Source organism: Methylocapsa aurea, assembly GCF_000746085.1.
Lineage (GTDB): Bacteria > Pseudomonadota > Alphaproteobacteria > Rhizobiales > Beijerinckiaceae > Methylocapsa > Methylocapsa aurea.
Genome location: NZ_JQKO01000001.1, coordinates 1 through 227,129 on the forward strand (window position 1 = coordinate 1; position 227,129 = coordinate 227,129).

Sequence of the window (227,129 nt, forward strand, 5' to 3'; positions counted from 1 at the left end):
GAGCGTCGACCGAGCGTTTGCTGATCCGTCCCTTTGGCATGGCCCGACCCTCTGACTTTCTGCCGTGGTAAGCGTCCGGTAAGCACGGTAAGCGCTCGGTAAGCAGAAACAGGATAACGCCAGAATTGACGGGAAAACAAGGGGAATGATAATAGCCTTATAATAAACGGCTTTTTAGATTGTGGAAAAAGCAAGAAATCGCCGTAAAAATGAGGCCGTCAAACTTTTAATCAGAGGGTCATGGGTTCGAATCCCATCGCGCTCACCATAAAAATCAAATAATTAGAGAGAACCCTTGAGATCCTGGCCAAGATTGTAGACGAGCTAGTTAAGGAAGATTGTCGATTATTTCGCGGCGCCTGGGGTGAATTGACGATGCCTCGTGCTTTCGATCACCCGCGCCAGGTTTAGTCACCACACTCAACCCATCGCGTCGACAAATCGATTCGGCCATGATTTGGCGCCGCCTTGGTCCGAAAAAGGTTCACGCCAAGAAGGCGGTCCACGCCATGAATGGCGCGCCCGATAGCAGTGCGCGAACCGCGGTCTCGGTTTGATAGTTGCCGTTGATCGAGACGCGCGGCAAGGCCGTGAGCCGATCCGCGTGTCTTGGCCAGATGTGGCTTGGACGAGTGGTGACAGCGGTGAGATATTCGGCGCCGCGGGCCAGAGCAAATTCACGCGGACCGACGGAGCGGCTGTCGCCGGACGGATAGGCCAGATGCCGGACAGGCCGGCCGAGCCGCTCCTCGATTATGGACCTACTATCTTTGATTTCGTTCGCCACAGCGAACGTGTTCTGGCGGCGTAGAATTGGGTGACTCTGAGTATGGGACCCGATCGTCACATTTGGGTCTCGAGCCAGCACAGCGATCTCATCCCAGCTCGCGCATTGCTCCGCTCCCAATTGACTAAGATCCAAATTAGCTTGCGCGGCAAGTTCGGAAGGCACGGCCCGCATTTGACATTCTGGTCCCGCTTTGAGGCGTTGGCAGAGACTATGATACGCCGCATATTTCTCATCGGCTCCATGCGTCTTAAAGATGTGCTTCTCGCCATCGAGGATGACCTCAAAGGACTCCAGTGAGGCAATCGCCTCCTCAAGCTCGAGCCACCAAGGGGGACTGCGCCGGCTGGCAAAATCGGACACAATGAAAAGGGCCCATGGCGCCCCATGCCGTTTCAAGATTGGCCATGCATATGTGAGATTATCTCGATAACCATCGTCGAAGGTGAGCGCCGCGAAAGGCCGAGGCGTGCGCCTGCCTTCAAGTCGCGCCGGAACTTCGTCCAAGGCCACGACGTCAAATCCATCTTCATCGAGCAATGTGAGGACTCGATCCAGAAAATCTGGAGTGATTTCGAGGGATCGGTTCGGCGCGAAGCTCTGTTCGCGCCAGGGCCGGACACGATGAAACATCAGGATGACGCCAGAGCCACGCGCGGCCCAGCGAAGCCAACGATCCGCTCGGGTCGCCGCGATGGCGCTAAATCCGATTGTGAACAGCGCGTGTTTCCAGTCGATCATTATCGTTTTGCCGAACTTCGGAAGAGCGCCAGGCTGCGCAATTCCAGATTGACCCTATGACGATGCATCGCGGACGGATTGTCCAAGCCTCGTCGCGCCAGACGTCCGAGCAGCTAGAGCCGGATGATTTTGGACGGAATCGCAAAGCGATCTCGTCCAAAGTCTGAATCCGCCTCTCATCAAAGAGTTAGAGCATGATGTCGTCCGAAAACCGGTTTCCACTTTTCGGCATCATGCTCTAATGGCCCCTCGACATCCTGGCGCGCGCTAAAAGGCCGCAAAAAAGGCAGAGCGCTTGCCAAAAAGATGTCTCACTGAGTTGCGACGCCGCGTTGCGGGGCCATAAAAACCCTGATCCGGCTGATGTGAAAATCCGCCGGAAACGTTGTCAAAGCATCGGGTGGCTCCGCCCATCCCCCCACCGCAAGATTGACCAGGAGATACATCGGCTTGTGCATATCCGCCGGGGTCGGGGCCGAAGCGACGCGCCGCCCGTCGAAGTACCAAACGACCTCGTCCGCCGTCCATCGCATAGCATAGACGTGGAAATCATCGGAAAGGTCCGGCGTTGCGATCTTATTGGAGAATTCAACATCTTTGCCGCCGGCGCGCGAATGCGCCGTGGCGTGATATTCCGAAACATTCTGGCCCAGAACCTCCATAACATCGATTTCTGGCGGCCAGGTCTGATCGACGGGAAGCAGCCAGAAGGCGGGCCAGAGCCCTTTTCCCTTAGGAACGCGGGCGCATATGTCTACATAACCGTAAGTAAACGAAAAGCGTTGATAGGTGGTCAGCAGTCCAGAGGCAAAGGGCAGATTTTCAGCGAATTTCAGGTCAGGAATAGGGATAGGATGAGCGCGAATGACCAGTCCGTCCTCATCGAGCAGAAAGGGCGTGAGGCTGGCGAGCGCGGGGTGATCGCGACGCTGCCGCGGATCGACATAATATTGAAGCTCTTTGTTGACCTTGATCGTGCGCGCGCCCCAAGCGTAATGCGGCTCCCAAACGCCGCCCGGGGCCTCGTCCCAAAACCTTAGGCTTTTGAAGTCTTCCGTGAAGGCGAGCTCCCAATCCTCAGGCGGAACAGTCTCGGCGGCAGCCGGCGTAACGGCGATGGCGAGCCAGGCAAGTCCGGCAACCGCAGCAGCTTGCAAAAGGATGATGCGAATAGCCGCCCAACCCTTAAGTATGCCAAGGCTGCGCATCAAAGCGACAAGGCCTATAATCAAGGCAAGGCCGGAAGCCGTGCACGCCCATGCCTGACCCGTGATTCCTGCGGATCGATCAGCGGCAACCATCGCGCCAAGCAAAATCATGAATGCTGGTATGAAAATGCTGGCCGCGTGGGCCCAGGGCCTGAGCGATAAGGATATCGCGATCGGAAGGCTCGAAGCGACAACCGCAAGCGGAACGCACGAAATGGCCAGCGCCCTCGTGACCGGAGCGGCCCTTTCGAAGCGTGGGAACACAAGTTCAATCATTGGCCCCGCAGCGATGATCGCCAACGCCACCCCGCCAGAGAGGACGAGACACAGGAGGAGCGTCTCGCGTTCGACCAAACTCGAACCGGCGCCGGGCGAATGTTTCGCCATGTGGGCGAGGATCTTTGGGTAGCGGACCTGCGCGATCGTGGCGAACATCCCAATTCCGGTCAAGGCGAGGTTTGCGCCAAACGCGAACAGCCCAAAATCGTCCGCGGAGGATAATCCCGCCGAGATCCAGCGGTTCGCGGATAGATAGACTTCCCATACGCCGTTGAATGCAAAGAGGGGCAGGGCTAAGCGCAGAATAGGGACCAGCGGCGTGGGGCTTGTGGCAGTTGGGGAAACAGAACGCGACAGGAGAGCCGCGAGGGCACCATACCACAGCGCGAGGGCCATAAAGCATCCCGTCACGCCGCCAAAGACGAGACCGGCCAGACGCGGCGCGGTCAAGCCGGCGTTCAGAAGCAGGGCGGCGGCTGTGAATTCCCAAACCTTGGACGTGGCGCGAAACACTGTGACCGGTCCGTTTGCGATCATGAAGGCGCCTCCGGCGGCAATAGCCATAGCCGTGCCGATCACCGGAAGCGTCCCCGTGACCCAGGCGATCCACATCGCTAGCGGAACAACCAATCCGAGCACTATGGAACCGATAATCAAGCGGGAGCGCAGAATATTGGCGACCCAATCCGCATCGGCGCTGTCGCCGAGGGCAAGTTTTCGATCGGCCAGCTGCGATAGGCCAAGATCGGTCTTGGTGGCGTATTGGAACAGGCTAGTCAGAAGCGTGAAGGTCCCGAAGGCCGCGGGACCGAGAAACCACGGTGCAATGACCGAGGTTCCGACGCTAAGTCCGGTGACAATAAGGACGCCGGCCGCATAGCCGCTACGATGGCCGAGCCAGCGTAAGGCGGGCAGATGCCGCAGCCCGCCAATAGAGCGGGTTCCGATAAGAAGACGCAGCGCGCCGGTCTGCGAAATCGGGTTGTGCGTCAACATTGGCCTCGCCGCTTCGGCCGAGAGGCCACTTCATTGACAATATCGCCAATTGCGGCCGCAATCGGCGTCCAACCCAATTCTTCCCGAGCGTGCTTAAGAGCTCCGGCCGAACAGATTTCGTAGAGTGACGGGTCGTCGACTAAGGATTGGATCGCGGCGGCGAGGTCCTCGGATCCCATGCCCTTCGCGATTATACCGGTTTGCCCGTCGCGCACTTGCTCAATGAGGCCGCCAACCGGCGTGGCTACGATTGGAAGCGCAGCGGTCAGAGCGGCGGCCGCGACTCCGGATTGGCTCGCTTCGATATAGGGCAGCATCACAACGTCGGCACGCGCGAGAGCCTGTGCGATCTGCTCTTCATCGACCCAGGTGTTGATGATTGATGCGTTCGGCAAACCGGCAAGCTGCGATTCATAGGGTGAAATATCGCCAGAACCGACGATCTCGAGTTCAACCGCCACCCCACGCTCGCGCAGCAGGCGGTAGGCGTCGAGCAGGTGGCCCAACCCCTTGTAGGTGACGATCCGTCCGAAAAACAAAAGCCGCATCGGACGATGATGCGGGAACTTGCGCGGCGTGACGCTTCCCGATCCGAAAGAAAACGCGCCATGGGGCACGGTCCAAATGCGGTCCGACGGAAACCCGTAGAACTTCTCCGCGGAGCGACCAACATGATCGGATAGCACGATGAGGGCGTCGGCGCTGGCAATCTCCCAGCCAAGCACGCTCGCGCGAAAGGGGTAGTAGTCTCCCGGATGAAACTTGGCGTCGTGCAGAATGAGAATGAACCGACTGGCGCGGCGGCGTAGGACGGGAATGGCCGCGACATCCCATATTGCTTGGAACGCGCAGATTGCAACATCCGTCCGACGTTCGTTGAGTATCCCTCGAAAATCACGCGCCAATTGCCATAGGCCAAGAAGCGCCAGAGCGGCGTTTAGCTTGCCTCTCCAAGATGTCTTGTCGCCATGAAAGGTGCGCACCTTGCGCAGCGCGACATCCTTCATCGAAGTGGTCAGGATCGCCAATTGCGAGCCTTCGGAGGCGGACACGGTCAGCTGGAAACCTTGCACGTTCCGGAGTTCGCGCGCGAGCTCATATGTGAACTTGGAGCCAGCCCCGGCGCGCCCCCAGTGCCACAGCAAAATCTCGCGTGGCCGTTTGGGACTGGCCGTCAATGCGGGTCTAGCCTTAATTTCCGTATTGGTCGAGGCTTGACCGTTGGCCGAAGTCCTTTTCAGAATTTGGGAATAGGATAGGCCCTTGGCCGCCCACGGCCTCGCTTGAGCGTGGAGCCACCCTGTCGGTACGAAAGAGGGCATCGATGGAATGAATTTCATGTAAGTTCAGCTCCTAGTCCACCGGCGCAACTGTTGATGGGATTCGCGCCATCGACCGCAGACTCCGCATTGTCCGACCCCGAAGCGCTCCCCTAGTCGATGCTTGGAAGACCCACCTCATCTGATCGGCTTCATAGAATCCGTGAACGCCTTCGCCGGTCTGACAGGTGGTTGCGCAGCGAAATCGATCGCTTGTTCAAAATGACAACCTTGAGGAGGCAAACGCTTCGCGGTCTCCCGCACCAGAATCCAATAAAAAAAGAACGTTTCCATAACTGGCATTCCGAAGATGCCGGGCTCGCCAAATCCGGAAACAAGCACGAGCAAGATGATCCGATCGCGCGTTGGATCTGGGTCGCTCACGAAACGGCTGATAAGCAAGGAAACGTAGGCGAAGCCTGGCAAAGAGCCAAGGAAGCCGACCGAAATCAGTGATTGCAGAAACATATTGTGCGCATGCTTTGCCTGGTCCGCGAACATCGGATCTACGCTATTCGTGAATAGCTGTTCGGTGCCAAAATAGCCCCAGCCGAAAAATGGCCTTTGCAGAATATGTGTCCAGGCGATATCCCACAAGTCGGTGCGGCCCGTGAGCGTTAGGATTTCGCTTTCACGCCCTGTCCGGCTCAGCTTGCCGAATAATCCAACAATGTCAGGTAGCGCGCCGCATGCGGCCAACACTAGGGCGAATGCGAGCGCGCCCAATATGACAATGGCGACGCCGCCCCCGAAGCGGCTGGTTCGGCAGGCAACTAGTCCCCAGGCAATCAACAATGCGACAATTGCCGTCCTGCTTCCTGTTGCTAGGATCGTTGCGACGCTCAATGCCAAAATGACATAGCAAATAGGGCGACTGATGAACCCCTCTCGCCGCGCCGTCATCACCATCAATATTAATATCGCGGCGAATTGGCCGAAGACGTTCGGATGACCGGCAAAGCCTTGTAAGCGAGTGCCGGCTTCGGATTCATCAAGCGATCCTGTTAGCCACGTAATGTTCGGAGCCGCGACCGCGCCAATAATGCCGGCGCAGATAAAGGCGACGAGCGTCCAGACAAAGAGGCGGATGACGGTTTCCTCGCGGAGGTCTACCACGACAATGCAGGCCAAAGCGCCATAAGCAAAGAGGCCAAACGCCGCGCCGCCGGAAAAGGCCGGAACCTCGGACCACAGGGCGGAAAGGCCCGCTATTGCCGCATAGGCGAATAGCAAAACAATCTCCGGTTTGAAGAAAATGCGGCTGATGCTGCGCCAGCGCAGAAACGCGAGCCCAATTATCGCAGTCCAGGCGGCGATCTTTAACGCGACCTGGGAATCGGGCACGAAGGGCTCGCGCTCGCTGAACTTAGCATCGATCAGAAGCGTAACGAAGACGAGGATGGCGCCGATGGCGAAAGGGTGGCCCCGCGCGGCATTCAGATAAATAAACGCCAGGACAACTGCGCCAGCGGCCACAAGCGGGATCGCATAGACCGCCGCGCCAAGATCGACTGGCGCCGCGAGTGCGCCGATCCAAGCCAGCGCGAACGCCGGCGGAGCCCAGCCCATCGAGGAACGAAAGTTGGGCGCAGCAATCGCCACTCGACTGAACTCCTTAGCGCCCGGAATGCGCGGAGAGGCGGTGCGCCCAGTTGGAAAGAGGCCGCCATACCATCGCCGCCCCAGCGAGACAGCCTGCGATCAGGCTTCCCAAAATCCCGAGAAGAAGATTGGGGAACGCCGGACGCGTTGGCTCCTCGGGGGGAGTGAGGATGTCGACATGCGGTATGACTGAACTCGCCCGCGCGGTTTGACCGGCAAGGCGCACCAAAGCAGTATCGAGCGCTTTCCTTCCGGACTCCGCGTCGCGTCGCAATTCGGTGAGGTGGAGTTCGGAATGTTGCCTCCGAATCATCTCCTCGCGAATTGTCTTTATCGCGCGTTGCAGGGCGAGCTCGCGCTCCATCGAAGTGCTGGCTTCCGTCTTCATCGCTCGAACGAGGCGGTCGCTTTCAGCTGCAATCAGCTGTTCGATCGCCCTTTGGGGAATATCCACTGGCGAAACTGCGGATTTCGCGCCGGCCATCTTTTCTTTCAGTTTTTGAATGAAGGGCGAGGCGAGGACCTCTGGCGCGCTATCAAGTTTACCGGCTTTTTGTAGCTCGGAGAGCGCATCCGCGCGGGACTGCGCCTCAGTCGTCCGCGACCGCGCCAGAGCCGCCTCATTGCTCAATGTAGACAGCTCGCGCTCAAGGGAGATGGTCGCCCCCGTGTCGATCAGGCCGCTTTGGACAAGAAAATCCTTTAACGCAGCCTGCGAGGCGTCGGATTTGGCCCGCAATAGGTCAACCCGTTCGCTAAGCCATGCGGTGTGGTGGTCAATCGTCCGGCGCTTACGCGCCAATTGATCAGCGAGGTATGCCTTAAGCAGTGCGTCTGTCAGCGCCGCCGCCTTGGCGGGACTGGACGAGGTGAAGCCAAATTTCACCGTGTAGGAGCGACGGCCTTTTGAAACGGACAGACGGTTCAGGAGATTTTGACGGAGGTCGGACTCTGATGTGGTTCGTAGCCCGAACCAATTTCTCCAGCCTCCATTGAACTCGGGATCAGCCGCGAGAGAGTGCTGGGCAAGAACCGCAGCGGCCAGCGTCGGCGAAGAGATTTGGTCGATCTCCGACTGGATCGCGCTTTCGTCAAGCGGCTGGCGCATATATTGCGCCGAATCTGATGACGACTCTGGATCCGTGGGATGGAGAATAATCGTGGTCGTCGCCTCATAGCGACGCGGCAAAAACGGCCACGCCACCGCAAAAGCGATCATAACGACGGAAAATCCCATAAAAAAACGCGATATATAGGAACGCCAGAGATGTCGGTCCAATTTCGATCGCGATCCGCCGAAGGCGCCCCGAACCTGATCCCAGGGTTCAGCGGCGTCGTCGACAGACAACGGACTGCGGTTGACTTTCGCGTCCATGATTTCCAATCCAGGTGCTAGTTGCCGCTCATCGCGCTGGGCGGAGGGGTCTGAAGTTCCGGCCTGCTCGATGTCGGAGTTCGCGCAATAGGATAGAGGCGGTCGCGGAGAGACCCGCCAATCAAACGGAATACGATATACATAAGGGTGACCAAAAAGAACTCGATCACATTCAGAAAGCCGGCGCGAAAGCAAGAAAAGCGAAATCGGATTTCGTTCATGCAATAGCGCAGTCCGCCCCGCCGCCGGCGCTGCGCGATGCTGGTGCGCATACGCAGAAGGACTCTGGGGATCACATGAAAGCGCGCGCCGCTTAAGACAAGCCGAACATAGAGATCGTAATCCTCGAGCATGCCGAAATCAGGGCGATACCCCCCAACCTTGCGAAGCGCTTCCGTTCGAATCAACACCGTCGCATGGGTAAGCACGTTGCGCCAGCGCAAAGCTCGGGCGACCGCGTCATGATGGACGGACGAAGACTTCACCATCTCCGGCCCGCCCTCATCGTAAAATTCAACGCACCAGCCAGTGACTATATCGGTGTCGGGATGGGTCCTAAAATAGTCAAGCTGCAACTCTAGTCGACGCGGATCGCATATGTCGTCGCTGTCTGCGCGCATTATATATTTTCCGGAACAACGTTCGATCCCGGCATTCAGCGCCCTTGCGAGTCCGCGATTCTTCGGCAATCTCACAAGAGTCACATCGTCGATGCGGGAATCGATCGCATATCGAGAGATAACATCCTCTTGGGCGACGTCGACGGGGCCGTCCAACACAAGCACCAATTGGTCGGGTGGGACGGTTTGAGCGAATATGCTCTCGAGGGATTCCTCAAGATTTGCCGCGGTCTCGCCAGCATATGTTGATATTAGCGCGCTGACGGCTGCTTCTTCGTCTGCCTGCCGTGGCTGGGGGGAATGATCCCTGGTAGGCGTAGGAGGACTGCTCATCGTGCGCCCCTCCTCGAAAGGACGACGCGTGGCGTCTGACACAAGATCAAAATGTCAAGAACTATATTCCAATCGCGCACATAACGCTCGTCAAGCGCGACGCGAGTTGCATAGCTGACATCATTGCGGCCGCTCACCTGCCACAGCCCTGTCATTCCGGGCCGCACGCTCATGTAGAGCGCGGCGCTTGAACGGTAATAATCTTCGAGTTCTGCCCGGGTTACGGGGCGCGGCCCGACGAGGCTCATCTCGCCTCTGATGACGTTTAGCAATTGCGGGATTTCATCGAGGCTCGACTGCCGCAGAAGTCTTCCAATGAAGGTCACGCGCGGATCAAAGTTTAATTTGCGACTTTGCAGCCATTCGTCTCGCGCGGACGGATGATGGTCGAGATATTCTTCCAGGCAGCCATCGGAGTCAGGTATCATCGTCCGGAACTTTATGCATTTGAAAGAAATTCCGTTCGCGCCGACGCGATTGCCAAAGTAAAGGACAGGACCGCCATCCAAAGCAATCGCCGCCGCTGTCATGACCATCAAGGGTAGGGCGAACAACAGAAGGGCCGAAGCCGCTATAATGTCGAAGCAGCGCTTGGCTAGATAAGCCGTTTGCTTGACCAAATGGAAAGAGGTCCGGGGCGGCGTTTGAGGTATTTGAGGAGTAATCATTTTCAAGCTCATCCTTTGCGGGCGCAGAAAAGACTGCGTAAGCTGAGAGGCGTCGCGAAGACGTTCTCAACGATTGATAGATCCGCTCTTGGCCGCAGCTTGAATCGTCTCCCCCAAAGCCGATATCAAATAATATTGTATTAATCGGCAGCGCATTAATAATAGTTATTATTATTTATAAAAGCGCATTGCATTGGTACAGCGAACCAAGCCAAATTTAAATAATCTATATATGACACTTTTATGTCAATGTGGTGCTCTATATAGCGATATGCATAGATGTAGCTGTTCTAAACGTCAACAAAAATCGGAGTGTTTGCTAGATATTATTATGTTAATACTAGTTAGTAGTGATGATATATTATAATTCGAAATAGATAGTTGATTTAATATTGTTGCGTATGCGGATCCGGTGCGTTGTCCGATGATGTTGGCGTCTTGTCGGGGGGGGGCGAAAAAGTTCTCGGAATTGCTCGGCGTGAAGGCGTTGATTGCAATGCGAATAGCTTCTCACCAAACAGGGATAGGTCGCGTGGCTACCGCGCGCAGGAGCGCCTCGAGTGTGGAGAACGCGTCTCATCCTGAGCCTCTTGAAGGATGGATTAGCTTGGAGTCCGGCGCGTAGGTGGGGCGGATAACCTCGGAGTCGCGCGGGCCGCTTCCTTGGCTTGCCGCGCGCCAGGCGCCTTGTGAGTTGGCGGGTTGTCAGCCGCGCGACGGCAATGCCGAGCGGGAGCCGGCAACGAGAATCTGATCGACATATAAGAGGGAAGGCGTCGCGCTCCTTCGGGCCGTCAAGCACCCAAGGCGCCACGAGGTCTCCATTGGTGGCCTAGCCGTGACGATCGCATTTTTGAGCGCTTCCCGATCAGATAGGATCATCTGATTGAAAAAAATCGCGTTAGACCAAGGAGTTGGAGCATAATATGCTCTGGCTATAAGCGTGAGGAGCCAAGGCAAGACAGCGCATCTACCTGTGGGCGTGGATGAGAGACAATGTCGAAGTCGGCGGCGGCGCTGATCAAGAGGAAAATCAACATTGCGTTGGCCGCCAATCCCGTTGGCCAATTATTTGCCCGGATCGGCATCGCTTGTCGGAAGACATTGTGTCGAGCGGTCGAACGCATGGGGCCGGCGTCAAATACCGTCGAGAACCACACGGAAGGGGGCCATCGGCTCGGCGGACCAAAGTAGACATGGCGCCACCTTTGGCATGCATTTCGAGTTGGCAAAGGCATCCATTTTTGCCGCTGCTTTCGGGGATCATGCGCGAGCGGACGGGGCCGCAGAGTCTATCCCTGGCGTCAGGATCAACCAGCGCCCGCACGATTCGCCAACGCGCGCCGCGTCACTTTTGAGAACGATATGCAGCGCTACTTGCGTGAAGGAGCGGTGACAGTTTCTTGTCAATGTAAATTGCCGCGCATGAACTAATAAAGGCCATTAGCATATTAATCATAGTTAAATATACGTATATATAAGTATATACTAAATGTGTTACTTGCAATATGATATTATCAGGTGTATTAATTAACTATATAGAGCCAAGAGAAGAGCCTTTTTTAAGTTCGTATTTGAAATCAACATTGTATGGCGTCTCAAGGCTTTATTATGTCACTACCGAGTTTCCGGGGAGTTTGGCCATGTGGCGCATTAATTATCGTTTTGGGGCTGCGTTTCAGCGATTGTCGGCGCTAAGCCGTCTAACAAAAGTAAGTCTTGGCGTACTTCTAGTAATTCCATCTGCATTTGTCGCCTCAGAAGTGTTTTCAGGGAGCCCTGATCTCAGACTATTTAAGCTCGAAAAGGATAAGAAAGCTCCAATCGACTATGGGTACGGTCCGGGTAAAGGAAAAAAGCCCCCTATTGGGGACGTTAAGCTCACTAAGAACTTCAAGCTCAGTCAGGGCCTTCGCCTTTTGCAAACCCCGACAGGCGGGGGCGGCGGCGGCTTTTTTGGTCCGGCTTTTCCGTGGCCGATCATCCCGCTTCACATGGGGCTCTTGCCGGATGGACGCGTCTTGACCTACGGCACCGATGAGCAGGGTCAGCAGGGAGCGCAACTCGTCTATGACGTTTGGGATCCTGCGATTGGGACTGGAGCGGACTCGCATCTGATCCTTGCCAATACGACACAGACGGACATCTTCTGCAGCGCGGCGAGTCTGATCGGGGAAGGTCTTTCCGGCAGCACAAGTCTGTCCGGCAAGATGCTGATCCTCGGTGGCGATGTCACGATCAATGGAACGCGAAACTATTCGGATAATAATATCGATATCTTTGACCCGAGCAATAATGCGCTGATCGACGCGGGGAGGATGCAATTCAAGCGTTGGTATCCTTCAATCACCACTTTGCGCAACGGCGACAAGCTGCTCCTCGGCGGGCAACTCACCCCGGGGGTGGGCGCGGTGACGCCGGAAGTCTTCAATCCGACGTCTGGCTGGAGAACCTTGTCGTCGATTTCAATAAGCGACGTAGACGAATGGTTTTATCCGAGGGGCATCGTTGGTCCGGATGGCGCGGTCAATCTTCTCCAGCATAATGGTAAGATTTTCAGGCTCACCACCAGCGGCTCGGGAAGCATGAATGATACGGGCGCGCTGATGGCCCCGGGGAGAACATATTATCCTTCAGTGATGATGCCCGGCTTCACCCCTAATAAGGTGTTGATGGTGCGCGCCAACCAGAGGGCTCAAATCGTTGATCTTTCCAGCTACCCGCCAGCGGTGAGCGATGTCGACAACATCCATCATGATCGCATCTGGGGGAATTTGACGCTGCTTCCAGACGGAGGAATCCTCGCCACTGGGGGATCCTCAGTCTACAACGAGACGACCGGCAATGTCGCCTATCAGTCGGAGGTCATGAATCCGCGCACTGGAACTTGGACAGTTGGCGCCTGGGCTTCAATACCGCGTCTTTATCATTCGGCGACGCTCGTCCTTCCGGACGGGTCGGTGCTGACCGCGGGCGGCGGCGCTCCAGGGCCGGTGAACAACCTCAATGCGGAGATTTATTATCCAGCGTATCTGTACAACTACGATGGCTCTGGAACAGCTGCGCCGCGACCGACAATCGTTTCCGCCCCGACGACGCTCCAATTAGGACAGAGCTTCACGATGACTGTCGGAGCTAACGACCAGGTCGGCTATATCAACCTCGTTCGCCTCGGCTACAACACCCATGCCTATGATTCGGAGCAGCGGCTGATCCCCGTGCCGTATTCTCAGAGCGGAGCGACGGTTACGGGGTATGTGGACTCCTCGCCAGAGAAACTTCTGCCCGGCTATTACATGATCTTCTTATTCAACACCCAAGGTCACCCAGCGCTGGCGAAAATAGTCTCCATACCCCAATCCATTCAGTAACCGGCCAACGGGGCAGGCGGCGGCGAAATCGAGTCGCCGCCGGCAAAGACGCGCCGAAGCTACGGACAGAGCGACGGATCGACGCCAGCACGCTGGGCGCTCCGTCGCGATCTTGGATCCCAGCGTCATGCACGATGAGGCCGACAAGGTTCCCTTGCGTATCAGTGACGATGTGGCGCTTGCGTCCCTTGATCTTCTTCCCGGCGTCGTAGCCACAAGGCCGCCGCTCTCGGTCGTCTTCACCGGCTGGCTGTCGATGACCCCCCGGCGCGCCAATCCGACGGAATCACAATCCTTTGAAGTCACCCACCTCTTCATTCAGTCAGACGCTGAGACCTTAAGGGCGGTCTACGGCCGCGCACATCGACCTGTTTCGCCCGGAGGGTGTTGAGCATGGATGACCTTGGAGGACCGTCCAGGGTGGGAGCCGAAGCGGCCCTGGAAATGAATTTTATGCTTGAGTGTTGCTCAACTTCCACAGCGCTTAGCCGATTTGGGCGTTAAGATGCCGGTCGGGATCAGATCATCTGAGCCTTTTTGACCAAGCGTTCGCCATGTCCGCCGCATCTCGACACACTGACACGCCCACGGCGGATGCAGCCAAGGTGCTGATCCGGCTGGGATTAGCGCTTTTGATGATTGGCCTGCCTTGCGCCGGCGTCCTCTCGCGCGGCGCGATTTACGTTCTCTTGCCAACCGGCGCGATCGTGATCCTCATGGGCGCATTGCTTGACGCGCCGAATCATGGGGCGCGGCAATTGCGCGTCGCGCTGCTTTCTTCGGCGGGCGCGGCCGCGCTGTTCTTGACGTTCTGGGCAGGCTTGTCGCTGCTCTGGACGCCGTTTCCGGCGATCGCCGGCCAACGCTTTCTACAGACAGCTGGAACCACCTTTCTCGTCGCCATCGTCGCCGCCTATCTTCCGGAAAAGACGAAGGCTTTCGACCTTTATCTATTGCCCTTCGGCCTCGTCCTGACAGCCTTGGCGACGCTCACGCTCGCGCTTTTGGGGCTTGAGTGGTTCTGGCACGGCTCCGAATTCGACGAGACGCTGTTCAATCGCTCGGTGATCACGTTGATCGTCCTGGTCTGGCCCGCGCTCGGGGCGCTGTCCCTGCGGGAACATTGGATATCGGCGGCCGGACTCGCCCTCCTCGCCGCCGCTGTGGCCCTGGCGGGATCGGCTCAGATCGTTCTGGCGGCGATGGGGGCGGGAGCTTTCGCCTTCGCCATCGCCATGTCGGAGCCGGGCCGGACGTCTCGATTCCTCGCCTACAGCTTGGCGCCCCTGATCCTGTTCGCTCCCGTGATTGTGCTGCTTTACGTCGTCGTTTTCCGATTGACGGGTTTGGAAGCGGGACCGGGATCGATATCGATGGAAATTTGGAGCGATCTGATCACCGCGCAATGGCCACGTTTGATAACCGGGCATGGCTTCGACATGGCGAACCGCGCTCTGAACCTTGGCTATTTGCCGGCGCAGGCGCCAAGGAGCCTGCTATTCGTCCTTTGGTATGACCTTGGCCTTGTCGGCGCCTTCGCCTTTGCGGTGTTGACCGCGCGCGTTTTCTTGCTCGCAGGGCGGATTCCCGCCCTTGTCGCGCCCGCCGTCCTGGCCGGACTTGTGGCGATCTTGACTCTTGCGTTTCTGGGCGTTGCGACCGCCCAGATCTGGTGGGTGACCCTCGTAGACTGCGCCGTTGTCGCCTTCGCGATTCTCATCAAAGGGGTCTACCGCACGCGGCGGCCGAGCGCGCCGCCGAGCGAGCCGGTCCCATTTGAGGAGGAGCTGGACCTGGATCGGGCGCGCCCGTCGTGGGAGATCTGACGCCGTTCGGGTTTATGCGATGAGGATGGCTTGGATGATGGCTGGGCCATCGGGGCCAATGATGCCTTCCCTTAGCGGCATCGCGAAAATTTGAAAATGCGGTTGCTGGTTCTTCGCCGCCAGTCTTTCGCCGCGTGTCTTCGGATCTTGACTTCCGGGCTTAGGACAGGAGGCAAGCGCGCGTCAGAGCGCCGCAATTGAGCGGTTTCTCGCAATCAATGTCGCGATTCCTTTGCTAGGGCGCTTCCCGATCAGATCGAATCATCCGATCGAACAGGAATCGCTCAAATTCAACGAGTTGGAGCATGTTCTAATCGAAAAAGTCGATCAACTTTTTCGGAACATGCTCTAGGCGCTCGGGACAATAACGAATGAGACCCAAGAAGGTCTTGCGGGAGCAGGCCAAGCGGTCTTAACATTGTCAGATGATCGAGGCAGTCATCACCATCAGAAACGCGCGCGAAGGCGATGCTCAAGGCATAGCCGACGTGCATGACGCCGCTTGGCGCGACGCCTATCGCGGCATTATTCCAGGTCGCGAACTGGAAAAAATGATCGCCCGGCGCGGGCCGCTCTGGTGGCACTCGGCGATCGTTCGCGGCTCCCGCCTTCTCGTCCTGGATTTCGATGAAACGATCGGCGGCTACGCAAGCTACGGGCGCAACCGCGTGCCGTCCCTACGTTATGGCGGGGAAGTATTCGAACTCTATATCGCGCCGGAGTTTCAGGGGCTGGGGTTCGGCAAGCGTCTATTCGAACTCGCCCGCAAGGATCTCGCCGGGCATGGCTATTCGTCCTTTCTCGTTTGGGCCTTGGCGGACAATGAGCGGGCGGTGCAATTCTATACAAGGCTTGGCGGCCAGAATGTGCGTCAGGCCGAAGAGCGCTTCGGCTCCGAAACGCGCGCGCGGCTTGCCTTTGCTTTCGAGTAGGGTATTTTGCGGCGCAGCTAGCGCATGAACCGGGAAGCGGTCCCAGCTTTCCGACGGACCATGCATCATCAAAAGCTAAAGAGCGCGATCCGGTCGAGAGGATTGCGCTTTGGGGCCCCTACAATTCCGCGAAGAGGCCGTGGCCAAACGATCTGGACGACGAATAGATCTAGAGCATGTTCTGATCGACTTTTTCGATCAGAACATGCTCCAACTCGTTGAATTTGAGCGATTTCTTTTCGATCAGATGATTCCATCTGATCAGGAAGCGCTCTAGGCGTCCTGCGGAGCTGACGGTCCTGAAAACCCGCCCATAAGGGCGGCGCAAACCCATCAATGCTTTTTTGGAGATAAGTATGCGCCTTGACGCGATTTCGATCGGCACCAATCCGCCGTTTGAGGTGAATGTCCTCATTGAAGTTCCGATCGGGGGCGAGCCGATCAAATATGAGCTGGACAAGGAAGCCGGCGTCTTGATCGTGGACCGCTTTCTCTACACTTCGATGCGTTATCCGGGCAATTATGGCTTTATCCCGCATACTCTGTCGGAGGATGGCGATCCCTGCGACGTCATCATCGCCAATACCCGTGCGATCGTGCCGGGCGCGATCATGAGCTGCAAGGTCGTCGGCGTTCTACTGATGGGAGACGAGGCCGGCCGGGATGAAAAGATCCTGGCGGTTCCTTCCGCGAAGCTGACGAAACGCTATGCGAACATCGAGAATTTCACCGATCTTCCCGAGATCACGCTGCGTCAGATCGAGCACTTTTTCGCCCATTACAAGGATCTTGAACCGGGTAAATGGGTAAAGATCGAGCGTTGGGGCGATGCCGAAGAGGCCAGGCAGATCATTCTGACCTCGATTGAGCGGGCGAAGGCGGCAAAGCAGGCCTGACCGGCCTGATTGCGCGAGAGCGAATGGATCCATTCAGCTTGGATCCTGACCCAGTCGGTGAATTTGTAGCGGCCGAAGACCACCGTGGATGCGTTCGAGGCGACGAGGGCGCCATTGCCGAACAAGGGTGCGTTGTCGATCCAATTCCCCTTGAGGTAGCTGACGCCATAGCTGCCGCCAATTGTCAAACATTCGAAGAACGTATGGCTGCCCTGGGCGTAGAAGCCTGATGATTTGCGCTTGGCGCCATCGATGCTGACGCCGTCGAAATAGAGGGCGGTCGTGCCGAGGCCGACTCCGTAATAGCCATAGCCGAGAAGGCTCACCGGACCCCAATCCAATCTCGCGCCGCCATCGACCGCGAGGGCGCGCGTATTGGCGCCCGGGGCAAGAAAAACGGCATCGCCCACTTCAGCGCGATGCTGCTGGGTAAGGCCGTCGGTCCAGGCGGTCAGCTTCACATCCGGCGCGAGATTGCCGACAAATTTCAGGCGCCCCTGGAATCCGGGCTGATCATGCGCGGTCAAAGTGCCGGAGAGGCCGGTGGAGTCGAACTCCTGATAAGGCGAGAACGCGCCGATCGAAGCCGTAAAGCCGTAGAAATCCGGCGTGGTATAAGTGACCTGCGGAATCCAATCGGCATAGACATAGCCGAAAGCAATCCGGCCGAGGCTGGTATTGGAGGGGCTCGCGTTTCCCGCAATCGTTCCCGCGCCGAACAGCGTGAAATCGTTGATAATGGCATCCGAACCGAACAAGCCAATGTCGCGGCCGATCTTGATCGTGCCGAAGGCAGGCGCGCCGATCGTGCCGAAGACTTGGCGAAGATCGATGCCGGGCGTGCTGAGGGCAACCGCAGCGCCGCCGCTATTAGCGTTCAAAAGGCCCACTTGGATGTTATTGCCGCCCATATAGAGCCCCAAGGTGAAGCCGAGATCATAGCCCATTTGATTGGTGGCGAGGTTTAGCACCAGGGCGCTCGGAAGCAGGCCGGAGCGGATGGCGTTCGAGTTATTGACGGTGCTTCCGCCGCCGAGGCCACCTGCAACGATGCCTGTCCCTTGTTGCTTGAATTGTTCCGCTCCAAAGAAAACCAACTCGCCAGAAAGTCCGACGTCGACCTGTCCGATATGGGCGCCGATGCCCTTGTCGAGGCGGGGGAGGGGGCGATCGTCCGGTACGATGACGACTTTTTCTTCTTTGACCAGACGTTGGGCTGGCGGCGCGGCGCGCTGCTGGAGTTCAGCGGCATGGCGCGCTTTCAATGTCTGATATTCGCCTTTCGTCAGAATCCCCTTCGCCTTGAGCTGATCGAGCAATTGATCCGTTGTATCCGCGCGTGATGGGCCAATACCTGAAAGGCTCATTACGATTACCCAAGCCAGCATCAAGCTTTTGTTGCGCTGCGCGCGATGCAATGAAGTCAAGGCATGGCTTGTTGTTGTCCAATCGGCCTTGACCGCGAGAACGGCGTCGGACGCGCGCTCGATGTCATACGTGCGGGAGCAGAGCTTGGTCTCTTTCGCCAGCGACAAATTGTCTAAGGAGTCCCATAGGGCGCGAAGCGAGTCGCCACAATACGATTGGAATAATTCTTGATTGGCCATGCGTTCGGACTTGCTCACGGGGCGCCTCCCACAGCCGGCCTGACGCCGGCTTAGCGTCGATCCTCTGTCTTTCGACTTCGGGAAGTATTAGTCCGCATGACGTCTTGCTGGTCAACGCTCAGAATAGGTAAAGCTAGGCAAAGAGCAAAAAATATTCCGTGAAAAATCCATATTTCAGCTAATAGTGCCGCAACTCGCGACAGCGTTGTGCAAATTGGCGTAAAATACGACACTGCGACAATACGCGCGGGCTGAATATGCAATTAACTTTGTATTATGACTACTAGTGATGAAAATACGACACTGCGACAATCGGCGTATGCCGACAAAGATACTTTTTAGCTAGTATTATTGTAACCAGGGACAGTTGGAGATTATATATCGCAAATTGTGAACTGTGAAGGCGCCGCGATGGGCATGGTTTCTCTTCCCTCCATTCAATCAGCGCGGGCCAAATTCTTTGGCCGGGGCGAATTGCCGATTGATGAGGTGGAACAGCCGATCTTGAGATCGTGGCTGCGGTGCGCCGAACTTGGGCTCGATCAAAGCCGACTGCCTCACATCGAGCCGCCAGACAAACAAGAACTTCAGACCCTATGCGAGCGTCATGAACGATTGAGGCGACTGTGTCGTCCGGAGCTCGATGCGCTTAACGCCGAGGCGCGAGACACAGGCGGCATAGTCATCCTGACCGATGCGCAAGGCGCGGTTCTCGATGTGGTTGGCGATGTCGCTTTCGCTGGCCAGGCAGCCGAGGTTACGCTGCGGCCAGGCGTCGGCTGGAGCGAGGGTTCCGCTGGCACAAACGCCATCGGGACGGCCCTGGCTGAGCGACGCGCTGTCTCCGTGCATGGCGCCGAACATTTCTTTGAAGCCCACAAGTTCCTCAGTTGTTCGGCCATCCCAATCACAGATCCGCGTGGCGTGGTCGTTGGCGTGCTTGATCTATCGGCTCATGCCCGCGTTCAGCACATCCATGCGCTCGGCCTCGTCCGTCTCGCGGTGGATCAAATCGAGCACCGCTTTTTCAATGGCGGCGCTTTCGATGGATACACGGTCTTGCGTTTCCACACCGATCCCGCCGTGGTCGGCGCAGTCCGAGAGGGTCTATTGGTGTTCGATGACGGCCAGCGTCTGATCGCCGCCAACCGCCGCGGTCTCTCGTTCGTCCAGCGGGATTGGAGCGTCCTGGATGGCGCCCGGTTTGAAGAATTGTTCGAGGCGCCAAAGAGAACTTCTCGACCCAGCGAACTGATCGGTACGGACGGCAGGCGTTTTTTTGGAATCCTGAACTTGCCGGCCGATTGTCACGCTCTCCCCAGCGATTGCCCCTGGGATTTGCGGGATAGGTGCTTCACCGGGCCTTCCGCCGGTCTAGCTGAGCAGAAATTGCGGGACGCCGAGCTCTCGGCCATGAGAGCCGCGCTCGACGCATGTGACGGCAATGTCAGCAAAGCTGCTCGGCGGCTTGGAGTCCACCGCAGCACGCTCTATCGACGCCTCTTCAATGCGGACAAATAGAACGGAAATCTGAGCGCTTCCCTCCAATCAGATGATTCCATCCGATCGGGAAGCTCTCTAAAGAATTTTTTATCGCTTGCGGGTCAGCCGGAACACGCCTTGTTCGCCGAATAGATTCCAGATCCATGGCGCGCTATAGGCCAATGGCGCGCCGAAACGGTCGAGCGCGACGCCGCGCTCGATGCGGGCGTCAATCTCTTGCACCAGCGCCACGAAGTCCAAAATCGTGCAGAAATGGATGTTCGGCGTATCGTACCAGGGACATGACAGATTGCGCGTGAGCGGCATATGGCCGCCGAGCGCGACCTGCGCCCGAATCCGCCAATGTCCGAAGTTCGGGAACGACACGATCGCGTGTCGCCCGATCCGCAGCATATGTTCGAGCACCTTGCGCGGATGGCGGGTCGCTTGCAGGGTCTGCGACAAGATCACGTAATCGAATGCGTCGTCGGGATAGGCTTCGAGATCTGTGTCGGCGTCGCCCTGAATGACCGAAAGGCCTTTGGCGACGCAATCATTGACGCCGCGCTGGGAGAGTTCGATGCCGCGGGCGTCAACGCCCTTTTCCTCGGCCAGAAGCCGCAAGAGCGCGCCATCGCCGCAGCCGACGTCGAGGACGCGGCTGTTTGGGTCCACCATATCCGCGACAAGCAGCAGATCGACGCGCGCGGCGTCGGCGATCGTCGGCGGGGCGCCTGCCGGATTTTCCTCATTGCGCAAAGGTCAGCTTGCCCTGGTCTTGGCGGGCGGCAAGCCGCGCGCGCGCGCCGCCGCGTCGAGAAACCCGCGCGAGGTTGCGATGAATTCGGGAATGTTCAGCAAGAATGCGTCATGGCCTCGATCCGTCTCGATGTCGACAAAGGACACCGAAGCCCCGCCCGCGTTCAGCGCATGCACGATCGCGCGGGAGGCCGCCGTCGGGTAAAGCCAATCCGAATTGAAGGAAACGACGCAAAAGCGCGTCTTGGCGCCCTTGAAGGCCAGCGCCAGCGAGCCGTCGTAATCGGCGGCGAGATCGAAATAGTCGCAGGCCCGAGTCACATAGAGATAGGAATTGGCGTCGAAACGGTCGACGAAGCTCATGCCTTGATAGCGGAGATAATTCTCGATCTGAAACTCGGCGTCGAAAGAAAAGGTCGGCGCGACGCGGCCCTGCAATTTGCGTCCAAACTTGCTTTGCAAGGCCTCGTCCGACAAATAAGTGATATGCGCCGCCATCCGGGCGACTGCGAGCCCCTTGGTCGGAATGACGCCTTCTTCGAGGTAGCGGCCGCGCCGCCAATCGGGATCGGCCATCACCGCCTGGCGCCCGACCTCGTGGAAGGCGATATTCTGCGACGAATGCTTGGCGGCGGTCGCGATCGGCATTGCGGCGAAGACGCGCTCCTGGAAACTCGCCACCCATTGCAGGACTTGCATGCCGCCCATCGAACCGCCGACGACGCAAAATATCGTGTCGATGCCCAGATGGTCGATGAGCATGGCTTGCGCCCGCACCATGTCCCTGATCGTGACGATCGGAAGGTCGAGGCCATAGGGGCGCCCGGTCGTCGGATTGAGCGAGGCCGGCCCCGTCGTTCCCATGCAGCCGCCGACGACATTGGAGGAGATGACGAAATAGCGGTCCGTGTCGATCGGGCGGCCGGGTCCGACCATGGTCTGCCACCAGCCGGGCTTGCCGGTGATCGGATGATCATTGGCGACATGCTGGTCGCCGGTCAGCGCATGACAGACCAGGACCGCGTTCGACTTGTCGGCGTTGAGCGCGCCATAGGTCTGGTAGGCGATCGTCAAGGGACTGAAGGAAATCCCGGCATCCATTTGGAGCGGATGTTCGGCGCCGAAATGCGCAACAAGGCTATGCGGCGCGTCGACTTCGCGCAGGCCCGCCGCCTTACTTGCCGAGACGAGTGTCACAGGGCTGCCGATCGTTCGATATGGCGAACATTATGTCCGTTACTTAGGAGAAGGCCTCCCGGAGTGTCAAGATTATGTCGGCTTATTCTTCGTCGCGATGACAAATAGGCGCGATGAATTTTCTCTTCGCTGGGAATAATGGAGGACGGCGTTTTGGTCAGCAGCCCGCGGCGCGGGCGTCAGCCCAGGCGCTTGCGGCCGGCGCCGGAGACGAGCGGAACCGGCAGCTGCGCCCCAGCTTCGTCGAGAATGGCGAATTGGTAACGTCCGGCGTCGTCGCGGCTGACGGAATAGCGCAATCGTTCGACGACATGGTTGCCGGCGTCGAAGGTCAGAACGGCGGGGTTGAGATCGATGATGTCCGCACCATCCACATAGATCGAGCTGCAGATGATGAGTTCGTCCCCCGGCTGGCAGGTCCGGGCCGCCGCGCCATTGAGGATGCAGCACCGCGAACCGCGATGACCCAAAATGACATAAGTCGAAATCCGCGCTCCGGAATTCTTGTTCCAGATATCGACGAATTCGAGCGGAAGAATGCCGGCGGCTTCGCAATGCTCCGGGTCAAGCGTGATCGAGCCGTGATATTCGAGGTTCGACTCGGTGACGCGGATGCCGTGGAGCTTGCCGCCGATGACCTTGCGCATGTTCCAAAATTCCATTCATAGATCGCAAGCGTAAGCTGAGCAATCGTCGCCCTCTCTCCAGCAGAGAAGGGCGGCGGCGGAGCCCGGGCTTTTGTTCGTTGAAAAATTTGCTATGATCCATGCAGCAAATAGCGCGAAAATCCAGAGTTTTTCTGCGGCGCCAAATAAAGCCCCCCTGCGCGAGGCGATGCTTGCGCCAAGCTTTACGGATAAATGCGACAATGGCTTGGCCCCTATATAGGCATCGCGGACGCCGCCGCAAAACCTGAAGCATCTCTTGCAATGTTCAAAAAGCGGGCCTCCTTCAAGAATTGGCCGCGGCTCCTCGCCTTTGTTCTTGTCGCGGTCTCCTCATCGGCCCCGGCGCAAGGAGAAAGCGGTTTGGCGCGGGCCTATAAAATCATCGCGTCCAAGCCATTTGTCGATCTCACCCATTCATTCGGCCCACAGACGCCAGTCTGGTCCGGTTTCGGCCAAGCGCGGTTCAGCCCCGCCATCGATCCCAAAACGAAGGCGCCCTACACAATCGAAAAAGACGGCTTTCGCGCCACATTTTATGAAATGGTCGGCCAATACGGGACCCATGTCGATCCGCCCGCCCATTTTGACGCCGCTGGGGCCACCATGGACCAGATCCCGCTGAAGGAAATGATCCTGCCGCTCATCGTTCTGGATGCGACCCCCTTTCTGAAAGGCGGCCCGAACCACGCCTATTCTCTCAAAAATCTGCGGGCCTGGGAAAAACGGCATGGCCGCGTTCCGAGCGGCTCCTTCGTCGCTTTGCGGACCGATATGTCCAAGGATTTCGAGGCTAATCCTGAGCGCTTCAAGCGGACGCCTTTCCCGGCCTGGTCGCTGGAAGCAGTCAAGTTCCTGGTCGAGCGGCGGGGAATCGCCGCCATAGGCCATGAATCGCTCGACGCCGACGTCACGGAAAAAATGGAGACCGAAACCTATATCTTGACCAGCGGCCGTTATCAGGTCGAGGTCATGGCCAATCTCGACAAGGTTCCGGCGACGGGCGCCTTGATTGTCGTCTCCTGGCCGAAGGTCAAGGCGGGCCTCGGCTTTCCCGCGCGAGCCTTTGCGATCCTGCCGTGAGGTCAGCTGAAATAATCCTCCAATATCGCCTCGTAAATTTTGGTCAAAGCTTCGATGTCCCGCACCGCCACATGTTCGTCCACCATATGCATGGTGGCGCCGACGAGGCCGAACTCCACCACCGGGCAATAGGCGCGGATGAACCGCGCGTCCGACGTGCCCCCGCTTGTTGAGAGCACCGGCGTCCGGCCGGTGCGTTTTTCGATCGCGGCGGAAACCAGCGCGGCGAAGCCGTCCGGCGGCGTCAGAAAGGCCAGCGCGTTGCAAGGCTCGAACGCCAGCGCGTAATGCGCGCCCTCCGCCGCCTCTTCGAGCCGGCGCCGCAGCTCCGAGGCGAGGGTCTCCGGCGTCCAGGAATCGTTGAAGCGGATATTGAATCGCGCCTTGGCTTCCGCCGGAATAATGTTGAAGGCCGGGTTGCCGACATCCACCGAGGTGATTTCAAGGTTCGAGGCGTCGAAATGCTCCGTCCCGTGGTCCAACGGCGCGTGAAAAGTCTCGAGCAGGCGCAGGAGATGCGGGATCGGGTTTTGGGCGCGATCCGGATAGGCGACATGGCCTTGCCGGCCATGGACCGCAAGCGTCCCATTGAGCGAGCCGCGCCGGCCGATCTTGATCATGTCGCCGAGCGCGTGAGGATTGGTCGGCTCGCCGACGAGGCAATGATCGAAGCGCTCGCCGCGTTCATGGGCCCAGCGGAGCAGCTTGTCCGTGCCATTGATCGCCGGCCCTTCCTCATCGCCGGTGATCAGAAAGCCGATCGAGCCTTTTTGCGTCCCATGCCGGGCGACAAAGTCGAGCGCCGCGGCGGCGAAGGCGGCGACCGCCCCTTTCATATCGGCGACGCCGCGGCCCCACACCGCGTCATCGGCGACCTCCGCCGCGAAGGGATCGAACCGCCATTTCGAAGCGTCGCCGACTGGGACGACATCGGTGTGGCCGGCGAAGACGAGGAAGGGGGCGGCTGTCCCGATGCGGGCGTAAAGATTGTCGATGTCCGCAGCGCCCGGCTCTGAAAACACCAGCCGATTCGTTGTGAAGCCAGCCTGTTTCAGCGCCGCTTCCAGCACGCCAAGGGCGCCGCCGTCCTGCGGCGTCACCGAAGGACATTTTACAAGCGCGCGGCAAAGGTCGATGGCTGTCGTGGACATGGATGCGGACCGGTGAATGTTCGTTCTCGCTATCGCATGGCGAGGGCGAATAGGGCAAATTCGCGGAACCGGGCTCGAATCCTGAAACCGTCATCGCCAGATAGGGTTCAAGGGCGTAGCCTGCGGCTCGGATTCGCCCGCAGCGCGGCGTTAAGGGAAGATCATGGCGCAAAATCCCACTCTCGACTTCGCGCTCGGCTCCGACCTCGACATAATGCGCGACATGGTCCGCGCATTCGCCTCGGACAACATTGCTCCCCGCGCGGCGGAGATCGACCGGACCGACGCGTTTCCGCAAGACTTGTGGCCGCAAATGGGCGCCCTCGGGCTGCTCGGAATCACCGTCGAGGAAGACTATGGCGGCGCGGGCCTTGGCTATCTCGCCCATTGCGTCGCCATGGAGGAGATCAGCCGCGCCTCGGCTTCCGTCGGCCTCTCCTATGGCGCGCATTCCAATCTCTGCGTCAATCAGATCCGCCGCAATGGGACGGATGCGCAAAAGCGCCGCTATCTGCCGAAGCTGCTTTCCGGCGAACATGTTGGCGCGCTCGCCATGTCGGAGGCGAATTCCGGCTCCGACGTTCTCTCAATGCGCCTTCGCGCCGACAGGAAAGGCGACCGCTATGTGCTGAACGGCGCCAAATTATGGATCACCAACGGACACTACGCCTCGACGCTGGTCGTTTACGCCAAGACCGATCCGGCCGCCGGCGGACATGGCGTCACCGCCTTCCTGATCGAGAAGGGGTTCAAGGGGTTCCGCCCGGCGCAAAAACTCGACAAGCTTGGCATGCGCGGGTCTCCAACATCCGAACTCGTGTTCGAGGATTGCGAGGTGCCGGAGGAAAATGTGCTCGGCAAGGTCAATCAGGGGGTCGGCGTGCTGATGTCCGGCCTCGATTACGAACGGGCGGTGCTCGCCGCTGGACCGATCGGCATCATGCAGGCCTGTCTCGATATTTGTCTGCCCTATACGCGCGAGCGCAAGCAATTCGGCCGGCCGATCGGCGAATTCGAACTTGTCCAGGGCAAGCTCGCCGATATGTATGCGCGGCTTTCCGCCTGCCGGGCCTATGTCTATGCCGTGGCGGGCGCTTGCGATCGCGGTCAGCCCGCGCGCAAGGACGCCGCCGGCGCCTTGCTCTTTGCGGCGGAAAGCGCGACGCAGGCGGCGCTCGACGCGATCCAGCTTCTCGGCGGCAATGGCTATATCAACGATTATCCGGCCGGGCGCCTGTTGCGCGACGCCAAGCTCTATGAGATCGGCGCCGGCACGAGCGAAATTCGGCGGATGCTGATCGGGCGCGAATTGTTCGAGGGGAATTGAGCGCGCCGATGACTATTCTCAAATCGCTGGCCGAGCCGCATAGTCCGCATTTCGCCGCCAATGCGGCGGCGATGCAGGGCCTTGTCGAGGACCTGCATCGCAAGGTCGAGGCGATCAAGCAAGGCGGTGGCCCAAAGGCCCGCGAAAGACACGTTGCGCGTGGAAAAATGCTTCCGCGCGATCGCATCAATGCCTTGCTCGATCCGGCGACGCCTTTTCTGGAACTGTCGCAATTCGCCGCGCATGAGGTCTATGGCGAGCCGATCGCGGCGGCGGGCCTCATTGCCGGCATTGGACGCATTCGCGGCCAAGAATGCGTCGTCATCGCCAATGACGCCACGGTCAAGGGCGGCACCTATTATCCGTTGAGCGTGAAGAAGCATTTGCGCGCGCAGGAGATCGCGCAGGAGAACAACCTGCCGTGTCTTTATCTGGTCGACAGCGGCGGCGCCAATTTGCCCAATCAGGACGAGGTCTTTCCAGATCGCGATCATTTCGGCCGCATCTTCTACAATCAGGCCAAGATGTCGGCCGCCGGCATTCCGCAGATCGCGGTGGTGATGGGAAGCTGCACCGCCGGCGGCGCCTATGTCCCGGCGATGAGCGATGAAGCGATCATCGTGCGCGGACAAGGCACGATTTTTCTGGCCGGTCCGCCCCTCGTCAAAGCCGCCACCGGCGAAGTCGTTTCCGCCGAGGATCTCGGCGGCGCCGAGGTTCACGCAAGAGTCTCCGGCGTCGTCGATCATTACGCTTCGAGCGACGCGGACGCGCTGTCGCGCGCAAGGGCCATCGTCGGCAATCTAAATCGAACAAAGCGGCCTGACATCGCGCTCCGGGCGCCGCTAGAACCGCTGTACGACGCGCGAGAAATCTATGGCCTCGTCCCCGCCGATTCGCGTAAGCCATTCGACGTCCGCGAAATTATCGCGCGCGTCGTGGACGGCAGCGCCTTCGATGAGTTCAAGGCGCTTTATGGGACGACCTTGGTCTGCGGCTTCGCGCATATTTTCGGCTATCCCGTCGGCATCCTCGCCAATAATGGGATTTTGTTTTCAGAGTCGGCGCTGAAAGGCGCGCATTTCGTTGAGCTCTGCGCGCGGCGGAAAATTCCGCTGGTCTTTCTGCAAAACATCACCGGCTTCATGGTCGGCCAGAAATACGAAGCTCAGGGCATCGCCAAGGATGGCGCCAAGCTGGTTATGGCGGTCGCCTGCGCCAATGTTCCCAAATTCACCGTAGTGATCGGCGGCAGTTTCGGCGCGGGCAATTATGGCATGTGCGGCCGCGCCTTCGGCCCGCGCTTCCTTTGGATGTGGCCCAACGCCCGCATCGGCGTGATGGGTGGCGAGCAAGCCGCCAATGTCCTGGCGCAAGTGCGCCGCGATAATCTGGAGGCGGCCGGAACCGTCTGGAGCGCTGCGGACGAGGAGGCTTTCAAGGCGCCGATCCGCGAAAAATTCGAGCGGGAGGCGCATCCCTATTACGCCAGCGCCCGGCTTTGGGACGATGGCATTATTGATCCGGCGCAAACAAGGATGGTGCTGGGCCTCTCCATCTCCGCCTCGCTCAATGCGCCGATTGAGCCAACGCCGTTCGGCGTCTTCCGCATGTAAGGCGTTAGCCAGATGCAGGTCATGTTTTCCAAAATCCTGATCGCCAATCGCGGCGAGATCGCCTGCCGGATCATTCGAACCGCCCGGCGGCTCGGCATCGCGACGGTCGCGGTCTATTCGGAGGCTGATCGGGGAGCGATGCACGTCGCGCTCGCCGACGAGGCTCTATGCATCGGCCCGGCGCCGGCGCGCGAGAGCTATCTCGACGGCGCCAAGATTATCGCGGCGGCGCAGAGCGTGGGCGCGCAGGCGATTCATCCCGGCTATGGATTCTTATCGGAGAACGCGGATTTCGCTCAAAGCTGCGTCGACGCGGGACAGGCCTTCATCGGGCCGCCAGCGGCGGCGATCCGCGCCATGGGCGATAAATCGCAGGCCAAGAGCCTGATGGAAAGAGCCGGCGTGCCGCTTCTGCCCGGCTATCACGGAGCCGACCAGCACGCCCGCCTGCTCGAACATGAAGCCGCGCGCATCGGCTATCCGGTCCTGATCAAGCCTTCGGCTGGCGGCGGCGGCAAGGGCATGAAAATCGCCGCGAGCGGAAGCGCATTCGCGGCGGCGCTCGCCGGCGCCCGGCGCGAAGCGGCGGCGGCTTTCGGCGATCAACGCGTCCTCATCGAAAAATATTTGCCGCGCTCCCGCCATGTTGAGGTTCAGGTCTTCGCCGACGCGCATCGAAGCTGCGTCCATCTCTTCGATCGCGATTGCTCGATCCAACGCCGCCATCAAAAAATCATCGAGGAGGCGCCCGCTCCCGGCCTCGAAGATGACCTCCGAAAGGCCATGAGCCGAGCCGCCGTGACCGCGGCGCAGGCGATCGGTTATGTCGGCGCCGGCACGGTCGAGTTTCTCGTTTCACCCGATGAGGCCGCCTTTTATTTCATGGAAATGAATACGCGCCTGCAAGTCGAACATCCGGTCACCGAAATGATCGCGGGGATCGATCTCGTCGAATGGCAAATCCGGATCGCGGCGGGCGCCCCACTGCCGTTGAAGCAGGCGCAAATCGCGCGCGCCGGATGCGCCATCGAGGCGCGGCTCTATGCCGAGGACCCGGCGCGGGATTTTCTGCCGCAGGCGGGGCGCATCGAGCGTCTCGACTTTCCCGAGCCGAGCCCGAATCTGCGCATCGACGCCGGCGTCCGCGCGGGCGACGAAGTCTCGATCCATTACGATCCGATGATCGCTAAAGTGATCGTTTGGGATCAGGATCGGCCCTCCGCCATCGCGCGTCTGCGGACCGCGCTCGGGGCGGTGCGCAGCATCGGCCCGGCGACCAATATAACGCTGTTGCGCGCCATCGCCGCCAGCGAGGCCTTTTTGCGCGATGCGCCCGACACTGGATTTATCGAGCAGCATCGCAGCGATCTTTTCGTCCCCGAGCAACCCGCCTCGAACGCGACCCTGGCGCTGGCCGCGATCGGACATCTCTGCGCGCGCGCCGCCGTCGCGCGGAGGGAGGCGGAGCTGTCGCAGGACCCCTGGAGTCCCTGGTCCAGGCAGGACGGCTGGCGGCTGAACGAGGCGGGGGAGGAGACTTTTCGTTTGCGTGAGATCGCCCCGCAAGGCCGCGACGATGTGACGATCGGCATTGTCTATTTGCGCGAGGGATGGCGGCTCGCCTTGCCTGACGGCGCGGTCTTTCACGCGCGCGGCGCGCTCGGCGCGGATGGCGTTCTCTCCGCCGATCTCGATGGATGGCGCCTGTCGGCGGTCTGGGTCCGCTCGCGCGACGAGATCGCGGTCTTTCGCAATGGCGAAGCGGCGCATCGCTTCGCGCTGGTCGATCCAGCCGCGGCCGCGCCTCACCCGAGCTTTTCGCCCGGACAACTCGCCGCCCGGCTCGCCTCGCCCATGCCGGGCCGGATCATCACTTTCCTGGTCGAATTGGGGGCCGCGGTGGAGGCCAATCAGCCGGTCCTCGTCATCGAGGCGATGAAGATGGAGCATACGCTTCGGGCTCCGAGCGCCGGCGTCGTCAAGGCGTTCAAGTTCAAGCTTGGCGATCAAGTCGCCGAAGGCGTCGAACTCGTCGCCTTCGAAGCCGAAGCGACGTGAGTGTTTCGACGTCCAGTTAAATCGGTTCGAGCGCCAGGCCCTCGTTGGCGCGCAGGCTCAGAGCCGGTCCGACGGGCTCGCCGTCCCGGTCGCAATGCGTCGAGATCGCGATTTTGAGCTTCGGCAGTTCGGGAGGGAGCGACCAGACCTGCGCGGCCGCGCCAAGATTGAGCGCGACGATCGTCCGCTCATGTTCATTGCGGCGCTCGAAAGCCAGCAGGTCGCCCTCGCAAGCGAGAAGCCGCCAAAGCCCGATTGAAAGCGAGGCGCGCGTCCGCCGATAGTGGAGCAGGGCGCGCGTGAGGGACAGGATCGATGCCGGATCGGCGCGCATCGCCGCGACATTGCGGGTTCGCCAATCGGGCGTCAGCGGGAGCCACGGCTCATGCGTCGAAAAGCCCGCGAAGGCGGTCGCGTCCCATTGCATTGGCGTGCGCTCGGGATCGCGGCCGACGCCGCGTCCGGGCTCCCGCTTCGCCCAGGGATCGCAAATCCGATCCGGGGGTATTTCGACATCGCCGATGCCGAGTTCGTCGCCATAGTAAAGGGTCGGCGTCCCGCGCAAGGTCAAGAGCAGCATGGCCGCGACGCGCGCTTGATCCGGCCCGACGCGGGCTTTGATGCGCGGCCGATCATGATTGCTGAGAACCCAGTTTGGCCAGCCCCCTTCCGGCAGGGCGACTTCATAGGTTTCGATTAAGCGGGCGATGGGTCCGGCGGCCCAGGGCGTCTGCAAAAGCTGGAAATTGAACGGCAGATGCGCGCCGGAGAGCCCCTCGCCATAATAGGCGACCAGCCGCTCGATCGGCAGATAGATCTCGCCGATCAGGACGCAATTGTCGAATTCGTCGATGAGCCCTCGCAGTTCGGCGATGACCCCATGCACCTCGGGCTGATCGGCGGAATGCGCCTCGATCAGCCGTTCGATTTCGGGGCGTTGCGGCGTCCAGGCCGGATTGGGCGGATTGTCCCGCAGCGCCGCGTCCTTGATGAGATGCCAGATCACGTCGACCCTAAAGCCGTCGACGCCGCGCCGCAGCCAGAAGCGCATCGCCGCGTGCATCGCCGCGCGAACCTCGCGGTTGCGCCAATTGAGGTCCGGCTGCTGGGCCAGATAGGCATGGTAGTAATATTGGCCGGTCTGTTCGTCGAAGGTCCAGGCGCTGCCGCCGAAATTGCTGATCCAGTTGTTGGGCGGTCCGCCTCCCGGCGCCGGGTCGCGCCAGATGTACCAATCCCGCTTTGGGTCGAAGCGGGAGCGGCGGCTCGCCGCGAACCAGGGATGCAGGATTGACGTATGGTTCGGAACGAAGTCGAGGATGATTTTCAGCCCGAGCGCATGCGCCTCCGCGACAAGCCGGTCGAACCCTTCGAGCGAACCGAAGATCGGATCGATCCCGCAATAATCGGCGACGTCATAGCCGAAATCATGCATTGGCGAGGGATAGATGGGCGAGATCCAGATCGCCTCGACGCCGAGCCAGGCAAGATAATCGAGCCGCCGCCGGATGCCTTCGAGATCGCCGATCCCATCGCCGTTCGAATCCTGAAAGGAGCGCGGATAGACCTGATAGATCGCGCCGCTCCGCCACCAGGCCTCTGACACGGCGGCGCTTATGCGTAGATCGCGCGCCAAGCGGCGATCTCGCTCCACCATTGATCAAGCGCGGCGCGCGAACAGGCGAGCTCCACGTCGAGGCCCATCGTGAATTGTCGCCATGGATCGAGATAGCGCGTCGAAACGCTGACGAGGGTCGGGATTTCCGAGGCGGCGGCCTCGCCGATCTCGGCGAAGAGTCCCTTGCCCTCGGCCTCGAGCTTGCCAAATCTGTTGATGAACAGGAGCTCGGGCTTTCGCGCGATCGCGCCGGAAATCAGATGGCCGGCATTGGCGAGAGCCGCCGGGTCGATCCGGCAGGATTGCGAATGGCGGCCGAGATCCTGCAAAATTGGCAAGCGGGCGCCGGTTTCGACGTCAAGCACATGGGTTTCGCGACACTCGCAATCTTGCGCGGTGGCGGCGATCTGAATCAGCCCGCCGATGCGATGGCCGCGCCGGGCAAGTTCGTCCGCGAAATCCGCTACGATGTTATTAGGATCCTCGCCCTCGCCAAAGACGATCGCCGCCAGGGTCTTGGCCTCCGCAGGATCGGTTCCGCTCACGATTGCTTGCTCATGGTTGCTTGCGCCTGATCTGGGAGGCTGCGCCGGATGTGGAAGGTGAGGAGTCCGTTCGCGGCTTCCTGCCGCTCCAGCGCATCGTTCATCTGATTGACGAGATGTGGAATATCGATGGCGGCGAGGGGATCGGTGCATTCGACGACGAGAAGATCGCCGGGCGCGAGTTTGCGCAACGCCTTACGGGTGCGCAGCGCCGGCAAGGGGCACTGCAATCCGCGCAGATCGAGAAGCATCGAAGTCGTTTCAGCCGTCATGCCTGCAATTTCATCGTTTCGGCTATAAGCCCTGAAAGCCTGAAGCGTAATATATGCGGGCTCAAGGTTCCAGGGGGTCGCGTGAATTGAATGATTTTCAGCAGCCGCAACTTGTTCGGGAGTTGACGCCGCTCGCCCAAGCCTTGGCCGCGCTCTCCCCCTATTGCCAGGCGATCGCCCCGGCGCTCATGCGGCTCGAAGATGCGGCGGACGGCGTCGCGGCGGCGCCCATTCGCGCGCCCGCCGCCATTCCGCTGGCGCCGGTCGCGTTGCGCGAAGGCTGGGCGGCAGCGGCGCAAGATACGCTCGGGGCGTCAAGCTACGCGCCGGTTATCGCGAGCGCGGCGCTGGTTCGGGTCGGCGTCGGCGATATTTTGCCCGATTTCGCCGATGCCGTCTTGCCTTTGGCGAGTGTCTCTGGACAGGGTTCTTCGCTCCCGCTCGAAATCCTTAAATCCGTCGCGCCGGGCGAAGGCGCGCGGGTGAGGGCGGGCGATTTCGCCGAAGGCGCGGTCATCGTCGCCGAAGGGCAGAGGCTGCGGCCCGCGCATCTTGCGCTTTTGCGGCTGGCCGGGATCGAGGAGGTCAGCCTGCGGATTCCTCGGCTGCGGGTCTTGTCGCGGGGGGCCGCCGGCAAATGGATCTGCGCCATGGCCGCTCGGGAAGGCGCAACCAGTCGCCTCGATGCGGTTGATGTCGTGGGTAGGATAGACTTGGCCAAGGCTTTGGCGCAGTCAGACGCCGATCTCATTCTGGTGATTGGCGCCGCTGGGGCGGACCATTCCGCGGCGCCAATGCTGTCCCGCGACGGAGGCCTTCTCGTCCATGGGATCGCTGTTCGGCCGGGGGAGACGATGGGTTGCGGCTTCTTGCCGGCGCTATCCACGGAAAATCCCACTCCGGTCATTTTCGCGCCGGACCGGATCGAATGCGCGCTGGCGGCCTGGCTTTTGCTGGTCAGGCCCTGCCTTCGCCTGCTTGCGGGGGCGGTTGACGCTGACCGCGGCGAAACCCTGACCTTGACTCGGAAAATCACATCCGATCCGGGGATCTGCGACCTCGTGCTCCTGCGCCGGGCTATCGGGGCTTCCGGGGCCAGATTGTGGGAGCCGCTGGCGACAGGGGATATCCCTTGGGCTGCGATTGGCCATGCCGACGCCTGGCTGCTGGTGGAGCCGGAATGCGAGGGATATGCTGCCGGGCAACCTATCTTCGCCCAATTTCTGTGATGGACCGATTCGAGACGCGATGAGCAAGATCGTTAGCCAAAGCGGCGCTCCTTCATCCGCGCAGGAGCAGTTTCTGACGGTGCTCTCGCGCGAGGAGGCCGCGCGGCGCTTCCAGGGCGCCCTTGCGATGCGGCCGCTCGACGCGGAAATCGTCGGGCTGGGCGGCAGCCTTGGCCGGGTTCTGGCGCGAACTATTCGCGCGCCGATCGACGTTCCTCCTTTCGACCGTTCGCTCGTCGATGGCTTCGCGCTGCGCGCGTCCGATGTCGCGCCAGCCAGCGGGGCTGCTCCCGTCCGCCTGACCCTGAACGACGAGACCATCGCCTGCGGAATCGCGCCGCGCCTCGAAGTCGGAAGCATGACGGCGACGCCCATCGCCACGGGCGGTCCCTTGCCGCGCGGCGCCGATGCCGTTTGCATGGTGGAGCAGACCGATCCGGACGGACCGCGCCATGTGCTCGCGCGCCGGAGTCTCGCGCCCGGTCAGAACATCGGCTTTGCCGGTGGCGACATCGCGCTCGGCGAGACGCTCTTGCGGCGCGGCGCCCGCATCGGTTCGCGCGAGATCGGCATGCTGGCGGCCTGCGGCCTCGCCAGCGCGCCGGTCCATCGCCGACCCAAGGTCGCGGTCGTCTCGACCGGCGACGAACTGGTTCAACCGGGGGAGCCTTTGCGCCCGGCGGCGATCTATGATTCCAACGCGCCGATTATCGCGGCGGCGGTCAGCGAAAATGGCGGCGAGGCGATCATGCTCGGCGCGATCCGCGACGATGAGTCCTTGCTAGAGGCGGCGTTGCGGGACGCGCTGTCACGCTGCGACATGGTCATTCTCTCTGGCGGCACCTCGAAAAGCGCGGGCGATCTGACCTATCGCGTGGTGGCGCGGCTCGGCGAGCCCGGCATTATCGCCCATGGCGTCGCGTTGAAGCCGGGCAAGCCGCTGTGTCTCGCGGTTGTCGATGGCAAGCCGGTCGTGATCCTGCCCGGCTTTCCGACTTCGGCCATGTTCACCTTCCACGACTTCGTCGTCCCGGTGCTGCGCGCGATGAGCGGCCTTCCCGCCCGCGCCGAAGCGACCGTCGAGGCGACGGCTCCGGTCCGCATCCTGTCCGACTTGGGACGGACCGAATTCGTCATGGTGGCCTTGACGCGGGGCGCCGAAGGGCTCAACGCCTTTCCCTTGTCGAAGGGCTCGGGGTCGATCTCGGCCTTCGCCCAAGCCGATGGATTCTTGACCATTGAGGCTCTCGCCGATCATCTCGCCGAGGGCTCGCGAACGGAGGTTACTTTATTCAATCCAGAGGTTCGGGCGCCGGATCTCGTGATCATGGGGTCGCATTGCATCGGGCTCGAAATCGTCATCGACGCACTCGCCGATGCGGGCGTCGGCGTGCGCAATGTTTCGATCGGCAGCATGGGGGGCCTCGCGGCGGTCAAGCGCGGCGAATGCGACATCGCTCCGATCCATTTGCTGGACCCGCAAACGGAGGTCTATAACGCGCCCTTTCTTTCGGACGAACTGATCCTTGTCGAAGGCTGGCGGCGCATGCAAGGCATTGTCTATCGCCTGGGCGACGAGCGCTTCGAGGGCCGCGACGCGAAGGCCGCGATCGCCTCGGCGCTCGCCGATCCCGACTGTCACATGGTCAATCGCAATCAGGGCGCCGGCACCCGCATCATGATCGATCGGCTGATTGGCGCCGCGCGTCCGAGCGGCTATTGGAACCAGCCGAAATCGCATAATGCGGTTGCCGCCGCCGTGGCCCAGCGCCGCGCCGATTGGGGCGTCGCAATTCTGCCGGTCGCGCGCGCCTATGGCCTCGGGTTCCTGCCGATCGGCGAAGAGCATTATGATTTTGCGATTGCGCGCCGCCGGCGTGGAGAGAGGGCGGTGCAGGCTTTCATCGACGCGCTGGGCCTAGCGGACGTCGCGCGCGGCTTGCGTGATCTCGGCTTCGTCTCGGCTAGCGAGGCGTCCCAACGCGGCGTCCCGCCATGCGGGTGATTGGTCTTGCTGGCTGGAGCGGCGCGGGCAAGACGACCCTGATCGTCAAGCTGATCCCTCTGTTGCGCGCGCGCGGCCTCAGCGTCTCGACGCTCAAACATGCGCATCATGCGTTTGACGTTGATCGGCCCGGCAAGGATTCCTTCCTTCATCGGGAGGCGGGCGCGGCCGAAGTGCTCGTCGCCTCGGTCAAACGCTGGGCCTTGATGCATGAATTGCGCGCGGAGCAGGAGCCAAGCCTTGCTGGTCTCTTGCGCCATCTGAGCCCGGTCGATCTCGTTCTGGTCGAAGGCTATAAGCAGGACGCCCACGCCAAGATCGAAATCCATCGCGCGGCCAACGCCAAGCCGTTGCTTTACCCAAATGATCCGAGCATTAAGGCCTTCGTCAGCGATGGCGCCTTGAGCCTTCCCTCGCATCTGCCACAGGCGCATCTCGACGACGCCGAGGCCATCGCCGATTTTTGTCTCGAATTCTCGCGGCCTTTGGAGGAAACGATTTGTCTCCTTGCGCAAGAGGCGCGGGCTTGAACCTTTGAGGACGTTTTCATCCGATGGCCCAACTCGGCAAGGATAGTTTTTCGGCTGGCGGCGCCTTGATGCCGGTCTTCGAGGCGGTGGAATTGCTGTTCGCCCGCGTGCCTTGCGTCGAGGGCGTCGAGACGGTCGGTGTCGCCGATGCGGAGGGCCGCATCCTCGCCCAAGCGCTCGAAGCGCCGATCGATCTGCCGGGTTTCGACAATTCCGCCGTCGATGGCTATGCGGTCCGTTTTCATGATCTTTCGCCCGACGCCGAAACGATTCTTTCCGTCGAGGGGAGGGTGGCGGCTGGCCACGCGCCCGGCCCGGCGCCCGCCGCCGGCAAGGCGGTGCGGATCTTCACCGGCGCCGCCATGCCCGAGGGGATGGACACGGTGTTCATGCAGGAAGATTGCCGCGTCTTGGACGATGGTTCGGTGGGCCTGCCGCCGGGGCTGGAGCAAGGGGCGAACCGGCGTCTGCGCGGCGAAGACATCGCCAAAGGCGAGGCCGCCCTCGCGCGCGGTCGGTTGCTGCGTCCCGAGGATCTGGGCCTCGCCGCCGCGCTTGGCGTCGATCGCCTTCAGGTTCGGCGCCGCCTGAAGGCGGCCATCTTCTCGACCGGCGACGAGATTGTTTCGCCGGGGGAGCCTCTGCGCCAAGCGGCCGTCTATGACGCCAATCGCTTCGTGTTGCATGGCCTGTTGCGGCGCCAGGGCGTCGACGTCACCGATCTCGGCATCCTCATCGACGATCCGGACAAAATCGGCCAGGCTCTTCGGGACGCCGCGCGAACCCACGATCTTGTCCTGACCTCCGGCGGCGTGTCGACCGGCGAGGAGGATCACGTCAAGGCGGCGATTGCGCAAAATGGCTCGATGGTGTTCTGGCGCCTCGCCATCAAGCCGGGGCGCCCGGTCGCAATGGGGGTGATCGAAGGCGCGCCTTTCGTCGGCCTGCCGGGCAATCCGGTCGCGGTCTTCGTCACCTTCATCTATGTGGTTCGGCCTTTGATCGCTGCGCTGTCCGGCGCCGTGCATGAGCCCGCGCCGCTGCTTCCGGTTCGCTCCGGTTTCGCCTATAAAAAGAAGAAGGGTCGGCGCGAATATGTCCGGGTTTCCTTGTGGCGAGACGCTTCAGGCGAGATGGTCGCGGAAAAATACCCGGTCGAGGGCGCGGCGGTCCTGACCTCGCTCACCCGCACGCATGGTTTCGTCGAACTGCCCGAGGATGCGACCTCGGTGGCGCCGGGGGACAAGGTCGCTTACATCGATTATGGGTTGATCCGCTAGCCGTTAGCCGTCTCCGTCAAAGAACAAAGGATCACCCCCAAAGATGACCTATGTTTGGATCATGTTGGGAAGCGCCCTTGGCGGCGCGGCGCGCTACTGGGTCTCCGGCTTTGTCGCCAACCATTTTGGCGAAACCTTCCCCTGGGGCACCATTCTTGTGAACATAAGCGGGTCCTTCGTCATTGGCTTTTTCGCGACGCTCACCGGTCCCGATGGCCGCCTCTTGGTTTCCAGCACCGCCCGCATTTTTGTGATGGTTGGCCTGTGCGGCGGCTACACGACTTTCTCCTCCTTCAGCCTGCAGACGCTCATTCTCGCGCGCGAGGGCGAATGGCTGCGGGCCGGCGCCAATGCCGGTCTCTCCCTTGTGCTTTGCTTTTTGGCGGTGTGGCTGGGACATGCCGCCGCCGCCGGGCTCAATCAGTTGAAGGGAGCATGAGCCATGCAAATTCCTCGTGACGCTATGCTTCTGAGAATCTTCATCGGCGAGAACGACAAATACCAGAGCCGGCCTCTCTATGAGGCGATCGTGCTCAAGGCGCGCGAGGCGCACATCGCGGGCGCCACCGTGCTGCGCGGGCCAATGGGCTTTGGCCATTCGAGCCGGCTGCACAGCGCCAAGATCCTACGGCTCTCCGAGGATCTGCCGCTATTGATCGAAATTGTCGACAGCAAGGAGAAGATCGACGCCTTCCTGCCGGTGTTGGACGCCATGATGGGGAGCGGGCTGGTGACTTTGGAAAAAGTTCAGGTGTTGCAATATGGGACCAATGGCAAGACCTGAGGCGTCATCATCCGCGTTTCGCTTATTGGGCGCAGATTTTGGCGTGGGTGGAATCATTGACCCAGCAGGCGGGGTCGGTTTTGCTGCGCAGGAAGCGTCCTGGCAGGGATATGTTTCGCGTCCCCAAGTTCACAAAGCCAAATGCGACCCCAGGCTCGTCGATGGTCAGAATATAGGTCGGCTGGCCGGGCGCGGAAATCTTGAAGCTGCCGTCTTGGCCCGTCGCGACAAACGCGCACGGGTAGCTGCCTTCGTCGCTTGTAAAACAGCGCGCCGGCTTTGCCTCTGAGCCACTGTTCGAGATCATAAGAGCAGTGAGGAAAAGGAAGCTCGATGCGGCGGCGGGGCGAGGTCTCATCGTCCAGATTTCCGATCGCGTCAGGCTGCTTATGGCTTAGGTTTTCATGGCAATATTCGGCGCGCGCTCACGCGGCGTCAACGCCCAAGGTCGCGAGATTATAGCCTTCCTCCCGCAACACCCGCTGCACCGCGGGGCGCGTCAGCATCCGCCGGTAATGCGCCTGAAGATTTGCGGGCAATGGAATTTTTGTCTTGTCGGCCCAGAACTCGACATAAAACAAGATTGGATCGGCTATCGAGAAAGCGCCGGCCACATAATCCTTGCCGGCCAGCTGCGCGTTCAGGATGCCGAAGCATTTTTCGACGAGTTCGCGGCCGAATGCGCGAACCTGCTCGAAATCGGCCTCGTTGCGGGTAAAGGTCGGGGTCGCGAAAATGCGCGCGAAACCCTGGCCGTGCACCGTGCCGACGACGAAGGCGAGCGTCTCGATAATCCTTGTTTCGCTCTCGATGTCTTCGGGCAGGAGCTTTGCGCGCGGATGCGTGCGCCCCAGCCAATAAGCGATGGCCTGAACCTCGGTAAGCGAGGAGCCGTCGTCGCGCACCAGCGTTGGGATCGTCGACTTCGGGTTGATCGCGAGGTAGTCCGGCTTGAACTGATCCCCGGCCGGCAGGTTGACGATATAGGCCTCGAACGCCTTGTCGAGCTCTTCGAGAATGATGTGGATGCCGGTCGAACAGGAGCCGGGGGTCATGTAGAATTTCATGGGTTCTGTTTGCTCTTTCGCCAACCGTCCACAGACTGCGGCGCGCGGTGCTGGTGGACCGTGAATTATCCGAATTGCCGAGACTTTGCCAGATCGCGTTTTGGTCCCGCATCTGGGCGCAGCAAGACGCGTTCCAGCGGGGAGGACCCCCGGCAAGTCCTGCGCCTGAAGGGTTTTGGGAGGGCGGCCCCGCAAATGCGTTGGCCTGCATCGCGGCGAGGGGCGCAACCATGACGGCCGTTGTAGCCATCTTGAACATTCGCTAAGCTATGGCTAAGGCCGACTTAGCTGCAGGGCCGCGGCGCCGGCGACGCTTGGGGCAGGATTGACGCGCGCGAGCCCCCGCCGGGCCCGGCAGCGCGCAAGGGACGAAAAATTCATGAGCACCGCTGCAAAATTGGCTCCGCTGAGCGCATCCAGCCCCGGATTTCTGTCGCGTGAGCGAATCATCGCCAAACCCGGCTTCAACCGCTGGCTGGTTCCGCCCGCAGCGCTCGCCATCCATTTATGCATCGGCATGTCCTATGGACTGAGCGTTTTCTGGCTGCCGCTGTCTCGCGCGCTCGGCATTGAGAAATCGGTCGCTTGCCCGGATATCTCGACCTTCGCCGCGCTTTTCACGCGCTCCTGCGACTGGCGGGTGAGCGATCTTCTGGTCGTGTTCACGCTTGGCATCGTCTTTCTCGGCTTGTCCGCGGCCGTGTTCGGCGGCTGGCTTGAACGCGCGGGCCCCCGCAAGGCCGGGGCTGTCGCCGCGTTGTGCTGGGGCGGCGGGTTTCTGATCGGCGCCCTTGGCGTCTATGCGCATCAATTATGGCTGCTCTGGATCGGCATGGGGGTCATCGGCGGCATTGGACTTGGTCTTGGCTATATTTCACCGGTCTCGACGCTAATAAAATGGTTTCCCGACCGGCGCGGCATGGCGACCGGAATGGCCATCATGGGATTTGGGGGCGGCGCGTTGATCGGCTCGCCGCTCGCCAATCTGCTCATGAATCACTTCAAGACAGCGAGCGATGTTGGCGTCTGGAAAACCTTGGTCGTCTTGGGCATTCTTTATCTTATCTCGATGCTCATCGGCGCCTTTGGCTATCGGGTTCCAGCCGTCGACTGGCGGCCGAAGGGGTGGGTTCCCTCCCAGTCCAAGAGCGGCCTCGTCACCTCCGGCAATGTGGATCTCGCCGATGTGCATAAGACGCCGCAGTTCTGGCTCCTTTGGGCGATCCTTTGCCTCAATGTTTCGGCCGGAATCGGCGTTCTCGCCATGGCCTCGCCGATGCTGCAGGAAATTTTTGCGGGCGCGCTGGCCGGCGCCCCCGGCGTCGGCTTTTCCGCTCTCGATGCGGCCCAGAAGACGGCGGTCGCCACGGTCGCGGCGGGCTTTGTCGGGCTTCTCTCCCTGTTCAATATCGGCGGCCGATTTTTCTGGGCCTCGCTGTCAGATAAAATCGGCCGAAAGGCGACTTATTTCATCTTCTTCGGCTTGGGGCTCATTCTTTACGCATTGACGCCGACCTTCGCTCATATGGGCTCGAAGGGCCTCTTCGTCGCCGCTTTTTGCATCATTTTGTCGATGTATGGGGGCGGCTTCGCCACCGTGCCGGCCTATCTCGCCGATATTTTCGGCGCGCGCTTCGTCGGCGCCATCCACGGGCGCCTGTTGACCGCCTGGTCGACAGCCGGCGTCGTCGGCCCGCTCGTCGTTGGCTATATTCGCGACGCGCAGATCGCCGCCGGCGTCGAACGCGCCCTCGTCTACGATCGGACCCTGTATATCCTGGCGAGCTTTCTCGCCGTCGGTTTGATTTGTAACGCCTTGGTGCGCCCGGTCGCAGACAAATGGCTCATGAAGGAAACGCCCGGCGCTTTGAAGGCCGCGCAGGGAGCGCGTCGTGGTTCGAACGTCGCGGCGGCCAGCGGCATGAAAATTACCGCGACGATCGCCTGGACCTGCGTCGCGATCCCGATCGTCTGGGGCGTCTGGCAAGCCTTCGAAAGCGCCGTGAAGATGTTCCAATAGAACGGGAGCCGCGCCCCCAACCGCTTGCGTCCTGATATTGAAGGGCAGGGCGCTTTGGCTTTGCCTTGCTTCTTTAAGAATGGAATGAGAAGAGCCGGGCGGCGGCGAAGGCGCGCCGCGCCGCATCGACGGTGACTTTGCCTTCCGCGGCTTGAACGGCGTCGAGCGCCTTTACAAGCCGCGCGCCGCCTTTTTGGAAGTCAACATGGATGTCTCCCGCAAGCTCGCCTCGGGGTCCCTTGATGGCGTCGTTGACGGCGGCGATTTCGGCTTCTGTTCCGCCGGCGTCCAAAGCAAGCATCAAGGCAAGCGCGCCTTTGTGATTTGGCCCTTGGGCGCGGATCAGCCTGTAGAGATTGACGAAGCGCTTCACCGCGCGCGCCGAACCGCCGGCGAGCGGGGCCAAATCGGCGAGAAGCTTGGCTTCGGCCTCCGACAGGGGCTCGTCGAGCGCCGATTGCCGCGCGTCGGGGCTCGGGATCGGCGGCGGCGCCTTGGCGGCGCCAAGGATGGCGCCAACCAGCGCGGCGTAATCGGCGTTCGCGGCGATCGCGCCGATTTGAAACGGGGCCTGAATCCATTTATCGAGGCGCGCGTCATCGTCCCCGCCGCCAAGAGCGATGCGGCGGGGATCGAGCGCGATCAGCGCGACGAACCCCGGCCCGAGCAAGGCTCTGACCTGCGCCAGAATCTCGCGGGCGCGGGAGGCCGGCGCGGCGTCGAGATTGTCGAGCGCTATGACGATGCGTTGGGGCGCCTCGATCGCGCCGCCCGATTTCTGAACCAGCGCGCCGACGGCGGCGATGAAACGCTGCGCCTGCTCCTTGACGACATCGGCTGAAAAGGGGGAGGGTTCGGCAAGCGCCGGGTTCGCCGCTTGCAGGCCGCCCGCGCGCTGCTCGGCCTCCGAGGCGCGCCGGCTCAGGCGATCGACTTCGGCGGCCAGCGTCTCGACGCGCCGCGTCTGGTGCCCGAAATGTCCATCGAAGTCGCGCCGCCGTGCGGAAAGATCGGCTTGCAACAGGGCTTCGCCGCGAAAGACCATCTGGATCAGCCGCAGCGCCCGCCAGATATTGGCCGCGAGCGCGAGCGCGGCGCCCGCAAAGGCCAGTTGGCGCAGGGTCAAGAGCCAATCCATATGCGCCTCGAACCAGGGCGCGGCGCCGGCCAAGGCTTCGTTCCCGCGCATCCAGCCAAGCCAGGTCGTTTGCTCGGCGAAGGCCATGCCCAGGCCAAGGCCCGAGAGGGCCAAGAGAAGGGCGGCGACGATTAGCTTGGTCTGCCCCTTAAGCCCCCAAAAGGCGCGCAGCGCGAAGCTTGTGCGGGCCCCGGCGGCGCTCCTGTCGGCGATGGCGCGCACCATATCCTTGAAGCCGAGGATCGGATCGCCAGTGACGCCGAACCCCGCGAGGCTGTTCTTGATCTGGGCTCGATGGGCGCTTGCATAGGCGTCGACCTGCGATCCGGCAGCCTCGTAAAGCACGGATTCGGTCAGGCGGGCCCGCCGCGCGTCCGTCTCGCCGAGCGAGACCCGCTCGGCCTCGAGCTTGTTGCGCGCGGCGTCGAGCCGCTCAAAGGCCTCCCGGGCGGCGATGTGGGGATCGCGCGCGGTATAGGTCGCCTCAATGGTCAGGGCTGGAAAATCGGCGGCGAGGCGGGAATGGAGCGCGCGCGCGAGCGCCGCCGCCGGAAACCCGTCAATATCGGCCGCATCAATCCGCAGGGTAAGAATTTTGGAAAGGAAAGGCGTCGAGCCGGCGTCGCGCGCGGCTGCGCTCAAGGCTTCAATAGCACGCTGGAGCCTGAGCAAAGCCAGGCTCTTGCCGGACCCGGAGCGGCCGAGGAGACCGATCGCGAGCGGGGTTTCGGTCCGCGCATGGGCGGCGAGCTCCGCGAGGAGATTTAAGGGGGCGTCATAGCCGAGCGCTTCGGCGGCCTCGGGCAGATCGGCGGCGAAGATTGTTCCCAAAGGAGAAGCCGAGGCCGGATCAGGGGTTTCGCGCCTAGGCGCTGTGGCGGGACGAGCGGCTGCGTCGGTCTCCGTCCGCCGTGCGCCAGGAACGATCGCGCCAAGCTCGCGCAATCCGATATTGGTCAAGAGGCGAATCCTTTCGACAAAAGGCCGAGTTGGCGTTTCCTGAGCGAGTCGGCTTTCCTAAGGAAGTGTTTCCCGTCAAGCGCCCGGTTGCAAGTGCCAGCCGATGATGACTTTCGCAAGACAGTCTCTCTTTCGCGGCCTGGGCGGTTCCTGCGGGCTTGTCGGCGGGAAATTCCGGTTGGCCTGGACCCTGGCGCCGCGCGCGGCTACATAGCTCTCAGCTTCAACATTCTCTAAGCAGGAAGACACGAGCCCCATGGCGCGGCAATTCATCTACCACATGCAGGGCCTGACCAAGACCTATCCCGGCGGGAAGAAGGTTCTCGACAACGTCAATCTCTCCTTCTACCCGGACGCCAAAATCGGCGTGCTCGGCGTCAACGGCGCCGGCAAATCGACGCTCTTGCGGATCATGGCCGGCATCGACAAGGAGTTCACCGGGGAGGGGTTCGTCGCCGAAGGCGCGAAGGTCGGCTATCTGCCGCAGGAGCCCCAGCTCGACGAAACGCTCGACGTGCGCGGCAATGTGATGCTTGGCGTCGCGTCGAAAAAGGCGATCCTCGACAAATATAACGAACTCGCGATGAATTATTCCGACGAGACTGCCGACGAGATGACCCGCCTGCAGGACGAGATCGAGGCGAAGAACCTCTGGGATCTCGACGCGCAGGTGGATTTGGCCATGGACGCCCTTGGCTGTCCGCCCGACGACTGGCCAGTGACCAAGCTGTCCGGCGGCGAGCGCCGCCGCGTCGCGCTCTGCAAATTGCTGCTCGAACAGCCCGATCTCCTGCTTCTCGACGAGCCGACCAACCATCTCGACGCTGAGACCGTGAACTGGCTGGAAGGCCATTTGCGCAACTATCCCGGCGCGATCCTGATCGTCACCCATGATCGCTACTTCCTGGACAATGTCACCGGATGGATTCTCGAACTCGACCGAGGCCGTGGCATCCCTTATGAGGGCAATTACTCCTCCTGGCTGAAGCAGAAGCAGAAGCGCCTGCAGCAGGAAGGCCGCGAGGAGGAGGCGCGTCAGCGCCAGTTGGAGGCAGAGGCCGAATGGATCGCTTCGAGCCCCAAGGCGCGGCAGGCCAAATCCAAGGCGCGCATCCAGCGCTATGACGATCTTGTCCAGAAACAGAACGACAAGGCGCCGACCGCCGGGCAGATCCTCATTCCGGTCGCCGAGCGCCTCGGCAATAATGTCATCGATTTCTCGCATCTCTCGAAAGGCTTCGGCGACAAGCTGTTGATCGACGACCTCTCGTTCAAATTGCCGCCCGGCGGCATAGTCGGGGTCATCGGCCCCAACGGCGCCGGCAAGACCACTTTGTTTCGCATGATCACCGGCCAGGACAAGCCGGACAAGGGAACGATCGAAATCGGCGAATCGGTGCATCTTGGCTATGTCGATCAGTCGCGCGACGCGCTCGACGGCAAGAAGAATGTCTGGGAGGAAATCTCCGGCGGCAATGAAATCATCTATCTGGGCAAGCGGGAAATGAACTCGCGCGCTTATACGGGCGCCTTTAATTTTAAGGGCTCGGACCAGCAGAAAAAGGTCGGCCAGCTCTCGGGCGGCGAACGCAACCGGGTGCATCTCGCCAAAATGCTGAAATCTGGCGCGAACGTTCTTTTGCTCGACGAGCCGACCAATGATCTCGACGTCGACACGCTGCGCGCATTGGAGGAAGCTTTGGCGGATTTCGCCGGATGCGCGGTCATCATCTCGCATGACCGCTTCTTCCTGGACCGCATCGCGACCCATATGCTCGCCTTCGAGGGCGACAGCCATGTCGAATGGTTCGAAGGCAATTTTGCCGACTACGAGGAAGACAAGAAGAGGCGTCTCGGCGTCGACAGCCTCACGCCGCACCGGATGAAGTATAAGAAATTTTCGCGGTAGAAAAATGCCCGGCGCAAAGCCGGGCATGTCCTATGGCGCATCGCGGAATTTAGCGCAGCAGGCCAAGGAGCCAGAGGATCAGCAAAATGATGAGAACGGTGCCGAGGACGCCGCCGAGACCCCTTCCGCCATAGTTGCCATAGGCGTAATATCCGCCGCCGCCAAATAACAATATAATGATAATGATGATGAGGAGCGTGCTCATTGCGTTTCTCCGGCCAGATCGATTTCCGGCAGATCGCCCGACAAATCGATCGTCGAAGGCGCAACTGGCAACGCTAGCATTCAGTGTTTAGTTCAATGTCGCGCAAGGCATTTACGGAGACGCTACTTGCGAAGCGCGGGGCATTAGCCTTGCCTCAAGCGGCGCGGAAAACTTCGCTCAGTTTTTCCACGGCATCCCATAATTCGTTGAAATGGCCGATGACCTTGTCCGGCTTGAAGGCCTCGACGGGCTGATCGGTATAGCCGAAATTGACCGCCACCACTGGGATGTTGGCGTTGCGGGCCGTGTCTATGTCGGTTTTTGAATCGCCGACCATGATGGCGCGGCGGGGATCGCCGCCAGCTTTTGCGATCGTTTGCAGCAGCGCCGCGCCATTCGGTTTGCTGACCGCAAAAGTGTCCTTGCCGCAGATCGCCCCGAACCGGTCGGCGACGCCGAGCGCGGTCAAAAGCAGGACCGAGGGATATTCAATCTTGTTGGTGCAGACGGCGAAGCTCCAGCCCGCCGTCTCGAAGCGGTCGAGCGCGGCGCAAACGCCTGGGAACAACACCGTTTCGTCGGCGATATGGGCTTCGTAATAGGCCAGAAAATCAGTGAATAATTCGTCGAGGCGGGCTTCCGACGCCTCGACGCCATGCGCCTTGAGGCCGCGTTGGACGAGCGCCCTGGCGCCGGCGCCGACCATGGCTCGAGCCGAGGCCGTCTCGATCGGGGCGAGGCCCTCGCGCGCCAAAATGGCATTTAAGGTCGCGACGAGATCGCCAGCCGTGTCGGCGAGCGTGCCATCGAGGTCGAAGACGAGAAGCGGACGGGGCGGGAGATCTTGCAGCATTATCTAAAGCTTAAGTCGCCGCCGCTGGGCGGTCAACAGACGCCGCCAAATAGCGCGCCGCGGCTGGTGCGGCGGATGGCGCGCTTTTGGTGTAAAAACGCGGGAATCGCTCAGGCGATGACTTTAGCGGGAGGTGAGCTGATGTGGTTCTCGGGTTTTCTTTCTTCGCGCAAGGCCCGATGCCGGTTCGCCGCCGGACTGGCGGCTTTTGGCGCAGCGCAAGGCGCATTTGCCGCCAATTATGAATTTCTCGCCTGCCCGGCGGTCGACCTCAACCGCGTCTATCGTCTCGATCGCGCCACGGGCGAGGTAGGCGCCTGCCAATATGGCCTGGGGAGGGAGGGCTCCGTCGGCGTCACGCTCTGCTACCCGCCGGGCGAAGGCGCCGGGCCTCAGGCGTCGAGCGAATATTCCTTGATCGCCTCGCGCCATACCGGTGAAAGCGGCGTCTTTCGGGTCGATCTGCGCACCGGGACCATGGCCATTTGCTATGTTCTGAACGATTCCGTCGTCTGCACGGCGCCGGCGCGATGAGCCGGCGCCGCGATCGACCTGCTTCAAGGGCATGGCCGGCGCGGGGGCGACGCCAGGTTGACGCAAGCAAGGGTTGACGAAAGCGCCCGCTAGGGACTACCCCGGCGGTGCGGCGACAATCCTTGCCGGAAATTTCGCGAGCGCCGATGATTGCTCTTAGCCTAGACGATGCAAAGCGGCTTGCTGCGGCAAAGGCGCTCGATCTGGTTCGCCCGGGCATGAGGCTTGGCCTTGGCACCGGCACGACTGCGGCGCATTTCGTCGAATTGCTGGGCGCGCGCGTCGCTGAAGGGCTTCGGGTGATCTGCGTGCCGACCTCCGAGCGCACCCGGACCCAAGCGCAGCTTTATTCGATTCCCTTGTCGACCATCGACGCAACGCCCGAACTCGACCTGACGGTCGATGGCGCCGATGAGTTCGATCCGCAATTGCGGCTCATAAAAGGGGGCGGCGGCGCTCATCTGCGCGAGAAAATCGTCGCCATGGCGTCGCAACGCATGGTCGTGATCACCGATTCGTCGAAATTCGTAAGGACGCTCGGCAAATTTCCGCTGCCTGTCGAAGTCAATGCTTTCGGCCTCGATGCGACCAAGCGCATGATCCTGGCGGCGGCGAGCGCCGCCGGCTGCTATGGCGAAATCCGCCTGCGCACCAATCCAAGCGGCCATGCCTATGTTAGCGACAACGGGCATTTTATTTTGGATTGCTTTTTTGGCTCCATTCCCGATCCGGATGAGCTGGCGGCGCGCCTTGTCGCGGTTCCAGGCGTCGTCGAACACGGGCTTTTCATCGGGATCGCCACGGGCGTGATCTGCGCCGGTCCCGCCGGCGTCGAGATTTTCGGCCAAATCGATTGAGCGGCGCGGGCGACCCCTTGCCTGCGGCATAGCCGTAGGCGCTGCGCCAAACACTTCAGGTTTTCAGCCTCGATGGAGGAATAGGTTGCGCATGAATCTCAAAACACACGGTCCGCGCCTGGCTTTTCGCTCAGCCTCTCGATTGGCCTTCTTGGCGGCCCTCTGGGTTGCAGCTGGGCCGTTCGCGGCGGCGCAACAAGCGCCAGGAACTCCGGCAAATCCTAGCGCCGCGAGTCCTGTCGCTGCAACTCCTGGCCCGGCGACCGCATCGCATCTTGCCGCTGCGCGCGCATTGGTGGTCGCGTCCGGAATGTCGCGCTCTTTCGGCATCGTCATCCCGCAATTCATGGATCAGATCGCCACCACGCTGACTCAGACCCGGCCGGAACTGATCCGCGATCTCAATACGGTGCTGACCGATCTCCAGCCGGAATTCAACAAGCAAGCCGATGAAATGGTTGACATTGCGGCGCAGATCTATGTCAAGCAGATCAGCGAGGCGGATTTGAAAGTGGCGGTGGCCTTTTTCGAAAGCCAGGCGGGAAAAAAATACGTCGAGACGCAGCCGGCCGTCCTGACCGACGTCGTGACCGCGATGCAGGGCTGGCAAGGCAAGATATCGACGGACATGATGACCCGCGTGCGAACGGAAATGAAGAAGAAGGGCCATGAGATCTGAGCAAGATCTCAATGAGCATGAGCCCAAAGTGGCGCAGACTTTTTGGGTAGGATCACCCGTCGCGGCAGGGCGATGATTCTGAAGGCGCGTGGCGTTGCATCGGCAACGCGGCGGAGGCGTTGTGATGGGCGATTTCGATGTAGACCTTTTTGTCATCGGCGCGGGGTCGGGCGGCGTTCGCGCCGCGCGGATCGTCGCTGGCCATGGCGCCAAAGTTCTCGTCGCCGAGGAATTCCGGGTCGGGGGAACCTGCGTGATCCGCGGCTGCGTGCCAAAAAAGCTGATGGTCTACGCCAGCCGTTTTCACGACGACTTTGCCGACGCGGCGGGGTTTGGCTGGAGCCTTGCCGCGCCCTCGTTCGATTGGCGAAAACTCGTCGCCGCGAAAGAGGAGGAAATCTCGCGCCTCTCCGCCATTTATCGCGCCAATCTCGCCAAGGCCGACGCGCCGATCCTCGATTGTCGCGCCGAAGTCGAGGATGCTCACACGGTGCGCGTCGCCGACGGCCGCCGGATTTCCGCCCGCACGATCCTTGTCGCGACCGGCGGCGCGCCGGTTCTTGAACCGGATGTTCCTGGTCGCGAACACGCCATAACATCGAACGAAATCTTCGATCTGCCGGAATTGCCGGAGCGCATGTTGATCGTCGGAGGCGGCTACATCGCGGTGGAGTTCGCCTCGATTTTCGTCCGGCTCGGGACCAGGGTGACGCTGGTCATGCGGGGTGAAAATGTCCTGCGCGGCTTCGACGAGGAGATGCGCATTGGCGTGCGCGACGCGCTGATTGACGCTGGCGTCGAGATCGAATTCGGCATCCTTCCGACGCGAATTGACAAGCGCGCCAATGGCTTCAGCGTGACCTTGACGAAAGGCGAGCGGATCGACGTCGATCAGGTCATGATCGCGACGGGGCGGCGGCCGAATACTTTCGGGCTCGGACTTGAAAAGGCCGGGGTCGAACTCGATCGCCTGGGCGCCGTCAAGGTCGACGCTTTCTCCAAGACCAACATCGACTCCATTTATGCCGTGGGCGACGTCACCAATCGGGTTGCTTTGACGCCGGTCGCCATCCGCGAAGGCCATGCTTTCGCCGATACGGTTTTCGGCGGCAAGCCGACCAAGGTCGATCACGCCAATATTCCGACGGCCGTCTTCACGACGCCGGAACTTGGGACCGTCGGGCTGACCGAGACCGAAGCGCGCGCGGCCTATGAATGCGTCGACATCTATTGCGCGAGTTTCCGGCCGTTGAAGGCGACCTTGTCCGGACGCAAGGAAAAGACTTTGATGAAGATCGTGGTCGATGGCGTCAGCGACCGCGTCCTCGGCGTCCACATTCTTGGCCACGACGCGGGGGAATTGGCGCAGACCTTGGGAATCGCCGTGAGACTCGGCGCGAAAAAGGCCGATTTCGACGAGACGATGGCCGTGCATCCGACCTCGGCCGAGGAGCTTGTCACCATGCGCACGCGCACGGCGCGTTATTTTCGAGAGAGCATTGGCGAGGAAGGTCCCGGCGCCGCAATCATGGACGCCTGAGCAGGATCGGCATGGGCGAGAGCCGGGAGCCAAATGGCGATTCTTTCCACATATCGCCATTTGCGAAAACCTCTGTATAAACCCTGTTCGAGCCAAAGGATTTGAGGGCCAGTCCCTGAGGAGTTTTGTTACGATGCCTGTCGATATCTGGTCGCCTGCGAGTTGGAGAGGCAAGCCGATCGAGCAAGTGCCCGACTATGCCGACGCCGCGGCGCTGGCCGAGGTCGAAGGCCAGCTCGCGGGATTTCCGCCGCTCGTTTTCGCCGGTGAGGCGCGTAAGCTCAAACGCATGCTGGGCAAGGTCGCCGCGGGCGAAGCCTTCCTGCTGCAAGGCGGCGATTGCGCCGAAAGCTTCGCCGAGCATTCCGCCGACAATATTCGCGATTTCTTTCGAGTGTTCCTGCAGATGTCGGTGGTCGCGACTTTCGCTGCGGCTTTGCCGGTGGTGAAGGTCGGCCGGATCGCCGGTCAATTCGCCAAGCCGCGCTCGGCGCCCAATGAAAAGCTGGGCGATGTCGAACTGCCGAGCTATCGCGGCGATATTATCAACGATATTGCTTTCGCGGCGCAGGGACGGATTCCCGATCCGGCGCGCCAGCTGATGGCCTATCGCCAGTCTGCGGCGACCTTGAATCTCCTCCGCGCTTTCGCGACCGGCGGCTACGCCAATCTCGAAAATGCGCATCGCTGGATGCTTGGCTTCATCAAGGATAGCCCGCAATCGGCGCGCTACCAGGAACTCGCCGATCGGATCACCGAAACGCTTGGCTTCATGCGCGCGATCGGGCTCGATCCGGAATCGCATCAGGAATTGCGCCAGACCGATTTCTATACCTCGCACGAGGCCCTGCTGCTGGGCTTCGAAGAGGCGCTGACCCGGATCGATTCGACGACGGGCGATTATTACGCGACCTCGGGTCATATGATCTGGATCGGCGATCGCACCCGCCAGCCCGGCCATGCCCATATCGAATATGCGCGGGGCGTCAAGAATCCCCTTGGCTTGAAATGCGGTCCCTCGCTCGGCCCGGATGAATTGCTTTCGCTGATCGACATTCTCAACCCGGCCAATGAACCTGGCCGTTTGACCTTGATCTGCCGCTTCGGCGCCGACAAGGCGGGCGACCACTTGCCGGGCCTGATCCGCGCCGTCAAACGCGAAGGCCGCAGCGTCGTGTGGTCATGCGATCCGATGCATGGCAATACGGTCAAGGCGGCGTCCGGCTTCAAGACCCGGCCTTTCGACAAGATCATGAGCGAGATCCGGACATTTTTCTCGGCGCATCAGGCGGAAGGCACCTATGCCGGCGGCGTGCATCTCGAAATGACTGGCAAGAATGTCACCGAATGCATCGGCGGCGCGCGCGCGATCTCCGAGGCCGATTTGCATGATCGCTACCATACCTATTGCGATCCGAGGCTGAATGCGGAACAGGCGATCGAGGTCGCTTTCCTGGTCGCGGAATTGCTTAAGACCGAGCGCATCGGACGCGGCCGAAGCGAGGTCGACGCCGCCGAATAGGCGTAAATCAGGGCGCATCATGACCGCTTTCCCGACTCTCTTCATCTCGCATGGAGCGCCCAATCTCCTGCTGCACCAAAGTCCAGCGCGCGATTTTTTCGCGCGGTTCGGTCAAGAGTTGGGGCAGGCGCGCGGCCGGCCGCAGGCGATCCTTATCGCCTCGGCCCATTTCGATATGAAAATCCCATCTTTCAGCGCCGATGCGAACCCCGGAATGCTTTATGATTTCAAGGGATTCGAGGATGAGCTTTATGAACTGACTTATCCTGCCCCCGGCTTGCCTCAACTCGCGACGATCGCCGCGACGCTGTTGGAGCAATCGGGCTTTCCAACGCAGGAAATCGTCGGCCGCGGCTTCGATCATGGGGTCTGGGTTCCGCTTAAGCTACTGTACCCCGAAGCCGACATTCCGGTCGTGCAGATGGCGATCCAGGCTGATCAAGGCGCGGGTCATCACATCGCGCTTGGCCGCGCTCTCGCGCCCCTGCGCCAACACGGGGTGCTGATCATCGGCTCCGGCGGCCTGACCCATAATCTCGAGGAGGTTTTCAACGGCGGCCGCGCCTTCGACGCGCCCGCGCTGGACTGGGTGCAGGATTTCGACGACTGGATCCTCGCCAAGGCCGAGGCGGGCGCTATCGACGATATCGCCGATTATCGCGTCCTCGCGCCCCATGCCAGGGAAAACCACCCGACTGAGGAGCATTTCCTGCCGCTGCCCTTTGCATTCGGCGCGGCTGGGGAAGGGGCTAAGGGAAGGCGCGTCCATGCCTCGACCGAGCGCGGAGTGATGGCGATGGACGCCTATGTCTTCGAATGATTGGGGCCATCGGTTCGCCTGAACTGGGCGTCGAGGCGCCCGCCAACCGTCTGGTCATCGGGATCGCTCAGATCAATTGCACGGTCGGCGACATCGAGGGCAATCTTGCCCGGATTCGGGCGGCCCGCGAAGAAGCCGCCGCCTTCGGCGCGGACCTTGTGATGTTTTCCGAATTGTTCATCGCCGGCTATCCGCCCGAGGACCTCGTTCTGAAACCGGCTTTCGTGGAGGCGTGCCGCGCGGCCTGCGCGGAAATCGCCTTGGAGACGAGCGATGGCGGGCCGGCGCTCCTTGTCGGGCTTCCCTTCGTCGAAGGAGGCGACTGCTACAATGCCTACGCCCTTCTCGACAAAGGGCGAATCGAGGCGGTGCGGTTCAAGGTCGATTTGCCGAATTACGGCGTTTTCGATGAAAAGCGCGTCTTCAAGCCGGGTCCCATGCCGGGGCCGATCGTCTTCAAAGGCGTGCGGATCGGCATCCCCATATGCGAAGATATTTGGGGCCCCGACCCGGTCGAATGCATCGCCGAGACCGGCGGCGAAATCCTCCTTGTTCCAAATGGATCGCCCTATTGGCGCGGCAAGGGGGACGAACGCCTGTCGGTCGCGGTCGCCCGCGTCGTCGAAAGCAAATTGCCGCTCGTCTATCTCAATCAAGTCGGCGGCCAGGACGAACTCGTCTTTGACGGCGCCTCTTTCGCGCTCAACTCCGACGCCTCGCTGGCGTTCCAGCTTCCGGCTTTCGCCTCCATGGTCGCACGGACGGTGTGGGAGCGCGGCGCCAATGGGTTTGCCTGCGTCGAGGGACCGAAGGTCAAAATCGAGGAAGGCGACCGCGCCGACTACGCCGCTTGCGTCCTTGGGCTGCGCGATTACGTCGACAAGAACGGCTTTCCCGGCGTCGTGATGGGCCTTTCGGGAGGAATCGATTCAGCCCTTTGCGCCGCGATCGCGGTCGATGCGCTGGGCGCTCGGCGCGTCCATTGCCTCATGCTGCCCTATCGCTTTACCTCGAAGGAATCGCTGGCCGACGCCGAAAGCTGCGCCCGCGCGCTGGGGCTTCGGTACGATATGCTGCCGATTTCTCCGGTTGTCGAAGGCTTCCAAACAGTGCTGGCGCCGATCTTCAAGGGAACGGCGCCGGGTCTGACAGAGGAAAACATCCAAAGCCGCGCCCGCGGCGCCTTGCTGATGGCGGTGTCGAACAAGTTTGGCCCGATGCTGGTCACGACCGGGAACAAGTCGGAAATGTCGGTCGGCTATGCGACGATCTACGGCGATATGAATGGCGGATTCAATCCGATCAAGGACCTCTACAAGATGCAGGTCTTCCGCCTCGCTGAATTGCGCAATCGCTGGAAGCCGGATGGCGCGCTCGGACCCGATGGCGAGGTGATCGCGCCAAATATTCTCGTCAAGCCGCCTTCCGCCGAATTGCGCGAAAATCAGAAGGACCAAGATTCGCTGCCCCCCTATGAGGTGCTGGACGCGATCCTCGATGGGCTTGTCGAGAAGGAAATGCGGGTCAGCGATCTCGTCGCCTTGGGCCACGACCTCGAGACCGTGAAGCGAATCGAAAAGCTGCTTTATCTCGCCGAATATAAGCGCCGCCAGTCGGCCCCCGGCGTCAAGGTGACCAAGAAGAATTTCGGACGCGACCGGCGCTATCCGATCGTCAATTGGTTTCGCGATCCGGGTTCCCCAAAGAGTCCCGCCTCGCCCGCGCCAAGCGGGAGCGCCGCTCCTGGCGGCGTCGAGTAATCAACGGGGGGGTGAAGCGATGGGCCGGCGGCGCGCGGCGATCATCCGCTCAAAGGCCTCGGGCTACCCCTGTTCGACGCTTGGCTCATCCTCGCGCATGCTCATTTCATTGCCGCGCCAGGTGAAATGATCGACGAACCAGGCGTCGATATAGATGATCGGGAGCATCAGGTCGCGAAGGAGAAAGACAAAGGGCATCCGCCAGGAAAAATGCCACTTGTTCGCCACGGCCAGGAGGCATTCGGGAGCAACCCAAGCGATGGCGACGGCAAAGACGGCGCCGGTCACGCTCCAACCCAGGAAATAGGCCGCATAGGCCGCGGCCAGGCACGGAAAGGCCGCGCCGGCGAGGATTTCCGGCGCGAAAGCAAGCGGAAAAGTCTTGCGCCGGGTTCTCGCCCAGCGCAATTGCCGCAGCCAGACCTCGCGCGCGGAGCGCGATCCGAGCGGCTGTTCGAAGGGGCTGTCGACGAGGTTGACGGCGCGGCCTTGGCTGCGCACCAGTTTTGTCGAGGCGGCGTCCTCGATGATCTCGGAAGCCAGCGCGCGAATGCCGCCGCCGGCTTCGATGATATCGCGGCGCGTCAACATGCTCTTGCCTTGAGCGAAGCCGAGCCCCACGGCTTCGGCGCAATATTGCCAGCGCGCCTCGTATGTATTGAGAAAGGCGCATTCCAGTTCCGCCCAGAGCGTTTGCGGCCGCGAGCCGAGCGGCATCGAACAGACAAGCCCGGTATCGTCCTTCCAGCTTGCCAGAAGGCGCTGAATATAATCCTTTGGCATCAACACATTGGCGTCGGCGAGGATGATCCAGTCATAGCTGGCCGCGTCCCAGCCCTTGACGCAATTGTTCAGCTTGGGATTAAGGCTCACTTTCTCGTCGCCGATGATGAGGCGCGATGGCGCGTGAGGATTGCGGGCGATCAGGCGCTCGACAAGCGGGATGACAGGGTCATAGGCGCGGGCGACGCAGAAAATCACTTCATAGGCGGGATAGTCGAGTGAAAAACTCGATCCCAAGGTTTCTTCGCAGAAATTGTCGAGCCCGCAGAGAGGCCGAACCAGACTAACTCCGGGCGCTTGGTCGGGCGCCGGCAAGGGGCGGGACCTTGGCCTTGCTCGGACCATGGCAATCCCGATGCTGACGCAATTGAGGGCGGTCAGGACGACGCAGAATAGGATCGCTCCATATATAGTCGTCATTCTTATAACTCCGCGCTGGCCTTTCCTGGAGCGGTGGTGAAAAAGCTCTATTTCAAACTTCGTCGCGCTTGGGTCAGAGAGCCCAAAGCGCGGCGCCATCGTCAGGGAAAGTGATGCCGCATCCCATCGTTCGCTTCGCGCCTTCGCCGACGGGCGCCATTCACATCGGCAACGCGCGGACGGCGCTGTTGAATTTCCTTTATGCAAAGAAGCATCATGGAACATTCATTCTTCGGTTCGATGACACTGATGTGGAAAGATCGCGGGAGGAGTTCGCCCAGGCGATCGAGGTCGATCTCGCCTGGCTCGGCATCGCGCCCGCCGTCACCTTGCGGCAATCGCAGCGATTGCCGCTCTACCATGCCGCCGCTGAAAGGCTGCGCGCGGGGGGGCGCCTCTATCCCTGTTATGAAAGCGCCGAGGAGCTTGACCGCAAGCGCAAGCGCCAGCAGGCGCGCGGCTTGCCTCCGGTCTATGACCGGGCCGCCCTTGAGCTTACGGCGCAAGAGCGCGCGCGGCTCGAGGCCGAGGGCCGGCGGCCACATTGGCGGTTCAAACTCGACCAGAAAATCGTCCGCTGGAATGATCTCGTGCGCGGCGAGAGCCACATCGATTGCGCCTCGCTCTCCGACCCCGTGCTGCTGCGCGAGGACGGCTCATATCTCTATACTTTGCCCTCGGTCGCGGACGACCTCGACCTGAAGATCAACCTGATCATCCGCGGCGAGGACCACGTCACCAATACGGCGGTCCAGCATCAGCTTTTCGAGGCTCTGGCGCCATCCGGCGCCGCGGCGGTCCCAGCCTTCGCCCATCATAACCTTCTATCTTCGGCGACCGGCGAAGGCCTTTCCAAGCGCTCTGGCTCTTTGTCGATCGGCGGATTGCGCGATCAAGGAATCGAACCTTTGGCGGTTGCAGCGGCGGCCGTGCTGATCGGCTCCTCCATAGCTCTGCATCCAATCGGCAGCCTTGACGAACTTGTCGCTTCGCTCGACCTCGAGCAGATTTCACGCACGCAGACGCGTTTTGATCCCGCCGAGCTTGCTGCGCTCTCGGCCCGCACCCTGCATGGCTTGAGTTTTGAATCGGTGCGGGAGCGGCTCGCCGCTCATGACATCGCAGGCTACAAGGCCAAGCCTTTTTGGCTTGCCGTCCGCGGCAACCTTGAAGCCTTCCTTGACGTCGTGGATTGGTGGCGCATCGTCGAAGGCGAGATTGCAATTGCCGAAGACGCCGACTCGGGCTTGGACGCGGATTTCCTGGCGACAGCCCGCGCGGCCCTGCCGGAGGAGCCTTGGGACGAGACGGTCTGGACCGCCTGGACCAAGGTCTTGAAGGAGCGGACCGGGCGCAAGGGCAGGGCGCTGTTCCATCCCTTGCGGCTTGCCCTGACTGGTCGCGACACCGGGCCTGAACTGGCGGCGCTCCTGCCGCTGATTGGCCGGATCAAAGCGTTGGCGCGACTATCCGCACGCGCCGCTTGAGCCCATCAGGACCGATGACTTCCTGGGTTTCACCGGGGAGATGATTCGGACCGGCCGCATTCTTGGCGGTTGCGCCGAGCACCGGCGGGTTCGAGGCCGCGCCGCCGGCCAAGTCTTTGCCGGCTTTTTCCTTGCCGGCCGGATTGGTGGAAATAGGATTGGGCTCGGCGCCCGCCTTTGAGCGCCTTTTGGAATCGGCTTTGGGGGCCGACAGCTCCGCCGCTTTCTCGTCCGTCACCAGAATATCGCCCTTGCGTTCCTGGCCGAGCAGGCGCTCCGCCCCGGCGAGGGCTTCGACCCAGGATTGTCCGGGCGGTTTGCAGGTGCAGGCGGGATCGAAGCTTTTTTGAAATTTCGACGCGTTCGGCATATCAACGTAAGCTTCGCCGGTATCGAGCGAGACGGCGGTGCTTATTTCCCGGTTGGGCGATCGCGTATAGACGCTGACTGTGACATTAGGGCAGAGCGCCTGGCACAGATTGCTTAGATGGTCCGAATCGGCGCGCCGCGCCGAAATGCTGAGCGGAAAAAAGCCGCCATCGCAGGAGCGCACGCAGACCGCCTGCGAGCCGCCGCGCGCGCCGGCCTCCTCTTCATCGATTCGAGGCTGCTCTTCGAAGGGTTGGTTAGGCGCTGAATGCGGAAAGAGATCGCCGCCGCCAAAAAGCTGGTCGAAAAAGCCGCGCTGACGCGGTTGGACCGCCGCCTGAACGACGCCCCGGCAATAGGCGTTATAACGCGCCATCAGATCCGCCTTGGCGGCGGCGCGATCGGACTGGCTTCCGCCTGACTGCAATTGGCCGAGATTATTTTGCATCTGTTGAATTTGCGCATTGAGGCCTGGGCATTGCGCGGCGGCGGGGCTGCCGAAGAAAGGGATTTGCGGCCGGTCACAGCCAAGCGAGCGGGCGTAGCTGACCGCGCGATCGAGCTCCGTGCGCTGGCGGCGCAGGGCGGCGGCGTCATGGTTTGGGCGGGCGGGCGCGGCGCTGTCGAGCGCCGCGATCTGGGCGGGAATGCGGGCGCAGTCGATCCCTTGCGCGAGGGCCGGCAGAGGGCAAAGCGCGAGCGCGTAAAGCATGATCCAGAGGCTCGCGGCCAGGCATCTGCGGGGTAGGCGGATGAACGGCGGCGCGCCCATCCGGGTCATTTCGTTCCCGGGCGCCCGATGCGATGCTGCTCTCTGGTAAGTCGCCTCTGCTTGCGTCATTTCGCCGATTTTCCATCCTAAGGTGGTATTATCATGACCATATTTGGATGTATGTACGCGCCATGGAATGCGAGCGGGGAGCCATCGAAATTGGTCCGCCAAAGCATGTTCTCAAAAACATGACCGCCTCGTTCGATCAGAACATGCTCAGATTCATTGAAACCGAGCGATTCCTTTCGGATCGGATGATTTCATCCGATCGGGGGCGGTCTAGAGCGCTTTCAGTTTCGGCGGAATCAGAAAACAGCTCTAGGTCTTTGTTTTGTCGCATTTTCTTAACGCGAACCGGTATCCACTTCGCTCGAAAATGCTCTGGCGCCTTGAACTTGCGGAGAGCCTACGCTTATGTCGTCACTTATGCATCGGCTTTTAATTTCGAGCCTCGCCGCCTTTGCGGCCATGATCCTGGCCTGCGAGCGCGGCGTCGCCGGGTCGGAGGATCCGGACTTGATTTTCCGGAAGTCGACCGTTTTCAATTTTTTGACGCCAAACGACAAACTCGCAACCTATGGAATCGATGATCCGGTGGTTGAAGGCGTCGCCTGCCATTTCACGGTTCCTGAAAAGGGCGGCCTTGCCGGAGCTTTTGGCGTTGCCGAACAGGTATCCGATATTTCGCTCGCCTGCCGTCAATATGGGCCGATCAAATTTAGGGAAAAATTCGAGCAGGGCGACGTTGTCTTTCGCGAGCGGCGGGCGGTTCTCTTCAAGAAAATGCAGATCGTGCGTGGCTGCGACGTCAAGCGCAATATTCTGATCTATATGGTCTATAGTGACAAGCTGATCGAAGGCTCGCCGAAAAATTCGACCTCGGCGGTGCCTTTGCAGCCCTGGGGCGGCGGAAGCGATGCGCCAAAATGCGCTGATTGGGTGAAATAAGCGCGGCTTTTTGGAAAGCTGCTCAGTTCACGGCGTCGCCGCAGGCGACGAGGAAGGAGCCCGGCTTGATATTGGCGGGCCTTTCCTCATCCATCGCGGTCCCGGAGGCGTCCGCCGGCCCGAAGGACTTGGAGGCTTTGAGCCCATGCGCCTCGCACCAAGCGTCCGCCACGACGAGCCCGCAAGCTGATTTCGACGCCAGGCATTCCTGAAAGCCATAGCCATCGTCCGGAGGAATGATCAAGATCCGGGTCCCGGCCGCCCTGGCCGAGATCCCCAGGGCGAAAACCGCCAGGACGCCGCTGATCAGGAAAAGCACTGCGCGAAACATTTTGCGGCGGTCGGGAGTGGCGATGGACATGGCAATCTCGAAAATCTGGCGGAATCGGCGAGGTTTATTGTGTCGAAAGCGCTTGAAAATTCCGTTAACTCGCGCGAATGAATCGGCGATCAAGCCGCTCCGCTTGACGCGTGAAGGCTTCCTCGCGCATAGTTTAAAGATGACAAGCTTGATCGGCGCAGGCCGGACCATCACCATATGTATCGGCTAGCCTTGCCTCTGGCTGGAGCCGTCTTGTCCTCATAAAAGAGTTCAACCGCGACACCGAAGGCCAGCGCAGGCTCGAGGGGAAAATATGTCGCTGCGGCTCTACAATACTTTGACGCGCCAGAAGCAGGATTTCGAGCCGATCGACCGCGCGAATGTGCGGCTCTATGCCTGCGGCCCGACGGTCTACGATCATCTTCATATCGGCAATGGACGGATGCTGATCGTCTTCGACGTTCTGTTCCGTCTGCTCCGGCATGTTTATGGCGCGGAACATGTCAAATATGTCCGCAACATCACCGACGTGGACGATAAGATCAACGCTCGCGCGGCCGAGCGCGGCGTCGACATCGGCGTCCTGACCGATGAGATGACGGCGATTTTTCACGAGGACGCCGCCGCGCTCGGATGCTTGCCGCCGACGGTGGAGCCGCGCGCGACAAAGCATATGGCCGAAATGATCGCGATCATCGAAAAGCTGATCGCCAAGGGCCATGCCTATGTCGCGGAAGGTCACGTCCTGTTCGACGTGCCGTCGATGCCGGACTATGGCAAGCTTTCGAAGCGCCCGCTCGACGATATGATCGCCGGCGCGCGGGTCGAGGTCGCGCCCTACAAACGCGGTCCGATGGATTTCGTGCTGTGGAAGCCCTCAAGCGAGAGCGAGCCGGGCTGGGAGAGCCCGTGGGGGCGGGGGCGGCCGGGCTGGCATATCGAATGCTCGGCGATGAGCTGGAAACATCTCGGCGAGACTTTCGACATACACGGCGGCGGCATCGACCTCGTGTTTCCGCATCACGAGAACGAAGTCGCGCAGACCTGCTGCGCCTTTGGCCATGACGTGATGGCCAATATCTGGATGCACAATGGCCATCTTCAGGTCGAAGGCGAGAAGATGTCCAAGAGCCTTGGGAATTTCGTGACGATCCACGAGCTGCTGCACACGAATAAATTTGGCGGGCGGAGCTGGCCGGGCGAAGTGCTGCGTCTTGCGATGCTGAAGACGCATTACCGCCAGCCGATCGACTTTACGGTGAAGGCGTTGGATGAGGCGTATTCGACCTGCGTCGAATGGTTTCTCGCCACGGACGGTGTGGATGGCGATGCGAAGGTTCCAGAGCCTGTTCTTGAGGCATTGCAGGATGACCTGAATACTCCGGCGGCTTTCGCTGCAATCCACATGCTGCATAAAGGAACGCGTGCCAAAAACTTGGAATCTGCCAAGCAATTGAAGGCATCGCTTGAATTGCTTGGGGTGCTTCCTCAAGAGGAGCATTTCAAGATGTGGCGGATTTTGAACCGTTCAGCTGACGAGATCCGCGTACCCGATACGGTAAAGCTTCAACGTGAATATTTGCAAACGATTGGGCGAAGCGAGCGGGAGGTTGACGGTCTAATCGCAGCGCGAAATGCGGCGCGCGGCGCAAGAAATTGGGCCGAGTCGGACCGCATCCGCGACGAACTCGAAGCCATGGGGGTCGCGCTCAAGGACAATAAGGATGGCACGACCTCTTGGGAGCCCAAGCGATGAACGCCAGCGCCTTCCCAAAGCCGACGCTGCGGCCGTTCCTGCCCGCCGACATCCCGCTTCTCGCCGAGATCCGCTTCGCCGCCATCGAGGAGTTGAGCGCTGAGGACTATGATGAGGGGCAGCGCCGCGCCTGGGCGTCTCGCGCGGATGACGAGGAGGCGTTCGGCCAGACTCTCGCCAAAGGCCTGACCCTCATCGCGCTGATCGGCGGCGGTCCGGTCGGCTTTATCGTGTTGCTGGACGGAGGCCTGATCGACCAGCTCTATGTCCATCCCGCCGTCGCCCGCACTGGCGTCGCGAGCGCTCTCCTCGACGCGATCGAAAAGCTCGCCGCCGCGCGCGGCGTTGCGGCGCTCGCAGTCGACGCCAGCGACACCGGAAAGCCCTTGTTCGAAAAGTTTGGGTTTGTCGCGGAGCGCCGCAACGCCATCGAGATCGACGGCGAATATCTCGGCAATACGCGCATGAAAAAAGTTCTATCGCCCAAACCCACAAAGGACGGGCGCACATGACGCGCGAAAAAATCGCCCTTTTCGACACCACCTTGCGCGATGGCGCGCAGACCACCGGCGTCGATTTCTCGCTCGCCGACAAGCGCTGCATCGCGGCGCTGCTCGATGGCCTTGGGCTCGATTATATCGAGGGCGGCTATCCGGGCGCCAATCCGCTCGACACGGCGTTTTTCGCAAGCAAGCCAAGACTCCAGCATGCCCGTTTTTCCGCCTTCGGCATGACCAAAAGGCCGGGCCGGTCCGCCGCCAATGATCCAGGCCTTGCGGCGCTTCTTGCGGCCGATTCCGACGCCATCACCTTTGTCGCCAAGACTTGGGACTATCAGGTCAGGGTCGCGCTGGGCTGCACCTTGGAAGAAAACCTCGATGGCGTCAGCCAGTCGATCGAGGCGGCGCGCGGCAAAGGGCGCGAGGCGATCCTCGACTGCGAACATTTCTTCGACGGTTTCAAAGCCAATCCGGATTATGCGCTCCAATGCGCCAAGGCCGCCCATGCCGCCGGGGCGCGTTGGATCGTGCTCTGCGACACCAATGGCGGAACCCTGCCGCATGAGGTCGAGCGCATCGTCGCGGCGACAGCGAAACATGTGCCGGGATCGCATCTTGGCATTCACGCCCACAACGACACCGAGAACGCGGTCGCCAATTCGCTGGCGGCGGTGCGCGCCGGCGCAAGGCATATTCAAGGCACGCTGAACGGCCTTGGCGAGCGCTGCGGCAACGCCAATCTCACATCGCTCATCCCGACGCTTCTGTTGAAGCGCGATTATGCGGAAAATTTCGAGATCGGCGTGACGATCGAAAGGCTCGCCACGCTCACCAAGGTCAGCCATACGCTCGATGAATTGCTCAATCGCGCGCCCAACCGGCACGCACCTTATGTCGGCGCCTCGGCCTTCGCCACCAAGGCCGGCATTCATGCTTCGGCGGTGATGAAGGCGCCGCAAACCTATGAGCATGTTGCGCCGGAATCCGTTGGCAACAAGCGCCGGCTTCTCGTCTCCGACCAGGCCGGAAAGTCCAATATCCTCGCCGAACTCGAACGGATCGGCGTGCCGCTCGACAAGAACGATCATCGGGTCCTGCGCCTTCTCGAGGAAGTCAAGCAGAAGGAATCGCTCGGCTATGCCTATGAGGGCGCCGACGCCTCGTTCGAACTGCTGGCGCGGCGGATTCTTGGCCAGGCGCCGGATTATTTCGAGGTCGAGCGTTTTCGCGTCGATGTCGAGCGCCGCCACAACGCCCAAGGCGATCTCGTTTCGGTTTCGGAGGCCATCGTCAAGGTGCGCGTCGATGGCGAGGTTCTGATCTCGGCCGCCGAAGGCGACGGCCCGGTCAATGCGCTCGATCTTGCGCTGCGCAAGGATCTTGGCAAATATCAGCGCTTCATCGAGGATCTCGAACTCGTCGACTATCGCGTCCGCATTTTTCAGGGCGGCACCGATGCGGTGACCCGGGTCCTGATCGAGTTTCGCGACGCGAGCGGGGAAAGCTGGTCGACGGTCGGCGTCTCGGCCAATATCATCGATGCTTCGTTCCAGGCGCTGACCGACGCCATCAACTACAAGCTGTTCAAGTCCGGCGCACGGTAAGAGAACCCAAATAGTCTGCGCCCTTTTTGGCGTCGCGCTCTATTCCACCGCGATGGGATATCCCAGCAGAAAAGCATGCGGCAGGCCTCGTGGCGGCGGCGGGAAGGGCGCCGCGCGGCGAACCGCTTCAAGCCATGCGGCGTCGAGGTCCGGCGCTCCGCTGGCGCGATAGACCGCCTGATGGGTCAAGTGCCCCATTTCATCGACGTAAAGGCTGACCATTCCGCCCCCTGTCAGATGCCGGCCGCGAAGCCCCGGCGGAAATCGCATTTGCCGTTTGATCAAGCCAAACAGCAATGATTCATAGCTGGCTTTGTCGGTCCCGCCGGCGATCGGCGCGGACTTGGCCGTCGATCCAAGCGAAAAATTCGGGGCCGGAGATAGAGCGGCAAGTTGCTGCGCCACCGTGGCCTTCTTGCCCTGGGTCGCGGGCTTCTTAGTATCCTGCGGCGCTGGCTTGTCTTTCGGTTTCGTTGGCGGCGCCGGTTTGGCCTTGTCGAGCGGTTCGGCGTCGGGATTGTCGTCGGCGGGCTTTGGCGGCTCCGAGGGCGCGGCCGGCGTTTGCGGCGTCTCTTGCGCCGAAGCCTCGGCCTTTTCCTCCTCCGGCTTGTTGGGAGTCGGCTTTGGCGCGACAAGCTTTGGCGGCGGCGCGGCGCGGGGAGCCTTCGTCTCGGCGTCGGGGGTTCCCTTCGCGGTCGTCGCGCTATTGGCGGCCATCGGCGCGTCATGCGCGACTTCGACGTCCTCAAGCTCGACTTTTTCCGGCGGCGGCTTCGGCTTGACGATCGGCGGCGTAACGAGGTCGGGCGGCGGCGGAAGCTGCTTTTGCTTGGGCGCGGGTTTCTCTTCCGGCGGCGGCGGCAGCATGACCACTTCCACCGGAATTTCCTGTTCCTGCGTCGGCTTGTCGGCCTCTAGGCGATTCTCATACAGGAGAACCGCCACCAAGCCGGCGTGGAGCAGAAAACAGGCGGCGAGCAGAATCGCGAATCGGCGCCACGCCGCAGCCCCCGGCGGGTTCGCCGGTTCGAGCAGCCGTTCCGCCGAATCTGCCTTTAAAATCATATCGAGTGGCTGGGCATCAGCATCCATGGCGATCAAATTGCGCTGACGTTGTGACACAGTCATCAGGAAAATACGCTTTACAGGCGCGGATCAACGGTCTCCTTGCGGGCGCCGAGCAATTCGGCCCTCGCCGCGGCTGTTTCGATCATCGGGAGTATGTCTTCGATCTTTTCGGCGACAAGATAGCGCACCTCAAACGAAGATTGGATGAAAAGATGTTCGCGCATATGCGCGAACAAATGCAGCAAAGGCTGCCAGAAACCGCCGATATCGGCGATCACGACCGGTTTCGAGTGACGCTCGAGCTGCACCCAGGTCAATTGCTCGACCAATTCCTCCAGGGTGCCGATGCCGCCAGGCAGGGCGACGAAAGCGTCGGCGCGCTCGAACATCAGGCGCTTGCGCGTGTGCATGTCGGGCACGACGACGCATTCGTGGATTTCCGACAGGAGACTGTCCTTGCGCAGCAAGAAATCGGGAATGATGCCGGTGACTTCGCCGCCGCCCGCGAGCACGGAGCGGGCGATCGCGCCCATGAGGCCATTGCCGCCGCCGCCATAAACAAGACCGACGTTGGCTTTCGCCATGGCGCGGCCAAGGCTCGCCGCCGCCGCCTCATAGACGGGGTCCACGCCTTGGGCGGAGCCGCAAAAGACGCAAACAGTGCGGACGAGGCGAGGCTTGGCCTCGACGCCAATTTGTTTCGACGACATATTCTGCTTGTCGCCCGCCGCACCTATAGGGTCAAGGGGCGTTTCTCCAGGGGCCCGGAATCGTTTTCCTTGCTATTAGGGATGGGCAACCTGGGGCTGGCCGTGAGGCCTGTTGCGCCAGCGCGACGAGGTCCGCGCGGCGGCTGGTCCGGAATGGAGGCTCGATGCATTCCAAAGCCATTGCCCTTCCGTTCGGTTTTTGTTTCGCGCTTGCGGCGCTTGTCGGGAGCGGAGTCTGGCCGCTCTTTCCGCTCAAGCCCAAACCGGAGCGGCAGGTCGGCGCGCAAGATTTGGTCGCCCCCCTTGATGCAGCAGGCGAATCTGTCTCTTTGCGCGCGGCGCGGCCGCTATTCGATTTTGTTCGGGTCGAGCCTTCCGGCGCGGCGCTTGTCGCCGGTCGCGCTTCTCCCGGCGCGCGGGTCGCCTTGATGGCGGGCGGCGCGGCGTTGGCGGAAGCTTCAGCCGATTCTGCCGGGCTTTTCGCGCTTCAGCCAAAGCCCTTGGCTCCCGGCGACCATGTCCTGACCTTGCGCGCCGGAGACAAGCGCACCTCTGTTCAGAGCGTGACGGTCTCCGTGCCGGAAAAAGGCAAGGGTCAGGTTATGGCCGCCCTCGCCGAGCCGGGAAAGGCGACGATCCTTTTCGCCGATCCAACTGCGGCAGCTGGGGAGGTCCGCGCGGCGCCGCGCGTTGCGTTCAAGACCGTCGAGGTCGAGCCGGATGGAGGCTTTTTCGCCTCCGGGATCGCAAACCCAGGCGCCTTGATCCGGCTCTATCTGGATGAAAATTCCCTTGCGGCCGTCACTGCCGGGCCCGATGGCCGATGGTCCGTGAAGCTCGCCAAGAGCCTCGGCGTCGGACATTACGCACTGCGCGCCGATGAAATCGATTCCTTTGTCGGGGCGGTCGCCTCCCGCGCGGAAATTCCGTTCGATGTTCCAGCCAGCATGGCGCCGGCCCGGACCCAGCCGCCGGCGGCCCGCGCCGACGTCTCTGGCTCTCGCATTGGAACGGAGCCGGTCGAGACAGCCACCGTGCAGCGCGGCGACAGCCTGTGGCGGATCAGCCAGAAAATGTTCGGCAAAGGCGTTCGCTACACGCAGATCTATTCGGCCAATTCCGCGCAGATCCGCGATCCTCGCAAGATCTATCCAGGTCAGGTCTTGGTCCTGCCGAAGGACCGCTGACGCCGGCGCCCCTCGGTTCGAGCTTGCCTCCCAAAAGGCCGCGAACCTGCCGGCCGGCTTTGGTCGGCTTGCATTGCGCCCTATATGAACCTCAACCAAGCCTGCGCGGGCTCGTCTCTTGCTGGGGGCGAGGCGGCTAGCGCCTTGAGCCCGCGTCAGCGCCAACAAATGAGTCAGATGTTACAGTCCGTCGTTCCCGACATTGCGTCGAAAGCCGCCAAGTTGCCCGTCAAAGCGCGGTTCGGCGGCGTGACGCGCAGGCTCTGGCCCTATCTTTGGCCAGCCGACCGCCGCGACCTGAAGCTGCGGATCTTCATTTCCCTGGCTCTCCTGCTGGCGGCCAAATTGGTCACGATATCGGTGCCCTATTCGTTCAAATGGGCGACCGACGCCCTGACCGATCCCTCGAGCCATCCAGCTTTTGGCGTGATCGCCGCGCCTTTGGCCTTCACCCTGCTTTATGGCGCCTTGCGGATTGCGATGGCGCTCTTCACCCAGGTCCGCGACGCCATCTTCGCTGATGTCGCGATGCACGCCGTGCGCCGTCTTGCGCGCGACGTCTTCGCGCACTTGCATCTGCTTTCGCTTCGCTTTCATCTGGAGCGCAAGACCGGCGGCCTCACCCGCATCCTCGAACGCGGCCGCAATTCGATCGAGACGATCGTCCGGACCACGATGCTGACCGCGGTTCCGACGATCGTCGAATTCACCTTGATCCTGACGGTCTTCCTGTTCCAATTCGATTGGCGCTACGCCGCCCTGGTGGCGACGATGATCTTCGCCTATATGGCCTTCACCACGGCCGCGACGAATTGGCGGATCGCCATTCGCCGCAAGATGAACGACAGCGATTCCGAGGCCAACGCCAAGGCGATCGACAGTCTGCTCAATTTCGAAACTGTGAAATATTTCACCGCCGAGGCGCGCGAAACGCAGCGCTACGACAAGTCCGTCGCGCGCTATGAGCGCATGAGCGTCAAGACCTATACGTCGCTGGCTTTTCTGAACGGCGGACAGGCGATCATTTTCACATTGGGCTTGACGGGCGTGATGGCGCTGACCATCGCCGGCATCAGAAGCGGCGCCAATACGGTCGGCGATTTCGTTCTCGTCAATGCCATGATGATCCAGCTCTATCAGCCGCTGGGCTTCATGGGTCTCGTCTATCGCGAGCTCAAGCAGTCAATGATCGATCTCGAAATGATGTTCGATATTCTGGAGCAGAGCCCCGAGGTCGGGGACCGGCCCGGCGCGAGACCTCTCGCCGTGACGCAAGGCGCGCTCCGCTTCGACAATGTCTCGTTTCACTATGACGCGCGCCGCCAGATCCTGAAGGATGTGACGTTCGACGTTCCGCCGGGCAAGACCGTGGCGATCGTCGGTCCCTCGGGCGCGGGCAAGTCGACGATTTCGCGCCTGATCTTTCGATTCTACGAGCCGTCTTCAGGGCGCGTCAGCATTGACGGGCAGGACATCGCCATGGTGACGCAAGCATCGCTGCGCGCAGCCATTGGCATCGTCCCGCAGGACACTGTGCTTTTCAACGATTCGATCGATTATAATATTCGCTATGGCCGGTTCGATGCGAGCGAAGCGGAGGTAAGGGAAGCGGCGCGTCTGGCGCAGATCGATCGATTCATCGAGCTGACGCCGGGCGGCTATGGGGCGCAAGTTGGCGAACGCGGGCTGAAGCTTTCGGGCGGCGAAAAGCAGCGGATTGCGATCGCCAGGACGATTTTGAAAGGGCCGCCCATTCTGATCCTCGATGAGGCGACCTCGGCGCTGGATTCCTTCACGGAAGGCGAGATTCAGGATGCGCTTGATCGGGTCTCCAAAGGCCGCACGACTCTGGTCATCGCGCATAGGCTCTCCACCGTCGTCAACGCCGACGAGATCCTCGTGCTCGACAAAGGCGCGATCGTCGAGCGCGGCTCGCATGACGGGCTGCTGGCGCGTGGCGGCGCCTATGCCGCGATGTGGAGCCGCCAGCACGAGATCAGGCGCGCCGAGGAAACCTTGCGCCGCGCCGCGCTCGAGGAGGGCGGACGGATCAGCATCATGATCGAGTCGCCAGATCAAGACGGCGCGAGGCAAGAGGCGCGCGGCGAGCTTGAGCAGGAAATCCTTCCGGACAAGGACGCGGACGTCGTTTCAGGCGTATGAGGCGGGGGCGCCCCACAAAACCACGGAGCAAGTCTTTTAAGGACGCGCTCCAGGCGATAAGAATGTCGCGAGAACAGGATGGCTCCATGTCGATTATCGATTCGATCCGCAGGCAGGTCACGCCGGTCCACCCGGAAGGCTATATTTTTATCGCCGCATTTGGCTTTGGGGCGCTTATTCTCGGATCGTTTTTCAGCCCGCTCGGCTGGATCGGCGCCATCGCCACCGCCTGGTGCGTCTATTTTTTCCGCGATCCGGTCCGATTTACGCCGGTCGACGACAGTCTGGTGATCTCGCCCGCCGACGGGGTCATATGCTCGATCGGTTTTTTCATTCCGCCGCCGGAACTCGGCCTTGGCGCGGAGCCGATGCTGCGCATCGCGGTTTTCATGTCGGTGTTCGACTGTCACGTGAACCGCGCGCCGGTGAGCGGCCGCGTCGCGAAGATCGCCTATAAGCCGGGCGTTTTCGTCAATGCCGATCTTGACAAGGCCAGCGAGGACAATGAACGCAATGGACTCGTGATCGAGTCTGCCGCCGGCCGGATCGGCGTGGTGCAGATCGCCGGGTTGATCGCGCGGCGCATCGTCTGCTTCGTGCGCCAGGGTGAAACGCTGGGCGCTGGAGAGCGCTTTGGCCTGATCCGGTTTGGTTCGCGCGTCGATGTCTATCTGCCTGGAGCGGCGCGACCCTTGGTGACAACAGGCTCGAAGGCGGTAGCGGGCGAAACCGTGCTCGCCGACCTTCGGGCGGAGGCCGCGCGCCGCAATTTCAAGGCCGGATGAGCCCCGCGGCGCGCGGTAGGCCTATTGCTTCCGCGAAGACGAACCGGTAGCCTTGAAACAATCGCTTAATCCGAAACGGGCCGGAGACCGAACTCCCGAGCAATTCCAGGACGGGGCGGGTTGGCCTTGGCCGGAATTTCCAGCGGACGCAACGTCATTCGGGTGCGGTAAGGAATTCGAACGTCTGGATTGCTGATGGCCGCGCCCTTCTTCGCCGATTACCTCGTCGAACGTCGTCTCTTGCGGCGCCAATTGTCATTCTGGCGCATAGCCGCCGCAGCGGCGGCGATCATCGGCGTTCTCGTCGTAGGCCTTCGAATCTCGGGCGCGGATGCGCCTTTGAACGTGACGCCCCATATCGCCCGCCTAGCCATTGAAGGCGTCATCACCGGCGATCGCGACACGTTGAAATTGATCCGCGAACTCGAAGGGTCGGCGGCGGCGGGCGTGCTGATCTCGATTGAGAGCCCGGGCGGCACCACATCCGGGGCGGAGCGGCTTTACGAGGCGCTGCGCCGTCTCGCCGCGAAGAAGCCGACGGTCGCCGTTGTTGGGGGCATGGCCGCCTCGGGCGGCTACATCGCCGCGCTCGGGGCCGAACAGATCGTCGCGCAAGGCAATGCGCTGGTCGGCTCGATCGGCGTCCTGGTCCAATATCCAAATTTTGCAAAGTTGCTCGATACGATCGGCGTGAAGGTCGAGGACGTCAAATCATCGCCCCTCAAGGCGGCGCCGAATTTCTACGAGCCGGCGAGCCCCGAAGCGCGGGCCGCGCTAGCGTCCATCGTCGGCGACAGCTTCACCTGGTTCAAGGCGCTGGTGAAGGATCGCCGAGCGATGAATGACGAACAACTGAGCGCGGTCGCCGATGGTCGGATCTTCACCGGCCGGCAAGGCCTGGATCTGCGCCTCGTCGATCGGCTCGGCGGCGAACGCGAGGCGATCGAGTGGTTGGAACGGGAAAAATCCGTGTCCAAGGATCTTCCGGTGCGCGACTGGAAACAGCGCAGGTCCCTGGAGCGGCTGGGGATCTTGAGCCTGTCCGCGCAACTCGCCGCGTTCCTTCAGCTCGATGGATTAAGCCGCATGCTGGATCGCGGCGCCGGAATCGCGGAGGGGCGCATGCTTGACGGTCTTGTCTCCATTTGGCAAGTTGACGGCGCAAACTGAAGCTCGAGGGGCGCGAGTTTTTCTTTTCGAGACAGAGACTTCCTTTCGTGGGCGGGGCGAATGATCAAATCGGAGCTCGTGCAACGGATTGCTGACCGCAATCCGCATCTTTACCTGCGTGACGTCGAAAAAATCGTCAACGCGATTCTCGACCAGATCACGGCCGCGCTGGCGCGGGGCGACCGGGTTGAGCTGCGCGGCTTCGGCGCTTTTTCCGTGAAGCACCGGGAGGCGAGGGTCGGGCGCAATCCGCGCACTGGCGCGCATGTCGCGGTGGATGAAAAAGTGGTGCCTTTTTTCAAAACCGGCAAGGAAATGCGCGAGCGGCTGAACGAAGGCTACCACAACTGATTTCCTGCGCGCGATCGCCTCGGTTCAGCCCCATCGGCGGGCTTGAGCCTGAATTGACCTGGCTCTACAAGCTTTGAAGCGCGCGGCGGCGGGCGCATATTTCTTCGGCGGGCGCGAATGAAAAGATTCTTGAAACTGCTTTTTCTGGTTCCGCTTGTGCTCGCCGGTCTTGCGGTCGCGCTCGCCAATCGCCAATTGGTCACCGTCTCCTTTGATCCTTTCGCACATGGCGAAAAAACTGGCCTCGAAATCACCGCGCCGTTCTTTCTCGTCTTTTTCCTGAGCGTGATGCTTGGCGTCGTCATCGGGGGATTTGCGACCTGGCTCGAGCAGGGCAAATACCGCCAGGCCGCGCGGCGCGCGCGAGCGGAGGTCAGACGTCTGACCGCGGAGGTCGCGCGGCGCTCGCCGCCGAGCGCCGAGAAGCGGAAATTTTGACGGCGCGATGGCTGGCGCCGTGGCCGATTGCGTTTAAGGGTCAAGACAATCGCGGGTGCGCGGCGGCAGAAGCGGCGCAGCCGCGGCCTCTACTATTTTATCGCCCCATACAAAGCCGGTAAGGCAGCTTACGAACATGATCGTAAAAATTTGCGGCCTTTCGACGAAGGACGGCCTGGACGCGGCGCTCGCCTGCGGCGCGGACATGGTGGGCTTCGTCTTTTTTGACAAAAGCCCAAGGCATGTCTCGCTGGATCAGGCGGGCGCCCTTGGCGCGCGGGTTGGCCAGCGGGCGACCAAGGTGTTGTTGACCGTCAACGCCGACGACGCCTCGCTCGCGGCCGCCATAGCCGCGCTCGACCCCGAACTGCTTCAATTGCATGGCGGCGAGAGCCCGGAGCGCATCGCCTCGATCCGGGCGCGCTTTGGCCTGCCGGTCATGAAGGCGATCGGCGTTGGCGCTATGGCCGATCCTGAGCAGGTTCGGCTTTTCGACGCGGTCGCCGATATGCTGTTGTTCGACGCTGCGCCGAAACCAGACGCGGCTCGTCCCGGCGGCAATGGAGCGGGTTTCGACTGGACCTTGCTCGATGCGATCGAGACCAAAAAGCCCTGGCTGCTCGCCGGCGGGCTTGACGCTGGAAACGTGGCGAGTGCGCTTGCGCTGACCCACGCGCATGGGGTCGATGTCTCGTCCGGCGTCGAAAGCGGTTTGGGCGTGAAGGATCCGGACAAGATCGCGGCTTTCATCGCGCAGGTTCGGGCGATGTCGCATTCGGCCGCCGCCAGCTTGGGTCGACAGGGCCGCGCGGGCGATGAAACGCTTGGTTCGAGGCGCCGGAGCGTCTAAAACAACGGTGCTTCCTGAAGCATGCGGCTTCGGGCAAGCGCGGAAGCGCTCTAGGTCCCGTTTTGAAAAAGTTGATCGACTTTTTCGATCAAAATTAGATGATTCCATCTGATCGGGAAGCGCCTTAGAGCGGGATTATCTGCAACTTTTAAGATCATGCTCTCGCGGAAAGGCAGACGCGGTGTTCGCCCAAAGACCCAATTCATTTCGCAGCGGACCCGACGAGCGCGGCCATTTCGGCCTCTTCGGTGGGAGGTTCGTCGCCGAAACCTTGATGCCCCTGATCCTCGATCTCGAAAAACACTATGACGCCGCCAAGCAGGATCCCGCCTTCAAGGCTGAACTCGATGGCCTCTTGACCCATTATGTCGGGCGGCCGAGCCCGCTCTATTACGCGGAGCGGTTGACCGAACATTGCCGCAAGGCGGCGGCCGCGTCGGGATCGGAGGGCGGAGCGAAAATCTATTTCAAGCGCGAGGAATTGAATCACACCGGCGCACATAAGATCAACAATGTGCTTGGCCAGATTCTCCTCGCCCGCCGCATGGGCAAGACAAGGATCATCGCCGAGACCGGGGCTGGCCAGCATGGCGTCGCCACAGCGACCGCCTGCGCGCGATTCGGGCTCGAATGCATCGTCTATATGGGCTCGGTGGATGTCGAGCGGCAAAAGCCCAATGTGTTTCGGATGAATATGCTCGGCGCCAAGGTCGTGCCGGTGGAGTCCGGCGCCAAGACGCTGAAGGACGCGATGAACGAAGCATTGCGTGATTGGGTCACCAATGTCGCCGACACGTTCTATTGCATCGGGACGGCGGCGGGCCCGCATCCCTATCCGGCGATGGTCCGAGACTTCCAATGCATCATTGGCGAGGAAACCCGGCAGCAGATGCTCGCCGCCGAGGGACGGGCGCCGGATTCGCTGTTCGCTTGCATCGGCGGCGGCTCCAATGCGATCGGCCTGTTTCATCCTTTCCTCGATGATCCTGAAGTTGAAATTTATGGCGTCGAGGCCGCCGGCTTCGGCCTCGATAAAAAACACGCCGCCTCGCTCGCCGGCGGGCGGCCCGGCGTCTTGCATGGCAACCGCACCTATCTGCTGATGGACGCCGACGGGCAGATCGAAGAGGGCCACTCGATCTCGGCCGGGCTCGACTATCCGGGCATCGGCCCGGAACATGCGTGGCTAAAGGAAACCGGCCGGGTGACCTATCTCTCCGCGACCGATGCGGAGGCGCTCGCCGCGTTTCAGCTCTGCGCCAAACTGGAAGGGATCATTCCGGCGCTAGAGCCCGCGCATGCGCTGGCCAAGGTCGCCGACATCGCGCCGCAAAAACCGCGCGATCATTTGCTGGTGGTGAATATTTCCGGCCGGGGCGACAAGGATATTTTCACCGTCGCGGATCATTTGGGCGGGATGTAGCGCGCAAACGCGTTTTCAAAACGCCCCCCGTCCCGAGGAGGCCGGAGGCCGTCTCGAAGGAGGGGGTCTAAAACGCGCAGGCCTTCATCCTTCGAGACGCCGCTTTGTGGCGCATCAGGATAAGGGGCGCCTTCTGAAACATGCTCCAAAGCTTTAGAGACCTGCCCTCAATCATCTCGATGGCGTGTAGGCGATCCTATACAGCGCTCCATTGTAATCGTCGGAAACGAGCAGCGAGCCGTCGGGCAATGGCGCCACATCGACGGGGCGGCCCCAATAGGAACCATCCGATTGGAGCCAGCCTTCGGCGAAGGGTTCGGTCCTGTCGGCGGTTCCGTCGGCCTTCAGCGATGTGAACATTACCCGGGCGCCAACCGGAGCGGTTCGGTTCCACGAGCCGTGCTGGGCGGAAAAGATCCCGCCTTTGAATTTCTGCGGAAATTGGGCGCCTGTGTAAAAGATCATGCCGAGATCGGCGGCATGGGCGGCCATCTCGATCTGCGGAAACACGACGCCTTGTGGCGGCGTCTGATCCTTATACTCATTGGTTCGGATGTGGCCGCCGCCATACCAAGGAAAGCCGAAATTGAGCCCGGCCTTGACCGCGCGGTTCAATTCACCGGGAGGAATCTCGTCGCCCAGCCGATCAACCTGATTGTCGGTGAACCACAAGGTCTGATCTTTCGGATTGAAATCCATGCCGACAGAATTGCGGATGCCGCGCGCAAAGATTTCGCGCACCGAGCCGTCCTGATTCATTCGGATGATGCCGCCGATCCCCCATGCGTCGAACCGCTCCATCCGCTCCGTTGGCGGCACGTTGAAGGGTTGGCCAAGGGAAATATAAAGTTTGTTATCGGGGCCGATGCGGCAGACCCGCCGGCTGTGGTTTTCGCTTTCGTCCTCCGGCGGGATCAGCTGCCCTTGCGCGACGACGGTCGTGGCTTTGAGGGAGGGATTTCGATAGGTGGTTTCAGCGTTGTCGAAAGACAGGACCCGATTCTGTTCGGCGACGAATAGCGCGCCATCCTTCGAAAAGCACAGGCCATGCGGCATCTTCATGCCGATTGCGGCGGCAAATTCCGTCACCTCCGGGGCGCCGCTTGCGCCAAGGCCCTCCGTCACTACATAGGCTTTCGTTCCCCTCGTTCCGACAAAAACCGAACGGCCGCTCGGTCCGACCGCCATGGCGCGGGCGCCCGGAACCAGCGCGTAAAGCCGGATTGAGAAGCCGGGCGGCAGCTTGATCTTGGCGAGGTGTCGCTCGATCTCTTGCGCCTTGCCCTCTTGAACCTTGGGGCTTTCCTGAGCGTCTTGCGCCAATGTCGCTGCAGCGGCGCTCCAAGCAAAAGCCATGCCGAGAACACATATTCTCGTGAATTTCTTGCGTTGCGGGGGCAGGGTCGGGCCAAGTCTATTCGCGCTCATTCGACGCGGACCGGCTTTGCCGCGCGCGCTGGCGCTTTCAGCGCGGCGAACAAGGCGTCATCCTCATTCTCGGCAACATTTTGGGTGGTCAGCAAGGCCTCGCCATAAAAGATCGAATTGGCGCCAGCGACCATGCATAGAATTTGCGCCTCGCGATTCAAGTCCGATCTCCCTGCTGAGAGCCGCACCCGCGCCTTGGGCAAAACGATGCGCGTCGTCGCGATCATCCGCACGAAATCGAGCGGATCAATCCGCTCGCTTTGTCCGAGCGGCGTGCCCGCGACCGGAACCAGCGCATTGACCGGCACGCTTTCGGGATGCGGATCGAAGCCGGCCAGCACCTGCAACATCGCGGCGCGGTCGGCGACGCTTTCGCCCATGCCAATGATGCCGCCGCAGCACATTTCGAGTCCCGCGCCGCGCACCGCCTGCAAGGTCGCGAGCCTGTCCTCATAGGTCCGCGTCGTGACGATATTCTTGTAGAATTCCGGGCCTGTGTCGAGGTTGTGATTATAGGCGGTGAGCCCCGCCTGCTTCAGCCGCGCGGCCTGGCTCTCGTTCAACATGCCAAGCGTGACGCAGGCCTCCATCCCGAGCGCTCGGACGCCGCGGACCATCTCGAGCACTGCATCGAATTGCGCGCCGTCGCGCACATTCCGCCAAGCCGCGCCCATGCAAAAGCGGTCGGCTCCAGCGGCCTTCGCGCGGGCGGCGATATCGAGCACGGCTTGGCTCGGCATCATCTCGATCTTGTCGAGATGGACTTCGCCATGATGCGCCGATTGTGGGCAATAGCCGCAATCCTCCGGGCAGCCGCCGGTCTTGATGCTAAGAAGGCTCGCCTTTTGGACGTCGTTCACATCTTGAAATTCGCGATGGACGCGGTTCGCCCGCGCGATCAGATCGAGCAGCGGAGAATCGTGGATCGCGATGATCTCGCTGAGCGTCCAATCATGCCGGACAGGACGGTCGGCTTCGTGTTTTGTCATGCTTTTATTAGCTTTCGCGGGTTCGGGAGACCAGACGCGGGTCATAGATCCGCGTCCGAATTCTCGCTTCGGCCGACCGGAGCGACGGAATAAGGCGTAAATGAACCTTGGCTCATATTTTTGCAAACCTCTGGGGCCTGTGGCCGGCCTTTGCATTGGCGCTCGCGCCTTAGCCGCGCGGAGAATAAGCGCCGCGCCGATTTTGCGAAAGGAGCCTCGACTCGGAAGCTCGATCAGAAAAGCCTTGCGCAAGGCCTTGGCATGACCATCTTGCCGGAAGCCGGTCGCGCCGACTGGGAATAGGGGATCCTCATGCGCCTGCTGCTTGCGATTTTTCTGCCCTGGCTGCAATTCTTCACGATCGGCAGACCCTTCGCAGGAATCATACGCCTCATCCTTCAACTTACGCTGATCGGCTGGATTCCGGCGGCGCTATGGTCGGTCTACGCCCTGAGCCAATATAAGACGGACGAGAAGATCAGGAAGGCGATGCAGCGCTGATAGGAAGTCCCAGCGCCGCGGCCTTGCGCGTCGCTGGGACTTCTGCCGCGGGGTAAGGACGTTTAGCCGGAAGAGGCCGGCGCCGCGCGCGCGAAGCGCGACCTGGTCTCGGGTTTCAGGAGTTTCTTGACGGCGGGGGAAGCGACGACCTCGCCATGATTGGCGAAGGCTTCGTGGTTCTTTTCGATCTCATCAAGGTAATAGAGGTAATTGACCATGAGGCCGGCGCTTTCACGCAGTCCCTTGATCGAGCGGTCGCCAAGCCAGTTGATCCGCTCGAGCCGGGCGCCATTGCGCAAGTGAAACCGGGCGACCGAATCGATCGGCTTTCCATCGGCGCGCTTGGCCTTCAGAAAATATTGCGCGGCCAAGGGCTCGATGACGCGGCGCAAACGCTCCGCCGCAGGGGCGTCCTGCGGCCAGAATTCGTCATCGAGACTGTCGAGAAGGGCGCGGCTTTCCTCGGGGACGGAGACGTCCTCGCCGCGCCTTAGCCATCGCGCCAAGCCCGGCGCCGGCGAGAGCGTGACGAAAGTCTCGAGCTTGGGCAATTCGCGGCGCAGATCCTCGGCGACCTGCTTGATCAGAAAATTGCCGAAGCTGATCCCGGCGAGGCCACGCTGACAATTGGAGATCGAATAGAAAACCGCCGTGCGCGCCTGCTCGAGGGCGACGGGCGCCCGGTCTTCCGCGAGCAGGGGGCCAATCGCGTCCGGCATCGCCTGGGTCAGGGCGACTTCGACGAAAACCAGCGGTTCGTCGCTGAGGGCGGGATGAAAAAAGCCGTAGCAACGCCGGTCCATCGGATCGATGCGGCGGCGCAGATCGTCCCAATCGCGAATTTCGTGAACGGCTTCGTAATGGATGATTTTTTCAAGGACGATGGCGGGCGAGGACCAGTCGATGCGCCGCAGGACCAGAAAGCCTCGATTAAACCAGGAGGTGAGGAGATGAACGAGATCGCGATCGAGCGGCGCAAGATCCCGGCGGTTGGGCGCGAGCTCTAGGAGATCGGCGCGCATCCGCACAAGGGCATGCGTGCCGCCCGGCGCGCGGTTGAGCCGACGGAACAATTCCTGTCGCCGCGCCTCGGAGAAATAATGGAGATCGCTGGCGTCGGCATCGGAGGGCGCGTCCAGCCATGCCTTGGCGGCGTCGCTGAGCTTTTCGCGATCGGGTCCGAATTTTTCGGCGAAGGCCTCGAAAAGCATCAGACGCCCGGTCTCGTCGAGGCGGAGGTAGCGGTTCAACACTTCGCTCGCTATGGCCATGCCGGAGGCCTCGCCGCGTCCCGAGAGGAGCGCCTCGCAAAGTTGAACCACTCCAGCGGCGGCTTCCGCCTGATCCAGGGCAAGGTCGCGGCGGCCGAGTAGTTGGCGGCTCCGGTCGGTAAACGAAGTAAGAACGTCAAAAAATCCGGCGCTGTTCATCGTCGATCCTTTTGGTCTGTCCGCTCCCTGGGCTTTACCTTATCTCCCCTCTATAATTCTTAAATCGCCGGTTGGTTTCTCTTGCGGCCATTATCGCACTTAGAGCCGGATGATTTTGGACGGAATCGCAACGCGATCTCGTCCAAAGTCTGAATCCGCCTCTCATCAAAGAGTTAGAGCATGATGTCGTCCGAAAACCGGTTTCCACTTTTCGGCATCATGCTCTAGGCGGTTAGTCGCCGCCGACCAACGCTGATTTATGAAACCGCGTTTTTGCGATGAGTTGATGACGACGACGCGTCGAACCGGCGCCATCGCAATCGAGTTTATTGATTCATTTGTGCGTGAAGCAGAAGGTTTTGAAGTATATCACGAAAAAGTTGCTCGACTTTTTCGATCCCTACATGCTCCGATTTGTTTGCGTAGGCCGGTTCGCGAAAGATGCGGTAAGAGAGCGCCTTCTGATTCCGAAAGCGCTTCAGTTGAGGCCGGGCCAGAGCCGCTCCGCGCCGGAGTCTGCCTCATATGGCCAATTCAAGTGGCGAAAAGGACGATGATGTTCGACGATGCGCTCGCCGCCGCAAATCAGATGCTTACGCCGCCCTTTCGGAAAGTCCTTATCAAGACGATGCTGTTGACGCTGGCGCTTCTCGGCCTGATCTGGCTCGGGCTGGAAAAACTGCTGGTCGCCGCTCTTTCGCTTCCCGCCGCCTGGCTCTCAAATCCTTGGATCACGACGATTTTATCGCTGATTGGAGGGGTTGGCCTATTTGTCGGCCTCGCCTTTCTCATCACGCCGACTTCTTTTCTCGTCGCTGGGTTCTTCTTCGATGAACTGGCCGAGGAAGTCGAGCTGGAGATCGAGCCCGGGCGAGAGCCAGGGCGGGCGCTGGCGCTTGGCGATGCGACATGGCTGGCGCTAAAGTTTTCGGCTGTGGCGCTCGTCGTCAATCTCGCCGCGCTGCTGCTTTTGCTTGTGCCCGGCGTCAATATGATCGCTTTTTTTGGCGCCAACGCCTATTTGTTCGGACGCGGCTATTTTGAATTGGCGGCCACGCGCCACGTTTCCCCGGCCGAAGTCCGCCGTCTGCGGAAAATGCATGAGGGCCGGCTGTTCATCGCGGGCCTGGTCATGGCGGCGATGCTTGCGGTTCCGGTCCTCAATCTTCTGACGCCGCTTTTCGGGACGGCTTTCATGGTGCGGATCAGCCGGCGCGTCATGCGCCCGCCGTCCCAGCGCCGCCCCGTGGCGGCGGATCGGCGCATCTGACGGGGGCGCTCCTTTGCGGGGAGCGCCGGTCTTCTTTTGGAAGTCCTACTCGCCAGCTTCCTGCTGGTCGGCCTTTTCCTTGCCTTCGAGGTCTTCCCCGGTTTCCTGATCGACGATCCGCATGGACAGGCGCACCTTGCCGCGATCGTCGAAGCCTAGAAGCTTTACCTTCACCTTGTCGCCTTCTTTGACGACGTCGGAGGACTTTGCGACCCTTCCCTTGGCGAGCTGGGAAATATGGACAAGGCCATCCTTGGAGCCAAAGAAATTCACGAAGGCGCCGAAATCCACAACCTTGACGACAGTGCCCTCATAGATTTGGCCAACCTCCGGATCGGTCGCGATGGATTTGATCCAATTGATCGCGGCGCGGATCGAATTGGCGTCCGAGGACGCGACCTTCACCGTTCCATCATCCTCGATATTGATCTTCGCGCCGGTCTTTTCGACGATTTCGCGGATCACCTTGCCGCCGGTGCCAATGACTTCGCGAATCTTGTCGGTCGCGATTTTGAAGGTTTCGATGCGCGGCGCGAATTCGCCGAGCTCCGCCCGCGCGCCGGTGAGCGCCTTGGACATTTCGCCAAGAATATGCAGCCGGCCCGCCTTGGCCTGGTCCAGGGCTGCCGCCATGATCTCTTCGTTGATGCCGGTGATCTTGATGTCCATCTGCAGCGACGTAATGCCCTCGTCGGTGCCGGCGACCTTAAAATCCATGTCGCCGAGATGGTCTTCGTCGCCGAGAATATCGGAGAGGACGGCGTAGCGTTCGCCCTCGAGGATGAGGCCCATGGCGATGCCGGCGGTCGGCCGCTTCAAGGGAACGCCGGCGTCCATCAGAGCGAGCGAGGAGCCGCAGACCGTCGCCATCGAGGAGGAGCCGTTCGACTCGGTGATCTCCGAGACGATCCGCACCGTATAGGGGAATTCGGCGGCGGTCGGCAGCATTGGCCGAATGGCGCGCCAGGCCAGCTTGCCATGGCCGATTTCACGCCGGCCGGGCGATCCCATGCGGCCGGTCTCGCCGACCGAATAGGGAGGGAAATTGTAATGCAGCAGGAAGCGCTCCTTGTAGGTGCCTTCCAGACTGTCGACGAACTGCTCGTCCTCGCCAGTGCCGAGGGTCGCCACGACGAGAGCCTGCGTTTCGCCGCGCGTGAACAGAGCCGAGCCATGGGTGCGGGGCAGAATGCCGACCTCGGCTTGAATCGGCCGAACGGTCGTCAAATTGCGGCCGTCGATCCTGATTCCAGTGTCGAGAATGTTCCAGCGCACCACCTTGGCTTGCAGGTCGTGAAAGACCTCGGCGACGTGCTCCTTGGAGAATCTGGCTTCGTCCTCGGTTGAAAACAGCGCGGCGGCGACTTTCGCCTTCACCGCATCGACCGCCTTGTAGCGATCCTGCTTCGAGGTGATCTTATAGGCTTCGCGAAGTTCGTCCTCGGCGATCTGGCGCACGGCCGTCTCGATCTCGGCCTTGTCGGCGACAATGAGTTCGCGCGGCTCCTTGGCGGCTTTCTCGGCGAGGCGAATGATCGCGTCGATCACCGGCTGGAAGCCGGCGTGGCCGGCCATGACGGCGGCGAGCAGGGTTGCTTCCGAAAGCTCCTTGGCTTCCGACTCGACCATCAGCACGGCGTCGCCGGTGCCGGCGACGACGAGGTCGAGGGTGGAGTCCTTCAATTCCTCGAGCGTCGGATTGAGCTTGACCGCGCCATTGATGAAGCCGACCCGCGCCGCGCCGACCGGCCCCATGAAGGGGACGCCGGACAAGGTCAGGGCCGCGGAAGCGGCGACCATGGCCAGAATATCGGGATCGTTCTCGAGGTCATGCGACAGCACGGTCGCGACGATCTGCGTTTCGTTGCGATAGCCTTCCGGAAACAAGGGGCGAATCGGCCGGTCGATCAGGCGGGAGACCAGGGTCTCCTTCTCAGAAGGGCGGCCTTCGCGCTTGAAATAGCCGCCGGGGATGCGCCCCGCCGCGAAAGCCTTCTCCTGATAATTGACGGTCAAGGGGAAGAAGTCGACGCCGGGCTTGGCGGATTTGGCCGAGACGACGGTGGCGAGAACGGTGGTCTCTCCATAGGTGGCGAGGACCGCCCCGTCGGCCTGGCGGGCGATTTTGCCGGTTTCAAGGACCAGCTTGCGTCCGGCCCAATCGAGTTCTTCACGATGGATTTCAAACATTCTTTCGTCTTTCTTCAAGTGAAAGGCGAAGACGAAGGTCAAAGCAAGACGGCAAGAAGCTGTCGCGTGGGGACTGAAAAGCCGCCCGGGACAGCGCCTGGCGATCCTGCCATGGCGCGTTCGTCATCACCTGGTTTGGGACCGGCGGCCCCATGCCGTCGCGTCCCGCATCAATGAGGAGCCGCCCCGGCTCCTCATTCAAAAGCATCGTCCGCGCATCCGCGCGCAGGCCCTTATCGCGTATATTCTTACAAGAGTGGCCTGGGTTTCCGAGGCGCGCCTTGCAAGGAAGGGGGCTGCTCGCGCGGACCCGCTTTAGAGCGGCCTCGGGTTGAGGACCCGCTCCAAAGCGCGACCGATTCAGGTTGAACTGGTCGCGCTATCTCAATTGCCTTAACGCAGTAACTTACCCAAGAATCGGCACACTTTGCGAGGCCAGCCCTTTAATAAATGTGGGGCGCCCGCCGCCGCTTGGCGCGATGGCCCGCCTTCAGGAGACCGGAGAGCGCTTCAGCTTCAGCGGACTTGAGAAGGCCGCTCCAACTCTTGGTTCAGCGCATTTGCATGGAAGCGAACCGACCTCCAAATAGGCTCTAGCGCCGGATGCCGAGACGTTCGATCAGGGCTTTGTACCTCGGCTCGTCTCTTGTCTTGACGTAATCCAAGAGCTGACGACGTTGCGAGACAAGTTTGAGCAGACCCCGGCGCGAATGATTGTCTTTCACGTGGGTCTTGAAATGCTCGGTTAGATTGGCGATCCGTTCGGTCAGAATCGCAACCTGAACTTCGGGCGAGCCGGTATCGCCGGGCTTCAAAGCATAGTCTTTTACGAGCGCCTGTTTGCGCTCCGCGGTAATCGACATCGGGTGAACCTCTCAAATGTAAAAGCCCGGATCGTCGCCGCATTCGCGCCCAAGGGGCTGCGGCGCCAGACCGGGAGGGGGATTTTCCATAGGCGCGGCCCGGCCGGGATGTCGTCCAGCAGGGTTCGGGCGGATGGGATGCGCGAGGGTCGCGCCGGCCACCTTATACACGAATGGCGGGGGGAGGAAAGGGGCGCGTCGCAAGTCCGCTCGAGCCCCCGCGGCTGGGCGGGCGGCTCAACATTGCTGCGAGAAGCGGACGCGCGCCAAGGTTTGCTCAAAACTTCGGGATTTATCCGAAACCAACAGAGAGAGAGAGAGAGAGAGAGAGAGAGAGAGAGCCGGCGACAGCTTCGGCATTCCCCAATTTCCGCTAAATCCAGTCTTGCCACGGAAGAGCCTATTCATCGTGATCTGTTGTGCGTTATTCGAGCCTGCGTCATGACATGCTAGTATATATTCAAATGTGGCGTGGCGTTGGGGACAGGTATGTTTACTGGTGGCTTGGATAGGTTAGAAGAAATTGTTCATGTAGTTAACGAAAGTCGCAGCAACCAAATTATTGTCTGGGCTTTCTGCGGCTTTATTGCAATTTGGGGAGGCGCTTGGGCGGCGCGGATCTCGCTTAACCGGGCCGGTCAAGGCAACGGCCGCGGCGGCTCCTTGGGCAAGGCCAATGCCGCGGCAGACGACGCTCCGTCGCCTGTCGAGGCCGAGGCCGCCCGGCTCGCGCAAGAGGCCGGCGTCGCGATCGCATCGCTTGTCGCGGGCATTTCCGAATTCCGCGCCGCCGCCATTCCCGAAACGGACATCGTGAACAGAGTGCGCGGCGCGGCGGACGAATTGGCGAAATTGCGCGCGAGCCTTGCCCCTGACGCCGGCGGCTGGCCAGGTCTTGCGTCGATCCGGGCGCAAACATTGGCCTTTATCGATGGCGGCGATTTTGGCGCCGCAAGCGCGGCCCTGGAGCGCGGTTTCGAGGCGATCGCGACCGATGCCGGGGATCGCCGGCGGGACAAAGCGGAAATCTACGCCGCCGCGGCGACGATCGATCATCTGCGGCTCGACTATTGTGCGGCGGCGGAAAAATACGCCGCGGCCCTCGCCCTTGTCGAGGCCTCGGGCGGCGAGGGATTCGATGGCAAGGCCGCATGGCGTTTCTGCATGGACGAAGCCCGCGAATATTTCGCTGACGGCTGTGAGTTCGGCCATTGGGCGAGTTTTCCAAAAGCCATCGAATGCTGCCAGCGCGCTCTTGGCCTCATTTGCCGGACGGAGACGCCGCGCGATTGGGCCGTCACCCAATTTCACCTCGGCAATGCGCTCTTGGCCTCCTGCACCTGCGACAATGACGCTGACCGGCTTGAGCAGGCCGTCGACGCCTATCTCGCCGCGCTCGAAGAATGGACAAGCGAGGGCGCCCCAATGGAATGGGCGAGTGCGCAAAACAATCTCGGCGACGCTTTGCGCAGCCTCGGCGAGGGAGAGGGCGGCTTGGAGCGGCTCAGCCCAGCGGTTGACGCCTATCGCGCCGCTCTCCAACAATGGACCCCGGACGGCGATCCGGCCCTTTGGGCGATGGCGCAAGCCAATCTTGGCGATGCCTTGTCCGTGATTGGCTTGCGCTCGGGCGACAAGGCGCCTCTGCGGGACGCCATCGCCGCCTATCAGGCCGCGCTCGAGGCGACGAGCCGGGAGGCCGCCCCGCTCGATTGGGCGATGATGCAGAATAACCTTGGCAATGCGCTCGAAGCTCTCGGCGAGCAGGAAGGCGGCGCGGACCGGATCGGGGAGGCGATCGCGGCCTATAAGGCGGCGCTCGAGGAAAGAACGCGCGATCGGGCGCCCTCGGCCTTTGCCACGACCGCCAATAATCTCGGCAATGCGCTTCTCGCCCTCGGTGAGCGCGGCGGCGGAGAAAAGATCCTGGAGGAGGCCGCCGGGGCCTATCGCGCCGCCTTGGAGGAGAGGTCGAAAGAAGGCGCTCCGCTGGAGGCGGCGAAGATCCAGATCAATCTTGCCTATGCGCTCGGCGCGATCTGGAACCGGACGCAGCGGCCGCGAATGCTCGAAGAAGCCATCGCCATGCTCGACGCCGCGATTGCAGCCTTCAAGGAAGCCGGAGAGCGGCAGCCGCTTCCTGACGCCGGGTTGGCGCGGCAGGCCTTTGTGTCCGCCTTGAACCGGGCCGCCTAAATATGCGGTCCCAACTTGTGCTAGGATGCGGCGTTAAGTCGCGTAGCGTGGTTTTGACACGCCTCGCCCGGCGCCCTTTAGACTGCCTGGATAAGGTCGCGGCCCGTCGAGCCCTGACCAGGGGATGGGGTTCCCCCTGTAACCGCCCATGAGCTTCGCCCATGCGGCTGATGACTCCTGCAAAGTATGTGTTGACCGAATCAGCAGGAGAAATCGTTAATGGATCAAAGCATTGGCATATTTGTCGCGCCCTGGGCCCTGATCCTTGGCGGCGGCTTGATCGCCACCAGCGGACTAACGTTTTTCAATCATCATTTCTACAAGACCAAGCTTCAGGCGGCGGCGGCTTTCGTTGCCGGCGTCTTCGTCCTCTTCGTCATGGAAATCCTGTTTGTCTCCAGCAGCGGATATTTTTTCCAGCATCAGAAAGTGGTCATGTCCGAGTGCGAACTCGAGGGAGAAACGGCTTTTCCCGACGAGAGAAAGATCAAGGATAGCAGCGATATCCGCAAGGCGATTGCCGGTTGCATGAGCAAGGCTGGTTACGAATGGACTTCGGCCCACTACAATTGCCAAAAAGCGCCGGTTGCGATGAACGCTTATTGTTATATTCCCACGGACCTATTTGACCGGACGATCACTAACATACAGTTGGTGTTCGAGTGATCGGACGCCGAAGCGGGCAAACGATGTCGACGTGAATAATGAGCGCGGTGAAGCTTTGCTTCACCGCGCTTTATATTTCTTCCAGCCCTCGGCGCGAAGCAGGCAGGCCGGGCAAGAGCCGCAGCCATAGCCCCAATCATGCCGGACGCCGCGTTCGCCGAGATAGCAGGTGTGGCTCAACTCGATGATGAGTTCGACCAGCTTCTCGCCGCCCAAACTTTCCGCCAGGCGCCACGTCTGCGCCTTATCGAGCCACATCAGCGGCGTCTCCAGGACAAAGCGCGCATCCATGCCGAGATTGAGGGCGAGTTGCATGGCTTTGATCGCATCGTCGCGGCAATCCGGATAGCCGGAAAAATCGGTCTCGCACATGCCGGCGATGATGGGCCTGACGCCGCGCCGATAGGCGAGCGCCGCCGCGAGCGTCAAAAACATGAGATTTCGGCCAGGGACGAACGTATTGGGCAGTCCGCGCTCGTTCAGTGTGATCGCGATATCATGTGTCATAGCCGTGGTGGAGATTTCCGCCAAGGCCTCGATGCTGATCAGGTGATCGGCGCCGAGGCGCTCGCGCCATGCCGGAAATTCGCGGGAAAAGGCGGCGCGGATCGCGGTGCGCTGATCGAGTTCGATGCGGTGCCTTTGGTTATAGTCGAAGCCGATGGTTTCGACATGGCCATAGCGCTCCAGCGCGAAAGCAAGGCAGGTGGTGGAATCCTGGCCGCCGGAAAACAGCACCAGCGCTTTTGTCGTCATGCCGCGGCCTCCGCCAGGCGCCTCGTCACCGCGTCTCTCCAGCGACCCAGGCCGCGATCAGGAGATTGGCGATGGCGAGCTTTGGGGGGCAGATCAATCCGGCGGGGTGCCGATCGGCGAGCATGAGTCCAGCCTCTTCGCGGCTGAACCAGCGAGCGTCGTCGAGTTCTTTGGCGTCGATGGTGAGGCTCCGGCTCGGCGCCTGGGCGATGCAGCCGATCATCAGCGAAGCCGGGAAAGGCCAAGGCTGCGAGGCGAGATAATCGACCCGGCCGGCTTTGATCCCCGCCTCCTCGAATACCTCGCGGCGAACGGCGTCCTCGATCGTCTCGCCCGATTCGACGAAGCCTGCGAGACAGGTGTACATCCCCTCGGGGTGTCCGGCCCGGCGCGAGCCCGCATGCCTGCCAAGCAGGCAATCCTCGCCATTCACCACCAGCATGATGACGACGGGGTCGGTGCGCGGAAAATGTTGCGCCCCGCAGGCGTCGCAGGCGCGCCGCCAACCGGCCGAAAAAGCCCGGCTCGGCGCGCCGCAATTCGAACAGAAGCGGTGCCGCGCGTGCCAATGCATCAGGCTCTTGGCCTGGCCGAAGGCGCCGAGGATCCCCGCCGGCGCAAGGTCTTGCGTTGCGATTTGGCGCAGGTCCATCAGGGCGATATCGTCGCGCTCTTGCGCGATTTCCGGCGCGTCGGCGTCGATCAATATGGCGAAAAGCGCGCTTTCTCCGTCGTGGCCCAGAAAGACAGTCTCGCGCGCCTCGCCCAGCCTTTCGGCCTCCGCGGCGGTGAACAGAGCGTCATAGCCCTCAGCGCCGCGCTTCAGGACGGGGATCTCGCCGAAAAGGACCAGGCTGCGGGCCGCGCCAGATTGCTTCAATTCCTGGATGAAAGCGGCGTCGTTGCGGCGCTCCGACATGCGATCGAGCCGATTGACGGCAAAACCGGCGCTCGCCGAGCGTTCCGCTGGGCGAGGCGGGCGAAAGGACCCTTCCTGCATGAATCTTCCTTTCGAGGCAGCTTTAGCCGGACCGCCGGGAATGTATCCGCAATGCCGGCTCTCGCCAAATCGCAGCGCACAATTTGTGCGCCGTGGAAGGAGAGCGCTTGCGAAATTTGCGCCGGCAGTCCAAATAAGGGCCGGGAGGTTGGCGGTGGACGCACCACTCGCCAACCGGGTCAGGTCCGGAAGGAAGCAGCCCTAACGAGACCGGGCGGGTCTCTGTCCAGCCTCCCACCTAGAGCATTTTCGAGCGAAGTGGATACCGGTTCGCGTTAAGAAAATGCGACAAAACAAAGACCTAGAGCTGCTTTCTGATTCCGCGGGAGCTGAAAGCGCTTTAGCGCGTTTCCCGATCGGATGAATCCATCTGATCGAAGAGGCGTCGCTCAATACAAAGAATTGGAGAATGTCCCGAAAAAGGCGTTCTTTCTTTCGAGACATGCTCCAGTCCGCTCCGACTGGACGGCCGAATTCAAGGCCCGGTGGAGTCTGGCTCCAGCGTCTTTTTCTTTCCTGAACCGGCGGCGCGATGCAAGAGGATCGCATGGAGGACAGCGCGGCCGCCACGGGCGATGCGGGTCCGCCTCTTGGCGCCGGGGGGGACGAGGCGCGGCGGCATCCCTATCTTGTTCTTGCCCGTAAATACCGTCCCGCGCGTTTCGAGGATCTGATCGGCCAGGAGGCCATGGTCAAGACCCTGTCGAACGCCTTCGACCTCGATCGCATCCACCAAGCCTATATCCTGACCGGCGTGCGCGGCGTCGGGAAGACCACGACGGCGCGCATCCTGGCCCGCGCCTTCAATTATGAATTGCCGGCGCAAGGGAGCCGGCCGGCGGTGACGCGCCCGACGATCCACATGCCGGAGCTTGGCGTTCATTGCCAAGCGATCATCGAATCGCGGCATGTCGACGTCATAGAGATGGACGCCGCCTCGCATACCGGCATCGACGACGTCCGCGAAATCATCGAAAGCGCGCGCTACCGCCCGGTGCTGGCGCGGACCAAGGTCTATATCATCGACGAAGTGCATATGCTCTCCAAACAGGCTTTCAATGGCCTGTTGAAGACTTTGGAGGAGCCGCCCGAGCATGTCCGGTTTCTGTTCGCGACGACCGAAATCGACAAAGTGCCGGTCACGGTGCGCTCGCGCTGCCAAAGATTCGATCTGCGCCGCATCGACGCCGATGCGCTGATCAAATATTTGGCCTCGATCTGCGTCAAGGAGTCCGTCGCGATCGAAGAGGAGGCGCTCGCCCTGATCGCCCGGGCGGCGGAGGGGTCCGCCCGCGACGCCCTTTCGCTGCTCGATCAGGCGATCGCCCATGGCGCCGGCGCGGGCCAGGCCGCGATTGCGGCGGAAACCTTGCGCTTGATGCTGGGCCTCGCTGACCGGGGCCGCGTCATCGACCTTTTCGAGGCGACGATGCAAGGCAAGATGGCGCTGGCCCTTGGCGGACTGAAGGACCTCTACGATCGCGGCGCGGACCCGGCGGCGGTGCTTGTCGAACTCGCTGAATTTGTCCATCTCGTCACCCGCCTGAAGCTCGCGCCCGAGACGATCGAGGATCCCTCCATCACGCCGGACGAGCGCACGCGCGGTCTCCACTTCGCGGAGGCTTTGTCAATGCCGGTCCTGACGCGGGCTTGGCAATTGCTGTCGAAAGGGCTGCAGGAGGTGAAGGAATCCATCCGTCCGCTCGCCGCCGCCGACATGGTCCTGGTCCGGCTCGCCTATGCCGCCGATCTGCCGACGCCCGATGAGGCCTTGCGCAAGCTGGCCGCCGCTGCGAACGCCGCTGGAGACGGGGGCGTCGGCGGGCAGAGAAAGCTTTCTCCGCAAGGGAGCGCGCCTGGAGCCCATGAAGCAAGCGGCCGCGATCCCATGCCGCGCAATGGCGCTTCAGGATCCGTCCGGGCCAGCGCTGCTGCGGCGGTCCTGCCGCATCGGGGCGAGGCCGCGCCCGAAACCGTCTCTGACACACAACCTGTGCCACGGCTGGCGCGCTTCGAGGATGTTGTCGCGCTCGCTGGCCTTCATCGCGACATCCAATTGAAACTCGCGCTTGAACGGGATGTGCGCCTCGTTCGTTTCGAGGATGGCGCGATTGAATTTTCTCAAGCGCCGGGGGCCTCGCCGCAGCTTGCGCAAAATCTGATGCGCAAGCTTCAGGAATGGACCGGACAGCGCTGGATGGTGGCGATTTCCCGCGAATCGGGCGCGCCCAGCCTGAAGGAGCGGGAGACCGCGAAGGCCGAGGCGGCGATGACCGGCATACGCGCCGATCCCTTGGTCCAAAGCGTGCTAGCCTATTTCCCCGGCGCGGAGATCGTCGCCGTCCGGGCCGCCGCGGACACCGCGGCGCTAGCCGACGCGCCGGCGGAAGGAAGTGACGACGAGATTGGTTTTGTCGATGACATCGCGCCCGAGGCCGACCTATGAGAAGGGCTTGGCCGAATCGGTTCGCGACGGCGCAAGAAAAGGGGAACACCGATGCGCGACATGCTGGGTTTGATGAAACAAGCGCAGGTCATGCAGGAAAAAATGCAGGCGATGCAGGCCGAAATGGACCGCCTCGAGGTCGAAGGCTGCGCTGGCGGCGGCATGGTTCGGGTCACCCTGACCGCGAAAGGGCAGTTGAAAAGCATCGGGATCGACGATCAGTTGCTGAAAGCCGATGAAAAGGAAATTCTCGAGGATCTCATCGTCACTGCGCATGATGACGCGCGCAAGAAGGCCGAGCGTCTGATGGAGGAGAAAATGAAGGACGTGACCGCCGGCCTCGCCCTGCCTCCTGGCATGAAGCTCCCTTTCTAATGGCGAAATCCTAGTGGCGGAGCGCGTCTCGGGTCCAGAGATCGAGCGGCTTATCCAATTGCTGGCTCGCCTGCCGGGGCTGGGGCCGCGCTCGGCGCGCCGCGCCGCGCTCCATTTGATCCGCAAGCGCGACGAGCTGTTGGGGCCGCTCGCCGACGCGCTTCAGGCGGCGCGCGAAAAGATCGTTACCTGTTCGGTTTGCGGCAATGTCGACACGTGCGATCCCTGCGCCGTGTGCCAGGACGCTCGGCGCGACCGCGCGACGCTGATCGTCGTCGAGACCGTGGCCGATCTTTGGGCGCTGGAGCGCGCCGCCGCCCTAAGGGCGCGCTATCATGTGCTTGGCGGAACTTTGTCGCCGCTCGACGGTGTCGGCCCAAAGGACTTGAACCTCGCAAGCCTCGTCGACCGGGTGGCGGGCGATGAGGTCAAGGAGGTGATCCTGGCCGTCAACGCCACCGTCGATGGGCAGACGACCGCGCATTACATCACCGATCTTCTGGCGCATCTAAACGTCAAGACGACGCGGCTTGCGCATGGCGTGCCGGTCGGCGGCGAACTCGACTATCTCGATGAAGGAACGCTCGCCGCCGCGATGCGCGCCCGCACGGATTTTTGAGCGGGTTTTTGGGGTGGGGCGTGTCACGATGCGGCGGGGTTTGAAAGAACTTGGACCGTCGGGGGCGACCTGAAAATAGCAGAATGGAGATAATCTGACATTGCCCCCCCCCCCGATTTCTGCGCGCTGCAGGCGGCTGCGCAGCTATCTTTATTTGGCACAGCCGGCCCTGGGACGCGTTCTTCTTGGCGCGAAGCCAACACCCGATCGCCGGCATCGCTTCGTTACAGCTTGATTTCAAGACCCGCGTCCGCTCGCGACTCTCCAGTTAGTCCACGCTCGGCTGCTGCAGCTTTTCGAGAGCCTGATCGATTGTGAAGCTCGCCGCCTTTTGCCGGGGCGGGTAGTCTTTGAAAGTGGCCAAGAACTTGCCGATATAGGCTTGCGCAGGCACCAGCATGAAGGCGTGGTCGAGCATCCAGTCATAATAGGTGTTCGACGTGATGCTTGCGCGCTCATAGGGATCGAGCCGGAGGTTATAGATCAGCGGCACGCGAAGGTGCGTGAAGGGCTCGGACCAGACCCGCAGGGTTCCCGGCGCCCTTTGTTCAGCAAAGACGACTTTCCAATTGTCGTAGCGCAGACCCGTCAGGTCGCCGTCATCGGAGAAATAGAAGAACTCCTTGCGCGGGTCTTTTTTCTCTTCGCCCGTGAGGTAGGGCAGAAGATTATAGCCGTCGAGATGCACCTTATAGGTGGCTTTGCCAGTTTTATAGCCGTTGAGCAGCTTCTCCTTGACGTCGGGCGCGCCCGCCATCGCCAGCAGCGTCGGCAGCCAATCGAGATGCGAGACGATCTCGTTCGACACCGAGCCGGGCTTGATCTTCCCTGGCCAGCGAACCATTGCCGGCACGCGATAGGCGCCTTCCCAATTCGAGTTCTTTTCATTGCGGAATGGCGTCATCGCGGCATCCGGCCACGAGTTCATATGCGGGCCGTTATCGGTCGAATAGAAAACGAACGTGTTATCCTCGATCCCCAGTTCCTTTAGCTTTGCGAGCACCGTGCCGACGTTTCTATCATGGTCGATCATGGTGTCGGCGTAGGGCCCGAGCCAGCGTCCGGCCTGACCTAAGCTCTCCGGCTTGGTATGGGTTCGGAAATGCATATGGGTGAAATTCACCCAAAGGAAAACGGGCTTGTCGGCCTTCACCTGCTTTTCAAGGAACTCGGCCGAGCGCGCGGCGATGTCGTCGTCGATCGTCTCCATCCGCTTTTTTGTCAGAGGCCCGGTGTCTTCGATCTTTTGCGTTCCGTCCGGATTGACGAAGCTGTGGATCACGCCTCTAGGACCGAAATTCTTGCGGAAGTTCGGAAACTCCGGATCGTTCGGCCTTGGATAATCGGGAAGCTCCGGCTCTTCCTCGGCGTTGAGGTGATACAGGTTGCCGTAGAATTCATCGAACCCGTGCGCGGTCGGCAGCATCTCATCCTTGTCGCCGAGGTGGTTCTTGCCAAACTGGCCGGTGGCGTAGCCCTGAGCCTTCAGCAATTCGGCGATCGTCGGATCTTCCTTGCGCAGACCAAGATCCGCGCCCGGTAGGCCAACCTTGCTGAGGCCGGTCCGAAACACGCTTTGGCCGGTGATGAAGGCCGAGCGCCCCGCGGTGCAGCTCTGCTCCCCATAATAGTCGGTGAAGATCATCCCTTGTTGCGAGATGGAGTCGATATTGGGCGTGCGGTAGCCCATCAGTCCGTTAGTGTAGGCGCTGATGTTCGACTGGCCGATGTCGTCGCCCCAGATGATGACAATATTCGGCTTTCCGCCCTCCTGCGCCTTTCCGCCCGCGGGCGCGGCCCAGGGAGCGCCGGCGGGCAAAGCCACTGCAACGGTGAATGCAGCCAGGGCTAGCCGCCCGACAAAACGAAGTTTCGACCCCATGACATTCCTCCGTGCCCGACGCTCTGGCCCGATGCTTTAGTCTGCCAAGACGTCAGTAGTTGCGCATTGTGGAGGAAATGGCAATTTTCGTAAAATTGCGCCTGTGGCCGAGCAATGCGCTGGAGTGGCGTGATATTAATGGGCTGAACGAACATCTACGGTGGCTGTCATGATCCTGACACCCGTAGAGGATTCTGTTCAAACCATTGTCGAACCGCGCAAATCTTGCTCAACTCGGAGTGAGCAGCATGCCGATTCGGGAGAATGACAGCAAAGCCGAGCAGTTTTGATGCGTTATCTGACCATGTCGACGCTGATCGGGATGTTGCTTCCCGCAATAGGCGCGGCTGCGGCCCTGGAGTTGCCGGCGCAGCCGCCCAATCCACCGGCGTTCACCTGGGCGGGCTTCCATGTCGGCGGCGCCATTCCCCTGTATCGCGAAAGGCTATTGGAGGCTGGCAGCGGATTTACGAGCAACGCCTTTGATCTCCACCCCAAAAGCATCGACCATTCGGGCTTCTCCTTCGGAGCGCATGTCGGCTTTGATTGGCAATATGGGCCATGGGTCTACGGCCTCGAAACCGAATTGAATTTTCTCGACGCGCGCCCCGCTCCAAACGGGTTGTATCTTGCGCCGCCGGCCTACGGGCCATTGGGCATCGCGGCCTATGGCATTTCCTCCGACCCGAGCGGCAATTATTTTTCCGATTTTCGTGGCCGGTTCGGCTTCGCGGTCGATCGCATGCTTTTTACGTCACCGCCGGCGTTGCTGCTGGCGGGTGGCGCGGAGCCTCTATGCTGACGTTTCATGGCCCGGCGCCGCTCGGACGCTTTTATGGACCCGTGGCGCAATCCTCGCGCATGAAATACGCCTTCGGCGGGGGTGTCGAATATGCGCTAGACACTCATTGGTCGACGCGCTTCGAGTATTTGTTCGTCAACCAAGCGCTCGGAAATCAGGTCTATGACAATGGCCTAGGGTTTCAACTCGGCGCCCATGAACAAAATGAAGCCCATCTGCTTCGCTTCGGGCTGAACTATCGCTTTTCAGATAATAATGCCGCGCAGGATGAAAAGACCGGCGAGAGCAAAGCGAACGATGCAGAACCAAATCAAACCAAGCCCGCCGGGCCGGAGCAATACAGCGTGCATGCGCAGGTCACAAATGTCGCGCAGGGCTATCCGAAATTTCCGGCTCTCTATGATGGGCCGAACAGCTTCCGCTCGAAAGGTCAAGCGCGCGATGGTTCGACGGCCGACGGTTTTTTCGGCGCACGCCTCTGGAGCGGCGGCGAAGCCTATGTGAACCCGGAGATTGACCAGGGGTTCGGTCTCTCCAATTCCGTCGGCGCGGCAGCCTATGTGAACGGCGCCGTCGCCAAATTCGGCCGCTCTGCGCCCTACCTGCGCTTCCAGCGCTATTTCCTGCGTCAGACGATCGGCCTCGGCGGCGAAAGCGAGGCGGTAGAAGGGGGGCTAAACCAGCTCGCCGGCTCCGTGGATTCCAACAGGCTGACCTTCACCGTAGGCAAGTTTGGCGTCCCCGACATATTTGACGACAATAAATATGCACATGACGCGACGAACACCTTCCTGAACTTCGCGATCAACACAATGGGCGCTTTCGACTACGCGGCCGATTCCTGGGGTTATACCTATGGCGCCGCGATGGAATGGAAGCAGGAGTCTTGGACCGCGCGCGCGGGCGTATTCCAGCTGTCGGACATTCCCAACAGCCAGAAGATCGAGCCCGTGCTGTTGCGCCAATTCATGCCAATCTTCGAGATCGAGAAGCGCTACGAATTGTTCGACCAGCCGGGCAAAATCAAATTCCTTGCCTTTGGCGATCGCGGCTACATCAGCAAGATCGACGATGTCATCAATTTCGCTTTCGCGACGCGCTTCTTTCCGCCAGATATCAACAATATGCGCAAGCTTCAATTTAAAGCCGGCGTTGGCGTAAATATCGAACAGCAATTGACGCCGACGCTCGGTTTTTTCCTGCGCGCGAGCATGGCGGATGGACGGTTCGAAACCGTCGACTACACCGACATCGACCGCTCGATTTCCGCGGGCTTCTCCTTGTCCGGGCAGTCATGGGATCGCCCGAACGATACGATTGGCGCCGCCGTCGCCGCGAGCGGGCTGTCGAACAGCCGCATCAGATATTTCGGCTTAGGGGGAACGAGCGTCTATATCGGCGACGGCGCCTTGTCCTACGGCGGCGAGCAAGTCTTCGAGACCTTTTACAAATACAATGTCATGGACGGCGTTCAGGTCACCGTTGATTATCAATTCCTGCACAATCCAGCGCATAACCTCGATCGTGGGCCGATATCCGTCTTTGCGTTGCGGCTGCACGGGGAGTTCTGACATCATCTTTAGATGAGGGCCAGCCAACGCATGACGATCAATACTTAAGTGCGAAGATCGATGTTAACTACCTTCATCTGATCCCCGCGCAAACCCGGTTTGACTTACCCGAAAAGGAAAGGCGCTCTCCGTCCAGCAGCGCCGTTAATAAGGGTGCCGATCCTTCTTGTTCTCCCAGGCGCGGTAGGCGGCCAGGCACGCCTCCCTTTCGAAATTCTCCGTCACCGCAATGCTCCGCTTGTCCCAGGGCCGTGTGAAATCTTCATATTGAAAGGCGTCGTCAAAGCCGATCTTGCTGGTGTCCTTCAGGCTGGCCCCGAAATAGACGTGGTCGATGCGCGACCAGTAGATGGCGCTCATGCACATCGGGCAGGGCGCTCCATTGATGTAGATCTCGCAGCCTTTGAGCATCCGCGCGCGCTCCGGCACAAGATCGGGAGAATTCGCCTCGCGCGGGATCATCTCGAGGATCGTGCCGGCGTTGTAGTCGGAGCCAAGCAAGGCCTTGGGATTGAGTTTGGCGGAAGCGTCGATGATCGCGGTGACCTCGGCGTGGAAGACCGGGCATCCGGTGAGAAGGACGCGGTTCTGGCCGCGCCCGATGATTTCGCCGTCCTTGACGATCACGGCGCCGAAGGGGCCGCCCCAGCCCTTCTCGACCGACTCGATCGCCAGCCGCGTCGCCTCTTCCATGAATTTGCGCTTGTCCGCCAACTCCTTCTTATCCGACTGCGCCGGTTTGGGCGCCGCCTCGGCGGGCGATGATGGTAGCGCCGTTGTTGCGGCGGCGCCGGCGGCGGCCGCGGCGCTGGCGAAGAAGGCGCGCCTTCCGGCGTCAGGGAGCGAATCGCAAGCGCAGCGCTTCATGGCATTTCCTCCAACATTCAGAATCAAATCATCATATATCAATCATCAGAAATTGCGTAGCCGCCAAGCTGGTCTCGTTTGCGGGCCGAGAGCGCCCGGCGCGGGGGCAGGGCGCGTCACGATAGCTTCACGGCGTTGGCTTTACTTGGCGGAGTTGCGCCCTAACATAAGCAGCGTTTATTCCTTCATTTTGGTGCAAGTGCGTCCCGCGCCGGGGGCGGTTCAAGGAGCAGATCATGGCCAATCCCTTTGTGCATGTGGAGCTCGCCACGACGGATATCGACCAAGCCAAGTCTTTCTATCAGTCGTTATTCGACTGGAATCTGCACGATGCCGAAATGGGCCCTGGCTTTACTTATACCCTGATCGGCGTTGGCGAAGGCACCGGCGGCGGCATGATGAAACATCCCATGCCAGGCGCGCCGTCGGCTTGGCTGCCTTATGTGCTGGTGGATGATCTCGCGGCGGCCACCGCCAAGGCAAAGACGCTCGGCGCCTCGATCGTCAAGGACGTCACCGAGGTGCCTAATACCGGCTCGTTTTCCATCATCGTCGATCCGACCGGCGCGGCGCTGGGGCTCTGGCAGCCCAAGGCCGGTTGAGCAAGGCTCACTCGGCGGCCTTCATCTTGACGACGGCCGCCGCATCCGGGGCTTCGGCGAAGTCCATCTGTTCGATGCGCTCGCCGCATTTGGCGATTTTATCGGCCGAGGCGATGATCTGGCCGACATCCTCCTGGGCGTTCTTGAAATGGGCGTCGAGCTTCGCGGCGCGCGCCCGCAGCCGCGCGATATCGTCGACGAGGCGGCGGACCTCGGCCTGGATGATATGGGTTTCTTCGCGCACCCGCGCATCGCGCACGATCGCCTGCATGACCTGCACCGCCATCACCAAAAGCGAAGGCGAGACGATGATGATGCGGCTGCGGTGCGCCTTTTGAACGACGTCTTCGAAAAGTTCGTTGATGTCGGCGTAGAGCGATTCCGAAGGGACGAACAGCATGGCGATATCCTGCATTTCGTCCGGCAGAAAATAGCGCTCGGCGATGTCGCGGATATGTTTGCCGACATCCGCGCGCACCCGCGCCGCCGCATATTTGCGGGCTTCATCGCTGGCGGCGTCCTTCAAAGCGGTGAAGGCTTCGAGCGGAAATTTGGCGTCGACCACCATCAGCCGGTGATCGCCGGGAAGGCGGAGGACGCAATCGGGTCGCGTCCTGTTCGACAGCGTATGCTGAAACGCGAAGGCCGATTCGGGAAGCGCGTCGCGAATGATCGCCTCCAGCCGGCCCTGGCCAAAGGCGCCCCGCGCCTGCTTGTTGCTGAGAATTTCCTTGAGGCCGACGACTTCCTCGGTCAGTCCGGTGAGCCGCGTCTGAGCTGCGTCGATCACCGCCAGCCTTTCGTTCAATCTGGCGAGATGCGCGCCGGCGGTGCGGCTTGAGGCTTCAAGACCATCGCCGACCCTATCGCCAACAGCGTCGAGCCGTTCCGACACAAGGCGCGCGAGATCGGTTTGGCGCGATCCCAAGAATTCAGCCACGCTGCGCAGCCGGCCGGTCAATTCAGCGTTCTGCCGGGCGATTTCGGTCATTGCGCGCTCCATGTCGCGCTGCCTCGCCTCGGCTGCGAAGCCTTCCAGGGTCTGGGCGCGCGCGCCGCGCCTCAGATTGAACGCCACGACCGCAAGAAGCAGCAAGGCAAGGGCCACGGCTCCCAGAAGGGCGTCCGAAACCACTACCGGCGCGCCATTAAGAAGAAAGAGGACCCGCTCCATGATCGCTCATTACATGATTCGCGTGGGAAAGGGAACGAATCTAGAACGGGCTAGGTAGAAGGAGAAGACGGAACGGTTCCGCGCCACTCGGCTTTAAATATGCCTCTTACTGCTTGGAAGATGGGTTATGGATGCGTTTCTGTGCGTAATTCCACGCGGGCGGCCTTTGCCGCGATCGAGGTGAGATTCCGTGAGCCAGGCTCGCCCGAGGCCAGTCCGAAGCGCGTTGCGCGGATTGCGCGTGGCCCTTCGCATCCTTGTCGATGCGGCGATGCGCTTTTCCTTGGATGATGGCTGGGCGATCGCCAGCCATATCGCGCTCTCGATCCTGACCTCGATGTTTCCCTTTCTGATTTTCGTGACCGCGCTCGGCGCTTTTTTCGGCTCGACGAACCTCGCCGATGAGGCGGTTCGGATCCTGTTCCAAACCTGGCCGGAGGAGGTCGCCGCGCCTCTGGCGGGCGAAATCCACACCGTCTTGACGCAGACTCGAAGCGGCCTGCTGACCCTTGGCGTCACCCTGGCGATCTATTTTTCGTCGAGCGGGGTCGAAGCGCTTCGCGTCGGCCTCAACCGCGCCTATGGCGTCAGGGAGCAGCGCTCCTGGTGGCTGTTGCGCCTCGAGTCGATCGCCTATGTTTTCGTCGGAGCTTTCGCGCTTCTGGCCCTGGCCCTTTTCGTTGTCTTCGCGCCGATGATCTGGACGGCGGCGCTGCGCATTGCGCCGGGGTTCGAGCCGCTCGAGCGGCTGATCGCCTTCAGCCGCCTAGGCATCGCGACTTTGGTGATTTTGCTGGCGCTGGTCATTGTGCATAAATTTTTGCCGGGAGGACATCGGTCGCTGCGGGAGGTGGCGGTCGGCGTTTTGCTGACCTTCGCCCTGTGGGTCGCCGCCGGCGTTGCTTTTGGCTCCTATCTCGCCGAATTCGCTCGCAATTATGTCACCACCTACGCCGGCCTCGCCTCGGTGATGATCGCGCTTGTGTTCCTTTACATGGTCGCCTCGATCTTCATCTTCGGCGGCGAATTGAATGCGGCGATTCTGCGCGAGGCGCATAGGGGAGGCCCACCGGAAAGGTGAACCGCGCGCCCCTTACTGAAGCGTATGCCCATGCGGCGCATGCGGAAAGACCGAGGTCGACTGGGACCGCTTGATGGGCGCCAAAACAAATCTTCTCCCCTTGAGGGCTTGAGCCAGCGAGCGGCTCGCCCGCAAGAGAGCATGGACCGTATCGGCGCCCAAAAGATCGGTTGCGGCAAAAATTTCCTGTTCGAGATCGCCCTGTTGCGAGGCGGCGACGAGTCTGAGCGCGAGATATTCGTCGCGGCAGAGACAGCGGCAGATATCTGGGCGCCATCCTATGGTCCTGCGCGCCTGCTTGCTCAAGATCCGCGTGAACAGATGAAACTCGCCATAAAGGACTTTCGCTGAATCTTGTCCGACGAAACGGAGCAATACGTCCCAGGCGCAATCCAGGCAAAAAGTGTCTCGCGTGGCGTAACCCGCCATCCAATAGCGGTATTGGGCGAAGAACAGATGCTCCGCCGGCGCGTCCGCGTGAACGGCGGCGATTGAATTGCGTGGGGTTTCGCACGGGTCCATGACGGCTCCCTCAAACTGGCTCGAATAAAGAAGAAAAAGGCAGGTTCATGCCGCTGCGGGAACGCGAAGCTTGGAGGGCGGATTGGCGCGTGGAAGCTTCGCGAGATGGCGGAGGGCGAAATCGCGCGCCGTCGTCTCCAAGCATTCATCGACGCATAGGCCATGGTAGTGGGTTTGCAGCGCGCCGAACAAAAACTGTGTAAGCTCATCCGGGCCAATCGACGGATCTCCGCTGTACGTCATAACAGCATCATTCAATATTTGATTTATTCTAATTCTTTCTTCCATGCTGCCGCACATCTTTACACTCCATCAACATGAGCATTGTGAAGAAATACATATGCAGATCTATCGTTGCAAGAACTATGTTTTTTATCTATTCTAATTAAGTATTCTCGGATCGCGCCTCTTTAGTTTGAGCATGACTCCAAAAAGCCGCAGAGCTTTTGGACAAATTCATCCGTCAAAGCGAAGAGATAGGAGCGCTGCCGATCCAGGCTCGGGACCGATTAAAATGCTTGTGCGAAGGCGCTGCCTTGATGCTCGACGTGATCCCCAGAACGAATGCGCTCATCGGAGACAGGGGCTATGACGCAGACTGGTCCCGTAAGGCGCTCGCGGCCCGCAGGATCGATGTCTGCATCCCATCCAAGACATATCGCAAGGTCCCCATCCCGCACGACGCCGCGCTTCTGCCGCCGCCACAAGATCGAGATCGGCGCCGCGTCCGCACCCGCTATGATCGCTGCGCGCATGCCTTCATGTCCGCCATCGCGCTCGCCGTCACTGTCATCTTCTGGCTCTGATCAATCAGTCCTGAGCGTAGCGGGCGCGGCGCGCGAGCGCCTTCTCGTAGGCGGCCTGCAGTTCGCCGAACACTGAGCGCGCCGGACGCGGCGCGCCGAGGTGCAGGTGGCGCAGCTCGTCCATGAAGGCGTTCCAAAGCGGAGCGCCGCCCTTTTCCAGCAGCTCCGCGCGCACCGACAATTCCTTGCTCGAGCGCGTATGCCGACGGCCCCAAGCGCCCATGTGCGCGAGCAAAGGCACGAGCTGGATGGCCGCTTCGGTGAGACTGTAGATCCCTTTCTGCCGGTGTTTCGGATCGGGGCGTCGCGTCAGCAGGCCGGACGCGGTCAGGCGCTTCAGCCGGTCTGCGAGGATGTTCGAGGCGATGCCTTCCTCGCTCTGTGCGAGCAGCTCGCCATAGCTGCGCCGGTTCCCGAACATGACGTCGCGGATGACGATCAGGCTCCAGCGGTCGCCGAGCTGTTCGAGCGTCAGGTTGATCGGGCAGCCGGATCGTCCGGTCTGCGGCATGGCCGTTCTCCTGGGATTTACACTTGTAATATGCAAGTGGTATGAGTAGAGTTCAAGCGCTTGCATAATGCAATTAGTCTGAATTCGGAGGTCCCACGATGTCGCTCGCGCTCTACGGTCATCCTTTCTCGTCGTACACCCAGAAAGTGCTCATTGCGCTATACGAGAACGGAACGCCCTTCGAGTTCCGCAGCCTCGGGCCGGATACGCCGCAACATTCGGCCGAGTGGCTCAAGCGTTGGCCGTTGCGCAAGTTTCCGCTGCTGGTGGATGGCGAGCGCAACATCGTCGAGACCAGCATCATCATCGAGCACCTGCAGCTCGCTCATTCCGGGCCGGTGCCCCTGCTGCCAGCGGACCCGATGGCTGCGCTGGAGGTGCGCTTCCTTGACCGCTTCTTCGACCTGCACGTGATGGAGGCGATGCAGGTCGCGGTAGACAGTGCGCTGAAGCGGGTCCCGGTGAAGAGCGAGGAAGGACTGGTCCTCGCCAGGGAAAGGCTGGAGCGCGCCTACGCCTGGCTCGAAGAACAGCTTGCCGGCAGGACTTGGGCGGCTGGCGCGGACTTCACGTTGGCAGACTGCGCGGCCGCGCCCTCATTGTTCTACGCGGACTGGACGCACCGGATTTCAGAGGCTTATCCAGTGTTGCGCGCCTACCGCGCCCGGTTGCTTGCCCGCCCATCCTTCGCCCGGGCGGTGGAGGAGGCGCGGCCGTTCCGGCCAATCTTCCCCCTGGGAGCGCCGGATCGGGATTGAAGTCCCGCGCCATAAACCCCTGACGGACTCTACGGCGACGACTATTGCCGACGTGACAATGCGGCGCTCGCGCGATCTGGCGAACTTCGCGCCGCCCAGCTCGCGTTCGTCTTCTGGTTCGGTTTGACGTTGAACCTGAACGGAACCTTCGGTTCGCGCGAGGCCCCAAAGCATGTCCCCAAGGAGCCAGAGCAACACACATGGCTGGTGGCGTCCCATCGGGCGGAGGCGCGTGTTTTGAAATATCGCAATCGGCGACCCGCTATGATCGCTGCGCGCAAGCCTTCATGTCCGCCATCGCGCTCGCCGCCACCGTTATCTTCTGGCTCCGATCAAGAAGCTTCCGCCGCCGCTTCGATCACGTGTCGCTGAAAGGACCTACGGCGCGCTCGAGAGTGCGACCGAGCCGATGCGGGCGTCGGCCGGCGCGGCGCTGGCGATCAGCTTCAGGACCTGTCCGGCGCTGCGATGCTGGCTGATCTCCTTCAAACCCTGCACCAGGGCATCCATCGGCTGTGCAGCGCTGATCGCGACAATCACATCGGCGCCGAATGGCTCCCTGATTTGAAACGCCCAGCGAAAGTTCTGAGTCTGGATCACGCGCGGATCTGCGCCGATGGGGTAGAGCGCCTCGACGCTGCCATCGCCGGCAATGTCGAAAAGGACGAGCGCGCGGCGCAAGACATCCGGGATCTCGATTTCGATTCTGTCGCCCTTGCGCGCGAGCGGGCCGCCCGCCGCGATCCGCATCGGCTGGGGCCGCGCGGCGGCGAGCTTCGCCAGCCCACGGACCACGGCCATACGGTCGATCACCGCGGGCAAGTCCGCTTCCGCAACGTCATAGGCGATGACTTGCCCGCCGGCGCTCGCATTGCGCGAGACGGCGTCCCAGACGAGGTCCGGGTTCGCCGAGGGCGCGACAATCTCGAAAGGCGCCGCGCGGGGGATCGGTCCGGCCAGATTGCTGAATGCGCCTCCAGCGACGGCAAGACGAATCTTGTCGAGCGGCGGCGGCTCCGTGCGTCCGGCGAAGCCCGGCTTTAACTCGGGGAAGGGAGCGATCGACATCATTTCGTCGCCGGGATCGAGCAATCTGACGCCACGCGTCTGTTCAGTCGCGTTTTCCGCGGCATCGAGCGACTCCAAGCCGGCGAGCCCTAAGCTCGCGGCAAGAAATACGGCGCCGATGAGGGCGGGGCTAGACTGGGCAGAGCCAAGCAGGCCAGCGCGACTGCCGCAAGGCCGCAACGCGGCGCAAGCGCCGCCGCCGGTCAAAGCCGTTTTCCGGCGTTCGGAAGGGTGGTCACGAAAAGGCATATTGTCCAAGCGGCAAGATGAGGACAGCGTTTGGGCGCGCAAGGCATTTGGTTTTTCGCATGCGTTGCTGTTTTGCCGCATGTTGGCTCGGCGAGCCAGCGCGAAAGCGGAACTCGTTCTAGAAAAACAGCTTTGCTTTCGCTGGTGGGCTGGATCCGCGCAAGCCGCCGGAGCGGAAGCGCGACCAGCGGAGACCATTGAGGGAAATGCAAAGCTCGGGTTTCACGTTGATCTTCTGGCTGGAGTCTGGAAAAACAAGCCCGGACGCGGCCAGCGCTCCATCCCGTCACCCAAACTTCCGGGGAAGATCGAATATGGCTTCTGCCTGCACCCAAGGGCTCGATACCGGTTTCATCGCGCTCGGCTATGCCAAAGTTGGCGTTCTCGGCGTGGTCCAAGGCATTACCGAGCTTTTGCCGATTTCCTCGACCGCGCATATGCGGATCGTCCCCGCCTTGCTTGGCTGGCAAGATCCGGGATCGGCCTTTTCAGCGGCGATGCAGGTCGCGGCCCTCGCGGCGGTGATCAGCTATTTTTGGACGGATGTGCGCGGCCTTGTTTTCGGTTCGCTCCAGGCGGCCGCGCGGCGCGATTTTGGAAATTGGAATTTCCGTTTCGCGGTTTGGATCGTCTTCGCGACGATTCCGATCATCGTCGCCGGCATATTGCTCTCGCCCGTTCTCAACGCCTGCAATTCGCCCTTGCGCACCCTCACCGTCATCGGCATTTCCTGTATCGTCATGGCGCTGCTGCTGGCGCTGGCTGAGTTCTATTCTCGGCCCAAACGGACCCTCGATCACGCGACGCTGAAAGATGCGATGGTGATCGGAATGGCCCAAATCGGAGCGTTGATCCCCGGCGTCTCACGCTCTGGCTCAACCTTGACGGGAGCTTTGTTCCGGGACTTCAGGCGCGAAGAGGCGGCGCGTTTTTCTTTTCTTCTCGGGCTTCCAGCCATCGCCGCCGCCGGCTTGAAGGAAATGTGGGAGCTCCATAAGGCGCATCTTGACGCACAGGGCTGGTCGATCCTGGCATTCGGCCTAGTGATCGCCTCGATATCCGCTTTCGCCGCGATCTGGGGCCTGCTGCGCATCCTCGAGCGCTTTTCCACCTGGCCCTTTGTCGTCTACCGGGGCCTAATGGGGGTGTTTCTTCTCGTCGCCGTTTACCTGGGCTGGCTGCAAAACTGAACCAATGGGCCGATGAGAGCGAAGGCGCGGGTCAGCCGCGCGGCGCCAGCATGGCTTCCGGGCGGACCAGCGCGTCGAACTCTTCCGCCGTGACGAGACCGGAGGCCAGAGCCTCCACCCGCAAGGTCGCCCCGCTGGCATGCGCGGCCTTGGCGATCTTGGCGGCATTGTCATAGCCGATCTTGGGCGTGAGCGCGGTGACGAGCATTAAGGATCGCTGCACCAATTCGCCGATTCGCTCCCGGTTCGGCTCCAATCCCTCGACGCAATGGATGCGGAAGCTTTCCATGGCGTCGGCCAGAAGCTGCAAGCTCTCGAGAAAACAAAAGGCGATGACCGGCTTGTAGACATTGAGCTCGAAATGACCCTGCGATCCGGCGAAGGTGATCGTCGCTTGATTGCCGAAAACGCGCGCGCAGACCATGGTCAGGGCTTCGGCTTGGGTCGGATTGACTTTGCCGGGCATGATCGAGGAGCCGGGCTCGTTCTCCGGCAGGATCAGCTCGCCGAGCCCGCAGCGCGGGCCGCTGCCGGCAAGCCGGATGTCATTGCTGATTTTGAAGAGGCTGGCGGCGATTGCATTCACCGCGCCATGGGCGAAGACCAAAGCGTCGTTGCTGGCGAGCGCTTCGAACCAGTTTGGCGCGGAGGCAAAGGGCAGGCCGGCAATGGCCGCGATCCTGCCCGCGAAAGCTTCGGCGAAGCCGCGCGGCGAATTGAGCCCGGTGCCGACCGCAGTCGCGCCCTGGGCCAGGCGATAGAGTCCGGGCAAAGTCGCCTCGAGTCGCTCCTGTCCATAGGCGAGCTGCGCGGCATAGCCGGAAAATTCCTGTCCAAGCGTCACCGGCGTCGCATCCTGCAAATGCGTGCGTCCAATCTTGATGATCGACGCGAAAGCCTCCGATTTCCGCCTCAGCGCCTGTTCGAGATCGCGCAAGGCGGGTTCGAAGCCGCGCTTGATGACGAAGACCGCGGCGATATGCATCGCGGTCGGAAAGCAATCGTTCGAGGATTGACTGAGATTGACGTGATCATTGGGGTGAATCGGGTGCTTTGCGCCGCGCGGGGCGCCCAGCATTTCATTGGCCCGATTGGCGATCACCTCGTTGACGTTCATATTGGTCTGCGTGCCTGATCCCGTTTGCCAGACAGCCAGGGGAAATTCCGCGTCGAGCCGCCCGGACTCGATCTCGCTCGCCGCGGCGGCGATTGCCCCACAGAGCTCCGCGGGCAAAAGCCCGAGGTCCCGGTTGACCTCGGCGGCGACGCGTTTGACGAGGGCCAAGGCGCGGATGATCGGGAGCGGCATTTTTTCTGCGCCGATCGCGAAATGGACGCAGGAGCGTTGCGTCTGCGCGCCCCAATAGTGGGTGGCGGGAACCTCGATCGGCCCAAGGCTATCGGTTTCGATTCGGACCGGCTTGCTGCTTGTCGATGGGGCGGGCTCATCCATGCGTGACGCCGCTGTCATGACGGATGGAGGGAGTAGGAGCTGCCGGCCCAAGCGTCGCGCGGCTATCGGCCGTCCGAGCCGCGGTCAGTCGCCGCCGCCGTGCGAAAAGCGCTGGCCGACCAGAATGGGGTCGACCGCCTGCCAATCCCCATCGTTTCCAAACTCGCTGCTCGAACCGATCGACAACAGCTCGGCGAGCCGGCCGCGCGCGCGATTGACCCGGCTTTTCATGGTGCCGACGGCACAACCGCAAACGCCGGCTGCTTCCTCGTAGGAAAGGCCGGAGGCGCCGATCAAGATCAGCGCCTCGCGTTGATCAGTGGGCAATTGATGGAGCGCGGCGCGAAAGTCGAGCATGTCCATATGGCTATGTTGCGCGGGAGCCGTCGCCAATCGGGAGGCGATCGCTCCATCCGGGTCGGCCACCTCGCGCCGACGCTTGCGGTATTCCGAGTAGTAGATGTTGCGCAGGATGGTGAAAAGCCAAGCCCTGAGATTGGTTCCTTCGACGAAGGAGCCGAGCTTGCTCCACGCCTTGACCAGGGTTTCCTGGACGAGGTCATCTGCGCGGTCAAGATTGCCGCATAAGGAAACCGCAAAGGCGCGCAGATTAGGGATGACAGCGAGAATATCCGCCGTCATCTGCGCGCTTGGCGCAGCCGCCGGAGGCTTTTCCTCGATCTTCTCCTCGTCCGCATAGTCCGCGTGCGCGATGGTCACGGAGCGTCTTTCTTCGAATGAGCGCCCGAAACGCTTTCGAGTTGTCGCAAGAGGTCAAAAAAGCGGTCAGGGACCGGCTGTGCGAGAATATCATCATAAACGCTTCGTAAACCCAAGCCTATTTGTTCCGCCAAATCACATTTTGGCGAAGTTTTCTTCAGCCGTGGCTCGGCGATGACACTCGCCTCCGCGAGGTCCTGGAATTTGAGCGCTGCATATTCCATATCTGTCGTCTTGGTTGATCGGACTGTCCCTCCCTTAATCAGCGCCTTGCCCAATTTTGTTCGTTTTGTCACTGGGCGCCCTTTGCATTGGCTCTCATCGTCCTTCATCATTCCCCCTATGACGGTCATCGCGTGAACGTCACCCAACAACAAGCGTCACTGTTCCTTAAAGAGCCTTGTTAAGCCATATTCGCTGTGTAAACTCTCGACAGATGTCGGGTTCCAACGCTCCGCCTGAGACAAAGTTCCCCAAGGGGGGAACCTTTCTTAACCAATTGGAATTCACCGGCCACGCTGCTTTGCCGGAGCTATGGTCCAGGGGGTTTTTTCAATGTCGATATCTCAGGCCATTTCGTCGCACATACCTTACCTGCGCCGGTTTTCGCGAGCCTTGACGGGGTCGCAGGCGGGCGGAGACGCTTATGTCCTCGCCACCCTCGAAGCGATCGTCGCGGATCCGGCCAGTTTCAACGAAAGCGATGATGTGCGGACCGCGCTTTATCGCTTGTTCCTTGAGGTTTGGGGCTCCATGCCGGTCAATGATCACGTTGACGACGTCGGGTTTTCCGGAGACGAAGTCGGGGCCCAGCGAAATCTGGAAGCTATTACCCTGCGGCCCCGCATCGCATTTCTTCTCGCCGCGCTCGAAGGATTCGACACAAGCGAGGTGGCGCGAACGCTCGACTGCTCCCACGATGAGGCGGCGGCGTTGATCGACGCGGCCGGAAAAGAAATCGCCAACCAGATTCGCACCGATGTCGTGATCATTGAAGACGAGCCGTTCATTGCGCTCGATCTGCAGACTTTGGTGGAGGAGCAGGGCCACCGCGTCATCGGAGTGGCGCGCACGCATCGCGAAGCCGTCGAATCCGTTTCTCGCGAGCGGCCGGGCCTTATCCTCGCCGATATTCAGCTCGCCGATGGCAGTTCGGGCCTGGAGGCGGTGAATGAGATTCTCGGCTCTTTCTCGGTTCCGGTCATTTTCATCACCGCCTATCCGGAGCGATTCCTGACTGGAACGCCGCCGGAGCCGGCCTTTCTCATCACCAAGCCGTTCGGCGTCGACAGTTTGAAGGCGGTCATCAGTCAGGCTTTGTTTTTTGATCGCAAATCGCACCGAAAGGACGAACCTCAGGCCAAGGGCGCTCTTGTTTGAGCCTGATGCGCGGCGCTGTCGCCAAGGCGGCGCCGTTCGGGAGCGTGACGCCCGGGACCTGCGGGCTCTTGGGCAAAGTCATGCGTCAAAACAGAGCGAGACGCATCAAAGTCAATTCCGCCTAAAGACATCTGCTCTAGGGAGGCCCTGAAGGAGCTATTCCGACAGGTCTTTTGTCCGCGCCGCCGAACCGGATAGGTTCCGCGCGGCGCATCCGCGCATCCGAAACCGGGGGAGCGCCCGCGTTGATCCGCCGTTTTTTGGGCAAATAGAGCTGATCGTCAAAAAGGTCAGGGACCACCTCCCGGCGCCGATGTTTGCAAGAAAACCATCGCGCCCGAGATGCTCGACCTGCCGCCTTGGACCCTCTGTGGGAAGTTTGCGCCGCGTCTCCTGAATCGCGCCTCAAACCGTGCCGACCGCGCCCCAGACCCGTGTTCGTCGCGGCCAAGCCTCCGCGCGCACGAGTTCAGAAACAGGCGCGGTCAACTTGGCGATGTCGTCGCAAAGCGCCGACAAATCTCGGCGAAAGGCAGCGACGCTGCTTCGAAAATCATGACGGTCGGCATATTCTTTTCTCGAAGAGCGTCGCCAATTTGCGCCGGGCGCGAGCTTTACGGTTGGTTAAGCCCGATATGGCCCGTCCCCGAAAAGACGAGGTTCAAGATTACCGGGCCGTCGAAAAGCTTTGGCCGGACATCGTCGCGCCGCCGCCGCCGGGGCTATCGGCCCAACCGTTCACCAAGACGACCATGAGAGCGATGACGAAGATGAAGCTCAAGCCGAGCGTCGGGCCATAGCCCCAATCGCGGCTGAAGGACCATCTTGGCAGGCAGGCGATGAGGGCCGCAAGGACCACGAACAAGAACAGAAGCGACATAGGAATCTCCCTCTAAGTAGTTTTTCTCGTTTCAGTTCTGCCGCGCCCAGATGCGGCAGGCTGTCGCACATTCCGTGCGGCATTCCAACGTCAAACTTGGCAATAAGTTCCATCGCGCCAAAAACGTTTTTCCGATTTCAGCGCGTCACAAAGGCCTCCGCTCCGCGCGCGGCAGTTGGTCACATACCGCCCCGCGCCAACAAGACAATGGCAATGACGAGAAGAATAGCGCCAAGAGCGCCGGAAGGAGCATAGCCCCAGCCCCGGCTATAGGGCCAAGAGGGTATGGCGCCGACAAGCAGCAGAAGGACGACGGCGAGCAAGAGGGTTGAAAGGGACATGGACGGCCTCCGATGAGCGCATTCCGAACTATGACATCGGAAACCGCTTTGGCCACGATGAACTGTCGCCTTCGGCGACAACTCTCGATCCCAATGGAATGTTTCCCGGTCCCGAGGTTTTTTCCACGCCGGAGCGGCAGCCAAGGCGGCATCGCAGCGTTTGGATCATACTGCGGCTCAAAGGGCCGGGCCCTTTGGGGGCGTCGGAGGGGCGTCGGCGGCTGATGGTTGCTCAGCCTTGGCGTGAGGGCCCCCGCGCCCTCGCGCGTGCTGGGACGCCGTGGAACGCCCTTGGAAGGAAGCGGAAGCCGTCCAGGCCCATCGGTTCGATCTGCGGATTATGGGGAGAGTTACGCCGCGAGCGAGGTTCGCCCGCGGTCGTTGAAATCTGGTTGATTTCTGTTCGATCAGATGATTCCATCTGACCGGAAGCGCTCTAGCGCCATCGCCTCCAGTTCGCTGCCGGCGCGCGATGTCCTCAAGCGAAATCGAACCTGCCCGCGATTGCTTGGGTTTCGGGCGTCAGCCGATCTGCTTCAGGCAGTCCTCGAAGGAGATTTCAGCGTATTTCGTGTCGAACTCGAAGGCGCCATCGGCGACGGCGTCCAGCTTGGCGGCCGTGTCGAATTTCTTCATCTTTTGTTTGTCGAGATAAAGACAATCGATCATCTCATTATAGACCGATGTGTCGTCAATCGGCAGAGCATAGATCTTGGCCCCTCCGAGGGGAACAAGATATCGGTTTCCTGCTTCCAGATCATGGCAATAGAAGAAATATTTGCCATCTGCCTTTATCGTCTCGCCGAGCAATTCCGTTAGCGGCTTCACGTCCTTGAAATGATCGAGCTGACCGGCAATGAACGAAATATAGGGTTCGCCGCCTTCGGCGGTGGCGAAAACCTCTTTCAAAACGGTGTCGCCTTCAATGCCAATATCCCCGCGGAACCCGAACCGGCCTGATTTATGGGTTGCCGCCTTCAAAGATGGCTTGAGCAGACGTCCTTCCGTCTCGAGCCGGGCAAAAGCAGTTTGATCGATCGAAGTCATAAAAGGTTCCTGGATTTTGCGAGCCGGCTGATGGACAAAGACGCAGACGGGTTCGCACACGCGCGCATGGGACCGAAATTTTCGAGCGCTCCGCGTGGATCGAGCGCGTTCGGCGATTGAAAGGAAGCGCTCCGAGCGCTTCACCAGGCGCGAAATTTTCCGGAACTTCGGGTTCGGACGATCGGAACGAGAATCCAATCGCGCCAAAGCCGCCAAAGGTCTTCGGCTTGTCACCGCTTGGCGTCGTATGGGACGACGGCCCTGTCCTAAGCAAGAATCATGCGCAGAAACGGGCGGGGGAGGTTAAATTGCCGACGCAGTCCCGGCGAAGGAGTGCGGCGCCGGGCTGATGGGCGCTGCGACTCCATTGTTAATTTGTAAAACGACAAGGCCTCGCTCATTGGCTCCGTCGGCTCGGAAACGGAAAACGCCGTCCGCGCCGTTGAAGCCGGAGCGGTTGATGAGCACATTTTCAGAGTAGCGCTGCGAGCCCTGCGTATGCGCGAGCGCCGCGGCGAGCGATACGGCGTCGTAGCTGAGGGTCGCGATCCGGGTCGGATCCGAGCCGAATTTAGCTCGGTAGCGCGCCGCGAAGGCGTTGAAGCCGCCATTGTCGGGCGCGGCGAACCAAGCCCCTTGCAATGCCGGAAGTTTAAGCACGCGGGCGTCGTTCCAAAGGCCGGTGCCGATAATTTGCACTTTCTTGCTGGTTATTCCGGCAGCGACAAGGCTCTGCGAAACCGCAGCCATGGCGTCGGCCTGTTCCGGGATAAACAGCGAATCGATCTGATCGCCAAGCGCCGCGACCTTTTGCGCGGCGGCGGCGAGCGTTTGAGGCTGGTAATGTTCAATTGTCATGACCCGGACATTGTCGCGCGCCGCCGCCTGCTGGAACGCGGCTTCCGCCACGCGGCCGTAATCATTGTCTGGAATCAGCGCGGCGATCGATTTCTTGCCCGTGGAGGCGGCGTAATCGATGATCCGGTCGACATAACTCTCGACCAAGAACGACAGAAGGTAGAGGCCTTGGCCCGCCGTCGACGTGTCGGTCGAAAAGGCGATGACCGGCTTGCGGGCGGCGCGGGCGACCTTGCCGACTTCGCGCACGTCGGGGGCGAACAGCGGACCGATAATAAGATCAGCGCCTTCCGAAAGTCCCGCCTGAGCCGCCGCGCGGGCGCCGTCGGGGGTCGAATGATCGTCCTTGATGAGCAAGGTGAGATCATTGCCTCCCGCATCCGCGAGAGCGAGTTCGGCGGCGTTGCGCAAAGTGAGGCCGACGACGCTCGGCCCCGACGCCTGCGTCAGGGGCAGGATGAGCGCAACCCGCACGGGTCCCGAGCCGATTTGTTCGGCCGGGCCGGGCGGCTGCGGCATTGCGACATTGACGGTTGGCGCGGGAGGGTCGCCGGGACCGCGTCCAAACAGACCGTTCGAGGATCCGCACGCGGCTAGCGACACTGCGATTCCAACTACGCCCAGCGCTCGGAGCGCGTTCGCGCCAGCGCTGCGAAGATGCAGGAAACCGCCGTCGCCGCGCGAAATAAGTCTCATCCGGGCAAACCTCCAAGCGCGTTTTTCCCGCGCCTTAAATGCGCGGGAGGAGCCTGAACCGTGATAGCATGAAACCAATGCTCCTTTTCAGTCACAAAATCGAATTCTGGCGAACAGAATCTGGGTTCGCGCGGTTCCTTCTTGCAACAACCGAGGCGTCGTTCTATAAATAGAACAAATGGATGGTTTATAGAACGATTCGGTCGGCGAGGCATCGGCTTCAGGGACGGACCAGCGGGTGGATCCATGAATAGGGGCGAGGCGAAGAGACCTGAGTTTGGCGAGGATGGCGCGCCGCGTGCGGCGATCTCGTCCGAAAAGGAGCCTGCGGGCCAGTTCACTGCATTCGGTCTGCGGGCGGAGGCCGAGCCGATCCGCAAGGGGCTGCACGTTGTAGCCACCCCGATCGGCAATCTCGGTGATATTTCGTTTCGCGCGCTGGCGACGCTGGCCGCCGCGGACGCCGTCATCGCCGAAGATACGCGGGTGACCAAGACGCTGCTCGCTCATTATGGCATAGCGACCCCGCTTGTCGCCTATCATGAGCACAATGCGGCGGTGATGCGGCCCCATCTTCTCGCGCGTCTGGCGAGCGGCGCCGCGCTCGCCTTGGTGTCGGACGCGGGCACGCCGTTGATTTCGGATCCTGGGTTCAAGCTGGTCGCCGACGCCTTGTCGCAAAATATCGAGGTTGTGTCGGTCCCCGGCGCCTCCGCCGTTCTGGCCGCCTTGGTCGTCGCCGGCTTGCCGACCGATCGTTTCTTTTTCGAGGGCTTCCTGCCGCCTAAAAGCGGTCCAAGGCGCCAGCGCATCGCCGAACTCGCGCAGATTCCCGGAACCCTGGTGTTTTTCGAATCGCCGCGCCGGGTCGCCGAGACCCTGACCGATCTGGCCGCGGTTCTTGGACCGCGCGAGGCGGCGATCGCCCGCGAACTCACGAAATATTTTGAGACAGTGCGGCGCGGCCTCCTGCCGGAACTGGCGGCGGCGCTGGCCAGCGAACCCGCGCCCAAAGGCGAAATCGTCGTGCTGGTCGGACCGCCGGCGCCAGGCGCGCAGGCCGACAGCCAGGAAGATGTCGACGCCAAGCTCGGCAAGGCGCTGGAGACGCTTTCGGTCAAGGACGCCGCCGCCGTGGTCTCGGCCGAGACTGGCCAACCGCGCCGTAAAGTCTATGCCCGCGCCGTCGAACTTTCCGCACGCGACCGTTAAGCCTTGAGCAAGACCCGAGATCGTAAGAAGGCCCATCTTCAGGGCATGATGGCCGAACGGCTCGCCGTCGCAGCGTTGCGCCTTAAATTCTATTCGATTCTGGCCTGCCGCTATCGCGTCCAAGGCGGCGAGATCGATATTGTCGCAAGGCGCGGCGATGCGATCGCCTTTGTCGAAGTCAAGGTGCGGCCGACTCTCGATCAAGCCAGGACCGCGATCGATTCTATCAAGCGCCGCCGGATCTCCCGCGCGGCGAAAATCTGGCTCGCCGCGAATCCCTGGGCGGCGCCTCTGACATTGCGCGGCGACGCCGTATTCGTCGCGCCCTGGCGCTGGCCACGCCATGCGATCGCGGCGATCGAGTTGGATTTCGGATAAGCGCTGTGCGTGGGATGAAACGATCTCCGTCGGCCTCCTCTGGCCGCGACGGAGATGCCTGGAGTCATCGCGAGGCTGATCGGCAAACCGTTGCAAGTCATTTTTTTGTGCGGCGCCTCACTGTAGATTTTTGGCGCCGTGTGCTCTATCGTCGCAGTTCGAGATCGTCATCGGATCTGTGTGCAAGTCTCTTTACTGTGTGCAAGTCTCTTTATGCGTCCATTGCACGTGGGCGCAGAAGCGCTTTAGGGTCTGCGAAAATCAGAAAGCAGCTCTAGCTTTTTATTTTGTCGCATTTTCTTAGCACGAACCGGCTTCTTAAACGCCGGGCGTCCGCTTCGCTCGAAAATGCTTTAAGGGGAGAGCGTCCATGGCTGACCATAACGATCCCAATTCCGTCAATTCCATTTTCTCAGACATCGATGTCAGCGCCGCTGATCTCTATGATATTTTTGGATTTCCATCGGACGATGCGAGCGGCGGCGAGAAAGTCGTCATCGCCCTCACCTTCGCCTCCGTGCCGGAAGCGGGCGTGTTCGATCAGGACATGCTCTACCGCATTCTGATCGCGCCCGATCGCCGGATCGTGCGCCCAGGCAAGGAAGACCATAGCTTGGCGGGTCTGCTAACCTACCTCGACGGGGTCAAGAACAAATATTTGAGCACGCTCAAGCCGTCGGAAGTTCGGGTGACGATCGATCGGGACAATCGCGCCCATATCCGCTTTTTCAATTTTCCAGGCGGCGCTTTTTCGGCGGTCGTCGACGCCAATCAAAGCGTTACTCTGCAATCGCCGGGCGGCCATGCGATCAAGGCGTTCATCGGCGGACGAGACGACGCTTTCTTCAATGATCTGCCCGGCTTTTTCCGTTCGATCAATTACGCGCCGCAATTCTATCACGTGCCCCATTCCAGGGAGGATGTCAGGGAGCTCAAGATCCCCAAGACGCTCCTCGAACTCGAGGGCAACGACCTCTTCAACTACGATCCGAACCTGCCCGAATGGGGATACAGCCTGAAGAAGGATTTGCCGCAAGGTCCGCTGACCTGGAGCGGCGATCGCTTCAAGAAGGATGAAAACGGGAACTTCCGTTTTGTCTATTCCGGGGAGGACGCCCGGGCTGGACAGAACTGCAACGCGATCATCCTTGAACTGCCGCTCGCTTTCCTAACCGATGCGCCCAACGATCACCGCATCGTGAACACATGGGGCGAAAGCTGGGTCCTCAAAGCCGCAAACAAGATCGAGACGATTCCTGACGATCCTTTCTGGATCGAGCATCCGCATGTGCTGATCGACGCCTGGACGCTGGATGACGAATTGAAGAAATATAAGCTCGTCGATACGGACGGCCAGGCTTTCGCCGATGCCGCCTTGAGCGAGCGGGAAGACAATCGGCAAATGGGCGCCAATAACTTCTGGCTGGCGCCGCATTTCGTCAAAAGGCTTGGCCATCTCGGCTGGGGCTTTGGCCCCTCAATCAGCGCGCTCGGCCTTGCCAGCGCTTTCGATCATGACAATTCTTCGGTGTCCGTCCACCGGACCTATTCCTGGGTCGCCGAAGCCTTTCCCCGCGTGAAAAAAGTTCTGTTTCAGGAATTGAACATGCCGGACGAGTCCTGGAATAAGAAGGGCCTTCCGATTCCGCTGCGCCGCCCAATCGATATTTTTATCCCGAACGTGAATTCAATCGACATGGACACGACGGGCACCTGGCCCTTCGGCCGCCGCTTGGAGGATCAGGTGGCGACGCGCTTCCTATCGATGTTCCTCGATATGACGGCCATGCTCAACGGAAAAAAATACCACATCGAATTGTTGAACGATCCCGCTCTTTGGAACAGCGCGCCGATCGTCCCGAAAACCCCGCCAAATCCGGTGGCGAACGACAAAGCGTTCCTGCCCGTCTTTCCCTATCTGGCGGAGCCCTGGTAGGGAGCCGCGAAGGATTTTTCAATGAAGAGCCTCGCCGGCTATGTAGCCGAGATCGCGCGGATCGAGCAGGATATCGCCGATATTGGCGAGGCGGCTCTGTCCGTCCCGGAAGATACGGAGCGGCTGACCAAATATGTCTATCGCCGCTACCAGAAAGCGGCGATCTCCGGCGATCTGCGCGCGCTCGCCGGCGTGGAGGCCCTGATCGACAGGGCAATTCCTTTGCTGGCGAACCCCGGCGATCTCTATCTGTTGAAAGCCAATCTGGCCTTCAAGTTTCATCGCCTCGCCGATGTTGGCGCCGCTCTCGCTTCGGTCGAGGCGATGTACGACAGCAGGGAATGCCGGATGATCCGAGCCGATCTCGACTTCCAGCACGGCCGCTATGAAGAGGCCAAACGCGCCTATTGCGATGTGCTGGACGCGGAGCAGACATGGGATGGGCTCGCCCGTCTTGCGCATTTCAATTTTAAAATGGGCGACGCCGAGGGCGCGGATCGTCTTTACGCGGAAGCCGAAGACCTGCTGACCGCCAAGCAAATGCGCTCCTATGCCTGGCTTGAAGTTCAGCGTGGCCTGTTGGATTTCATGCAGGGCCGTTATGATCAGGCGCGAGACCATTACGATCATGCGGAGGCCGCTTATCCCGGCTATTGGCTGGTCGGCGAGCATGTCGCCGAATTGCTTGGCGCGCAGGGACGCCATGGCGAGGCGGCCGCCATTCTCGAGCGCGTCGCGGCGGCGGTCGATAGACCGGATCTGGAGCAGGCGCTCGGCGAACTCTATGACTTGAAGGGGGATGCTGAAATAGCGCATTTCTGGAAGCAGAAGGCGCTGGCGGCCTATCTCCAATCGGCGCAGGATGGCCACGTTCATTTCTATCACCATCTCGCTGATTATTATGTCGACGTCGCGGAAGACGGAGCCGAGGCGGTGAAATGGGCGCGCATGGACTTGGGGCTGCGGGAAAACTTCTCGACTCAGTCCGCGTTGGCTTGGGCTCTGCACCGCGATGGCAAGATGAGCGAGGCGCTTTGCTGGATCGACCGCGCGCTTTCATCGGGCGCCGTGGAGGCAAAGCTTTTCTTTCAGGCCGGCGCCATTTACATGGCTTCTGGCGATGAAGCTGGCGGGCGCACCCTCGCGGAGCGGGCGAGGAGCCTCAACCCTACCGTCGATCATTTCCATATTCACCATTGACGATATTTTGCATCATTGATGCTATTTTGATCTATCGGTGCGGCAAGGCTTTGCTTGCGTGATGGGTACGATTCGCGACATCAACATGAGCGCGGCGAATGCGCCGACCGCGCCGCTCCCAAGCGGGCAGGGGATCGCGGCCGACCTCATAGCGGTGCTGGTCGCCGTGACCGAGAGCGAGCCGCTGGTCCTGACGATCCAAGATGAACGAGCGTTGCCGTCAGGTCCGTTCGAACTCGCGCATCGTTCGCTGCAATCTGGCCTGCGCGCCTGGGTCGAGCGGCAAACGCGGCTGCCGCTCGGCTATGTCGAGCAGCTCTACACTTTCGCCGATCGGGATCGCGGCGGGGCCGAGCAACAGGTCATCTCGATCAGCTATCTTGGCCTGACCCGAGAGCAGCGGGCTGCCGGCGAATTCGTGGCGACGTGGCGCAGTTGGTATGTTTATTTTCCTTGGGAGGATCATCGCGTCGGCGCCCCCGCCATGATCGAGACCGTGATTTTGCCGCGGCTGAGGGCATGGGCCGAGGCGTTGCCTGCTTCGTCGCTGCGGCACGATCGTTGGCAGCGCGCGGCGATCACCTTCGGCTTCGATGGCCGGGCCTGGAACGAGGAACTCGTTCTGCAGCGTTACGAATTGCTCTATGAAGCTGGATTGATCGCCGAGGCCGAGCGCAATGGACCGCTAAGTCCGGCCCGATCCTTGGCGGCAAATGATTCCTCGCCAAGCATGGGCCGGGCGATGATTCTCGATCACCGCCGCATTCTGGCGACGGGGATCGCGCGGCTGCGCGCTAAGATCAAATATCATCCGGTGGTGTTCGAACTGATGCCGGAAACCTTTACGCTGCTGCAATTGCAGCGTTGCGTCGAAGCTCTGGCCGGGAGGCTGGTCCACAAGCAGAATTTCCGCCGCCTGATCGAACAACAGGAGCTTGTCGAGGAAACCGGGGAGACCAGTCAGGACACCGGCGGGCGTCCCGCGAAACTCTTCCGGTTTAGACGAGAGGTTTTCACCGAGCGCGCGATCGTCGGAACCAAGCTGCCCATTTCAAGGGCTTGACAAATCTTATGCTCAACACCAGCATATGTCTGCGTAATGCTCATATGGAGTATAAGACTATGGCGTCGCCCGTGGAATTATCGCGTTCGCTGCCGTCCCACGGGGACGTGCGCCACGCGGAAAATCTCTATGCGAAGGTCAGCCACGCGATCCCAGCGATCGAGTGGCCTATCTACGCGCAAGATATCGACGCCATCATGACGCTGAAGCGGACCCGGAACGCGGTGGTCCTTGCGCATAATTATCAGACGCCGGAGATTTTTCACTGCGTCGCCGATCTCGTTGGCGACAGCCTGGCGCTCGCGCGCGAAGCGATGACGGTCGACGCCGACGTCATTGTCCTCGCCGGCGTGCATTTCATGGCTGAGACAGCGAAATTGTTGAATCCCGGCAAGACCGTCCTCATCCCGGATCAAGGCGCTGGCTGTTCGCTCGCCGAATCGATCACGCCGGCCGACGTTCGGCGGCTGCGGCAGGCCTATCCCGGCGTTCCGATCGTCACCTACGTGAATACGTCGGCCGCGGTGAAGGCCGAGTCCGACATCTGCTGCACCTCCGGCAACGCCAAGGCCGTCATCGAATCCTTAGGGGTTCCACGCGTCATCATGCTGCCTGACGAATATCTCGCCCGCAATGTCGCCGCCGAGACGGGAGTCGAGGTGATCGCCTGGTCCGGTCATTGCGAAGTGCATGAGCTTTTCAGCGCCAATGAGGTCCGGGAATTGCGCGAGGATTATCCCGGCGTGATCGTTTTGGCGCATCCGGAATGTCCGCCTGAGGTCGTCGCGGAAGCCGATTTTTCTGGCTCCACCGCCGCCATGCTGTCCTATGTCGGCGACAATCGCCCGTCCCGCGTTGTGCTTTTGACCGAATGCTCGATGAGCGACAATGTCGCGATCCAGTATCCGGAGCTGGAATTCATCCGTCCCTGCAATCTCTGCCCTCATATGAAGAAGATCAGCCTGCGCAACATTCGGCGCGCGCTGGAGACGATGAGCGGCAAAGTGGAGATCGACCCCGCAATAGCCGCGCCGGCGCGCCGCGCCGTCGAGCGGATGCTCGCGGTCAAGTAAGGCGATCACGTCATTTTGGAGAGCCAAGCGATGGCGGAGTTTCGCGACGCGGCGGGGACTTGCATTGTCATAGGCGGAGGCCTTGCCGGCCTAACCGCCGCCTTGGCCATGGCGCCGGAGCCGGTGATTCTGCTCACCAAGGCGCCGCTCGGCTTTGAAGCCTCGAGCGTTCTCGCGCAAGGCGGGGTTGCCGCCAGTCTCGGGCCGGACGATGATTTTTCCTTGCATCTCGCCGATACTCTGGAGGCGGGCGACGGGTTTTGCGACGAGGCCGCCGCGCGGACGATTCTGGCTGCCGCGCCGGCCGCGATCGAAACGCTGATCCGCCTTGGCGCGCCCTTCGATCGCGACGGCAAGGGCAATCTTCTGCTTGGCCTCGAGGCGGCCCATTCGCGTCGCCGGATCGTCCATGCCGGGGGCGATAGCAGCGGACGCGAAATCATGCGGGCCTTGACCCGCCGCGTGCGCGAGACGCCCTCGATCACCGTCATCGAGGGGATCGCCGCGCGGCGATTGGTCGTGGACGATAACGCCATCACCGGCGTCATCGCCAATACGTCCTGCGGCCCGGTCCTGTTCGCCAGCAATCGCGTCGTCATCGCGACGGGGGGGATTGGCGGCCTGTTTCAATATGGCACCAATCCGGCTGGGTCTTTTGGCCAAGGGCTGGCGCTTGCTGCGAAGGCCGGCGCGGTCATGGCTGATCTGGAATTTGTTCAGTTCCATCCGACCGCGCTCGACAGCGAGTCGTTTCCGCTGAAACTGATCAGCGAAACGGTGCGTGGCGAAGGCGCGATTCTCATCGATGAAACCGGCCGCCGCTTCATGGCGGAGGCTCCAGGCGCGGAACTCGCCCCCCGCGATGTGGTCGCGCGGGCGGTGTGGCGGGAGATGGCGGCGGGACACCGGGTCTTTCTTGACGCGCGGGACTCTGTCGGCGCGGATTTCCCCCGCCGTTTTCCAGCGATCGCAGGTTTCTGTCAGGGCGCCGGGGTCGATCCCGTCACTCAGCCAATCCCGATCCGCCCAGCGGCGCATTATCACATGGGCGGCATCGCCGTCGATCTTGCCGGGCGCAGCTCGGTCGAAGGCCTATGGGCCTGCGGCGAGGCTGCTTGCACGGGTCTCCATGGCGCCAACCGCCTCGCCAGCAACTCCTTGCTCGAAGCGGCGGTCTGCGGCCGCTTTGTCGCCGAAAGCATTGCTGGGACAAGTCCGCCTCGACGGCGCAAGCCCAGCTTTGACGCGGCTCAGATCGTCGGCTCCGATCCGGCTCCGATCCGTCCGATTCTCACCGCCGCCGCCGGCGTTCTGCGCGAGAGCGATGGCTTGTCGCAAGCCGCGCAAGCGCTGCTTCCTCTGGCGCGCTCCGGCGGCGCGGCGAGCGATCCGGCGATCGTCGCCCTGATGATCGTAATCGCCGCTCTGCGCCGCCGCGAGAGCCGGGGCGCTCATGCGCGAACCGATTTTCCGGGACAGGATAGGAAGGCGCAAAGAACCACGCTGCGGCTTGAGGACGCGCTTATCGAGGCGCGTGAGCTCAGCTCGGCTATGGCCCTCTGAACCCGAAAGGCCGAGCCAATGCCGCCGCCTCAGCCGCTCCCGCGGATTATGCTCGAACCTCTGGTTCGCGCTGCTCTGCTTGAAGATTTGGGCCGGGCTGGGGATCTCACCACGGACGCGGTCGTCCCGCCCGGCGTCATGGCCAGGACCGCGCTGGTCGCGCGCCAGCCAGGGGTCATCGCCGGGCTCGATCTGGCGCGGCTCGCCTTTGAGCTTATCGATCCCGGGATTTCGATGCAGATCGAACGCCGGGACGGGGAGGAGGTCTCCCCTGGCGACGTCATTGCAACGATCAGCGGACCGGCCCGCGGGATTTTGACGGCGGAGCGGACCGCGCTTAATTTTCTCGGCCATTTGAGCGGCGTCGCCAGCGCGACGGCTTCCATTGTCGGCGCCGTGCGCGGCCATAAGGCCAAAATCGTCTGCACCCGGAAAACCACGCCGGGCCTGCGCGCCGTGGAAAAATACGCGGTCCGGGCGGGGGGAGGCGGCAATCATCGTTTCGGCCTCGACGACGCTGTGCTGATCAAGGACAATCACGTGGCGATTGCTGGCGGCGTCGCCGAGGCGCTGCGGCGCGCGCGGGCCGGGGTTGGCCATCTCGTCAAAATTGAGCTTGAGGTCGATACGCTGGAGCAGCTCGGCGTAGCGCTTGAACAAGGCGTCGACGCCGTGCTTCTCGACAATATGGGCCCCGACGCGCTCACTTCAGCTGTTGCGCTCGTCGCCGGCCGCGCCGTCACCGAAGCCTCGGGACGGATTACGCCTTCGACCGCTCCGGCAATCGCCGCGTCCGGGGTCGACCTGATCTCCGTCGGCTGGCTGACTCACAGCGCCGCCGTTCTTGATATAGGGCTCGATTTCCTATCCGTAGAATCTTGATCCGCTTGGTGGACCTTTTGCCGGCGCTCTATTCGCCGGTTCTTGGATTTTGGGGGTTGCCGGTCTGGTATCCGGATTCATCCGATCCGCTGTAAAACGCGCCAGGATCCCACATCCGATAGACGGAGCGGCCCTCATAAAGAGGGGTGGGAACGCCGGCGTCGCCGGGGAGCGCATAAAAGACCACCGGCGGCTGCATGGGCGGGTAGGGGGCGGATGTCTGGCCAAACACCAACCCGACAAAGCCGCAAATAAAAGCGGCGCTAAGAGAGGCAATTTCCGCAAGCTTGAACATTTTTGCTCTCCAAAGACAAATGAGGGTTTCCATTGTCATCCCCTTCTTGGCCTCTGCAAAACAACGATCTCAGCTGGTGAAATGTTCCCCTATTTTGCAAATTTGTAATAATAATGACATTATATAGATACGATAGACTAAATAAATCTATTTTCGGTGCGATCATCTTGCACGAAAGAACCGTCCAATCAGGTAATCGAGCGAGAAAACGCCGGGTCCGCGAGCGATAACGACAAGAAAGCAGGTCGCCCAAACGCCATGGGTCGGCCACGCGTCCGGATAGACGAAAATTTCGATCACGGCTGTCATTCCCAGGAGCGCCAGCGCGGCGAAACGGCTGGCGAGGCCGATGACGAGCAAAATTGGAAAGAAATGCTCGCTGAAGGCGGCGAGCCTTGCTGCGACCGCCGGGTCGATAAGGGGCAGGGCGTATTCGTCGCGAAACAAGGCGATGGCGTTGTCGCTCAAATGCCAGCCCTCGACCTTGGTCTGGCCGGACATCCAGAACACGCCGGCGGGAAAAATCCGCGCCGCGAGCGAAATCAAGGACTGCGGAATCCGGTCCAGGAGACCAATGAAAGAGCAGATCGCGCGAACTGGCCAGGAGGCCGAGTCCGAATGGGTCGCTGGCGCATGCGTCATGGCTTAAGAATCCTCCAATGCCTCGTTGATCACAGCAATCGCTAAACCGCCGCCAAGCAGCGCGGCGAGATTGATCGTTAGGTCGAATTCCGGGCTGCTGGCCAGCGCTGCTTCCGCCGCCGCGCCGAGCGGCTGTCCCGCGCCGAGGGCTTGCAGAAAGGTTCTGGCGCCGGCGGGCATGCGCCGCACCTCGACATCAAGCATCGGCCGGGAGATCAGCGCGTCTTCGCCGCGCCAATCGGTCAGTTCGGCGAATTCTGATTCGCCCCCGTTCATCGCCCAGATCGCCACCACTGGAAAGGCCGAAGCGACGATCTCGACGGAAGGGTGCAAAACGAAGCGCAGGCCGGCCAAGGCCTCCGGTTCTACGCCGGCGAGCGCGGCGGGCTCCAGCGGGCGCGCGTCGGCGGCGTGATAGGCGCGGGTGCGGGCCGCTTCCAGTCGCGCGACGTCGGCGAGATAAGGCAGTTCCGCCGCCGGCTCGAATGTCGCTAAAAAATCGGGAAACGCATCGCCATAGGTCATCATCAAGGGCGAATGCGGCGGGTGGGCGCTGGCGAAGATGCGCGCCGAGGCGGTAAAAAAATCCGCGCCGACGATTCGCTTTGTCGCCGGAAAGCGCGCTTCCAAAGCGCCGATCAGGCCGACCATGACATTGTTGCGATAGACCGCGAAGCGTTTCTGCGGGCGAAGCGAAGTGTGGGCGATGACGCCGCCAGGCAAAGGCAAGTCGGGATCGCGCAGCGCTCGGGCGAATTCGCCTTCGAGAGTGGGTGAACGCGTTGGCATCGGCGAGCGCTCCGCTATTGTCGTTATGGCTGCTTGCTTGGCGCGGCTCACGCCGCCGATCGCGCGCGCAAGGCGCCCGCGCGGTCGAGGCGGCCTTGCGCGACGAGCGCCTGACCGCGCAGCGCCGGCCAGTCGGGCGCGTCATTGTCCCATTCGATCAAGGTTGGCAGCGGCCCGGCGCGCGCGACGACGTCGTCGAACAGGGCGAGGACATCATCGATGACCGGCGATCCATGCGCGTCGATGCAAAGCGGCGCGCCTGCGTCGTCAACGGTCTCGAAATGTCCGGCAAGATGAATTTCACCGACCAAATCCAGCGGAAAATCGGCGATGTAGGCGCTTGCGTCAAAGCCATGATTGCGGGCCGAGACGAAGACGTTGTTGACGTCGAGCAGCAGGCCGCAGCCTGTCGCGCGCGCGATCTCTCGAAGGAAGGCGGTCTCTGCGATTTCGCTCTGCGCGAAGCGCACATAGGTCGCCGGATTTTCGAGCAGCATGCGGCGCCCGAGCGCGTTCTGCGCTTCATCGACATGGGCGATGATCGAGGCGAGGCTCGCTTGCGTATAGGGCAGCGGCAGGAGATCGTTGAAAAAGATCCCGCCATGAGAAGACCAGGCAAGATGCTCGGAAAAGCTTTCGGGTTGATAGCGATCGCAAAGCTGCCTCAGCCGCGCGAGGTGATCGCGATCGAGCGGTTCCGACGAGCCGATGGACAGCGCGACGCCATGGATCGACAGCGCGTAATGTTCGCGCAGGAATCCAAGCTGGGCATGTGGCGTCCCGCCCGCGCCCATGTAGTTTTCGGCATGGACCTCGAAGAAACCGAGGGGTTGGCGCGCTGCGGCGATCGCCGCGAAATGCTGTGGCTTGAAGCCGACGCCGGCGCTGGCAGGAAGCATCGATGGAAAACGCATGGATGTCGCCCTTTGCACTCAAATCCTGATCGCAGCCTTGCTCGTTGGGAAGCCGCGACCGCACTAAAAAAGGGCGCGAGGAAGACCCGCGCCCCTCTGTGGACTCAGGACTTGATCGGCTTCAACGATCCCACGCCATGCGGAGTCTTGATGGTTTCGCAGGTGCCCTTGGGGACGAATTTCCAGATCGAGCCGTCGTAATCGACCTTGGACGAGCCCGCGCAACTGGTGCCGCCGCCCGCCGCGCAATCGTTCTGGCCCTTGAGCGAGACGCCGTAGCATTTCTCCTTGCCCGCCGGTTCGTCGCCCATGGCGGCGGAAGCGGGCGTCGCGAGAAGCGTGAGCGCGGCGGCGAATGCGCCCGCGAGGCTGACGGCGGTGATCTCGGTCTTGGTGCTCATGGCAGATTCCTTTGTTCAAGAAATATTGTTTCGCCGCACGGGAGGAAAAATCCCGCTTATGTCCCGCCCGTGGGGAACGGGAGGCATCTTTTCTACGCTTTTTTCTGCATTCATTCGAGAGGCGGCGCCAAGCATCGGCGCCGATTCTTTTGTGACAGGCGAGTGCAAGCGGTCGCCGGGCCGACCGCATCAGCGGCGCGCTCGGCGCAAAGCCGAATGTTCAGGAACTGCTTAAGCTGCCTTGGCCTTCCGGCGTGGTGATGGATTCGCATGTCCCTTTGGCGACATATTTCCACCTATTGCGCTGATAATCGGCCTTGGAGGTTCCAGCGCAGGTCGTGCCCGCGCCGGCCGCGCAATCATTCTGGCCTTTCATGGCGACCCCATAGCACTTATCCATGGACGGCCGTGGCGCCACAGGGCCAGCCGAGGCGTTGGTCGCAACAAGGGCAAGCGCGGTCGCGAGCGCGCCGGCGAGGGAAGCGGCGGTCAATTGCGTTTTGGTTGTCATGACTTGTTCCTTTTTTCAGAGGCGTTTACGAGGATGCGGCAAAGCCGGTTGGGTTCGGGGGAGAGGCGAAAGCTGCATCGGTCCCACGCAGTCTTCTTCGTGGCGTCTCCATCCGGCGTTACCCGGCGGCGCCATTTTTTTGATGACAAAGATGTGATGGCGCTGCGCGTAACGCGGTGGCCGGATCGGCCGAATTAGAGCGAATGGAGCGCTTGTGCGCGTCGATGTCCGCGAGAAGGAATGGGCTGTGCTGATGCGCGCCGGCAATGCCGGAGACGCTGGGTCCTATCAGCAATTGTTGCGGCAACTTTCTCCGGTGCTGCGTGCGCTCGCTCGGCGTGGGCTTGTGCGCGCCGGCATGGCTGACGCCGACGCCGAGGACGTCGTTCAGGAGACGCTATTGGCCATCCATCTCAAACGTCAGACCTGGGACGCGGACGCGCCGATCGGTCCATGGCTCTTCGCCATCGCGCGCCATAAGCTCATCGACGCCTTGCGCCGGCGCGGCCGCCGCATCGACCTTCCGATCGACGATTTCGCCGAGATTTTGTCATCCGGCGAGAACGAGCCGAGTTCGGTCGCCGCCGACGTCAATCGTCATCTTGGATGCCTGCCGGCCGGACAGCGCAGTGTCGTGCAGGTCATCGCCGTCGACGGCGCTTCGATCGACGAGGCGGCCTCGCGGCTGTCGCTGAGCAAAGGGGCGGTTCGGGTCGCCCTTCATCGCGGCCTCGCGGCGCTCGCCGCCAAATTCAGAGAGACCGAGGCATGAAGACCGGCGACCTCATCCGGGCCCTTGCGGCCGATAGCGAGATTCGTCTGCGGCCGCCAGGGCAGGCGCTGGTCTTGGCCTTGATTCCGGGCGTCGCGATCGCGCTTGGATTGTTCGTCGCCGTCTTCGGGCTGAGGCCCCAAATCGTCGCCTTGCTCGGCGAGCCGAGGCTGCTGTTCAAGCTCTGCCTCGCGGCGGTGCTGATCGGATTGTCGGGCGCGCTGGTCTTGCGCCTGGTCCGGCCGGGCGCGGATGTGCGCTCCGCAGCCCTCCTGCTCGCCGTCGCGCCGGCCTTGCTGGCAGCGGCCTGTCTGGCGGAGATATTCGCGGTTCCCTCGAACGAGTGGGGCCAGAGACTCTTGGGCGCCAATGCGCTGTTCTGCTTGAAGAGCATCCCGTTCTTAAGCGCCGCGCCGCTTGTCGCCATCGTCCTGGCTCTCCGCAATGGAGCGCCCGAGCATCCGGCGCTTGCGGGCGCCGGCGCGGGCCTCTTCGCCGGAGCGATCGGCGCCGCCTTTTACGCCGCGCATTGCCCGGATGATTCGCCGCTTTTCGTGGCGGCCTGGTATACGCTCGCCATCGCCATCGTCACCGTCATAGGCGCCGTTGCGGGAGCGCGCCTGCTGCGCTGGTGAATGAAGTCACTGGCGCTTCAAGCCCTGTTCCAGCAGGCCTTCCCAGCGCAAATCCTTGCGGAGGATTTTCCCGACATTCGACTTCGGCAGTTCGTCGCGGAAGACAACGGTTTTCGGCACCTTATAGGCGGCCAACTCGCTCTTCAAAAACGCGCGGACGGCCTCGGCGCGAAGCGCCGGATCGCTGCGCACGATAAAGGCCTTGACCGCTTCCCCGCTCGCTTCGTCGGGCGCGCCGACCACCGCGCATTCCTTCACCCCCGGCAGCTTGGCCAGCACGGCTTCGACTTCATTGGGATAGACATTGAAGCCGGAGACGAGAATCATGTCCTTGCGTCGGTCGACGATGGTGAAATAGCCCTCGCTATCCATTGTCGCTATGTCGCCGGTGAAAAGCCATCCGCCTCGAAGCGCATTCTTGGTTTCCTCCGGCTGCTTCCAATAGCCCGCCATGATCTGCGGCCCGCGCGCGATCAGCTCTCCAGGCTCGCCGACCGGGACCTCGCGCCCCTGGTCATCGACGCATTTCAGCTCGGTCGAAGGAAGCGGCACGCCGATCGCGCCAAGCTTCGCGCGTCCGGTCGGATTGAAGGTCAGGACCGGCGAGGCTTCGGTCAGGCCATAGCCCTCGATCACTGGCGTTCCGGTGACCTCGCGCCAGCGCCGCGCCACGGCTTCGTGCAGAGCCATGCCTCCGGCGACCGATTCGCGCAGGCTGCGCGGGGGATGGGCGCAAAACCAGGCCTCGTGCAGAAGGCCGTTGAACAAGGTGTTTACGCCGGTGATGAAGGTGACCTCGGATTTCGCGAAGGCCTTGCGGAGATTGCTGAGCGGCCTTGGATTGGGGATGAGAATATTATGCGCGCCCCGATAAAAGAACCCGAGGAAATTCACCGTGAAGGCAAAGCAGTGGTAGAGCGGCAGCACGGTCAGAAGATGATCGGCTTGGCTGATGTCGGAGCCGGTGAAGCTCAGGAATTGCTCCACGTTCATGATCAGATTGGCGTGGGTCAGCATGGCCCCCTTGCTGACGCCGGTGGTGCCGCCGGTATATTGCAGGCAGGCTGTATCGGAAGGCGTCGCCATCCGCGTGTAAGCCGCGATATCGGCGCCCGATTTGATCCGGGCGGCGCCACAGGCGAGCGCATCAGAAAAGCCGACAGAGGAAAAATTGGGAGGCGGTATCTGCCTTTTCACATATTTCTGTACGAAGCCGATCAGGTGGCGCTGCACCATTGGAAAGAGGCTTGCTGCCTGCGCCAGAACCACATGCCGGATGGGCGCTTCCGCCAGCGCCGCGCCGAGCTTGTCGGCGAACATGTCGATGCCGACGATCGCGCCTGGCTCGGCATCCGCGAAGAGATGGGCCATTTCGGCGGCGGTATAGAGCGGGTTGACATTGACCAGGATACAGCCCGCTTTGAAGATGCCGAAGGCGACGACCGGATAGGCGAGCCCGTTTGGAATCTGCACCGCCACCCGCGTCCCCGCCTCGAGGCCGAGGCATTCGCGAAGGTAAGCGGCGAAAGCATCCGAAAGCCGATCGACTTCAGTAAAGCTCAAGCTCGCCGCCATTCCATTGGGCATGATCGTGGTGAACGCCTTGGCTTTGCCGCGCCGAGCGGCGAGATCCCGCGCGACGTCCCCCAGCAAGCGGTAGGTCGGCGTCCCGATCCGCGCCGGGACATGCGCTGGGTAGGAGGCGAGCCAGGGCAAATCGGAGCCATGGGTCTCACCGGCATTCGCGGCCTCGTTGCTCATCGGCGTTTCCTAGGTTCGCTTCTTACGTGATTAGCAATATTTAGAAGCTGGCGAGGCGCTTGCTCCGCCAGCTTCTATGATATACGGGCATAGTCCCTTGAAAGGTTCGGAGCTGGTGACATTTGGCTGACCAAAAGAAAATAAATTGGGTCCATTTCTCGACCCTCCTCGCGGTCGCCATTCTGGTCGGCACTGAAATGGTCGGAGCCTCCTGGGCGGCCGGTTGGGCGCTTGGCGGCCTTTTGCAGCTCGATCCTTTGGTCAGCCGCGCCATTGAGGCGGGCTTCGCCTTATGCGGCTTCGTTCTCCTTTATTATTTCATGCGCACCGCCATCAAGAACGAACCCATCCGCGACTAAAGATCCAGCCGCGCGCCGCGTTTTCGCGCCTTGGCGCGGAGCTGGGGCTGCGCGGCGGGGCCTGCCGCCAATTCGCCGCCGGTCGTCCATCCGGCAGCTAAGCCGCCAGACGTGAAGGAATCAGGATGAGCAGAGCCTTTGACCGCAGATCGGTGTTGAAGGCGGCCGTGGCGACAGGGCTTCTTGGACCGCAGGCGCGCCTGGCCGTCGCGGCGGATGGGCTGAAGCTTGGGCCGGCCAAGCCCTTTTCCTTCGACATCCTCAAGGCGACCGCTCGACGCATGGCCGGCGAGGCCTATGTCGGCCCGGCGCGGCCAGCGCCCGAGATCGTCGGCAAGATCGATTATGAGGCCTGGGGCAAGATCAAATTTGACATCGACCACGCCCTTTTTGCGCAGGGACCCGGCCGGTTTCCGGTGAGCTTTTTTCATCTCGGCATGTTTTTCCAAAAAGCGGTCGAAATGAATGTGGTCGATGCGGGCGCCGCGCGCGAGATCATCTACGATCAAAGCTATTTCGACATGCCGGCCGATTCGATCGCGAAAAAACTGCCGCAGGGCGCGGGGTTCGCCGGCATGCGCATCCAGGAGCCAAAGAGCGGCCCGCTCGATTGGCGCAAGAACGATTGGGTGGCTTTTCTCGGCGCGGCTTATTTCCGCGCGATTGGCGAATTGCGTCAATATGGCCTTTCCGCTCGCGCCGTGGCGCTCGATGTCGCGGTCGCCGGCAAGTCGGAGGAATTTCCCGACTTCACCAAATTCTACGTCGATCGGAACGAAACCGACAATTCGCTGACTGTTTACGCCTTGCTGGAAGGTCCTTCCATCGTCGGCGCCTGCCGATTCGTGCTGACCCGCGGCAAGGGCGTCACGATGGACATCGACCAGACGCTCTTCCTTCGCGCCCCGATCGCGCGCTTTGGCCTTGCGCCCTTGACCTCGATGTACTGGTTCTCGGAGGCCAAAAAGGACTCCGGCGTCGACTGGCGGCCCGAAGTCCATGATTCCGACGGGCTGGCGCTATGGACGGGGGCGGGGGAGAGATTGTGGCGCCCGCTCAACAATCCGCCGCGAATCATGGCCTCGTCCTTCACCGATGAAAATCCGCGCGGATTTGGATTGTTGCAACGCGACCGCAATTTCGATCACTATCAAGATGGGGTCTATTACGATCGCCGTCCTTCGCTTTGGGTCGAGCCCTTGGGCCATTGGGGCAGGGGCTCGGTCCAATTGATCGAGATCCCGACCGACGACGAAATCCACGACAATATCGTCGCGATGTGGGTGCCTGAAAAGCCTGCGACGGCGGGATCGGAGGTCAGCCTTTCCTATCGCCTCTATTGGCGCGCCGACGAGCCCTTTCCGACCGATCTCGCGCGCTGCGTCGCGACCCGATTGGGCAATGGCGGCCAGCCCGGCCAGCCGCGCCCCAGGGGCGTGCGCAAATTCATGGTTGAATTCCAGGGGCCGCCACTCGAGGGCCTGCCCTTTGGGGTCAAGCCGGAGGCGGTGCTCTGGGCTTCGCGCGGAAGCTTTTCTTATGTCTTCACCGAGGCCGTCCCCGACGATGTGCCGGGCCATTGGCGGGCGCAATTCGATTTCACAGTGGACGGAGGCGCCGACCCGGTCGAGATGCGGCTATTTTTGCGTTCCGGCGAAAAGGTCCTGAGCGAAACCTGGCTGTTTCAGTATCACCCCTTTTGAGGATGCGGCCAAAAATGACCTGCGCTCGCAAAATTAACGGCGCAGACCTTAAGGGTGATAGGGGCGGGTGGATTTGCCGATATGGATGCGCTGCCTGAATTGCCGCCAAATGCTTTCGAGAAGTCGGACGCCGCCGCCGATGACCTGTTCTATGCCGCGCCGCGTTTCGTCACCCATATCGACGGCCCCGCGATCGCGGCGGTGACCGCGCTTTACCGCGAGTTGTTTCCGCCAGGCGGCGTCATTCTCGATCTGATGTCGAGCTGGATCAGCCATCTGCCGCGCGACGCAGCTTACGGCGAAGTCATCGGGCATGGCATGAATGCGGCCGAGCTTTCTGCCAATTCGCAGCTGTCGCGCTTTTTCGTGCAGAATCTGAACGAGAATCCCGCGCTGCCACTTGGCCCGGACAGCGTCGACGCCGCCGCGATTTGCGTCTCGGTGCAATATCTGCAAAGTCCCATTTCTGTCTTGCGGGAACTCGCGCGGGTCTTGAAGGCCGACTGCCCCGTCGCGATCACCTTCTCGAACCGATGCTTTCCGACCAAGGCCGTCGCGATCTGGCAGGCGCTGGAGGATGAGGCGCATGCAAAGCTCGTCGGGCTCTATCTGGAGCGGGCGGGATTTGCGGCTGTCGAGACGCGGACGCTCGCGCCGCCCGGCAAAGGCTTCGACCCGCTTTGGGCCGTCATCGGAAGGGCGCGGAAATGAACCCGGTCCAAGGCGCCGTCGCATGACGGTCGCTTCGCTTGCTTAAGTTTAAGAGATCGCCGCCAGTCCAGACGCCCGCCCCGAGGTTCGATGCTCACCTTTCACAACACCGCCGCAAAGGGCGACATCAAGGTTGCGCTCGACGCCAAGACGCTGCCGCCCGAGGTCAATTGGATCGATGCTTTTCGACCCGATCCGCTGGAAATAGACTTTATCCGACGCGTTCTGGGGGTCGAGGTCCCGACTTTCGACAAACTCTCCGAAATCGAAACGTCGAGCCGGCTGTACAGCGCCGCTGATCGCCTTTATTTGACGATTCCGATGGTTTACTATAGCGCCACGGGTCAGGCGCAGACGACGCCGTTCGGATTTGTCCTCGGCCAGGAAAATGTCCTGACCATCCGCTTCAAGCCGATCAAGGCCTGCGACCATCTCCATTTCGACGCCCCGAATGGCGACCGACGGTTTACTGGCGGTCCGGGCGCCCTCATCGCCCTTCTGGGTGTGTTTATCGACCATGTCGCCGATGATTTGGAAAGGATCAACGCCGATCTCGATATTGTGTCCCATATGATTTTTGGCGGCGCCGAAGGCCGGCTAAGCGGCGAGGCCCGTGAGGACAGCGGCGATCTGCGAAAGGTGCTGCGCAAGATTGGGCGGATCGGCGAATTTACTTCGAAGATCAACGAGGTGCTCCTCGGCATGTCGCGGCTCATTCCCTATGTCATGAGCGATGCGGCGGATTTCCTTACGGCGGATAGCCGCGCCAAGCTCAAGAATCTCAATCGCGACGTCGCCTCCCTCAACGATTACGAGCAAAATCAGACCGACAAGATCCAGTTTTTACTTGATGCGACCTTGGGACTGACCAATATTGACCAGAACAATATTTTCAAACTTCTGACGATCGTCTCCGTGGTCGGAATTCCGCCCACCCTCGTCGCCAGCATGTATGGCATGAACTTCAAGTATATGCCCGAATTGGACTGGACCTATGGCTATGCTTATGCGCTGGTCCTGATCGCGATCAGCGCGATCATTCCACTCGTTTGGTTCAAATGGCGCGGCTGGTGGTGAGCCTCGCTGCAGCGCCTCTGTGCGGCCGGCGATGACCGAGGAGGAGCTGAACGCCCGGCTACTCTACCGCGACGGCCTGATGCTGGTCCTCGACAAGCCGGCGGGGATAGCGGTTCATCGCGGTCCGAAAGGGGGCGAAAACCTCGAAGCCTTGTTTCATGCGCTGCGATTCGGCCTGCCGCGGAGCCCCGCCTTGGCGCATCGGCTCGATCGCGACACGTCGGGCTGCCTCGTGCTCGGGCGCCACCATAAAGCGCTGGAAAAACTTGGACTTTTGTTCAAGCAAGGCAAAATCAAGAAAACCTATTGGGCCATCGTCGAAGGCGGACCCGCGGCTGATGAAGGCCTGATCGATCTGCCGCTTGGGCGTCTCGACGAGACCCGCGGCTGGTGGATGAAGGTCGATCCGGCCGGCCTGCCGGCGCAGACGGAATGGCGGCTTCTCGGGCGCTCGGAGGGCCGCGCCTTTCTGGCGCTGACGCCTCTGACTGGGCGCACGCATCAGTTGCGGGTTCATTGCGCCGCGCTGGGCTGGCCGATTCTCGGCGATCCGATCTATGGGGCCGGGCGGGGCGGGGCCATCGCTTTGCAATTGCACGCCCGCGCCATCGTGATTCCCCTTTACAAGAACAAAGAACCCGTCGGCGTCGAGGCCCCGGCGCCGGCGCATATGCGCGAGGCGCTCGCGGCCTGCGGATTGTCCCTTCCAGAGGCTGCGCCTCCGTCTCAATTCTGAGGCTCCTCCTCCATCTCAATCTTGAGGCTCCGCCTCAGTGCTCTTCTTGGCGTTTCCTGAAGCATTGCCTCAATGTCCCACATACTCATGTACGGCGGCTTCGACGGCGGCCTTATCCTGCGCCGAGAGATTGGCGAGTTCGCTGTCGAGCCAGCTGTCCTTGAGCCCGGCGGCTCTTGCGAGAAGGTGCCATTTCATCGCCTCGACCATGTTTTTTGGCAGGCCGCGCCCGGTGGCGAGGACGCGCGCGGCGCGGTTTTGGGCCACTGGATTGTCGCGCACCGCGGCCTTGAGAAACAGCTTGGCGGCCGCCGCCTCGTTTTTTTCGACTCCGGTCCCGTTGAACAGCATGATTGCGTATTCGACTTGCGCGGGAAGGTAATTGTCCTTTGCGGCGCGGCCGATCCATTCAGCCGCGCGGGCGATGTTTTTTTCAACTCCTGTTCCATCTCTAAAGAGCAGGCCCAAGGCATAGGCGGCGTCGGGATCGCCAAGCTCGGCCGCCTGCTGAAACAGCCGCGCCGCCTTGGCGTAGTCGGAGCCGGCCCCCTTATTTTCAATCGCCAGAATGCCAAGATTATACAGCGCGCCGGGATGGCCTTGCGACGCGGCCTTTTCGAAAAGCGCGGCGGCGCCGGCGCGATCTTGCGTTGCGCCTTCGCCTTTCAGTTTCGCCATCGCCAGCGCGAAAGTTCCCTGCCGGTCGCCGCGATCGCTTGCGAGCTTGTACCAGCGCGCCGCTTCGACGGGATCGCGCCGGACGCTCAGGCCCTGCGCGTAAAGCTCGCCAAGGAGGGTCATCGCCGGCCCGTCGTTGGGATCGGCCTCGATCCGGGTCATCGCCTCGCGCATGGCGGTTGTATAATAGCCGCGCTGGTAGGCCGCGTAAGCCAGATCCGGGGCTCCGCCAAGCCGCGCGGGAACCGCCAGTTCGCGCGCCGCCGCCATCTCTCCCAGGAGAACGCCAGCGCCAAGAAGCATGGCTGTGGCGCCAAGCCGGATTGCATTGGCAAGCCAACATAATCTCATGGGAATCTCTTACTCGGCTGGTTCACGGGTCGCCGCCAGGATCGCATAGGCCTCGCTCAAAGCGGCGGCGGCGCCGCTCGGATGGGCGAAGACCGCGTCGCCGAGCGCGATAAAGTCGGCGCCGGCGCGAACGAGATCGCCGATGCCGGCGAAATCATGAGCGTAGCCGATGCAGGGGAGGTTGAAGATTTCCGCCCACCACGCGACGCGCTCGACAATGCTGGCATGCGGTTCAGCGCAGCCGGGACCGCCAAACATCAAATAATCGACCCCAGCTTCGCCGGCCATCATGGCGGCGTCGCGGGTGGTCAATCCGCCTGCTCCGACGATATGGCCGGGGTGCAGGGCGCTCAAGGCCGCTTTCAGCTCTTCCCCGGTCGACTCGATGTGGACGCCATCAGCATCGGCGCTGATCGCCAGGCGTGAGTCATTGGCGAGAAGGCAGGCAACGCCGCGCGACTGCGCCAAAGGAGCGAGGCCGCCAATGATTTTCGCCCTATCGTCATCGTCGTTGGCCTCGGTGCGCAACAGAATGCAGGCCACGTCGCAGACCTCGAGCGTTGCGTCGAGCACCGGCGAGAAAGCCGCCCAATCGGAAATGGGCGGCGTGATCAGATAGAGGCGGGGAATATCCGTCGACATTGTGCGAAGCAACTCTGGCTGGGATGTCATGTAGCTCCTTGTTAGTTCATTTTCCACCGCAATGGGAAACGCACTGACCTAAACCGCGATGTCCAGAGCGATTTTTCATTGGACGGCCTCATCGGGCGATCGAAAAATCCGCCGACAGGGCCGCTTAAGCATGATCTTGACGCTATGCCGGCCTTCGCGGGCGCTGCAAAAGCATCTGCGCGCTTTGCAGGAAAATGCCGGCCCAATTGGCGAAAGAGGGACTTGTCGACGCTCGCGGGCGGGCCCTTGCGGGGTAAGCGCATCGCGGCGGGTCGCTTGTCCCAGTTTTGCATCCGTGCTACCCGCACTCGCGGGAGATTTGCAATGACAAATGGTAATGGAAGCGGAACTCAAACGGATGTGGCGCCCGCGATCAATGCGATGGTGCAATATACCAAGGATTTTTCATTCGAGAATCCGAATGCGCCACGCTCGCTGGGGCCGAGAGATAATGCCCCAAGTATTGCGATTCAGGTCAATGTGAATGCGCGCCAGGTCGCTGAAACCGACTTCGAGGTGAACATCCTGCTCGAAGGATCGGCGACCGCAGAAGCCGAGCTTTTGTTCAAATTCGAGCTCGATTACGCCGGCCTTTTTCGCTTGGTCAATATTTCCCCCAACGATATGCATCCGATCGTCATGATCGAATGTCCGCGGCTCTTGTTTCCTTTCGCCCGTCAGATCGTTGCCGATGCGGTTCGCGGAGGGGGCTTTCCGCCGCTTTATATCGATCCGATCGACTTTGCAGCGCTTTATCGAAAGCGCCTCGATGAAGTTGCGGCGGCCGCGCCGGCGCCGGTGGCCTGAGCTTTTGCAGAGAGCATGATCCCAAAAAGTTGCAGACTTTTTGGATGAGATCATGCGTCGAAACGAAGCGGTCCAGAGCATGATCCCCAAAAGTTGCGGACTTTTTGGATGAGATCATGCGTTACAGAGAACATGATCCCAAAAGGCGCCGGCTTTTTGGGATCTTTCAGTTTCTCGCATTTTTGCCCGGACCAAAGCGGAGCAGACTGGTCCCATGCGCCTTCAGCCAAGCTTCGGCGGTTTCGATCTCGGCGGAGAGTTGCGCGACCACCCCCCAAAAGGCGGCGGAATGATTCATATGCACGAGATGAGCGACCTCGTGAGCGGCGAGATAGTCGAGGACGAAATGCGGCGCCATAATCAAGCGCCAAGAAAAATTGAGCGCGCCCGAGGCTGAGCATGATCCCCACCGGCTGGTCGTGTCCCGCAAGGTGATTTTGCAGGGGCGGACCCCGAGCCGAGTTGTGTGGCGGGCGACTGCGGCCTCAAGGTCGCGCCTAGCCTCCCGGATCAGAAAATCCTGCACCCGGCGCGGGACGAAGGAGGCTTCCGCTTCGACCCACATCAAGGGGATCGCCTCATCCGCCAAGTCTTGCGGCGCGGCTTCGATCCAGACGCTCCCGCGCAGCGCCGGGCGATGCGCTATTCTGTGGACAACTCCGCGCAAGGGCACCAATTCCCCGGGCTTGAAGCGCATCTTTTCCGGCAGCCGCCGCAGCCGCGCCCCTATCCAGGCTGCGTGCCGTTCGGCGAATGATTTCGCCTCGTTGAGGCTGCCGCGCGCCGGGATGGTCAAGACGACATCATGGGCGGCGGCGCGCACGCGCAAGGTAAAACGCCGGGCGGCGGCGGTGCGCTTCAAATTGATCCGGTAGGTCTCCCCCGCGTGGGAGACCTCGAAAGAGGTGATTTCGGAAACGCGCGGCGCGTTTCTTTGCAAGGGGCGCTGCATGGAAGGCAGCTTAGCTTGACCGAATGCGAGTCGCCACCGCGCCGAACTATTTTTTCAGGCGCTTCCCACGACGGTCAAGGTTCTGCCCGCCGCCTTGTTCGAGGCGTGGAACGCCCGGATCCGGGGCACCACCTGATTGCGGAAGCGCGAGCCGTTGAACACGCCGTAATGGCCGACCTTTTCCTGCAGATAATCCGCCTTCATCGACTGCGGAAGATTGCGGCAAAGATCATGGGCGGCGAAGGTCTGGCCGAAGCCGGAAATGTCGTCGTTCTCGCCCTCGATCGTCAAAAGCGCGACGCGGCGGATGGCGGCGAGATCGATCTTCTCGCCTCGATGCATCATTTCGCCTTTTGGCAACGCATGCCGGACAAAGACGGCATCGACGGTCTGGAGGTAGAATTCGGCGGTCAGATCCATGACCGACAAATACTCGTCATAGAAATCGCGATGTTTTTCAGCCGAGTCGCCGTCGCCCTCGACGAGATGGTTGAAGAGATCGATATGCGCCGAAAGATGGCGATCGATGTTCATCGCCATGAAGCCGGCAAGCTGTAGAAAGCCGGGATAGACGCTGCGGCCGGCCCCGCGGTAGCCAAAAGGCACGCTCTTGATGCAATTTTTCTCAAACCAGGCGCTTCCGCGCTCTTGCGCCAGGAGATTGACCTTGGTCGGGCTGCGCCGGGTGTCGATCGGACCGCCCATCAATGTCATCGAAGCGGGAACATGGGGGTTGCCCTCGGCCTCCATCCGGGCAATCGCGGCGATCAGCGGCACCGCCGGCTGGCAGACGCCAAGCGTGTGCAATGCGACGCCATCTTGCTCCTTGCTCAGGGTTTCGCAAATCGAGATGATGTAGTCGATATAGTCGTCGAGGTCGAAGCGGCCAATTGAAACCGGAATCGTCCTAGCGTCGATCCAGTCGGTAATGTAAACATCGTAGAAAGGCAGAAAAGCTTCCACCGTGCCGCGCAGAAGCGTCGCGTGATGGCCGGACATCGGCGCGACGATCAGAAGCTTTTGCTGCGGCGGCAAGCTGTCATCTTCGAACTGTCTTTCAAAACGGCGAAGTTTGCAGAAGGGGCGCTCCCAAACAACCTTTTCGACGACCGGCGCGGCTCTTCCGGCGACAGTCGTGCGGGCGAGGCCGAAAGCGGGCTTGCCGTAACGCCGGGTCATTCTTTCGAAAAGCTCCGCCGAGGCCGCCAGATTGCGGCCGACCGGAGTGTAGGAAAAGGGATTGGCGGGGCTCGACAACCACGTCCGCGCGAAATCCGACGCGACCCGCGCTGGCGCGAAAACAAGATGGGCCATTTCGTGCATTTCATAGGAAATTGGCATTTTAGCTCTCATCGCCAGCGAACCGGCCAACGCGAATTCCTTCGACAACGTTGCTGCTCGCCACTCCGACGCTCCGCCACGGGCGGGGGCCGACAGGGCGATGCTTACGCTCGCATATTTGTTACGTATCCGTAACACGTAAAGAACGATCTTACCAAAACTAATGTATGCGGAGGCAAAAAGATCCAATTACTGCAAGCAATTCGATTGACGATTAAATACATGTGATCATTTTACGACAATAGCCAGCTCGCGCCGCCTCAATCGAGAGCGCGGCGGCGCGCGAGGCGCCAAATATGAGAGCATTTGAGCGGAAGCGCGAATGTCAGACAATATGATTTAATTATATGTAATAAATGCTGACAGAATGCTGCGCAAAAGGGACCAAACATGCGTTGCGTTCAAACGAAAACAACAGGGCGAAACAGAATTGCCGGCCTCAGGGCTGGCCAGCCGGTGTAAGCGATGACGATGGCCGATCTAATGGACATTGACCTTGGCCGCCGGTCGCGGAGGCTGCGCGTCGATACGCTCGTGAAGTTGCGATGGCTCGCGCTTCTTGGGCAGGCGATCGCGCTGTTCGTGACCAATTTTGTGCTGCATTTTGCCGTTCCGCTCGGCCCCTGCCTTCTAGTCATCGCCATTTCCGCTTGGTTGAACATCGGCTTGCGGCTGCGTTTTGGCCGCATCGACCGGCTTGAGGACCTGCCGGCTTCAGCCATGCTCGGCTATGACATCTTGCAGCTTACGGCGCTTCTCTATCTGACTGGAGGCATCGAAAATCCGTTTTCGATGCTGTTCCTTGCCCCGATCATGATTTCGGCCGTGTCGCTCTCCGGCCGTTTCACATTGCTCCTGACCGTGCTCATGATCGGCGCGGTTTCGGCCCTGACGCTTTGGCATTACCCGCTGCCTTGGTTTCCCCGGGAAAGCCTGAAATTGCCGTTTATTTATAGCGCAGGATTATGGGCGGCGAATGTCATCAGCGCGGCGTTCATCGCAATCTACGCCTCCCGCGTCGCCATCGAGGCGCGCAAGCTCGCCGACGCCCTGGCCGCCACCGAACTCGTGATCGAGCGCGAGCAGCATTTGACCCAACTCGATGGCTTGGCGGCGGCTGCGGCGCATGAACTCGGCACGCCCCTCGCCACGATCACGCTGGTTGTTAGGGACCTTGAAAAGCAGCTTCCGTCAACCGGCCCATTTGGCGAGGACATAGCCCTCCTCGCGCAGGAAGTCAGCCGCTGCCGGAGCATTCTCGGCAAGCTCACCTCGCTGGGCGACGAGGCCGGGAATATTCTCGACGAAATGACCTTGGGCCTGTTGCTCGAGGAAGTCGTCGGCCCGCAACGGGATTTCGGGGTTCTCATAACGATCGTCAAGGATGGCGAGGGGCGAGAGCCGGTCTGCCGCCGCAATCCTGGAATCCTATACGGGCTTGGCAATCTGATCGAAAACGCGATCGACTTCGCCGCTTCAGAGGTTCGCATCACCGCGCAATGGAATGTCGCCGCGGTTACGGTGGTCATCGAGGATGACGGTCCGGGCTTTTCGTCCGATGTCGTCGGGCGGGTCGGGGAGCCTTATGTGACGACCAAGATCGACCGGCGCGCCAAGTCGGAAGAAGGCTCCGGATTGGGGCTTGGCTTGTTCATCGCCAAGACGCTGCTTGAGCGTTCGGGCGCAACCGTCGTGACCGCGAATTTCGTCGCGCCGAAGAGCGGCGCCGTGATCATGATCACCTGGCCGAGGGCCGCCTTCGAGCGCGACGCCAAAGGAGCGGCGGCCGACGCGGCCAAGACCGCTAAAGCTGAAGCATGGCCATGATCCCGCCTGTTCGGACCCGCCTTTGCCCTGGTTCGCCGTTAAGGTTCGGTCATTAGTATTTGCACGCAAGTGGATATCCCATGCAAATGGCGTTAGACTGCGGCCAACATCCGTGGAATCAGAAAGCAGCCCTAGCTCTTTATTTTATCGCGTTTCCTTAATGCGAACCGGTGTTCGATCCGCTCGAAAATGCGCTAGGGTGCTCTTGTTTCGTCGCGGTTTGGCGCGGCGGATGGGTTCCTCTTTCGCCGGAAGATGCTCGAAGCGAGATAGTTGGCGATGAAAAACGAGCCTGAGCCTGTCAAGACCGAAGTTCTTAGCGAAGCGCCGGGTGATGAACACAGCATCCTTGGGCAGGACAGGTCGCTGCTGATCGTCGATGACGACAAGGCCTTCCTGGCCCGTCTCACCCGCAGCATGGAGATGCATGGCTTCGTCGTGACCGCCGCCCAATCGGTCGCCGAAGGGCTGGCGGCGATAGCCGAGCACGCGCCGGCCTTCGCGGTCATCGACATGCGGCTCGCCGACGGCAACGGGCTCGATGTGATTTGTGAGCTCAAGGCGAAACGCCCGGATGCGCGCGGGATCATCCTCACCGGCTATGGCAATATCGTCACCGCCGTCACCGCGGTGAAGCTCGGCGCCTTCGACTATCTCGCCAAGCCTGCCGACGCCGACGAAATCTATCATGCGCTCATGGCGACCGACCACGATAAATCCGAGCTGCCGGAAAATCCGATGTCGGCCGACCGGGTCCGCTGGGAGCATATCCAAAGGATCTATGAGCTGTGCGGCCGCAATGTCTCGGAGACGGCGCGCCGGCTCAATATGCATCGCCGCACGCTCCAGCGCATATTGGCGAAACGCGCGCCGCGTTAAAGCATGACGCCAAAAAGGTGCAGACTTTTTGGATGACGTCATGCGTTAGAAGACGAGCATGACGCCAAAAAGGGTGCAGACTTTTTGGATGGCGTCATGCGGCCGCTAAAAAAGGCGCGGAATTTTCAAGGTCAGACGATGCTCTGCGGAGCCCTCGCCCCGGATCCGACCGCCTGCCGATTCCCTGGCGCACCTTCGCCGCGCGCGGGCGGGACGCTTTCGAATCCTCCTGATTGGCGGCTCCAGGAGCGCGCATAGGCGCCGCCAGCCAGCAGCAGCGAGGCATGCGTCCCTTCTTCGATGACTTTGCCATGGTCTAAAACGACCAACCGGTCCATTTGCGCGATGGTGGAGAGCCGATGCGCGATGGCGACCACTGTGCGTCCCTCCATCAGTTCGCCGAGCTGGTCCTGGATGGCGCTTTCGACCTCGGAATCCAGCGCGGAGGTCGCCTCGTCGAGAATCAGGATCGGCGCGTTTCTTAAGATGACGCGGGCGATCGCGATGCGCTGACGCTGGCCGCCGGACAGTTTGACGCCGCGTTCGCCGACGAGCGCATCGAAACCGCGCCGGCCTTGCGCATCCTCAAGCCCCTCGATGAAGTCCAGCGCATGCGCCTTGGCGGCGGCCTGGCGAATTTCATCCTCGGTGGCGCTGGGACGGCCATAGCCGATATTGTCGCGGATCGAACGGTGCAGCAGTGAGGTATCCTGCGTCACCATCGCGATATGGCTGCGAAGGCTCTCTTGGGTGACCCCGGCGATATCTTGGCCGTCGATCAGAATGGTGCCGGATTCGACCTCGTAGAAATGCAGCAGCAAGTTGACGAGCGTCGATTTTCCGGCGCCGGAATGGCCAACGAGGCCGACGCGTTCGCCGCCGCGAATGGTGAGGTTGAGGTCGCGCAAAACCGCGCGGCTTCCGCCATAGCCGAAACACACGTTTTTGACCCGGATCTCGCCTTTTGTGACCCGCAATTGCCCCGCATCGGCTTTGTCGGGCATCTGGCGGGGCGCCGCGATGGAGCGCATTCCATCCTGCACGGTTCCGATCGCCTCGAAAATCGTGGTGACATTTTCGGCGACAAGCCACGAGAGGCCATTGATCTGAAACGACAGCGGCAAGGCCGTTGCCACCATGCCCGACGTGATGAGGCCGTTCTGCCACAGCATGATCGCTGAGGCGCCGATCGAGGCGATAAGCGCTCCGTTCAACAGGGAAAGAAACAAGCCGAACATCGTGTTCAGGCGCTGCTGGCGATGAAATGCGTCGGTGTGCGCATCGATCGCCTCGCGCACGAAGTTGTCCTCATCCTTCGCGCGGGCAAAGAGCTTGACGGTCAGTATGTTGGTGTAGCAATCGACGACGCGGCCGGTCAGCGCCGAGCGGGCCTCCGAATTGAGGCGGGAGCGGTCGCGCATGCGCGGCACGAAAAACCACAAGAGCGCGGAAAAGCACGCGAACCAGATGAGCAGCGGAACCGCTAGCCGCACATTGCTCGCGCTCAACACCAGGACGGCGCTGGTGCCGTAGATGAGAACGGTCCATAGCACGCTGGCCGAAGAGACCACCGATTCGCGCAGCGAGGCGCCGGTCTGGACAATCCGTCCGGCGATCCTGCCGGCGAAGTCATTCTGGAAGAAGGCCCAGCTTTGCCGGACGACATGCCAGTGATTCTGCCAGCGGGTCAGGTTGGTCAGGCCTGGCGTCAGGATCTGATTCCTGATCAGGTTTTGCGCCAAATAGGCGGCGGGACGCACGAGCACGAGCACGAAGGCCATCCCGGCCAGTTCGCGCCAATGGACCTGCAGCAAATCATGGCCGTTGGATTGGGTGACAAGCGTCACCACGCGGCCGATGAAGACCGGGATCGTAATGTCGAGCAACGCCACCCCGGCCCCGACGACGACGAGGGCGGCCAGAAAGCCGCGCGCCTGTTTGGCGTAGTGCCAATAGAAGGCGATCAACTCCTGCGGCGGCGGCGCATCGGGCGGCAGGGCGGTCGGCATCAAGAAGCGCTCAAAACGATGAAACATCAATTCTTCCGATCAGAAGCCGAACGCGGGATCGGAAGCAAAAGCGCTTGCGAATGGCGGCGGCGCAACGAGCTGCAGCGTTGCGTATGGTTTTGCCGCACTCCTCTTGCCGAGAAGAAACCGGCCAATCAAAACGCTGCGGCAAGCCCCGGCTGGAAACAGCGGAGCCCAAGCACTTTCAAATGCGCAGCAATCAGAAAGCAGCTCAAGTTCTTTGTTTTGCAGCATTTTCTTAACGCAAACCGGCGGCTGCTTCGCTCGAAAATGCTCAAGCTCCTGAGGATGGGCCCCAGAAAAGTTCTTCGCATAGCCATTGCGCCGCGTCGCGAAAAAGGTGTAATGCGCGCTTCCCCGGCTATTTAACGGCCTCGTCGAGGCCGCCGGGGCCGGTAGCTCAATGGTTAGAGCCGGCCGCTCATAACGGTCTGGTTGCAGGTTCGAGTCCTGCCCGGCCCACCAGCTCTTGGGGCATTTTCTATTTTCTTTACGCCGCTTCTTCGCTTGTCTGCAATAAAATACCAAGTGATTGCGCCGACGGCCACCTGCATCCGGCGCGCCAGGCTTGGACGGCGTCGCCTCGGAGCGCGCCGCCTATTGGCGGGCGGGGATTTGTTTGCCCGCCCCATTCGACGAGGTGGTCGTCATCGCCCGGTCGCGCTTTGCATCATGCGACGCGGCGCCGGGGCAAATTCATGCCGCGGAGGCCAAGACTGGCCGCGCGCTGGGCGCGAGCCGTCCAGCGACCCAATTCGATCGCAGCTTGTTGATTGGATGATCGAAGAGGCGCCAGATCAGCCAAGAACCGATCATGACGACGATCAGGGCCTCTCCAATGGCCATGAAGCGGTCGCCGTAAGCGCTATCAGCGCGGGTGATGGCGCGTAAGACAGGCCAGTGCAGCAGATAGACGATAAACGACAGGTCCCCATACATCCTATCGGACGGAGGGCTCTTGCAGCCGGTCGTATAGATCGCCCACGGCGCCATCATAAGGCCGACCACGACGCTGGCTGCGCCATTATAGGCAAAGAGAGGTCCTGGATTTGCGCCGCCGAGGAGGACGCCTTTGAATGGCCCCGCTAGGCAAAGCGCGATCAATGCTAGGGTCACTCCAAGGGAGCCCCAAGCCAATCTTGGATCAGGTCTCCATTTGCTGGATCCCGCCGCGACGCCAATGGCGAAGAATATAAGAAAAGGGGCGACCGTGACAGTTGCATTCAGAAGATAGGCGCCAAATGAGAGGAGAGCGCAGGCCAGGAGCATCCACAGGCTCCGGGACATAAGGATGATGAGCAGCGGGGCGACGATGTAGAATTGCATTTCAATGTCGAGCGACCACGAGGGCACATTCGGCTTGAACGAAAGGCCATTATATCCGAGCAGCAAGAGATTCGATGTGGCTTGATGAAACCAACTGCCAATATTGTTCGGTATGGAGCCGATTGAAAACAAAACGACCCATGTGATGGCGGAGCAGAGCATAAATACCGGCAAGAGCCGCCATGTCCTGGATATCAAATATGTCAGGTAGGATGCGCGCGTCTTGGAATACCGCACCGTCCACATGGTGCAGATCCAGTATCCGCTAAGCACAAAAAATATATAGACCGCCGCAGAGCCGATATTCAGCCTCGATACATGGTGGACAAATACCAGCAGCGCCAGCGCCAGCCTGAACAAACCCGGCGCAGCAAATCGCATTACCAGTGTATTCATGTGCCTTCCCCCTCAGGCGTGCAATGGCGCGGCGGGCGATCCGATTGGACTGCGCCGAAAGATTTCACAACAAACGTTTCGTTCATAATCGCAAGGAATTAGACGCCGCCCTTGGCTGCGGATGGCGCCAGCAATAGCCGAAATTATTTGGTTCTTCCAAGACAAGAAGAGCTCATGGCGAACCTTGCCGCAGGTTTTGATCCCGTCGCCATTGATCAGGCGAAAGTCGTTTGACTGGGAAAGGAACCCCATAGATTCAAACGGCTAGGGCAAGTTCTAATTTTGAACATGCTATAAGCTTTTGCATCCAACCCGGAACTCGACCGCGCTCTTGCGCCGGATTTGACGCGGTCCCTGCTAAAATGCAATGCAAATAATCATCAGCCGCCTCATTATTTCTTGATTCGTCGCACTTGCGCTTGAGCAGAGCGCAGGCGAATTCCTCACGCTCGCTAGAGCCAAGTAAAATTGCTCGCGATCAGGCGTTTAGGAAAGAGCGCTATGAACCTGGTGAAGGCGCGAGCCCCAAGGCCGAATGCGCGCCCTAATCATCGGTGTCGGGTTCGATCAATTGCTTCGCTGCAATTTTGCCCGGCGTGCTCAAGCCGATATGCCCCATGCGAGCCCGTTCGGCCACGAGGCCTTGCAGCAGAATATGATTATGGACGGCGCGCATTTCGTCGCGAGTCAGTCCGAGCTCCGCCTCGATCCGCGCCGCTGGCACGGAATGGTCCGGAGGCGCGCCGGTCGCATAGAGATACTGGAGGAGCTGCGCGCGAAGCTCTTCAAGCCGCTCGGGAGGCAGCTGCGGAATCGCCGAGGCGGTTGTTGCTGGCGTCGTCATTGTCGGTTTCCGTTCTCGGTCGGTTTCCGTTCTCGCGGAGCGCCGAAGGCCGCTGGTCGGGAAGCCTTCGACGCGCGATCAATCCTTCGGCAGGCATGATCCGGCGGAAAGAAGCAGATTTTGGACCAAACGCAGCGCCGCGCCATCGCCCCCATTGGTTCAGCCCGAGTTGGAAACCGCCTTTTTGCTCGCGAAGGCGGCTGGCGGGCGCGTCGCGGGTGTGCCCCGTCAAGAGTTAGGATCAGGATTTATCCGTAAATTCTTGATAGTAAGCATAAAATCACTCGCCTGGCGCCTTGGCGTCTATTGCCAGAGCGTGCACGCCGGCGTTGAGTTCGGACTGCAGGAGATTATTGATGGTGCGGTGGCGGTCGACCCGACTCTTGCCTTTGAAGGCCTCTGACACCACCTTGACTTGAAAATGCGTGCCGCCCGCGCCGCTGGCCGTCCCTGGACGCATCACGGCGTGGGCATGGCCCGCATGCTTATGCGATTCATCGATGACCTCCAGAAAAGTCGGAGCGAGCGCGGCCTGTAATTTCGCCTTGATGTGATCGCCCACCGCCGCTTCGCCTAATGCATTGCCTTCGTTGCTCATTTATTCCTCCTGGGCGGGATTGGCGCGTGTCGGCCGCGACCGGGGCGCGCGAATATCCCGAAAGATTAACGGACGATCGGCGATTGTCGTCATGCCGAAGGCCGGTCTGGCGCTCCAGCTTTCTAAGTTTATCGCCGCGCTGAAGCTTATTTATCATTTTACCGGGCCGACGCGCTTGCGGCCACACCAAAGACATTCATAATGCCGCCGCCATGGATTTGAACTCCCGCATCTTCGATCGCATCCGGGTCAAGCCGGAACCTAAGCAAGCTTCGCGCTCGGATCAGGCCCGTTGCGAGCGCCCTGGCTGTCTTGAGCCAGGCGAATTCCGCGCGCCGATGGGCCGGTTGCGGGAGGGGCAATATTTTTGCTTCTGTCTCGACCACGTCCGCGAGTACAATGCTTCTTATAATTATTTCAATGGCATGAGCGCCGAAGCTGTGGCGCTTTATCAACGCGACGCCGTGGTTGGGCATCGCCCGACATGGTCCATGGGCGTGAAGCGGACCGACAAGAATTTCCGCGAGGAGGGCGACGATCCGTCGCACCCTGGGGACACGCTCGGAATGGTCCGGGCGAAGGCCCGGCGTTATTCTTGCTCTGAGCCGGCAAAGCCTCGGTACGGACTGGCCGCGCTGAAAGCCTTGGATCAGTTGGGGCTCGACGATGCCGCGGATGCGGTCGCCATAAAGACCCGTTATAAGGATTTGGTGAAGCGCCTTCATCCGGACGCCAATGGCGGCGACCGGTCCAATGAAGACAAATTGCGCGAAATCATACGCGCCTATAACTACCTGAAATCGGTCAAGCCCGCCTGAGCCGGCCGCGGGACCCTGGAGGTTGACCGGCTCAAGGCCTGGAAACCGAGCCCACCGGCGCGGAGGATGAATGCAAAGCGCAATAATCGACGAGAGCGCCGCCAAAGGCGGTCTGCCCGACATGAAAATCTCGGTGCGTCAGGTTTTCGGCATCGACAGCGACATGGAGGCGCCTGCCTATTCGACGGGCGATCCTCATGTTCCCGACCTCGATCCCGATTACCTGTTCGATCGCGACACCACGCTCGCCATTCTGGCGGGCTTCGCCAAGAACCGCCGGGTGATGATCACCGGTTATCATGGCACGGGGAAGTCGACGCATATCGAGCAGGTCGCGGCGCGCCTGAATTGGCCCTGCGTGCGGATCAACCTCGATAGCCACGTCTCGCGGGTCGATCTCATCGGCAAGGATGCGATCATCCTCAAGGACGGCAAGCAGGTGACCGAATTCCGCGACGGCATCCTTCCCTGGGCGCTGCAGAATAATATTGCGCTTTGCTTCGATGAATATGACGCCGGCCGGCCCGATGTCATGTTCGTCATTCAACGCGTCCTCGAGGTTTCTGGCCGACTGACGCTGCTCGATCAGAGCCGGGTGATCAGGCCTCACCCCGCGTTTCGCTTGTTTTCGACCGCCAACACCGTTGGCCTTGGCGACACCTCCGGCCTCTATCATGGGACCCAGCAGATCAATCAGGGTCAGATGGACCGCTGGTCGATCGTCGCGACCTTGAACTATCTGCCGCACGACAAGGAAGTCGACATCGTGCTGGCCAAGGTCAAGCGTTTCCAGGACACGAAGGAAGGCCGCGACGCGATCAATAAGATGGTTCGCGTCGCCGATCTCACCCGCAACGCCTTCATCGCCGGCGACCTTTCAACGGTCATGAGCCCGCGCACGGTGATCACCTGGGCGGAGAATGCGGAGATCTTCAGCGATATCGGCTTCGCCTTCCGGCTGACTTTCCTCAATAAATGCGATGAACTGGAGCGGACCTTGGTCGCCGAATTCTACCAGCGCTGCTTCGGCAAGGATCTGCCCGAGAGCGCGGTTAATGTCGTGATGAGCTGACGCCGGCGCGCGGCCGGCTTTGTCCAGCCGACTTGGGGGATCGTCGGGCTTGCTTGGGGGCCGCGATCCCTTCTGTTCCTTCAAGGCGGAGGCGCGCCAATAGGCCGTCTTTCTGGAGCCGCCCGCCGCTCTCGCCCATTTTGAAACGACACAAAATCTCTCAGGTTCGACAGGAGCCGCCTTGACCAGCTCGAATCAGAAGCCGCCGGGGAAAGCCGAGGCGCCGCAGGAGCCTTTCAAGCGCGCGGTGGCTGGTTGCATGCGCGCGCTGTCGCGGATGCCGCAACTCGAGGTTTCCTTCGCCCCTGAGAGGCCAAGCCTGATTCAGACCGGAGCTGGCGCAAAGGTCCGGTTGCCCGAGCCCGGGCGCAGGCTCGACCCGCGGGAGGCGGCGATTTTGCGCGGCCATGCCGATTCGATGGCGCTGCGTCTGACTTGTCACAGTAGCGACGTTCATCGCCGCCTGACGCCGCAAACAGCCGCCGCGCGCGCGGCCTTCGACGCGGTCGAACAGGCGCGGGTCGAGGCGATCGGGTCGCGCCGGATGCAGGGCGTCGCCGCCAATCTCGATGCGATGCTCGACGATCGGTTTCAGCGCGCCCGTTATGCCGACATCGCGGTCAGGGCCGATGCGCCGCTCGAGGATGCGCTCGCCATGATCGTGCGCGAGCGCTTGACAGGGCTGAAGCCGCCCAGGAGCGCGCAGCGGATCGTCGATCTCTGGCGTCCGTGGGTCGAAGAGCGGGCGGGAGCCGATCTCGACACGCTTGGCGCGTCTATCGAGGACCAGCGGGCCTTCGCCCTCTCCGTGCATAAGCTCTTGACCGCGCTTGAAATGCTTGAGGAAGGCAGTCTCGACAGCCACCCGGAAGAGGAAGAAAGCAGCGTCGACGAGCCCGACGAGGGCGATGCGAGCCAGGACCAGGACGGCGCCGAGGATCAGGCCGGCGACGCGCGGGAGATGGAAAAATCGGATGCTTCCATGGAGGCCATGGAAGATAGCGACATGGACTCCGAGGATGCGCCTACCGGCGAATTCGAGGATGAGGCTGAATTTTCCGACAGCGAGCAGGCGGCCGATCCGCGCCGTCCGCCCGCCGCCGCGCGCGCCGAACAGCGCGGCGTCGATTACAAAGCCTTCACCAGGAAATACGACGAAATCGTCGCCGCCGAAGACCTCTGCGATCCGGAGGAACTCGAACGGCTGCGCGCCTACCTCGACAAGCAATTGCACAATCTTTCTTCGATTGTGGCGCGGCTGGCCAATCGCCTGCAGCGCCGCCTGATGGCGCAGCAGAGCCGGTCCTGGGAGTTTGATCTCGAAGAAGGGATGCTCGATCCCGCCCGTCTGCCGCGCATCATCATCGATCCGCAACAGCCGCTTTCGTTCAAGCGTGAAAAGGACACCGATTTCCGCGACACCGTTGTTTCGCTGCTCATCGACAATTCCGGCTCGATGCGTGGGCGCCCGATTACGGTCGCCGCCACCTGCGCCGATATTCTCGCCCGGACGCTTGAGCGCTGCGGCGTCAAAGTCGAGATTTTAGGGTTCACCACAAGAGCTTGGAAAGGCGGCCAATCGCGCGAGGCTTGGCTGCAGGCGAATAAGCCGGCGGCGCCGGGACGGCTCAACGATCTGCGCCACATCATCTATAAGTCGGCGGATGCGCCCTGGCGCCGCGCGCGCAAACATCTTGGTTTGATGATGCGCGAGGGACTGTTGAAGGAAAACATCGATGGCGAGGCCCTCGACTGGGCGCATAAGCGTCTGCTCGCGCGGCCGGAGCAGCGGCGCATCTTGATGATGATTTCAGATGGCGCGCCGGTCGATGATTCGACGCTTTCGGTCAATCCCGGCAATTATCTTGAAAAGCATTTGCGCTTCATGATCGAGGAGATCGAGACGCGCTCGCCGGTCGAGCTCATCGCGATCGGGATCGGCCATGACGTGACGCGCTATTATCGCCGCGCGGTGACGATTGTCGACGCCGAGGAGCTTGGCGGCGCAATGACAGAAAAACTCGCCGAACTTTTCAGCGAAACCGCGTCGCCAAAACATGCCTCAAGCCAAAGCCGTCCGAGTGCAGCCAAGGGAGCGGCGGCGCGAGGGACGCTGCATTGATTTATTAGAGCATTTTCGAGCGAAGGATACCGGTTCGCGTTAAGAAAATGCGACAAAACAAAGACCTAGAGCTGCTTTCTGATTCCGCCGAAACAGAAAGCAGCTCTAGGTTTGTCTGCGAATCGCCAGAACCGCGTTCAGGAAATGCGCGCCGCTATGCGGAGCGCATGAATTTCACGTATCGAAACCTGTGGGCGCACGGACGACGGGCAAGACATTTTTGTCTCCTGCCGAAGCTCCGCCGAAAGAACCGCCGCCAAAGGCGCGCTATTCCAGGTAGCCATATTTGGAATAATATTTCCGGTAGTAATGATTGCCATGATAGCGCTCATAACGGCTCTGCGCGGACGTATCCACCTTGTTCAGGACGACGCCGAGCAGCCGATCATAGACGGCTTGCGCCTCGGACAGGCCGCGCTCGATCACCTCGATCTTCGTCTTGCCCCACTCGATGACATAGACATAGGTGTCGATGATGTGACCGGTGGTGCGCACGTCGACAATCGGGGCGACAGGCGACAGGTCCACGATAATATAGTCATATTTGACGCGGAGGGCGTCGATAACCTTTTTCATCGCGGCCGAGGCGAGAATTTCATTGGTGTGAGGCAGTTTCGCGGTCGCGCCCGCGGCCAGAAAATCCAATCTCGTCGATGGGATCGTCGTGATGGCGGCGTCAAGCGAAATGTTGGAGATCACGACGTCAATCAAACCGGGAAGGTCCGGAGCCAGCCAATGCGAAAGCGTCGGGCTGCGCAAATCGGCGTCAACCAGCACGACATTGCCTCCGGCATCGGCGATGAGATGGGCGAGATTGGCGGCGATGGTGGACTTGCCTTCGTTGGGCAAAGTAGAGGTCAGTCCGATGACTTTGTGGGATTTCAGCACGCCGCTGAGGTCGGCCGCAATCTTCACGGACCGGATGGCCTCCGCGTAACGCGAAAATGGAGCGTCGACGACGTAGCGCAGGAAATCCTGGCTGCCGGCCGGCTTCAGCAAGGCTGCGGCGGCTCCACCGCCCCTGCCTTCGGATCGCGGCGCCGCGTCCTTCTTTGAGCGGCCGGCGTCCGAATAGCGCGACAACGGGGCGTCGATCAGATTGCCAAGAAAATCCTGCCCCCCCGGCCGTTTTCGCGGCGGCGGGGCGCCGTCGACTTCATCGCCTTTGCCGTCCGGCCGCGGCGAGGCGATTTTCAGGGCCGGCGCCATGGCCAGACAATTGACGTGGAGAATATCTTCGACCTGATCGGTCGTGCGCAGGACGCCGTCCGATGCTTCACGAAGGTAAGCAAAGCCAAAGCTCAGCAACCCGCCCCCGGCCAGGGCCATCAACAAGGTCATCGCCGTCTTGGGAGAACTCTTGATCATCGGCGGGACAGCAGGACTGATCATCCGCGTTTCACTGATCGGGACGGAGTCTTGCTGCTGGACGGCCTCCATGTAACGCTGAAGGAAATTGTCATAGAGCGTGCGCGCCGAATCGGCGTTGCTCTTTAATTCTCGCAACTGAATCTGAGCCTGGTCCGAGGTTTGCGTTTCAGTTACGACATTGGCGAGACTTTTTCTGAGGGCGTTTTCCCGCGTCCGAGCAATTTCGTAATCGCTCTTATAACTCTCCGCTATTTTGCGCATTTGGTCATTGATGCTGCGCCGAAGCTCCTGCATTTGCGTGCGCAAATTGATTGTCGCCAAGTGGTTGGCGCCATATCTCTGCGCGTAAATAGCTTCGCGTTGAGCATAGTCGAGATACTGACCGCGCAGCTTTATAATCACTTCGCTTTTCAATGCATCCGCTACGGACGCATCCGCGACATCTTGCGTCATCACCGCATTGATCCGCTCGACCCGCGCCTTTGCTTCCGCAGTCGCCGCGCTGGCGAGGATCAGCTGGCTATTCACTTCGGCGAGCTGCTGTTCGCCGATGAGCTTGCCGCCAGCTTCAACGATATTGTTCTTTTCTTTGAAATCGACGACGGCGCGTTCGGTCGCCGTTGCCTGGGCGCGCAACTCCTTGATGCGCTCCAGCAGCCAGACGCCAGCGCGCCGAGCCGCCTGATATTTGGCGTCCAGCTGATCGTCGACATAAGCCGAGACGATCGCGTTAACGATTTGCGCGGCCTTATTGGGGTCAAGCGAGGTGAAGCCAATTTCAATCACATAGGTCAAACCCTGCCGGCTGACGGTTCGGTGACTGTTAAAATAACCCAGGGCGGCCAGCTCGCGGTCGGCTTCGGTCGGAGGCGGCTCGGGCTTCGAGAACCCCCCAAGGAGGCCGCGAATGGCGCTCATCAGGCCCTTGCTGGGTCCGACGAATTCCGGATCATCGGAGAGATGGAGCTTTCTGATGACAGCCAGGCCAATGTTGTCCGACTTCAGGACTTCGACTTGCGTCTGCACGGTCGAAGCGTCGATCTGAATGTCGCCCAAGACCGATTGCTGCTGGAGGACCTGAACCTTGCGGGTGTCGATAACCATCGCCCCGTCCGCGGTGAATAGCGGCGGGGTGTTAAAAAGATAAAGGACCGCTAGCGCAATGCTGCAAAGCATAATGACGGATATTATAGGTAATTGTCGCCTCACAATCTTGATGCTGCTGTTAAGTGCATCGATAAGCGGCGCGGCCGGCTTTTGTGAATCCCGGCCCGGAAGCGGCGGCCGCTTGTTAATCTGCAGCATCTTGTTCAACTCACTGTCGCTCAATCGGATATTTTCGGTCGCTTTATCGGAAAGTTTGATCCAAATATCATATTTACGTTTTTCGCATCAAGACGCACTTAGGTTATATATCTGAGAACGGATCCTAAGAAAAAGCGGCGCAAACCCGTTGCGCAATGTGTCGTCCACGAGGCGAACGCCGTCGCATGGAAGGGAAAGCGGCGTCGGCAAGCCTCCTCGGCAATTCAGGGCTTCATGGGTTGATATAGCTTCTATTATCCGACAATCCTTAAATTTACAATCGAAAATGGAAACATTTATATCGTCATTTGGTTATATATATACGGACAAATGCAGAGGTTAATATTATTATAGGCTATAATTCCTTAATTTATAAAAATATAAAATTAAGCTAGCAATACATATAAGAAATAAAATTGACATTTCTGAGACAAAAAGATATATTTTTGAAAATTGTATTTAAGCCTACCCTTAAAAAATAAGACTTATGGGTCGATCTGTTGAATATCTAACTTAGATCTACTTATAACATAGTCAAAGGAGAGTTGTAGGCGAAAAGGGTTGGGCAAAACGGGCCCGGAAACTCCCTCTGAACGGTCTCCAAGATCTGGAGCCTATAGGAACCACGCCCGTTAATTCGCGCCGCTCATAAGTCAGTTGCGGTTTGTGTTTGCATCCATTGTGCGCTGCGTCCAAAGAGACTTCGCCGGCATAGCGCGACGGCTCTTCGAGAGGGCAATCCCGGCGGACGCGCCGCCAGCGGTAAACGCGCGTTTCTCTACAACTAATCAGGTTTGACGCCAGCAATCAAGATTGATGCCAGAGGGCGATCCGAAAGCCATACCTGGCTCGGGCCTGTTGCAAAAGCCCCTTTTTTTCATTCGCTCTGGGTCGGGAACATGCGGAACCCGATGGGGCACAAAAGGGGAGGGGACGCAGGTCTCGTCATCGCCGGAGGGCGGCCAACGATTGTGAGATCAATATCTCGCGGTCACAGGGGTGCCGCAGATCCAGACTTCCTCCAACCGCGGGCCGTCCGGCGTGTCGACATAATGGATATCGTAGCATTCAACGGGAGGCCGACGATAGACGTATCCGTAAGGATAGGGATGGCCGAAAAAGGGCAAACCGTCTACGCTTCCCAGCGATCCGGCGCTGACGGAGCCGGGCAGGGCCATCGCGCCAAAGAAAGCGCCGATGATGGCCGCGGCGGTTCTGCTGGAGATCATCTTGGTCCTCCGTCGTCCGGGAATGAGGGTTAGGTTCACTCTATGACATGGCCGGTGGTGGCCGGCAAGCGCATCCGCGGCGCGGGCCAAAACGGGCGTTTACTGTGGCCAAAACGACGCACCGATTTGCGGCTTCTCCGCCGCAGATTTGTCAGCGGTCGATGACGGTCTTATCGACTGGGAAAAGAACGCCCCGACCGCGATAGATAGCCGAGCAAGGCTCAGCTCCGACTCGCGATCAAAAGCTCGGCGCCGGTGATCGCGCTGGCGTCGTCGGAGAGTAGAAACAGAATCGTTCGCGCAATTTGGTCTGGCTGCGCCCAGCGCGTGAAGTCCGCGTTCGGCATGTCCTTTCGGTTGCGCGGCGTATCGATGATCGTTGGCAGGATTGCATTGACCCGGACACCAGCGTCCTTGAGTTCTTCCGCGGCGCTTTCCGTGAGCCGGAGCACGCCTGACTTGGAAGCGGCGTAAGCGCCCATTCCGGCCTTGGCGTCTTGCGCCGCCGCGGCGGCGACGTTGACGATTGCGCCCCGCGCCGCGCGCAAGAAGGGAAGCCCTGCCTTCATCGTTGTCGCGGCGGTCAAGACATTCATGCGAAAGAGGTCGGGCCAGACAGCGAGGTCGCCGCCCTCAAGCGTCTGCCATCGGAAGCCGCCGGCGATATTGGCGAGGCCGTCGATCTTGTTCCAACGCGCGGCGACGGCCTCGAAGGCGCGCGTTGTCGGCGCGAGATCCTCCAGATCGACGCCGCCAATCGCCATGAGCCGGTCATGCGGCGCGATCTCCTCCGGTCGGCCGTGGCCGATGAGCGCCACACAGGCCCCGGCCTCGATCGCGGCCTGTCCGACCGCGCGTCCGAGTACGCCAAAGCCGCCCGACACGATGATGACTTTATCCTTCATTCTTCCCGCCATCGCTTGGCTCATTCCTACTGAGTGACGCGGCCTTTGGCATAGGCCTGGGAGCCGCGCGATAAGACCACATCGCCGGGCTCGATGCCCGAGATTGCGATGTCGGCCTGGCCGGCGAGCTGGGCATAAAGCGGACCGAAGTCCGTCTTGATGGTCGCGTCGAGGAGATCTTGCAGCGAAGGGATGACGAAGTAGATCTGCTGAAAATCGTCGATGCGGTAGGGCGTGCGCATAACCCGCTCCAGATTGAAGCGGATGCGATGAGGCGATGCCGACTCGAGCGCGAAGATCGACTCGCTCCTGGAGGAGACGATTCCCGCGCCATAAATCCTCAGCCCGGCGGGCGTCTCCAAAAGGCCGAACTCGACAGTGTACCAATAGAGCCGCGCCAGATTATGCAGGCGTCCCAGTTTGAGCGCGCGAAGCCCGCCCTGGCCATAGGCCTGCATGTAATCGGCGAAGACCGGGTCGGTCAGGAGAGGAACATGCCCGAACACATCGTGGAAAATGTCCGGCTCCTGCAAATAGTCGAGCTGATCCGCGCGCCGGATGAAATTGGCCGCGGGAAAGCGTCGGTTGGCGAGGTGATCGAAGAACACGTCGTCCGGCACAAGGCTTGGAACAGCGACGATGCGCCAACTTGTGAGCGCGCAAAGCCGTCGGTTCAGCCGTTCAAAATCCGGGATGCCTTCGCCGTGAAGATCGAGCGCGTGGAGCCCCTGCAAAAACGCATCGCATGCGCGTCCCGGCAGGATCGTGGCCTGACGGTCGTAAAGCGCGATCCAGACGTCATGCTCGGCCTTCGAATAGGATTCGAACCCTTGTGGAATTGTCCAGTCCGGATTGGCGCCCTCTGGCGGACGATGCGTTGTGTCAAGGAGGTCCATGGCCTCGATCCTTGCTCCGGGTGACGGCGTCCCGGTCCGCGCTTCGCGCCGCCCCCTTTGTTCCGGTCGGCAACGCGTCGTCTTCGATCTCCTTCTTAGAATGCCCTGCGTTTCTTGCTTTCGTAATGCGCAACTCGGGGTGCTGCCATACAAACTTTTTCGCAGCGCGTCCCGTGCATCGCTCGGACAAATCCGGGCCCCAGCGCGTCGCGCCAGAGCCCGGCGCATGCAAACTAGTGCAATGTCTTCATCCAGTCGTCGATGTCTTTCTTGACAACGTCCTTAGCGACGCCGTAGCGCTCCTGGATCTTGCCTTCGAGCTGCTCGCGCCGACCTTCGATTTTGTCGAGATCATCATCGGTAAGATCGCCCCACTTCTCCTTGATCTTCCCTTTGATTTGCTTCCAGTTTCCTTCGATGCGGCTCCAGTCCATTTCTATCTCCATCCATAGTCGCAGCTGCCGCTGCAGTGACCTAGGAATGTCGATGGGAGCCATTGGTTCCACCCTGGACAGCTCCCCGTGACGGCAAGCCTTACTGGGCCTCATGCGCCATCCCTGGGTTCAGTGGAGGCATGACGGATTTGCTGCCTGCGCGGCTCCGACAAATCGGCGGCTCTCGCGCTTATAGATGTGGGTGCAGGCCACTACATCAAAGGAGCGGACGGATAAGCGCCATTCATGCTTCGGACGAAACGTTCGGCATGAAGCTGAACGCGCGGCCGCGAATCGCCTAGACAGTCACGCCATCAGCCTAGGATGGGCCGCGCTGCAAAATACGGGCGGGGGGTGGTGGAGCCAGGCGGAATCGAACCGCCGACCTCTTCAATGCCATTGAAGCGCTCTCCCAACTGAGCTATGACCCCTAATTATTTCGAAATTCGCAACGGTCCGGCTGGGCTCGGACCCTGGCCCCAAAAGGACCTTCCCGCCGGATAGAACGACGGGAGACGCGGCGGCTGTATAACCTCAACCACCGCGCTTCACAAGCTAAACATCAGCGTTCCTCGTCATCTTCTATGTCGCTGTCGATCAGGTCGACGACATCGTCGCCGTCTTCCTCCTCTTCCTCGAGGAATGTATCGTCGGCGACCTCGATCTCGACGTCATCATCCGCCACCGCCGCGATTTTGTCCTCGCCGACATCGGCGTCCTCAAGCGAAACCAGTTCGGCTCCCGGCGCGATTTCAACGTCTTCATCGTCGGCCGCAGCGGCGCGCTGGGCCGCGCGGGAGAGCGGCGCGGCGTGAAAAACCGTTCCGCACTTCGGACATGTGATCGGACTTTTATTGAGATCGAAGAATCGCGCGCCGCAATGCTGACATTGGTGCTTATTGCCGAGCTCTGGTTTCGCCACAGACCTACCTCTTCAAGGGACGGCGACTTTCTGGCCGCGGGCCGCCGCCGCAAAGTTTTTGTCCGGTTAGTGGTGCGAAGCCCGCCTGTCAAATGGAAGTTGAACGGAGCTGCGCTTTGATGACAGGGGAGGGGCGGGCGTGTTACCAGCGCTGCGGACGCGCATCGCAAACTTTAAGAGATTTTCTTGTCCTCACGCGAATATTCTTCAGGAGAGACTTTGATGGAGGCTGGAGCGAATCAGCTCTCGGCCCACAGGAGCGGACCCTTGCGGGGCCGCCTCAAGCCTCCCGGCGACAAATCGATTTCGCATCGGGCCTTGATTCTCGGGCTCCTGAGCGTCGGCGAAACCAAAATCGAGGGCTTGCTCGAAGGCGATGACGTCTTGCGCACGGCCGCCGTCTGCCGGGCGCTCGGCGCTGGGGTGGAGCGGCGTGGAGATGGGAGCTGGCAGGTGCGCGGCTGCGGAATCGGCTCGCTGCTGGCGCCGCGCGAACCGCTCGACTTCGGCAATTCCGGGACTGGGATGCGCTTGATGATGGGCGTTGTCGGCGGCCATGCGATCGTCGCCGCATTCGATGGCGACGCCTCTTTGCGCAAACGGCCGATGCGGCGGATTCTCGATCCCCTTGCTTTGATGGGGGCCGAGGTCCTGTCCGAGGCGACGGGCGGTTGCTGCCCAATTGTGCTGAAGGGGACCAGCGAACCGATTCCGATTGAATATTATCCGCCGGTCGCCTCGGCGCAGATCAAATCTGCGGTGCTGCTCGCCGGCCTCAATTCGCCTGGCCGCACAAGCGTGATCGAGGCCGAGGCCAGCCGCGACCATACCGAAAAAATGCTCAAGCATTTCGGCGCTTCGATCAGCGTCGAGGCCTTCGGCCCTCACGGTCGCAAAATCACTCTCGACGGGCGGCCGGAACTGCATCCGGCGCCGGTGATCGTTCCCGCCGATCCGTCTTCCGCCGCCTTTCCCTTGGTCGCGGCGACGATTGCGCCAGGCTCCGACATCATCATTGAAGCGATGATGATGAATCCCTTGCGCGCGGGGCTTCTCGCCACCCTGCTTGAGATGGGCGCCGACATTGAAATCCTCGATCGCCGCGAAGAGGGCGGCGAGGAGGTCGCGGATCTTCGGGTGCGCGCGGCCGCGCTCAAGGGCGTCGATGCGCCGGCCTCCCGCGCGCCCTCGATGATCGATGAATATCCGATCCTGGCGGTCGCCGCCGCCTTTGCATCGGGGCAAACGCGCCTGCGCGGCCTCCAGGAATTGCGGGTCAAGGAGTCCGACCGGCTCGAAGCCGTCGCCGCGGGGTTGCGCGCGGCGGGGGTCGATTGTCAAATTGTCGGCGACGATTTGATTGTCGAAGGCCGGAGCGGCGATGTTCCGGGAGGCGGCTTGGTCAAGACCCATCTTGATCATCGCATCGCGATGAGCTTTCTGTGCATGGGCCTTGCCTCGCGCGCGCCGATGGCGATCGATGACGCGCGCATGATCGCAACGAGTTTTCCAGCATTCAAGACCCTGATGGAGCGCCTGGGGGCGCAGTTCGCATGATCATCGCGATCGATGGCCCCGCCGCATCAGGCAAAGGCACCCTGGCGCGCCGTCTCGCCCGTCACTTGAATCTTCCGCATCTCGACACCGGACTGCTATATCGGGCGACGGCGCGGGCCTTGCTCGATCAGGGTCATGACCTTTTCGACCGCGCCGCCGCGATATCGGCCGCGCGCGGCTTGGCGCTGACCGATTTCGATGAAGACTCGCTGCGCGGCCGCGACATGGCCGAGGCGGCCTCCGTCGTCGCCGCTATCCCAGAGGTGCGCGCGGCGCTGGTCGAAATTCAGCGCGATTTCGCCCACCGGCAGGGCGGCGCGGTGCTGGACGGGCGCGATATCGGCACGGTGATCTGTCCCGATGCGCGGCCCAAGATATTTGTCACCGCGAGCGTCGAGGCGCGGGCGACGCGCCGCGCGCTTGAACTGAAAGGCCGCGGCGAGAAGGTCGATTACGCCGCCGTGCTCGACGATATTCGCAAGCGCGACGCGCGCGACAGCGGCCGCGCCGCCGCGCCGCTGAAGGTGGCGGCGGACGCCATCGTGCTCGATACGACGAAGCTCGATGTCGAGGCGGCGTTCGAGGCCGCTCTGGCGATCGTCGAAACTTGCGCGGGCGGCGAAACACTGGCCGCGCAACGCGCAGGTTAAGGCGTCACACGACCCGCGAAGATTAAGCATGACAGAGAATATCGGTTCGATTTGGCTGTGTAACGCAAGGTTCGGCGGCGCGAGCAATTAGCAAAGGAAGCCATTTCGGCATGGTCGCGACGCCTGACCTTCCCCAAGGGCAACCCGGCTTTGCCTCGGATCAAGGCGACAGCTTTTATGTCGCTCCAGCGGCGGGACGAAACGCTTCCGCAAAGTCCATTGCGCGCTTTCCGAATTTGTTGGTCGGGATCTCGCTGCTGCTGCACATTTGCCTATTGTCCGCGCTCGTTCTTTTTGAGCGAGCCCCCGAGCAAATCCGATTGCCGGCCGAAATTCCGGTCGAGCTTGTGACCGAGCCTGCACCTCCCCGAAAGGAGGCGGCGCCGGAGGGCAAGGCCGCGGAAAACGCGCCGGCGCCGCTCCAGGGGGAGAAGCGGGAGGCGCGGCAAGATCCGCCTGAGCCTCCGCCACAGGACTCGGAGCGCAAGCCAGCTGCCCAAGCCAAGCCAGCCGAGCGCCCGGCGCCGCCAAGCGAGAAGCGCGAAGCTCGGCCAAATCCAACGAAGGTTCCGACCAAGACGGCTGAGCGCAAGGCCGTCGCCGAACCTAAGCCCGTCTTTGACAAGTCCGATTCTGGATCAAGGCGCGGCTCCGAGCCAAGGCCAGCCGAACGATCGGCGGCGGCGTCGCGCGGGGAGCCCAAGCCGGGCGCGCAGGGGCCCGTTTCGTCGGATTTGCCGGCGCGCGCCGCTGACGGCGCGACGCGATTGGCGGCGCAAGCCGGGCTTTCGGTCCCAATGGATTTGGGACCGCCGATTTTTCGCGCCGTCGCAATGCCTTTGCCGGTTGAGGGCGGCGACGAGCCGGTCAACTATAAATTGCTTGTTTTCGGCATGCTGGAGCGGGCGAAACATTATCCGGAGGACGCGATCAAGCGTGGCGCACGCGGCGTCGCGACCATCTTATTTTCTCTCGACGATGCCGGCGAGGTCGTTAGCGCTTCGCTGCTCCGCTCGAGCGGCGAAGCCGATCTCGATGCGGAAGGCGTGGCGTTGGTCGCGCGCGCCGCGCCCTTCCCAGCGCCTCCCCCCGGCGCGCAACGGAGTTTCGCCGCCGATATTTTCTTTGGCATGGGACAGTAGTCGGGGCTTTGGCCTGAAGCGGAGCCGGCCAAAGCCCCTTGCCCTTGCCTCAGAAGGAAACCTTGGCGGTCAATACGGCGGAGCGGCCCGGCCCGGGAATGGCCGCCCCGAAGCCAGTGATCGTCTCGAAGTTTTTCGTATCCGCGAGGTTGTAGATATTTGCCTGCACGGAGAATGTATCGTCGATCTTGTAATTGCCCAGCAAGTCGAAGCGCCAATAACCGGGAACGCGGCCGATATCGGTAGCCGTCGTAAAGCGCGAGCCAACATAGTAGATGCTGCCGCCAACGGTCAGAGCCGGAGTGATCGCATAGGTGTTGGTCACCGCGAATGTATTATGCGGGACATTTGCAAGCTGATTGCCGGGATTGTTGAGGAAGAAGCCTGTTGGGTTCAAGGCGCTGGAGACCACGCGGCCATCCATATAGGTATAGCCGCCGAATATGCTCCAGGCCTCGGTCACCTTGCCAGCAACCCCGATTTCGCCGCCCCTCACCCGCGTCGTGCCGACTTGAGCATAAAGGCCGGCCGCCGAATTGACGGTCTCAATCGCGTTTTGCTGGGTGATTTGGAACAGAGCGGCGGTTAGGCTGAGACGGCTCTCCAAGAGATCGACCTTGGCGCCTAATTCGAGGTTCTCGCTCGTCGTCGGCGCAAGATTTTGCTGGCCGCCCACGATGGTCAGGAACGAGCTGGAGGGATCGAACGATGTTCCATACATCAGATAGACGCTGCTGTTCTGGGTTGGATGAGCGACGCCGCCGGTGCGCCAGCTCAAGAATTTTACATTATTGCTGATGTTGAAGGGCGTCGTCGCGTTGAACTGGCCGACGACGGCCCTGGTCAATGTGTTCTCGGTCGCGCTGTATTGCCAGACCTTGAACAAGTCGTAACGCAGCCCGCCGAGCAGTTCGAAATATTCGTTTATCTTAACCTGATCGCTCGCATAAATGCCGATGGTGCGGCCAATGTCGTCTTGCAAGGTGCTGTTTGTCGGCAAAAGTCCTGGGTTGAACGGATAGGGATTGGGAGATCCGATGTCGACCCGATCGCCTGGAGTCAGCGTGGTTCGGAAATGACTCCGGGTTTCCTGCGAGAGCTCGACGCCGGCGAGCAGCGTATGGCGCAAGAAGCCAGTGTCGAAATGGCCGACGAGATCGGATTGGTTGGTCAGAAGCGAGTTGTTGGTGCTATTTTGGAAATTGTTCCGGTTCTGAACCCAAAGGCCGCCGACGGGATAGAAATACGGGACTGGATTGAGCAGATTGCCGCCGACAGGGGCGTTGTAGATGTTGGGAGCCGTCGTCCCGAGCTGGTTGCCGACCTGCACGCCGCGAACCCGCACGAACCGGTCGATATAGGAATAGCGGGTCACATTGGAGATCTGCCAGTCCGGGTTGAACTTATGATCTATCCTGGCCGTGATGATATGCGCATCGACTTGTTCGGTATCCGAAAAGCCGTTGGTCAACCGGCCATAGAAAGTGTTCTTGGGAACCGGCGCCGGCTGTCCGTAGGATGTTCCGAAATATGAACCCGGCAGCAGCGGAATCCCGTAGTCGGGGATATTATTGTCCTGCTGAAAGATATAGCTCAGCGTGACCTTCGTCGCGTCGGTCATGTTCATGATGATCGAGGGCGCGACGCCGATCCTCTTGGTGTTGACATGATCGCGGCCGGCGACATTGGTGTCATTGCCGAGGAGCACGATGCGGGCCGCTGAATCGCCGAAGGTCCGATTGAAATCCGCCGTGACCCGTCCGCCAGGCGCGGTATAGCCCGACATTTCGACCCGGCTGAAATTCGTGAACATCGGCAATTTGCTGGTGAGGTTGATGACCCCGCCCGTCGAGCCGCGTCCGAACAAGAAGGACGATGGGCCCTTGAGCACTTCCACCTCTTCCACGCTGAAGGTGTCGCGCGTGTACCAGCCTGGATCGCGAACGCCATCGCGATAGAAATCATTGCGCGCGGAATAGCCGCGGATGGCGATATTGTCGCCCTGCGTTCCGCCTTCGCCGCCAAAGAAGGTGACGCCCGGCACGTTGCGCAGCGCCTCGACGACGGTGGTGTCCTTTTGATCCTCGATCAGTTGCTGCGGAACAATGGTGATGCTTTGCGGCGTGTCGAGGATCGAGGTCGGGATGCGGGATAGTTTGAGCTTGCGCGGATTATAGTCGCTGCCGCCTTCTCCTGGGCCGGCGACGTCGACCTGATCGAGGGCGACCGGCTCGGCCTCTTGCGCCAAGGCGGCGTCCGCGAACATGACCGATGCGAGGCCGATGGCGGCTCGCGCCATTGGCGCGCGGGTCTTGGCGCGAATGAATTTCCGGTCGGCGTTGTCAGCGATCTTGCGACCATAGCCAAATATCTCTGTAATGAACTCCCGCGTCATAACGTATTGCCCCCTGCCGCCAACTAGATTAGAATCATTCTAATTCGTTGAATTCAACCAGTTACTATCATGACTCAAGGAGAGCAAGCAAGTGAGCTTTGCAATTCTTTAATTAGAATAGTTATAAACTAAGTTTACCTTGATTTATATTTCAAACCATGTCTAGAAGGCGCTCATCTTCGCTTCTCTCTCGCCTTGTGGTCATGGAATTGATTTCTTCCGGCTGGGTCCGCCGCATGTTTCGCCAAGTCCATCTTTGGATCGGACTGGGTCTTAGCCTCCTCATCGCCGCCATCGCTTTGTCGGGGGCCTTGCTGGTTTTCGGCCCCGAGGTGGATAGGCTGATCGATCCCTCGCGTTACGCAGTCACGGGGGCGGCGGCCGAGCAGGCGGCTGGCGTCTATCTCGGCAATGCGGCCAAGGCTGCTCCCGGAGCGCAGGCGGCCGTGCTGCGCTGGCCCGAGGCGGAGGGCGCGCCGGTCACGGTGCTCTTGCGCGGCGGGGCGGAAACGCCGGCGGCCCCAAGGGATCGTTTGCGCATTGCCTATCTCGATCCGCCGACCGGTCGGGTTTTGGGCCTCGTCGATGCCCGCGCCACTTTAGTCGGCATCGCGCATGCGCTGCACGCCAATCTGCTGGTCCCCCAATTCTCGGGCCGCCAGATTGTTGGGTGGGTGGGCGTCGGCCTCTTGATGATGACCTTGACCGGCCTCTGGCTCTGGTGGCCGCGCAACTCCGGATTTCTCCAGGCGTTGGCATGGCGGCGCGGCGCGACGGCAAGCGTTAACTTGCACAACACGCTGGGAGTCTGGATCGCGTTGCCCTTGGCGGCGATGGCCTTGACCGGCATGTCTTTATGCTTTCCGGAGCAGGCGCGCGGGTTGATCGGCCTTTTCGCCGATCTTGCGCCGCAGGGGCAGCGCCCAGGGGCAGGCCAAGGCCCCGGCGCGGCTCTGATGCTTCGGCCGGCGCAAGATCCGCAGCGGGTCGTCGAGATTGCTTTGCAAAGCGGCCAAGGCCTGCGCCCGGCGGCGCTGTCGGCGCCGACTGACAAGGCCAAGGTCTGGCGGGTTCAACTTTTGACCCAGGAAGGCGAACGCCGCAGCGTGCTGGTCGACGATCAGACGTTGGCGGCGACGCATCCGCCCACAGCCGCGGGCGACGCCTTTGCCGCTTGGTTGCGCCGCGTTCACGAAGCGACCCATCACGGGCCGCTCTGGCAAGCGATCGGCTTTCTTAGCGGGGCATTGCCGGCGGTCCTGCTTGTGACCGGGGTCCTGATGTGGCTGCGGCGCCGGTCGCGGCGCGCCGGAAAGTCCGCCGTCAGCGATGAAAAAATCGCCGCGCCGCTGGGAGTCTGTCGTGATTTATGATCGTCGTCCGTTAGAGCTCATATGATCGTTCATATCCCCAATGTCCTCGACCAGGACCAGCTCGCGCTATGCCGCGAGGCGATGGAGCGCGCTAAGTGGGTCGATGGGCGGGTCACCGCCGGGCACCAATCGGCGCAGGTCAAGAACAACCTGCAATTGCCCGAAGGCGGCGCCGAGCACCGTGAACTCGGCGAGATCGTGATCCGCGCGCTGCAGCGCTGCCCATTGTTTATTTCGGCGGTTCTGCCGCACACGATTTTTCCGCCTTTGTTCAATTGCTACAAAGTCGGAATGGGATTTGGAGCGCATGTCGACAATGCGGTTCGGCAAACCGCCGATGGCGCGATCCGCATTCGCACAGATGTGTCGGCGACCCTGTTCATCAGCGGCCCCGACGATTTCGACGGCGGTGAATTGACCATCGAGGACACTTACGGCAGTCATGAAGTCAAGCTGCCGGCGGGCGATCTCGTCGTCTACCCATCCGACAGCCTGCACCATGTCACGCCGGTGACGCGGGGCGCGCGGCTGGCGTCCTTCTTCTGGATTCAGAGTCTGGTTCGGGATAAGACAAGGCGCGGACTTTTATTTGAGCTCGACGCCGCGATCATGCAATTGACGCGCGATGCGCCGGGGCATCCCGCGTTGGCGTCGCTGACTTCGACCTATCATAATCTGCTGAGACAATGGGTGGAGACATGACGGCGGTTGAATCCCGCCATCTGACGGACGCAGGATTGATCCCGAGTTCGACATATGTCTTGATGAAAATATCTCCGATAAGCGGCGGCGGCCGACAGGACTCTGTCGCATTTTCACATGCGTCAGGGCTCCGTCATGATGCTAAGAGAGGATAGTTAAAATGAGCTGGGCGGACCTTGATCTGGCAGGCGGGCGGCGTCGAATGAACCGTCTTGTCGGAAAAACTCTTGCCGCTTTATGCGTGAGCGCGCTTCTCTGCGCCGCCCCGTCGCAGGCCCAGACGCCAGTTCAAACGAACGACGAGGCGCCCCAGGCTCAGCCTGCTCCAGCTTCGCCGTCCACGGCATCGCCCTTGGCCATCACGCCTGCTCCGGCTTTATCAGCGCCTGCCGCGGAGTCCGCGGCGCCAGCTGCGCCGACCGAAGCGAAGGCGGAAGAGCCCAAGCCCACGCCGCGGGCTGAGGCCGCTTCTCCTTCGACTTTGCCGCAGGATCTGACGCCAAAGGGAATGTTCCTCAACGCCGTCATGACCGTGAAGGTCGTCATGGTCGGGCTTGCTTTCGCATCGCTTGCGACCTGGACAGTCTGGCTCGCCAAGACGATCGAACTTTGGAGCGCCAGGCGCACGGCGCGGCGCGGCCTCGAAATTTTAGAGCGCGCGACCAGCCTGCGCGCGGCGGAAAAGGAATTCGCGCAGGCGCGCTCTCCCGTCGCTCTTTTCGTGTCGGCGGCGGTCGATGAGACCGAACGCTCCGCCGGGCTTCCGCCCGAAGGCGTCAAGGAGCGCGCCGCCGCTTTGCTTTCGCGGATCGAGGCGCAAGCCGGGCGGACCATGACGCGAGGCACCGGCGTGCTGGCGACGATCGGCTCGACCGCGCCCTTCGTCGGCCTGTTCGGGACGGTCTGGGGCATCATGGACAGTTTTATCGGGATTTCGCAGAGCCATACGACCAATCTTGCGATCGTTGCGCCAGGCATCGCCGAAGCCTTGCTGGCCACCGCCATGGGGCTTATCGCGGCGATTCCAGCTGTCGTGATCTACAATGTCTTCGCCCGCTCGATCGCCGGCTATCGCGCGCTGCTCGGCGACGGCGCCGCTGAAGTTCTTCGCATGCTCTCCCGCGACGTCGACCGCGCGGCCGTCCTTGCCGACGGGCCGCATGTGGTCCCGATGCGCCAGTCAGCGGAGTGAACGCGCATGGCTGTTCGGCTTTCTTCCGGGGAAGATGATCTCGAGATCAACCACGAGATCAACGTGACGCCCTTCATCGACGTCATTCTCGTGCTCCTGATCATCTTCATGGTCGTCGCGCCTCTCTCCACCGTCGACGTCAATGTCGATCTTCCCTCCTCCACGGCGCAACCGGCGCAGCGGCCCGATAAGCCTTTGTTCCTCACGGTGAAGTCGGATCTTTCCCTGCTGATCGGCGAGGATCTGGTCAATCGCGCGAACTTGGCCGGCGCCCTCGATGCGGCGACGCAGGCCGACAAGGAGCAGCGGGTCTTCGTTCGCGCCGACAAGGCCGTTTCCTATGGCGATGTGATGGAGACGATGAACCTCCTGCGCAGCGCCGGCTACTTGAAGATCGGGCTGGTCGGCTTGGACTCAGGGTCGGCCGGCGAGGCCTCTCCCTCGGGACAGACCAAACCGTCCGAGGCGAAGCCGGCGTCGGAGCCCCGGCCATGACGATGGTTTCTGGAAGCGCATTTCCATCCACCGAGGAGCCGCCGCTTTGGCGATGGATCATAGCGGCGGCCTTGGTCGTCCTCGTTCATGCGGGCTTCGTCTATTGGCTCTTGTATCGGACCAATCCGCCCCCCGCCGGCGAGCCTCCCGCCGCGGTAATGATTGAACTATCGCCAGTGGCGATCTCGCCGGAAAGCGCGACCGAACTTCTCCCAGGTCCGCAAATGACCCAGGTGGAGCCTGAAGCTGAGGAGCCGCCGCTGACGATGGCGATCCCAGAGCTTCCTCCGGTTCCGAAGGCGGCCGCGGTTCTTGTAACGGCTCCCAAACCCAAGCCGAAGCCGCTGAAAAAAGTCGAAAAGAAGCTGGAAAAGGAAGAACTCAAGCCGCCGGCGCCGCGCACGAGCGCGCCCCTCCATACGCAGGCGGCGCGGGGGCAGTCCTCGGCGGCGCCCAGGCAAGGCGCGTCCGGGGCTCCATCGATGTCTTCCGCCTCATGGCACAGTCTGGTCGGGGCGCATTTCGCGCGGTATCCGCGTTATCCGGCATCGGCGCGCACGGACACGGGAACGCCGTCGATTTCCTTCACGCTGGACCGAGGCGGCAGGCTCATCTCGGCCCGCCTCGCCAGGAGTTCGGGGTCCTCGGCGCTGGATCAGGAGGCGGTCGCCGCGGCACACCGCGCGAGCCCGTTTCCGGCTCCGCCGGCTGAAATGGGCGGCGGCTCCTACAGTTTCACGGTCCCGGTCCGCTTTCACCATTGAAGTAACTGGTTCGCGTTCGGAAAATGAAGGAAGCAAAGAGGTAGAGCGCTTGGTGATTCCGCAAGCGCTTCCCGATCAGATGGAGTCATCTGATCGAAAAATAATCGTTCAGATTCAATGAGTTGTAGCATGTTCTCATGAGATGTCGGATATATCCGATGTCTCATAAGAACATGCGCTCGCGAAAAATCCTATTTTTTGGAAACAGATCACGTTGCCGCGCAGTTGATTGGTTGGAGCGGCCGGGCGCGCTCGGCGCCAACAATGGAGCAGAATAATGATTGATCGCCGCCTTTTGATCGCCAAGATTGGCCTTTGCGGATTTTTGGCCGCAAATTTCATTGGGTTTCCGGACAGGGCGGCCTTGGCGGCGTCTTCGATTGTCGCAGCCGTCGACAAGGATAACGACGGCACTCTCGATCTTGCCGAAGTGAAAGAGGCCGCCGGCGCTTTCTTCGAGAAGCTCAACAAGGATCCCGACGATACGCTTGACGCCAAAGAGGTAGGCGCCCGGCTTGGCAAGAGCGCATTCAAGGCCGGCGATCCCGATGATGATGGCACGCTGACGAAAGACGAGTATTTCGCCATTGTCGAAAAGCTTTTCAAAGCGGCCGACGCCAATAAGGACGGCGTGCTGACGGGGAAGGAGCTTCAGTCGAAGGCCGGACGCGCGCTGACGCGTTTGATCCACTAAACTAGCGTCCAAGCCGCAAAGGAAATCTCAAAGCTTTTCGGTCAAAGTCGTCTTGAAGCCCCGCCTTCGACCGATAGGCGGAGATCCGAGGCGACATGACCGAAGCGCTCGCGTTTGCTGCCTTTTCGTCCATCGGCGCGGGCCTGTTTTCGCTCGGCGGCGGCGCTGTTCTGTTGAGCGTCCTGCTTCTCGCCGCGATCCTTGGGCTTCTCGTCGACCGTGTTCGGCGCCGGCGGCGCGAGGCCCTACTTTGCGACGAGCGGGAAAGCCTGCGCGATGAAGTCTGGGAATTGAAGGCGGCGGCCGCGGCGGCGGAGCGCGCCGAGGCCGCGAGCGAGGCTAAATCGCGTTTTCTCGCCAGTCTCAGCCATGAAATCCGCACCCCGCTCAATGGCATTTTGGGGATGGCCGGGCTCTTGCTCGATACGCGCGTCGACGCGGAGCAAAGAAGCTATATCGAGGCGATTAGCGGGTCGGGCGTCGCGCTGGCCTCGCTGATCGATGAAATGCTCGATTTTTCGAAGATCGAAGCGGGCAAAATCGAGATCGCCGAGGAACCATTCGATCTTGTGACGCTGGTTGAAAGTTGTGTCGAGCTCTTGGCTCCGCGAGCGCAGGGAAAAGGGCTCGAAATCGCGAGCTCGATCGCCGCCGATGTGCCGGCGCGCCTCATTGGCGATGCCGCCCGGCTGCGCCAGGTCCTGCTTAATCTCGCCGGAAATGCGGTCAAATTCACCGATCGCGGCGGCGTCGGCCTTCGCGTCGCCAGGCAGGGCGAACACGCGCTTTGCATTGATGTGATTGATACCGGGCCCGGCGTTCCGGTTCATCGCCGCGACGCCATTTTCGAGGAGTTCGAACAAGGCGACGGCTCGGCGACGAATCGCTACGGCGGCGCCGGGCTTGGGCTCGCTATTTCAAAGCGGCTCGTCGAACGGATGGGCGGCGCGCTGCGACTGGCGGCGGCGGGCCAGGAGGGATCGAGATTTTCAATCGTCCTTCCCCTTCGCCCGTGCGGAAGCGCGCAGAAGGCGCGGGTCGAGGCGCCCGATCTGAGCGGCCAGGGCGCGCTGATCGTGGCGGCCGCGCCCTTTGCAGCGCCCTTTTTGGCGGAGCGGCTCGCGGAGGCGGGCGCAAGCGTCCGCCATGCGGCAACCGAGGCCGCCGCCTTGGCCCTTCTCGCCGCCGTCCCATCTGGCACTTCATATGACATTTTCATTGTCGACTGCGCCCTCGGCGCGGCTGCGACGCGCCGGCTTGGCGACGCTGCCAGAACCGCCGGCATCACCCGCCGCTTGCTGCTGTTCTCACCTTTCGAGCGGCGCGCCTTCGGCGAGAGTTTTGTCGACGGCTTCGACGGCTGGTTGGTCAAACCGGTCCGAGCGCGTTCGCTCTTCGCTCGCCTTGGCGCCGCCGGGGAGGCTTGCGCGAAGGCGCCGCCGCCCCCGAGGGCGCCAGTGCGGGCCAACTCCGGCGATGAAATCCTCCTTGCGGAGGATAATGACATCAATGCTTTGCTTGCGACGCGCCATCTTGAAAAACTTGGCGCGCGGGTGACGCGGGCATGTGATGGCCTCGCCGCCGTGGCGCTGGTGGAGCAGGCGCTTAGCGGGGCGCGCTCGGCATTTGACGCCATAATCCTCGACATTCGGATGCCCGGCATCGATGGGCTCGAGGCGGCGCGGCGGATCCGGCGGGCGGAGCGCGCGGCCGGCAGCGCTCCCGTTCGTTTAATCGCCCTGACCGCCAATGCTTTCGACGACGATCGCTTGGCGGCCGAAGAGGCTGAAATCGACGAATTTCTGACAAAGCCGGTCGATTATCGCCGTCTTAACGGCATTTTGGAGGTTGCGTCGGCAGCCTCGCGGCAAGCCGCGTTCGGCCGGCGAATCGACAGGGCGGCCGTGTCCGCGAGCCCGATTCTTTGCGCTATGGGTCCGGCGGGGTCGAATGGGCGCGCGTTGTGATGGCGCGGAGACGGCGACCAAGCTAATGTCGCAGCGGAAACAATGCTGGCGTTCGCGCGTTTAGCCATCACTCTCTCCCTCCATCGGATCGCCCCATGCCCACCAAGCTCGAACAGTTGAAAGCCATGACAACGGTTGTCGCCGACACCGGCGATATGGAGGCGATCCGCGCTTTCATGCCTGTCGACGCGACGACCAACCCGACGTTGATCCTGAAAGCGGCGCAGATGCCTCGTTACGCCCAACTGCTGGAGGAGGCGATTCTATGGGGCTTGAGCCATAATCATCTGACGAGCGAGATTACCGAACGGCTAACCCTGAACTTTGGATTGGAGCTGACAAAAATCGTGCCTGGCCGGGTGTCGACGGAAGTCGATGCGGATCTCTCCTTCGACATCGAGGGGACGGTCGCCAAGGCGCGCTCGATCATCGCGGAATATGAGAAGCGCGGGGTTGGCCGCGAGCGCATCCTCATCAAGATCGCAGCCACATGGGAAGGCATTCGCGCCGCCGAAATTCTGCAAAGCGAAGCAATAGACTGCAATATGACTTTGATCTTCTCGCTCACCCAGGCAGTCGCTTGCGCCGATGCCGGAGCCTATCTCATTTCTCCTTTCGTCGGGCGCATTCTCGATTGGCACATGAAAGCCGAAGGGAAGACCTATGCAGCCGAAACGGATCCGGGCGTCGTGTCCGTCCGCCAGATCTATAGCTATTTCAAAGCCCATGATGTGAAGACAGTGATTATGGGCGCCTCGTTCCGCAACAAGGAGGAGATCGAGGCTCTGGCCGGCTGCGACCGGTTGACGATTTCGCCGCAATTGCTCGAGGAACTGGCCAAGGATGAAGGCGACTTGCCGCGCCGGCTCGATCCAAAGACGGCGGCGTCTCACCCTCCCGCAAAACTCTCGCTCGACGAGAAGACTTTTCGCTTTCTCTTGAACGAAGACGCCATGGCGACTGAAAAGCTGGCCGAGGGCATCCGGTTCTTCGCTCGCGACCTTCGCGCGTTGCGCGAGCTCGTTTCCAAGAGACTTTTGGCTGCCGCCTAAACACAATCCCAACTGTGTTTAAGGCATCGCTTCAAAGGGGGATTTTCGATGTCAATTGAATTGCAACTGCTGGTCTGGTCCGTGGCGCTCGCCTTCGCGCAGATGCTGCTCGCCGTCGTTGGATCGGCGCAGCAGCTGGACCTAGAAACGCTTGTCGGCAATCGCGACTATGTGCCCGAGCCCTTGGGATGGGTCGCGCGCGCGAAGCGGGCCCAATATAATATGCTGGAGAACCTGGCGCTCTTCGCCCCTTTGATTCTCGTCGCTCAGATTGCCGGGCGGACAAATGAAACCACCGCGCTTGGGGCGGAGATCTTCTTTTTTGCCCGTTTGGTTTATATCCCGGTTTACCTGATCGGCATTCCCTACCTCCGGACCCTCATATGGGTTGTCTCGGTCATCGGGCTTGGCCTGATTTTCAGTCAGCTTGTCTAGAGCGCTTTCCGTTTCGGCGGAATCAGAAAGCAGCTCTAGGTCCTTGTTTTGTCGCATTTTCTTAGCGCGAACCGGTATCCACTCCGCTCGAAAATGCTCTAGAGCGCTTCCCGATCAGATGGGGTCATCTTATCGGGAAGGAATCGCTCGGATTCAATGAGTTGGAGCGTGTTCAAGCAAGGCGAACGCGCCTTCGCGTCAAAAAATGCGATAAAGCAAGAACTTCGGCTTTCCGATTCAACCGGATCGGAAAGCCTTTGAGGAGGGCGATCCCGGGGGGATAGGCCCTTAGGATTCGGTCGGCTTCTGGGTGAAAATCTGCCGGCCGCGATACATGCCGGTCTTCAGATCGACGTGATGGGGACGGCGCAGCTCGCCGGAATCCTTGTCTTCGACATAGGTCGGAGCCTTGAGCGCGTCGGCGGAACGACGAAATCCGCGCTTCATGGGGGAGGTCTTACGCTTCGGAACGGCCATGTCTTTTTCCAGCAACAGTTAGATCGGGCGCAAAACCCGAGAATGACAGCGTGGCTCGCCTCATACAATGAAACGCTGGCGCTGGCTATCTCAAAAAGGATGCGAGACCATTTTCAAGCACAGCCGCCGCGGGCGCCCGTGAAAAATTCTATAAAACAAAACGATAAAGCGGATTTCATCGAATCGGGAAGCGCTTCACCGCGCGCATTCGACGAAAGGCGCCGCCGTTCTCGCCCGAGCCGCGATGCGTTGGGCGAGCGCGGCATGGACGCGCGAGGGGCGCCCCGCATTGCGCCGCCGCGGATTGGGCAGGGCTGTCGCCAGCAGCGCGGCTTCCTTGGCGTCGAGTCGCTCGGCGCTTTTATGAAAATAGCGCTGCGCCGCCGCCTCGACGCCAAAAACGCCATCGCCCCATTCGGCAATGTTCAAATAGACCTCAAGAATCCGTCGTTTTGGCCATTCCAGCTCGATCAGAAGCGCCACGGGGATTTCGATCCCCTTGCGAATAAAGGACTTTGATGGCCAGAGGAAAAGATTCTTGGCGCTCTGCATCGTGATGGTCGAAGCCCCGCGCGAGGGACCGTCGTCGTCCGCCGCATCGATTACCTCGCGCAGCGCCCCCCAATCGACGCCGGCGTGCCGGCAAAACCGCGCATCTTCCGAGACGATGACGGCTGTGCGCAGATCAGGCGAAATGCGCTCCAGCGGAACATAGCGGCGCTCGACGCTTTCGCCTTGGACCCAGCGCGCGAGCATCAATGTCGAAACCGGCGCGACGAAGCGATAGACGAGGATCAAGGCCGCCAGACCCATCGCCAGCGCCAGGCCAACCCCGAGAATGACGCGCAAGAGTCTGTTCAAGAAACCCGTTCGCCGAGGCCGCGATGACATAGCCCGAGCCTTGACCGATCTCGTTCGATCGGGCAAGCCGAGTCTCGACTTTATCGGCGGGAGCCTTTCCCCTGGGAGAGAAGCCGCGCGCGCTTTGCGGTCGTGCGGGCGGGAACCGCTCTTGGACAACCCAGCCGCATCAAAAGGAAGACGCCTCTTGGCTCAGGCTTATAAGGATGATGCAACGATGACGGACGGGCCGGCCGGGGAATTCGAGGCTCGGCTGAACGCGGTCGCCGCCGCGACCGAGCATATGCTCGATCGCTTGCTGGGGCCTTCGATCCTGCCCGGCGAGACCGCGCGGCCGCCGCGCTTTCTCGAGGCGATGCGTTATGCGAGCCTTGGCGGCGGCAAGCGGCTCCGGCCCTTTCTGATGATCGAGACGGCGCGGCTGTTTGGCGTTGAGGGCGAAGGGATCTTGCGCGCCGCCGCGGCTCTGGAAATGATCCATTGCTATTCGCTCGTGCATGATGATCTTCCCGCCCTCGACAATGATGACCTGCGTCGGGGTCGGCCGACGACGCATAAGGCCTTCGATGAAGCGACCGCGATTTTGGTTGGCGACGGCCTCTTGACCTTTGCCTTCGATGTGACGGCCGATCCGGCGACTCATCCAGATCCCGCGATCCGGATCGCGCTCGTCCTCGCGCTCGCCCGCGCCGCCGGCCTTGGCGGCATGATCGGCGGCCAGGTGCTCGATCTGGAAGCCGAGCAGGCGCGCGAGCCGCATCGAGCGGAAGCCGTGATCAAGCTTCAATCGATGAAAACGGGAGCGCTTTTGCATTATGCGGTGAACGCCGGCGCGATTCTGGCCGAAGCAGACGATCAAGCGCGCGCCGCGCTATCCGCTTATGGTCAGGCGCTCGGCGCCGCATTCCAGGTTGCCGACGATATTCTTGATGTCGAGGCCGACGAGGTCGCGCTCGGCAAGCGCGCCGGCAAGGACGCGGAGCGCAACAAGGCGACCTTGGTCGCGGCGCTTGGCCTGGAGGCCGCGCGGGAGCGGCGCGACGCGCTTTCGGCGAAAGCGATCGACGCGCTCGACTCGTTCCCGCAGGGCGCGAAGGCGACGATCCTGAAGCAGGCCGCCCATTTTGTCGCCGCGCGCAAGAACTAACCCCGCCGCGATCCGGCGCCGGAACGGGAGAGCGGCTCAATGATAGGTTTTGTTGTCCGTTTGTTCCGAATCCTTCGCGCGCATCCGCGCCTTTTTCTAGGCGTGGCGATCGGCCTCCTTGTTGGCGTTCTTCTGCCCGATTCCTTTCGCGGCTCGACCCGCTTCCTGATTGCTTGGAACATAGGAACCTGGATCTATTTCATCACAACCGCTTGGTTGATCTTCCATGCGACCGAGGAATCAATCCGGCGTCGCGCCAAGTCGACCGACGAGGGGAAGTTTTTAGTCCTTGTCCTGACGAGCTTCGCCGCGATCGCCTCGATCGGCGCCATCATCATGCAGCTCGCCGCCGCGCAGGACTTATCTGGTCTGGCGAAAGGCCTTCACGTCGGGCTTGCCGTGGCGACGATTCTGAGCGCCTGGTTCTTCATCCATCTGACCTATGCGCTGCATTATGCGCATGAATATTTCGATGAATATTTCGCTGAGCCGGGCAGGCCCAGGAGCGAGCGCGGCGGCTTGCGCTTCCCCGGCACCGAAAACCCCGATTATTATGATTTCTTGTATTTTTCCTATGTGATCGGGGTCGCGTCGCAGACCGCCGATGTCGATATTTCCTCGCATGAGATGCGGCGGGTGGCTGTGTCCCATTGCGTTTTGGCGTTTTTCTTCAACAGCGCGGTGCTGGCGCTGACGATCAATATCGCCGCCGGGCTGATTTGAGTTAAAGATCTCTGCTTTCGCGCCGGAGCGGCACTTCGGCTTTGTGCATCATTCAAGAATTTTGCAGCACGCAAGAAGCCCTTGTTTTATAAGGGTTTCATGCTGATTTCGAGCCCTTCTGACTTGAGCTTGACAGCTTCCTGAAAAGCGCAATTGGCGTCAGCAACGCGCCGAGGACAAGATCGATTGGAAGTTAAGTCACACTTCCGTTTTCGACGGCGCGATCTTGTTGAGCAGTTGTATGAGTTGTTCAATCTCAGAACGGCTTAACCCCGCGAAAGCGGACTCCAAGGCGTTGGCCATCAAGGGCGCCGCTCTTTCGAGCAATTCTGTTCCCGCTTCGGTAAGATGGTGGCGGATCGATCGACCCGGCCCAGCTACCCTCTGGATCAAGCCTCGCTTCGCCAATTTGCTGACAAGCTCGCCAACGGACTGATCCGTCATCAGGCTCGCATTGGCGAGTGCATGTGTTGATTGCGCTGGATTGGCCCGAATTCGGTCGAGTACAACCCAAAGGGCCATGGTCAAACCTAGGCTCGCGAGATGCCTATCGAATGCCGCGCTTTTAGCAATTTGCGCGCGCTTCAGACTCAGAGCCGCCAATCTCAATGACTCATACATTATTATATAATTATCCTTATATAAGGATCCTTGCTTCAGTGAGGGAATGAGTATATAAAGGTCCTTGTATAAGGCATTTTATATATGACCATTCGGAGCAATCATGCCAACGACTGATTCCATCAACAGGATAGCGAAAATTCCCCGTGTCGCTCTAATAACCGGGGCCACCGCAGGTATGGGGCTTGAAATAGCCCGTCAGCTAGCTGCGAACGGCTTGAAAGTCATTATCGGCGCGCGTGATGTTGAGCGCGGCCATGCCATCGCAAGAGAACTCTGCGCAGTGGGCGGGGATGTTGTTTCGGTTCAACTGGATGTCACTGATCCTGTCACCATCTCACGAGCGGCAACGTGGGTGAGCGCCCAAATCGGTCGACTGGATGTGCTGATCAACAATGCGGGGATTGCCAGGGATCAGAAAAAGAAACCATTCGAAACGACATTGCAGGACTTTCGGGAGACTTACGAGACAAACGTCTTCGGCGTGGCCACGGTTACAAACGCGTTTCTGCCGATGCTTTTACAATCAGAAGATGGCCGCATCATCAATCAATCCGCCGCGCTTGGCTCACACAGCATGACAGCGCGTATGGAGCCGCCTTTGGTGAGGCTCAACTGGCTTGCTTACAACAGCTCGAAAGCATCATTGAACTCAATCACTTTGGAATACGCCAAATTCTTGAGAGAAACCTCGGTCAGAGTATTTGCTACGTCGCCAGGACAGGTTTCAACTGCGCTTAATGGCCATCATCAAGGCGGCATAACTCCCGCGGAGGGCGCCAGCATCGCGGCGCGCCTTGCGACGATGGCCGCTCCGCCGCCTAACGGCAGCTTTTGGGGTCTTGCTGGGCAACTGGCATGGTAAGCCGACTTTGTGCCTATCGCGCTAATCTCAAGAATATGCACAGTGAAGTCGCATCAATTAAATCAGCCGCTTACAGCGTTCGTAAATTAGATGCAAATGTCCGCCCACCAGCCCAACGCTGATCAAGCGAGACCGCTTCCCTCACTCCGCCGCGCTTTTCTCCCCGCCAAACCGCCGCTCGATATAGTCCTCCACGATCGTCTTGAACTCGGCGGCGATGCCTTCGCCGCGCAGGGTCATCGCCTTTTCCCCGTCGATGAACACCGGCGCCGAAGGCGTCTCGCCGGTGCCGGGCAGCGAAATCCCGATATCGGCGTGTTTAGATTCGCCCGGCCCATTCACGATGCAGCCCATCACCGCGACATTCAGCGTCTCGACGCCTGGATAGCGGGCGCGCCAGAGCGGCATTTCATCCCTTATGTAGCCCTGAATATCGCGCGCGAGTTCCTGGAATACGGTGGAGGTCGTGCGCCCGCAGCCGGGGCAGGCGGCCACCAGTGGCACGAAGGTGCGGAACCCTATGGTCTGCAGGATTTCCTGCGCGACCTGGACTTCGAGCGTGCGGTCGCCGCCGGGCTCGGGAGTCAGCGAGACCCGGATCGTATCGCCAATGCCCTCCTGCAGGAGAATTCCAAGCGCGGCGGAGGAGGCGACAATGCCCTTCGATCCCATGCCCGCCTCGGTCAGGCCGAGATGCAGCGCATAATCGCTGCGCCGCGCCACCGTGCGATAGACCGCGATGAGATGCTGCACATTGGAGACTTTGGCGGAGAGGATGATTCTGTCCCGCCCAAGCCCGATGTCTTCGGCGCGGGCGGCGGACAGCAGGGCCGAGCGCGCCATGGCCTCGCGGGTCACGGCTCCGGTCGTGAGCGGGGCGGGGGATCTCGCATTCTCGTCCATGAGCGTTGTCAGAAGCTCCTGGTCGAGCGAGCCCCAATTGGCGCCGATCCGCACCGCCTTGCCATATTTGATCGCCATCTCGACGATGGCCGAGAATTGCCGGTCCTTCTTGTCCTTGAAGCCGACATTGCCCGGGTTGATGCGATATTTGTCGAGCGCCTGCGCGCAGGCTGGATGGTCAGCTAAGAGCTTATGGCCGATATAGTGAAAATCGCCGACGAGCGGGACTTCGCAGCCAAGTTGCGCCAGCCGGTCGCGAATATAGGGCACTGCGGCGGCCGCTTCCTCCCGATCCACCGTGATGCGGACAAGCTCCGATCCGGCGCTGGCAAGGGCGGCGACCTGCGCTGCCGTGCCCTCGATATCGGCCGTATCCGTATTGGTCATGGACTGGACGACGATCGGCGCGCCGCCGCCAACCAGCACCGCCGCCTTGCCGGCGCCGACCCGCACGCCGACGGAGCGCCGCCGGGGGAGAGGCCCGGCCTCATCAGGCTCGACGTCAGTCAGGGAGGTCGGGTTCTGGGCGATGTTCATGCGGGGCTCGGGCGTTTGAAGGGGCGCTTGCAGGAGATAGCGCGCGGGCGCGTCGCGATCATGACTTTATGGGCCGCGAACAGTGGTGCGCAATAACGCTTTTGCCGTCAAGGGCTGGCGGAGCGTGGACGCAGGCCGGGAAGCCGCCTCGGACAAGCCGGGACTGTGCGCCGAAAGCATGCCGCAGCTCACTGGGCGAAAGTATTGCAGGAATCGACCTGGCCCGATTTCAGGCCCCTGTTCAACCATTGCTGGCGCTGCGCCGAGGTGCCATGCGTGAAGGAGTCGGGCACAGCATAGCCTTGCGCCGACTTTTGCAGACGGTCGTCGCCGATCGCCTGCGCGGTTGCGACCGCCTTTTCGATGTCGCCCGGCTGGAGAATCTGATATTTGCGCTCGGCGTTGGCGGCCCAGACGCCAGCCAGGCAATCGGCCATGAGTTCGGCCCGCACCGAGATGGCGTTCGCCTGACCTCTGCTCACGGCGCGCCGCTGCGCCGCCTGGACCTTCGGCAGGATGCCGAGTTGGTTCTGGATATGATGTCCGATCTCATGGGCGATGACATAAGCGTAGGCGAAGTCGCCGCCGCCGCCGAGGCGCTGCTTCATGTCGCGGAAAAAGGCCGTGTCGAGATAGACCTTTTGATCGTTGGGACAATAAAAGGGCCCCATCGCCGCGCTCGCGCCGCCGCAGCCGGAGCGGGTCTGACCGCTATAGAGAACGAGAGTCGGCTTGACGAAGGCGATCCCTTTCTGGGCGGGAAGAATCTCCGTCCAGACATCCTCGTTCTCGGCCAGCACCGCGGCGACGAACTGCCCCATCTGATCGGAGGGCGCGCCGGTCTGGCGCTGTTGCGGGGGAGCGCTTTGGCTGGTTTGCGGGCCGTGGCGCACGCCATTGAGCATTTCGGCGCCGCCGATGAGCAGGCGCGGATCGATGCCGAGCGCCCAGCCGATGAGGCCCAAAATCACGATCGCGCCAATTCCGAGATTGCCGGTCCCGCCGCCCATTGACCCGCCGCCGCCGCCATAGGCATCGCCCCGCCGGTCCTCGACATTGTCGGATCGGCGAAAATCTTCCCATCTCATGCTCGGCTCCCGGCTCTTTTCCTAAGCGGCCACGCGCGGCCATTAAGCGACCTTCCGCCCCGTTTTCAAATGGACTTTTAGCGCGCCGGGGAAGAACGTCCAATTTCCTTTGCGAGCAAGCGCAAGTCCCGCCACGCTAGTTTCTTTTGCGCCGGTTGGCGCAACAGATAGGCCGGATGCAGCATGGCGATCGCGCGGATCTTCGTTTCTCCAAGCGGATAATCGAACCAGCGGCCGCGCAGGCGCATGATTCCTTCTTTGGCGCCAAGAAGAGTCTGCGCCGAGGCGGCGCCGAGGCAAACGAGAATTTTCGGATGCACGAGTTCGATTTGCCGGCGCGTGAATGGAAGACAGACCGCCGTTTCAAGCGGCGTCGGCGTGCGGTTGCCGGGCGGGCGCCAGGGCACGACATTGGCGATATAGACCTTGCCGCGCTCGAGCCCGATCGCGGCGAGCATCTTGTCGAGCAATTGCCCGGCGCGGCCGACGAAGGGCAGGCCTTGGCGGTCTTCGTCCGCGCCCGGCGCCTCGCCGACGAACATGATTTCGGCGTTCGGGTCGCCGTCGCCGAATACGAGCTGCGTCGCCGTCGCCTTCAGGCCGCAGCCCTCGAAACGCAAAAGCCTTTCGCGCAGTTCAGCCAGGGTTTGCGCGCCCGCCGCGCTGTCGCGGGCGGATTGCTCGAGAGCGTCGGCGGGAAGAACCAATGCGGGCTCGCGCGGCGCGGCGCGCGGGGCGAGGGCGGCCTCCGGCTTTGGCGGCGGCGCGACGTCGACGTCGGCGGCGGCCCTGGTCCGCGCCTCTCGGCATTCGGCCAGCCGGTCATGCGGAGCGTCATCGACGGCGATGTCGACGCCCATCGCGCTGTACCACCGTAAGAGTTCGACCAAATTTTCGACCATGGACGGGATCGCTTCTTCGTTCGTCGGAATTGATGCTCAGGCGCGGACGCGGCGCTCGCATGAATTGAAGGACAGGGCGCCATCGTATACGTCTTGATGGATCGACGCCGTCAAAATCGGCGATCCAACTTTTTGAATTTGAGCGCTTCCTTGTCGATTCGATGAGTCCATCTGATCGGGAAGCGCTCCAGGGGCATTGAACCAGCATGACCGAGGCAGGACCGCAATTGCCGCCGCGCGAGGCGATGGATTTCGACGTCGTCATTGTCGGCGGCGGCCCAGCCGGCCTTGCCGCGGCGATCCGCCTGAAACAGTTCGACCCGGAGCTTTCGGTCGCCGTCATCGAAAAAGGGTCCGAACTCGGCGCACATATTTTATCCGGCGCGGTCATCGATCCCTGCGCGCTCGATCGGCTCGTCCCCGATTGGCGGCGCGACAGCAACCCGCCCCTGAAGACAGAGGTGAGCGCCGACCGGTTCTATCGCCTCGGCCGAACGGGAGCGCTGCGGCTGCCCAATTTTGCGATGCCGAGACTCATGAACAATCATGGAAATTTCATCGGCTCGCTCGGCAATCTGGTGCGTTGGCTGGGCGCGCGGGCGGAGGCCCTGGGCGTCGAGATTTTCCCTGGCTTCGCCGGAACGGAAATCCTCTATGGCGCGGCTGGCGAAGTATTGGGCGTCGCCACCGGCGATATGGGTGTCGCGCGCGATGGAAGCCTCAAGGATGGCTTCATGCGCGGCGTCGAGCTGCGCGCCAAATATAGCTTGATCGCCGAAGGCGCGCGCGGTTCCCTCGCCAAGGAGTTGATCGCCAATTACCGCCTCGACCAGGGCCGCGAGCCGCAAAAATTCGGCATTGGCCTGAAGGAGCTTTGGCGCGTCGATCCGGGCAAGCACCAGCCTGGCCTCGTCCAGCACACATTCGGCTGGCCGCTCGATGATGCAACCGGCGGCGGCTCGTTCCTCTACCATTTCGAGGATAACCTCGTCGCAGTTGGTTTTGTGGTTCACCTGAATTATTCGAACCCGACGCTGTCTCCTTTCGACGAGTTTCAGCGCTTCAAGACGCATCCGATGATCGCGCCGGTTTTCGAGGGCGGGCGGCGGCTGTCCTATGGCGCGCGGGCCATCACGGAAGGCGGCTGGCAATCCGTGCCCAAGCTCTGCTTTCCAGGAGGCGCGCTGATCGGCTGCGCCGCTGGCTTCGTCAACCTGCCGCGCATCAAGGGCTCACATAATGCGATTTTCTCCGGAATGCTCGCGGCCGAACATGTCGCGGCGGCGCTCAAGGCCGGTCGCGCCAATGATGAGCTCGCCTCCTATGAGGCCGCATGGCGGGGCTCGGAGATTGGCGCGGACCTTTACAAGGTCAGGAACGCCAAGCCGCTGTGGTCGAAATTTGGCACCACGGCCGGCATCGCCCTCGGCGGGCTCGACATGTGGACCAATGAGATGTTTGGCCGCTCGGCCTTCGGCACTCTGCCGCATGGCGCGCCGGATTTCGCGACCCTGAAGCCGCTGCAGGAGGTCGAACCGATCGACTATCCAAAGCCGGACGGCAAGCTCACCTTCGACAAGCTATCCTCGGTGTTTATCTCCAACACCAATCATGAGGAAGACCAGCCGGTCCATCTGCATTTGAAGGACCCGTCGATTCCGATCGCCAAAAACCTGCCCGAATATGGCGAGCCGGCGCGTCTCTATTGCCCGGCCGCCGTTTACGAAGTCGTCTATGCCGATGAGGAAAAGAAAACCGATCCGCGTTTCGTGATCAATGCGCAAAATTGCGTGCATTGCAAAACCTGCGACATCAAGGATCCGGCGCAAAACATCGATTGGGTTCCGCCCGAAGGCGGCGGCGGGCCGAATTATCCGAATATGTGAGGGGGCGGAAGCAACTCTGCCTTGAGGGAACGGTCGAGTCCTACGCCCGCGGCGCGGCCGCCCGCTTCAATCGGTCGTTGATCGCTTCGCCCAATCCCTCCCCAGGGATCGGCGCGACGGCGATGCAGGAGGCGCCAAGCGCGTCGAGTTCGCGCAGAAAGGCGAAGAGATTGGCCGCCGCCTCGCTCAGGTCGCGCGAGGGCGACAGGTCGCGCACATTGGCGCCGGCCGGAAAGCGCCCGCCGAAATCAAGTCCCGCCTCGCCGGCGTCCAGCGTCGTCGCTTCAAGCCGAAGCCTTGCGCGCGGCGCGTAATGGGAGGCGAGGGCGCCGGGCGAACGAATGTCCTCGGGCGAGCACGACTCTTGCCAAGGTCCGGCGAGGGAAAATCCCAGCGCGGCTTCGATCGCGGCGCGGGGAATGCCGCCCGGCCGCAGCAGGCGCGGGGGCCCCTCAAGACAGCCGATGATTGTCGATTCCAGCCCCAAGGAACAGGGCCCGCCGTCCAGAATAAGGTCGATCTCGCCGCCAATATCCTGCGCGACATGGGCGGCGGCGACGGGACTGACCCGGCCGGAGCGATTGGCGGAAGGGGCGGCGAGCGGCCGACCCGCAGCGGCGATCAGGGCGAGCGCGGCCGGATGGGATGGGATCCGCAAGGCGATCGTGTCCTGGCCAGCGCGGGCGAGCGCGCAGACGGTGGCCTGCGCGGCCAGGGGAACGACCAAAGTCAGCGGACCCGGCCAGAAGCTCTTGGCGAGCAAGGCGGCCTCGGACGAGAAAATGCCTTGTTCTTGCGCCGCTGCCAAAGTCGCGACATGGGCGATGAGCGGGTTGAAGGCGGGCCGGCCCTTGGCGCGATAGACGCGCGCGACCGCTGCCTCCGAGGTCGCGTCGGCGCCCAGCCCATAAACGGTCTCGGTCGGAAAGGCGACGAGACCGCCGCCGCGCAAAATCCGCGCGGCTTCGGCGACGCCGGCCGCATCCGCCGCCATCCGGCGCGCGGCTCCAGCATGAGCCGTTGCCGCGACATCGTTCTTCATCCGCCTATATTCCTTCTTGACGGCGCCTGATCCACAGGCTGCAACATGGTGCGCGCCGCCCGCGCGTCCTTGTTGGACCCTGATTCGTTTGCCGTCAAAAGACGCGGCAATTGCGCCGCAACGAGGTCATTTGCGGAGTTTGATCGATGAGCTATCGCGCCCCTATCGCCGATATTCTGTTCGCTATGACCTTCGAGGCCGGACTTCACGAGGGGATCGAGGATGGACTCTATGCCGATCTCGCCGATGGTTTCGCGGAAGCCACTCTGACGGAAGCGGGAAAATTCGCCGAAAATGTCCTCGCCCCTCTGAACGCGGTTGGCGACAAGCATGGCGCGAAACTGGCGGACGGCGCGGTCGCGACGGCGCCCGGTTGGCCCGCCGCCTATAGCCAATGGACGGCGGGCGGCTGGAACGCGATCACCGCGCCTCTTGACTATGGCGGCATGGGTCTGCCGGCTCTCCTCAATACCGCCTGCATCGAAATCTGGAACGCGGCGAATATGGCGTTCAGCCTCTGCCCGCTGCTGACCCTTGGCGCGATCGAGGCGGTTCACTCGCATGCAACCGCCGATTTGAAGGATCTCTATCTGGCCAAGCTCGTCTCGGGGCAATGGACAGGCACGATGAACCTGACCGAGCCGCAGGCCGGTTCCGACCTTAGCGCCCTCAGAGCCAAGGCGGAGCGCCGGCCCGATGGAAGCTACAGGCTCTTCGGCTCCAAGATTTTCATCACCTATGGCGAGCATGATCTGAGCGAGAATATCGTCCATTTCGTGCTGGCGCGCCTGCCCGACGCGCCGCCTGGAACGCGCGGCATCTCGCTTTTTCTTGTCCCGAAATTTCTCGTCAACGGCGATGGCTCGCTGGGAGCCCGCAATGACGTCCATTGCGTCTCCTTGGAGCATAAACTCGGCATTCATGGCTCGCCAACCTGCACGATGGCCTATGGCGAGCATGGCGGCGCCATCGGCTGGCTCATTGGCGAAGAAAACAAAGGCCTCGCCTGTATGTTCACGATGATGAACAGCGCAAGACTGAATGTCGGCGTGCAGGGCGTCGCCATCGCGGAGCGGGCGTTCCAGCATGCTCTGGCCTATGCGAAAGAGCGCCGTCAGGGCCGCGCCTCCAACGCCAAAGGCGGCAGCGGCGAAATGAGTCCGATCGTCCATCATCCGGATGTGCGCCGCATGCTCATGACGATGAAGGCTTTGACGGCGGCGGCGCGGGCGATCTGCCTTATGACGGCGCAATCGATCGACTATTCGCGTCTTGCGAAGGATGAGGGGGCGCGGCGCGCGGCGCTGGAGCGAGCCTCTTTGCTGACGCCGGTCGCAAAGGCCTTTTCGACCGACATTGGCAATGAGGTCGCCTCGCTCGGGGTGCAGGTTCATGGAGGCATGGGCTTTATCGAAGAGACCGGCGCGGCGCAATTCATGCGCGACGCCCGGATCGCGGCGATCTATGAGGGCACGAATGGGATTCAGGCGATCGATCTCGTGCAGCGCAAGCTCGGACTTTCCAATGGCGTGGCGGTCGCCCGCGAAATCGCGGATATGTGGGCGGCGGCGGAGGCTCTGCGGCAAGCCAATTCCGATTTATTCGGCGATATGGAGACCTGCTTGAGCCAGTCCATCGCGGCGCTGGAGCGCGCCACCACCTTCCTGCTGGAAGCCGCGAAAACCGCGCCGGACGATGCGCTTGCCGGGGCGACGCCCTACCTCCGCCTCTTTGCCTATGCATCAGGCGGCGCAGCGCTCGCGAGGGGCGCGCTCGCCGCGCATCGGCTCTTGACCGCCGGCGATAATGATCCAGCGCTCGCCGCTCGGATCGCGACCGCAAGATTCTTCGCGGAAAATATCGCCAGCGGCGCCAGCGGCCTCGAACGCGCCGTCACGCGCGGCGCCGGCTCGGTTCACTCCGGCGCCCTTGCTCTCTAGAGCCGGATGACTTGATGGAATCGCAACGCGATTCCATCAAGTCATCCGGCTCTCATCAAAGAGTTAGAGCATGATGTCGCCCGAAAACCGGTTTCCACTTTTCGGCATCATGCTCTAACGGGGTCCAAGGAATGGCTGAATATGTCAAGATCGAGCGCGACGGCGCTATCCTTTGCCTCACCTTCGATCGGCCGGAAAAAAAGAATGCGCTGACCGGAGCAATGTATCTGGCGGCGGCCGAAGCGCTCATCACGGCCGACCGCGAGGAATCGATCGGCGCCATTCTCATCGGGGGCTCGGGCGGCGCGTTCACCGCCGGCAATGACATCGCCGATTTTCTTCAGTTCGGCGGCGAACCTGGCGAATTCCCCGCCTTTGCATTCATCAAGACCCTGGCCGCCAGCCAAACTCCGCTCATCGCCGCGATCGAGGGGCCCGCCATCGGCATCGGCGCGACAATGATCTTGCATTGCGATCTCGCCTATGTCGCGCCTGACGCGACGTTCCGAATGCCATTCGTCGATCTCGGCCTCGTGCCGGAAGCCGCGTCCTCGCTGCTTCTGCCGCGCCGGATCGGCATGGCGAAGGCGAGCGAGTTCCTGCTGCTCGGCGAACCCTTCGGCGCGCAGGAGGCGGTGCGGCTGGGTCTCGCCAACGCCATCGTCGCGGCCGATCGATTAAGGCCTTTCGCGATCGAGCGCGCCAAGTGGATTGCGGCCAAACCGCGCGAGGCGATCCAAGCGACGCGCCGCCTCCTGCGCGGCGATGTGCAGGAAATCCGCGCGCGGATCGAGGAGGAAGCGCGCCTCTTCGCGGGGGCATTGCAGTCGGCGGAAGCCCGCGCGGCCTTTGCGGCGTTTCTGTCGAAGCCCAAACCAGCTTGAATACTATTTCGCGAGAACCTCGACGTCCCGATCAAGCGCGGAGACGACCTTGAAATTGGTCTGATAGGTTTTGTTGTCGTGCCTTGCGATGGCGACATATTCGCCTTCGGCGAGGACGAGAGAGGGAAAGGCCCCGATCATTTCGCGGATGACGTCGCCGCCCGGCGTCAGAATGGTGAAAGCCGTATTGGCGAGCGCTTCGCCGCCGGGGCCGCTGACGAGCTTCAACGTCATGAGAGCGGCGCGATGGCGGAGCGTCGCATCGGTGAGCTTGCCCGTCTGAACCCGAAGATCGGCGCTGACCACCGAATTGGTCGGGCTGGTGGCGCCATTGCTCGCGGCGTCGAGCAAGGTTGAGACAATATGGTAATTGCCTTCCGGAAGGCCGATCGTATCGCCGGCCTTGCCGTTCGCGACGATCAGTTTTGCTTCCGAATTTCCGCGCTCGGGAACATAGATTGAAATCGAGGTTTTTTGCGCCGCGATCGGAGCTTCTCCGAGCATGCCGACGATCCGCAGCGCGCCGGCGTTGAGAACGAGCTTTTCGCTCAGCGATTTGCCGTTGATCGTGACATGCTTGGTCGCGCCGGCGAGACCGAATGCGGCATGGACGATGAAATGACCATCGTGAAGAGCAAGCGCGGGCGTCGCTTCCGAGGATTGGGCGACGAGCTGATGGGTTCCGTCGATCTCGGTCTTTTCGTCGAAAACGCGCCATTGGAGACCGCTTCGCAGAGGCTGCGCATCATTGGCGCCAAGCAGGGCGGACAGATGCACGACAGATTGCGGAGCTTCGATCGGCGCCGCGTCGCGGTCGCTGGTCCCGCGCAAGAAGGAAGCGCCCGGACTCTCCGGTTGCGCGACAGCGAAGTCCGATAGGAGAATTAAGACGCATCCGGCAATGATGTAGGGGCCGATCGCCCAGCCGTCGTGAGGACGCCTTTCGCATTGGCGCACTCTGCGCCGCCAAACCGGCAACTGCCGCGCGCCCAAAAACGCCAGCGAGGATTGCCTCCAATTGAAGCCTCGCCAAATCGAGCAGGGAGCCTTTCGCGCGCGCCGCCTCGACAAGGCTTTACTCTCCGTCCCTGTGTAAAACGCTGGAGACGGCGCCGGCGAGGTTTGCAAATGAAAGCGGATGGAAAGCAAACTGGACCCGATGACGCCCTGCTGGAACTTCGACGCCGCGAAACAATATATTGGCGTGCAGCACGGGTTGTTGCCGGCCGTCGACGCGCGCCTCCCAGCCCGGATAAAATAGGTCGTGCAATACGACGATGCCGGCCCGGTCGGCGTCAACTTCGATCTCGACCGAATTGTCCCCGTATTTGACGATCTCAAGTCGCGATTGATCCGGCGCCTCGGCCGCCTGAGGCGCGGCGGCGGCAGGGTTCGCGGTGACCTCTTGGCCTGAAACCAGACTGCGCAGCGCGAGAGGAAGATCCGCAATGCTGGATTGATCGATCAAGACCTCCTTGGTGCGATCGAAATCCGGCAAGACATGTTCATCGAGAACCTGTTCGCTATCGACCGCCTTGATCTTCGAGGCGAAATAGGCCCGGGGCGCGGTCTTGCCGAGCTTGTAGATATACATCGTTTCGCTCGAATAGATCAGGCTGGCGGCAGGGCGCGGCACTTGGCGCGGCAGCCGCGCCAAAGGCCGGTCGAGAACCAGATATTCGAGACCAAGAAGCGCGGCAAGACGGCATTTGTAGCCTCGGAACGTGCCGGGATAATGGCGGAGATTGGGATCGCCGGCATTGTCTCCCGGGCCCACAGCGCGCTCATAATCGTCGATGCGTAGCGGATTGTAGCCAATCGTGTCTTCGAATTTGAGAACCATCGACGCATTCTGCCACGGCCCGCCGAGGCCGAGAATCTCTACGCGCGGGCGACCGCCGTCGCGGGCCTTGACGGCGATCTCGCGCCGGAGCACCTCGATCCCCGCGGCCTCTCCTGGCTTCATGCCGGTAAAGACGCTGTAGCGCTCCGCGGGCTCGGCGTTGAGGGAGGAGGCGGCATTGCGCCAGAGGATTTCGCCGCCGCTCAAAACCACGAATAGGCTCGCCGCGAGTCCGCGCCACCGGCGCGCCTTGAGCGCGAACAGGAGCGCGGTTCCCGCCGCGCTCATTGCTGCGGCGACCCCAAGTTGGCTAAGCGAGGTCGTCACGCGGCCCTCGCCGAGGGAAAATGCGAGGCCGGTGCCGATCAGAACGGCGAGCGCCAGCGGGGTCGCCGCCGCGAGCGTCCAGGCCAGCCGATCGGGCAGAGCGGGAAAGGGTCTTGGCAGGCCATCCTCGACAAAGCGGTGGAGGAGAAATCCCGCGCTGAAGGCTAGGGCGATATTGACGATGAAGGTCGCATCCGCTGGCCTGCGGTAAAGCGATACGCCGGGGATCTTGTCGAAAGCCAGGGCAAAGAAGGGCGTGTAGCGGCCCAGGGCGTACAGGGCGGCGACGCCAAGAACGATCATGAAGAAACGGGCGCCGCGGCCAAACAGCCGCCCCGCGCCAAGACCATGCCAGACGATGAGCAGGATCGGCAAAGTGCCGATGAAAAGATAATTGACGGCGCGGTCGGTCCAGTCGGGCCGGGGCATGGTCGCATACTCTGGCCCCCAGTAATCATAAAGCTGATCGAGGGAGCCAAAGAAATTCGGGGCGAAGAGCGTGATCAGATTGACGGGCGCGAGAGAACCCGCCGCCGCGACGCCGAAAGCGATGCCCGGCCGGTTCGACTCGCCAAGAAATTGCATGGTGAGGAGCGCCGGGACGAAGATAATCGCGACGATGGTGAAGCCGCCGAGGGCGAGGACGCCGGCGCGCCGGCGCAAATAGGTGAGCGCTCGCCCGGATTCGACCGCCGCATAAATGGCGCGGCCAAGAAGCACGGCGCACAGAAGGAACGCGACTTGATCGCGGCCTAGCGCCATCAACGAGGCGAAAAGGCCGAAAAGAAGCGCGAATCGATAGGATCGGCGCTCCAGAGCGATTTCGAGGCTCCACAAGGCGGCCGGAAAGAAGGAATAAGAAATGATCATGCCGGTGTGCTGCAGCCGCGAGGAGGCGGCGCCGCCGAGAATGAAGATCAGCGCCGCGAGGACCGCTCCGGCCGGATGCCAGCGCCAGCGCCGGCACAGGCCAAGCACGCCAAATCCGCCGAAGGCGAGATGGGCGAGGATCACGGCATCGAACAGCTGCATCGAGGCGTTTGGCGCGACCAGCGCGAAAAGCGCCATGCTCGGCGTGAAGATCAAGGATTGCGGATCGGCGATCGCCGGATGTCCGGCGAAATGATAGCGGTTCCAGAGTGGAACTTCGCCGTGCTGGAGCGCATCGGCGAGAAAACGGAACATCGGGTAGAAATGGTTCTTTGAATCCCAGGGCACAACGGTTCCGCTGGCGAGCCAACAGGCGAGAGCCAGACCGCAAAAACAGGCGAGGCTCGCAAGCGCGATCCAGGTCGCCTTGGGGGTCCACGCTGGCGCGGATGCGCGCTCTAAGGCATCGGCGGAATTCAGGCCGCGCCGCGCAAGGCCAAGGCCGGGGGCGGCGGGAGAGGAGGCTGTATCCAGAAGCGACATGATTTGGTCCGAGATGGCGAGTCCGATGCAGGCGCATAGTATAGGCAAATTCAAGGCGAATTCATGCGGCCAGTCTTAGACCGGTGGGCCGGACCTTGGTTGACCAGGATAAATCCCTACCGCAAGACTGCGGTTCACAGCGGCGATCGCAGTGCGGGCGCCGGTCAAAAATGGCGAGGTTGGGCAAGGAGGATGGGGATCTCGCAAACGAATAACGCATAGGGACGCTGGTTACGAAGCGGGTTGCTTTAGTCCTGTCATTTCCTCCCGAAATCATTTTATATATAGTCTACAAACTTTATCTTATTTTATATCTTTCGATAAGCCCCCAATTGGATTTCTTTGCCTTGTAGCTTGTGTCTTCGTGAATGGCGCGATTTGATGTCGTCATGGAACATTTTTCTTAACCCGGATACCGTGAACCCGCCATGAACGATATGATCGAGCTACTCAAGACCAGACGCTCTGCGCCGGCCGCCTCTCTGACCGAACCGGGTCCCAATGGCGCGGAAATCGACAGCCTGCTTCGGGTCGCCGCACGGGTCCCCGATCACGGCAAGCTCGCGCCATGGCGGTTCATTGTCTTTGAGGGCGAAGGCCGCGACCGCGCCGGCGCTATCGTCGCGGAGGTCTATGCGAAGTCCCATCCCGACGCCGATTTGACGCGGCTGGCCGCGGAAAAAAAGCGCTTTTCGCTCGCCCCGCTCGTCATCGGCGTCGTCTCCCGCGCTGGCCGCCATGAGAAAATCCCGGAATGGGAGCAGGTTTTATCGGCGGGCGCGGTCTGCATGAATCTGATCGTGGCGGCCAACGCGCTTGGCTTCGCGTCGGTCTGGCTTTCGGAATGGTACGCCTATGACCGCGCAGTCCTGGCCCGTCTTGGCGTTGCGGAGAACGAAAAGATGGCTGGCTTCATTCATATTGGCCGAGCCGATTCCCCACGCGAGGATCGGCCGCGACCGGCGCTGGCCGATATCGTTACCCGGTTTTAGCGCGGCGACCCAAGAAGGTGCTGGCGGCTGGGAGAGATGCGCCGGGAGAGATCATGCGTCAGAGTAGCAGCGCCTTCATGCCGCCGCTGCGAACTTCCGCCGGTTGGAGCCAAAGATCCGCTCCCACAAACCGCGCGGAGCCTCTTTCACTTGGCGTGTTCGCTCGTCGGTTAAGAGCTTCACGGCGCCGGTCTGATCCTCGATCAATTTCAGCAAGCGAAGGCGCTCTTCCTGCCAGTTTTGAGCGATGCGGTTGTGATCTTCTCTGATGTGCGACCGATCGGCTTCGAGATCGGCGATCCGGCGGTCTTTCTCGGCCATGAGGTGCTTAAGCCCGATCAGTTGGATCTCGAGAATCGCCGAAGAAACGCCCGTTTCCATGTGGCCTTGACTTGGTTTCCAATCGTTCGAGGGGAGTTCGTCCGGCTCTGTTTTCGAGGTTCTTGGAAACACGCGGAACAGTTCGGCGGCGTCAATCTTGTAACCGGCCGTTCCTTTCTCGGCATAAGATAACTTGCCGGAAGACAAAGCTTTCGAGATCGTGGATTTGGCGACGCCCGCCTCTTTAGCGGCCTGTCCGAGGCTGAAATACATGCGGTTTCCAATCGTTCTAGTGGGGGTTTGGAAACTATTCGATGAAACGCTTAAGGAAACGCTAAGCAAGAGCGTGGCGTAATGTTCCAATTTGCGATGTAGGCATTCGCCCTGTGTGGCGGCGGTTGTCCTCGACGCCATTGACCCGCCGTTGGCTTGCCGCATAATCGGGCCGGCGCTTCGTCGCCTCCAAGGGGTCGCCAGTGCAATGAAAATCCGCGCAGATTTCTCGCAACGGGTCGTGGTTCGTCCGGGCGAGGCCGAATGGGTCGCCTCGCCCCAGCTTGGCGTCGATCGGATCATGCTCGACCGGATCGGCGCGGAAATCGCCCGCGCCACGAGCCTGGTGCGCTTCGCGCCGGGGAGCTTCTTCCCGCATCACGAACATGGCGGCGGCGAGGAGGTCTTCGTCCTTGAAGGCGTGTTCGAGGACGAATATGGGCGCTATCCGGCTGGAGCCTATCTCAGGGACCCGATCGGCTCCTCGCATGCGCCGTTCACCAAGGAGGGCTGCACGCTGTTCGTCAAACTGTGGCAGTTCGCCCCTGATGACAAAGCGAGAGTGGTTATTGAGACCCTTTCGGGCGCTTGGGAACAGACGGCGACGGCTGGCCTTGCGATCCAGCCCTTGCACGCCTTTGCCGGCGTATCGACCATCCTGGCCCGCATGGCGCCGGGCCTTCGCGTCGAGCGGCCGCCTCAACAAGGGGGCGAAGAAATTCTCGTCCTCGGAGGCCGGTTCAGCGATGCGGAGGGAGCCTATCCGGCGGGCGCCTGGATTCGCGACCCGGGCGGACGGGCGCATGAGCTATTTTCGGAGCATGGTTGCGTGCTCCTTGTGAAAAGTGGGCATTTGTCCCAGAACGCGTCCGAGGATTTGGCCAAGACCTTTGAGCGGCAAATTGCAAAGGCGTCGGCGTAGGGACCTCCGCCCAAATCGCCAAACGTCGAACCGCCTCGTTCAGCGGTTCGCCGCGCTGCGCAAGGGGAGGTCCGAGGCGAAATCGCTGATCGGTTTTTGAAATTTCTCGAAATGGTCCAGACCCTGGATTTGGATCTTGGTTGGCTCGGGCGCGGCGCCGACGAAAAAACCTTCCGCCTTGAACCGCTTGAAAATCTCGAAATGGAGGTCGCTTCTGACCCGGAACAGCTTTTCCACGTCGCCGACATAGGCGCGCAGCTCGAAATCGAGGGCGTTGGCCGACATTCCCATGAACAATATTTGCGGCGCGGGCAGTTTCAATACGAGTTCATGGGTTTTCGCGACGGCGATCAGAACCTCGCGAACCCTTTCCGGATCGGCGGTTCCGGCGACCGTGAGAGGGATCGTCAGTCGGCCAGTGCGATCGTTGCGCACGAGATTCTTGACGACTCCGGTGATCAGGCTCGAATTTGGGATGATGACCTGGGCGAGATCGAAAGTCTCGATTTCGGTCGATCGCACATTGATCTTGCGCACGAAACCCTGGTCCGAGCCGACCACGATCCAGTCGCCGACGCGCACCGCGCGCTCCCATAATAAGATCAGGCCGGAAAGAAAGTTATTGACGATCGACTGCAAGCCAAAGCCGATGCCGACCGACAAGGCGCCGGCGACGATGGCGAGCTTTTCGACATTCAATCCGAGATAGCTGAGCGCGAGTCCGGCCGCGATGACGAATCCGACATAGCCGAGACTTGTCTTGATCGAATTGCTCAGACCGGAATCAAGGCCCAGGAGGGGCATCAGGCTCGAGTTGAACCATCGTTGCAGCGTATGAATCGCGGCATAGGACAGGCCGAAGATGAGGACGGCCATGGCGATGCTGGAGAGAGAAATCGTGACGTCGCCGACCTTGAAGCCAAAAAAGGCGGCGCGGAAATCGCTCGGAACATCGGCTGATTGAACGCCCCATGGCGCCAGGATCAAATAGGCGGCGATGATGAAAAGCGCGAGCTTCATCACGCCGCCCATCAAAATGGCGAGCACCTCGAGCGAGCCGCGCCGCAGCCCGCTGCTGGCGACGAGCCTTTGACTGATGCGACTTGTCGGCTTCAGTCCGGTCGCGATTGCCTCATCGATCAGAACGGTCGACATGAACCAGAGGCAGCCGACCCAGCCAGTCAGCGCCACTTGGTCAAGCAGGAAGCTGCCGAAGGCGGCGTATCCGGTCAGAATTGAGACGACAACGGCGAGCGTGATCGTCCAGGCCAGGACGCGAAGAAGCCCGAACCAGTCGCGCTGGCCGGTGAGGTCAGGACCCAGACAATCTCCGGCGGCTTCATCGGCCGCGGCCGCGCCGCCAATTCCCCATAATCCCACGCCAAGGGTGATCGCTCCGATCAAGGCGCCGAGGCCACGCAGGGCGACGGAAAATGCCAAGGACGCCCCGACGACGTCGTTCAGGGCCTCTGAGGCGCGGGTCAGCGAAACGATGGCGGCGACGCTGATCGCGACGCGGGCGACTCTTTCGCAGACGGGGGTGCTCAGTTTCGGCAGGCGCCAATTGGGGCGGGTCGGCGCAAACAAGCCTCTTGCGATGCCGACGGTGATGGCGACTCGAAACACGCCGTCGCTGAGCGCCAGGAAGAACGGCTCCAATCGCGCGTTGCTGAGATTGAAGGCGTCAAAAACGGCGCTGATGACATAAACCGCGGCGATCGGGGGGGCCGCCAATGTCAAGGCGACCCACCAGGCGCCCAGTATTTTCAGAAAGCGGCCTGGGTCCTTGGCGTCGGGACTGCGCGCGAGCACGCGGCGGGCCAGCCGGGCGAGCGGTGCGTAAAGCAGAAAGATCAGCGCGACGCTGCCCCAGTAGAACAGCAGGCGGTGGCCATCGAGCCGATTGTTGATCCCATTGATCCAATTGCGGAACACCGACTGCACGGCGCCAAGATGCTCCGGCGCTTCGCGCCAGACGTCGATCCAGAATGTGGCGCTGGTGATGCTCGATGTCCGCACGAACAGAGAGCGGGTGAACAAGGCGCGGCGCCGGGCCGCGATCTGGGTGGCGGTCTGCTGCGCCTGGACGGCGATCAGCCGGGCGTGTTTTAAGAGTTCGTTGACGCCGTCGTAACTTTTTTGCTGATCGGCGCGCTCGGCTGTGACCGCCGGGCTTTCGGGCTCCGACTTGTCGTCCGGCTTAGGGCCGAGTTGATCCAAGCGCGTCTGGATCGCGGCGAGGCGCGGCTCAAGCCGCCCGATGATGGCATGCGCCGAGTCCGCGACGGGATCAATCAGCTGGCGGAAGGCGACCAGTTCCGGATCAGTCAGGTTATGACGGTCGAGATTTGTCTCAATTTGCTTCAGGGCCGCGTGAATCTTGTCGAGTTCTGGGCCGGCTGGCGCCGGCTCGGGCGCCTCCGGTCCTGCCGCGATGGGCGGGGCGACTTCCGGCGCGGCGGGCGGCGGAGCCGGCGTCTGCGCTTGCGCTGCGGATAGTTGGGTGCGAGCGGGGCCCTTTGCTTGCGACGGCCCGCCGGAAAGGAGCGCGACGAAAGTCAAGGCGCAGGCAAGGAATTTCAGCAAGGCTTCCCCTTGAAACGGTTGAGCATCACGCGGCGCGGCGCGATCGGTTCCCCCTCAGTCGCAGCGCCGCCGCAAATCGCCACGCAAGTTCGCATCCCGCCAAGCTCGGATCGCTCTTGATCAGGGGCGCCGTGGGGACGCGGAGGACTGGCCTCGCGGGGGATAGAGATGCGAGTCTCCATGGTAATCGCTGATCCGGTAGGAATCGGCCTCGCCCGTCTTTGTCACATAATTTGGGCCAATTGGTGACTTTCCATGGCCTCCGGGGAGGTCGAGCATGTATGCCGGCTGGCAGAGCCCGGACACCCGGCCGCGCAACTGGCGCATCAAGTCGCGGCCGTGAGCGATCGGCGTCCGGAAATGCGCGGTTCCCGGCGCAAGATCGAGCTGATGCAGATAATAGGGCTTGATCCGGGCCTCGACGAAGGCGCGCATGAGCGCGATCAGGGTTTCGATATCGTCATTGACGCCGGCGAGAAGGACACTCTGGCTCAACATTGGGATGCCCGCGTCGATGAAGCGGGCGCAGGCGGCGCGCGCCTCCGCCGTCAATTCGCGCGGATGATTGGCGTGGAGGGCGACATAGACGGTCTTGCCGGCGTCTCGTAAAATCGCGATGTGCTGATCCGTGATCGCCGCCGGATCAAGCGCCGGGACCCTTGTATGCAGCCGGATGATTTTGACATGGCCGATGGGCTTGAGCCGCGCCATGATGTCTTCAAGCCGGCGCGGCGACAGCGTCAGCGGATCGCCTCCGGTCAGAATCACTTCCCAGATCTCGGAATGAGCCGCGATATAGGCGACGGCGGCGTCGAGGGCCTTTGGCGCCAGATAAGTCGGGCTGCCCGGCCCGACCGTCGCGCGGCGAAAGCAGAACCGGCAATAGACCGGGCAAATATGCAGCAGTTTCAAAAGGGCGCGGTCGGGATAGCGATGGACGACGCCCTCGACCGGGCTGAAAGCCGCATCGCCGATCGGATCGGCCCGTTCTTCCGGGCTCACAACGAGTTCGGCCGTATCCGGCACGAATTGGCGGGCGATCGGATCGTGCGGATCAGCGGCGTCGATCAGGCCGGCGACAGTTGGCGTTAGGCCGATGGCGTAGGTTTGGGCCACCCGCTCGATGTCGGCCTTCATTCTTGCAGGGAGGAGACCGGCTTCGACGAGATCGGCGGCGCTGCGCAGGGCCGGCGTCCTCCCGCTCATCGAATCCCCGTTATGTCCGCCACCGGCGTCCATAGAACCTGCTCGATATGGGTCGCCCCAGTGGCGAGCATCGCCAGCCGGTCGAAGCCGAGCGCAATGCCGCTGGCCTCCGGCATGATCGCCAGCGCGTCGAGAAAATCCTCGTCGATCGGATAGGCCTCGCCGTAAATTTGCCGCCGCTCCGCCATTTCCGCCTCGAAACGCCGGCGCTGCTCGGCTGGATCGGTTAATTCGCCGAACCCATTGGCGAGTTCGACGCCGCAGGCATAGAGTTCGAAACGCTCGGCGAGCCGCCGGTCCGTCTGCAGTTTCGCCAGCGCCGCCTCGCTCGCCGGATAATCCATCAGGATCGTCGCCTGACCATGGCCGAGCTGCGGTTCGATTTTCTCCGACAGCATCTTGCTGAAAATATCCGACCAAGTGTCGTCTTCGACGATTCGCAAGCCGCTATTTCGCGCCAGGACCGCGAAGGCGTCGCGGTTCGGTTCGTCGTCCTCGATCGTTGCAAGAAGATCGACGCCGGCGAATCGGTCGAAAGCCTCCGCGACGCTCAAAACCTCGGGCTCGGCGAAAGGATCGGCGAAACAGCCGGCAAAGCTCAAGTCGCGCGTTCCCGCCGCGGCGGCGGTCGCGGCGAGGAGGCCGGCGCAATCTTCGACCAGTCTCTGGTAGGGCTCGTTGGCGCGGTACCATTCCAACATGGTGAATTCTGGATGGTGGAGCCTTCCCCTTTCGCGATTCCTGAACACATGGGCGAAAGTGAAAATCTTCTCCTCGCCGGCCGCAAGCAGCTTCTTGGCCGCAAATTCAGGCGATGAATGCAGATAGAGCCGGCCGCCGGCGCCCGCAGCATCGATGATCTCGGTGGAAAACGCGCTAATATGAGCTTCATTGCCCGGCGAGACCTGAAGAATCGCCGTATCCACCTCGACGAAGGATTCTGCGGCGAAGAACGCGCGCGCCGCCGCGACCATCTTGCCGCGCGCCTTGAGAAAAGGCCGCCGGTCGCGGTGAATATGCGGCGTCCACCAAGGCGAGGGTTTGCTCATTGTGCTATTTCGCTTGAAAAGCAACCCCGAAGGCGGCTAGCGATGAGCCGGAATGTTGCGCTTATTCGCTCTTTAGAGCATGCCAAGAAAAAGGCGCTCGACTTTGCCGGTCGGGACATGCTCCAACTCCGTGAATTGGAGCGCGGGTTTGGCGATCAAACTGATTATTTGATCGCCAAACCCGCGCTCTTGAGCATTTTCAAGCGAACCAGCCGCCGGTTCGCGTCAAGAAAATGCGACAAATAAAAAGTTAGGGCCGCTTTCTGATCCTTGTGGAACCTGAAAGCGCTCCAGCCCCATTTCGCGAGCCGCGGCTTGAGCGCGCGGTTCAGCGAGCGCGTATCGTATAGAGGAAAGCCAGTGAAAGTCATCGCCAGTTCGATCCGCAAAGGCAATATTATCGAGAGAGAAGATGGCCAGCTCTATGTTGTCCTGACCGCCGAAAGTTTTCATCCCGGCAAAGGAACTCCGACGACGCAAATCGACATGCGGCGACTATCGGATGGCGTCAAGACGACCGACCGCTACAAGACGACCGAGCAAGTCGAACGGGCCTATGTTGAGGACTCGAATTTCAATTATCTTTACCAGGACGCCGATGGCTACACGTTCATGAATGCCGAAACCTATGATCAGGTCGTCGTGCCGCCTGAGGTGATCGGCGATCAGGCCATTTATTTGCAGGAAGGCATGACCTGCGTGTTGTCCATGTTCAATGGGGTCGCCGTCGCCATCCAATTGCCGGCGCGGGTCACGCTTGAAGTCGTTGAGACCGAACCGGCGATGAAGGGCCAGACCGCGTCGTCTTCCTATAAGCCCGCGAAGCTCTCGAACGGGGCCAGGGCCATGGTGCCGCCGCATATTTCCCCAGGAACCCGCATCGTCGTGCAGACCGAAGACGGCTCCTATGTGGAGCGCGCGAAGGACTAGATGCGCCGAGCCGAAACCGGCTGGCGCGGCCGATCGGCTCTCCTTCCGAACCAATCCAAGGACGCTCTCCTAGGCGTTCTGGCTTATGGGCGAGCGTAAACTTAATGGGGCGGGGACAAGGCTCGATCGCGGATTCGCATTCGCGGATCAAACGTCAACGCTTCGCGTCAAACTCCGCTTCAATTTGACGCAGCAAGGCGCGAATTGCTTCCGGCTCGGTATGGGCCGCCGGCAATTCAAATGCTTTTTGAAGCTTGCCAAGAAATTGCGTGGAAATCGGCTTTTCACGCGGAAATCCCGGCTCGACCGTTTCGAACCTGCTCTCCAATAGCAAGTTCCTGGACGCGCCGTTGCGTTTCAGCATCCCATTCATCTTAAAAATTCTTCCTCGTCGATCACCAACTGTGTTCTGATAGTTGACATTCTTCGAACAACCGCATCTGCATGGCAGGACCCAAATATGGCGAAAATATGCTTCACGCCGCCCGAGCCCAGAACTTGCCAAGCCATGTTTTGTTCCCTTGCTTATCGTTGCTGCATAAGCTTGCCTGAGCCGGGAACCGAGGCGCGTCTGTCATTGCGGCCATTTATACATTATTGGCTGTAGAATCCGCGGCGGCTGGTTCGGTCCCGCCACCCATCAACCTGGAAAGGCGGGAGGAGTTGATCCGGGGCGCCGCCGGCCAACCGATTTTGCCGATGCGCGGAATTGGACTTGGCCCAAATCCGATCGCTATCGCCCTCAAATCCGCGGATTGACGGCTGCTTTCGGCCAATTCCTTTGCTAGAACCGCCGTTCTCCTGGCAAATTGTGGGAAACTAGGCCGCATGTCATTTTCAACGGAACTCAGCGGCGCTTCGACAATTGCAATCGTCGGCGCGGGTCAGGCAGGCGGCGAAGTTGCGACGCTTCTCCGGCAAAACCGATTCGAGGGCGCCATTGTTCTACTTGGAGAAGAGCCTCATCTCCCCTATCTCCGGCCGCCTTTGTCCAAGACCTATCTTGCGGGTGAGATCGGCGCCGACGCGCTGATCTACAAAGCCGCTGTGGCCTATGAGAAGGCGAATGTAGATGTGAGGCTGGGCGTCCGGGTGGAGGAGATCGATAGGAACGCCACGCGGCTTGTCTTTGAGGGCGGCGGCTCGCTCAATTACGACAAGCTTGTGATCGCGACCGGAGGCCGCGCCCGCGAGCTATCGGTTCCCGGCGCCGATTTGGGCAATATCTTCTCTATTCGCAAGATTTCGGACGTTGAGGCGCTGCGGCCGCATCTTGAGGCCGGACGGCGTCTTGTGATTGTCGGCGGCGGCTACGTCGGCCTCGAGGTTGCCGCGGTCGCCATCAAGCGCGGCCTCGACGTCACTGTCCTGGAAGGCGCGCCTCGCGTTCTCGCGCGCGTCACGGCTCCAGAGCTATCCAAGTTCTATGAACGGGTGCATCGCGAGGCTGGGGTCGATATCCGCACCGGCGTCTCGGTCACCGGGTTTACGGCGGGTCCTGACGGCGTCAGCGTCGGCGCTGTCCAAAGCGGCGGCGAATCCATCGCCGCCGATTTCGTCGTGATCGGCATCGGCCTCGTCCCCAACACGGAGCTCGCGGAGCGCGCTGGCCTCCTCGTCGACGGTGGGATCGTCGTCGATGATGTCTGCTTGGCCAGCGATCCCGACATTTATGCGATCGGGGATTGCACGACCCATGCGAGCCACGGCTTTCTGCGGCGCAAGATCCGGTTGGAATCGGTTCCGAACGCGCTTGAACAAGCCCGCATCGTCGCCGCGGCGATCACCGGCAGGCCGAGCCCGGCTGTGGCGGCGCCCTGGTTCTGGTCCGACCAATATGATCTAAAATTGCAGATGGTCGGCTTGTCCGATGGCTATGAGCAGGTCGTGATCCGCGGCTCGACGGACAGTTCGTCTTTCATCGCCTTCTATCTCAAGGAGGGCCTGGTTATCGCTGCGGATGCGGTGAATCGCCTGTCGGAGTTCATGGCCGCCAAGCGGCTCGTTGGCGAGCGAATGGCGGTCCCCGCGGATCAACTCGCGGATGAGGCGGTTCCTATGAAAGCGTTGATCGCGGCCGCCGCCGGCTAGGTGCTTACCCGCATCCAGAGCATGGCCTCAGCCAAGAAAAGTCCGCAGCTATTTTTTGAGATCACGGCTTCGGCGCGGCCGAGGCCGCCATCGCCATCCGCGAGGGCCGCGTCATGGTCTCAAGCTTGAGCAGATCGTTCAACTGCGCCTCGGTCAGGAGTCCTTCTTCGAGAATAATGTCGGCAACGCGGCGACCCTCCGTGAGGGCGCGGCGGGCGATGTGCGAGCAGGTTTCATAGCCGAGCACGGGGCCAAGCGCGGTCACCAGGCCGATGCTGTTTTCGACGAGGCTGAGGCAGCGCTCGCGATCCGCCTCGATCCCGATGACGCAGCGCTTCGTCAGCGTATCGATCGCGGCGGTTAAGGTGCGGATCGAAATCAGGATGCAGAAGCCGATCGTCGGCTCGAAGGCGTTGAGTTGGAGTTGGCCCGCCTCGGCGCACATCGTCACGGTGAGATCATGGCCAATGACGAGATAGGCCACCTGGCTCACGACCTCGGGGATCACCGGATTGACCTTGCCCGGCATGATGGTGGAGCCCGCCTGCATCGCCGGCAGGCGGATCTCGCCGAACCCGCCGCGCGGGCCGGAAGAGAGCAGGCGCAAATCATTGCAAATCTTCGAAAGCTTCACCGCGATACGCTTCAGCACGCCCGAGTACAGCACGAAGGCGCCCATGTCCGAGGTCGCCTCGATCAAGTTGGAGGCGAGGACCATCGGCTGGCCGGACAGACGCGCCAGCTCCGCGACGGCGAGCGAGCCATAGCGGGGATCGGCATTGATGCCGGTGCCGATCGCGGTGGCGCCGAGGTTGATTTCGCGGAACAAGGCGCTCGCCTCCTGCAATCGGTCGATATCCTCCTTGATCGTTGTATGAAACGCATCGAATTCCTGGCCGAGAGTCATTGGCACGGCGTCTTGCAGCTGGGTGCGGCCGATCTTGAGCACATCGCCGAATTCGACCGCCTTGGCCTTGAATGCGTAGGCGAGTTCCTGCAGTCCCAGCACAAGCGGCGCCGTTGCGAAGATCACGGCGAGGCGCAGCGCGCTCGGGTAGGCGTCATTGGTGGATTGCGCCATATTGACGTCGTCGATCGGGTGCAGCGCGTCATAGTCGCCCCGCTGTCGGCCCATGATCTCCAGCCCGAGATTGGCGACGACCTCGTTCGCGTTCATATTGGTTGAAGTGCCGGCGCCGCCTTGCACAGCGTCCACGACGAATTGATCGAGAAACCGCTTCTCCGTCGCGATGCGTTCGCAGGCGCGGTCGATCGCTTGCGCTTTCTGGAGCGGCAAATGTCCAAGCCGCCGATTGGCGCGCGCCGCCGCCTGTTTGACCAGGGCCAAGGCGCGGACGAGTTCCGGAAAATGCCCGATAGGAACGCCGGTGATCGGAAAATTCTCGACAGCGCGCAATGTATGCACGCCCCAATAGGCGTCGGCTGGGATGTCGGCCTCGCCGAGGAGATCGTGCTCGCGCCGCGTCTTGATCCGCGCGAGGTCGATTGAGCGGGTGGTCGCAAGCGCGAGGGTTGCGGGAGCCTCGGCTTCGGCGCCGGCGATGGGTGCGGTGGTTTCCATGGTCATGACAAAGGTCCATTCCGCCTTGCAGGTGAAGGAGGGGCGCTGCGATTAAACGCGGCTTCGCGTCTGATAGCCTCAATATAGGCGCTTTCGCCGAAGCCGAATGGACGCGACCGCATAAATTTGACAGGAAGAGGCTGGAGCGAGGTCAGTCCAAGTGGATTCTGCTATGGTATTTCCTGACTTTCATGCACCAGCCTTCATGCCTTGACTTTCATGCGAGGCGTTGCGGAGGGCCTGCCGCGCAACGCCGAAACCCTTCGTCCCAAACATCGGAGCGCCTTCGATGAAAAGCCGCAGCAGCTTCATGACCCCCTTCGCCGGCGCAGTCCTGTTCTTTGCTGGCGCGGTCTTGCCCTCAGCGATGGCTCAGGCCCAGGATATGATGCGCAATGTCGATCTCTCGACGCCGATGTTCACCAATGCGGACATGACGCGCGAGGAGGTTGAAGCGGCGGCAAAGGCGGCCAAGGGCGCGCCGGCGGACCTTTCTGGCAAGAGCCTCAATGGCCTGGACCTCTCCGGGCTCGATCTGCGCGGCGTCAATTTCCGCGCCGCGCGGATGAACAAGACCAAACTTGCAGGTGCGAAATTGGACGGCGCGGTGCTGGATCAAGTCTGGGCCGTGGCGGCGGATTTTTCCGGCGCGAGCTTGAAAAAAGCCGGTCTTTTCGCCAGCCAGATGCAGGACGCGAAGTTTGACGGCGCGGATCTTTCGGGCGCGCGGATCACAGCGGATTTTTCGCGCGCCAGCATGAAAAACGCCAAGTTCAGGGACGCCGACCTTGCCGCCGACATGAAGAACCAATCAATGGGCCTGATGCGCGCGGTCCTGAAATCCGCCGATCTCACCGGCGCGGATTTCGAAGGCGCCAATCTCGCCCAGACCGACCTGCAATTTGCCAAGCTTTCGGGCGCGAATCTGGCCAATGCCTCGCTCAGCCGGGCCGAAGCGGGGGGCGCCGATTTTCGCGGCGCGCGCCTGGCTCACACGGATTTCAGCGACGCCGACGTGACCTCGGCCAGGCTCGACGCCGCGCAGGAAGCGGCCTTCGCGGGCGCGAAGAATTTGTCCCGCGCCATCAAGGAATAATGTCTTTCGCTGCCTTGGCGCGGCGTCTATTTGCGCCGCAGCGCCTCGCTGAGGGCCGCGCCAAGGGCGCTCTGCGGCATTGACTTTTCTTTCGGCTGCGCCGCGGCCGGCTGTGCTTGACTGCGCCGTTCGCTTGCGCCGTTCGCCGGCCCGGCGGCCGGGCGCACGGACGGAGCCGCGTCCTTTCGCATCGACAACGCGATCCGCTTGCGTTTCAGGTCCACTTCCACCACGCGCACTTCAACGACATCGCCCGCCTTGACCACGGCGGCCGGATCCTTGACGAAACGGTCGGCGAGCTGCGAGACATGGACGAGGCCGTCCTGATGCACGCCAATGTCGACGAAGGCGCCGAAATTCGCGACATTGGTGACAGTTCCCTCCAGCACCATGCCAGGCTTGAGATCCTTCATGTCATGGACGCCGTCGGCGAAACGCGCGGTCTTGAATTGGGGGCGCGGATCGCGGCCTGGCTTCTCGAGCTCGGCCAATATGTCGCGCACGGTGGGCAGGCCAAAGCGCTCATCGGCGAAGCGGGACGGATCGAGCGATTTCAATACTGCCGCATCGCCCATGAGCGAGCGGACGTCGCGGCCACAGGCGGCGACGATTTTGCGGGCCAGACCATAAGCTTCCGGATGAACCGACGAAGCGTCGAGCGGCTCCGTTCCATTGACGATGCGCAGGAAGCCTGCGCAAAGCTCGAAAGCGCGAGGACCGAGGCGGGATACGCCAAGAATGTCGCGCCGGCAGGCGAAGGCGCCCTTCTGGTCGCGGTGCGCGATGATCGCATCGGCCAGCGAGGCGCTGAGCCCGGAAACGCGCGAGAGCAGCGAGGCGGAGGCCGTGTTGAGATCGACGCCGACCGCATTCACGGCATCCTCGACGACGGCGTCGAGAGAGCGGGCGAGCCGGGTCTGGTTGACGTCATGCTGATATTGACCGACGCCGATCGCCTTGGGATCGATCTTGACGAGTTCGGCGAGCGGGTCCTGGAGGCGCCGCGCGATCGACACCGCGCCGCGCAAGGACACATCGAGGTCGGGCATCTCGGCCGCCGCCTTGGCCGATGCGGAATAGACCGAGGCGCCGGCTTCGCTGACGACCACTTTAACCGGTTTGGGATCGGGCAGGGCGTCGATTACGTCGGCGGACAATCGGTCGGTCTCTCGGCTCGCCGTCCCATTGCCAATCGCGATCAATTCGACGCGGTGTCTTTGGATGAGCCGGGCAAGCTCCGCCATCGCCCCGGCGATATCGTTGCGGGGCTGAAACGGATAGACGGCAGCGGTTTCGAGCAGCTTGCCGGTGGCGTCCACGACCGCGACTTTCACGCCAGTCCGGATGCCGGGATCAAGACCCATGGTCGGCCGCGCTCCGGCCGGCGCCGCCAGCAACAGATCCTTGAGGTTGCGCGCAAAAACATGAATGGCCTCCGCCTCGGCGCGCTCGCGCAATTCGTTCATCAGATCGAGCGAAAGATGCAGCGAGAGTTTGACCCGCCAGGCGAAGCGGACGACATCGAGCAGAAAGACATCTCCCGGACCGCCTTGAAGGGGAATGTCGAAGGTCTCCGCGATCATCCGTTCGACCGGCTTCAGAGGCGCGGCGTTCTCGGCGTCGATTTCGAGGTCGAGCGAAAGGAACCCTTCGTTGCGGGCGCGCAGCATGGCGAGCGCGCGATGGCTCGGAGCATTGGCCCAGCGTTCGCTATGGTCGAAATAGTCTGAGAATTTCGCGCCCGCTTCTTCCTTGCCTTCGACGACTTTTGCGCGAAGCACCGCATGGGCCTTGAGATAGGCGCGGAGCTGACCGATGAGATCGGCGTTTTCGGCAAAAGCTTCCGTCAGGATGTCGCGGGCGCCCTCAAGCGCGGTCTTGGCGTCGGGGACCGCCTCAGACAGAAATGCCTGCGCCAATTCGGTTGGAGCCGCTGTGCGATTGGCGAGGATTTGATCGGCCAAGGCCCCAAGTCCGCGCTCGCGGGCGATTTCCGCCCGCGTCCGGCGCTTGGGCCGGAATGGCAAATAGATATCTTCAAGCTCGGCTTTGGTAAGGACGCCGGCGATCTTCGCCTCCAGCGCTTCGGTCAATTTGCCCTGGGAGCGGATCGAGTCGAGGATGCTGACGCGGCGCGCCTCTAGCTCGCGCAAATAGGCGAGGCGCTCTTCGAGATCGCGGAGCTGCGTGTCGTCGAGACCGCCAGTCGCCTCCTTGCGATAGCGCGCGATGAAGGGAACCGTCGCGCCCTCGTCGAGAAGATCGACCGCAACCTTGACTTGCTCGGGCCGCGCCTTGATTTCGGCGGCGATGGTTCGAAGAATCGGGTCGACGGCGGAGCCCATTTTGGATGATCCATTCGATTCGGGGCCGCGACCATAGGGGAAGCTGGCGTCAATTCCAACCCGGAGCGGACGCTGGAGGGGAGTTGGCAAGGCGTTGGCGGGATGTGGGGATGCAAGCTTGCGCCGCGCCGCGCCGCACGATAGTAGAGCCTATTCGCGACGCGCCGCATCGCCGGAGGCATTTTTCAGGATGCCCGGCAGGACGAGCAAATGGCGGACGCAAGACGTCCGTTTGAGCGAAACTCCGGAGGGGTGGCCGAGTGGTTGAAGGCGCACGCCTGGAAAGTGTGTATGCGGGAAACCGTATCGCGGGTTCGAATCCCGCTCCCTCCGCCACATCAGAACAAAACTGCGAACGCCGTTCGTCGGGCAGGGTGCTTCACTCCCAACCAGCCTTACCTGTTTGGAGAGCCCCCAACAACGCCTCCAGCTACATCTCGGCCGACCTCGCCAAATGGATCGACGGCCAGAACATGGAGCATGTCCGCGCTGCGCCCTATCATCCAATGACCCATGGCAGGATTGAGCGCTGGCATCTGACGCTCAAAAGCCGCATCCTGATCGAGACCTATTGCCTGCCGGCGATCTCGATGCGCAGATCGCGGACTTCGTCGCCGACTACAACGACCGGCGCCATCACGAGAGCATCGACAATCCGACGCCAGCCAACGTCTACTTCGGCCGCGGCTCGCCATTCTCATCGAACGGGAAAGGATCAAACGACGGAGCATAACCAATCGCCGCTTGCGGCGCCGTCGGAAAGCCGCATGACGTCACAAACCAGACGAGCCAGAGCCTCTCTTATTTTAAGCCGCCGACTGTCCTAAAAACTTGACGACCGATACCAGCGGCCTGCCTGTAGCCGGACGATTGCCAGCGCGTTCTGGTGCGGAAGATCCTGTCAAGGCCGTCAATGCCCGTGATCGTGGTCGTGATCATCATGCTCATGGTGGTCATGGTCATGATTTTCCTTTTTGACCTTCGGCTTGATCAGCGCCTTGGCCAGAAATGTCTCGCAGGCCATCACGCCATCATCATCGATCAGATGTTCAACGCCTTTGCGGGTCATGCTTTTGACCGGCGCGTCCAGAGCCTTCAAAGCCTCTTTCGTTTTGGTCATAGCGTCGAGCGGCGCGACGGGATCGGCGTCGCCATGAATGAGCAGGATTTGCGGCTTCGCCACGATCTCGGCGCTCTCTGCTTCGCCGCCGCTGTACGTCCCTGAAAAGGCGACTATGCCGCCGATGGTGTTGGGGCGGCGCAGGCCGACATGAAGCGCCATATCCGCGCCTTGCGAGAAACCGACCAAGGCCAGATGGCTGTCGTCGAGACGGCGCTTGGCCAGCATCTCATCCAGAAATGTGTTGAGGGCCGCGGCGGCTTCCTTGATCCCGGCCTGGATCTCGTCCGTGCTTTTGCTCTCGGTTTCGAACCATTTCCGGCTATTCGGCTGTTTTCCAGGCAACGGCGCCTCGGCCAGCAGAAAATCGGCTTTGAGCATCGTCGGCTGCCAATTGATCGCGATGTCGACGAGTTTTGCATCCGCCGCGCCCGGCTCATCGAGCAACACGACAAGATAGACCGGCTTGCCGCAGGACATGGCTGCGAGGCAGGCTCCCTCTTTGATTTCCATGCTCGTCTCCTCTCGAAACGCGGCAGCGGGTGAATGGGCCCATATCAAAGATGCGCCCGGCCCGCTCACAGCTTCTGATAGCGGCGATGACATCTCTGGCCGAGCCGCGTCAAAACCTCGTAGCCGCTGATGCCGGCCGCCGCCGCGAAATCATCAATCGTGATCGACGGACCGATCAATTCGACGATGTCGCCGCGCTCAACATAGCCGGAATCGCTGGTGTCGACGGCGACGAGATCCATGCCGACCCCGCCGATATAGGGGCAGCGCTTGCCTTGCACGATCGCTACTCCACCCGCTCCATTTTTGGTTTTGGTGAGGCTCTGCGGGATGCCATCGGCGGTTCCAGCACTGATCGTTGAGATGCGCCGCGGCCCGCGCGCAGCCCAGCCCTGATCGTCGCCGACGCGTTCGCCGGGCTCCAAAATGCGCACTTGGATCACTTGCGATTCAAGCCGTATGACGGGCTTCATCGGATTGGGTCGCCCGGGCGCCGGATTGCCGCCATAGAGCGCATAGCCCGGCCGCACGACATCATAGAGCGGATTGGCTTCGAGAAAGATCGCCCCTGAATTGGCGATCGAGGCGCGCGCGTTCGGCAATCTCGTCCGCATGATTTCGAACTTTTCGATCTGTTTGGCGATCATCGCCTCATGCTCGGCGCGGGCGAGTTGCGTCATGACGAGCTTCACGTCGAAGAGATGCGAAAGATGAATGCCGTGCTCCAGATCGTAGGGCTTGAGGCCAAGCTGATTGAGGCCGGTTTCAAGACGAAAGGCGGCGGGAAGCAATCCGCCTTTTGGCGCGCGCCGCCCCGTCACGGCGCAATATTGCCCCCAATCTTCGATCTCAGGCACGGAGCAGAGCACTGGCGCCAGATCGAAATCGGCAAAAAGCGGCGCGGTGTCGGGCCGCATTCCGTTCAACACGAAGATTGCGGCGTCAGGCGCAATCGCGCGGGCGGCGCGGCCTTCGAAAGCATGCGCGACGAAAAAAGTCTTGCAGCCAGCCTCATAAAGCGCCTTGACGACGGGGCGCAACCCCAGGCCGTAAGCATCGGCCTTGACCACGGCGCCGCATTCGGCGTCGCCGCAGACGACCCGCAAGGTCTGCCAATTGGCCACGATCGCAGCGAGATCGACCGTCAGGATCGTACCCGCTTCGCTGGAGGTGACTTCCGTGGTGCGGTCCATTCTTGTCCGTTATTTTGCGCCTGCCAACTGGGCAGCCCTTTACAGAGCAAGAAGTCTGCCGGTTTATTCGGCCGGCGCGGGCGCCTCGGTCTCCTGCGTCATACGGCTATGCTTGATGCCGTAAACAAAATTGATAACGAGACCGATCGCAAGCCATATAGCCAGCCTGACCCAAGTGTCGCCGGGGAGCCTCAGCATCAGGAAAATCGGATTTTCCTCAAAGGGATCCTGCGGCGCTGGCCATAATCCGCGTTCGGCCATCATTTCCATGAGATCCCGGAAGGTAAGCTTGAACCGAAGACGCCAACGCGCGCAGAGGATGATAATCTCGCGGTCAAAATGGCGGCCTTTTAAGAGATCATCTACGCTCGGCATGGCGGTTGCTTTCACTCTTGTCACTCCCTCACCGGCAAATATGCTCCGCTTGCGCCAGAGCCTCCTCGTCTGCCCAACCATCAAGCGTCGCAACCGCCTCGTGAATATCGTTGGCCCGCGCTGGGCGATGACGATCGCTAAGCCGCGCCGGGTGGTCGCCACGGTGGAATGGCATTTGGGCGAACTTTGTCCGCGCGTCGGCTTCATCGTGACCAACATGGCGAGGCCTCCCGAGAATGTTGTCCTTCTACAACAAGCAGGGGACATGTCAGCGGTGGATTAAGGAAGGCAAGGGCGCGGTCAGACGGACGCGGTTCTTATGCCGCGCGTTTGCGGCCAACACGGTCCGCCTTCAACTTCATGCGCTGACCTACAATCTCGGTAATTTTCTGCGCGCGCTGGCGACGCCGGAGCCGATGAAGGATTGGTCGCTGACGAGCCTGAAGGAAAAGCTGATCAAGATCGGCGCGAAGGTCGTTAGCCACAGGCGCTATGTCGCATTCCGAATGGCCGAAGCCGCCATTTCAGGCAACCTCTTCGCAGACATTCTGGGGATGATCGCGGAACTGCAGCCACCGCAAGTTGCATCGTCAGCTTAATGCGTCCGGCGTCGCGCATCCCATCAAAAGCCAGGCGAAAGATGCGTCTTAACGACGGAAAATTTGGGAGCTTCAGCGTTCCGCCCGACCTCGGAACGTCCTACGCTTTTCGCCAACGTCTCCGCGGCGATCGGGGCTTGCCAATAACCACGAACAGGTGCAGGTTTGTTTTCAATCGGCGCTATCTGGAGAATGTCGATGAATTGGGTTGGAAACGATAAGCCGAAGGCGGCGGTGGGCCTCGCAGCGTTTTTCGTCGGGGCGATTCTAGCTGCCGTTTGCCCCGCGAAGGCGCTTGTCCAGTGCCCCGTTACGCCGCCCACCATGACGATCAAGATTTACAACGATTCCGACGATCAATATCTCTTTCCCGAGCTTGAGACCGGCCTCGGCGCCGAGGATGTCTGGATCCAGGCGATCTGCAAGGTGCCGAACAGTCAAATACCCAGTCATCAGTACCCGCGGACGTTGACCAACAGATTCTACATCAATCCGGACGGCGGCATCGCACCGCACCAAAGCGTGGTCATCACGCTTCCCCTTTATACGCAACTGGTTGCTTCCGTAAGCCCGAACGCGAACGACCAATATGCGGAATGGTGGCAGGGCCAGAACATACAATTGTTCACCAGCCCGACGTCGACGCCGCCAAAGGCGTATCTTGAGGCTTATCAATCAAAATCGAGGACGGGCCAGACGCCGCTGACGTCGCTGGCGGCGAACCCCACCTGGCCGACCTGCCCGGTGCCGTGCAAACTGGTATTTTTCAAGGATACCATGGGCACGCTGCCGAAGAACGGCCCGAGCCAGCTCATCGAAGCGACCCTCGGCGCCCGGCAGGCGCAAAAGGTCGTTAATGATTCCCCGCCAAATTCGCTCGACATCCGCAACGCCGATTTTGACGTGAGTTACGTCAACGTCGCCTATGCGCCGGCTGCGATGGGGCCATACCAGAACGATCAGGTCGGTTATGTCGGTTCGCCTATGGCGATGGCGACCGCCCAGGCCCGCCTCAATAAATTCAAGACGGACTATCCGGGTTGGCCGCAATTCGTGGTCACCTATACGGATAGCACGCCGCCGGAAACAATTCTGAAATTCGCCTCGCCGCTTGAAGTATTTGCGAGATTGAGCCCGCCTAGCCCGAACCCCCCGCCCGATCTGACCGCGCCGCCGCAGTGGCCCAATAAATTGTGGGCTCCCATTGAGAATCTGCGGACCGATTGGAAGAAATACACCGCGTCCTGCCGCCATAGCGATCGAGGGTCCACGACATTTTGCGACGCCCTCCTCGACGTGCGGGATCTCATCGTTGCGAATTACAATCAATATGTCGCGCTCATCAAAAACAAGACCTGCACAGGAACCGCCGTTCCGAAAACAGACGATGCGATCATATCGCATGCCTATGGATGGGCTCCGTGGACCGCGGCGAATGAAGTGGGCAAAGGGTGCAGCGCGACGGCGAACTTGCTGGAGGACACGCCGGGCTACTGGACCCAGGCGCGAGGCAAACCTAAAGATTATACCAAATATCTGAAGGTCAAGCTCGAATTCGATAAGTTGAACTACGGGACTCTGCCCAGCCCGGCATACGTGTTCAACCCGTGGGTGAACCTCATTCACAACAAGACCTATCTGGACATACCCGGCGCATATGCCTATTCGGTCGACGACGCCGTGGGCAACATTCAGGCTGAGGCAACGGGATATATCATTGATTTCGCAAGCTTGGAGCATCTTGAGAATAAATTTCCGGCCGAGCCGCCGATCAATATTGCGCTCGGATATTCGGCGCAATCTCCAATCAGGTTTTCGAGCTATCGCGTCTGCGTCAACGATTTGGCCCACGACAAGCCAGTCAACGAATTGAATCCGGCGTTTATCATCAACGCCCGCGATCCTTCCTCGTGCCCCGTGTACCTTATCGACAATGGCTACAATAAGAGCGCCCCGCAAACCTATACGTTCACGATCACCAAGGCGCCGCCGTTCACGGAATTTACGATTCCGCAAGTCAATGCTGGCGTGCCCAAATGGGATAATAGCTCGCACTCAATACCGAACACGAACACGACCAACATAATCTATTGCAACGGCAATACGTCGACGGCGCCCTTTCAGCAGTCGAGTAAGGCTTGGTGCTGCGATTTGAAATACAGCACCGGCGTTTGGGCGTACACAAAGCCGGATCCAACCAGCGCTCATGCGACGCAGGTCCACACGGCTGTGACCAATCCAGCGCTGCCGAACTCGACCACCACCGACAAGGCCTGCAACCTCGGGCATTAGCTCTGCCCGCCGCCTTGCCAACGCCGGTTCCGATTGATCTCGCTTAAGCAGTTGCAATGCGGTTTCGATGGATGAAAGTTGAAGACATATAGCAACTGTGGTCCGGGCCATGCGATCAGATCGTTGACGTCGCCTCATGACGCGATAACCTTGGCGTTCAATTCGTTGAGTAGCTTCATATAGTTCAAATCAATACGATAAAAGTCGGGCGGACGCTCCCTCCGCCACCTATGCATTTTGTCTTTGATCTTGCTGGCCGCCGTTTGGATAAGAGCGCCTTAGCTGGCTGTGAGTGGATGGAATTTGGGAGGAACAGCCGATATGTTCGAGTGGTTCAAGAACCTCTTGAGGAAATATGTCATCCAGGACGTGCCGATGGAGCTTGCGATGTGCGAATTCGGGTGCAGGGTCAAGGAATGCCGGCGCGGGGAATGGCAAACGTGCGAAAATAGGATTCTTGATATGGAACGTGAGGCCGCCTACGCTCAAAAAGTTTTAGATTCCAATTTCAATCCTGGGGGCGGCGGATTAGAACGGAAGCCAAATTAATTCTAATTTAGTTCACGCATTGAACGAGATTTTATTCAGTTTTTTTGAGAGCTCCGGCCATTGCGGGCGCAAGCGCATGTTTTGGCAATGTGGAAACCAGAGCGCATTAAGAATTAAAAATGCGGAAGAAGTTAAAGCGGCGCCCAACTCCGCTGAATAGGGAGGCGCGCTGGCGCCGCTGAGCAGGATGTCGGCAGCCGGATTTTTCGGCTGTGTCCACGCCCTAGTCCGCATCTTCCGACGCCGAAATCCTGCCGCACGGACATGGTGGAAGCCGTTGCGCTCTCCATTTACGGGATTCTCAAGAATTCATTCTATCGCTAGAGTGAGAGAATTCGGCGGGCGGCGGGCTTGGGTCGGGACCGCACCGGGAGGCGTGGATGGGGTGGCGCTGGCGCCAGCGAGGCGCGAGAATTTGGCGGCGGCTATCCTGGCTGCGCCTGGGCCAGGGGCTTGGCGGTTGCGCCGCGCTTGTCTGCCTTGGCGCGCCCGCGCTGGCGGTGCGCTTCTGGCCGGACCCCCTTCTCGCTGAGACCAGCCTTGCTGGCCGACTGCGCCAGAGCGCGGACGTCGCGGCCATCGCGCTGATTATCGGCCTGGTTCTTTTTTCGACTCTCACCGCCCTGTTGCATCTGACCGGACGGCGGCGGTGGATGCGCCGCGAGAACGCGCTCAATTTGGAGCTCGCCGCCTTGCGCGCCAGACTTGACCGCGCTGAACTTTTTCTTGCCGCCGAATCGCAGATTGTCATCGCCTGGGATCGGCCGGGCGAGGAGCCGGACATCGAGGGCGATCTCGGCCTTGTGACCGACGCATCGAATGCCCGGCGCGTGCTTGCCTTCGGGTCGTGGCTGGCCCCCGACTTGGCGCAAAGCCTCGACGCCTGCCTCGCGAAGCTGCGCGATCGCGGCGAAGCCTTCCGCTTTACGCTGACGAGCCTCAGCGGACGCCATCTCGAAGCCGAGGGTCGCCCGGTCAATGGCCTCGCCGTCATGCGCATCCGAGATGTTTCCGGCGATCGCCTCGAACTCATTCGATTGCACGAGCTGCAGGTGCGAACGATAGGAGAACTTCACGCCTTGTGGGCGATGCTCGACGCGGTTCCAAATCCGGCATGGGTGCGCGATGGCGAAGGCCGGCTGACCTGGGTCAATGCCGCTTATGCCCGCGCAGTCGAAGCCGAGGATCCAACCGCGGCCGTCTCGCGAGGCATCGAGCTTCTCGACCGTCCGGCGCGCGATGCGAGCGCCGAGGCGCGCGCCGCCAGGGCCATCTGGCGTGGACGTGCGCCTGCGGTGGTTGTCGGCGAGCGGCGGATGCTCGACATCGTCGATGCGCCAGCTGGGACCGCTTCTGTCGGGATGGCCATGGACGTATCCGAGATCGAAGCCATGCGCGATGCGCTCGACCGTGAAATGCAGGCGCATGCGCGCACTCTCGATCAGCTTTCGACCGCCGTCGTCATTTTCGACCGTTCGAAGCGCCTTGTGTTTCACAATGCCGCCTATCGCCAACTATGGGCGCTCGATCAGGCCTGGCTCGATCAACATCCAACCGATTCCGAAATCCTCGACCGGCTGCGCGCGGCGCGGCTCTTGCCCGAACAAGCCGATTTCCGCGCCTGGAAGAGAGCCCTTCTTGACGCCTACCAATCGCTCGAGACGGACGAGCAGGCCTGGTACCTGCCTGATGGACGGACCTTGCGCATAGTCATCAATCCCAATCCGCAAGGCGGCGTCACTTATCTTTTCGACGACGTAACGGAGCGCTTCCACCTCGAATCCCAATTCAACGCTCTGATCCGGGTGCAGGGCGAAACCCTTGATACGCTCAAGGAAGGCGTCGCCGTGTTTGGCAGCGATGGCCGCCTGAAACTGTTCAATCCCGCCTTCGCGCGCATGTGGACGCTCGAGTCAAATCAGCTTGACGACCGGCCGCATATCGATCGCGTGGCGGCGATCTGCGCACCGCTTTTCGCCGATAACGAAGCCTGGGAGGATTTACGCGCAGTCGTCGCCGGGCTGCAGGATCAACGCCTTGGGTTCGAACGCCGCCTCGCGCGCCGCGACGGATCCGTCCTCGATTGCGCGGCCGCGCCGCTGCCCGATGGCGCGACCCTTCTCACCTTCATCGATGCGACGGCAGGGGTGAATGTCGAAAGAGCGCTGACCGAACGAAACCAGGCGCTGATCGACGCCGAAAAGCTGCGCAACGATTTTGTCCATCATGTGTCCTACGAATTGCGTTCGCCGCTAACCAATATCATTGGCTTCATCCAGCTTCTGGGCGATCCGGCGGTCGGGCCGCTGAACAAGAAGCAGCTTGAATATGCCGGCTATGTGATGAAATCCTCGTCGGCGCTCCTGGCGATCATCAATGATATTCTCGATCTTGCCTCGATCGACGCCGATGCGATGGAATTGTCGCTCGAGGAAGTCGACATTGCGCAAACGATGCAGGCCGCGGCCGAGGGCGTGCAAGACCGCCTCGATGAAACGAGCCTCACGTTGCGCGTCTCGGTCATGGACGGCGTCGGCGCGTTTATCGCCGACGGCAAACGCATCCGGCAAATCCTCTTTAATCTCTTGTCCAACGCCATCGGCTTTTCGTCGCCGGGCCAGTTTGTTGATCTTGCGGCCTTGCGGCGCGGCGATGAAATCGTATTCAAGGTCACCGATCAGGGACGCGGCATGCCGGCGGCGATCGTCGAACATATTTTCGATCGTTTCAAAACGCATACGACGGGTTCGCGCCACCGCGGCGTCGGGCTTGGCCTTTCTATTGTGCGATCCTTTGTCGAGCTCCACGGCGGCCGCATCTTGATCGACACAGCGCCGGGCGAAGGGACGACCGTCACTTGCATCTTTCCAGCCGAGGGTGTGAAGCTGGCGGCGGTTGAAACAGCGCAGGGAGTATGAACGCGATGGCGGTTGAGGCGGCGCTGGAAACCAAGCCCGATACGATCTGGCCGCGCGCTCTCGAGGGCGAGGCGAGCGTTCGGGAGCTTGCGGCCGATGTCGCCGCATTGATTGGTCCAGGCGATCTCGTGACCCTGTCCGGCGATCTTGGCGCCGGGAAAACGACCTTCGCCCGCGCGCTGATTCGCCTCCTCACGGGCGAGCCCGATCTTGAAGTTCCAAGCCCGACCTTCGTCTTGATGCAGGTCTATGAGGGCGAGCGCTATCCGATCGTTCACGCCGATCTCTACCGGATCGGCAAGCCTGATGAACTCGCGGAACTTGGCTGGGAAGAGGCCTCCGAGGGGGCGCTTGTTCTCGTCGAATGGCCGGACCGGGCCGGGGAATTTCTGAAGGCCGATCGGCTTGATATCGAATTCAACCTTGACCCCGATCGCGGCGAATCCTTCCGCGCGGCGACCTTGACCGGCATCGGGGCATTCGCCGCGCGGCTCGGCAAGGCCAAGGCGATTCACGACATCCTCGAGCGCAGCGGCTGGAGCGACGCGGAGCGTCAATTCATGCAGGGCGATGCTTCGAGGCGCGCCTATGAGCGCTTGGTCAAGCCGGATGGACGAAGCGCCATCTTGATGATTTCGCCAAAGCAGTCGGATGGACCGCCGCTGCGCTACGGCAAGCCGTATAGCGCGATCGCGCGGCTCGCTGAGGACATCCGGCCTTTCATTGCAATCGACCAGGGCCTGCGCCAGCAGGGATTGTCAGCGCCGGAGATCTTCGCCTTCGACCTCCATGCCGGACTGATTCTACTGGAGGATCTCGGCTCGGAGCCGATTGTTGGCAAAGATGGAGTGAATCAGGAGCGCTACGCCTGGGCGGTGACGGCGCTCGCAACCTTGCACAATGCGAACCTTCCCGACACGCTGCCGGTCGACGACAATGAGACCTATCGAATTCCAAATTATGACCTCGATGCGCTTTCGATCGAGGTCGAACTGTTGCTCGACTGGTATGCGCCCCATGTCGCCGGCATCCAACTCGCCTCCGGCGCCAAGGCGACCTTCGTCAATCTTTGGCGCCGGGCGCTGCAGGAGGGCGTCACCACGCGGACGACCTGGACGTTGCGGGATTATCATTCGCCTAACATTATCTGGCTGGCCGAGCGCGAAGGCGTTGCGAAGGTCGGCATGGTCGATTTCCAGGACTGCGTCCTCGGCCATCCCGCCTATGACGTCGTCTCGCTGCTGCAGGATGGGCGGGTTGACGTTCAAAATGTCATCGAATTGAAATTGCTCACTCATTACGCCCGCCTGCGGCGAGAGGCGGACCCCGGCTTCGACATGGCCGATTTTGCCCGCGCCTACGCCGTTCTCGGGGCGCAGCGGGCGACCAAGATCCTGGGGATCTTCGCCCGCCTCGATGCGCGCGACCACAGGCCGGATTATCTCGTCCATCTGCCGCATGTCGAAAAATATTTGGTCAAGGACCTTGCTCATCCGATTCTGGCGGACCTCAAGATCTGGTATGAGACGCATCTGCCGAGGATCTTCGATCCCGCCCCCTGAGCGAACCGCAACAGGCTGTTGAGACGATGTCCTCTTTCATGCCCGGCAAAGCCATGGTCTTCGCGGCGGGTCTTGGCAGCAGGATGCGCCCTTTGACGCAAACCATGCCAAAGCCGCTGATCAAAGTGGCGGGCAAGCCGATGATCGACCATATGCTTGACCGGTTCGCGGCGGCCGGGGTCGGCACCGCAATTGTCAATGTGCATTATTTGGCGGACCAGATCGAGGCGCATCTTGGCGCCCGAATAAAGCCCAAAATCCTGATTTCGGACGAGCGCGAAAGACTTCTCGATCAAGGCGGCGGGATCGGCAAGGCCTTGCCCTTGCTGGGGCCCGAGCCGTTTTTTCTCTCCAACACCGACGCTTTTTGGATTGAAGGGCCAAAGGATAATCTGCGCCGCCTCGCCGCGGCCTGGGACCCCGGCGCAATGGACATTCTGCTGCTCGTCGCGGCGACGACGGCGAGCATTGGAGTCGATTGGCCGGGCGATTTCCTGATGGCGACGGATGGCCGCCTGACGCGGCGCGAGGAGCGTCAGGTCGCCCCTTTCGTCTATACCGGCGTCGGCATCATCAAGAGCGAACTTTTCGAGAACGAGACCCGAGAGGTCTACGCGCTCGCGCCGTTCTTCTTTCAGGCGGCCGAGAAGGGCAGGCTATTTGGTCAAAGACTCGACGGACTCTGGCTGCATGTCGGCACGCCGCAGGCCGTCGAGGAAGCAGAGCAAAGCATCGCGCGGAGCGTGCTTTAGCGCGGTCGCCAGATCGATGCACGCCATAAGATCAATTTTCGTTCCCTAGTTGTTCTTGCGCGCGGGCTTGATCTCGGCTAAGCTTCGGGCAAGCTGCATTGCGGGGTTCGCCCAATGGTCGTCAGGGTCGCGACGGTTGCGTTTGAAGGCATCGAGGCGCGGCCCGTCGATGTGCAGGTGCAAATCGCCAATGGCAATGTGGTTTTTACCGTCGTCGGCCTCGGCGACAAGGCCGTAGCCGAGTCGCGCGAAAGAGTGCGCGCCGCGCTGAATGCCTCTGGCCTCGCTTTGCCAGCCAAGCGCATTACGGTCAATCTGGCCCCGGCCGATCTGCCGAAAGAGGGCAGCCATTATGATTTGCCGATCGCGCTCGGCATCATGGCCGCCATCGGAGCCATTCCGCAAGACGCCTTGCAGAATTACACCGTCTTGGGCGAACTCGCGCTCGATGGAACCATCACCGCCGTCACCGGCGTTCTCCCCGCCGCCATCGCTGCGAACGCTCGCGGCCACGGCCTTATCTGCCCGCAGGCGAGCGGCCCGGAGGCCGCCTGGGCCAGCCAGGACATCGATGTCCTGGCCCCAATTTCCCTGATCCAGTTGGTCAATCATTTCAAGGGGACGCAGGTCATGGCGCCGCCGCGCCCGGCCATTCGCAGCGCGGTGGGGACGCAGCCGGACCTCCGCGACGTCAAGGGTCAGGAAAGCGCCAAGCGCGCGCTGGAGATCGCCGCTGCCGGAGGCCATAATCTCTTGCTCAACGGGCCGCCAGGCGCTGGCAAGTCGATGCTCGCCGCGCGGCTGCCGTCGATCCTGCCGCCGCTGTCCCCGCGCGAACTTCTCGAGGTTTCGCTGATCCACTCGGTCGCGGGCGATCTTGCCGGCGGCGCGCTCACCGACAGACGTCCGTTTCGCGCGCCGCATCATTCGGCGTCGATGGCCGCTTTGGTTGGCGGCGGCTCGCGGGCGCGGCCGGGCGAAATTTCTCTCGCCCATCATGGCGTTCTCTTTCTCGACGAATTGCCCGAATTCCAGCCGCAGGTGCTGGACAGCCTGCGCCAGCCCCTCGAAACCGGCGAAGTCGCAATCGCGCGCGCCAATCATCGCGTTGTCTATCCCGCGCGGTTCCAGCTTGTCGCGGCGATGAACCCCTGTCGGTGCGGCCATGCGACGGACCCCGGATTCGCCTGCAACCGGCAACCGAACGCCCGCTGCATCGCCCAATACCTGGCGCGCCTTTCGGGTCCCTTGCTTGACCGCATCGATCTTCATGTCGAGGCCCCGGCTGTCGCCGCCGCAGACTTGATGCTGCCCCCGCCTGCGGAAGGCTCAAAGGAGGTCGCCGCGCGCGTCGCCGCCGCCCGCGCGATTCAGGTGCGCCGTTACGCAGAACTCGGGCTGCCGGGAATCGGATCGAATGCTGCGGCGCCTTCGGCAGTCATCGAGGCGGTGGCGCAACCGGACGCCGGCGGTCTCGCGCTGGTCCGCGACGCTTCCGACCGCCTGCATCTCTCGGCGCGCGGCTTCCATCGGATCTTGAAGCTCGCCCGCACCATCGCCGATCTTGACGCGACGGAGAGGGTCGGAAGCTTGCATTTGGCCGAAGCTCTATCCTACCGGATCGATACGACGCGGCAGGCGCGGGCCGCGTGATCCGCTCGAGCGCAATCAGCCGGCCCCGCCATCACCGGGGAGAGGATTGGGGGCGCGAGCTAGACAGCGCTCCAAACTCGCGGCTATGTGTTGGCGCATGACCAATCGAGACAAAGCCATCGCGCCGGATTTAGGCTCTTCCCTCAGTTCGAGCGGATTGACGCAGGCCCGCGCCAGTGCGAAAAATTTCAATCATTGGCTGATCTCAAAGGCGCTTCCGCTTTGGTCGACGGCCGGTTTTGACGCAAGGCGCGGATGCTTTCACGAGCGCCTGGATTGGAGCGGCGGGCCAGTCGGCGCGGTTCCGCGACGGGCCATGGCGCAGGCCCGGCAGATCTATGTCTTCGCCCATGCGGCCTATCTTGGCTGGTTTCCAGAAGGGGCGCGCCTTGCGGAGATCGCCTTGGACTCTCTGCTGCGCGATTTTCGCGATGGTGGCGGCGCCATGGGCGGTTTCGCTTTTTCAGTCGACGCCGAAGGCGCTCCTGTTTCAAAAGTTCGCGATGCTTACGCGCATGCCTTCATTCTTTTCGCCCTGGCTTGGGTCTACCGCTTGAACGGCGATTCCCGCCTCGTGGCAATGGCCGATGAGACGATCGCGTTTATCGACGCCCATCTCGAGGATCGAGCGCACGGCGGCCTCTTCGACCAGGCTCCCATCGAAGATCGGTGCAAGCGGCAAAATCCGCATATGCATCTCCTGGAATCCTATCTCGCCTTGGAGGTTGCGGCTCCCGGCAAAGGCTATATCGAGCGGGCCAAAAAACTTGTCGCTTTGTTTCAAGACCGCATGTTCCTTGCCGATCCGGGCGTCCTGCTGGAATATTTCGCGCAGGACTGGAGCGCTCATCCTGACGCCGTGAAACGCCGGATTTTCGAGCCCGGCCATCACTTCGAGTGGGTGTGGCTCCTGCGCGAGTACGAAAAGCTGTCCGGCGAGGACCTCCAATTCTGGATCAAGCGTCTTGATCACAGCGCGCGCGGCGCCGGCCTTTCTGAAAATGGGCTCGTGTTCGACGAGGTCGCGACCGATATGAGCGTGCTGAAGAATTCGCACCGGATCTGGCCGCATACGGAAGGCGCGAAAGCGGCGGTCGCTCGGCATTTGCTCGGCGACGCCGATGCGGCGTCATTCGCATCGGCGATGAGCGACGCCTTGTTGGAAAACTTTCTCGACAGGCCCTTTGAGGGGGGCTGGATCGACCAACTGGATGCGGCGCGGCGGCCGCTTGTCGGCTATGTCCCGGCGAGTTCGCTTTACCACCTGTTTCTGGCGGGCGCGGAACTGTCGCGCGGCTTTTCATCCGAAGAGAGGTCGGCGCTCTAGACTTACGTCCATTTTGGCGAGACCGGAGCGGCTTTTGCTTGAACGCGATTCTTGCAAGATAAATGACATTAGTGGGGCAAAAGCGGAGCGAGTAAGAAAGCGTTGACTGTCAACTGTCAGATTTGAGCTGACGAAACAGCAATTTTGCATTAGAGCTAGGCCGCTTCAGGGTCGCTCGATTATAATCTTTCGCATTTGTATTTGCGCTTGATGATGTACGAAAAACCGCACGCCGCTCGCAGGCCATGCTCGAATTTTGACTTGAAATGGGCATGGCGGCAATGGGCATGGCGGCTTCCCGCATCGTCGCTTGCCTGTCGCCCACCCATTGCATAGCGCTCCGGCTTCGGTTCGCTTCAGCCCGCGGATTGGACTTTACATGCTCCCATTTCTCGATCGCTTCGCGACCTGTCGGGCTGCGGTGATCGGCGATCTCATTTTGGATTGCTATCTGCACGGCGACGTCAGCCGCATCTCGCCGGAGGCGCCGGTGCCGGTGGTTCGCTCCCTGTCGGAAAAATCAGTGCCGGGCGGCGCCGCCAATGTGGTGGCGAATCTCGCGACCCTTGGCGTCTTGGTCGATGTCGTCGGCTTGACCGGAGTGGATGGCGCGCGGGACCAGCTCCTCAATCTCCTGCACGACCACGGCCGCGTCGATGTCTCAGGAGTGATCGCCGTCGACGGACGGCCGACGACGCGCAAGCTGAGGGTTCTTGGGGCGCATCAGCAAATCGTTCGCGTCGACCAGGAAGACACGTCTCCCTTTGGCGAAGAGGTCGAAGATCGCCTGGTCGCGGCCGCCTTCGCCGCGATCGAGCCGGCTGACGTCGTCATTCTTTCCGACTATGGCAAGGGAGCGCTTTCGGAACGCGTGTTGCGCGCCATCATCGGCAGGTGCAACGCCGCGCGCAAGGAGGTTCTGGTCGATCCGAAGCGCCTCGACCTCACCGCCTATCGGGGCGCATCCATCCTCACTCCGAACCGCAAGGAGCTGTCCGCCGCGACGCGACTTCCCTGCGAGAGCGACGCAGAGGCGACGGCCGCGGCCGCCCGCGCGCAGGAGATGTCCGGCGCCAATATTCTTTTGACCCGGTCGGAAAAGGGCATGTCTTTCTTCTCGGCCGGCAATGCGCCGATTCATCTCGCCACCGTGGCGCAGGACGTGTTCGACGTGTCAGGCGCCGGCGACACCGTCATCGCCGTTTTGGCCGCCTCTCTCGCCGCGCAGCTGTCGATTCGCGACGCCATGAAAATGGCTAATCACGCCGCCGGCATCGTGGTCGCGAAGGTCGGCACCGCCACCGTGACGCTGGACGAATTGCACGCCTCGCTCGCTTCGGAGATGGCGTCTCCCTCAGTGAACGATGGTCGTCATGTCGGCCTCGCCGAGGCAGCCGCTTTGCGTTGGGCCTGGGCGAAGGAGAAACTGACCGTTGGCGTCGCCAACGGCTGTTTCGATCTTTTGCACCCAGGTCATATTTCTCTCATCCGGCAGGCGGCGGAAACCTGCGACCGCCTGATCATGGCTCTGAATTCCGACGAATCGGTGCGTCGTTTGAAAGGGCCGTCGCGTCCGGTTCAAGACGAAATTGCCCGCGCCGCGGTCATCGGCGCCATCAAGGGCGTCTCAGCAGTCGTCCTCTTCGACGAAGATACGCCGCTCGAGCTTCTCAAGGTCTTGCAGCCGGACATTCTCGTCAAAGGCGCCGATTATACCGAGGATACGGTGGTGGGCGCCGATATCGTCAAGGCGCGCGGCGGCAGGGTGGTGCTTGCGAACCTTTCGCCCGGCCAATCCACCACAAAACTCATTTCCAAGGCGGAAATCCCGGCGAGGGCGGGAGCGAAAGGGTAGGGCGTTTGTCGATGCGACAAGGTTAACCGCGTCGAAAACATCGCTCCGCCCATTTGCAATGCGGCGCAGCGATCGAACTGATCTTTACGCCTGTCAGGCCTTGCCTGATAAAAAAAACCTCAACTGACAAAGCGGAGCGTGGCGCGCGCCCGGATGGATCGGATCGAATGGCGGCGCGTTTTATCGCCGAAAGCGCCTGGTTCCGCGGCGCATCGGTTTCAGGCTGGCGGATCAACGCCCCAGGTGATTGTTTGATTAGGATCAACGCGTCGGCTTGACCTTCGAACTACACATCTGGAGCGAAGCGGAGTCCGGTTTGCATTTAAAGTTTTGCACAAAGACAGACAGCTAAGTCGTCTGCCGATTTAACTTCAAGAGACGCTTTAGAGCGGATGCCGAGGCCAAGAAGGCCGCGAGTGGGAGCTGGTCATGTCTTACGCCACCTTGATGGTTCACCTCGATCTGGACCAGCGCAATGACGCCCGCCTCAGGATCGCCGGCGATCTCGCCGAGCGATTCACCGCGCGAGTCATCGGCGTCGCGGCGCAGGCCGAGATCATCCCCATGTATTACGCCACGGACGGCTATGGCGCGGCATTTGTGGCTGAAGATAATCTCGCCGAGATCAAGCAGCGCGTGCAACAGGCCGAGGAGCGTTTTCGCACGGCGCTCGCGGGCCGCGCTAAGGAGATCGAGTGGCGGTCGGCGCTCGAGGAGCCGGCAGTCTATATCGCCGAACAAAGCCGCGCCGCCGATCTCGTCATTATCGGCAAGACGTCAGTCGAGGACAAGAACGAACCGGCCCCTCAGATCGATCCGGGCGACCTCATAGGGCGAACTGGGCGTCCTCTCCTCATCGTTCCAAATGAAGTCCCGATCCTGCGGGCCGAGCGGATTCTCATTGCTTGGAAGGACACGCGCGAATCGCGGCGGGCGGTTTTCGACGCCCTGCCATTTTTGCGCGCGTGCCAGCAGGCGATCGTCGCTGAAATCGACGAGGATAATGATCCGGCGGAGGCCAATCGCCGGGTCCAGGACGTCGTCGCCTGGCTTGCCCGGCATGGCGTGAATGGCGTTGGCGTTGTCGAGCCTTTGCGCGACCACGCGGGCGCTCAACTCGACGCGCTCGGCCACAAGGAAGCCGCCGATCTGATCGTCGCGGGCGCCTATGGCCATAGCAAGTTCCGGGAATGGATTCTGGGCGGCGTCACCCGCGATCTCCTTAAGCAAACCGCCCGGTGCCAATTGCTGGCGCATTGAATTGGCGGAGCTTTTTCGAGCAGAATGAGCCCGCATTTCATAGAATCTGATCGGGAAGCGCTCTAGCCTGAGTTCGTCGTCAAAGGGCTTTCCATGTACGCCATGGCATTGCGGAAAATCGGCGCGCCTCTGGTCTTCGAGGAAATGCCCGATCCTATCCCCGGCCCCGGCGAAGTGAGGGTCCGGATCGAGGCTTGCGGCGTCTGCAGGACCGATCTCCACGTCGTCGATGGCGAACTGCCGGACCCCAAGCTTCCGATCATCCCCGGACATGAAATCGTTGGGCGCATCGACGCCTTGGGTCCCGGCGTGGAGGGCTTCCAGGTCGGGGCCCGGGTCGGCATCCCTTGGCTCGGGCATACTTGCGGCGTTTGTCCCTATTGCGCGAGCGGGCGGGAAAATCTTTGCGATCGGCCGCTTTTCACCGGCTATACCCGAAATGGCGGCTACGCGACCCATGCCATCGCGGACGCGCGCTTCGCTTTTCCATTAAGCGAACAAGGCTCTGCGGCGGCGCTTGCGCCTTTGCTCTGCGCCGGCTTGATCGGCTGGCGCTCGCTGGGCTTTGCCGGCCCTGGCAAAATCCTTGGCCTTTACGGCTTCGGCGCCGCTGCCCATATCGTCGCGCAAGTGGCGAGAAAGCAAGGCCGAACGGTCTTCGCTTTCACCCGCCCGGGCGATGTCGGCGCACAGACCTTCGCAATGCGGCTCGGCGCCGCCTGGGCTGGCGGGTCAAACGAAAAGCCGCCTGAGCCGCTCGATGCGGCCATTATCTACGCGCCAGTCGGAGACCTCGTGCCTATGGCGCTTGCGAACCTCCGCAAAGGGGGCGTCGTCGTTTGCGCCGGAATCCATATGAGCGATATTCCGCGCTTTCCTTATCGAATCCTGTGGGAGGAGCGTCAGATCGTCTCGGTGGCCAATCTGACGCGGCAGGACGGGATCGACTTTCTCGGCTTCGTCGCGCGAGAAGGGGTTGAGACCTCGACCAAGGCCTACCCGCTCGAACAAGCCAACGAGGCTTTAGCGGATTTGCGCGCCGGGAGACTCGAGGGCGCGGCGGTGCTGCTGCCGCCGAAGATTTGAAACAAATCTACTGCGGCGCGCTCGGCGAGCTGCGGCGGATCGACGCGAGCGCATGGTCGATGAGAGAATCCCGCGAAGCTGACGCATCGAGGCGCTCCCAATCCATCGCGCCGATTTTCTCTTGCGCCTGCGCAGCCACCACGGCTTGCGTCGCGTCCGACGCATCGTCTTTTCGTCTGGCGACCCGCTCGAACAGAACATCGGTCGGCGCTTCCAGCCAAAGCCCCGTGAAATAGGCTTGGCGGCGGCCGGCGAGGTAGGCCTCGGCCAGACGCTCTGCCGCTTTCAGATGCGCGGCGTCGATCACCACGCTTTGGCCCGCGGCAAGCGCGACGGCCGCCATGTTGCGCAAACGCTCATAGATCTTCGCCGAGATTTCCGGCCGATAGGCCTCGTCCGGCAGGCGATCGAATTCGCGGAGACCATAGAGGCGCTTGCGTTCGATGTCGCTCCGAAGATGCAGGGCGCCTGGAGCGCGTCCAATCGACGGACTTAGAGCTCTTGCGAGCGAGCTCTTGCCCGTCCCTGACAGGCCGCCGATCGCGATCAGTTCCAGCTTGGCCGGCTCCAGGAAATCGCAGGCCGATTCGAAAAGACGGCGCGCCGCCGCTATATGTCCGGCGTCCCTGGCGGGCTGCAGCGCGGTCACCTTGGCGCGGATCGCGGCGCGCAACGAAAGAAAAAGCGGCAGCGCGGCAAGGCCATCGAGTTCGTTGGCGGCTTCGAGGCGCGTCGACAAGTAGCGGTTGAACAGCAAGTTGGCATGAGCGCGCAGTCCTCGCGTCCATAGGTCCATGAGCAGAAATCCGAGATCGTAGAGAAGGTCGCAAGTCGCCAACTTCTCATCAAATTCGAGCGCGTCGAAGAGCACCGGCGCGGCGTCGATCATGGCGATGTTGCGAAGGTGCAGATCGCCATGGCACCGGCGCGTCAGGCCCTGATCTTCACGCGCGGAAAGGAGCGGGGAAAGCCGCTCGAAATCGCGGGTCATGCGGTTTCGAAGCAGGGCGGCGCCTTGCGGGGGGAAGATATCGGGCGCGGCTTCGAGGGAGAGCAAAGTTTCTTCGATCTGCGCTTGGAGCGCCAGCGTCGCGTGTTCCTCGATGACCGGGCGCGCGCGCCGGTGCGCGGCGGCGACCACATCCGCAAGCTTGGCGATGATTGCAGAATCGAGTTCGCCGCGATCGGCGAGATGATCCAGAGTGCGGTTTTCATCGAAACGGCGCAAATGAACCGCCCATTCGACGATTGTCCCCCCGGCGCCAAGCTTCAGGCCGTTCTGGTCCTTCGAAATTGGCGTGACCCCGAGGTAGATCTCCGGCGCGTTCGCCTTGTTGACGGCAAGTTCGCTCTCGCAAGCGCGGCGGCGCTTGTCCAGCGTCGAGAAATCCATGAAAGGAAAGCGGACCGCTCGCTTGATCTTGTAGACGTCCCGGCCGGCGAGGAAAACGGCCGCCCCATGCGTGTCGACGCGGATCACCGGCCCCGCGAGCCCGTGGGTCGCCGGATTGCCAAGGAAGGCGAAGATTTCGCTTTGATCTTGAAGGACATGCGACTCCATGTGCGATCCACCATCGTGTGTGCATCTGACCTAGATCAGCGCGTCCCTGTTCGATCTCCGGCAGACTTCAAAAAATGGGCGGCGCCGTCTTGAACTCCAATGCAACAGCAGACGCTTTAATGCAGGCTACCCTTTTCCAACGCGCTTCGATCGAGGCTCCAAAAGTCGTCCTTGTGGATGACGATCGCCCGGTTCTGGTTTCGCTGCGCTTTTTTTTGGAAACCGAGGGATTCGACGTTGAGGCGTTTGAAAGCGGCATGGATCTCTTGGCGCAGCCCACGCTGCCCGTCAAAGGCTGTTTCGTCATCGATTATCATATGCCGGCGATGAATGGATTGGAGTTGCTTGCGCAGTTGCGGGATCGCCGTTCCTTGCTTCCCGCCTTTCTCATCACCGGGCATCCGGATCTAGCGATCGAGCAGAAGGCCGCGCACGCCGGCGTGTTGCAGGTATTTTGCAAACCACATCTAGGTGGGGCGCTTGTCCAGGGAATTCGAAAGGCGCTTCGAGAGCATTAGAGCATAACGACAAAAAGTTGCAGACTTTTTGGCTAAAGACATGCGTCAAAACTAACAGACAAGGGGCAATTTCGATTCTGCTTAAGGAATCTGGGGGCGCGGATCATGGCTGGAGCACAAAGGTTCCAGGCGCGGCGCACAAAGAGTCCTGATCGTCGAAATGCGGCGGCTCTTGATCTGGGCCCGATGCTGCGGCCAGCCACGCCGCCCATTGCGGCCACCAGGAGCCGCTTTGAGGTTCTGTCGTCGCTATCCACCGATCCGGGTCGAGATAAATGTCCCGTTCGGTCTTTGTGCGAATCCGGTAATGCCGTCGCTTGTGGTTCGGCTCGGAAACGATTCCGGCGTTATGCCCTCCGGAGGTAAGCAGGAAGGTGACGTCGGCGTCGGCTAGGAGATGGATTTTGAAGGCCGAACGCCACGGCGACACGTGATCGCTCTCCGTTCCCACGGCGAAGATCGGCGCGCGGATGTCGGTCAGCGCAACCGGGCGGCCAGCGGTTTCGAACCTGCCTTCCGCGAGGTCGTTATCGAGAAACAGATGCCGGAGATAGTCCGAATGCATTCGGTAGGGCAGGCGGGTCGCATCGGCGTTCCAGGCCATGAGATCGCTGGGACTCTCGCGTTCGCCCATCAGATAGTCGCGGACGAGTTTCGACCAGATCAAATCGTTGGAGCGCAAGAGTTGAAAGGCTCCGGCCATGTGCATGCCGTCGAGATAGCCTTGGCTCCGCATCAACTCCTCGAGAAAGCTGACCTGGCTTTCGTTGATGAACAGCGTGAGTTCTCCGGCCTCGGTGAAATCATGTTGAGCCGCGAAAAGGGAAAGGCTCTTCAAGCGATTGTCGCCGTCGCGGGCCATGGTCGCCGTCGCGATCGATAGGAGCGTGCCGCCAAGGCAATATCCCGCTGCGTGGATCTTGCGGCCGGGGAGAATCGCGGAAATCTGATCGATCGCCGCCATAACCCCAAGCTGGCGATAATCCTCCATCCCGAGATCGCGATCGGCCGCGTCCGGATTGCGCCAGGAAATCATGAACACGGTGAAACCCTGCTCGACGAGGTAGCGAACAAGGGAATTGCCCGGCGAAAGGTCGAGAATATAGTATTTCATGATCCAGGCCGGGACGAAAAGGATCGGCTCCGGTCGAACCGTTTCCGTTTGCGGCGCATATTGGATCAGTTCGATCAAGCGGTTGGCGAACACCACCTTGCCGGGCGTCACGGCGACATTGCGTCCAGGTTCGAAAGCCCTTGAGCGGGGCGGCGCATTGTCGTGAAGTTTGCTCCAATCGTCGAGCAAATTGGCGAAGCCCTTGATGAGATTCGCGCCGCCGGTTTCATAAGTGCGGCGTAGGACGACCGGATTGGTGAGAATGAAATTGGATGGCGATACCATGTCGAGCATTTGCCGCATCGTGAAGGCGACGACATTTTCGTGTTGCTTGGTGACGCCGCCGACTCCGGTCGTCGCATTGTGCCACCATTGCTGCTGAAGCAAGAATCCTTGCGAGAACAGATGATAGGGCCAGCTCCGCCATTCCTCCGCGACAAAGCGCTTATCTTGCGGCAGCGGCTCGATGCTTTGCGGTGAGCGCGGGCTCATGAAGGCGTTGGCTGCGATCGCGCCGAAGCGGGCCGATTTGCGCGCCGCTTTGCCGAAGAGCTGCATCTGCTTTCCAGGCGAAAGCGCAAGATGCACCGCCCAATCCGCGAAAGACTTGCCAAGCGCCATGGGCGAGACGCCATTTGTCGTTTTGGCGAGCATTCCGTGAAACGCATGATCGATTCGGCGCGCGGCCTCATCCAATGGATCGCTCTCGACCTGATCGACGCTCAGCGTGGCCGCGAATGGCTGGCCCGCCGCCCGCGCTTCGACGAGCTGGCCGCCGCTCGACGTCGTCGCTAGGGCGCGGCGATCAAGCCCGGATGTGGGAGCGGGCGCAAAATCCTCTTGCATTCGATCCTCCTGCGGCCTCCGGATGGCAAGCGAACGCTTCCGCCTGCGTTTTTGGCGCTTGGGTTGCTTCACGCCGGGGGCAAGGGCTTAGCCCGCGGCGAAAAAATAGTGTGGCGAATGGAAGTGATGATCCGGTGCGCTTCTATAGCCGGGACGGGAAAATAGACCAAGCGCGCGGCGTTTTAAACGAATGGCGCCGATCCGCCGCGACCGTCAATCGCGCGCTTCCGCCAATCTCCGCCGCGCAATGGCGCGCTTTGGACTTGCCGCGGCTGATTTCGCTTGTTACTCGAAGCGGGCTCGCTTGAAGAGCCTGGCGAAGCTTCCCCTTTGAACCCTCTTCTCGAGTGAAGGCGATTAATGGCCCTGCCGCGCCGCTCCGATGCTCCAGCCGACACAGGCGTCGATGGCGCCCGTTTCCTCATTGTCGAGGCGCGCTTTTATGACGAAATCGGCGCCATGCTGTTTGAGGGCGCAACGCGGGCCTTTGACGCGGCCGGCGCCGTTTTCGACCGCGTCGGCGTGCCGGGCGCGCTCGAAATTCCGATCGCGATGGCGATCGCGCTCGACCACGCCGAGGAATTGGGTCAGCCTTTCGCCGGCGCGGTCGCGCTCGGCTGCGTTATTCGCGGCGAAACCTATCATTTCGAGATTGTCGCGAACGAGAGCGCGCGGGCTTTGATGGCGCTCGCCGTGTCGCGCAAACTGGCGCTCGGCAACGGAATCCTCACTGTCGAGACCGAGGCGCAAGCGTTGGAGCGCGCGGCGCAAAAGCAGGGCGACAAAGGCGGCGACGCCGCGCGCGCGGCGCTGGCGCTCTATCGCCTTAAAGCCGAAATAGGGCGCGTCTGATGGCCAATGCCGATGGACGCTCCGCCGCTCGCCTCGCCGCTGTCCAGGCGCTTTATCAGATGGAGGTGACGGAGAAGGGCCTGAACGAAACCTGCGCCGAATTCGAATCCTTCTGGATTGGCAACGAAATCGAAGGCGAGCGCTATAAGGCCGCCGAAATCGAATTTTTCCGCGATATCATGAAGGGCGTCATCGCCAATCAGGGTCCGCTGGACCGCCTTATCGACAAGACTCTGGTTGAAGGGTGGCCTTTGGCGCGGATCGATTCCGTCATTCGCGCTATCTTGCGGGCAGGCGCCTACGAATTGAAGCAACGCTCCGATATTCCCGCGCGCGTCTCCATCAAGGAATATGTCGATGTCGCCGGCGCTTTTTTTGGCCGAGAAGAGGCCGGAATGGTCAACGCCGTGCTGGATGGGCTGGCGCGGCGCTTTCGCGCCGAGGAATTCGAACCGAGAATTTAGCCGCGCAACTTTGCACGCTCTAAACTTGGGGTGAGATCATGCCGCGCCCCTCCGAAGACGATTTGATCGCAACCTATTTTGCGCCGCTTGCGGGGCCGGGGGCTTTTGGGCTGCGCGACGACGCCGCGGCTCTGGCGCCAAGACCCGGCCAGGACATCGTCTTGACTAAGGATCTCTTGGTCGCCGGGGTGCATTTTTTCGTGAATGATCCGCCGGACGCGATCGCGCGCAAGGCTCTGCGCGTCAACCTCTCCGACCTCGCCGCCAAGGCCGCCGAGCCGATTGGCTATCTCCTTGGCCTCGCGCTGCCGGAGGATTGGACGGCGGACTGGCTCGCGGCTTTCGCTCTGGGACTTCAGCAGGATGGGGCGGCTTACCAATGCCCGCTGCTCGGCGGGGATACGGTGAAGACGCGGGGCCCGCTCATGCTGTCGGTGACGGCGCTCGGCGCGGTTCCCTCGCAAAAAATGCTTCCGCGGGGAGGCGCCGCCGTTGGCGATCTGCTCTATGTGAGCGGGACCATCGGCGATGGCGCGCTCGGCTTGAAGCTGCGGCTTGACGCGCCGGAAGACCGGCATTGGACCGCTGTCATGACTCCGGCCTCCGCCGCCTATCTCCGCGAGCGCTACTTATTGCCGCAGCCGCGCCTGGCCTTGCGCGAGGCGCTGCGCCTCCATGCTCATGCCGCAATGGATATATCGGATGGTCTTGCCGGGGATCTCGCTAAAATGCTGGGCCTCGTCG

The 227,129-nt window shown here is 61.3% G+C and carries 199 protein-coding genes, 3 tRNA genes, 1 other RNA gene, 5 pseudogenes and 1 riboswitch (1 of these 209 running past the window's edge); of the genes and pseudogenes, 115 read left to right on the top strand and 93 right to left on the bottom strand.

The annotated features are described in order from the left end of the window. Positions 1–484: 484 nt before the first annotated feature. From DL86_RS00005 to DL86_RS00035, 7 genes and pseudogenes are all read right to left on the bottom strand, one after another. Positions 485–1,528, bottom strand: coding sequence for a polysaccharide deacetylase family protein (locus DL86_RS00005; RefSeq protein ID WP_036257137.1), 1,044 nt, complete (start codon positions 1,526–1,528; stop codon positions 485–487). A gap of 311 nt (positions 1,529–1,839) precedes the next feature. Beyond that, positions 1,840–4,011 (bottom strand): family 16 glycosylhydrolase, encoded by a 2,172-nt coding sequence (locus DL86_RS18480; protein ID WP_051952435.1) that lies wholly within the window; start codon positions 4,009–4,011, stop codon positions 1,840–1,842. Further along, the gene (locus DL86_RS18485; RefSeq protein WP_162180371.1) at positions 4,005–5,189 is read right to left on the bottom strand and encodes a glycosyltransferase family 4 protein; all 1,185 of its coding nucleotides are present in this window, start codon (positions 5,187–5,189) and stop codon (positions 4,005–4,007) included. Before DL86_RS18485 ends, DL86_RS18480 begins: the two co-directional genes overlap by 7 nt. A gap of 279 nt (positions 5,190–5,468) precedes the next feature. Further along, entirely contained in the window at positions 5,469–6,674 is a 1,206-nt protein-coding gene (locus DL86_RS00020; protein ID WP_162180372.1) for an O-antigen ligase family protein, read from the bottom strand. Positions 6,675–6,945: 271 nt separating this feature from the next. Continuing rightward, positions 6,946–8,532: a GumC family protein gene (locus tag DL86_RS20365; RefSeq protein WP_245276153.1), complete on the bottom strand. Its 1,587-nt coding sequence runs from the start codon at positions 8,530–8,532 to the stop codon at positions 6,946–6,948. A gap of 53 nt (positions 8,533–8,585) precedes the next feature. Further along, positions 8,586–9,260: pseudogene (locus DL86_RS00030) on the bottom strand (glycosyltransferase); the annotation flags it as partial. Further along, positions 9,257–9,928 carry a sugar transferase gene (locus tag DL86_RS00035; protein ID WP_245276178.1) on the bottom strand — a complete coding sequence of 224 codons (672 nt, stop codon included), beginning with the start codon at positions 9,926–9,928 and terminating at the stop codon, positions 9,257–9,259. The gene DL86_RS00035 and the pseudogene DL86_RS00030, both read right to left, overlap by 4 nt. Before the next feature lie 1,643 nt (positions 9,929–11,571). Between DL86_RS00035 and DL86_RS00045 the strand changes: the two genes are divergently transcribed. Beyond that, a complete protein-coding gene (locus DL86_RS00045) occupies positions 11,572–13,299 on the top strand; it encodes a galactose oxidase early set domain-containing protein (RefSeq protein ID WP_162180374.1) in 1,728 nt (575 codons plus the stop codon). Between the two features lie 73 nt (positions 13,300–13,372). On the opposite strand, the pseudogene DL86_RS19000 reads toward DL86_RS00045, so the two are convergent. After that, positions 13,373–13,563: pseudogene (locus DL86_RS19000) on the bottom strand (transposase); the annotation flags it as partial. A 290-nt stretch (positions 13,564–13,853) separates the two neighbouring features. Between DL86_RS19000 and DL86_RS00055 the strand changes: the two are divergent. Then, entirely contained in the window at positions 13,854–15,125 is a 1,272-nt protein-coding gene (locus tag DL86_RS00055; RefSeq protein WP_156964402.1) for a hypothetical protein, read from the top strand. A 425-nt stretch (positions 15,126–15,550) separates the two neighbouring features. Further along, complete coding sequence (locus DL86_RS00060) at positions 15,551–16,057, top strand: GNAT family N-acetyltransferase (protein ID WP_036257149.1); 507 nt, start codon at positions 15,551–15,553, stop codon at positions 16,055–16,057. 169 nt (positions 16,058–16,226) lie between these two features. Here the strand turns inward: DL86_RS00060 and DL86_RS20195 are convergent, their stop codons facing one another. Beyond that, entirely contained in the window at positions 16,227–16,391 is a 165-nt protein-coding gene (locus DL86_RS20195; protein ID WP_202899139.1) for a hypothetical protein, read from the bottom strand. 22 nt (positions 16,392–16,413) lie between these two features. Between DL86_RS20195 and ppa the strand changes: the two genes are divergently transcribed. Beyond that, a complete protein-coding gene (ppa, locus tag DL86_RS00065; protein WP_036257150.1) occupies positions 16,414–16,953 on the top strand; it encodes an inorganic diphosphatase in 540 nt (179 codons plus the stop codon). On the opposite strand, the gene DL86_RS00070 is transcribed toward ppa, so the two are convergent. Continuing rightward, the gene (locus DL86_RS00070) at positions 16,836–18,578 is read right to left on the bottom strand and encodes a porin family protein (RefSeq protein WP_245276154.1); all 1,743 of its coding nucleotides are present in this window, start codon (positions 18,576–18,578) and stop codon (positions 16,836–16,838) included. The two genes, ppa and DL86_RS00070, sit on opposite strands and share 118 nt — an antisense overlap. A 393-nt stretch (positions 18,579–18,971) precedes the next feature. On the opposite strand from DL86_RS00070, the gene DL86_RS00075 reads away from it, so the two are divergent. Continuing rightward, positions 18,972–20,081, top strand: a complete 1,110-nt coding sequence (locus DL86_RS00075) for a sigma-54-dependent Fis family transcriptional regulator (RefSeq protein ID WP_036257151.1) — start codon at positions 18,972–18,974, stop codon at positions 20,079–20,081. A gap of 69 nt (positions 20,082–20,150) precedes the next feature. Here DL86_RS00075 and metW read toward each other — a convergent pair whose 3' ends face one another. The 3 genes from metW to panD all read right to left on the bottom strand — a co-directional run bounded on the left by metW (position 20,151) and on the right by panD (position 22,645). Next, the gene (gene metW, locus DL86_RS00080; protein WP_036257152.1) at positions 20,151–20,801 is read right to left on the bottom strand and encodes a methionine biosynthesis protein MetW; all 651 of its coding nucleotides are present in this window, start codon (positions 20,799–20,801) and stop codon (positions 20,151–20,153) included. A 3-nt stretch (positions 20,802–20,804) separates the two neighbouring features. After that, positions 20,805–21,998: a homoserine O-acetyltransferase MetX gene (gene metX / locus DL86_RS00085; protein ID WP_036257153.1), complete on the bottom strand. Its 1,194-nt coding sequence runs from the start codon at positions 21,996–21,998 to the stop codon at positions 20,805–20,807. Between the two features lie 179 nt (positions 21,999–22,177). Continuing rightward, positions 22,178–22,645: an aspartate 1-decarboxylase gene (gene panD, locus DL86_RS00090; RefSeq protein WP_036257846.1), complete on the bottom strand. Its 468-nt coding sequence runs from the start codon at positions 22,643–22,645 to the stop codon at positions 22,178–22,180. Positions 22,646–22,927: 282 nt separating this feature from the next. Between panD and DL86_RS00095 the strand changes: the two genes are divergently transcribed. Then, positions 22,928–23,746: a cyclase family protein gene (locus tag DL86_RS00095; protein WP_036257847.1), complete on the top strand. Its 819-nt coding sequence runs from the start codon at positions 22,928–22,930 to the stop codon at positions 23,744–23,746. 2 nt (positions 23,747–23,748) lie between these two features. On the opposite strand, the gene dapE is transcribed toward DL86_RS00095, so the two are convergent. Further along, the gene (dapE, locus tag DL86_RS00100; RefSeq protein ID WP_036257155.1) at positions 23,749–24,897 is read right to left on the bottom strand and encodes a succinyl-diaminopimelate desuccinylase; all 1,149 of its coding nucleotides are present in this window, start codon (positions 24,895–24,897) and stop codon (positions 23,749–23,751) included. A 163-nt stretch (positions 24,898–25,060) separates the two neighbouring features. On the opposite strand from dapE, the gene DL86_RS00105 reads away from it, so the two are divergent. From DL86_RS00105 to DL86_RS00115, 3 genes are read left to right on the top strand one after another with little or no spacing between them, the layout of a single operon-like run. Next, entirely contained in the window at positions 25,061–26,224 is a 1,164-nt protein-coding gene (locus DL86_RS00105) for an isovaleryl-CoA dehydrogenase (RefSeq protein WP_036257156.1), read from the top strand. 8 nt (positions 26,225–26,232) lie between these two features. Further along, positions 26,233–27,840 carry a carboxyl transferase domain-containing protein gene (locus DL86_RS00110; RefSeq protein ID WP_036257848.1) on the top strand — a complete coding sequence of 536 codons (1,608 nt, stop codon included), beginning with the start codon at positions 26,233–26,235 and terminating at the stop codon, positions 27,838–27,840. A 21-nt stretch (positions 27,841–27,861) separates the two neighbouring features. Next, the gene (locus tag DL86_RS00115; RefSeq protein WP_036257849.1) at positions 27,862–29,898 is read left to right on the top strand and encodes an acetyl/propionyl/methylcrotonyl-CoA carboxylase subunit alpha; all 2,037 of its coding nucleotides are present in this window, start codon (positions 27,862–27,864) and stop codon (positions 29,896–29,898) included. Between the two features lie 16 nt (positions 29,899–29,914). Here DL86_RS00115 and DL86_RS00120 read toward each other — a convergent pair whose 3' ends face one another. Genes DL86_RS00120 through DL86_RS00130 form a run of 3 tightly spaced genes read right to left on the bottom strand, consistent with a single transcriptional unit; the run spans position 29,915 to position 32,333 of the window. Next, the gene (locus DL86_RS00120) at positions 29,915–31,555 is read right to left on the bottom strand and encodes an alpha-amylase family glycosyl hydrolase (protein ID WP_084572584.1); all 1,641 of its coding nucleotides are present in this window, start codon (positions 31,553–31,555) and stop codon (positions 29,915–29,917) included. Further along, entirely contained in the window at positions 31,513–32,061 is a 549-nt protein-coding gene (locus DL86_RS00125; protein WP_036257157.1) for a DUF2478 domain-containing protein, read from the bottom strand. The genes DL86_RS00120 and DL86_RS00125 overlap by 43 nt, the downstream gene beginning before the upstream one ends. Continuing rightward, on the bottom strand, positions 32,058–32,333 hold the full coding sequence (locus tag DL86_RS00130) for a sulfurtransferase TusA family protein (protein ID WP_036257158.1): 276 nt from the start codon (positions 32,331–32,333) through the stop codon (positions 32,058–32,060). The genes DL86_RS00125 and DL86_RS00130 overlap by 4 nt, the downstream gene beginning before the upstream one ends. Before the next feature lie 86 nt (positions 32,334–32,419). Between DL86_RS00130 and DL86_RS00135 the strand changes: the two genes are divergently transcribed. Genes DL86_RS00135 through DL86_RS00160 form a run of 6 tightly spaced genes read left to right on the top strand, consistent with a single transcriptional unit; the run spans position 32,420 to position 38,161 of the window. Continuing rightward, positions 32,420–33,562 (top strand): molybdopterin-binding domain-containing protein, encoded by a 1,143-nt coding sequence (locus tag DL86_RS00135; protein WP_162180375.1) that lies wholly within the window; start codon positions 32,420–32,422, stop codon positions 33,560–33,562. 19 nt (positions 33,563–33,581) lie between these two features. Further along, complete coding sequence (locus tag DL86_RS00140; protein WP_051952437.1) at positions 33,582–35,567, top strand: molybdopterin biosynthesis protein; 1,986 nt, start codon at positions 33,582–33,584, stop codon at positions 35,565–35,567. After that, positions 35,558–36,097 (top strand): molybdopterin-guanine dinucleotide biosynthesis protein B, encoded by a 540-nt coding sequence (gene mobB / locus DL86_RS00145; protein ID WP_036257160.1) that lies wholly within the window; start codon positions 35,558–35,560, stop codon positions 36,095–36,097. The genes DL86_RS00140 and mobB overlap by 10 nt, the downstream gene beginning before the upstream one ends. 23 nt (positions 36,098–36,120) lie before the next feature. Next, positions 36,121–37,377 carry a molybdopterin molybdotransferase MoeA gene (locus DL86_RS00150; protein WP_036257161.1) on the top strand — a complete coding sequence of 419 codons (1,257 nt, stop codon included), beginning with the start codon at positions 36,121–36,123 and terminating at the stop codon, positions 37,375–37,377. Between the two features lie 43 nt (positions 37,378–37,420). Further along, entirely contained in the window at positions 37,421–37,816 is a 396-nt protein-coding gene (gene crcB / locus DL86_RS00155; protein WP_036257162.1) for a fluoride efflux transporter CrcB, read from the top strand. A 3-nt stretch (positions 37,817–37,819) separates the two neighbouring features. Continuing rightward, positions 37,820–38,161: a DUF190 domain-containing protein gene (locus tag DL86_RS00160; protein ID WP_036257163.1), complete on the top strand. Its 342-nt coding sequence runs from the start codon at positions 37,820–37,822 to the stop codon at positions 38,159–38,161. A 22-nt stretch (positions 38,162–38,183) separates the two neighbouring features. Here the strand turns inward: DL86_RS00160 and DL86_RS20200 are convergent, their stop codons facing one another. Both DL86_RS20200 and DL86_RS00170 read right to left on the bottom strand, forming a co-directional pair. After that, a complete protein-coding gene (locus DL86_RS20200) occupies positions 38,184–38,519 on the bottom strand; it encodes a hypothetical protein (RefSeq protein ID WP_051952438.1) in 336 nt (111 codons plus the stop codon). A gap of 67 nt (positions 38,520–38,586) precedes the next feature. Beyond that, positions 38,587–39,228 (bottom strand): glutathione S-transferase family protein, encoded by a 642-nt coding sequence (locus DL86_RS00170; protein ID WP_036257164.1) that lies wholly within the window; start codon positions 39,226–39,228, stop codon positions 38,587–38,589. Positions 39,229–39,607: 379 nt separating this feature from the next. On the opposite strand from DL86_RS00170, the gene DL86_RS00175 reads away from it, so the two are divergent. Then, positions 39,608–41,248 (top strand): OFA family MFS transporter, encoded by a 1,641-nt coding sequence (locus tag DL86_RS00175; RefSeq protein ID WP_036257853.1) that lies wholly within the window; start codon positions 39,608–39,610, stop codon positions 41,246–41,248. Positions 41,249–41,321: 73 nt separating this feature from the next. Here DL86_RS00175 and DL86_RS00180 read toward each other — a convergent pair whose 3' ends face one another. Continuing rightward, positions 41,322–43,346, bottom strand: coding sequence for a P-loop NTPase fold protein (locus DL86_RS00180; RefSeq protein WP_036257166.1), 2,025 nt, complete (start codon positions 43,344–43,346; stop codon positions 41,322–41,324). 256 nt (positions 43,347–43,602) lie between these two features. Between DL86_RS00180 and ettA the strand changes: the two genes are divergently transcribed. Beyond that, complete coding sequence (gene ettA / locus DL86_RS00185; protein ID WP_036257167.1) at positions 43,603–45,255, top strand: energy-dependent translational throttle protein EttA; 1,653 nt, start codon at positions 43,603–43,605, stop codon at positions 45,253–45,255. A gap of 49 nt (positions 45,256–45,304) precedes the next feature. On the opposite strand, the gene DL86_RS19005 is transcribed toward ettA, so the two are convergent. After that, entirely contained in the window at positions 45,305–45,460 is a 156-nt protein-coding gene (locus tag DL86_RS19005) for a DUF3309 family protein (protein ID WP_084572587.1), read from the bottom strand. 154 nt (positions 45,461–45,614) lie between these two features. Further along, positions 45,615–46,313, bottom strand: coding sequence for an HAD-IA family hydrolase (locus tag DL86_RS00190; protein WP_036257169.1), 699 nt, complete (start codon positions 46,311–46,313; stop codon positions 45,615–45,617). Between the two features lie 141 nt (positions 46,314–46,454). Between DL86_RS00190 and DL86_RS00195 the strand changes: the two genes are divergently transcribed. From DL86_RS00195 to DL86_RS00225, 7 genes are all read left to right on the top strand, one after another. Further along, positions 46,455–46,847: a hypothetical protein gene (locus DL86_RS00195; RefSeq protein WP_051952439.1), complete on the top strand. Its 393-nt coding sequence runs from the start codon at positions 46,455–46,457 to the stop codon at positions 46,845–46,847. A gap of 146 nt (positions 46,848–46,993) precedes the next feature. Continuing rightward, positions 46,994–47,704 (top strand): ribose-5-phosphate isomerase RpiA, encoded by a 711-nt coding sequence (gene rpiA / locus DL86_RS00200; protein ID WP_036257170.1) that lies wholly within the window; start codon positions 46,994–46,996, stop codon positions 47,702–47,704. Positions 47,705–48,014: 310 nt separating this feature from the next. Beyond that, positions 48,015–48,383 carry a DUF2059 domain-containing protein gene (locus tag DL86_RS20370; RefSeq protein ID WP_245276156.1) on the top strand — a complete coding sequence of 123 codons (369 nt, stop codon included), beginning with the start codon at positions 48,015–48,017 and terminating at the stop codon, positions 48,381–48,383. 124 nt (positions 48,384–48,507) lie between these two features. Next, positions 48,508–49,923 (top strand): glutathione-disulfide reductase, encoded by a 1,416-nt coding sequence (gene gor, locus DL86_RS00210; protein WP_036257857.1) that lies wholly within the window; start codon positions 48,508–48,510, stop codon positions 49,921–49,923. 133 nt (positions 49,924–50,056) lie between these two features. Then, a complete protein-coding gene (locus DL86_RS00215) occupies positions 50,057–51,445 on the top strand; it encodes a class II 3-deoxy-7-phosphoheptulonate synthase (protein WP_036257171.1) in 1,389 nt (462 codons plus the stop codon). A 19-nt stretch (positions 51,446–51,464) separates the two neighbouring features. Beyond that, a complete protein-coding gene (locus tag DL86_RS00220; protein ID WP_036257173.1) occupies positions 51,465–52,265 on the top strand; it encodes a DODA-type extradiol aromatic ring-opening family dioxygenase in 801 nt (266 codons plus the stop codon). Continuing rightward, a complete protein-coding gene (locus DL86_RS00225; RefSeq protein ID WP_051952441.1) occupies positions 52,262–54,025 on the top strand; it encodes an NAD+ synthase in 1,764 nt (587 codons plus the stop codon). Before DL86_RS00220 ends, DL86_RS00225 begins: the two co-directional genes overlap by 4 nt. 63 nt (positions 54,026–54,088) lie before the next feature. Here DL86_RS00225 and DL86_RS00230 read toward each other — a convergent pair whose 3' ends face one another. Continuing rightward, complete coding sequence (locus DL86_RS00230; RefSeq protein WP_036257859.1) at positions 54,089–55,228, bottom strand: ceramide glucosyltransferase; 1,140 nt, start codon at positions 55,226–55,228, stop codon at positions 54,089–54,091. Positions 55,229–55,341: 113 nt separating this feature from the next. Here DL86_RS00230 and gltX point away from each other — a divergent pair, with 113 nt between their 5' ends. Continuing rightward, entirely contained in the window at positions 55,342–56,715 is a 1,374-nt protein-coding gene (gene gltX / locus DL86_RS00235) for a glutamate--tRNA ligase (protein WP_036257175.1), read from the top strand. On the opposite strand, the gene DL86_RS00240 is transcribed toward gltX, so the two are convergent. Further along, positions 56,678–57,925 (bottom strand): DUF2865 domain-containing protein, encoded by a 1,248-nt coding sequence (locus tag DL86_RS00240; protein ID WP_084572589.1) that lies wholly within the window; start codon positions 57,923–57,925, stop codon positions 56,678–56,680. The genes gltX and DL86_RS00240 overlap by 38 nt on opposite strands. 399 nt (positions 57,926–58,324) lie before the next feature. Between DL86_RS00240 and DL86_RS00245 the strand changes: the two genes are divergently transcribed. Then, positions 58,325–58,804: a CreA family protein gene (locus DL86_RS00245; protein ID WP_245276179.1), complete on the top strand. Its 480-nt coding sequence runs from the start codon at positions 58,325–58,327 to the stop codon at positions 58,802–58,804. Positions 58,805–58,826: 22 nt separating this feature from the next. Here the strand turns inward: DL86_RS00245 and DL86_RS18490 are convergent, their stop codons facing one another. Continuing rightward, positions 58,827–59,165: a hypothetical protein gene (locus DL86_RS18490; protein WP_156964405.1), complete on the bottom strand. Its 339-nt coding sequence runs from the start codon at positions 59,163–59,165 to the stop codon at positions 58,827–58,829. Positions 59,166–59,439: 274 nt separating this feature from the next. Here DL86_RS18490 and cysS point away from each other — a divergent pair, with 274 nt between their 5' ends. From cysS to cimA, 3 genes are read left to right on the top strand one after another with little or no spacing between them, the layout of a single operon-like run. Continuing rightward, positions 59,440–60,882, top strand: a complete 1,443-nt coding sequence (gene cysS, locus DL86_RS00255; protein WP_036257178.1) for a cysteine--tRNA ligase — start codon at positions 59,440–59,442, stop codon at positions 60,880–60,882. Further along, positions 60,879–61,394: a GNAT family N-acetyltransferase gene (locus DL86_RS00260; RefSeq protein WP_036257179.1), complete on the top strand. Its 516-nt coding sequence runs from the start codon at positions 60,879–60,881 to the stop codon at positions 61,392–61,394. The genes cysS and DL86_RS00260 overlap by 4 nt, the downstream gene beginning before the upstream one ends. Beyond that, positions 61,391–62,986, top strand: a complete 1,596-nt coding sequence (gene cimA / locus DL86_RS00265; RefSeq protein WP_036257180.1) for a citramalate synthase — start codon at positions 61,391–61,393, stop codon at positions 62,984–62,986. The genes DL86_RS00260 and cimA overlap by 4 nt, the downstream gene beginning before the upstream one ends. A gap of 39 nt (positions 62,987–63,025) precedes the next feature. On the opposite strand, the gene DL86_RS00270 is transcribed toward cimA, so the two are convergent. After that, complete coding sequence (locus DL86_RS00270) at positions 63,026–64,051, bottom strand: TonB family protein (protein WP_162180377.1); 1,026 nt, start codon at positions 64,049–64,051, stop codon at positions 63,026–63,028. Positions 64,052–64,128: 77 nt separating this feature from the next. After that, a complete protein-coding gene (locus DL86_RS00275) occupies positions 64,129–64,764 on the bottom strand; it encodes an LOG family protein (RefSeq protein ID WP_051952445.1) in 636 nt (211 codons plus the stop codon). Positions 64,765–64,928: 164 nt separating this feature from the next. Between DL86_RS00275 and DL86_RS00280 the strand changes: the two genes are divergently transcribed. The 8 genes from DL86_RS00280 to trpB all read left to right on the top strand — a co-directional run bounded on the left by DL86_RS00280 (position 64,929) and on the right by trpB (position 73,131). Then, positions 64,929–65,951, top strand: coding sequence for a LysM peptidoglycan-binding domain-containing protein (locus DL86_RS00280; RefSeq protein WP_051952446.1), 1,023 nt, complete (start codon positions 64,929–64,931; stop codon positions 65,949–65,951). 177 nt (positions 65,952–66,128) lie between these two features. Then, complete coding sequence (locus tag DL86_RS00285; RefSeq protein WP_051952519.1) at positions 66,129–68,114, top strand: ABCB family ABC transporter ATP-binding protein/permease; 1,986 nt, start codon at positions 66,129–66,131, stop codon at positions 68,112–68,114. 62 nt (positions 68,115–68,176) lie between these two features. Beyond that, complete coding sequence (locus DL86_RS00290) at positions 68,177–68,899, top strand: phosphatidylserine decarboxylase (protein WP_280948963.1); 723 nt, start codon at positions 68,177–68,179, stop codon at positions 68,897–68,899. A gap of 195 nt (positions 68,900–69,094) precedes the next feature. Then, the gene (gene sppA, locus DL86_RS00295; protein WP_036257181.1) at positions 69,095–70,069 is read left to right on the top strand and encodes a signal peptide peptidase SppA; all 975 of its coding nucleotides are present in this window, start codon (positions 69,095–69,097) and stop codon (positions 70,067–70,069) included. A 60-nt stretch (positions 70,070–70,129) separates the two neighbouring features. Continuing rightward, on the top strand, positions 70,130–70,420 hold the full coding sequence (locus tag DL86_RS00300) for an integration host factor subunit beta (protein ID WP_036257182.1): 291 nt from the start codon (positions 70,130–70,132) through the stop codon (positions 70,418–70,420). 117 nt (positions 70,421–70,537) lie between these two features. Beyond that, entirely contained in the window at positions 70,538–70,858 is a 321-nt protein-coding gene (locus DL86_RS00305; RefSeq protein ID WP_036257183.1) for a lipopolysaccharide assembly protein LapA domain-containing protein, read from the top strand. Between the two features lie 136 nt (positions 70,859–70,994). Further along, complete coding sequence (locus DL86_RS00310; protein WP_036257184.1) at positions 70,995–71,708, top strand: phosphoribosylanthranilate isomerase; 714 nt, start codon at positions 70,995–70,997, stop codon at positions 71,706–71,708. A 181-nt stretch (positions 71,709–71,889) separates the two neighbouring features. After that, positions 71,890–73,131 carry a tryptophan synthase subunit beta gene (gene trpB, locus DL86_RS00315; protein ID WP_036257185.1) on the top strand — a complete coding sequence of 414 codons (1,242 nt, stop codon included), beginning with the start codon at positions 71,890–71,892 and terminating at the stop codon, positions 73,129–73,131. A gap of 171 nt (positions 73,132–73,302) precedes the next feature. Here the strand turns inward: trpB and DL86_RS00320 are convergent, their stop codons facing one another. Further along, positions 73,303–74,487, bottom strand: coding sequence for a PQQ-dependent sugar dehydrogenase (locus tag DL86_RS00320; RefSeq protein ID WP_036257187.1), 1,185 nt, complete (start codon positions 74,485–74,487; stop codon positions 73,303–73,305). A gap of 68 nt (positions 74,488–74,555) precedes the next feature. Continuing rightward, positions 74,556–75,548 carry a biotin synthase BioB gene (gene bioB, locus DL86_RS00325; RefSeq protein ID WP_036257880.1) on the bottom strand — a complete coding sequence of 331 codons (993 nt, stop codon included), beginning with the start codon at positions 75,546–75,548 and terminating at the stop codon, positions 74,556–74,558. A 312-nt stretch (positions 75,549–75,860) separates the two neighbouring features. Here bioB and DL86_RS00330 point away from each other — a divergent pair, with 312 nt between their 5' ends. Beyond that, a complete protein-coding gene (locus DL86_RS00330) occupies positions 75,861–76,049 on the top strand; it encodes a YqaE/Pmp3 family membrane protein (RefSeq protein WP_036257189.1) in 189 nt (62 codons plus the stop codon). A gap of 62 nt (positions 76,050–76,111) precedes the next feature. Here the strand turns inward: DL86_RS00330 and DL86_RS00335 are convergent, their stop codons facing one another. Beyond that, complete coding sequence (locus tag DL86_RS00335; RefSeq protein WP_036257190.1) at positions 76,112–77,479, bottom strand: malonyl-CoA decarboxylase; 1,368 nt, start codon at positions 77,477–77,479, stop codon at positions 76,112–76,114. A gap of 538 nt (positions 77,480–78,017) precedes the next feature. Here DL86_RS00335 and DL86_RS00345 point away from each other — a divergent pair. Continuing rightward, positions 78,018–78,749 carry a sulfate transporter family protein gene (locus DL86_RS00345; protein ID WP_342585836.1) on the top strand — a complete coding sequence of 244 codons (732 nt, stop codon included), beginning with the start codon at positions 78,018–78,020 and terminating at the stop codon, positions 78,747–78,749. Between the two features lie 45 nt (positions 78,750–78,794). Here DL86_RS00345 and pnp read toward each other — a convergent pair whose 3' ends face one another. Both pnp and rpsO read right to left on the bottom strand, forming a co-directional pair. Then, a complete protein-coding gene (pnp, locus tag DL86_RS00350; protein ID WP_036257881.1) occupies positions 78,795–80,939 on the bottom strand; it encodes a polyribonucleotide nucleotidyltransferase in 2,145 nt (714 codons plus the stop codon). Positions 80,940–81,532: 593 nt separating this feature from the next. Then, positions 81,533–81,802 carry a 30S ribosomal protein S15 gene (rpsO, locus tag DL86_RS00355; RefSeq protein ID WP_036257193.1) on the bottom strand — a complete coding sequence of 90 codons (270 nt, stop codon included), beginning with the start codon at positions 81,800–81,802 and terminating at the stop codon, positions 81,533–81,535. A gap of 663 nt (positions 81,803–82,465) precedes the next feature. Between rpsO and DL86_RS18495 the strand changes: the two genes are divergently transcribed. Both DL86_RS18495 and DL86_RS00365 read left to right on the top strand, forming a co-directional pair. Further along, the gene (locus DL86_RS18495) at positions 82,466–83,998 is read left to right on the top strand and encodes a tetratricopeptide repeat protein (RefSeq protein WP_162180378.1); all 1,533 of its coding nucleotides are present in this window, start codon (positions 82,466–82,468) and stop codon (positions 83,996–83,998) included. Between the two features lie 111 nt (positions 83,999–84,109). Further along, positions 84,110–84,185, top strand: a riboswitch (Fluoride riboswitch). Between the two features lie 32 nt (positions 84,186–84,217). Continuing rightward, positions 84,218–84,664 (top strand): hypothetical protein, encoded by a 447-nt coding sequence (locus tag DL86_RS00365; protein ID WP_051952448.1) that lies wholly within the window; start codon positions 84,218–84,220, stop codon positions 84,662–84,664. 60 nt (positions 84,665–84,724) lie between these two features. On the opposite strand, the gene queC is transcribed toward DL86_RS00365, so the two are convergent. Then, positions 84,725–85,420, bottom strand: coding sequence for a 7-cyano-7-deazaguanine synthase QueC (queC, locus tag DL86_RS00370; protein ID WP_036257194.1), 696 nt, complete (start codon positions 85,418–85,420; stop codon positions 84,725–84,727). A gap of 25 nt (positions 85,421–85,445) precedes the next feature. After that, on the bottom strand, positions 85,446–86,420 hold the full coding sequence (gene nudC, locus DL86_RS00375) for an NAD(+) diphosphatase (RefSeq protein ID WP_036257195.1): 975 nt from the start codon (positions 86,418–86,420) through the stop codon (positions 85,446–85,448). A gap of 142 nt (positions 86,421–86,562) precedes the next feature. On the opposite strand from nudC, the gene ffs reads away from it, so the two are divergent. The 4 genes from ffs (at position 86,563) to recR (ending at position 89,860) form a co-directional block, all read left to right on the top strand. Continuing rightward, an RNA gene (ffs, locus tag DL86_RS19010) (signal recognition particle sRNA small type) lies at positions 86,563–86,659 on the top strand. Between the two features lie 308 nt (positions 86,660–86,967). Further along, entirely contained in the window at positions 86,968–88,866 is a 1,899-nt protein-coding gene (locus DL86_RS00380) for a DNA polymerase III subunit gamma/tau (protein ID WP_245276157.1), read from the top strand. Between the two features lie 51 nt (positions 88,867–88,917). Then, complete coding sequence (locus tag DL86_RS00385; RefSeq protein ID WP_036257198.1) at positions 88,918–89,241, top strand: YbaB/EbfC family nucleoid-associated protein; 324 nt, start codon at positions 88,918–88,920, stop codon at positions 89,239–89,241. A gap of 13 nt (positions 89,242–89,254) precedes the next feature. Continuing rightward, positions 89,255–89,860 (top strand): recombination mediator RecR, encoded by a 606-nt coding sequence (recR, locus tag DL86_RS00390; RefSeq protein WP_036257199.1) that lies wholly within the window; start codon positions 89,255–89,257, stop codon positions 89,858–89,860. Between the two features lie 268 nt (positions 89,861–90,128). Here the strand turns inward: recR and DL86_RS00395 are convergent, their stop codons facing one another. Beyond that, positions 90,129–91,742, bottom strand: a complete 1,614-nt coding sequence (locus DL86_RS00395) for an arylsulfatase (protein WP_084572597.1) — start codon at positions 91,740–91,742, stop codon at positions 90,129–90,131. A gap of 289 nt (positions 91,743–92,031) precedes the next feature. On the opposite strand from DL86_RS00395, the gene DL86_RS20375 reads away from it, so the two are divergent. Together DL86_RS20375 and DL86_RS00405 are read left to right on the top strand one after the other, a co-directional pair. After that, complete coding sequence (locus DL86_RS20375) at positions 92,032–92,544, top strand: outer membrane protein (RefSeq protein ID WP_036257201.1); 513 nt, start codon at positions 92,032–92,034, stop codon at positions 92,542–92,544. Beyond that, the gene (locus DL86_RS00405; protein ID WP_051952449.1) at positions 92,538–94,115 is read left to right on the top strand and encodes a carbohydrate porin; all 1,578 of its coding nucleotides are present in this window, start codon (positions 92,538–92,540) and stop codon (positions 94,113–94,115) included. Before DL86_RS20375 ends, DL86_RS00405 begins: the two co-directional genes overlap by 7 nt. Before the next feature lie 144 nt (positions 94,116–94,259). Here DL86_RS00405 and DL86_RS00410 read toward each other — a convergent pair whose 3' ends face one another. Continuing rightward, complete coding sequence (locus DL86_RS00410) at positions 94,260–94,982, bottom strand: nucleoside deaminase (protein WP_084572647.1); 723 nt, start codon at positions 94,980–94,982, stop codon at positions 94,260–94,262. Between the two features lie 236 nt (positions 94,983–95,218). Between DL86_RS00410 and DL86_RS00415 the strand changes: the two genes are divergently transcribed. Further along, positions 95,219–95,584: a VOC family protein gene (locus DL86_RS00415; RefSeq protein ID WP_036257202.1), complete on the top strand. Its 366-nt coding sequence runs from the start codon at positions 95,219–95,221 to the stop codon at positions 95,582–95,584. A 7-nt stretch (positions 95,585–95,591) separates the two neighbouring features. Here the strand turns inward: DL86_RS00415 and DL86_RS00420 are convergent, their stop codons facing one another. Further along, positions 95,592–96,758, bottom strand: a complete 1,167-nt coding sequence (locus DL86_RS00420) for a DNA recombination protein RmuC (RefSeq protein WP_036257204.1) — start codon at positions 96,756–96,758, stop codon at positions 95,592–95,594. 271 nt (positions 96,759–97,029) lie between these two features. Between DL86_RS00420 and DL86_RS00425 the strand changes: the two genes are divergently transcribed. Continuing rightward, entirely contained in the window at positions 97,030–97,839 is an 810-nt protein-coding gene (locus tag DL86_RS00425) for a YihY/virulence factor BrkB family protein (protein ID WP_051952521.1), read from the top strand. Between the two features lie 12 nt (positions 97,840–97,851). Here DL86_RS00425 and DL86_RS00430 read toward each other — a convergent pair whose 3' ends face one another. Together DL86_RS00430 and DL86_RS19550 are read right to left on the bottom strand one after the other, a co-directional pair. Next, on the bottom strand, positions 97,852–98,361 hold the full coding sequence (locus DL86_RS00430) for a hypothetical protein (RefSeq protein WP_036257205.1): 510 nt from the start codon (positions 98,359–98,361) through the stop codon (positions 97,852–97,854). 45 nt (positions 98,362–98,406) lie between these two features. Beyond that, positions 98,407–98,604 (bottom strand): hypothetical protein, encoded by a 198-nt coding sequence (locus tag DL86_RS19550; RefSeq protein WP_156964406.1) that lies wholly within the window; start codon positions 98,602–98,604, stop codon positions 98,407–98,409. Between the two features lie 296 nt (positions 98,605–98,900). On the opposite strand from DL86_RS19550, the gene DL86_RS00435 reads away from it, so the two are divergent. Further along, the gene (locus DL86_RS00435) at positions 98,901–99,167 is read left to right on the top strand and encodes a hypothetical protein (protein WP_051952522.1); all 267 of its coding nucleotides are present in this window, start codon (positions 98,901–98,903) and stop codon (positions 99,165–99,167) included. 4 nt (positions 99,168–99,171) lie between these two features. On the opposite strand, the gene DL86_RS00440 is transcribed toward DL86_RS00435, so the two are convergent. Then, a complete protein-coding gene (locus DL86_RS00440) occupies positions 99,172–99,678 on the bottom strand; it encodes a winged helix-turn-helix transcriptional regulator (RefSeq protein ID WP_036257206.1) in 507 nt (168 codons plus the stop codon). Positions 99,679–99,776: 98 nt separating this feature from the next. Between DL86_RS00440 and DL86_RS00445 the strand changes: the two genes are divergently transcribed. Then, positions 99,777–100,436: a glutathione S-transferase family protein gene (locus DL86_RS00445; RefSeq protein WP_036257207.1), complete on the top strand. Its 660-nt coding sequence runs from the start codon at positions 99,777–99,779 to the stop codon at positions 100,434–100,436. A gap of 254 nt (positions 100,437–100,690) precedes the next feature. Next, positions 100,691–100,765: pseudogene (locus DL86_RS19555) on the top strand (transposase); the annotation flags it as partial. 49 nt (positions 100,766–100,814) lie between these two features. Here DL86_RS19555 and DL86_RS18500 read toward each other — a convergent pair. Beyond that, positions 100,815–101,753 carry a hypothetical protein gene (locus DL86_RS18500; protein WP_156964407.1) on the bottom strand — a complete coding sequence of 313 codons (939 nt, stop codon included), beginning with the start codon at positions 101,751–101,753 and terminating at the stop codon, positions 100,815–100,817. A gap of 314 nt (positions 101,754–102,067) precedes the next feature. Here DL86_RS18500 and DL86_RS00455 point away from each other — a divergent pair, with 314 nt between their 5' ends. Continuing rightward, positions 102,068–102,943 carry an undecaprenyl-diphosphate phosphatase gene (locus DL86_RS00455; RefSeq protein WP_036257208.1) on the top strand — a complete coding sequence of 292 codons (876 nt, stop codon included), beginning with the start codon at positions 102,068–102,070 and terminating at the stop codon, positions 102,941–102,943. Positions 102,944–102,974: 31 nt separating this feature from the next. Here the strand turns inward: DL86_RS00455 and fumC are convergent, their stop codons facing one another. From fumC to DL86_RS00470, 3 genes are all read right to left on the bottom strand, one after another. Then, positions 102,975–104,396, bottom strand: coding sequence for a class II fumarate hydratase (gene fumC / locus DL86_RS00460; protein ID WP_036257209.1), 1,422 nt, complete (start codon positions 104,394–104,396; stop codon positions 102,975–102,977). 84 nt (positions 104,397–104,480) lie between these two features. Continuing rightward, positions 104,481–105,038, bottom strand: a complete 558-nt coding sequence (locus tag DL86_RS00465) for a sigma-70 family RNA polymerase sigma factor (protein WP_036257904.1) — start codon at positions 105,036–105,038, stop codon at positions 104,481–104,483. A gap of 74 nt (positions 105,039–105,112) precedes the next feature. Continuing rightward, the gene (locus tag DL86_RS00470; RefSeq protein WP_156964408.1) at positions 105,113–105,493 is read right to left on the bottom strand and encodes a NepR family anti-sigma factor; all 381 of its coding nucleotides are present in this window, start codon (positions 105,491–105,493) and stop codon (positions 105,113–105,115) included. A gap of 178 nt (positions 105,494–105,671) precedes the next feature. Here DL86_RS00470 and DL86_RS00475 point away from each other — a divergent pair, with 178 nt between their 5' ends. Beyond that, positions 105,672–106,496, top strand: coding sequence for a response regulator (locus DL86_RS00475; protein ID WP_036257905.1), 825 nt, complete (start codon positions 105,672–105,674; stop codon positions 106,494–106,496). 667 nt (positions 106,497–107,163) lie between these two features. Here DL86_RS00475 and DL86_RS00480 read toward each other — a convergent pair. From DL86_RS00480 to DL86_RS00495, 4 genes are all read right to left on the bottom strand, one after another. Next, entirely contained in the window at positions 107,164–107,376 is a 213-nt protein-coding gene (locus tag DL86_RS00480; RefSeq protein ID WP_036257212.1) for a DUF3309 family protein, read from the bottom strand. A gap of 179 nt (positions 107,377–107,555) precedes the next feature. Beyond that, complete coding sequence (locus tag DL86_RS19015) at positions 107,556–107,717, bottom strand: DUF3309 family protein (RefSeq protein WP_084572600.1); 162 nt, start codon at positions 107,715–107,717, stop codon at positions 107,556–107,558. A 522-nt stretch (positions 107,718–108,239) separates the two neighbouring features. Beyond that, positions 108,240–108,764 carry a hypothetical protein gene (locus tag DL86_RS00490; RefSeq protein ID WP_036257913.1) on the bottom strand — a complete coding sequence of 175 codons (525 nt, stop codon included), beginning with the start codon at positions 108,762–108,764 and terminating at the stop codon, positions 108,240–108,242. A gap of 303 nt (positions 108,765–109,067) precedes the next feature. Then, complete coding sequence (locus DL86_RS00495) at positions 109,068–110,318, bottom strand: penicillin-binding protein activator (RefSeq protein ID WP_051952451.1); 1,251 nt, start codon at positions 110,316–110,318, stop codon at positions 109,068–109,070. Positions 110,319–110,564: 246 nt separating this feature from the next. On the opposite strand from DL86_RS00495, the gene rsmI reads away from it, so the two are divergent. The 8 genes from rsmI (at position 110,565) to nadC (ending at position 119,625) form a co-directional block, all read left to right on the top strand. Next, on the top strand, positions 110,565–111,530 hold the full coding sequence (gene rsmI, locus DL86_RS00500) for a 16S rRNA (cytidine(1402)-2'-O)-methyltransferase (RefSeq protein WP_084572601.1): 966 nt from the start codon (positions 110,565–110,567) through the stop codon (positions 111,528–111,530). 3 nt (positions 111,531–111,533) lie between these two features. Further along, positions 111,534–111,908, top strand: coding sequence for a YraN family protein (locus DL86_RS00505; RefSeq protein ID WP_036257216.1), 375 nt, complete (start codon positions 111,534–111,536; stop codon positions 111,906–111,908). A 370-nt stretch (positions 111,909–112,278) separates the two neighbouring features. Continuing rightward, positions 112,279–113,844: a hypothetical protein gene (locus tag DL86_RS00510; protein WP_036257217.1), complete on the top strand. Its 1,566-nt coding sequence runs from the start codon at positions 112,279–112,281 to the stop codon at positions 113,842–113,844. Between the two features lie 21 nt (positions 113,845–113,865). After that, entirely contained in the window at positions 113,866–115,044 is a 1,179-nt protein-coding gene (locus DL86_RS00515; RefSeq protein ID WP_036257218.1) for a tetratricopeptide repeat protein, read from the top strand. 61 nt (positions 115,045–115,105) lie between these two features. Then, positions 115,106–116,107, top strand: coding sequence for an NUDIX hydrolase (locus tag DL86_RS00520; RefSeq protein WP_036257220.1), 1,002 nt, complete (start codon positions 115,106–115,108; stop codon positions 116,105–116,107). 59 nt (positions 116,108–116,166) lie between these two features. Continuing rightward, the gene (gene nadA, locus DL86_RS00525; RefSeq protein WP_051952452.1) at positions 116,167–117,180 is read left to right on the top strand and encodes a quinolinate synthase NadA; all 1,014 of its coding nucleotides are present in this window, start codon (positions 116,167–116,169) and stop codon (positions 117,178–117,180) included. A gap of 30 nt (positions 117,181–117,210) precedes the next feature. Then, complete coding sequence (locus DL86_RS00530) at positions 117,211–118,743, top strand: L-aspartate oxidase (RefSeq protein ID WP_036257222.1); 1,533 nt, start codon at positions 117,211–117,213, stop codon at positions 118,741–118,743. Positions 118,744–118,761: 18 nt separating this feature from the next. Beyond that, positions 118,762–119,625, top strand: a complete 864-nt coding sequence (nadC, locus tag DL86_RS00535) for a carboxylating nicotinate-nucleotide diphosphorylase (protein ID WP_036257224.1) — start codon at positions 118,762–118,764, stop codon at positions 119,623–119,625. Between the two features lie 28 nt (positions 119,626–119,653). On the opposite strand, the gene DL86_RS00540 is transcribed toward nadC, so the two are convergent. From DL86_RS00540 to DL86_RS00565, 6 genes are all read right to left on the bottom strand, one after another. Then, entirely contained in the window at positions 119,654–119,920 is a 267-nt protein-coding gene (locus DL86_RS00540; RefSeq protein WP_036257225.1) for a hypothetical protein, read from the bottom strand. A gap of 162 nt (positions 119,921–120,082) precedes the next feature. Continuing rightward, positions 120,083–120,562 carry a DoxX family protein gene (locus DL86_RS00545; protein WP_036257226.1) on the bottom strand — a complete coding sequence of 160 codons (480 nt, stop codon included), beginning with the start codon at positions 120,560–120,562 and terminating at the stop codon, positions 120,083–120,085. Between the two features lie 3 nt (positions 120,563–120,565). Continuing rightward, entirely contained in the window at positions 120,566–121,351 is a 786-nt protein-coding gene (locus tag DL86_RS00550; RefSeq protein ID WP_036257919.1) for an HvfC/BufC N-terminal domain-containing protein, read from the bottom strand. A gap of 47 nt (positions 121,352–121,398) precedes the next feature. Beyond that, a complete protein-coding gene (gene bufB / locus DL86_RS00555) occupies positions 121,399–122,265 on the bottom strand; it encodes an MNIO family bufferin maturase (protein ID WP_036257227.1) in 867 nt (288 codons plus the stop codon). 104 nt (positions 122,266–122,369) lie between these two features. Beyond that, on the bottom strand, positions 122,370–122,666 hold the full coding sequence (locus DL86_RS00560; protein WP_036257228.1) for a BufA1 family periplasmic bufferin-type metallophore: 297 nt from the start codon (positions 122,664–122,666) through the stop codon (positions 122,370–122,372). A gap of 220 nt (positions 122,667–122,886) precedes the next feature. Beyond that, positions 122,887–123,177 carry a BufA1 family periplasmic bufferin-type metallophore gene (locus tag DL86_RS00565; RefSeq protein WP_036257230.1) on the bottom strand — a complete coding sequence of 97 codons (291 nt, stop codon included), beginning with the start codon at positions 123,175–123,177 and terminating at the stop codon, positions 122,887–122,889. 214 nt (positions 123,178–123,391) lie between these two features. On the opposite strand from DL86_RS00565, the gene DL86_RS00570 reads away from it, so the two are divergent. Continuing rightward, a complete protein-coding gene (locus DL86_RS00570) occupies positions 123,392–123,949 on the top strand; it encodes a sigma-70 family RNA polymerase sigma factor (RefSeq protein WP_084572602.1) in 558 nt (185 codons plus the stop codon). After that, positions 123,946–124,584: an NrsF family protein gene (locus tag DL86_RS00575; RefSeq protein WP_036257231.1), complete on the top strand. Its 639-nt coding sequence runs from the start codon at positions 123,946–123,948 to the stop codon at positions 124,582–124,584. Before DL86_RS00570 ends, DL86_RS00575 begins: the two co-directional genes overlap by 4 nt. Before the next feature lie 6 nt (positions 124,585–124,590). Here the strand turns inward: DL86_RS00575 and DL86_RS00580 are convergent, their stop codons facing one another. Beyond that, positions 124,591–126,345, bottom strand: coding sequence for an AMP-binding protein (locus DL86_RS00580; protein ID WP_084572603.1), 1,755 nt, complete (start codon positions 126,343–126,345; stop codon positions 124,591–124,593). A gap of 122 nt (positions 126,346–126,467) precedes the next feature. Here DL86_RS00580 and DL86_RS00585 point away from each other — a divergent pair, with 122 nt between their 5' ends. From DL86_RS00585 to DL86_RS00605, 5 genes are all read left to right on the top strand, one after another. Further along, on the top strand, positions 126,468–126,704 hold the full coding sequence (locus tag DL86_RS00585; RefSeq protein WP_036257232.1) for a hypothetical protein: 237 nt from the start codon (positions 126,468–126,470) through the stop codon (positions 126,702–126,704). Between the two features lie 125 nt (positions 126,705–126,829). Next, a complete protein-coding gene (locus tag DL86_RS00590) occupies positions 126,830–128,407 on the top strand; it encodes an OpgD/OpgG family glucan biosynthesis protein (protein WP_036257233.1) in 1,578 nt (525 codons plus the stop codon). An 81-nt stretch (positions 128,408–128,488) separates the two neighbouring features. Beyond that, positions 128,489–129,118, top strand: a complete 630-nt coding sequence (locus DL86_RS00595; protein ID WP_036257234.1) for a methyltransferase domain-containing protein — start codon at positions 128,489–128,491, stop codon at positions 129,116–129,118. A 90-nt stretch (positions 129,119–129,208) separates the two neighbouring features. Further along, entirely contained in the window at positions 129,209–130,195 is a 987-nt protein-coding gene (locus tag DL86_RS00600) for a magnesium transporter CorA family protein (protein ID WP_036257235.1), read from the top strand. A 31-nt stretch (positions 130,196–130,226) separates the two neighbouring features. Then, a complete protein-coding gene (locus tag DL86_RS00605) occupies positions 130,227–130,931 on the top strand; it encodes an RluA family pseudouridine synthase (RefSeq protein ID WP_036257236.1) in 705 nt (234 codons plus the stop codon). A gap of 69 nt (positions 130,932–131,000) precedes the next feature. Here the strand turns inward: DL86_RS00605 and DL86_RS00610 are convergent, their stop codons facing one another. Together DL86_RS00610 and DL86_RS00615 are read right to left on the bottom strand one after the other, a co-directional pair. Further along, positions 131,001–131,960, bottom strand: a complete 960-nt coding sequence (locus DL86_RS00610) for a tetratricopeptide repeat protein (RefSeq protein WP_156964409.1) — start codon at positions 131,958–131,960, stop codon at positions 131,001–131,003. A 9-nt stretch (positions 131,961–131,969) separates the two neighbouring features. Beyond that, the gene (locus tag DL86_RS00615; RefSeq protein ID WP_245276161.1) at positions 131,970–132,632 is read right to left on the bottom strand and encodes a thiamine phosphate synthase; all 663 of its coding nucleotides are present in this window, start codon (positions 132,630–132,632) and stop codon (positions 131,970–131,972) included. A gap of 324 nt (positions 132,633–132,956) precedes the next feature. On the opposite strand from DL86_RS00615, the gene secB reads away from it, so the two are divergent. Next, complete coding sequence (gene secB, locus DL86_RS00620; protein ID WP_036257238.1) at positions 132,957–133,439, top strand: protein-export chaperone SecB; 483 nt, start codon at positions 132,957–132,959, stop codon at positions 133,437–133,439. Positions 133,440–133,605: 166 nt separating this feature from the next. On the opposite strand, the gene DL86_RS00625 is transcribed toward secB, so the two are convergent. After that, positions 133,606–134,391 carry a M48 family metallopeptidase gene (locus tag DL86_RS00625; protein ID WP_036257239.1) on the bottom strand — a complete coding sequence of 262 codons (786 nt, stop codon included), beginning with the start codon at positions 134,389–134,391 and terminating at the stop codon, positions 133,606–133,608. 54 nt (positions 134,392–134,445) lie between these two features. Further along, positions 134,446–135,732, bottom strand: coding sequence for a polyhydroxyalkanoate depolymerase (locus DL86_RS00630; protein ID WP_036257241.1), 1,287 nt, complete (start codon positions 135,730–135,732; stop codon positions 134,446–134,448). A 471-nt stretch (positions 135,733–136,203) separates the two neighbouring features. Here DL86_RS00630 and DL86_RS00635 point away from each other — a divergent pair, with 471 nt between their 5' ends. Beyond that, on the top strand, positions 136,204–137,559 hold the full coding sequence (locus DL86_RS00635; RefSeq protein ID WP_051952524.1) for an ActS/PrrB/RegB family redox-sensitive histidine kinase: 1,356 nt from the start codon (positions 136,204–136,206) through the stop codon (positions 137,557–137,559). Positions 137,560–137,838: 279 nt separating this feature from the next. Continuing rightward, positions 137,839–138,438 carry an ActR/PrrA/RegA family redox response regulator transcription factor gene (locus DL86_RS00640; protein ID WP_036257242.1) on the top strand — a complete coding sequence of 200 codons (600 nt, stop codon included), beginning with the start codon at positions 137,839–137,841 and terminating at the stop codon, positions 138,436–138,438. Between the two features lie 131 nt (positions 138,439–138,569). On the opposite strand, the gene DL86_RS00645 is transcribed toward DL86_RS00640, so the two are convergent. Continuing rightward, positions 138,570–140,474, bottom strand: a complete 1,905-nt coding sequence (locus DL86_RS00645) for an ABC transporter ATP-binding protein (RefSeq protein WP_051952454.1) — start codon at positions 140,472–140,474, stop codon at positions 138,570–138,572. Here DL86_RS00645 and DL86_RS19560 point away from each other — a divergent pair. Further along, complete coding sequence (locus DL86_RS19560; RefSeq protein ID WP_156964410.1) at positions 140,466–140,837, top strand: hypothetical protein; 372 nt, start codon at positions 140,466–140,468, stop codon at positions 140,835–140,837. The genes DL86_RS00645 and DL86_RS19560 overlap by 9 nt on opposite strands. 20 nt (positions 140,838–140,857) lie before the next feature. Further along, a tRNA-Ile gene (locus DL86_RS00655) sits at positions 140,858–140,933 on the top strand. A 231-nt stretch (positions 140,934–141,164) separates the two neighbouring features. On the opposite strand, the gene DL86_RS00660 is transcribed toward DL86_RS00655, so the two are convergent. The 3 genes from DL86_RS00660 to DL86_RS00675 all read right to left on the bottom strand — a co-directional run bounded on the left by DL86_RS00660 (position 141,165) and on the right by DL86_RS00675 (position 143,632). Beyond that, the gene (locus DL86_RS00660) at positions 141,165–142,190 is read right to left on the bottom strand and encodes an acyltransferase family protein (protein WP_036257246.1); all 1,026 of its coding nucleotides are present in this window, start codon (positions 142,188–142,190) and stop codon (positions 141,165–141,167) included. Between the two features lie 544 nt (positions 142,191–142,734). Continuing rightward, a complete protein-coding gene (locus tag DL86_RS00670; RefSeq protein ID WP_036257249.1) occupies positions 142,735–143,034 on the bottom strand; it encodes a hypothetical protein in 300 nt (99 codons plus the stop codon). Between the two features lie 280 nt (positions 143,035–143,314). Then, entirely contained in the window at positions 143,315–143,632 is a 318-nt protein-coding gene (locus DL86_RS00675) for a BolA family protein (protein WP_036257251.1), read from the bottom strand. A gap of 212 nt (positions 143,633–143,844) precedes the next feature. Between DL86_RS00675 and DL86_RS00685 the strand changes: the two genes are divergently transcribed. The 3 genes from DL86_RS00685 to cobT all read left to right on the top strand — a co-directional run bounded on the left by DL86_RS00685 (position 143,845) and on the right by cobT (position 147,644). Next, positions 143,845–144,450, top strand: coding sequence for a J domain-containing protein (locus tag DL86_RS00685; RefSeq protein WP_036257255.1), 606 nt, complete (start codon positions 143,845–143,847; stop codon positions 144,448–144,450). Positions 144,451–144,520: 70 nt separating this feature from the next. Beyond that, complete coding sequence (cobS, locus tag DL86_RS00690; protein WP_051952456.1) at positions 144,521–145,522, top strand: cobaltochelatase subunit CobS; 1,002 nt, start codon at positions 144,521–144,523, stop codon at positions 145,520–145,522. A gap of 181 nt (positions 145,523–145,703) precedes the next feature. Next, on the top strand, positions 145,704–147,644 hold the full coding sequence (gene cobT / locus DL86_RS00695) for a cobaltochelatase subunit CobT (RefSeq protein WP_036257257.1): 1,941 nt from the start codon (positions 145,704–145,706) through the stop codon (positions 147,642–147,644). A gap of 267 nt (positions 147,645–147,911) precedes the next feature. Here cobT and DL86_RS00700 read toward each other — a convergent pair whose 3' ends face one another. The 7 genes from DL86_RS00700 to DL86_RS00730 all read right to left on the bottom strand — a co-directional run bounded on the left by DL86_RS00700 (position 147,912) and on the right by DL86_RS00730 (position 154,706). Then, positions 147,912–150,320, bottom strand: a complete 2,409-nt coding sequence (locus tag DL86_RS00700; RefSeq protein WP_036257259.1) for a polysaccharide biosynthesis tyrosine autokinase — start codon at positions 150,318–150,320, stop codon at positions 147,912–147,914. A gap of 977 nt (positions 150,321–151,297) precedes the next feature. Beyond that, positions 151,298–151,549, bottom strand: coding sequence for a hypothetical protein (locus tag DL86_RS00705; protein WP_036257261.1), 252 nt, complete (start codon positions 151,547–151,549; stop codon positions 151,298–151,300). A 221-nt stretch (positions 151,550–151,770) separates the two neighbouring features. Next, positions 151,771–152,454 (bottom strand): SDR family oxidoreductase, encoded by a 684-nt coding sequence (locus DL86_RS00710; protein ID WP_202899140.1) that lies wholly within the window; start codon positions 152,452–152,454, stop codon positions 151,771–151,773. 26 nt (positions 152,455–152,480) lie between these two features. Continuing rightward, a complete protein-coding gene (gene phhA / locus DL86_RS00715; RefSeq protein WP_036257263.1) occupies positions 152,481–153,350 on the bottom strand; it encodes a phenylalanine 4-monooxygenase in 870 nt (289 codons plus the stop codon). Between the two features lie 233 nt (positions 153,351–153,583). Next, positions 153,584–153,784 carry a CsbD family protein gene (locus DL86_RS00720; protein WP_036257935.1) on the bottom strand — a complete coding sequence of 67 codons (201 nt, stop codon included), beginning with the start codon at positions 153,782–153,784 and terminating at the stop codon, positions 153,584–153,586. Positions 153,785–154,139: 355 nt separating this feature from the next. Further along, positions 154,140–154,215 (bottom strand) — tRNA-Ala (locus DL86_RS00725). Positions 154,216–154,346: 131 nt separating this feature from the next. Then, a complete protein-coding gene (locus tag DL86_RS00730) occupies positions 154,347–154,706 on the bottom strand; it encodes a TIGR02300 family protein (protein WP_036257265.1) in 360 nt (119 codons plus the stop codon). A 222-nt stretch (positions 154,707–154,928) separates the two neighbouring features. On the opposite strand from DL86_RS00730, the gene aroA reads away from it, so the two are divergent. The 3 genes from aroA to DL86_RS00745 all read left to right on the top strand — a co-directional run bounded on the left by aroA (position 154,929) and on the right by DL86_RS00745 (position 158,055). Next, on the top strand, positions 154,929–156,263 hold the full coding sequence (aroA, locus tag DL86_RS00735; protein ID WP_036257937.1) for a 3-phosphoshikimate 1-carboxyvinyltransferase: 1,335 nt from the start codon (positions 154,929–154,931) through the stop codon (positions 156,261–156,263). Beyond that, positions 156,260–156,913, top strand: coding sequence for a (d)CMP kinase (gene cmk, locus DL86_RS00740; protein ID WP_036257266.1), 654 nt, complete (start codon positions 156,260–156,262; stop codon positions 156,911–156,913). Before aroA ends, cmk begins: the two co-directional genes overlap by 4 nt. Positions 156,914–157,023: 110 nt before the next feature. Continuing rightward, on the top strand, positions 157,024–158,055 hold the full coding sequence (locus DL86_RS00745) for a TonB family protein (RefSeq protein ID WP_036257268.1): 1,032 nt from the start codon (positions 157,024–157,026) through the stop codon (positions 158,053–158,055). A 49-nt stretch (positions 158,056–158,104) separates the two neighbouring features. Here DL86_RS00745 and DL86_RS00750 read toward each other — a convergent pair whose 3' ends face one another. Next, entirely contained in the window at positions 158,105–160,450 is a 2,346-nt protein-coding gene (locus DL86_RS00750) for a TonB-dependent receptor (RefSeq protein ID WP_036257270.1), read from the bottom strand. 236 nt (positions 160,451–160,686) lie between these two features. On the opposite strand from DL86_RS00750, the gene DL86_RS00755 reads away from it, so the two are divergent. From DL86_RS00755 to DL86_RS00795, 9 genes are all read left to right on the top strand, one after another. Beyond that, complete coding sequence (locus DL86_RS00755) at positions 160,687–161,823, top strand: PepSY-associated TM helix domain-containing protein (RefSeq protein WP_162180379.1); 1,137 nt, start codon at positions 160,687–160,689, stop codon at positions 161,821–161,823. A gap of 21 nt (positions 161,824–161,844) precedes the next feature. Further along, on the top strand, positions 161,845–162,525 hold the full coding sequence (locus DL86_RS00760) for a Fe2+-dependent dioxygenase (RefSeq protein WP_036257272.1): 681 nt from the start codon (positions 161,845–161,847) through the stop codon (positions 162,523–162,525). A 160-nt stretch (positions 162,526–162,685) separates the two neighbouring features. After that, on the top strand, positions 162,686–163,717 hold the full coding sequence (gene exbB / locus DL86_RS00765) for a tonB-system energizer ExbB (RefSeq protein WP_036257274.1): 1,032 nt from the start codon (positions 162,686–162,688) through the stop codon (positions 163,715–163,717). Positions 163,718–163,723: 6 nt separating this feature from the next. Next, positions 163,724–164,212 carry a TonB system transport protein ExbD gene (exbD, locus tag DL86_RS00770; RefSeq protein WP_036257276.1) on the top strand — a complete coding sequence of 163 codons (489 nt, stop codon included), beginning with the start codon at positions 163,724–163,726 and terminating at the stop codon, positions 164,210–164,212. Beyond that, complete coding sequence (locus DL86_RS00775) at positions 164,209–164,976, top strand: energy transducer TonB family protein (RefSeq protein WP_084572607.1); 768 nt, start codon at positions 164,209–164,211, stop codon at positions 164,974–164,976. Before exbD ends, DL86_RS00775 begins: the two co-directional genes overlap by 4 nt. A 277-nt stretch (positions 164,977–165,253) precedes the next feature. Then, the gene (gene lanM / locus DL86_RS00780) at positions 165,254–165,670 is read left to right on the top strand and encodes a lanmodulin LanM (protein WP_036257278.1); all 417 of its coding nucleotides are present in this window, start codon (positions 165,254–165,256) and stop codon (positions 165,668–165,670) included. Positions 165,671–165,765: 95 nt separating this feature from the next. Further along, entirely contained in the window at positions 165,766–167,637 is a 1,872-nt protein-coding gene (locus DL86_RS00785; RefSeq protein ID WP_084572608.1) for an ATP-binding protein, read from the top strand. 95 nt (positions 167,638–167,732) lie between these two features. After that, complete coding sequence (gene tal / locus DL86_RS00790; RefSeq protein WP_036257280.1) at positions 167,733–168,689, top strand: transaldolase; 957 nt, start codon at positions 167,733–167,735, stop codon at positions 168,687–168,689. A gap of 48 nt (positions 168,690–168,737) precedes the next feature. Continuing rightward, positions 168,738–169,124, top strand: a complete 387-nt coding sequence (locus DL86_RS00795) for an MAPEG family protein (RefSeq protein ID WP_036257281.1) — start codon at positions 168,738–168,740, stop codon at positions 169,122–169,124. Between the two features lie 288 nt (positions 169,125–169,412). On the opposite strand, the gene rpmF is transcribed toward DL86_RS00795, so the two are convergent. Together rpmF and mtgA are read right to left on the bottom strand one after the other, a co-directional pair. Next, on the bottom strand, positions 169,413–169,601 hold the full coding sequence (gene rpmF / locus DL86_RS00800; RefSeq protein WP_036257282.1) for a 50S ribosomal protein L32: 189 nt from the start codon (positions 169,599–169,601) through the stop codon (positions 169,413–169,415). A 195-nt stretch (positions 169,602–169,796) separates the two neighbouring features. Further along, a complete protein-coding gene (mtgA, locus tag DL86_RS00805) occupies positions 169,797–170,462 on the bottom strand; it encodes a monofunctional biosynthetic peptidoglycan transglycosylase (RefSeq protein WP_245276162.1) in 666 nt (221 codons plus the stop codon). A 217-nt stretch (positions 170,463–170,679) separates the two neighbouring features. Between mtgA and DL86_RS00810 the strand changes: the two genes are divergently transcribed. Next, a complete protein-coding gene (locus tag DL86_RS00810; protein WP_036257950.1) occupies positions 170,680–171,609 on the top strand; it encodes a polyprenyl synthetase family protein in 930 nt (309 codons plus the stop codon). A 39-nt stretch (positions 171,610–171,648) separates the two neighbouring features. Beyond that, positions 171,649–172,332 carry a DUF1345 domain-containing protein gene (locus DL86_RS00815; RefSeq protein WP_036257283.1) on the top strand — a complete coding sequence of 228 codons (684 nt, stop codon included), beginning with the start codon at positions 171,649–171,651 and terminating at the stop codon, positions 172,330–172,332. A gap of 198 nt (positions 172,333–172,530) precedes the next feature. On the opposite strand, the gene DL86_RS00820 is transcribed toward DL86_RS00815, so the two are convergent. Beyond that, entirely contained in the window at positions 172,531–172,953 is a 423-nt protein-coding gene (locus DL86_RS00820) for a MarR family winged helix-turn-helix transcriptional regulator (protein WP_036257284.1), read from the bottom strand. 103 nt (positions 172,954–173,056) lie between these two features. Between DL86_RS00820 and DL86_RS00825 the strand changes: the two genes are divergently transcribed. Then, positions 173,057–173,818, top strand: a complete 762-nt coding sequence (locus DL86_RS00825) for an SDR family NAD(P)-dependent oxidoreductase (RefSeq protein ID WP_051952460.1) — start codon at positions 173,057–173,059, stop codon at positions 173,816–173,818. A 141-nt stretch (positions 173,819–173,959) separates the two neighbouring features. Here DL86_RS00825 and ispG read toward each other — a convergent pair whose 3' ends face one another. From ispG to DL86_RS00840, 3 genes are all read right to left on the bottom strand, one after another. Beyond that, the gene (gene ispG, locus DL86_RS00830) at positions 173,960–175,258 is read right to left on the bottom strand and encodes a flavodoxin-dependent (E)-4-hydroxy-3-methylbut-2-enyl-diphosphate synthase (RefSeq protein WP_051952461.1); all 1,299 of its coding nucleotides are present in this window, start codon (positions 175,256–175,258) and stop codon (positions 173,960–173,962) included. Positions 175,259–175,446: 188 nt separating this feature from the next. Next, the gene (gene ypfJ, locus DL86_RS00835; protein ID WP_036257285.1) at positions 175,447–176,346 is read right to left on the bottom strand and encodes a KPN_02809 family neutral zinc metallopeptidase; all 900 of its coding nucleotides are present in this window, start codon (positions 176,344–176,346) and stop codon (positions 175,447–175,449) included. Positions 176,347–176,423: 77 nt separating this feature from the next. Further along, positions 176,424–177,248 (bottom strand): uracil-DNA glycosylase, encoded by an 825-nt coding sequence (locus DL86_RS00840; protein WP_036257286.1) that lies wholly within the window; start codon positions 177,246–177,248, stop codon positions 176,424–176,426. A 206-nt stretch (positions 177,249–177,454) separates the two neighbouring features. On the opposite strand from DL86_RS00840, the gene DL86_RS00845 reads away from it, so the two are divergent. Further along, on the top strand, positions 177,455–179,134 hold the full coding sequence (locus DL86_RS00845) for an electron transfer flavoprotein-ubiquinone oxidoreductase (RefSeq protein WP_036257287.1): 1,680 nt from the start codon (positions 177,455–177,457) through the stop codon (positions 179,132–179,134). Positions 179,135–179,174: 40 nt separating this feature from the next. Here the strand turns inward: DL86_RS00845 and DL86_RS00850 are convergent, their stop codons facing one another. After that, positions 179,175–180,176 (bottom strand): L-threonylcarbamoyladenylate synthase, encoded by a 1,002-nt coding sequence (locus DL86_RS00850; RefSeq protein WP_036257288.1) that lies wholly within the window; start codon positions 180,174–180,176, stop codon positions 179,175–179,177. A gap of 146 nt (positions 180,177–180,322) precedes the next feature. On the opposite strand from DL86_RS00850, the gene DL86_RS00855 reads away from it, so the two are divergent. Together DL86_RS00855 and DL86_RS00860 are read left to right on the top strand one after the other, a co-directional pair. Then, positions 180,323–182,116, top strand: a complete 1,794-nt coding sequence (locus DL86_RS00855) for an acyl-CoA dehydrogenase family protein (RefSeq protein WP_036257289.1) — start codon at positions 180,323–180,325, stop codon at positions 182,114–182,116. A 131-nt stretch (positions 182,117–182,247) separates the two neighbouring features. Continuing rightward, complete coding sequence (locus DL86_RS00860; protein ID WP_036257290.1) at positions 182,248–183,000, top strand: enoyl-CoA hydratase-related protein; 753 nt, start codon at positions 182,248–182,250, stop codon at positions 182,998–183,000. Between the two features lie 3 nt (positions 183,001–183,003). On the opposite strand, the gene DL86_RS00865 is transcribed toward DL86_RS00860, so the two are convergent. Then, a complete protein-coding gene (locus DL86_RS00865) occupies positions 183,004–183,957 on the bottom strand; it encodes a hypothetical protein (RefSeq protein ID WP_036257956.1) in 954 nt (317 codons plus the stop codon). A 118-nt stretch (positions 183,958–184,075) separates the two neighbouring features. Further along, positions 184,076–186,583 carry a YfhO family protein gene (locus DL86_RS00870; RefSeq protein ID WP_036257291.1) on the bottom strand — a complete coding sequence of 836 codons (2,508 nt, stop codon included), beginning with the start codon at positions 186,581–186,583 and terminating at the stop codon, positions 184,076–184,078. A gap of 428 nt (positions 186,584–187,011) precedes the next feature. On the opposite strand from DL86_RS00870, the gene DL86_RS00875 reads away from it, so the two are divergent. Further along, on the top strand, positions 187,012–187,575 hold the full coding sequence (locus DL86_RS00875; RefSeq protein WP_036257292.1) for a nitroreductase family protein: 564 nt from the start codon (positions 187,012–187,014) through the stop codon (positions 187,573–187,575). A 75-nt stretch (positions 187,576–187,650) separates the two neighbouring features. On the opposite strand, the gene DL86_RS00880 is transcribed toward DL86_RS00875, so the two are convergent. Then, positions 187,651–188,169 carry a hypothetical protein gene (locus tag DL86_RS00880; RefSeq protein ID WP_036257293.1) on the bottom strand — a complete coding sequence of 173 codons (519 nt, stop codon included), beginning with the start codon at positions 188,167–188,169 and terminating at the stop codon, positions 187,651–187,653. Between the two features lie 208 nt (positions 188,170–188,377). Here DL86_RS00880 and DL86_RS00885 point away from each other — a divergent pair, with 208 nt between their 5' ends. After that, complete coding sequence (locus tag DL86_RS00885; protein WP_051952526.1) at positions 188,378–189,091, top strand: cupin domain-containing protein; 714 nt, start codon at positions 188,378–188,380, stop codon at positions 189,089–189,091. Positions 189,092–189,130: 39 nt separating this feature from the next. Here the strand turns inward: DL86_RS00885 and DL86_RS00890 are convergent, their stop codons facing one another. From DL86_RS00890 to epmA, 3 genes are all read right to left on the bottom strand, one after another. Continuing rightward, positions 189,131–191,677, bottom strand: a complete 2,547-nt coding sequence (locus tag DL86_RS00890) for a DUF3772 domain-containing protein (RefSeq protein ID WP_051952462.1) — start codon at positions 191,675–191,677, stop codon at positions 189,131–189,133. Positions 191,678–191,797: 120 nt separating this feature from the next. Further along, positions 191,798–192,883 carry a lysine-2,3-aminomutase-like protein gene (locus tag DL86_RS00895; protein WP_036257294.1) on the bottom strand — a complete coding sequence of 362 codons (1,086 nt, stop codon included), beginning with the start codon at positions 192,881–192,883 and terminating at the stop codon, positions 191,798–191,800. Further along, positions 192,880–193,932, bottom strand: coding sequence for an EF-P lysine aminoacylase EpmA (gene epmA / locus DL86_RS00900; RefSeq protein ID WP_036257296.1), 1,053 nt, complete (start codon positions 193,930–193,932; stop codon positions 192,880–192,882). Before epmA ends, DL86_RS00895 begins: the two co-directional genes overlap by 4 nt. 360 nt (positions 193,933–194,292) lie before the next feature. On the opposite strand from epmA, the gene efp reads away from it, so the two are divergent. Further along, a complete protein-coding gene (gene efp / locus DL86_RS00910; protein ID WP_036257298.1) occupies positions 194,293–194,862 on the top strand; it encodes an elongation factor P in 570 nt (189 codons plus the stop codon). A gap of 154 nt (positions 194,863–195,016) precedes the next feature. Here the strand turns inward: efp and DL86_RS19565 are convergent, their stop codons facing one another. Continuing rightward, on the bottom strand, positions 195,017–195,367 hold the full coding sequence (locus tag DL86_RS19565; protein WP_156964411.1) for a hypothetical protein: 351 nt from the start codon (positions 195,365–195,367) through the stop codon (positions 195,017–195,019). A gap of 323 nt (positions 195,368–195,690) precedes the next feature. Here DL86_RS19565 and DL86_RS00920 point away from each other — a divergent pair, with 323 nt between their 5' ends. Beyond that, positions 195,691–196,953 carry an NAD(P)/FAD-dependent oxidoreductase gene (locus tag DL86_RS00920; RefSeq protein ID WP_036257301.1) on the top strand — a complete coding sequence of 421 codons (1,263 nt, stop codon included), beginning with the start codon at positions 195,691–195,693 and terminating at the stop codon, positions 196,951–196,953. 61 nt (positions 196,954–197,014) lie between these two features. Here the strand turns inward: DL86_RS00920 and DL86_RS00925 are convergent, their stop codons facing one another. Next, entirely contained in the window at positions 197,015–198,541 is a 1,527-nt protein-coding gene (locus DL86_RS00925) for an aspartate ammonia-lyase (RefSeq protein ID WP_084572609.1), read from the bottom strand. Positions 198,542–198,824: 283 nt separating this feature from the next. On the opposite strand from DL86_RS00925, the gene DL86_RS00930 reads away from it, so the two are divergent. Continuing rightward, the gene (locus DL86_RS00930; protein ID WP_084572650.1) at positions 198,825–199,631 is read left to right on the top strand and encodes a pentapeptide repeat-containing protein; all 807 of its coding nucleotides are present in this window, start codon (positions 198,825–198,827) and stop codon (positions 199,629–199,631) included. Between the two features lie 26 nt (positions 199,632–199,657). Here the strand turns inward: DL86_RS00930 and DL86_RS00935 are convergent, their stop codons facing one another. Beyond that, positions 199,658–201,976 (bottom strand): Tex family protein, encoded by a 2,319-nt coding sequence (locus tag DL86_RS00935; RefSeq protein WP_036257304.1) that lies wholly within the window; start codon positions 201,974–201,976, stop codon positions 199,658–199,660. A gap of 246 nt (positions 201,977–202,222) precedes the next feature. Here DL86_RS00935 and DL86_RS00940 point away from each other — a divergent pair. Beyond that, positions 202,223–202,312 (top strand) — tRNA-Ser (locus DL86_RS00940). Between the two features lie 574 nt (positions 202,313–202,886). On the opposite strand, the gene DL86_RS00950 is transcribed toward DL86_RS00940, so the two are convergent. The 4 genes and pseudogenes from DL86_RS00950 to DL86_RS20385 form a co-directional block, all read right to left on the bottom strand. Next, positions 202,887–203,609 carry an alpha/beta hydrolase gene (locus DL86_RS00950; protein ID WP_036257305.1) on the bottom strand — a complete coding sequence of 241 codons (723 nt, stop codon included), beginning with the start codon at positions 203,607–203,609 and terminating at the stop codon, positions 202,887–202,889. A 65-nt stretch (positions 203,610–203,674) separates the two neighbouring features. After that, a complete protein-coding gene (gene alr, locus DL86_RS00955; RefSeq protein ID WP_036257307.1) occupies positions 203,675–204,802 on the bottom strand; it encodes an alanine racemase in 1,128 nt (375 codons plus the stop codon). A gap of 63 nt (positions 204,803–204,865) precedes the next feature. Next, positions 204,866–205,072 (bottom strand): amino acid permease C-terminal domain-containing protein, encoded by a 207-nt coding sequence (locus tag DL86_RS19025; protein ID WP_084572651.1) that lies wholly within the window; start codon positions 205,070–205,072, stop codon positions 204,866–204,868. Continuing rightward, positions 205,046–205,177, bottom strand: a pseudogene (locus DL86_RS20385) (IS6 family transposase); the annotation flags it as partial. The pseudogene DL86_RS20385 and the gene DL86_RS19025, both read right to left, overlap by 27 nt. Positions 205,178–205,301: 124 nt before the next feature. On the opposite strand from DL86_RS20385, the pseudogene DL86_RS00965 reads away from it, so the two are divergent. From DL86_RS00965 to DL86_RS01025, 10 genes and pseudogenes are all read left to right on the top strand, one after another. After that, positions 205,302–205,776, top strand: a pseudogene (locus tag DL86_RS00965) (transposase); the annotation flags it as partial. Between the two features lie 198 nt (positions 205,777–205,974). Continuing rightward, positions 205,975–208,068, top strand: a complete 2,094-nt coding sequence (locus DL86_RS00970) for a hypothetical protein (RefSeq protein ID WP_156964412.1) — start codon at positions 205,975–205,977, stop codon at positions 208,066–208,068. Between the two features lie 929 nt (positions 208,069–208,997). After that, a complete protein-coding gene (locus DL86_RS00985; RefSeq protein WP_084572610.1) occupies positions 208,998–211,535 on the top strand; it encodes a sensor histidine kinase in 2,538 nt (845 codons plus the stop codon). Positions 211,536–211,540: 5 nt separating this feature from the next. Then, the gene (gene tsaE, locus DL86_RS00990) at positions 211,541–213,097 is read left to right on the top strand and encodes a tRNA (adenosine(37)-N6)-threonylcarbamoyltransferase complex ATPase subunit type 1 TsaE (RefSeq protein ID WP_036257968.1); all 1,557 of its coding nucleotides are present in this window, start codon (positions 211,541–211,543) and stop codon (positions 213,095–213,097) included. A gap of 26 nt (positions 213,098–213,123) precedes the next feature. Then, positions 213,124–213,849, top strand: a complete 726-nt coding sequence (locus tag DL86_RS00995; protein WP_245276163.1) for a nucleotidyltransferase family protein — start codon at positions 213,124–213,126, stop codon at positions 213,847–213,849. Positions 213,850–213,963: 114 nt separating this feature from the next. Then, positions 213,964–215,502, top strand: a complete 1,539-nt coding sequence (locus tag DL86_RS01000; protein ID WP_036257319.1) for a YifB family Mg chelatase-like AAA ATPase — start codon at positions 213,964–213,966, stop codon at positions 215,500–215,502. A gap of 97 nt (positions 215,503–215,599) precedes the next feature. Beyond that, on the top strand, positions 215,600–216,829 hold the full coding sequence (locus tag DL86_RS01005) for an AGE family epimerase/isomerase (protein ID WP_051952463.1): 1,230 nt from the start codon (positions 215,600–215,602) through the stop codon (positions 216,827–216,829). Positions 216,830–217,208: 379 nt separating this feature from the next. Continuing rightward, a complete protein-coding gene (gene rfaE1, locus DL86_RS01010) occupies positions 217,209–218,684 on the top strand; it encodes a D-glycero-beta-D-manno-heptose-7-phosphate kinase (RefSeq protein WP_036257321.1) in 1,476 nt (491 codons plus the stop codon). A 429-nt stretch (positions 218,685–219,113) separates the two neighbouring features. Beyond that, positions 219,114–219,944 (top strand): universal stress protein, encoded by an 831-nt coding sequence (locus tag DL86_RS01020; protein ID WP_036257324.1) that lies wholly within the window; start codon positions 219,114–219,116, stop codon positions 219,942–219,944. A 93-nt stretch (positions 219,945–220,037) separates the two neighbouring features. Continuing rightward, positions 220,038–221,030, top strand: a complete 993-nt coding sequence (locus DL86_RS01025; protein WP_036257326.1) for a zinc-dependent alcohol dehydrogenase family protein — start codon at positions 220,038–220,040, stop codon at positions 221,028–221,030. A 7-nt stretch (positions 221,031–221,037) separates the two neighbouring features. Here DL86_RS01025 and DL86_RS01030 read toward each other — a convergent pair whose 3' ends face one another. Further along, positions 221,038–222,591, bottom strand: a complete 1,554-nt coding sequence (locus tag DL86_RS01030) for a bifunctional aminoglycoside phosphotransferase/ATP-binding protein (RefSeq protein ID WP_036257328.1) — start codon at positions 222,589–222,591, stop codon at positions 221,038–221,040. Between the two features lie 119 nt (positions 222,592–222,710). On the opposite strand from DL86_RS01030, the gene DL86_RS01035 reads away from it, so the two are divergent. Further along, the gene (locus tag DL86_RS01035) at positions 222,711–223,109 is read left to right on the top strand and encodes a response regulator (protein ID WP_051952528.1); all 399 of its coding nucleotides are present in this window, start codon (positions 222,711–222,713) and stop codon (positions 223,107–223,109) included. A gap of 103 nt (positions 223,110–223,212) precedes the next feature. Here DL86_RS01035 and DL86_RS01040 read toward each other — a convergent pair whose 3' ends face one another. Continuing rightward, on the bottom strand, positions 223,213–225,069 hold the full coding sequence (locus tag DL86_RS01040) for a PHA/PHB synthase family protein (protein ID WP_084572612.1): 1,857 nt from the start codon (positions 225,067–225,069) through the stop codon (positions 223,213–223,215). A 360-nt stretch (positions 225,070–225,429) separates the two neighbouring features. Here DL86_RS01040 and ribH point away from each other — a divergent pair, with 360 nt between their 5' ends. The 3 genes in view from ribH to thiL are tightly spaced (at most 38 nt apart) and all read left to right on the top strand, a layout consistent with a single transcriptional unit that may run on beyond the window. Next, on the top strand, positions 225,430–225,921 hold the full coding sequence (gene ribH, locus DL86_RS01045) for a 6,7-dimethyl-8-ribityllumazine synthase (protein WP_036257330.1): 492 nt from the start codon (positions 225,430–225,432) through the stop codon (positions 225,919–225,921). Then, the gene (nusB, locus tag DL86_RS01050) at positions 225,921–226,385 is read left to right on the top strand and encodes a transcription antitermination factor NusB (protein WP_036257332.1); all 465 of its coding nucleotides are present in this window, start codon (positions 225,921–225,923) and stop codon (positions 226,383–226,385) included. The genes ribH and nusB overlap by 1 nt, the downstream gene beginning before the upstream one ends. A 38-nt stretch (positions 226,386–226,423) precedes the next feature. Next, positions 226,424–227,129, top strand: the 5' portion of a protein-coding gene (gene thiL / locus DL86_RS01055; RefSeq protein WP_202899141.1) for a thiamine-phosphate kinase. Its footprint extends 290 nt past the window's final position; the window shows 706 of its 996 coding nt (coding positions 1–706); its start codon is at positions 226,424–226,426; its stop codon lies beyond the right edge, outside the window.

What these genes read in the sequence shown, in the direction of transcription:
- DL86_RS00005 (WP_036257137.1), bottom strand. Translation starts at nt 1,528, where the DNA reads ATGATCGACTGGAAACACGCGCTGTTCACAATCGGATTTAGCGCCATC.
- DL86_RS18480 (WP_051952435.1), bottom strand. Translation starts at nt 4,011, where the DNA reads ATGTTGACGCACAACCCGATTTCGCAGACCGGCGCGCTGCGTCTTCTT.
- DL86_RS00035 (WP_245276178.1), bottom strand. Translation starts at nt 9,928, where the DNA reads ATGATTACTCCTCAAATACCTCAAACGCCGCCCCGGACCTCTTTCCAT.
- DL86_RS00045 (WP_162180374.1), top strand. Translation starts at nt 11,572, where the DNA reads ATGTGGCGCATTAATTATCGTTTTGGGGCTGCGTTTCAGCGATTGTCG.
- DL86_RS00055 (WP_156964402.1), top strand. Translation starts at nt 13,854, where the DNA reads ATGTCCGCCGCATCTCGACACACTGACACGCCCACGGCGGATGCAGCC.
- DL86_RS00060 (WP_036257149.1), top strand. Translation starts at nt 15,551, where the DNA reads ATGATCGAGGCAGTCATCACCATCAGAAACGCGCGCGAAGGCGATGCT.
- DL86_RS20195 (WP_202899139.1), bottom strand. Translation starts at nt 16,391, where the DNA reads ATGGGTTTGCGCCGCCCTTATGGGCGGGTTTTCAGGACCGTCAGCTCC.
- ppa (WP_036257150.1), top strand. Translation starts at nt 16,414, where the DNA reads ATGCGCCTTGACGCGATTTCGATCGGCACCAATCCGCCGTTTGAGGTG.
- DL86_RS00075 (WP_036257151.1), top strand. Translation starts at nt 18,972, where the DNA reads ATGGGCATGGTTTCTCTTCCCTCCATTCAATCAGCGCGGGCCAAATTC.
- panD (WP_036257846.1), bottom strand. Translation starts at nt 22,645, where the DNA reads ATGCGCAAGGTCATCGGCGGCAAGCTCCACGGCATCCGCGTCACCGAG.
- DL86_RS00095 (WP_036257847.1), top strand. Translation starts at nt 22,928, where the DNA reads ATGTTCAAAAAGCGGGCCTCCTTCAAGAATTGGCCGCGGCTCCTCGCC.
- dapE (WP_036257155.1), bottom strand. Translation starts at nt 24,897, where the DNA reads ATGTCCACGACAGCCATCGACCTTTGCCGCGCGCTTGTAAAATGTCCT.
- DL86_RS00105 (WP_036257156.1), top strand. Translation starts at nt 25,061, where the DNA reads ATGGCGCAAAATCCCACTCTCGACTTCGCGCTCGGCTCCGACCTCGAC.
- DL86_RS00110 (WP_036257848.1), top strand. Translation starts at nt 26,233, where the DNA reads ATGACTATTCTCAAATCGCTGGCCGAGCCGCATAGTCCGCATTTCGCC.
- DL86_RS00115 (WP_036257849.1), top strand. Translation starts at nt 27,862, where the DNA reads ATGTTTTCCAAAATCCTGATCGCCAATCGCGGCGAGATCGCCTGCCGG.
- DL86_RS00120 (WP_084572584.1), bottom strand. Translation starts at nt 31,555, where the DNA reads ATGGTGGAGCGAGATCGCCGCTTGGCGCGCGATCTACGCATAAGCGCC.
- DL86_RS00130 (WP_036257158.1), bottom strand. Translation starts at nt 32,333, where the DNA reads ATGACGGCTGAAACGACTTCGATGCTTCTCGATCTGCGCGGATTGCAG.
- DL86_RS00140 (WP_051952437.1), top strand. Translation starts at nt 33,582, where the DNA reads ATGAGCAAGATCGTTAGCCAAAGCGGCGCTCCTTCATCCGCGCAGGAG.
- mobB (WP_036257160.1), top strand. Translation starts at nt 35,558, where the DNA reads ATGCGGGTGATTGGTCTTGCTGGCTGGAGCGGCGCGGGCAAGACGACC.
- DL86_RS00150 (WP_036257161.1), top strand. Translation starts at nt 36,121, where the DNA reads ATGGCCCAACTCGGCAAGGATAGTTTTTCGGCTGGCGGCGCCTTGATG.
- crcB (WP_036257162.1), top strand. Translation starts at nt 37,421, where the DNA reads ATGACCTATGTTTGGATCATGTTGGGAAGCGCCCTTGGCGGCGCGGCG.
- DL86_RS00160 (WP_036257163.1), top strand. Translation starts at nt 37,820, where the DNA reads ATGCAAATTCCTCGTGACGCTATGCTTCTGAGAATCTTCATCGGCGAG.
- DL86_RS20200 (WP_051952438.1), bottom strand. Translation starts at nt 38,519, where the DNA reads ATGAGACCTCGCCCCGCCGCCGCATCGAGCTTCCTTTTCCTCACTGCT.
- DL86_RS00170 (WP_036257164.1), bottom strand. Translation starts at nt 39,228, where the DNA reads ATGAAATTCTACATGACCCCCGGCTCCTGTTCGACCGGCATCCACATC.
- DL86_RS00175 (WP_036257853.1), top strand. Translation starts at nt 39,608, where the DNA reads ATGAGCACCGCTGCAAAATTGGCTCCGCTGAGCGCATCCAGCCCCGGA.
- ettA (WP_036257167.1), top strand. Translation starts at nt 43,603, where the DNA reads ATGGCGCGGCAATTCATCTACCACATGCAGGGCCTGACCAAGACCTAT.
- DL86_RS19005 (WP_084572587.1), bottom strand. Translation starts at nt 45,460, where the DNA reads ATGAGCACGCTCCTCATCATCATTATCATTATATTGTTATTTGGCGGC.
- DL86_RS00190 (WP_036257169.1), bottom strand. Translation starts at nt 46,313, where the DNA reads ATGCTGCAAGATCTCCCGCCCCGTCCGCTTCTCGTCTTCGACCTCGAT.
- DL86_RS00195 (WP_051952439.1), top strand. Translation starts at nt 46,455, where the DNA reads ATGTGGTTCTCGGGTTTTCTTTCTTCGCGCAAGGCCCGATGCCGGTTC.
- rpiA (WP_036257170.1), top strand. Translation starts at nt 46,994, where the DNA reads ATGATTGCTCTTAGCCTAGACGATGCAAAGCGGCTTGCTGCGGCAAAG.
- DL86_RS20370 (WP_245276156.1), top strand. Translation starts at nt 48,015, where the DNA reads ATGTCGCGCTCTTTCGGCATCGTCATCCCGCAATTCATGGATCAGATC.
- gor (WP_036257857.1), top strand. Translation starts at nt 48,508, where the DNA reads ATGGGCGATTTCGATGTAGACCTTTTTGTCATCGGCGCGGGGTCGGGC.
- DL86_RS00215 (WP_036257171.1), top strand. Translation starts at nt 50,057, where the DNA reads ATGCCTGTCGATATCTGGTCGCCTGCGAGTTGGAGAGGCAAGCCGATC.
- DL86_RS00220 (WP_036257173.1), top strand. Translation starts at nt 51,465, where the DNA reads ATGACCGCTTTCCCGACTCTCTTCATCTCGCATGGAGCGCCCAATCTC.
- DL86_RS00225 (WP_051952441.1), top strand. Translation starts at nt 52,262, where the DNA reads ATGATTGGGGCCATCGGTTCGCCTGAACTGGGCGTCGAGGCGCCCGCC.
- DL86_RS00230 (WP_036257859.1), bottom strand. Translation starts at nt 55,228, where the DNA reads ATGACGACTATATATGGAGCGATCCTATTCTGCGTCGTCCTGACCGCC.
- gltX (WP_036257175.1), top strand. Translation starts at nt 55,342, where the DNA reads ATGCCGCATCCCATCGTTCGCTTCGCGCCTTCGCCGACGGGCGCCATT.
- DL86_RS00240 (WP_084572589.1), bottom strand. Translation starts at nt 57,925, where the DNA reads ATGACGCAAGCAGAGGCGACTTACCAGAGAGCAGCATCGCATCGGGCG.
- DL86_RS00245 (WP_245276179.1), top strand. Translation starts at nt 58,325, where the DNA reads ATGATCCTGGCCTGCGAGCGCGGCGTCGCCGGGTCGGAGGATCCGGAC.
- DL86_RS18490 (WP_156964405.1), bottom strand. Translation starts at nt 59,165, where the DNA reads ATGTCCATCGCCACTCCCGACCGCCGCAAAATGTTTCGCGCAGTGCTT.
- cysS (WP_036257178.1), top strand. Translation starts at nt 59,440, where the DNA reads ATGTCGCTGCGGCTCTACAATACTTTGACGCGCCAGAAGCAGGATTTC.
- DL86_RS00260 (WP_036257179.1), top strand. Translation starts at nt 60,879, where the DNA reads ATGAACGCCAGCGCCTTCCCAAAGCCGACGCTGCGGCCGTTCCTGCCC.
- cimA (WP_036257180.1), top strand. Translation starts at nt 61,391, where the DNA reads ATGACGCGCGAAAAAATCGCCCTTTTCGACACCACCTTGCGCGATGGC.
- DL86_RS00270 (WP_162180377.1), bottom strand. Translation starts at nt 64,051, where the DNA reads ATGATTTTAAAGGCAGATTCGGCGGAACGGCTGCTCGAACCGGCGAAC.
- DL86_RS00275 (WP_051952445.1), bottom strand. Translation starts at nt 64,764, where the DNA reads ATGTCGTCGAAACAAATTGGCGTCGAGGCCAAGCCTCGCCTCGTCCGC.
- DL86_RS00280 (WP_051952446.1), top strand. Translation starts at nt 64,929, where the DNA reads ATGCATTCCAAAGCCATTGCCCTTCCGTTCGGTTTTTGTTTCGCGCTT.
- DL86_RS00285 (WP_051952519.1), top strand. Translation starts at nt 66,129, where the DNA reads ATGTTACAGTCCGTCGTTCCCGACATTGCGTCGAAAGCCGCCAAGTTG.
- DL86_RS00290 (WP_280948963.1), top strand. Translation starts at nt 68,177, where the DNA reads ATGTCGCGAGAACAGGATGGCTCCATGTCGATTATCGATTCGATCCGC.
- sppA (WP_036257181.1), top strand. Translation starts at nt 69,095, where the DNA reads ATGGCCGCGCCCTTCTTCGCCGATTACCTCGTCGAACGTCGTCTCTTG.
- DL86_RS00300 (WP_036257182.1), top strand. Translation starts at nt 70,130, where the DNA reads ATGATCAAATCGGAGCTCGTGCAACGGATTGCTGACCGCAATCCGCAT.
- DL86_RS00305 (WP_036257183.1), top strand. Translation starts at nt 70,538, where the DNA reads ATGAAAAGATTCTTGAAACTGCTTTTTCTGGTTCCGCTTGTGCTCGCC.
- DL86_RS00310 (WP_036257184.1), top strand. Translation starts at nt 70,995, where the DNA reads ATGATCGTAAAAATTTGCGGCCTTTCGACGAAGGACGGCCTGGACGCG.
- DL86_RS00320 (WP_036257187.1), bottom strand. Translation starts at nt 74,487, where the DNA reads ATGGCTTTTGCTTGGAGCGCCGCTGCAGCGACATTGGCGCAAGACGCT.
- bioB (WP_036257880.1), bottom strand. Translation starts at nt 75,548, where the DNA reads ATGACAAAACACGAAGCCGACCGTCCTGTCCGGCATGATTGGACGCTC.
- DL86_RS00330 (WP_036257189.1), top strand. Translation starts at nt 75,861, where the DNA reads ATGCGCCTGCTGCTTGCGATTTTTCTGCCCTGGCTGCAATTCTTCACG.
- DL86_RS00335 (WP_036257190.1), bottom strand. Translation starts at nt 77,479, where the DNA reads ATGAACAGCGCCGGATTTTTTGACGTTCTTACTTCGTTTACCGACCGG.
- pnp (WP_036257881.1), bottom strand. Translation starts at nt 80,939, where the DNA reads ATGTTTGAAATCCATCGTGAAGAACTCGATTGGGCCGGACGCAAGCTG.
- rpsO (WP_036257193.1), bottom strand. Translation starts at nt 81,802, where the DNA reads ATGTCGATTACCGCGGAGCGCAAACAGGCGCTCGTAAAAGACTATGCT.
- DL86_RS00365 (WP_051952448.1), top strand. Translation starts at nt 84,218, where the DNA reads ATGGATCAAAGCATTGGCATATTTGTCGCGCCCTGGGCCCTGATCCTT.
- queC (WP_036257194.1), bottom strand. Translation starts at nt 85,420, where the DNA reads ATGACGACAAAAGCGCTGGTGCTGTTTTCCGGCGGCCAGGATTCCACC.
- nudC (WP_036257195.1), bottom strand. Translation starts at nt 86,420, where the DNA reads ATGCAGGAAGGGTCCTTTCGCCCGCCTCGCCCAGCGGAACGCTCGGCG.
- DL86_RS00380 (WP_245276157.1), top strand. Translation starts at nt 86,968, where the DNA reads ATGGAGGACAGCGCGGCCGCCACGGGCGATGCGGGTCCGCCTCTTGGC.
- DL86_RS00385 (WP_036257198.1), top strand. Translation starts at nt 88,918, where the DNA reads ATGCGCGACATGCTGGGTTTGATGAAACAAGCGCAGGTCATGCAGGAA.
- DL86_RS00395 (WP_084572597.1), bottom strand. Translation starts at nt 91,742, where the DNA reads ATGGGGTCGAAACTTCGTTTTGTCGGGCGGCTAGCCCTGGCTGCATTC.
- DL86_RS20375 (WP_036257201.1), top strand. Translation starts at nt 92,032, where the DNA reads ATGCGTTATCTGACCATGTCGACGCTGATCGGGATGTTGCTTCCCGCA.
- DL86_RS00405 (WP_051952449.1), top strand. Translation starts at nt 92,538, where the DNA reads ATGCTGACGTTTCATGGCCCGGCGCCGCTCGGACGCTTTTATGGACCC.
- DL86_RS00410 (WP_084572647.1), bottom strand. Translation starts at nt 94,982, where the DNA reads ATGAAGCGCTGCGCTTGCGATTCGCTCCCTGACGCCGGAAGGCGCGCC.
- DL86_RS00415 (WP_036257202.1), top strand. Translation starts at nt 95,219, where the DNA reads ATGGCCAATCCCTTTGTGCATGTGGAGCTCGCCACGACGGATATCGAC.
- DL86_RS00420 (WP_036257204.1), bottom strand. Translation starts at nt 96,758, where the DNA reads ATGGAGCGGGTCCTCTTTCTTCTTAATGGCGCGCCGGTAGTGGTTTCG.
- DL86_RS00425 (WP_051952521.1), top strand. Translation starts at nt 97,030, where the DNA reads ATGCGCTTTTCCTTGGATGATGGCTGGGCGATCGCCAGCCATATCGCG.
- DL86_RS00430 (WP_036257205.1), bottom strand. Translation starts at nt 98,361, where the DNA reads ATGGACCCGTGCGAAACCCCACGCAATTCAATCGCCGCCGTTCACGCG.
- DL86_RS19550 (WP_156964406.1), bottom strand. Translation starts at nt 98,604, where the DNA reads ATGACGTACAGCGGAGATCCGTCGATTGGCCCGGATGAGCTTACACAG.
- DL86_RS00435 (WP_051952522.1), top strand. Translation starts at nt 98,901, where the DNA reads ATGCTCGACGTGATCCCCAGAACGAATGCGCTCATCGGAGACAGGGGC.
- DL86_RS00440 (WP_036257206.1), bottom strand. Translation starts at nt 99,678, where the DNA reads ATGCCGCAGACCGGACGATCCGGCTGCCCGATCAACCTGACGCTCGAA.
- DL86_RS00445 (WP_036257207.1), top strand. Translation starts at nt 99,777, where the DNA reads ATGTCGCTCGCGCTCTACGGTCATCCTTTCTCGTCGTACACCCAGAAA.
- DL86_RS18500 (WP_156964407.1), bottom strand. Translation starts at nt 101,753, where the DNA reads ATGCCTTTTCGTGACCACCCTTCCGAACGCCGGAAAACGGCTTTGACC.
- DL86_RS00455 (WP_036257208.1), top strand. Translation starts at nt 102,068, where the DNA reads ATGGCTTCTGCCTGCACCCAAGGGCTCGATACCGGTTTCATCGCGCTC.
- fumC (WP_036257209.1), bottom strand. Translation starts at nt 104,396, where the DNA reads ATGGATGAGCCCGCCCCATCGACAAGCAGCAAGCCGGTCCGAATCGAA.
- DL86_RS00465 (WP_036257904.1), bottom strand. Translation starts at nt 105,038, where the DNA reads ATGACGGCGGATATTCTCGCTGTCATCCCTAATCTGCGCGCCTTTGCG.
- DL86_RS00475 (WP_036257905.1), top strand. Translation starts at nt 105,672, where the DNA reads ATGTCGATATCTCAGGCCATTTCGTCGCACATACCTTACCTGCGCCGG.
- DL86_RS00480 (WP_036257212.1), bottom strand. Translation starts at nt 107,376, where the DNA reads ATGTCGCTTCTGTTCTTGTTCGTGGTCCTTGCGGCCCTCATCGCCTGC.
- DL86_RS19015 (WP_084572600.1), bottom strand. Translation starts at nt 107,717, where the DNA reads ATGTCCCTTTCAACCCTCTTGCTCGCCGTCGTCCTTCTGCTGCTTGTC.
- DL86_RS00490 (WP_036257913.1), bottom strand. Translation starts at nt 108,764, where the DNA reads ATGACTTCGATCGATCAAACTGCTTTTGCCCGGCTCGAGACGGAAGGA.
- DL86_RS00495 (WP_051952451.1), bottom strand. Translation starts at nt 110,318, where the DNA reads ATGAGACTTATTTCGCGCGGCGACGGCGGTTTCCTGCATCTTCGCAGC.
- rsmI (WP_084572601.1), top strand. Translation starts at nt 110,565, where the DNA reads ATGAATAGGGGCGAGGCGAAGAGACCTGAGTTTGGCGAGGATGGCGCG.
- DL86_RS00510 (WP_036257217.1), top strand. Translation starts at nt 112,279, where the DNA reads ATGGCTGACCATAACGATCCCAATTCCGTCAATTCCATTTTCTCAGAC.
- DL86_RS00515 (WP_036257218.1), top strand. Translation starts at nt 113,866, where the DNA reads ATGAAGAGCCTCGCCGGCTATGTAGCCGAGATCGCGCGGATCGAGCAG.
- DL86_RS00520 (WP_036257220.1), top strand. Translation starts at nt 115,106, where the DNA reads ATGGGTACGATTCGCGACATCAACATGAGCGCGGCGAATGCGCCGACC.
- nadA (WP_051952452.1), top strand. Translation starts at nt 116,167, where the DNA reads ATGGCGTCGCCCGTGGAATTATCGCGTTCGCTGCCGTCCCACGGGGAC.
- DL86_RS00530 (WP_036257222.1), top strand. Translation starts at nt 117,211, where the DNA reads ATGGCGGAGTTTCGCGACGCGGCGGGGACTTGCATTGTCATAGGCGGA.
- nadC (WP_036257224.1), top strand. Translation starts at nt 118,762, where the DNA reads ATGCCGCCGCCTCAGCCGCTCCCGCGGATTATGCTCGAACCTCTGGTT.
- DL86_RS00540 (WP_036257225.1), bottom strand. Translation starts at nt 119,920, where the DNA reads ATGTTCAAGCTTGCGGAAATTGCCTCTCTTAGCGCCGCTTTTATTTGC.
- DL86_RS00545 (WP_036257226.1), bottom strand. Translation starts at nt 120,562, where the DNA reads ATGACGCATGCGCCAGCGACCCATTCGGACTCGGCCTCCTGGCCAGTT.
- DL86_RS00550 (WP_036257919.1), bottom strand. Translation starts at nt 121,351, where the DNA reads ATGCCAACGCGTTCACCCACTCTCGAAGGCGAATTCGCCCGAGCGCTG.
- bufB (WP_036257227.1), bottom strand. Translation starts at nt 122,265, where the DNA reads ATGCGTTTTCCATCGATGCTTCCTGCCAGCGCCGGCGTCGGCTTCAAG.
- DL86_RS00560 (WP_036257228.1), bottom strand. Translation starts at nt 122,666, where the DNA reads ATGAGCACCAAGACCGAGATCACCGCCGTCAGCCTCGCGGGCGCATTC.
- DL86_RS00565 (WP_036257230.1), bottom strand. Translation starts at nt 123,177, where the DNA reads ATGACAACCAAAACGCAATTGACCGCCGCTTCCCTCGCCGGCGCGCTC.
- DL86_RS00575 (WP_036257231.1), top strand. Translation starts at nt 123,946, where the DNA reads ATGAAGACCGGCGACCTCATCCGGGCCCTTGCGGCCGATAGCGAGATT.
- DL86_RS00580 (WP_084572603.1), bottom strand. Translation starts at nt 126,345, where the DNA reads ATGAGCAACGAGGCCGCGAATGCCGGTGAGACCCATGGCTCCGATTTG.
- DL86_RS00590 (WP_036257233.1), top strand. Translation starts at nt 126,830, where the DNA reads ATGAGCAGAGCCTTTGACCGCAGATCGGTGTTGAAGGCGGCCGTGGCG.
- DL86_RS00595 (WP_036257234.1), top strand. Translation starts at nt 128,489, where the DNA reads ATGGATGCGCTGCCTGAATTGCCGCCAAATGCTTTCGAGAAGTCGGAC.
- DL86_RS00600 (WP_036257235.1), top strand. Translation starts at nt 129,209, where the DNA reads ATGCTCACCTTTCACAACACCGCCGCAAAGGGCGACATCAAGGTTGCG.
- DL86_RS00605 (WP_036257236.1), top strand. Translation starts at nt 130,227, where the DNA reads ATGACCGAGGAGGAGCTGAACGCCCGGCTACTCTACCGCGACGGCCTG.
- DL86_RS00610 (WP_156964409.1), bottom strand. Translation starts at nt 131,960, where the DNA reads ATGAGATTATGTTGGCTTGCCAATGCAATCCGGCTTGGCGCCACAGCC.
- DL86_RS00615 (WP_245276161.1), bottom strand. Translation starts at nt 132,632, where the DNA reads ATGACATCCCAGCCAGAGTTGCTTCGCACAATGTCGACGGATATTCCC.
- secB (WP_036257238.1), top strand. Translation starts at nt 132,957, where the DNA reads ATGACAAATGGTAATGGAAGCGGAACTCAAACGGATGTGGCGCCCGCG.
- DL86_RS00625 (WP_036257239.1), bottom strand. Translation starts at nt 134,391, where the DNA reads ATGCAGCGCCCCTTGCAAAGAAACGCGCCGCGCGTTTCCGAAATCACC.
- DL86_RS00630 (WP_036257241.1), bottom strand. Translation starts at nt 135,732, where the DNA reads ATGCCAATTTCCTATGAAATGCACGAAATGGCCCATCTTGTTTTCGCG.
- DL86_RS00635 (WP_051952524.1), top strand. Translation starts at nt 136,204, where the DNA reads ATGGCCGATCTAATGGACATTGACCTTGGCCGCCGGTCGCGGAGGCTG.
- DL86_RS00640 (WP_036257242.1), top strand. Translation starts at nt 137,839, where the DNA reads ATGAAAAACGAGCCTGAGCCTGTCAAGACCGAAGTTCTTAGCGAAGCG.
- DL86_RS19560 (WP_156964410.1), top strand. Translation starts at nt 140,466, where the DNA reads ATGAAACATCAATTCTTCCGATCAGAAGCCGAACGCGGGATCGGAAGC.
- DL86_RS00645 (WP_051952454.1), bottom strand. Translation starts at nt 140,474, where the DNA reads ATGTTTCATCGTTTTGAGCGCTTCTTGATGCCGACCGCCCTGCCGCCC.
- DL86_RS00660 (WP_036257246.1), bottom strand. Translation starts at nt 142,190, where the DNA reads ATGAATACACTGGTAATGCGATTTGCTGCGCCGGGTTTGTTCAGGCTG.
- DL86_RS00670 (WP_036257249.1), bottom strand. Translation starts at nt 143,034, where the DNA reads ATGACGACGCCAGCAACAACCGCCTCGGCGATTCCGCAGCTGCCTCCC.
- DL86_RS00675 (WP_036257251.1), bottom strand. Translation starts at nt 143,632, where the DNA reads ATGAGCAACGAAGGCAATGCATTAGGCGAAGCGGCGGTGGGCGATCAC.
- DL86_RS00685 (WP_036257255.1), top strand. Translation starts at nt 143,845, where the DNA reads ATGGATTTGAACTCCCGCATCTTCGATCGCATCCGGGTCAAGCCGGAA.
- cobS (WP_051952456.1), top strand. Translation starts at nt 144,521, where the DNA reads ATGCAAAGCGCAATAATCGACGAGAGCGCCGCCAAAGGCGGTCTGCCC.
- DL86_RS00700 (WP_036257259.1), bottom strand. Translation starts at nt 150,320, where the DNA reads ATGCTGCAGATTAACAAGCGGCCGCCGCTTCCGGGCCGGGATTCACAA.
- DL86_RS00705 (WP_036257261.1), bottom strand. Translation starts at nt 151,549, where the DNA reads ATGATCTCCAGCAGAACCGCCGCGGCCATCATCGGCGCTTTCTTTGGC.
- DL86_RS00710 (WP_202899140.1), bottom strand. Translation starts at nt 152,454, where the DNA reads ATGAAGGATAAAGTCATCATCGTGTCGGGCGGCTTTGGCGTACTCGGA.
- phhA (WP_036257263.1), bottom strand. Translation starts at nt 153,350, where the DNA reads ATGGACCTCCTTGACACAACGCATCGTCCGCCAGAGGGCGCCAATCCG.
- DL86_RS00720 (WP_036257935.1), bottom strand. Translation starts at nt 153,784, where the DNA reads ATGGACTGGAGCCGCATCGAAGGAAACTGGAAGCAAATCAAAGGGAAG.
- aroA (WP_036257937.1), top strand. Translation starts at nt 154,929, where the DNA reads ATGGAGGCTGGAGCGAATCAGCTCTCGGCCCACAGGAGCGGACCCTTG.
- cmk (WP_036257266.1), top strand. Translation starts at nt 156,260, where the DNA reads ATGATCATCGCGATCGATGGCCCCGCCGCATCAGGCAAAGGCACCCTG.
- DL86_RS00745 (WP_036257268.1), top strand. Translation starts at nt 157,024, where the DNA reads ATGGTCGCGACGCCTGACCTTCCCCAAGGGCAACCCGGCTTTGCCTCG.
- DL86_RS00750 (WP_036257270.1), bottom strand. Translation starts at nt 160,450, where the DNA reads ATGACGCGGGAGTTCATTACAGAGATATTTGGCTATGGTCGCAAGATC.
- DL86_RS00755 (WP_162180379.1), top strand. Translation starts at nt 160,687, where the DNA reads ATGTTTCGCCAAGTCCATCTTTGGATCGGACTGGGTCTTAGCCTCCTC.
- DL86_RS00760 (WP_036257272.1), top strand. Translation starts at nt 161,845, where the DNA reads ATGATCGTTCATATCCCCAATGTCCTCGACCAGGACCAGCTCGCGCTA.
- exbB (WP_036257274.1), top strand. Translation starts at nt 162,686, where the DNA reads ATGAGCTGGGCGGACCTTGATCTGGCAGGCGGGCGGCGTCGAATGAAC.
- exbD (WP_036257276.1), top strand. Translation starts at nt 163,724, where the DNA reads ATGGCTGTTCGGCTTTCTTCCGGGGAAGATGATCTCGAGATCAACCAC.
- DL86_RS00775 (WP_084572607.1), top strand. Translation starts at nt 164,209, where the DNA reads ATGACGATGGTTTCTGGAAGCGCATTTCCATCCACCGAGGAGCCGCCG.
- lanM (WP_036257278.1), top strand. Translation starts at nt 165,254, where the DNA reads ATGATTGATCGCCGCCTTTTGATCGCCAAGATTGGCCTTTGCGGATTT.
- DL86_RS00785 (WP_084572608.1), top strand. Translation starts at nt 165,766, where the DNA reads ATGACCGAAGCGCTCGCGTTTGCTGCCTTTTCGTCCATCGGCGCGGGC.
- tal (WP_036257280.1), top strand. Translation starts at nt 167,733, where the DNA reads ATGCCCACCAAGCTCGAACAGTTGAAAGCCATGACAACGGTTGTCGCC.
- DL86_RS00795 (WP_036257281.1), top strand. Translation starts at nt 168,738, where the DNA reads ATGTCAATTGAATTGCAACTGCTGGTCTGGTCCGTGGCGCTCGCCTTC.
- rpmF (WP_036257282.1), bottom strand. Translation starts at nt 169,601, where the DNA reads ATGGCCGTTCCGAAGCGTAAGACCTCCCCCATGAAGCGCGGATTTCGT.
- DL86_RS00810 (WP_036257950.1), top strand. Translation starts at nt 170,680, where the DNA reads ATGACGGACGGGCCGGCCGGGGAATTCGAGGCTCGGCTGAACGCGGTC.
- DL86_RS00815 (WP_036257283.1), top strand. Translation starts at nt 171,649, where the DNA reads ATGATAGGTTTTGTTGTCCGTTTGTTCCGAATCCTTCGCGCGCATCCG.
- DL86_RS00820 (WP_036257284.1), bottom strand. Translation starts at nt 172,953, where the DNA reads ATGTATGAGTCATTGAGATTGGCGGCTCTGAGTCTGAAGCGCGCGCAA.
- DL86_RS00825 (WP_051952460.1), top strand. Translation starts at nt 173,057, where the DNA reads ATGCCAACGACTGATTCCATCAACAGGATAGCGAAAATTCCCCGTGTC.
- ispG (WP_051952461.1), bottom strand. Translation starts at nt 175,258, where the DNA reads ATGAACATCGCCCAGAACCCGACCTCCCTGACTGACGTCGAGCCTGAT.
- ypfJ (WP_036257285.1), bottom strand. Translation starts at nt 176,346, where the DNA reads ATGAGATGGGAAGATTTTCGCCGATCCGACAATGTCGAGGACCGGCGG.
- DL86_RS00840 (WP_036257286.1), bottom strand. Translation starts at nt 177,248, where the DNA reads ATGGTCGAAAATTTGGTCGAACTCTTACGGTGGTACAGCGCGATGGGC.
- DL86_RS00845 (WP_036257287.1), top strand. Translation starts at nt 177,455, where the DNA reads ATGACCGAGGCAGGACCGCAATTGCCGCCGCGCGAGGCGATGGATTTC.
- DL86_RS00850 (WP_036257288.1), bottom strand. Translation starts at nt 180,176, where the DNA reads ATGAAGAACGATGTCGCGGCAACGGCTCATGCTGGAGCCGCGCGCCGG.
- DL86_RS00855 (WP_036257289.1), top strand. Translation starts at nt 180,323, where the DNA reads ATGAGCTATCGCGCCCCTATCGCCGATATTCTGTTCGCTATGACCTTC.
- DL86_RS00860 (WP_036257290.1), top strand. Translation starts at nt 182,248, where the DNA reads ATGGCTGAATATGTCAAGATCGAGCGCGACGGCGCTATCCTTTGCCTC.
- DL86_RS00870 (WP_036257291.1), bottom strand. Translation starts at nt 186,583, where the DNA reads ATGTCGCTTCTGGATACAGCCTCCTCTCCCGCCGCCCCCGGCCTTGGC.
- DL86_RS00875 (WP_036257292.1), top strand. Translation starts at nt 187,012, where the DNA reads ATGAACGATATGATCGAGCTACTCAAGACCAGACGCTCTGCGCCGGCC.
- DL86_RS00880 (WP_036257293.1), bottom strand. Translation starts at nt 188,169, where the DNA reads ATGTATTTCAGCCTCGGACAGGCCGCTAAAGAGGCGGGCGTCGCCAAA.
- DL86_RS00885 (WP_051952526.1), top strand. Translation starts at nt 188,378, where the DNA reads ATGAAAATCCGCGCAGATTTCTCGCAACGGGTCGTGGTTCGTCCGGGC.
- DL86_RS00895 (WP_036257294.1), bottom strand. Translation starts at nt 192,883, where the DNA reads ATGAGCGGGAGGACGCCGGCCCTGCGCAGCGCCGCCGATCTCGTCGAA.
- epmA (WP_036257296.1), bottom strand. Translation starts at nt 193,932, where the DNA reads ATGAGCAAACCCTCGCCTTGGTGGACGCCGCATATTCACCGCGACCGG.
- DL86_RS00920 (WP_036257301.1), top strand. Translation starts at nt 195,691, where the DNA reads ATGTCATTTTCAACGGAACTCAGCGGCGCTTCGACAATTGCAATCGTC.
- DL86_RS00925 (WP_084572609.1), bottom strand. Translation starts at nt 198,541, where the DNA reads ATGACCATGGAAACCACCGCACCCATCGCCGGCGCCGAAGCCGAGGCT.
- DL86_RS00930 (WP_084572650.1), top strand. Translation starts at nt 198,825, where the DNA reads ATGAAAAGCCGCAGCAGCTTCATGACCCCCTTCGCCGGCGCAGTCCTG.
- DL86_RS00935 (WP_036257304.1), bottom strand. Translation starts at nt 201,976, where the DNA reads ATGGGCTCCGCCGTCGACCCGATTCTTCGAACCATCGCCGCCGAAATC.
- DL86_RS00950 (WP_036257305.1), bottom strand. Translation starts at nt 203,609, where the DNA reads ATGGAAATCAAAGAGGGAGCCTGCCTCGCAGCCATGTCCTGCGGCAAG.
- alr (WP_036257307.1), bottom strand. Translation starts at nt 204,802, where the DNA reads ATGGACCGCACCACGGAAGTCACCTCCAGCGAAGCGGGTACGATCCTG.
- DL86_RS19025 (WP_084572651.1), bottom strand. Translation starts at nt 205,072, where the DNA reads ATGGAAATGATGGCCGAACGCGGATTATGGCCAGCGCCGCAGGATCCC.
- DL86_RS00970 (WP_156964412.1), top strand. Translation starts at nt 205,975, where the DNA reads ATGAATTGGGTTGGAAACGATAAGCCGAAGGCGGCGGTGGGCCTCGCA.
- DL86_RS00985 (WP_084572610.1), top strand. Translation starts at nt 208,998, where the DNA reads ATGGGGTGGCGCTGGCGCCAGCGAGGCGCGAGAATTTGGCGGCGGCTA.
- tsaE (WP_036257968.1), top strand. Translation starts at nt 211,541, where the DNA reads ATGGCGGTTGAGGCGGCGCTGGAAACCAAGCCCGATACGATCTGGCCG.
- DL86_RS00995 (WP_245276163.1), top strand. Translation starts at nt 213,124, where the DNA reads ATGTCCTCTTTCATGCCCGGCAAAGCCATGGTCTTCGCGGCGGGTCTT.
- DL86_RS01000 (WP_036257319.1), top strand. Translation starts at nt 213,964, where the DNA reads ATGGTCGTCAGGGTCGCGACGGTTGCGTTTGAAGGCATCGAGGCGCGG.
- DL86_RS01005 (WP_051952463.1), top strand. Translation starts at nt 215,600, where the DNA reads ATGACCAATCGAGACAAAGCCATCGCGCCGGATTTAGGCTCTTCCCTC.
- rfaE1 (WP_036257321.1), top strand. Translation starts at nt 217,209, where the DNA reads ATGCTCCCATTTCTCGATCGCTTCGCGACCTGTCGGGCTGCGGTGATC.
- DL86_RS01020 (WP_036257324.1), top strand. Translation starts at nt 219,114, where the DNA reads ATGTCTTACGCCACCTTGATGGTTCACCTCGATCTGGACCAGCGCAAT.
- DL86_RS01025 (WP_036257326.1), top strand. Translation starts at nt 220,038, where the DNA reads ATGTACGCCATGGCATTGCGGAAAATCGGCGCGCCTCTGGTCTTCGAG.
- DL86_RS01030 (WP_036257328.1), bottom strand. Translation starts at nt 222,591, where the DNA reads ATGGAGTCGCATGTCCTTCAAGATCAAAGCGAAATCTTCGCCTTCCTT.
- DL86_RS01035 (WP_051952528.1), top strand. Translation starts at nt 222,711, where the DNA reads ATGCAGGCTACCCTTTTCCAACGCGCTTCGATCGAGGCTCCAAAAGTC.
- DL86_RS01040 (WP_084572612.1), bottom strand. Translation starts at nt 225,069, where the DNA reads ATGCAAGAGGATTTTGCGCCCGCTCCCACATCCGGGCTTGATCGCCGC.
- ribH (WP_036257330.1), top strand. Translation starts at nt 225,430, where the DNA reads ATGGCCCTGCCGCGCCGCTCCGATGCTCCAGCCGACACAGGCGTCGAT.
- nusB (WP_036257332.1), top strand. Translation starts at nt 225,921, where the DNA reads ATGGCCAATGCCGATGGACGCTCCGCCGCTCGCCTCGCCGCTGTCCAG.